The following is a 230,686-nucleotide window of genomic DNA, read 5'->3' on the forward strand; positions in this document are numbered from 1 at the left end:
GAAACAACCACGCTCATCGAAACCCGTGGTGCGAATATCAATTTTGACTCGCCAGTTGGTGAAAATGTGCTATTAAAATATGGGGTGAATTATAGAAATCAGAAAATTACCCCACATAAATTTTTCCAAAGTGGTTTAAGTGAACCTAAAAAAGATGATTTCGGCGTTTATTTAGAGGCGATTCATTCAATGGGTGATTTTATTTTAACCACAGGGCTTCGCTATGATTACTTCAAGTTGAAAGCAATGGATGGAAAAACCGTTTCTGCGGATAAATTCAATCCTAGTTTAGGGTTAATTTGGTTGGTGAATGATAATTTAAGCTTTAGCGCTAACCACAACTACGCTTCGCGCAGCCCACGTCTTTATGATGCGTTAATGACACATGGTAAGAGAGGTATTATTTCTATTGCTGATGGTACTGTCGCTGAGCGCGCGCGCAATACTGAGCTTGGGTTTAATTATAAAGATGGTAATTGGTTAATAACAGGAAGCTATTTCTGGCAAAAAATTAGTAATGCTATTGCTAATCCGCAACAAAGACATGATGCAAATGGTATGCCAATTATGGGTACGAGAGAGACGGTAAACGCGGGTTATATTCGCAATCACGGCTATGAACTCAGCGTGGCTTATACTATCCAAGGCTTAACCGCAAGTATGGGCGTTTCTCATAGCAAACCAAGAATTTATGATACTCACCCAGATAACCTACTTAGCAGCAACCCAGAATTTGCTGTACAAACAGGAAGAACTTGGACGGCAGGGCTTGCCTATCGATTTGAAACACCAAATTTAGAAATTGGCTATCGTAATCGCTCCGCTGAACGTGGCAAAGGTTCTGTGTTAGTCAGAGAAAATAACGGTACCACTGTTGTAGAACGTGCAGGATATAGTGTTCATGATTTTTATGTGAACTGGAAGCCATTTAATAATGATGATATGAATGTGAATATTTCATTAAATAATGCCTTCAATAAATTTTACTATCCGCATACACAACGCGGTGAAACCCTTGCAGGTGTAGGGCGAAATCTAAGTATCGGCGTAAATTACACATTTTAATTATCATTGCCAAGAGCTGGTTTAGGCTGGCTCTTACATCTCTGATAGCGTGCTAAAAATCCTAGCTTATGGCTAGGATTTTCTTCTTATCACTTCTCTTAAATTTGTTCAACCCCCTCAAATAAGCAAAAAGGATTTTTGCGTTAAATCAATAACCACCTATAAATACTACGAAAGAGTTAGTTTTTCTTTGCTTGAATAACTACGCGGCGTTTCGCCCTTGTGATAAAATCACTGCACTTTTCCTTATAGGTGAATTTTATGTCAATAATCAATCAATTACAGCTCGAACAAATTGCCTGTCAGCGTGGCGATAAAGCCCTGTTTACGGATTTATCGCTCACTTGGCAAAGCGGTGATTTTGTGCAGATTGAAGGACATAACGGCATTGGCAAAACCAGCTTGTTACGCATTTTAGTTGGCCTTGCACCGCCTTTGGCAGGGCAAGTGTGTTGGAATGGACAGGCGATCAAACAATGCCGCGAAGAATATTATTATCATCTATTGTATTTGGGACATCAGGCGGGCATTAAACCTGAGCTAACCGCGTGGGAAAATTTGCAGTTTTATCAAGCCATTAGCCTATGTCAGCAAGGCGATGAGGCATTGTGGCAGGCGTTAGAGAAAGTGGGATTAATTGGGCGTGAGGACATTGTTGCAGGGCAACTTTCCGCAGGGCAGCAAAGACGCATTGCCCTTGCGCGTCTGTGGCTTTCCCAAGCGCCATTATGGATTTTAGATGAGCCTTTTACCGCCATTGACAAAAATGGCGTACGCATTTTAACGCGTTTATTTGAACAGCAAGTAGAAAGAGGCGGAATGGTGATTTTAACCAGCCACCAAGAAATTCCAAGCGAACAATTACAAGTGTTAGATTTAGAAAAATATAAATGTTATCCACACCGCGAATAGCTTCATCATAGATAAAGTGCGGTGCAAAATTAGAGAATTTTTTATGCAGATATTTGTGCAAATCATCAAACGGGAATTACGCATTGCAATGCGAAAACAAACGGAAATTCTTAATCCGTTGTGGTTCTTTTTGATTATCATCACCCTGTTTCCGCTGGTTATCGGGCCTGAGCCAAAATTGCTGGCAGAAATCGCCCCTGGTGTGGCTTGGGTGGCAGCGTTGCTTTCTGCCTTGCTTTCTTTTGAGCGTTTGTTTCGCGATGATTTTATTGACGGATCGCTGGAGCAATTAATGCTCAGCTCTCAACATTTAGCCTTAACCGCCTTGGCGAAAGTGGTAGCGCATTGGTTATTAACCGGCTTGCCGCTCATTTTGCTTTCCCCCATTGCGGCGTTATTGCTTTCTTTGGATAGCCATATTTGGTGGGCGTTGGTGCTAACTTTATTACTCGGCACGCCAATTTTAAGCTGTCTTGGTGCGATCGGCGTGGCGCTCACTGTTGGGCTGCGCAAAGGCGGCGTGTTGCTGAGTTTATTAGTGTTACCCTTATTTATTCCAGTGCTGATTTTTTCTGCGTCCGTCCTTGAAGCAGCCGCGCTTGCCTTGCCTTATAACGGGCAACTTGCTATTTTGGGCGCAATGTTATGTGCGGCCCTGACCTTATCGCCTTTTGCCATTGCGGGGGCATTACGAATTAGCCTTGAATAAGGCACAAGTTTTTATTTTTTGATTAAAGGAAAGATTGATTATGTGGAAATGGCTTCACCCTTATGCCAAATCAGAAACCCAATACCATTTATGCGGAAAATTTATTCCTTGGTTTGTGGTGCTTTCAACCTTATTAATTGGCACCGCCTTAGTTTGGGGCTTGGCGTATGCGCCAGCAGATTATCAGCAAGGCAACAGCTTTCGCATTATGTATATTCACGTTCCAGCGGCGATTTGGTCAATGAGCATTTATGTTTCAATGGCGATTGCGGGCGTAATTGGTTTGGTATGGCAAATTCGCCAAGCGCATCTTTCTATCATCGCAATGGCGCCGATCGGCACGGTGTTCACCTTTATCGCCTTGGCAACAGGCGCGATCTGGGGCAAGCCAATGTGGGGAACTTGGTGGGTGTGGGACGCGCGGCTCACCGCATCATTAATCTTATTTTTCTTATATTTAGGTGTGATTGCGCTGTATTCCGCTTTCCAAGATCGCACAACGGGAATGAAAGCGGCAGCGATTTTATCCATTGTCGGTGTGATCAATATTCCGATTATTCACTTTTCAGTGGAATGGTGGAACACATTGCACCAAGGGGCGAGCATCACGAAATTTGAGAAGCCGTCCATCGCCACGCCAATGTTAATTCCATTAATTTTATCGATTTTCGGCTTTATGGCCTTAACCATTTGTTTAACCTTAGTGCGTTACCGTTTAGCGTTATTAAATGATGAGAAAAAACGCCCTTGGGTGAAAGCGTTAGTCAGTCAGCAAAAAATTTAACCAATTTGCACCGCACTTTCGTTTTCGTAAAAATAAAGTGCGGTAGTTTTTTCAAGAATTTTTAATTTTATAAGGATAAGATGATGTTTTTTGAATCTGTGAGTGATTTTCTGAATATGGGGGGCTACGGTTTTTACGTTTGGCTTTCTTATGGCGTTTCTTTCTTAGCCATTGCAGGTTTGATCTTGCAAGGCGTAATGAGCAAGAAAAAACTTATAAATGAAATTAAACGCGAACAACAACGCGCGCAATATGAACAAAACCGCAGAACAGGAGAAAGCCTATGAATCCAAGACGTAAATCACGTTTAACCATTGTGTTATTTGTGTTAATTGGCGTGGCGGTGGCGTCATCATTGGTGCTGTATGCGTTGCGTCAAAATATTGATTTATTTTACACCCCAACGGAAGTGATCTACGGTAAAAATGACGATGCGGAATCCAAACCAAAAGTAGGGCAACGTATCCGTGTTGGCGGAATGGTGGTGGCAGGCACGGTGAAACGTGATGACAAAAGCCTGAAAGTAGTGTTTGATCTTAACGATATTGGGCCTTCGATCACCGTGGAATATGAAGGTCTTTTGCCTGATTTATTCCGTGAAGGGCAGGGCATTGTGGCACAAGGCGTGCTAAAAACACCAACGCTGTTGGAAGCAAGTGAAGTGTTAGCGAAACACGATGAAAATTATGTACCGCCAGAATTAGGTGAGCAAATGAAAAAAGTGCATAAACCAATGGGTATTTCAGATTTAACGGGCGAAAGCGAGCGTGATCGTCAAGAAAAACAAGAAGGTAAATAATGATCGCAGAATTAGGAAACTATGCGTTAGCCTTGAGTTTGGGCGTTTCCCTGCTATTGGCGTTTTTCCCTTTATATGGCGCAGAAAAAAATAACGCGCAGCTAATGGCATTGGCGCGCCCAATGACGTATGGGCTATTTTTCAGCCTAACCTTAGCCTTTGCCAGTTTATTTTATTTATTCGCCACCAACGATTTTTCCGTGCAATATGTGGTGAATAATTCCAATACCAACTTGCCGTTGGCTTACCGCTTATCCGCCGTGTGGGGTTCGCACGAAGGATCGCTATTATTATGGATTTGGTTGCTCACCTTATGGAGTGCGGCAGTTGCCTTTTTCAGCAAGCCATTACCGCAAGAAGCAGTCGCGCGCGTGCTAGGTGTAATGGGTGTGATTACCATTGGTTTCTTAATTTTTGTTTTATTCACCTCCAATCCTTTTGATCGCACGTTCCCTGATTTCCCTGTGGAGGGGCGAGAGTTAAATCCGCTGCTGCAAGATGTCGGCTTGATTTTCCACCCGCCGTTACTTTATATGGGCTATGTGGGCTTTTCCGTGGCGTTTGCCTTTTCCATTGCGTCATTAATGACAGGCAAACTAGACACCGCTTGGGCAAGATGGTCAAGACCTTGGACAATGGCAGCTTGGGTTTTCTTGACCTTAGGGATTGTTCTCGGCTCTTGGTGGGCGTATTACGAACTCGGCTGGGGCGGCTGGTGGTTCTGGGACCCAGTAGAAAACGCGTCACTAATGCCTTGGTTGGCAGGAACGGCGTTATTACATTCTCTTGCGGTAACGGAAAAACGTGGTTCATTCAAAGCGTGGACGGTGTTACTGGCTATTTTGGCCTTTTCGCTGTGTTTGCTCGGCACATTCCTTGTGCGCTCAGGCATTTTAGTTTCTGTTCACGCTTTTGCGTCCGATCCAACTCGTGGGCTTTATATTTTGGCTTATTTGATCGTGGTGATTGGCGGTTCGCTTACCCTGTATGCCTACAAAGGCAACCGTATTCGCTCAAGAGATAACGCCGAGCGTTATTCCCGTGAAACCATGTTATTGCTCAATAATATTTTATTAATGACCGCACTTGCAGTGGTCTTTTTAGGCACATTATTGCCTTTGGTGCATAAACAACTTGGCTTGGGCAGCATTTCTATTGGCGCACCGTTCTTCGATCAAATGTTCCTATACATTATGATCCCTTTTGCCTTATTACTTGGCATTGGGCCTTTGGTGAAATGGCGTAGAGATCAATTTTCTGCCATTAGAACGCCAGTGATTATCAGCCTAATTTTGATGCTAATTGCTGGTTTTGTGTTGCCTTATTGGTTACAAGATCGCATCACCGCAACCTCCGTGCTTGGCGTGATGATGTCGGTGATTATCACTGTATTGGCATTATATGAATTACAACAGCGTGCTACGCACCGCCACAATTTCTTTGTGGGACTAAGCAAGCTTTCTCGTTCCCATTGGGGAATGGTGTTGGCGCATCTTGGCGTAGCGATGACCGTTTGGGGCATTGCCTTTAGCCAAAACTACAGCATTGAACGTGATGTACGAATGAACGTAGGCGACAGCATTGATATTGCGGGTTATGATTTCAAATTCCAAGGTATTAGTGATGCCAATGGCCCGAATTATCTCGGTGGCAAAGCGGAAATTGAAATCAGCAAAAACGGCAAATATGAAACCACGTTGTATGCTGAAAAACGTTTTTATACCGTGAGTAAAATGTCAATGACAGAAGCGGCGATTGACTGGGGCTTTAGTCGCGATCTCTATGTCGCCTTAGGCGAAAGCCTTGGCAATGGCGCGTGGGCATTGCGTTTATACTACAAACCGTTTATCCGTTGGATTTGGTTCGGCGGCGTATTTATGGCGTTAGGCGGTTTGCTCTGTATGCTTGACAGACGCTACCGTTTCAAACAGTTATTAACTAAAGCTCAAACAGAATAAGAAGGTCGTGATGAATAAAAAATATGCTATTCCTTTGATTTTATTTTTAGCGCTAACCATCGCCTTTTTTGTGCAATTACAACGTAATTCCAACGGTGATGATCCTAAAGCCTTGGAAAGTGCTTTAGTGGGTAAGCCCGTGCCAGCGGCAACTTTGCAAGATCTGTTTGAGAATAAAACGCACGATCAAGGTATTTTCCAACAAGGTAAACCGATCTTATTGAATGTGTGGGCGACTTGGTGTCCCACTTGCTATGCAGAGCATCAATATTTGAATCAGCTCCATTCACAAGGGGTAACCATAATCGGTGTGGATTACAAAGACAAAACAGACAAAGCCATTAAATGGCTGAAAGATTTGGGCAATCCTTATCAGCTTGTGATTAAAGATGAAAAAGGATCTTTTGGGCTCGATTTGGGCGTATATGGTGCGCCAGAAACTTTCATTATTGATGGCAAAGGTATCATTCATTATCGCTATGCAGGGGACGTGAACGAAAAAGTATGGCAAAGCACCTTGCAGCCGATTTATCAAAAATTAATGGAACAAAAATAATGCGAAAAATTCCTTATTTTTTCACCGCACTTTTATTTTGTGCCATCACGGCAAAGGCAGCCATTGAAGTGCGAAATTTTGCTTCAGCGCAGCAGGAACAGGATTACCAAAGCCTAACCCAAGAGCTACGTTGTCCGCAATGTCAGAACAATAATATTGCCGATTCCAACGCTACCATTGCCGTGGATATGCGCGAGAAAGTGTATGAATTGCTCAGCCAAGGGCAAAGCAAACAGCAAGTGGTGGATTATATGGTACAACGTTACGGCAATTTTGTTACCTACAACCCACCGCTCACACCGGCTACGGTGTTACTTTGGGCTGTGCCAGTTTGCCTTGTGCTGTTCGGCGGCATTTTAGTGTTACGCCGTAAACCGAAAAAACAACCACAGGCAAAACAAAGTGCGGTGCAAATTAATGATGAAAATTTAACCCAAGCGGAACAGCAACGTTTACAACAATTATTAAAGGATAAGGAATAAATAATGAATTTTTGGCTTATCAGTTTTGCGATCACCCTTATTGTGGCGCTAATTTGTTTTTATCCCTTATTATTTTCAGGCAAACAAGCGCTTGACAGCAACAAGCGTAACAAACTAAATAAAGCCTTTTATTTCAATCGTTTGCAAGAAATTGAAGAAGATGAAAAGCAAGGTTTAATTGAAAACGCCTCGCAGTTACGTACGGAATTACAGCAAACCTTATTGCAAGATATTCCTGAAAATGAACAACTTCAGCAAGATGGCAAACGCTATGGCAAAATCTGGTTTGTATCGGGCTTTTTAACCTTAGCAATTTTAGCAGGGCTAGGCTATATGCAAGCAGGCGCTTGGCAGCAAGAAGCTATGCTCGAAAAAACCTACCAAAAACTACCGCACTTTTATGAGCGTTTAAAGGAAGAAGAAAGTAATCCAATGAGCGATCAAGAATTGCAACAATTCGCCACCGCACTGCGCTTAAAATTGCAAAAAGAACCCAACAACGCGGCGGACTGGTGGACGCTCGGACAAATTGCAATGAATCTGGATAAGGCACGCTTAGCCTATGACAGCTACGCCCGCGCGGTAAAATTAGATCCTGAAAATATCGAATATCAGCTTTCTTATGCGCGCATTTTAATGTTTTCCGATGATCAAACGGATAAAAACAAAGGAATGGATTTGCTCAAAGGCGTTCTACGCAAAGATCACAGCAACCTACAAGCTCTTGGTTTACTTGCGTTCCAATATTTTGAAAGCGAAGAATACAAAATGGCCGCAGTAACTTGGGCGATGATGTTACGCCTAATCCCCGAAAACGATCCAAGAGTCGCCCTACTTGAAAAAAGTATCCGCGCCGCCCGCGATGCACAAGAAGAAAAAGAAAAGGCGGAGTAGAAAGAAGAAGGGGCAAATCTAATTTAGCCCCTTTTTTATCCCCTTTGCTTAGCCAATCCTCGCAAGTACGAGTTTGGCCATCATTTCGATATGGGCGGGTTCTGCGTTAAGGGCGGGGATATATTGGAAAGATTTTCCGCCGTTATGCAGGAAAATGTCGCGGTTTTCTACTTCAATTTCTTCCAACGTTTCTAAACAGTCAGCAGAAAATCCTGGGCAGATGACCGCAACTTTTTCAATACCTTGCTGCTTTGTGGCATTATGCAGGAAATTGTCAGTATAAGGTTTTAGCCATTCTTCTTTGCCGAAAAGGGATTGGAAGCAAAGTTGCCATTGGTTTTCTGTTAAACCGAGGCGATCCACCACCGCCAGCGTGGTTTGCTTACAATGTTCGCGATAATAATCTCCTTCTTGCTCATAACGTAATGGGATACCGTGATAAGAAAAAAGTAAGAATTCATCGGGCTTCATTTTGGCTTTAATGGATTGCACTAACGCATCGATATATTGCTCATCAAGATGATAAGAATGGATAAACTCAAACGGCACTAGCCCACGAATGGATTTTAATGCTTGGGCAAAACAATCCAATACCGCCGCCGTTGTAGTGCTGCTATATTGCGGATAAAGCGGTAGCACAATGATTTTATCCACTTGATTTTTGAGTAAATTTTCCACCGCACTTTGCATTGAAGGATTGCCATAAGTCATTCCAATTTCCACAAGAGCATTAATGCCTTGCTGATCGAAATAGTGCTGTAATTTCTGTTGTTGCTGTTTAGAAATAACCAATAATGGCGAGCCTTGTTCTGTCCAAACACTGCGGTAGGTTTCTGCCACACGTCTGGAACGGCGGGGCAAAATCACGCATTTTAATAGCGGCCACCATTGCCAGCGAGGGAGATCTACCACGCGTGGATCAGTGAGAAATTGCCATAAATAGCGTGAAAGGGCTTTGGGTTCTGGTGCGTCTGGCGTGCCTAAATTAGCAAGAATGACGCCGATTTTTTGTCTGTTCATTGATTCACCACGCTTAATGTGAGTTTTGCAAAGCAGCATAGTTTATCCGCTTGATCTTTAATGTCAATTTGCCAAAATTGAGTGGTTTTACCTAAGCGAATAGGGGTGGCTCTGGCGGTTACTACGCCTTCACGCACGGGGCGAAGGTGGCTGGCGTTAATCTCTAATCCAACCACGGCTTGCTTTTCTTCCACGCAACAAAAACCCGCCATTGACGCAACGGTTTCCGCCAACGCCGCAGAAATTCCGCCGTGTAAAAAGCCCATTGGTTGAGTGGTACGATGATCAACAGGCATTGTGGCTTCTAGCCAATCTTCTCCTTGGGCGGTAAATTGAATGCCTAAATGGGCTACGGCACAATGGGCGTTAAATTGATTAAGTTGTTCTAAAGTAAAGTGTTTTTTCCAAATTTTCATTGTTTTATTCTAGTTAAGTAAGGTTAAGAGGGCTTGCACTGGGTGTTTTGGTTGCCATTTTTCCAAGCGTTTCACTTGGCTGCGGCAAGAATAGCCTGTGGCAAGGCAATAATCAGGATTTTTGCCTGCCAGTTTTTTCTCCCACGAGCTAGCATAAATGGCTTTCGACATTTCAAGATGTTGCGTTTCGTGGCCGAATGTGCCAGCCATTCCGCAGCAGCCCACGGTTTCCACTTGTAATGGTTGTCCAAAGGCAGCAAAGATTTCTTGCCATTCTTTAGGACTATTTGGCAGCCCTGTGGATTCAGTACAATGAGGGAATAAATGCCATTGTTGTTCTTCTGGTAAAGTGCGGTGGTTTTTTTGTGAATTTTTTATTCCCTGTACGAATTGTTCAGAATGAAGTTGATTTTTTAGCCATTGATGGGCAGTAAGCACTTGGAAATCACCACGTTCTGCGCCTAAAATTTCACGATATTCATCGCGGTAAGACAGCACAATAGCAGGATCTACACCCACTAAAGGAATGCCTAACTTCGCCATTCGATTTAAAAATTCTGCTTGATTTTTCGCCGTTTTAGCAAAGCGAGTGAGGAAGCCTTTAATATGCTGTGCTTTGCCATTGGGTTTGAATGGCAGCAAAATTGGTCGATAGCCGAGTTTTTGTGTTAGCGCCACAAAATCCGCCACCACTTTAGCATCATAATAAGACGTGAAAGGATCTTGTACGATAAGCAGCATATTTTGCTTTTCGGTTTCGCTTAAGTTTTCTAGCTGTTCTAAACTCAAACCCTGATAGTTAAGGGCGACTAATTGCTGTTGCAAATTCGGTTGGCTTAATAAAGGCAAATCCACCATTCCTAAGGCTTTTTGTGCCAGCGGTTGGGTGATTTTGGCCGCGGTGAAAAAGTTAAAAAATTTCGGTGCTTTTGCCATATAAGGCGCAACCAGTTCCACATTTGACACCACATAATCTTTGATTGGGCGAGCATAACGCTGATGATAAAAATGCAAGAACTTGGCACGGAAACTCGGCACATCAATTTTTATCGGACATTGGCTTGCGCAGGCTTTGCACGAAAGACAGGTATCCATCGCCGCTTTCACTTCGTGAGAAAAATCATATTCGCCACGCGCTTTTTGTAGGCTATGGCGAATTTTAGCCACAAAATCGCTGAGTTTCATTTGGCTTTGGCGAAAATCTAATTGAACGGCAGAAATGTTTTGATTAGCCAGTAAACGCAGCCATTCACGCACCATCGCAGCACGTCCTTTCGGTGAAAACAAGCGATTTTTGCTCACTTTCATTGACGGACACATTGTGCTGTTTACATCAAAATTAAAACATAAACCATTGCCGTTGCAGTTCATTGCGCCAGAAAATTCTGCTTTCATTTGAATTGGAATTTGGCGATCTTGATCTGCGCGCATTGGCGATAGGATAGAGTAAAGCGCTTGTTCGCTGTCAAGTGCGGTGCAAATTTTGCCCGGATTTAGGCGATTTTGCGGATCGAACAGGGTTTTGATGTAACGCAGTTCTTGCCATAATTCAGGCGTGAAAAAGGTTTCGCCATATTGCGAGCGCATACCTTTGCCGTGTTCGCCCCAAATTAGTCCGCCGTATTTGTGTGTGAGATCTGCCACTTGATCGGAAATTTCTTTAAACAGTTTCACTTGTTCTTTGTCGCATAAATCAAGGGCGGGGCGAACATGTAGCACGCCAGCATCAACGTGGCCGAACATTCCGTATTCTAAGTGATGGGCATCAAGCAGCGCACGAAATTCACTGATGTAATCGGCAAGATGTTCAGGCGGAACGCAGGTATCTTCCACAAAAGGAATGGGTTTAGCCGCACCTTTCGCATTCCCCAGTAAGCCCACGGCTTTTTTACGCATCGCATAAATACGCTCAATGGAAGGCAAATCACTGCAAACTTGATAGCCGATAATATCATCTTGATTTTGTGCAATTTTTTCATCAAGTTGGGCGCAAAGTTGTGCCACTTGTTTTTCAATCAGGGTTTTGCTGTTGCCAGCATATTCCACAATATTTAAGCCAAGAATTGGGTTTTCTTGATCTTCAGTAAGCAGATCGCTCACGGAGTGCCAAATGATGTCTTGTTTGGCAAGGTTTAGCACTTTGCTATCCACCGTTTCTACTGAAAGGGCATTGGCTTTGAGCATAAAAGGTGCGTTACGCAACGCGGCATCAAAAGAGCGGTACTTTATATTAATTAATGTGCGATATTGTGGGATTGGCGTGAGATCTAAGGTCGCTTCACAAATAAACGCAAGCGAGCCCTCTGAACCTGTTAAAATGCGTGAAAGGTTAAATTCTGATTCATCATTATTAAATACATTTTTGAGATCGTAACCAGTTAAAAAGCGATTAAGCTGTGGCAAATCACGCAAGATTTCAGGGCGTTTTTGTTGGCAACGCTGGAAAATTTCTTGATGTAAATGACGGCTGCGCTGAGAAAGCGGTTGTTGCTGTAATGATTGCTCGAAATCTGCGGTTTTCAGCGCGTGGGTATCAATCACTTCACCATCGATTAAGACAGCACGCAAACCTAAAACGTGATCGGAGGTTTTGCCATAACGCAATGAGCCTTGTCCTGAGGCATCGGTGTTGATCATTCCCCCTAGGGTCGCACGGTTGCTGGTGGATAATTCAGGCGAGAAAAACAACCCATAAGGTTTCAAAAATTGATTCAGTTGATCTTTTACCACGCCTGCTTGCACTTTCACCGAACGCTCTTGTACATTGAGTTCAAGAATTTTCGTCATATAACGCGAAAGATCCACAATAATATTATTATTTAAGGCTTGTCCATTGGTGCCTGTACCGCCGCCGCGTGGGGTAAAGGTGAGCGAAAGGTATTTTTCTTTTTGAGCGAGTTTAGTGAGGCGCACCACATCTGCCGTATTCTTAGGGAATAAAATGGCTTGTGGCAGTTGCTGATAAACACTGTTATCCGTTGCAAGACTTAAGCGATCCGCATAGCTTGAAGCAATATCGCCCGTAAAATGTTGGCGTTTTAATTCATTGAGATAATCTGAAACTAAAGGGGATAATTGTGGAATATCAGTTAATGAAGGTAGCATAATCAACTCTTAATTTTTGGCCCATAATCGATCAAATGAAGGAAATTTTAGCATATTCTACCAAAAACACACAGGGACAATTTGCCGTAAATTGAGTGAGATAGGGAGTAAAACAATGAAAAACCTGTTTAAAAAATGTTCATCTAAATGTGGTTTTTACTACGGAAAAATAGGGCTAAAACGGTTTAATTGTTTAAATTATAAGCTAATGGGCTAAAAATCGTTTGATTTTCTTTTTTATCAGGTCGATAATATAACCACTTAAAGTTTAGGTTAAATAAGAAATCTGAATGGGTTCTAGCCTTTCTTTAAGTTATAGAACAAAGGTTATTTCCTTTTTAGGCTATTTAACTGACATTAATTTTATAAAAAAGTTTTTGTTTTTTTATAAAAAGCGTTTAAGATCAGAAAACACACTTAGACGGTGTTTTAGGTTTTTTTAGTTTTAATAACTAAATCAACGTTTATTTTTAATTTAATGATGACTAAATAATAGAGGATCATCCAAATGAAAAAAACTGCAATCGCATTAGCTATCGCTGGTTTAGCAGCAGCATCTGTACAAGCAGCTCCACAAGCAGGCACTTTCTATGCAGGTGCTAAAGCTGGTTGGGCATCTTTCCACGATGGTTACGGTCGTTTAGAAAACAATGCAACATTCGGTGTTTTACGTAATTCTGTAACTTACGGTGTATTCGGTGGTTACCAAATCGTTGATAACTTAGCTGTTGAAGTTGGTTATGATGATTTCGGTCGTGCAAAATTACGTAACAAAGGTGTTACAGTTGCTAAACACACTAACCACGGTGCGCACTTAAGCTTAAAAGCTAGCTACCCAGTATTAGAAGGCCTAGATGTTTATGGTCGTGTTGGTGCAGCATTAATCCGCTCTGACTACAAAAACAAAAAAGGTGTATCATACGCTAATGGTCAAACTCTTTTAGGTGCAGATGCGCACAGCTTAAAAGTATCTCCAGTATTTGCAGCTGGTGTGGAATATAATCTTCCATCATTACCAGAGTTAGCATTACGTGTTGAATATCAATGGGTACAAGGTGTTGGTCGTTTAGAACAAAACGGTCACCGTGTAGACTACACTCCAAACATTGGTTCTGTAACAGCTGGTTTATCTTACCGTTTCGGTCAAGGTGTTCCATTCGTAGCGCCTAAAGAAGTTTCTAAAACTTTCTCTTTAAGCTCTGATGTAACTTTCGCATTCGGGAAATCTAACTTACGTCCAGAAGCGCAAAACACATTAGATGGTATCTACGGTGAAATCGCACAATTAAAATCTGCAAACGTTGCAGTAGCTGGTTACACTGACCGTATCGGTTCAGAAGCATCTAACTTAAAATTATCACAACGTCGTGCAGAAACAGTTGCTAACTACTTAGTATCTAAAGGTGTTTCTCAAAACGCTATTTCTGCAACTGGTTACGGTGAAGCAAACCCAGTAACTGGCGTTAAATGTGATTCTGTTAAAGGTCGTAAAGCGTTAATCGCTTGTTTAGCTGACGATCGTCGTGTAGAAATCGCAGTTAAAGGTCAAGAATAATTTTATTCGTGATTTAAACCTTTAAGAAAAAGACCTAAACGCAAGTTTAGGTCTTTTGTTATTTATACTTCATAACTTTTATTTGATAGGTGAAAAATGAAAAAGTGGATTATCGCAATTATCATCGCAGTGATTGCCGGTTTTATGCTAATCACAAGTTATAATGGTTTGGTGCAAGCGGAAGAAAAAATTGATTCTGTATGGGCAAACGTAGAATCGCAATACCAGCGCCGTGCAGATCTCATTCCAAATATTGTGAATACGGTAAAAGGTCAGGCTAATTTTGAGAAAGAAACCTTAACAGGTGTTATGGAAGCCCGTGCAAAAGCGAGCCAAACAAAAATTGATCCAAGCAATATGACAGAAGAACAATTAGCACAATTCCAACAACAACAAAATTCTGTGGGTTCGGCCTTATCTCGCCTGTTAGTTACTGTAGAAAAATATCCAGATCTTAAAGCGCACGAAGGCTTTATGAATTTACAAGCACAATTAGAAGGCACGGAAAATCGCATTAATGTAGCGCGTGATAAATTTAATGAAGCGGCGCGTGAATATAACCAAAAAATTCGCCAGTTCCCAACGAAGTTTGCGGCAATGATTTTTGGCTTTAAAGAAAAGCCTTATTTTAAATCATCAGCCGGTTCAGAAAATGCGCCAGTGGTGAATTTTAACTAAAAGAGCGGTGAAAAATGGGATTATTTTCCAGACTTCCTTTTGATAAAAAAGCAATCGAGGCGGCAATTGTTCGCCTCGAGCAACAAAGTTCAGCAGAATTACGGGTATATATTGAACGTCATATGCCTAAATCTGATAGCCAAAATGCCAGTGTTACACGGGCTTTATCTGTTTTTGAGCAATTGGAAATGCATCAAACCCAAGCGCGGAATGGCATCTTGATCTATATTGCTTATAAAGATCAGCAGTGTGCGATCATTGGTGATAAAGGGATTGATCAATATGTTGCAGCTGATTTCTGGCAGCAGCAATGTGTAGAAATGACAGACTATTTTAGACAAGGCATCTATACGCAAGGCGTAGTGAAAATTATTGAAAATATGGCGAAATTACTGGCAAAACATTTCCCAATTCAACCAGATGATATTAATGAATTGGATAATGAGGTGATTATTAATGATTAAATTGCTAAAAAGTGCGGTGATTTTTTTCAGTATTTTTTTCTCGATAAATAGTTATTCTGTTGATTTTCCTGCATCTCCAAATCCGTTTCATTATGTCAATGATTACACAGGGACTTTAACCCCTTCAGAAAGACAATTACTTGAAAATAAACTGATTGCCTATTCTAAAGAAACCAGTTCGCAGATTGCGGTGGTATTAATTCCAACTACGGGAAATTATGATATTGCGCAATATAGCTTTGAATTGGGCGACAAATGGGGAATTGGGCGTAAACAGCTTAATAATGGCGTATTGATGCTGATTGCCGTAAATGATCGCAAAATTTTTATTGCCACAGGGCAGGGGCTTGAAGGTGCATTGCCAGATGCTTTCCTTGCGCAAATTATTCGCAATGTGATTACACCTGCTTTCAAACAAGGACATTATTCACTTGGCATTGATCGCGGATTGGATTACATCATTGCGGCAAGCAAAGGAGAATATGATCCTGCAAAAGATGAGCCAGAATGGACGGACTACATTCCTATCCTAATGATTGCATTATTTGTGCTAGTGGTGCTTTTTGGTGAGCTAAACTGGCGTCGCACGCCTTATATTAGCCCAACAACCAACCATAATGGTGAGATCTTGCGTAGAACTTCAACTATTCGCCGCAGAGGTGGTGGATTTGGCGGTGGTTTCGGCGGAGGCGGCTTCGGTGGTGGTTCTGGCGGAGGCTTTGGCGGTGGTGGCTTCGGTGGCGGCGGTGCTGGCGGAAGTTGGTAATACCCGATTATTTTACTCGGGTTATTGGTATCTCAAGCCCCTTATGCTACAATCAGCCCACTTAATTCAAAACGAGGATAATTATGGAAACCTTAGAACGTATTAAAAAACAAATTGCTGAAAACCCTATTCTTATTTATATGAAAGGCTCACCGAAATTCCCTTCTTGCGGATTCTCTGCAAGAGCGGTAGAAGCCCTAATGAATTGCAAAGTGCCTTTTGGTTATGTAGATATTTTGCAAAATCCAGATATTCGTGCAGAGCTACCAGCTTATGCAAACTGGCCAACGTTCCCACAATTATGGGTAGAGGGTGAGTTAATTGGTGGTTGTGATATTATTTTAGAAATGTATCAACAAGGCGAATTACAAACCTTATTAAGTGAAGTGGCAGCACGTCATCCACAACAATAAAATAAAAAACCTGACAATTTGTCAGGTTTTTTATTAATTTCGCATCGCATTTTTCATAATACGATCTTTGGCAACTTTCCATTCGCGATCTTTAATGTCATCACGTTTATCGTGTTGTTTTTTCCCTTTCGCAACACCAATTTTAATTTTTGCCCAAGGGCCTTTCCAATAAAGAGAAAGGGCAACAATGGTAAAGCCATCACGGTTTGCTTTGCCGAAGAGTGAAGCTAATTCTCGTTGTTTTAACAATAACTTACGCGTACGCGTTGGATCGCACACAATATGCGTTGAAGCCACGCTTAATGGTTGAATGGTCGCACCGAATAAATAAGCTTCGCCATTTTTGAAAATAATATAACTGTCGCTAATATTCGCTTTGCCTGCGCGCATTGATTTTACTTCCCAGCCTTGCAAGGAAAGCCCTGCTTCAATTTCATCTTCAATAAAATATTCGTGTCTAGCGCGTTTATTTAAGGCAATGGTATTTGATGTTTGTTTTGGTTTTTTCTTTGTCATTTTAATTAATTTATTCTGATAAAATTACCGCACATTCTACCCAATCTAGGGAAAAATCGCAAAAGCACTTGCGTTGCAAAGCGATCTTTATAACAATGAAGCATTAATTTTTGCATTGAGTAAGCATTGATGAAATATAAGAATTTACGCGATTTTTTGCAGCTGTTAGAAGAACAAGGCGAATTAAAACGCATTTCGCAAGAAATCGATCCTTATTTGGAAATGACCGAAATTTCCGACCGCACTTTGCGTGCCGGTGGGCCAGCGCTATTATTTGAAAATCCGAAAGGATTTGCAATGCCCGTGCTGTGCAATTTATTTGGCACGGCAAAGCGCGTGGCGCTTGGAATGGGGCAGAATGATGTGTCCGCCTTGCGTGAAGTGGGGAAACTGCTCGCCTTTTTAAAAGAGCCAGAACCGCCAAAAGGGTTTAAGGATTTATGGTCAACCTTGCCACAATATAAACAAGTGCTAAATATGCCAGCGAAAGTGTTAAGCAAAGCACCTTGTCAGGATATTGTACTCAGTGGCGATGAGGTGGACTTATACCGCTTGCCGATTATGCAATGTTGGAAAGATGACATTGCACCGCTTATCACTTGGGGGCTCACCATTACCAAAGGGCCGAATAAAAAACGACAAAATTTAGGGATTTACCGCCAACAGTTGATCGGCAAAAATAAATTGATTATGCGTTGGCTCTCGCACCGTGGGGGCGCATTAGATTTTCAAGAATGGAAAGAGCAAAACCCTGATAAACCTTTTCCTGTTTCTGTGGCATTAGGCGCTGATCCCGCAACGATTTTAGCAGCCGTAACGCCTGTACCTGATAGCCTTTCTGAATATGCTTTTGCAGGATTGCTGCGTGGCAACAAAACGGAAGTGGTGAAATCGGTGAGTAACGATCTTGATGTGCCAGCTAGTGCAGAAATCGTGTTGGAAGGCTATATTGATCCCAATGAAACAGCATTAGAAGGGCCTTATGGCGATCACACGGGTTATTACAATGAACAAGAGTATTTCCCAGTGTTTACTGTTACCCACATTACAATGCGACAAAACCCGATTTATCATTCCACTTATACCGGGCGGCCACCTGATGAGCCAGCGATTTTGGGCGAAGCGTTAAATGAAGTGTTTATCCCGATTTTACAAAAACAATTCCCTGAAATTGTGGATTTTTATTTGCCGCCTGAAGGTTGTTCTTACCGTCTTGCGGTGGTAACGATGAAAAAACAATATGCCGGCCACGCCAAGCGTGTAATGATGGGCGTTTGGTCTTTCTTACGCCAATTTATGTACACCAAGTTTGTCATCGTGTGTGATGATGATATTAACGCGAGAGATTGGAAAGACGTGATCTGGGCGATCACCACGCGTAGCGATCCTGCGCGCGATTGCACCATTGTGGAAAACACACCCATTGATTATTTGGATTTTGCCTCGCCGATTGCTGGGCTAGGTTCTAAAATGGGCATTGACGCCACCAATAAATGGCCGGGTGAAACTAACCGCGAGTGGGGCATTCCCATTAAAAAAGATCCTGAAGTAGTCAAACGCGTGGACGAAATTTGGGAAAGTTTACAGATTTTTAGCTAAATCTAGCTAGAAAGTGCGGTGATTTTTACCGTATATTTTTTTACGTATACTTAGGAAAGCATTATGAACAAACAATTCTCACCATTATTTGAACCTTATCGTTTAAATAATCAAGTTGAAATCAAAAATCGTTTAGTGGTTGCGCCAATGACGCATTTTGCCTCAAACCCTGATGGCACATTGAGCGATCAAGAGCGTCAATTCTTGCAACATCGTGCGCAGGATATGGGAATGTTTATCACGGCAGCAACATTAGTGTCTGAAAGTGGTAAGGCATTTCACGGTCAGCCTGAAGCCATTAAAGAATCTCAGCTTGAGAGCCTTTCACAAACTGCCGATTTGCTTAAAAAACAAGGCACAAAGGCTATTTTACAACTTCATCACGGTGGTAAGTTAGCATTAAATGAATTGTTAAATGGCAAAGATAAAGTTGCGCCTTCTGATGATGCCGAAACAGGCGCAAGAGCCTTAACTGAAGCAGAAATCGAACGAATTATTGCGGATTTTGCACAGGCTACCGATCTTGCGATTAGAGCGGGTTTTGATGGGGTAGAAATTCACGGTGCAAACGGCTATTTGTTGCAGCAATTCTTTTCTGCACAAAGCAACCAGAGAACGGATAAATGGGGCGGTGATTTGACTCATCGCTTACGTTTTCCATTAGCCGTGGTTGATGCAGTGAACGCAGTGCGCGAAAAATATCAGCAGCCTGAATTTATCATTGGTTACCGTTTATCGCCAGAAGAACCAGGGGAAAACGGCATTACAATGACGGAGACGTTAGCGCTTGTTGAAGCATTAGCACAAAAAACCTTGCAGTATTTACACGTTTCTTTATGGGATTTCTACAAGAAAGTACGCCGTGGAGGCGATACTCAAATGGCGCGTTTAGCCTTAATTCATCAACAGTTAAATGGCCGCTTGCCATTAATTGGTGTGGGGAATTTATTTACCGCAGAACAATTATTAGCCGCCTTGGATACAGGCTGGGTGGAATTCGTTGCCGTGGGGAAATCCGTAATGATTAATCCAACGTTAGCTACCTTGATTAAAGAAGGAAAAACGCAAGAAATTATCACCGCACTTGATCCAGAAAAAGCGGATCATTACGACATTCCAGATGTGCTGTGGAGCTTATGCGTTAAAGGCAGTCCTTGGCTTCCACCAGTAAAAGGGCAGGACTGGCAACCTGTAGATCTATAGATATGGATAAAAAAAATAGCAAGGAAATTTCCTTGCTATTTTTTATTGCGCATTAAGTTTAAGGCCGTTTAATCAAACGCTTACGCATTTTGATGTTGATCATTTCTACCACCACGGAGAAGCCCATCGCGAAGTAAATGTAGCCTTTTGGAATGTGGAAATCTAAGCCCTCACCAATTAACGCCACACCCACTAAAATCAAGAATGAAAGGGCAAGCACTTTCAGTGTTGGGTGCGATTCCACAAAATCGCCAATCGGTTTGGCAGCCAGCATCATTACGCCAACGGCAATAACAATTGCCAAAATCATCACGCCAATTTCGCTTGCCATTCCCACAGCGGTGATCACGGAATCCAGCGAGAATACAATATCTAAAATGGCAATTTGAATGAGTACGCTGAAAAAATTCACTTTTTTTGCCGCACTTTGGTCTTCGCCCTCTTCTTCTGGTGTCATTGCGTGGTGAATTTCGTGGGTACTTTTCGCCACCAAAAATAACCCACCCACGATTAAAATAAGATCACGCCCTGAAATTTGTTGCGAGAAAATTTCAAATAACGGCTCAGTGAGTTTCATTAACCAAGAAAGGGAAAGTAATAATAAAATACGCGTTGCCATTGCCAAGCCTAAGCCGATTAAACGTCCTGATTGGCGTTGTTGGGCTGGCAAGCGTCCTACCAAAATACTGATAAAAATAATGTTATCAATACCTAAAACAATTTCTAATGCGGTTAGGGTAAATAAAGCCACCCAAGCTTCGGGGCTGGCGATCCAGTCAAACATAATAAGTTCCTTATAGATTAAATCTAAAGCGAACAATGATATAGATTTCTTGCTTTAATGCAAAGGAAAATCAGCCATTTTGCTGAAATTGTTGCAGGATTTCGTGAGTGAAATTTTTGCGTAAATAAAAGCCGAGCGGTAAGGTGTCAATCATCTCTCCATTTCGCCCAATGCCTTTGGTTAGCGCTTTGCTATTTGCGCCTTTAGGGCGAAGTTGCAGCACCTCACCAAGGCGCGCGGTGATTTCATCAAGCCGACCAAATACGATATATTCCATTAATTCTTCCCAATCTTGCTGCAAACGTTGCTCTTGCTCAGGTGAGGGCTGCCATAAAATAGGCTGTCCAATATGACGTTCGGCAAGGGGAATGGTGCGTTCGCCTTCAATGGGAATCCACAGCACTTTGGATAATTTATGGCGAACGTGAGAAGACTGCCAAGTGATTCCGCTATTTTGAATCAGCGGCGCAAGGCTGACGAAGGTGGTTTCAAGGGGCTTGCCTTGTCGATTAATGGGAATAGTTTTGAGTTCAATGCCAAGGTGGGCAAAATCTTGTTCCGCTTTGCTGCCAGCAGTTGCGCCCAAGGCGGTTTCTAGCAGCATTCCCACCCAGCCTTTATCCCGTTTCAAATTGGGCGGCACAGTCATATTCAGCTCCTTGGCGACTTCACCAAAGGTGAGTCCTGCCAGCGATTGCGCAAGGGAGAGTAGGGCTTGTTCGGAGTTTGGGCTATTCATAAAGTGCGGTGCTTTTTTATCAAGTTTTTGTTAGCGTTGATACTTTTTCAATAATTTCTGTTTGACGTATTCCACGCCTTTATCTACATAAGCAATATTTTCTAACTGTAACAAATGGCGTTTGGCAGGCAATCCGCCGCCAAATCCCGTTAGCTGACGAGTTTTCCCTAACACGCGATGGCAAGGAATAATAATGCTAATTGGATTACTTCCCACCGCACCACCTACAGCGCGCACTGCTTTCGGCTTGTTAATGCGATTGGCTAACTCGCCATAACTTGTGGTTTCACCATAAGCAATTTGGCAAAGCTGCTGCCAAATGCTTTGCTGAAAAGGCGTGCCTTGTGGATTAAGCGGAATCCCTGCAAAATCTTCTTTTTCACCATTAAAATAACGGGTTAATGCCATCGAAACTTGCGCAAAGAGCGGGTGATTTTCCTGTAAAATCCATTTCGGATTTGGCGCAATTTGCTCAGCTTCTAAATCTAAATTAGTCAATTTGTTATCTTGGCTAATCATCAATAACCGCCCAATGGGGGATTGGTAATAGCAATAATAGATTTCGGACATTGGGAATTCTCTAAAACACGACATAAAAAAGCCTATCCAGTAGGATAGGCTTATTATAATCAAATTCGTGTAAATGCCTAGTTCTTTAATTAGAAGCTATAATTTACGTTTAGGCCGTAAAGGTTGGCGCTAGATTTTGAATTGTAGTTAGTTTTTACTTCAACTAAACCGCCAAGGCTTTGTGTTTCTGTGAAAGTAACTTTCTTACCGCGTAGGTGAGCAAAACCGAAGTCCACAGAAAGATCTGGGGTAAATTTGTAGGTCGCACCTAAGCTATACCAAGTACGATCAGTATCTGGAATTGATGTACTTGCGTGTTCAGTTGGTGCTGCGGCTTCATCGTAGGCAAGACCTGCACGTAGTGTCAATTTATCATTTACAATATAGCTTGCACCGATCGCAACACGAGTATTATCACGGAATTTTTCTTCTTTATGGAAAGCTACATTACCATTGCGAGAGCCTGCTGGCACGCTGTCATAAGTTGCGTGTAAATTTTTCAAACGACTCCACTCTGTATATTTGTAGCTATAATGTACTGCAAAAGAATCTGTTAATTGATGGAAACCAGAGATTTCCCAATAACCTGGTAAATTCAGTGTTAATGAGCCTGAACCAACATAAGGTCTAACCCCATAAGGTTGATAGCTAATGGCATAGCGATCTTTAAATTTCACATCAACTTTTGAGTGGTAAGCAATACCGATACGGTTTCTTTCATTCAACTCATAAACTAAGCCAGCATTCCAACCGAATCCCCAAGCACTTTTATCTTCAAGATGAGTTAGGACTGTTCCTTTTTCAACGCCTGCACCAATTGTTCTAGCTAATTGTGCATAAGCGCTAGGACTTGCAGCAACAGCATTTAATGCATCATCTAGGATACCTGCTGTACGTTCTACTTTAGCTTTTGCATAAACAGCATTAACACCTAAACCAAGGCTTAAACCTTGAGTTATACGGTATGCACCGCTTAAATTGAGATTTACTGCAGTTAAATCAGTGGTTCCACCAAAAACGCCAGCGCTATAATCACGATCATATTCACTTTTTAAACCAAAGTTTACATTCATTCCAGCACCCATAGCGAATTTATCATTGATTGGTGCAACAAAGTACATATTTGGAACAAGAGAACCTGGCACAACATTGTTGTTATCTGCTGATTGTGGACGAGTAACTGGCATACCACTCGCAGTAGTAGCGATTACCGTGCCATCAACACGAATTTTAGAATCGACATAAACCCCACCTGCACTAAATTGGTTGGTTTTAAATAAAGTCATTAAAGCAGGGTTGGTAGCCACCACAGAGGCGTTATCAGCAATAGCCGCTTCACCAGCATAAGCACGGCCAAGACCTGAGCTTGAAACTTCTGCTAATTGGAATGCAGCTGCTTGCGCACCTCCTGCAACAGCCAATAATGCAGAAGAAAGAAGTGTTTTAGTAAAAAGCGTTTTTTTATTCATAGTGAACCTTTTTGTTGTTCTGTTGTCTTTAAATAATCGCCTTGGATTGTAAAGAAAGGTTACTACTATCGCAAACAAATTCGACCTATGCCTTTACAGCTCTGACCAGTTAAGTTTCTGCAAATATAGTGAAAGTGCGGAGTTTTTGTAGAAATTTTTATAGGATAAAAAATAAAACGCCCCTTAGGGCGTTTTACCATTTCAATTTCACTTTTCAGTTATAAAAATGTCCATAACAAAATGGCCAATAATTGTGGTGAAATAATCCTTAAGAACATTACGAGTGGATATACAGTGGCATAAGAGAGTGCCGCAACACCGCTGTCTTCTTTAATCGCATTGGCAAAGGCTAAAGCAGGTGGATCGGTCATTGAGCCTGCGAGCAATCCGCATAAAGAGAGATAGTTTAATTTGAGATACAGCCGTGCGATAAGTGCGGTTGTCATTAATGGAATAAAGGTTATTAAAATACCATAGCCCATCCATTCAAGCCCAGAGCCATTAACGAGTGTATCCACAAAGTTACCGCCAGATTTTAACCCGACTACGGCAAGGAACAGAACGATGCCAATCTCGCGTAAGGCTAAGTTGGCACTTGGTGGCATAAACCAGTAGAGTTTTCCGATACTACCAATTCTGGCCAAAATCAGCGCGACCACTAATGGCCCGCCAGCTAAACCAAGTTTAAGTGCTACTGGGAAGCCTGGAATATAAAATGGAATGGAGCCTACAAGCACACCTAAGCCAATTCCGATAAAGACAGGAAGCATTTGTACTTGTTGCAGTTTTTGTTGCGCATTGCCGATTAATGCAATGGCGTTATCAATCACATCAGAGCGTCCGACAATGTGTAGTACATCACCAAATTGTAAGGTGGTATCAGCACTTGGCACAAGATCTACCCCTGCACGGTTTAGGCGAGAAATCACCACGCCATATTTTTGATGAATACCAAGGGATTTAATTTTTTTACCGAGTACTTTTTCATTGGTAACCACAATGCGCTCGGAGCGTAAATCCCCTGTGAGCGTGGAACGCGGCACATCAACTTCTTCGCCAATCACTAAACGCATTTTGCGTAAGGTGTGAGATTCCCCCACCAGATGCAATAAATCATCAAGGAAAATTTCGGTATCTGCGTTAGGAACACTCACATTCTCACCACGTTTTAGACGAGAACACACCACATCTTTACTTTCAAAACCAGGGATTTCTACCAACGGCAAACCATTTAAGTTAGGGTTAGTAACGCGTACGTTAATTGAGCGAAGGCTTTCTTTATCTTGCCCGCTTTCTTTTTGTGAACGAAGTGCTTCTTCATCAATTTTTATCTTAAAAAACAACCGCACTAGCCACATTGTGAGCAGAATTCCACAGATCCCAAAAGGATAAGCAACCGCATAAGCCATACCCATATGACCTGTGGTTTGCGTCATTCCTAATTCAGACAGAATTTGTTGCCCTGCCCCCAAAGACGGCGTGTTGGTTACCGCACCAGAATAGATCCCCAAAATAACATCAAGTGGCACTTCTGCCGCTTTATATAGCACCACTACACTCGCTGCACCGAGTAGTACAATAAGCATCGCTAAGCCATTGAGTTTTAAGCCAGATTCGCGTAATGAAGCAAAGAACCCCGGCCCCACCTGAATACCAATGGTGTAAACAAACAAAATGAGTCCAAACTCTTGAATAAAATGTAAGGTATGGGTGTCTAAATGCAGGCCATATTGATTGGTGAAGTGGGCAACAATAATACCACCAAATAGCACACCACCAATGCCTAAACCCACGCCACGGATTTTGAAATGTCCGATCCATAGTCCCACAACAGCAACCAGCGCAAGAATACTGATTGTGACTGCAATCTCACTCATAACAACCTCAAAAAATTTAATTTAACTGTAAAAATTATACCAATCTCTAGGTAGAAAGCATAAATTAAAGTTTAAAAGTTTAATCTACATCACATTTTTCTTGTAAGTGCGGTGATTTTTGCTTACATTTTTTGAACAAAGTTAAAATTTAGCTCTCTAACAAAGCAGAATTTTTATTCGCTTTTACTCGGAATTACAATAATGAATTGGTCAGAAGTCTTGTTATCTTCTTTGCAATGGATCTTGCAAAGTTTACTTATTGTCAGCATTGTTTTTACGCTTATTTTTAGTCTATTAGTAAAAACAACAGATTGGGCAAGTCAATTTTGGCGCTTGGCTCAACCTTATCTTTCAGTGAAAAAAAATTGGCGTCCGTTTGCTTACTTTTGGGTGATCATTTTCTTTAATTTGATCTCAGTGCGCTTGGATATTCTTTTTTCTGAATGGTATAACGCAATGTACACCAGCTTGCAGGAAATGAACGTAACGGTTTTTTGGCAACAAATGATCGTTTTTTCACTGCTCGCAACAGTTCACGTTTGTAACGTACTTTTAACCTATTACATCTCGCAACGTTTCACCATTCAATGGCGAACCTGGTTGAACCAACATTATTTAGACAAGTGGATCAAAAACCAAGCCTATTACAAAACTCAATATGGCATAACGCAGTTAGATAACCCCGATCAGCGTATTCAACAAGATATTGAATCCTATATCAGTCGCTCACTGAGCTTTGCCACAGGCGTGATTTCTTCTAGCGTTTCTTTAGTAGCATTTACCCTGATTTTATGGAATCTTTCTGGCCCAATGGCAATTTTAGGCATTGAAATTCCCCATATGATGGTATTTCTAGTGTTTACTTATGTGCTGATCACAAGTTTGATTGCCTTTAGAATTGGGCGACCATTGGTTAAGCTCAATTTTGCCAATGAAAGACTTAATGCAAATTATCGTTATTCTCTGATCCGCTTGAAAGAATATGCTGAAAGCATTGCATTTTATCGCGGTGAAAAAATGGAACAGAATCTACTGGTGCAACAATTCAACCGCATTATTGGCAATATTTGGCAATTAATTTACCGCACTTTAAAGTTATCAGGCTTTAATTTAGTGGTTTCTCAGGTTTCCGTGATTTTTCCATTGCTTATTCAAGCCGTGCGTTATTTTAACCAACAAATCAAATTAGGCGATTTAATGCAGACCGCACAAGCTTTCGGAAAAGTGGAATCGGCCTTGTCCTTTTATCGTAATGCGTATGATGATTTTGCCGCTTACCGTGCCGTATTGGATCGTCTAACTGGTTTTCAAACAGCAATCGAACAAGCAAGCCAACCAACAAAAATCCAATTACAACAAACCAATAGCCCATTGCAGGTTGAAAATTTAACGATTCAAACGCCAAATGGCGAAATGTTACTAGAAAATCTCACGCTGAATTTACAACAAGGGGATTATTTACTAATTCAAGGCGATTCTGGCGTGGGAAAAACAACCTTACTTCGCAGCTTGGCAGGGCTTTGGCCTTATGCAGAAGGAACTGTGAGCTACCCAACAGAACAAGCCCTATTTCTATCTCAAAAGCCTTATCTTCCACAAGGACGCTTAATCGATGCGCTTTATTATCCAGCATTAGCCGATGAAAATGTGGATTTCACAAGTATTGAACAGATTATGCAACAAGTAAATCTTGGCCATCTTAGTGATAGACTAGAACAAGAAAATGACTGGACACGAGTGCTTTCCCTTGGTGAGCAACAGCGTCTTGCCTTTGCCCGTTTATTATTGCATAAACCACAAATTGCTTTTCTTGATGAAGCCACCGCAAGTATGGACGAAGGGCTAGAAGACGCAATGTATCGCCTAATCCGAACCGCATTACCGAACACCACAATCATCAGTGTGGGTCATCGTTCTACCTTACAAATACACCACCCACTACAACTTAAAATCTTATCGAATAAAAAATGGGTGTTGTTAAAATGAAAAACAAATGAGGTGAAAATTTGACAAAATAGTACCGCACTTTTCGAGCCACTAAGGATAATCCTTAATAGTTTAGGTGACGCTTTGCACAGGAAAATAGGAAAGACTAGGCTTATGAACATAACCTAGTCTTTTCTATTTTATTTTGTGAAGCTGATCAAAAATTTCAGTTTTATTTCATAACAAAATAGAATAAAAGTGATAGAATTTTTGCGATTTACATATTAAAAGGAGTTGATATGAAACTTGATGAATTAGCTAAATTAGCTGGTGTTTCTCGCACAACGGTGAGCTATGTTGTTAATGGCAAGGCCAAACAATATCGCGTGAGTGATAAAACCATTGAAAAAGTGCAGTCGCTAATCAAAAAATACGATTTTAAACCGAATGCGATGGCGGCTGGGTTGAGAGCGGGAAAAACCAATACCATTGGGTTGATTATTCCTGATTTTGAAAATATGAGCTATGCGAGAATTGCTCATCAGCTTGAACAAAAGTTTCGTGAAAAAGGTTATCAGCTGTTGATTGCCTGTTCTAATGATAATCCAAATAATGAGATGGCTTGTGCCAAGCATCTTTTCCAACGCAAAATTGATGCGCTGATTGTTTCTACTTCATTGCCTGCGGATAATTTATTTTATCAGCAAAGTGAAGTGCCAGTTTTTGGTTTTGACCGTAAGATCAGCGGGGATAATGTGATCAATGTGCTATCTGATGATAGAAATGATGCTTATCGTTTGGCGCAGGATTTGTTTAAACAGCAATCTTTTAACAACGTACTCTTTTTGGGCGCGTTACCTGAATTGCCAACCAGTAAAGAGCGTGAATTAGGCTTTCGTGAGGCATTAAAAGAGCGGTCAGAAAATTCGGTAGAATTTCTTTATAGTGGACAATTCCACCGCGATTCTGCAGCGCAAACCTTTGAACAATGGCTTGTAACAAATTCGTTGCCAGATGCTTTATTTGTTACTTCCTTGACGTTGTTACAGGGTATATTCCAAGTGCTATTAAGACAGAACAAGGGGATTCCACAGCAATTAGTGATTGCCACTTTTGGGGATCACGAAATGTTAGAATTGTTGGGCAATAAAACCCTATGTGCGGTGCAAGATCATAAGAAAATTGCCGATAAATTGCTTAATTTAGTGTTAGAACGGCTTAACCATAAATCTGAATCAGAAAGCTTACCAGAACCAACTAAGGTATTGCGCGATTTAGTTTATCATTGCTAATCAGCCAAAGGCGGCGGTAGCGGTTCTGGTTTGCCTAAAAAGTGCGGTTCTTTTTCGATTAAAAGATCGAGCACCGCCTGTACTCTTGCGAAAAACTCGCGGAAACGTACAAAGGTATAACCACTCGGGTATTCCGCCGCAAAGCAGATTGCATCAATATTATGATATTTGGCAATGAATAAAGCCCGTTCACAATGAAAACGCTGTGTAATAATGGTGATGGAATGGGCTTTAAACACTTGATCGGCGCGGATCACAGAATCTAGGGTGCGAAATCCTGCATAGTCGCGATACATATACTCTTCTGGCACACCCATTTTTTTCAAATCTTTGAACATTGTGCGCGGTTCGTTATATTCCACTGTGCGGTTATCTCCGCTAAGCAGTAAATAATCTACTTTGCGTTCTTTAAACAGTTCACTTGCTGCATTCAAACGGTAAGAATAAAACAGATTTGGCGTGTTTTTAGCGAAATATTTTGATGTGCCTAGCACCAATCCATAAGGGCGATAGGGTAGTTTATTGATGTCCGTATAAATACCTTGGCGAACGTAAAAGCCGATTGCCTGATCGATCAGCACCAAAACGAAAACACACAAAAAAAGACAAAACAGACTGTATTGCAAAAATTTGCGTGGTAGATAGCTCAGCCACCGAAAAGAAAAAAGGTAACGGAAAAAGGATTTCAGCATAAAATTCGTATTTTTTTATTTCTTACTCATCAAAATAATAAAAAACACTAGTAAATTCAAGTAAATTTATTCTAAAATACGTCTAGAAGTTTAGACGTCTAAAATTTCTTGACAATGTATAGGGCTAAGGGTAGTTTATGTATCCTACCTTGGCAAGATCGCATCAATGAAGTAATGGATAGGCAATGGCAGTACAAACAGCAACACTCTTTACACAAACACCGCTCAACCTCACCTTAGGTGGGGAGCTTGGACATATTGATGTTGCCTACCAAACCTATGGAAAGTTGAATGCGGATAAAAGCAATGCAGTGCTGATTTGCCACGCTTTAACTGGCGATGCTGAACCCTATAATGATGACCCTAATCAAGCAGGTTGGTGGCAAAATTTTATGGGAGAGGGCTTGGCGTTGGATACGTCAAAATATTTTTTCATTTGCTCTAACGTGCTAGGTGGCTGCAAAGGCACAACAGGGCCTGCGTCAATCAATCCACAGACACAAAAGCCTTATGGCAGCCAGTTTCCGCATATCCTAGTGCAGGATATTGTCAAGGTGCAAAAAGCACTGATCGATTATCTTGAAATTCCCCATTTAAAAGGCATTGTTGGCGGTTCGTTCGGCGGAATGCAAGCCACTCAATGGGCGATTGATTATCCTGATTTTATGGATAATATCGTCAATCTTTGCTCTTCTCTTTATTTTAGTGCGGAAGCCATTGGGTTTAATCACGTTATGCGCCAAGCCATTATCACTGATCCTAATTTTAATAATGGTGATTATTATGGGGGTGAACCGCCCTCGCAAGGGCTAGCAATTGCGCGAATGTTAGGAATGCTCACTTATCGCACCGACATTCAGCTGGCCAAAGCTTTTGGACGCGCCACGAAAGTGGAAGGGCAGTATTGGGGGGATTATTTCCAAGTGGAATCCTATCTTAGTTATCAAGGTCAAAAATTTCTCGATCGTTTTGATGCCAACAGCTATTTGCATTTGTTGCGCGCATTGGATTTGTACGATCCTGCGTTAGGTTATGAAAGTGCAGAGCAGGCATTGTCGCGTATTAAAGCGCGTTATACTTTAATTGGCGTGACTAATGATCAGCTTTTCAAAGCCGTGGACGTGAGAAAAAGTAAAACTATGCTTGAACAAGCTGGCGTTGATTTGAGCTATCACGAATTTCCTTCCGATTACGGCCACGATGCCTTTTTGGTGGCTTATGATGCCTTTGAAAATCCGATTAGGCTTGGTTTAGAAAATCATCAGAAAAATCGCTAAAAAAACACCGCACTTTATGCAAAAAAGAGCGGTGTTTTCTCAATAAATTTTTCTACAACGGTTTATTTTTGATAGAAATACAACCCTTGGAATGTCTCAAGGGTGAGCTGGTTTGCCACTTGTGGCTGACTGGCTTGAATATGGCTGTTTTCGAGCAATGTCCATTGCTGATTTGCCAAATTCGCAGGCAGTTCAATTTGTTGTGGTTTACCGGTTAAATTGGCTAAAACTAACAATTTTTCCTCCGCACTTTCACGCAGATAAGTCCATACATCAGGTGAAGTTGGGTTGAGATCTTGATAGTTTCCCTCAATGAAAATCGGATATTGCTTACGTAAGGCGATGAGACGTTGATAAGTATAAAATACCGATTGTTCATCTGCCAGCGCGTGTTCCACGTTAATCTCTGCACGCCCAACGCCAATCCAAGGCTCAACTTGGCTAAAACCACAGTAGCTGTCATTGTTCCATTGCATTGGTGTACGGCTGTTATCGCGCGATTTTTGTGCCAAAATTTTCATTAATAGATCTTCGTCCATTCCCTGTTCACGCAGTTCGGCGAACATATTTAGGCTTTCTACATCACGATATTGACTGATTTCGGTGAAATTTGGATTGGTCATTCCGATTTCTTCGCCTTGATAAATATAAGGTGTGCCTTCCATTCCGTGCAGCACCATTGCGAGCATTTTAGCGGACTGTTGATGCCATTTGCCCTCATCACCAAAACGGGAAACAATGCGCGGCTGATCGTGGTTGCACCAAAAGAGCGCATTCCACGCTTTGTCGTGCATTCCTTGCTGCCAATAATTAAAAATTTGCTTTAATTCCACAAAATCTGGCTTGGCGTGTGTCCATTTTTCGCCATTTGGATAATCCACTTTTAGATGATGGAAATTAAAGGTCATTGATAATTCTGAGCCTTGGTTGTTGGCATATTGCTGACAATGTTCAAGGCTTGTGGAGGACATTTCGCCCACAGTCATCAGGTTACGCGGTTGGAACACTTCACGGCTTAATTCTTGCATAAATTCGTGAATGCGTGGACCATCAGTATAGAAACGGCGGCCATCACCTTGATTATCATTAGGAAAATCTTGGTTTTTGGAAACCAGATTGATCACGTCTAAACGTAGGCCGTCCACGCCTTTGTCCGCCCAGAAATGACAAATTTTTTGTAATTCTGACCGCACTTGTGGATTTTCCCAATTCAGATCCGCCTGTTCCGTGGCGAAAAGGTGTAAATAATGTTTGCCAACGCGATCATTCCATTTCCACGCATTGCCGCCAAATTTAGAACGCCAATTATTCGGTGGCGTCTTGGCATCATCACCACGCCAAATATAAAATTGATGATAAGGGCTTTGCGGATCCTGCGCCGCTTTGAACCATTGATGCTCCGTTGAGGTGTGGTTAAACACCATATCCATAATAATACGGATATTGCGTTGATGCGCTTGCTCAACCAGCTGTTCAAAATCTTGCATTGTGCCGTAAGTAGGATCAATAGCGCAATAATCGGCTACATCATAACCATTATCCACCTGTGGCGATACATAAATTGGCGTGATCCAAATAGCATCTACGCCCAGTTTTTGCAGATAATCTAAACGCTGAATTATGCCTTGCAAATCGCCAATGCCGTCGCCAGTGGTGTCTTGGAAACTTTTCGGATAAATCTGATAAATTACCCCATTTTTCCACCATTGCGGACGAGATTGCGTAGGCGAAAGTGCGGTGTTTTTTTCTGTCATTTTTTCACCCTTATTCTGGAAGTGTGTCATTTGCCGCACGGCGTTTATATACGATCATTGTTAAAATCAATGGCACAGCCACGGCCACTACCATTGCTAAAGCAAATACGCCCCAGAATGGTAATTGAATGGAAAGAATACCCGGTAAACCACCCACGCCGATACTGTTTGCCAACATGCCATTTAAGCCGCAGATTAAGCCTGAGAAGGCAGAACCAATCATTGCACAAAGCATCGGGAAGCGGTATTTCAAGTTGATCCCATACATCGCAGGCTCGGTTACACCAAGATAAGCGGAAATGGTGGCAGGTACGGAAATTTCACGCTCATTGGCTTTTTTGCTCACAATCACAATAGCTAACACAGCAGAAGCTTGCGCGATGTTAGAAAGGGCGATCATCGGCCAAACAGGCGTACCGCCAATGTTTTGGATCATTTGCATATCAATCGCAAGGGTGGTTTGATGAACGCCTGTGATCACCAATGGAGCATAAAGGAAGCCAAATAATGTCGCGCCAATCGGAGCGAAGCTACCGGTTAATCCTGCACGCACCACATAAGCCACACCATTACCAATTTCACGACCAATCGGCCCGATAATAGAATGAGCAAGGAACACCGCGATGATTAATGAGGTGACAGGCACGATCACTAAATTTAATGAGGCAGGCACAATACGGCGTAAACGAGTTTCGATCCAACCTAAAGCAAGACCAGCCAAAATAGATGGAATCACCTGTGCTTGATAGCCCACTTTATCAATGCGGAACCAACCGAAATCCCACATTTCAGGAATTTTGGCGCCGAGATCATAAGAATTCATTAATTGTGGTGAAACGAGCGTTACCCCAAGGACGATCCCCAAAATTGGCGAACCGCGCATTTTTTTCACTGTGGACCAACAAATTCCCACAGGTAAATAGAAGAAAATCGCCTCACCAATTAACCATAGGAAAGAATGGATTGTCGCCCACATCGGGTGGGTTTGCACCAAGGTTTTGCCATCGATCATCGGAATATCGCCAATCACATTGCGGAAACCTAAAATCAAACCACCACTAATTAAGGCTGGGAGAAGTGGAATGAAAATCTCAGCAAAATGCGAGATAAGTTGTTCATACCATTTCATATTTTGGCGTGCAGCCACTTTCGCTTGTTCTTTATTCGCTTCAGAAATTTGCGTTTGTTTTACTAATTCTTGGTAATAAAGATCCACTTCAGGCCCAATCACCACCTGAAATTGCCCCGCATTGGTAAAGCAACCTTTCACCATTGGCAAGGCTTCAATGCCTTTCACATCGGCAATTTCAGGTTGATTTAACACAAAACGCAAACGCGTAATACAATGCGTTGCTGTCGCAATATTCTCTTTCCCACCAATTAACTGGATTAATTGCGTGATATATTGAGGATTAATTTTCTTTGCCATAATTTTTCCTTTCGTCTAAAAAATGTTCGTGCGTATCTTACGCCTTTTTATTTTTCTCTCAGTGGGAACGTTCCCAATCTGTGATCTAAATCACATATTTAGATCAAAAATAGGGCAGTGATAAGATAAAAGGAAAATCAAGCAAAAGTGCGGTGGGAAATTTGGGGATTTTTGTAGGGAATACTTGGGAAAAGTAGATAAAAAATGATAGAATATGCCTTGCTTTTAATTATCTCTGTTGAAAGACATTATCCTGTTCCAAAGGGATTAAGATTGCAATGGGATTATTGCATTATATAAAAAATAAGCTCAATTTAGACTTAAATGAATTTATAAATAGTATTAGTGATTATAAATGATATATTTATTATGATGTTTAAGAGTAGAGGTGAATTATGATTTCTGAAACTGAAAAAGCAAAAAGACGTGAAGCGGTAGAATATGCAAAAGCCAGTGTTGGTTTAGAAGGAATTATTTTATCAAAAGAATTACTTGCTATTGCGGATAAGTATATTCAAGGTTTACTCACAAGAGAAGAATTTACAGAAGAGTATATTACAGCTGTTAGAGCTGGAGTCTAAATGAAAAATAGCTATTCTGAAGAAGAAATAAAGAATAAGTTATCATTTATTCGTTTATCTGAGTTAAGGGAAAATCCGATTAAAGGAAATTTCGATCTTGAACATTTAAAGAAAATAAATGATTATATTTTTCAGGATAGCCCTAATGTAGCTGGTAAATTTAGATCTGAAGTAAAGATTTATAGTGATGAACTGTGGCATAAAAACCGTAACTATCCTAAGTTTGGGGTGATTACGGTTTGTTATAGTTTAATGGATAAAAAGAGCATTAAAGAAGCTGAAAATGTTTTAAGATCCATAAATATTGAGCGTATGAAAGAGCTAAGTCAAAGTGATTTTGCTAAAGAATTAGCTGATATATATAAAAAACTTGACTACTTTCACCCATTTCCTGATGGAAATAGTCGAACACTTAGAGAGTTTACTCGTACATTATCTGAAGAAGTTGGATTTAAGTTAGATTGGAGTAAACATAATCAGCAAGAAATTTATTTAGCTAGAGATTTTGAAGTTAATACAATATCCTTATCAAAAGTATCAGATCAAAATCAAAAGTTTTTCATTGATGATGAAATTGAGGCTATTTTAAAGCACCCCAAATATAAGCCATTAGAAGATATTATCAATGACTCTTTGAGCCCATTAATATGAGGGCAATAGAAAAATTATTGGGTTTATTTCTCGTTTAATAAAGAACAATCTGAAAGACTAAGTAAGAATTTTATGATGTGCTAGTAAATAGTGTAAAAGCCGACGAATTACTAAAGAAAAATAACACCCTATAGCAGGAATTTTTGACTAATGGGATATTTTAGAAAATAGAAAAACTTCAAACACATTTAAAAAACCTAAACCACCCCACAATCAATACAACTCGCCTTAATTTCCCCTTTTTTTAACAAACAAAATAGCTGTTTAACCGCTTGTTTGCCGGCGGTGGTGAAGCCGAGATCCACGCTTAGGGTTTGTGGGAAAAGGAATCGCAATAGTGGGTTGTTGCCGATGCCGGCAACGCTGATATGAGTGATTTGATGTTCTTGCAGCCATTTTACCACGCCGATTGCCAAGGTGTCGGTGGCGCAGACAATGGCGGAAATTTGCGAAAAATCCACCGCACTTGCTAATTGATAAGCACTGTCGTAGCTCAGCTTACCCAGTACAGCATTGGGCGTAAGCTGATGATCTTGGCAAAAGCGAAGATAGGCTTGATGACGCAAATAACCTGTGGTCATATCGCTTTCTTGCACACCCAGATAAGCGATTTTTTGATGACCTTGTTGCAGCAGTTTTTCTAGCAGCAGGGTTACGGCGCGTTGTTCATCATAATAGACGCAAGAAAATTGCGGATAATGGCGTGCGATGACCACTAATTTTTTTTCCCAACCTTGCAAATTTTGTTCTTCTAAATCTGAAAAGGCAAATAAAATGACGCCATCAACACGGCGCTGTTGGAAGAACTTGAGATGTTCCTGCAAGCGGTGCATTTCCATTTGGCTTTCCACAATAATTGGCTCGCAATTTGCTGCGTAGAGTAGGGGCAGCATTGCAGAAAGGGCTTGGTTTTCCGCATTGGAACTTAAGCGCGTAACGATAATGCCAATCATTGGGTTGCCTTGCCCACGCATTGCCCGTGCAGATTGAGAAGGGGTAAAGTTATGGGCTTGAATAATGGCTTGAATTTTCTCGCGCGTTTCGGCACTCACCTTGCTGTCTTGATTTAATACGCGGGAAACCGTGGATTTCCCCACGCCAGCCAAGGCAGCAATATCTTTAATCGTGAGTTTTTTTGCCATTATTCAATCCTGTGAATGGGGTAATATCCTAACTATTTAAGTGCGGTGCTTTTTTGCAAAATTTTCATTTCGTGATGATGAAACTGTTGTACTAAATCCGCCACGTTTTTGCCATCTGGCAAGGTTAAGTTAGGCGCAATATCATACAACGGTACGATCACAAATTCGCGATGTTGCATATCATAATGGGGAACGGTTAAGCGTTCAGACTGAATAATTTCATCGCCGTAAAGCAGAATATCCAAATCTAAGGTGCGTTCGCCCCAACGGCGCAGCCGCACACGCCCTTGTTCTTGCTCAATGCGTTGTAATTGATCGAGCAAATCCAATGGCGCTAATGCCGTGGTTAAGCAAGCGACCGCATTCACATAATCAGGTTGATCCTGTGGCCCGAGTGGCTTGCTTTGATAAAAATGGCTAACTGCCGCCAGTTGCGAATGGGGCAGTTGTTGTAACGCTTGCAGCGCGTTTTCTAGCTGTTGCACTGGGGTGGCCAAATTGCTGCCTAAAGCGATATAAACCTGTTTCATTATGCGGTTGGCTCTTTCTGCGTTTTGCGTTTTCTTGGGCGATAACGTTTTTTCTTTGGCGTTGGGTGAAGTTTTTGATGAGCTTTCACCAAGGCGTTGCGCTGTTCTTCATTACTAAATTGATATTCGTGCCACCAAGTCGCTAACTCAATGGATTCGCCGCCTTCCACTTGTGCGCGCATTGCTAGCAAATCAAAGGCAGCGCGGAATTTCGGGTGTGCCATTACACGCATTGGTGCGTTGCCATTGCGTTTTAGCAGCTGTAATTGCAAGAACCAAATATCACGAATTACCCCCGTATGGCGGCGTGGTGCGGCAAGGCTTGTGGCAAGCTGATCGAGAATTTCATTGCTGGCTAAGGCGTAAGCATCGTGATTATTTAGGCCGCCTTCATTTTTCAGCACTTCCACTTTTTCTCTTAATGGATACCAGAAGAAGCAGGCAAACAAAAAGGCTGGATTAATGCGCAGTTTGTCCGCGATGCGTTCATCTGTTGAAGTGAGCGCAGTTAAAATCATTCGCTCGGCAAAGCTATCTTGTTTTTCCGTGAAATAAGGCATTAGCGTTGGGAAAAGCTGATCAAACAAGCCATATTGACGCAATAAATGATAGGTTTTCACGCCATTGCCTGTTTGCAATAATTTTTGTGCTTCATCATATAAGCGAGCAGGCGGAATATTGCGTAATAGATGCGCCATTTGCTTGATTGGCGCTTCCGTTGGCTTTTCCAAAAACATATCCAATTTTGCCATAAAACGAATGGCGCGCAGCATACGCACGGGATCTTCTTGATAACGAATAACAGGATCGCCAATTAAACGCAATTTACCTGCTTTGATGTCTTCAATGCCGTGGTAGAAATCACGCAAAGTGTTGTCTTGTGGGTTGTAATAAAGGGCATTAACGCTGAAATCACGGCGTTCTGCATCTTGTTCTAGCGTGCCGTACACATTATCACGCAGCAACATTCCTTCATCACTTTGCTTAGATTGGCGTTCATTATTGTGTTCAGAATGGTTGGCGCGGAACGTGGCCACTTCAATAATATCACGTCCAAACATCACGTGTGCCAAGCGGAAACGGCGGCCGATCAAACGGCACTGACGTTGAAAAATTGCTTGAATTTGTTCAGGACGGGCATTGGTGGCAACATCAAAATCTTTCGGTTTTTTATCAAGTAACAAATCACGCAAACAGCCGCCCACCACATAGGCTTCGTAACCGTTACGTTGTAATTTTTGCACCACAGTTAAGGCATTTTTGCTGATCATTCTTGGTTGAATGCCATATTGTGAAGCTTGAATAAGGTGTTTTTGATAGCGATGAGAAGATTTGCCTTGCGCTTTATTTTCTTTCGGCTCGACATATTCTACGAAATGCGCAGCGGGTCTAGCCTTGCTACGGCTGGATTTGGTATTTTTTTTATTTGCTCGTTTAGGCGAAACCTTTTTGGTGTTGGTTTCTTGTGTTGCATTATCTGCTTTTTTCTTAAACAGATTTTTAATTAAGGTTAAAATAGCGAACCCCTTGCTTGAAAAGCGTAAATAAAATTAATGAAAAGTGCGGTCAAAAATCACCGCACTTTTTAATTTAAGCCTGTATTTTAACAGCAAGCTAATTAGCCTACCATTTGTTTTTCACGAATTTCAGATAAGGTTTTGCAATCAATGCAAAGATCAGCTGTTGGACGTGCTTCTAAGCGGCGAATACCAATTTCAATACCGCAAGAATCGCAATAGCCGAAATCACCTGTATCGATTTTTTTCAGTGTATGCTCGATTTTTTTCATTAACTTACGTTCACGATCACGGTTGCGTAACTCTAAGCTAAATTCTTCTTCCTGTGTCGCACGGTCGGCAGGATCAGGGAAGTTTGACGCTTCATCTTGCATATATGCCACGGTGCGAGAGGTTTCTTCTTGAATTTGCGCACGCCACGCTTCAAGAATTTTTCTAAAGTGAAGAATTTGCTCATCATTCATATATTCTTCACCTTCTTTTGGTTGATAAGGTTCCACTCCAGCTAAAGCTAATAAACTTAAAGAGGATTGAGTCATTGGTATCTCCTAATAGTAATTCATCCATTTTAACTTAGTATAACTGACCTTATTATCACCATAGGAATAGCAAAATTCAGCTATATTTTTGACCGCACTTTTGCGTTAAGTTAAGACTTTTCGAGGCAAGCCTAATTCCATTTCAAAATTAGGCGCTTTTTAAAGAGCGGTATAAATATCAGAAGTTTGAGAAATTAGCAAATAAATTTACGCAAGATAAAAAATTTTTACACAATAAATCTCAATTTTGCGATCCAGCTAACAAAATGCGCGCCTGCAAAATGGCGTATGATGCGTAAAACTATAAAAAATGCTAGACAACCTTTGAGTTAGGCGAGTATCTTTTAAGAATCATTTTTTAAATAAAAAGAGGGGGCAAAAATGCAAAATTTTTCATTAATAAAAACAAAAGGTTATATTAATGGTGAATATGTAGAAAATGCAGATGGGAAAACTTTTGCAGTGTTGAATCCGGCAACGCAACAAGAAATTTGCCAAGTGGCAGATTTAGGCGTGGCAGAAACGGAGCAAGCCATTTTTGCGGCGGAACAAGCGCAGAAAAAATGGAAACAGGTGTTACCGAAAGAGCGAGCCAATATTTTAACCCGTTGGTATGAACTGGTGTTACAACATCAAGAAGAGCTTGCGCAAATTATTAGCTTAGAACAAGGTAAGCCCATTACTGAAAGCCGTGGCGAAGTGCTTTATGGGGCGAGTTTTATTCAATGGTTTGCAGAAGAAGCGAAGCGAATTCAAGGGGATATGCTGCCTTCAGATAAAAGCAATCATCGTTTAATGGCGATGAAACAGCCTGTTGGTGTGGTGGCCGCCATTACGCCTTGGAATTTCCCGAATGCGATGATTACGCGAAAAGCCGCACCAGCCTTAGCTGCAGGCTGTGCTGTTGTGTTAAAACCTGCGCCAGAAACGCCATTATCCGCCTTAGCCTTGGCAGAATTGGCAAGCCAAGCAGGATTACCAAAAGGCTTGTTGAATGTGATTCCTACCACACAAGCGGTGGACGTGGGCAAAGTGCTGACAGAAAGTCCAATTATTCGCAAATTGACCTTTACTGGCTCAACCAAAGTGGGCAAATTATTAATGGCACAATCGGCGAGTACGGTGAAGAAATTATCCTTAGAACTAGGGGGCAATGCGCCTGCTTTGGTGTTTGATGATGCAGATTTAGACAGTGCGGTGGAAGGTGTATTTGCCTCTAAATTCCGTAACGCAGGGCAGACCTGTATTTGCACCAATCGTATTTATGTACAAGCAGGAATTTATGAAGCCTTTGTGCAAAAATTCTGTGAAAAAGTACAACAAATTAAACTGGGCGAAGCCAATCAACCAAATGTAACAATGGGGCCTTTAATCCGCCAAAGTGCTGTAGAGAAAGTACAACGTCACATTGATGACGCCCTACAAAAAGGTGCTAAACTGGTGCTTGGTGGTAAACCTGCTGATCTTGGCGGAACATTTTTCCAACCTACCGTTTTAACAGATGTTAATCAGACAATGCTAGTTGCCAAAGAAGAAACCTTTGCGCCTTTAGCACCGATTTTTAAATTTGAAACGGAAGAACAAGCCATCGCAATGGCAAATGACACGGAATTTGGCTTGGCGGCTTATTTCTTCACGCAAAATATTAACCGCATTTGGCGCGTGGCAGAAGCCTTAGAATATGGCATTGTAGGCATTAACGAAGGCTTGGTGACCAACGAATTTGCCCCATTTGGCGGTGTGAAAGAATCTGGCATTGGTCGAGAAGGCTCACACTACGGCATTGATGAATTTTTAGAGCTAAAATATCTTTGTTTAGGCATAAAATAAATAGGCTAAAGATAAAATAAAAAAATAAGGGGCTGTGTTGCCCCTTTTTATTTTAATTATGCCGTTAGATCTTTAATCAAAATTTTAGATCGGCGCTGGTAATTATATTTTTCTCTTTTTTCTACGGGCAGATCTTCCACCTGAGCTAAATAAAATCCACGTTCTTGGAACCAATGTACCGTGCGTGTGGTGAGTACAAATAACCGTTCAATGTGCTGTTCTTTGGCGCGTTTTTGAATGGCTTCCAATAAAATATCGCCACGGGAAGAGTTGCGATAATCTGGGTGAACGGCAACACACGCCATTTCTGCCATTTTTTCTTGCGGATAAATATTGAGCGCTGCACAAGCAATGACCACGCCATCACGATCAATAATGGTGTAGTTGGAAATTTCCATTTCTAGCTGCTCGCGAGAACGTTTGACCAAAATCCCTTGCTGTTCCAATGGATAAATGAGTTCCAACAAGGCAGGAATATCAGCCACATTTGCAAGACGAATGCTTTCTGAACTTTCCATTGAAAGCTGTGTTCCCACGCCATCTCGGGTGAAGAGTTCTTGCAGCAATGAGCCGTCTTCTTCATAACTTAACAAGTGCGAGCGCTTCACACCTGCACGGCATACTTCAATGGCCGCCTGCAAGAAACGAGCTTGTGAGCTGTGATATTTATCTTGCGAAATAAAGCGGCTTAAATATTGCTCCGCATCTTGCGGTAGTAAATCGGCAATGGTTTCTTGCTGATCATTTAAAATCCCTTGCGTATCAGAAAAGGCAATGAGTTTTTCTGCCTTAAGTTTGATTGCCACCTGCGTTGCCACTTCTTCAAAAGGTAAATTAAAGGTTTCTCCCGTTACAGAGGGGGCGATGGGGCCGAGTAGCACTATAGAGCCTTGATCTAATTGTTGCTGAATTTTCTCGCTATCAATACGGCGAATTTTGCCACTGAGCTGATAATCTACGCCGTCATCGACGCCAATGGGTTGCGCCAAAATAAAATTGCTGCTCACCACATTGATTACCGCAGAATGAGGCAGACGCAAAGAAAGGCGCGCAGCAATATCATAATTTAATTTGCCCACCGCTTGTTTCACCACATCAAGGCTGTGAGGATCGGTAATGCGAATATTTTTATGATAAGTTGGCATAATGCCTTGCTGTTCAAGGAGCTGATTAATTTGCAATCTTGCGCCAAACACAATGGCTAATTTAATGCCAAGGCTGTGGAGTAGGCTAATGTCATTGATAATATTGATAAAATTTGGGCTGGCAATGGTATCGCCATCAAGCATAATCACAAAGGTTTTGCCTCTGTGCATATTGACATAGGGGGTGGATTGTCTAAACCACTGTACGAGTTCGGTGCTGCGCATAACTTCCTTTTCTTATAATTATTCATTTAAAGTGAATTTATATTCATTTTAAAAAATATGCAAGGAAAATTTTGCAGAGATAAAAAATGCGGTGAAATTTCACCGCACTTTGTGTTTATGGAGATTAGTTTACTACGTTGAACTGTTCTTTCATTAACGCAGCGAAGTCGGTGTAGCCGCCTACTGGTTTTTCATCAATGAAAATTTGTGGCACAGTTTCAACAGGTTTGCCTACTGAAGCAGATAAATCTGCTTTGCTGATGCCTTCTGCGATAATATCCACATAGCGGTAGTCAAAATCGCTTAAAGTTTCTTTTAATTTGTCAGCAAGCTCTTTTGCACGCACGCAATAAGGGCAACCAGGGCGACCAAAAATAACAACGAACATAATCATTTCCTTCTGTTAGGGCCAAGCACATTGGCTAGATAAAAATGCAAATAGACAAAATGCTTAGCAAGATAAAAAATTGTGCAAATTGTACTGATTATGGCAAAAAGAATAAAGGAGTTTTTTAGCATTGTTGTAATTGGTGTAATATATCAAAATAACTGTTTGAGAGCCTTGTAGCCGAAGTAGGAAAAAATGAAATTATTAATGTTATGCCGTGAGCCGCGCCTTTATAGTTGCCAGCGTTTAAAAGAAGCCGCGGAAAGTTGCGGACATCAAATGGATATTCTCGATCCCAATCGTTTTGTGCTAAAACTCAGCGAAAATGCACCGCACTTTGATTTATATTATCAGCCAAATCGCGAAGCTGAGCCTTATTTATTGCCCGATTATGATGCTGTATTGCCGCGCTTTGGCTCGGCGAGTACACAAATGGGTTGTGCCGTATTGCAACATTTTCAGGCAAAAGGGGTGGCTTGTTTAAATGACGTTGAGCCTTTTCTTAAAGCGCGTGATAAATGGTGGAGCTTGCAGATTTTAGTTCAGCATGGCATTGCCGTTCCTCCTTCTTTACTGGCTGGCAGTGAAACGCGGGCGAAAGAAAGCCTTGAATTGATTGGCTCGCCAACCATTTTAAAAACCTTGAGTGGATCGCAAGGTATTGGCGTGATCTTGGCGGAAAGCCAAAGTAGCGCCAGTAGCATTGTGGAAACCTTAAATCATTCTGGCGTGCCTGTGTTAATGCAGCAGTTTATTAGCGAAGCGCAAGGGGGCGATGTGCGCTGTTTTGTGGTGGGCGGAAAAGTGATCGCCACAATGGAACGCAAAGGGCAAGCAGGCGAGTTTCGCGCCAATATTCACCGTGGAGGAACGGGCGAGCAAGTGTGGCTCAGTGAGCAGGAAAAACAAATTGCCCTTACCGCCACGCAAGCCTTAGGCTTAGATGTGGCGGGGGTGGATCTAATTCGTTCGCATCAAGGCTTGCTGGTGTTAGAAGTCAATGCTAGTCCTGGCTTAGAAATGATCGAAAAAACCAGCGGTTTGGATATTGCGTTGCAAATGATCTTGTATTTGGAGCGAAAAAGCCAAGCCAGATCGAAACATAACGAATAAATTATCACCAAATGTGTTGAAAATTTCCGTTTAAAAAATAAGGGAAATTGCTTAGTTTTTCTTTCTACTCAAGATGAAGTGCTAGATGCTCAGCGTAGCGCGGAAACCCTTTCTCCTTTTTATGAGGTGATTTGGGACGAAAACGAAGGTCATAAATTCAAAAAAATTTCGCAACATTTACAACAAATTAAAGCCTTTAAAGCGGCATAAAATAGGGCGGATTGAAATTATCCGCCATAGCTATATTTGGGATGAATATAATAAAAAAGCTCGCAATTGCGAGCTTTTTGGTTATTTTGTATTAAGTTGGTTATTCATTTTAATTGCAAAGGCTAGACTTGCAACGGCAAGAATAATTAGTCCGATGGTTAATCCCATTTAGTCCTCCTTGTTTTCTGCGAGTTTGCGACAAATTCTTGCACCCCATATAGTGCTGTAGGCACTAATAACGAGAGCAACGAGGTTAATGCCTTTTTGTAATAATGGATCGTTGTTATACAGTATCACAGGTACAGCTAAAATAGCAACCTTTGCGATATCATCGCACGTTTTTGCCCATGCTTCTAATGTTCCTTTCTCATAAGGTTTTTTGAATATGTTAAACATTGGCTATTTTCTCTTCTCTCTTCTCGTGTCGATTGTTATTTATTGTCTAAACCTCTTCCTGTTTTTGTAGGTCAAGCTCAAATTGTGGCGGAAGTTGAGGGTTGATTTCATCTTCATTAAGCTTTTCCACATCGGGGGTTGGCAAGAGCTTTTCATTATCACTATGCGGGCTTTTTTCTTTACCTAATAGCTGTGGCAAGATTTTGCTGTAACTGCCTTTTGGCGATAAGGCACTGCTGATAAACGCACGGTTAAAATCATCGCCAAATTCCTTGTCTAGTACCGTGTCATTTAAAATAAAATAGCCTTTGTTTGGCAAGGCAATGTAGCTTAACACATCTTTAGGCGAGAAATCGGGAAAGATTTTTTGTAGTTCATCTAACCAATTATCTGTATCGCCTTCCACCTTAAGGGATTTCATTTCTTTGATTAAACTAATGGCGAAACTTTTGCCTTCCACGGGTTTGTCAAAGTTGAATGAGAGCATTAAAGGACGTTGATTTTCTTGATAATTTCCCGTTTCTGAATAGAGGCTTAGGGTGTAAATTTGAAATGGCCCCCAGTTGTAATCCGCATTGCCCACCATTTCCCAATCCGCCCAAAGTGCGGTGGAAAATAAGGCAGAAATTAAAAATGCGACAAGTTTTTTTTTCATTCTTCTTCCTGATAAATTGCTTGTGGCGATTATAGCAAGTTTTTTATTTTCGACAGATTTAATTTGTACAAGTTGCCAAATTTCGCACAATTTGCTCAATTTGTTTTAAGCCATTTAAGCGAGTATTGCTTAATCGTTGAGCAATGCCTAGCTCATCAAAATAAGCGGTCAAGTCAAAAGATTGTAATTGTTCTGCGGTTTTGCCGTTAATTTCTTGCAAAATTAGCCAAAGCAAGCCGTTAATAATGCGCGCTTCACTAAAGGCGTTAAACATAAAAGTGCGGTCGTTTTTTTCTTCAAATTTAAACCAAACTTTGGCTTCGCAACCTGAAATAGGCTGCATTTGGGTGAGCGTTTGTTCATCAGGGCGAGAGAGATTTTTTCCGCTTTGAATGATGAAACGGTAGCGATCTTCCCAATTTTTGGCGTTTTTAATTTCTGTTCTCATTGCGTTAATCTAACAAGGCTAAGGCGTTATTCAACGCGTTAAAAAAGTGTTCAATATCTTGCTCATTATTGTAAGGGGCAAGGGAAAGGCGTAATGTACCACGTTGTCCGAGCCTTGCCAAATAAGGTTGAGCGCAATGTTCGCCAGCGCGCAATGCGATGTTTTGTTCTGCCAAAAGGGTAGCGAGATCAGAAAGATCAATATGCTTAAATAAAAAGCTAATAATTGGGCTGTGATCGCCATAAGTAAAAAGCTGGCAAGCAGGATATTGTTGCAAGCGTGTGATGATTTTTTCGCTTAATTGCGTGACATACTGATGTGCGGCATTGTTGTCCCATTTTTCCAGCCATTCTAACACCGCATTAAAACCGATTACACCAGCAATATTCGGCGTGCCAGCTTCAAGCTTATAAGGTAATTCGGCAAATTCTGTTTGCTGTGCGCTGACTTTCTGCACCATTTTGCCACCAAATAATAAGGGCTGAAGTTGATTAAGTGCGGTCAATTTTCCAGCCAAAACACCAAGCCCTGTTGGGCCATAGATTTTGTGTGCAGAAAAGGTGAGAAAATCTACGTCAAGTTGTTGTAAATCAAGGGAAAGATGATTAATCGCTTGTGCCGCATCGGCTAAGATGAATGCGTTACTTTGGCGGCGAATAATCGGGATTAAATCAGCCAACGGCTGCACCACACCCGTTACATTGGACATCATCGTCAAGGCAACAATTTTGCAGTTTTTTTGCACCGCACTTTTTAATGCACGATCATCAATAACGCCGTTAGTCTGCAATGGCAGAACGATCAATTTCGCCCCAGTTTTTTGGCTTAGCTGCTGCCAGCTGACAAAATTGGCGTGGTGTTCTGCTTCGCTGATGATGATTTCATCTTGTGGTGTAAGCTGTGGTAGCAGGCCGTTCGCCACTAAATTAATGGCGTGCGTGGAGCCTGATGTCCAAATAATACTTTGTTCGCTTTCTGCGTTGATCAGCTTTTTTACTCTTGTGCGCGCTTGTTCATAGCTTGTGGTTTGCTGTTCGTCATATTGGCTACGATGTACCGATCCTGCGGATTGATAGAAAGCAACGGTGGCATCAATCAAGGCTTGTGGTTTTAAGCTAGTGGCGGCGCTGTCTAAATAAACGGCAGCGTTAGGTTGTTGAAAATAAGGGAAATTTTTCCGAAATTCAGCGGGGTTAAAAGCCATAGAATGATCCTTTTTCTTTTTGTTGGCGTTTTTGTTTACGCTGTTCGCGTTGCATTTTTCGCCATTGTTCGGGGTAAATCGGTTGCGGATCTTGCCATAAACCGACACGTTGTGCGCGTGCCTGTTGCTGTGCGTGAAAATAGCTTTGATCGCGCGCATAACGCTCATACACCCACACCATTCCTAGTTTTACCATTGCAAGATTGATATTTTGCCCTTGTAGGTTATACACCGTGGCAAGCGTACGTTGATAGCGATCATAGCCTACAATTTGCAGCTGAACCGCTTGCTTATGAATCAGGTTGGCTAAGGTTTGGCGCGATTTATTACCAAAGGGTTGTTTCTTTTCTGGCGCATCAATGCTGTCTAAACGGACTTTGATTTGTTTGTTATTTTCAAGCAAACAGCGAAAGGTATCACCATCAGAAATACCAACCACACGGCAAATTAAGCTACGCTGCGTTGCGGCATTTGCATTAGTGAACGTGCCACTCAGTAAAATAGCAGCTAAAAGGGAATAATTGATTATTTTCATTTTTACTAAGAATCTTTTCCTGAAGCCATAAGAATTTTGCCTTATTGTAGCAAAAGTCATAACAAAACGAATAAAATAAGAGTAAAATCAACAAAATTGACGATGTACCTATTGTTGGGGAGCAAATGTTAAAGCTGTTTTACTTCTTACGCAGTGTGGCTATTTTGTATCTAATGCTGTTGTTAGGCGAGTTGATTGTCTATTTATTGCCTTTGGGCATTCCAGCCAGTATTTGGGGGCTGGTGCTGTTATTTTTATGTTTGAGTTTGCAGATCATAAAAGTTCATTGGATCTTGCAAGGCACAAGGCTGATTAATCGTTATATGGCAGTGTTATTTGTGCCGATTAGCGTTGGCATTATGGAATATTCGGAATTACTGATTAAGCAAGCAAAGGTGCTGTTAATTCCCAATATTATCGCCACGTTTTTAACCCTAATTTTGATTGCGTGGTTATCGGATTATTTGTTTGCACAGCGATCTTTTCGTAAATTGCGTCAGCGGGTATTAAAACAACGTGGGAGAAGCAAGCAATGATTAATGCTTATTCTTTACTGACCATACTGGTTTTTGCCTTGGCGGTGCAAATTGGTAAGCGCTTGAGATCTATTGTATTTAATAGTTTTGTATTAACCATTGCAATGTTGGTCGGCCTGTTGGTGCTATTTAAAATTCCTTATGTAGATTATATGGCTGGCAATGCGCCACTGAATAATTTATTAGGTTTAAGCGTGGTGGCGCTCGCCTTGCCGTTATACGAACAGTTAGGCCAAATTAAACAAGATTGGAAAATTATTTTATTTATTACCGCACTTGCTTCGGTTTTATCAATGTTTAGCGGTGCGTTGTTGGCTTGGTGGCTAGGGGGCGATTTAAACCTCATCGCGACAACCTTGGCGAAATCTGTTACCACGCCAATTGCAATGGAAATCACCAATACTATTGGCGGAATCCCTCCGGTAACAGCAGTGGTGGTGCTAGTGGCTGGTTTGCAAGGTTCAATGTTTGGCTATTTTGTGCTGAAATTATGTAAGGTGAAATATCTGCAATCTATCGGTTTGTCTGTTGGGGCGGTTTCGCACGTTTTGGGGATGGTAAGTTGTATGGAAGTGAACCCTAAAGCAGGCAGTTATGCGTCTATTTCACTGGTTTTATGTGGCATTATGAGTTCTATTTTTGCGCCACTGATGTTTAAAATTGTTTCGTTATGGATAACATAGAATGAATAATATAAGTAATCCTTGGCTAGAACGGGTGAATCCAGATAGTCCACGAGAAAAAGATCACCGCCCGCCATTTCGTCGTGATCGTGGACGTATTTTGCACAGTGCAGCGTTTCGCTGCCTGCAAGCTAAAACGCAAATCCACGCCGTGGGTGAAAATGATTTTTACCGCACGCGCTTAACCCATTCTTTGGAAGTTGCCCAAATTGGTAGTAGCTTGGTGGCGCAGCTCAAATTCACCGAAGCATTTGCCCATTTAGCCGAACAATTAAAGACGGATAAAAGCCTTTTACAAAAACAGCTAAAGCCCTTATTGCCTTCCAATGATCTGATTGAAAGCCTGTGCTTTGCCCACGATATTGGACACCCGCCTTTTGGACACGGTGGGGAAGTGGCATTAAATTATATGATGCGCGATCACGGAGGCTTTGAAGGCAATGCGCAAACCTTTCGCTTATTGACCAAGTTAGAGCCTTATACCGCCAATGCAGGAATGAATTTAACCCGCCGCACTTTGCTTGGCGTGGTGAAATATCCTGCTATTTTAGATGAAGTGTCGCCACAATATAGTCAGATACCGCAGTTTCAGCAAGGCGATTTAAGCCAAACTAAAATGTTGGACTGGATTCCTGGTAAAGGATTATTCCGCGATGATCTTGATGTCTTTGAATGGCTACTCGCCCCTTTAAGTGAAAAAGATCGTCATTTATTTCAACAGCTTAATCAATCACGAGAGTTGCCAGAGCAAACCTTAAAAACCCGTTATAAATCCTTAGATTGTAGCATTATGGAACTGGCAGACGATATTGCCTATGGTGTTCACGATTTGGAAGATGCCATTGTGGTTGGAATGGTGCATCAACACCAATGGCAAGAAGCCTTTGAGCAACTGCAACATTGTGATTCAGAATGGATTACGCAGCATATTGAGTCCATTAGCCGTAATTTATTTTCGCCTTATCATTATGAACGAAAAAATGCCATTGGCGCCTTGGTGAATTATTTTATTACCAATGTGCGGTGGAAAATTAGCGCAGATTTTTCAGAACCTTTACTTCGTTATAACGCAGAATTGCCACCCGATGTGATTGCGGTGCTGAAAGTGTTTAAGAATTTTGTCTGGAAATATGTGATTTGCGATGTCAATACGCAACGGATTGAATATAAAGGACAAAGAATGTTGCGCGAGATGTTTCAAGTTTTTGCTAACAATCCCGAGCGTTTATTGCCACATTATGTGCTAGAACAATGGCGCAATGCAGATGAAGCGCACAAGCAACGTGTGGTATGTGATTACATTGCCAGTATGTCTGATGCCAATGCAAGGCGGTTATATCAGCAACTTTAATAAAAGGATAAAAGAGCGGTTAAAAATTGAGTAAAATTTTTAATTTTTCAACGCATAGCATCAATTTTCCCGATTTTTATTGACCCTGTTTTTATTTCTATGTTAGAAAAATAAAGGATCATTTTTTATTAAAATGCAATAATGATGATTTTATTTCGGCAGTAATTTGCCAATTTTTATATTTTAGGAGAGATTAATGGTTCGATATATTCGCTATTTTATGAAAATGGAAGCCGCAGGTGGAATGTTGTTGCTCTTTTTTGCAGCCTTTGCCATTTTGCTTGCAAACACACCATTAAGCCGTTTTTATTTTAGTTTTCTTGATGCGCCAGTGGTGATCCAATTTGGCTCGATTGTGCAAATTAATAAACCTTTATTAATGTGGGTAAATGATGGTTTTATGGCCGTGTTTTTTGTGCTTGTGGGATTGGAAGTAAAACGAGAATTACTCACAGGGGCAATTTCTAGCTATCAAAAAGCCATTTTCCCTGCTATTGCCGCACTAGGCGGAATGGTTGTGCCTGCGTTAGTGTATTGGTTTATCACTAAAGATACCCCGCAATATCAAGAAGGTTGGGCAATCCCAATGGCAACAGATATTGCCTTTGCGTTAGGTATTTTAGGCTTATTGGGTAGCCGAGTTCCCTTTGCCTTAAAAGTATTCTTACTTGCTTTAGCAATTATTGATGACTTAGGGGCGATTATTGTGATTGCCTTGTTTTTCTCGCAGGATTTAAGTACCCGTGCGTTAATTCTAGCCAGTATCGCGATTGTGGGATTAATCTTACTAAATCGCTTTAAAGTTTCTAATTTAGGGCCTTATGTCATTGTTGGGCTGGTGCTTTGGGTATCGGTGCTGAAATCAGGTGTACACGCCACCCTTGCAGGGGTAATTATTGGATTTAGTATCCCGTTAAAAGGCAAAAATGGACGAAAATTATTGCACGATATGGAACATATTTTAGCCCCTTGGTGTTCTTTCTTTATTTTGCCCTTATTTGCCTTTTCCAATGCGGGGGTATCTTTATCAGGAATGGGGTTAGAAACACTGAGTTCACCACTTACCCTTGGCGTTATTCTAGGCTTATTAGTGGGTAAACTGTTAGGCGTATTCTTATTTAGTTACCTTTCAGTGTTATTACGCATTGCCAAATTGCCTGAGGGCATTAACTTCAAGCAAATTTTTGCCGTGGCCTTGCTTTGTGGTATCGGCTTTACAATGTCAATGTTCCTTGCAGGTCTTGCCTTTGGTGGTGATGGAGCAAGTGAAATGGCGAGCTTTGCACGGGTGGGGATTCTCATCGGTTCTGGTTTATCGGCAATTGGTGGCTATTTATTATTAAGAGCCTTTACCAAGCCAGTAGAAACGAAGCCAGTTAGCGCATAGCGTTTTGAGCTTTTAAATTATTATCGCTTTATCAAATAGGGGGAAGCATTAAATGCTTTCCCCTATGTGTATCTGATAGCCTAAATTAATAATTTGATTTTGAATTGGGATACCTTGTAAGCGATTGAGCAATTCTTGTGCCGCAATTTTGCCAATTTCTAATCTTGGTGTGATTACGGTGGCAAGCTGTGGTGTCATTGATTGCCCCACATCGTGGCCGTGGAAACCTGCAATGGCTATATCTTGCGGAATCTTGATCCCCAAACGCTGACATTCAAACAACGCACCAATGGCTAAGTCATCATTGGTGCAAAAAATGCCGTTGGTTTCGGGATATTCGCTTAAGGCTTGGCGTAGTAAATTTGCTCCTAGAGTGAAAGAAGAAGGTTCAGAGGTAATCAGGCTATGTGGTGTTAAGCCGTGTTTTTTCATTGCATTTTCATAGCCTTGCATTTTCAGCTTGGTACGCTTGTCCATTCGCGCGGTGAAATAAAGGATATTTTTATGCCCGTAATGGATCATTGTTTCCACCATAGATTGCGCCGCCGCCACATTATCAAAGCCCACCACTTGCTGAATGCCCATTTCGCTGCTGTCCATAATTTCAATCACAGGAATATTGGCGACTTCAAGCATTTTTAAGGTGCGTGGGCTATGGTGATTTTCTGATAAAATTAAACCGTCCACATTATAAGAAAGCAGGCTTTCAATGCGTTGTTCTTCTTTTTCTACGCTATATCCATAGTGCGCCACCATCGTTTGATAGCCTGCTTTATCCGTAATTAATTCAATACCTTTCAACACTTCCGCAAATACTTGGTTAGTGAGAGAGGGCAATAACACACCAATGGCTAAACTTTTGGCGTTAGATAAAATATCAGGCGCTCGGTTAGGGATATAACCAAATTGTTCAATCGCGGCAGCGATTTTGTGCTGCGTTTCTGGCGCAACGGAATCAGGATTGCGTAAATAACGGCTAATGGTCATTTTGGTTAAACCAAGATGATCGGCGATCATTTGTAGGGTGGGGCGTTTTCGTCTATTCATTTTCGTCTATTTAGCGACATAAAAGGGAAAAATAATAATCTGTTATTCTAGTAAAAATTTCACAAAAAATCACCGCACTTAGGAAATCAGAGTATAATGAAAACATTCACTCATCAGTTGATGGTAAAGCGAGGAAGCTATGTTAAAAGAAACTAAATCAAAACAAACCAATCTCACCGATGTTCAAAATGCCCTAGATCAAACCGTGGCAGAAACCATTCGTCTAACGCAATATAGCCACGGCGCAGGGTGCGGTTGTAAAATTTCGCCGAAAGTGCTGGAAACTATTTTACATTCTGAAATGGAAAAATTTGTCGATCCTAATTTATTGGTGGGCAATGAAACCAAAGATGACGCGGCAGTTTATGATATTGGCAATGGGGTAGGCATTATCAGCACCACGGATTTCTTTATGCCGATCGTAGATGATCCCTTTGATTTCGGACGCATTGCCGCCACCAATGCCATTAGTGATATTTTCGCAATGGGCGGTAAACCCATTATGGCCATTGCGATTTTAGGTTTCCCAATCAAATTACTTCCACCTAGTGTGGCGCAACGTATTGTGGACGGCGGTCGTTTTGCGTGCCAACAAGCAGGCATCGCCTTAGCAGGTGGTCATTCCATTGATGCCCCCGAACCGATTTTTGGCTTAGCCGTAACAGGCGTGATTTCTACCGATAAAGTGAAAAAGAACGCTTCCGCGCAAGCTGGTTGCAAACTTTATCTCACCAAACCGCTTGGCATTGGCGTTTTAACTACCGCGGAGAAAAAAGGCAAACTTAAACCTGAACATAAAGGTCTTGCCACCGTAACAATGTGTCAAATGAACAAAATTGGCGCAAAATTTGCGGAGTTAGATGGCATCACCGCAATGACGGATATAACAGGCTTTGGCTTGCTTGGCCATTTAAGTGAAATTTGCGAGGGTTCTCAGCTCAAAGCAAAAGTATATTTTGATAAAATCAAAACTCTAGACGGCGTGATCCGCTATATTGAAAAAGGTTGCGTACCAGGTGGCACAGGACGAAATTTTGAAAGCTACGGACACAAAATTTCCCCAATGAATGATCTACAAAAAGCTGTGTTGTGCGATCCACAAACCTCAGGCGGTTTGCTTATTGCGGTAAAACCTGAAGCGGTGGAGCAAGTAACAGCGCTAGCACAGCAAGAAGGTGTGGAATTGTTTGAAGTGGGTGAATTATTAAATGATGATTCTCAATCTGCATTGATTGAGGTTATTTAAGCGAAAAGTGCGGTGAAAAAGGCGAGAGTTTTCTCGCCTTTTATCTATTTAAAATCAGTATGTTAGATTTACAAATAGCTCACAAACTGGGATAAATCTGCTTGTTTAGGCTCACGGCTGGCTTTTTCTTCCCCTGTGCCTAGCATAATAAAAGCGACCACTTTATCGTTTTGATCACATTGTAGCGCTTGGCGTAACTCAGAGCCATCAACCCAAGGGCCAGTTACCCATACATTGTCAAAGCCTTGTGCATTGGCGGCAAGTTGCATTGCGTAAGTGGCGCAACCTGCGGTAAGCATTTGTTCCCAAGCGGGGACTTTAGCAATATCTTTTTGGATTTTTGCGATCACGGCAATGAACATTGGCGCGCGATTCGGTAAATTTTCCGCTTTTTTCAACCGCTCTTCACCGAGATTCAGCTCTTGTACGGCACTTTTTAATAAACCGCCAAGTTTGCTTAATCCCTCTTTTTCAATCACCACAAAGCGATAAGGTTGCAATCTGCCGTGATCAGGGACGTGCAGTGCGGCTTGGAAAATCTGTTCAAGTTGTGCTTGGTTTGGCGCAGGCGCAAAGAGTTTTTTGTTAGAACGGCGTGAAGTGAGTAGGGTTAAAGCGTCCATAATCAGTCCTTTTGTGATCATTTTTGTTATAAAAAGTGCGGTGGATTATAGCATAGTTTTTGGTCTTATAGGTGATATAGAAAAGCCCCCTTATATTGGGGGCTTATGTAATTAGTTCTTTTTACTCTCTTTATCGGCTTCTTTTGCTGCGTGATTAATGCCTGCACCAAAAGCTAAAACTACAGCCAATAAAACTAATAATCCAATAGTAAGCTCCATTTAATCCCCCTTTGATAATTTAGGTTTGAGTTTTCGGAGCTGCTTTCCCACCAAAAGGGTAGCATAAGCAACAAACATTAATGTGAAACTACTTGCAATCTTAAATAGTACGCCATTTTGACCAAATACTATCACAGGCAATGCAAGTATCGCAACTTTGGCAATATCTTCTACCATTTTTGCCCAAGCTTCTAAGGTTTCGACTTCTATCGGGCGTTTGAATAAATTTAACATTGGGTTCTCCTTGTATTGGGAACAACCATATCAAAACACTGTTTAAGTGCGGTGATTTTTTGCTGAGTTTTGCGATCCTGATCGAGAAAACAGATCAAAGTGGATAAAAACAGGCATTCTGCAAAGAATTATTCGCATTTGGGTGTTAATCTGTTTATGATACGCTCTCTCAAATAAAATCAAAAAATAAGGAAATCTATGAAATCGCTGATGAAACTAGGCTCTATGCTGTGGCGAGGATTAAATTTTGTGCGCAATGTTGTGATGAATTTAGTCTTTCTTGTCTTTGTGTTGTTTCTTTTTGCGGTGGTGAGTTTGCTCACGAATGCAAATAAAGAAACCCAAGCACCACTTGGGGCAGATGAGGGGGCGTTATTGCTGAATTTAGATGGATATTTAGCGGATAATCGTGAAGAAATCTATTCCTTACAAGATTTACTCAAGCAAGTTGATTCGCAATATGTACCACGTCAAATTTCTACCTTTGATGTTGTTTACAGCATTCGTTCAGCCATAGATGATCCTCGTATTAAAGGCTTGGTGTTAGATCTTAACCATTTTGAAGGGGCAGATTTGCCAGCAATTAAATATGTGGGCAAAGCAATTCGAGCATTTAAGCAAAGTGGTAAACCTGTGATTGCTTATGCGGATAGCTATACGCAAAAACAATATGTACTCGCGAGTTATGCCGATGAAATTTATCTCAACCCGATTGGTGCGGTGGAAATTCAAGGCTTGGCAGTGGACAATCTGTATTACAAAGATTTGCTTGATAAGTTAAAAATTACGCCACATATTTTTCGTGTCGGGACGTATAAATCTGCTGTTGAGCCGTTTTTGCGTAATGATATGTCGGCAGAAGCCAGAGCCAATATGCAACGTTGGTTAAGCACAATGTGGACGGATTATAAAACGCTGATCGCAAACAATCGCCAAATTCCTGTTGATAATGTCTTACCTGAAGCGGAGCAATATTTTGCGAATTTGAAAGCATTAAATGGGGATTTGACGGCTTATGCCCAACAGCAAAAATTTGTTACACAACTTGCTGATCGTTTTACTTTAGAACAAAAATTCACCGCACTTTTTGGCAAAAATGCAGAGGGTAAAGCAAAATTGTTGCCGTTTGATCGTTATTTAGCAGATTTACCTGATCGCATTGAAGGGGAAGGCAAAACACGCATTGCGGTGGTCAATGTTGAAGGTGCAATTATTGACGGTGAAACCGATGACAATGGTGTTGGCGGTGATACGATTGCCACATTGTTGCGTCAGGCTTATGAAGATGAAAAAATCAAAGCCGTGATTTTGCGTGTAAATAGCCCCGGTGGCAGTGCCTTTGCGTCAGAAATTATCCGTCAGGAAATTGTTCATTTACAGCAAGCAGGCAAGCCAGTGGTGGTGTCAATGGGAGCAATGGCAGCTTCGGGCGGTTATTGGATTGCGAGTACTGCTGATTATATTTTCGCTGATGCGGATACCATTACGGGATCAATCGGTATTTTTTCAATTGTTCCTACTTTCGAGAAAGCGGCAGCAGAAATTGGCGTGAATGCCGATGGCGTGGCAACCTCTCCTTTAAGCCAGCAGTCTTCTTTTCGTGGTATTTCAAAAGTAAAAGGTGATATTTATCAACTTGAAATTGAACACGGCTACGATAAATTCCTTTCTCTTGTGAGCCAAGGTCGCCAGTTGGCTAAACCTGAGGTGGATAAAATTGCACAAGGTCAAGTGTGGTTAGGCGCGGAGGCATTGCAAAATAAATTAGTGGACGAACTGGGCGATTTTGATCGTGCAGTAGCGAAGGCTACAGAATTAGCTCAGGCAAAACAAGGCGAGCAACCTGCCAAAGAATTTAGTGTAGAATGGTTAATCGAACGTAATGATTCCCTATTCGATACATTGATGAAAGGCTTTGGCAAAGGCGTACAACAACAATTATTCAGTTCTCTCGGCTTAGCAAAACCATTCAGTGAAGTAAAACAACAACTTAACCAATTGAGTCAATTTAACGATCCAAAAGGGCAGTATTTATACTGTATTAATTGCGGGACGTTACGCTAAAATTATTTTCCCCTTTTATGCAAATAGAAGGGGAAAATTTTTAAAAATTGCACCGCACTTTTTGTTTCTTTTTATTTCTATTATTTCTTCTATTTATTGCTAGCGGTTTCTTGGCATAACCCAAGCTGGCTTAAAAAATCCACAAAGGCTTTCACTTTCGCCGCCAAATGACGGCGGTGAGGATAGACAATATTCATATCCAACTGATGTTGCGGATACTCAGCCAACACTTCCACCAATTCCCCTGAAGCTAATTCATTTTCAATCAGAAAACGTGGTAAATTGACAATACCGAGTCCTGATTTTGCCAGTTCAGCCAAGGCCAAGCCACTGTTGCACATAACATCAGCCTGCACGCGCAAGCGCTCAATTCTTGTGCCGTTGATAAATTCCCAAAATACTTGATTGTTATTGGATTTATACAGCATTATTTTGTGCTGATATAATTCTTCTGGGGTCTGTGGCACGCCGTTTTTTGCGAAATAATCTGGCGAACCTACGATATGCATTGTTGAACGAGCAATTTTTTTTGCCACCAATGAGCTATCTTGCAAATTGCCAATGCGTAAGGCGAGATCAAATCCTTCGGTAATTAAATCCACTAAACGATCGTTAAATTCAATATCAACTTCAAGATTAGGGTGGGCGTGCAGAAATAACCCCAAATTGGGGGCAATAAAACGCAAGCCAAAATCACGTGGCACGGAAATATGCAGCTTGCCTTGTAATGCGCTAGCAAGATTGCTGATACTGGCTTCGGCATCTTGCAATTCCGCCAGAATTGGCTGGCAACGTTGGTAATAAAGCAGCCCCGCTTCAGTAGGCACAATCTTTCTGGTAGTGCGCTGTAACAAGCGGGTTTTCAGCTGTTCTTCCAGTTGTGAAACTAGCTTACTCGCCATTGCTACGGAGATATTTTGCTGTATAGCGGTTTGGGTAAAACTTTGCGTTTCCACCACTTTACAAAAGACAGAAATTGCATTGAGTTTATCCATTTATTCTTCCTTTTTTAAAAAAATGATTGACCAATCCACAGATAGTCCGCAATATATCGGGCAATTTTACACAAGTTAGCAGAAATTAGGTAAAGAAAAAGATGAGTAAATCTTTAGTGATTGTGGAGTCGCCAGCCAAGGCGAAAACCATTAATAAGTATTTAGGAAAGGATTATATAGTGAAATCCAGCGTAGGGCATATTTGCGATTTACCTACCGCTGGAATGAGTACCGGTGAAAAAGCCAAGCCAATTTCTACCAAAGGATTAAGCCCCGAAGAAAAGCAAGCCATTAAGCAAGAAAAAGAACGTAATGCCTTGGTGAAACGTATGGGAATCGATCCTTATCACGATTGGAAAGCCAATTACCAAATTTTACCAGGTAAAGAAAAAGTAGTGGCGGAGCTGAAATCGCTAGCGAAAAAAGCGGATCATATTTATCTCGCCACCGATTTGGATAGAGAAGGGGAAGCCATTGCTTGGCATTTGCGTGAAGTGATTGGCGGTGATGATGATCGTTTTAGCCGCGTGGTATTCAACGAGATCACCAAAAATGCCATCACTCAAGCCTTTGAACACCCTGAACATCTCAATATGGATCGCGTTAATGCCCAACAAACACGCCGTTTTCTTGATCGCGTGGTGGGCTTTATGGTGTCGCCATTATTATGGAAGAAAGTGGCGCGCGGTCTATCAGCAGGGCGTGTGCAATCGGTCGCGGTGAAATTATTAGTAGAACGCGAGCGTGAGATCAAAGCTTTCCAGCCTGAAGAATATTGGGAAGTGGCGGTGCAAACGGAAACCGCACAGAAAATTGGTTTGCGTCTTGATGTAACTAGTTTCAAAGGGAAAAAATTTGAGCCGAAGAATGCACAACAAGTGCAAAGTGCGGTGGATTTTTTACAAAAATCTGACTATGTCGTTTCTGATTTAGAAACCAAGCCAACCAGCTCTAAACCGAAAGCACCATTTATTACTTCAACCTTGCAACAAACCGCAAGTACCCGCCTTAATTTTGGCGTGAAAAAAACAATGATGCTGGCGCAGCGTTTGTATGAAGCAGGTTATATTACCTATATGCGTACCGATAGCACTAATTTGAGTAAAGATGCGTTAAATATGGTGCGTGATTATATCGGTTCAAATTATGGTGATGCCTATTTGCCGGCTAAACCGAATTTTTATTCGAGCAAAGATAATGCGCAAGAAGCGCACGAAGCCATTCGCCCTTCTGATGTGCGTGTATTGGCGGCTGATGTGCAAGGAATGGATAAAGATGCGGTGCGTTTATACGATCTCATTTGGCGTCAATTTGTGGCTTGCCAAATGCCTGCCGCACAATATGACAGCTCAACGCTTACGGTAACGGCGGGCGATTACGGCCTGAAAGCTAAAGGGCGTATTTTACGTTTTGACGGTTGGACGAAAGTGTTACCGCCAATGAGCAAAAGTGCTGAAGATCAAGTGCTACCAGCAGTTGCGGTGAACGATCAGCTAAATTTAAAAGAAGTAATCCCACAGCAACATTTCACCAAGCCACCAGCACGTTTTAGCGAAGCGGCATTAGTCAAGGAGCTAGAGAAGCGTGGTATTGGTCGTCCTTCTACTTACGCAGCAATTATTTCAACCATTCAAGAACGTGGCTACGTACGTGTAGAAAACCGTCGTTTTTATGCAGAAAAAATGGGCGAAATTGTGACAGATCGGCTTAATCAATCTTTTGCTGATTTAATGAACTATGATTTTACCGCGAATATGGAAGATGTGCTGGATCAAATTGCTAGCGGAGAAAAAAATTGGAAAACAGAATTAAATCAATTCTTTAAAGATTTTTCCGCACAACTTAGTCAAGCCGAATTAGATGAACTAGAAGGCGGAATGAAGCCAAATAGTCTTGTGCTAACCGATATTAAATGCCCAACTTGTGGCCGCCCAATGGCAATTCGCACTGCCAGTACAGGGGTATTTTTAGGCTGTTCAGGCTATGCCTTACCAGTAAAAGAGCGGTGTAAAACCACGATAAATTTAATTCCTGAAGCCGAATTATTAAACGTTCTGGACGAAGCTTCCGAAACGAAAGCGCTAATGGAGCGTAAACGTTGCCCGAAATGTGGTACGGCAATGGATAGCTATATTATTGATCCGCAACGTAAACTTTATGTCTGTGGGAATAATCCAAATTGTGATGGCTACGTCGTGGAGCAAGGTGAGTTTAAAATTAAAGGCTATGATGGTCCGATTGTTGAATGTGATAAGTGCGGTGCGGATATGCACTTAAAATTGGGGCGTTTTGGCAAATATATGGCTTGTACCCAATGCGATAACACGCGCAAAATCTTAAAAAATGGCGAAGTTGCGCCACCAAAAGAAGAGCCAGTACATTTCCCAGAGCTAAAATGTGAAAATTCTGATGCGTATTTTGTATTGCGTGATGGAGCAAGTGGTGTGTTTATGTCTGCGCATAATTTCCCGAAATCTCGTGAAACTCGTGCAGCTAAAGTGGCAGAATTGGTGCTATATCGTGATCGTCTGCCTGAAAAATTGCAATATTTAGCCGATGCACCGCAGAAAGATCCTGAAGGCAATGAAGCCATCGTTCGCTTTAGCCGTAAGGAAAAACGTCAATATATTACCTCTGAAAAAAATGGCAAAGCTACAAAATGGCGTGCTGACTATATTGACGGAAAATGGGTTGAGAATGGTAAATAGCCCTAATTGAACCTATTTAAAAGAGAAAAGGCGATCAATTGATCGCCTTTTTGTTGGTTTTTATTCAGATTTATTTGCAGCTTGATTGGCTTTAATATGAGATCTAAGCGTCTGTTCAATTTCATAAATCCAATCCAATTCAAATTGAGTGAAACCGGCTTGAATACGGGCATCGGTGTTGATTGCCCCTTTGAAAATAACAATGCGATATTTACGCAATAAATCGCTGAAACATTGCATTGCGTCCAGCCCTCGTTTGGCGGAAAGAGCGTGATACCAATGATTGCCAATGGAAACGTGGCCGATTTCATCACGCAAAATAATATCGAGAATTTTCACCGCATCAAAATCTTTGCGCTGTGCGATTTTTTCTTGCATTACCGGTGTGGCGTCCAAGCCTCTTGCTTCTAAAACTCGTGGCACTAACGCCATTCGTTCCCAAATATCGTGTGCGGTGGCTTGTGCCATTTCCCATAATCCAGCGTGCGCTTCGAAATCGCCATATTTATAGCCTAAGGTTTTTAAATGATTGTTTACTAAAGTAAAATGGGTGCTTTCTTCATAAGCAACACGCAACCAATCTCGCGCAAAGGCTAACCCTTCGCCTAATTCTTTTTCTGCTTCACGAGCAAATCGCCAAGCTGCATCTAAGCCTAAATTGATCGCATTAAATTCAATATGCGCAATGGCGTGCAAAGTGGCGGCATAGCCTTCTTGTGTGGCAAAAGAACGTTTTGGCACGGCGTGCGGTGCAACCAATCTCGGTTTGTCAGGAAAGGCGGCGATTTCTTGATCTTTGCTTATTGTTGGGAAGTCCGCCAATTCAGCTTGCTCAATGCGAGGCAAAAGCTCGGTATATAGGGCGTTTACTTGCTCACATTTTTTCGCGGGATCTTTTTCTTGTAAGGCGTGGGTAACCTGATCCCAAAGTTGTGTCATTAAAAGTGCGGTCATTTTTTTCCTTATTTTTCGCTAAATCTAATTAAACCTTCTTGCTGTGTGGTGGCAATTAAACGCCCTTGACGATCGAAAATTTGTCCGCGTGATAAGCCCCTTGCGCCAAAGGCGTTAGGGCTTTCAATGGCGTAGAGTAGCCAATCGTTAAGATCCCCAGTACGGTGAAACCAAATAGAATGGTCGATGGTGGCTAATTTCATTCCAGCTTCTAAAAAGCCTTTTTGATGTGGGTGGAGGGCAGTGAGTAGCGGATGAAAATCAGAAAAATACGCCAACAAACATTGCTGAATGGCGCGATTGTGCGGCACTTCACCATTGGCTTTCACCCAAACATATTGCTCAGGCGGCAAGGCTTTGCCTTGAAAAGGGTTATTGATGTATTTAGTGCGAATATCAAAAGGGCGCTCAGCAGTAAATTTATCGCGAATTGGCTCTGGGATATATTGTGCCAATTTTTGCAATGCCACACTTTCAGCCATAAAGCTATCTGGCTCGCCGACATTTGGCATTGACGCTTGGTGATCAAAGCCTTCTTCTTCCATTTGAAATGACGCGGTAATGTGGCAAATGGCTTGATTATGCTGAATGGCTTTCACTCGCATTGCGGTGAAATGATGCCCTTCACGCAACACTTCCACATCATAAATAATCGGGTGCTGACTATCCCCAGGGGCAAGAAAATAGGCGTGGCAAGAATGCAACACGCGATCTTGTGGGGCAACTTGAATCGCCGCAGAAAGCGCTTGCGCCACCACTTGCCCACCAAACACTTGGCGCAAACCTAAATCTTGGCTTTGCCCACGAAAGAGAAAATCATCAAGCTGTTCTAGCTTAAGTAAATCAATAAGCTGATTGAGTACCACAGACATTTTATCTACCTTTTAATAAAAATAAGTGCGGTGTATTTTACGGGAATTTTTTCTAAAACTAACCTTATTTTTGATCGTTTTGTCAGATTAATTGATGTTTTTTTAATAGCCTTATGATATATTTTACCCGTTTTGTTTCCATATTTTTAGAGTAAAGACAAATTCGTATCTAATCTAATTCGCTTAGGAAAAGAGTTATGAAAAAGTTAGAATTAAAAAAGATTCATTTTCTAGTGTTATCTTTATTGGCAGGGAATGCGTGGGCTGATGCTGGTCAGTTGCAAGGCGTGATTAGCAGAGCTTTTCAGAAAGATCCAAAGGTGTTGGTGGCGCAAGCTAACCAAAAAATTGCACAGACTAAAGTCAAACAAGCAGAAGCAGGGCATTTGCCTAAATTATCGGTTTTTGCGCAGCAAAATATTCACCAAAATCACCGCTATACTGAAAATAAAACATCAAAATTTACCCCTGGCGCGCAGGTGTCTTTAAATATTTATTCTTTTGGTGCAGTGGAAAAACGTATTCGGCAAACAGAAAAAGCTGAGCAAACTACGCGCTATAAAATTGATGAAACCTATGAATCTTTGGGTTACACCATCACAGAATTATATTTAATGGCGTTAAAAGCATCTGAGACCTTAAAAGTATTGCAAAATACCGTAAGGCGTATTGATTCTACATTAAATGAAATTGATATTATTGCGGATAATGATGAAGGTCGCAGATCGGAATTTGTACAAGCTCAAGCAAGAAAATATGCCATTGAGCAACAAATTAATAACACTGAGCGCGAATTAAAAACAATGATTGATAAATTAAAGCGCTATTCAGGTCAAGAACTTGATATAAAACGATTGTCTAATCCTTTCGATGGATTAACCAAAGATAAATTAGTGGCAAGATATTCTGCGGATAAAAGTGAACATCCGACAATGAAGGTATCGAGTTCGGAAATTGAAGATGCAGATGCAGAATTAGCAGCTAAAAAAGCCGAGCGCTTACCGAAAGTTGATTTGATTGGGCAAGCTACCCGAGATGACAAAGTGGCTTATTTGAATGTGGCTTGGGACGTATATAATCCAGAAAGTGCTCACGCAGTGGAAGAACGTGCAGAGCGCATCGTTTTGGCAGAAAGCAATTTAGAGCAAACAAGTCTTGATATTGAAGAACGTAAATCTTTAGCGTTATTGAATTTATCAGAATATCAAACGCATATTAGAACCTTAAACAAGCAAATTAATACTCAAGAAGAAGTAATTGAATTTTACAAATTACAATTCTTGATTGCGAAAAGAACATTACTTGAATTGTTAAATGCTGAAAATGAGTTGTTATCAGCGCAATTAAGTAGAGTAAATTCAGAATATCAATTACGCCATTCTGTTTTAGACTACCTAGCTTCTCAAGGTGCATTGAGAAAATGGGCTAATGGAAAATAAATAAATGAAAAGTATCATTGAACATCTAGCATTGGCGACCCAGCTATTAGGGTCGCCTTTATCTGTTGCAACACTCAGCGCACATACGATCCGTAAAAATGGTAATAGTGCTGATTTTTCAGGGCTTTGTGAATATTTAAGAAGTGAAGGCTTCGATAATAATATTTCTGAGCGTGCATTAAATGAGATCCCTTCTTTAGCAATGCCGGTCATCATTTTGTTAAAAAATGAAGAGGCAGCGGTTTTAGTTGAAATTAAAGAAGATAAAGATGGGAAAAAACACTATCGTTTAGCTCAAGAAAGCGGTTTGTTTGTTGATTTATCGGAAGAAGAACTCGCACCAAAATATTTAGGTTATTGTTGGTTTATTAAGCCAAAACTCGCACAGGATACGCGTTCAGAATTACCTGAATATGAGCTACCCAAATCTTGGTTTTTCCGCATTATTTGGCGATTCAAAAAATATTATTATCAAGTGATTGTTGCCACCTTTATGGTGAATATTTTGGCATTGATCAGCTCGCTTTATGTAATGAATGTTTATGATCGCGTTATTCCAAACCAAGCGTATGAAACTCTTTGGGTGTTAAGTATTGGTGTATTCTTAGCCATCTTTTTTGAGTTCTTGGCGAAAACATTACGTGGTCATTTAACGGATATCGCAGGGAAAAAAGCCGATCTGATTATTAGTTCGATGTTATTTAGACGAGTGATGTCGCTGAAAATGCAAGATCGTCCAGTTTCATCTGGTTCTTATGCGAATAACTTGCGTGATTTTGAATCTGTGCGTGAGTTTTTAACCAGTGCAAGTTTGCTCACATTGGTTGATTTACCTTTCTTATTATTATTTATTACCGTTATTGGTTTGGTTGCAGGAAAACTGGCTATTGTTCCAAGTATCTTAATTCCACTTGTCATTTTGATTGGTGTACTTGCGCAATTCCCATTGTCAAAAGCAATTAATGAATCAATGCGTGAATCTTCACAGCGTCAAGGTTTAGCAGTAGAAGCCATTGAAGGGATTGAAACATTAAAAAATAACAACGCAATGTTATGGGCGCAAAAACGCTGGGATTTCTTTACCGCGAAAAGTTCTTATTCTTCCATTAAGGTGAAAGATATTAGTAACTTTGTGGTGAATCTGGTTACTGCATTACAGCAATTAAATACCGTGTTCTTGGTGTTGTATGGTACTTATTTGATTCACGCTGAAGAAGTTTCTTCACGCATTACAATGGGGGCATTAATTGCTGCGGTAATTTTATCGGGACGTGCTTTAGCACCATTGGGACAAATCGCAGGATTGGCCATTCGTTTCCAACAAGCTTGGGTTGCCTTGAAAGGCGTTGATGCAATTATTCAACGTCCAATTGAAAAATCTTCAGACAGAGATTATGTCAGTTTGAAACAAGTGAAAGGGGCATTAAATTTTACCAATGTTGCGTTCAAATATAATGATGAAGATGAACCTGTGTTGAAAAACTTTAATCTACGCATTCAGCCAGGGGAAAAAGTAGCTATCTTAGGTAAAATTGGTAGCGGAAAATCTACCGCACTTAAGTTGGCGGTAAATCAATATCGTCCAACGGAAGGCAGTATCACCTTAGATAACATCAATTTACAACAGCTTGATCCTTACTATTTACGTAATCAAGTGTTGTTGTTAGAGCAAAATCCGCGTTTATTCTTAGGCACATTGCGTGAAAATTTAGATATTGCTCGTACGGATAGTTATCCTTCCGATCAGACTTTATTGGTTGCTTTACAACGCTTAGGCTTAATGAACTTTATCCGTAGCCATCCTAAAGGATTAGATATGCCTTTAGGTGAAAATGGGCAGGGCTTATCGGGTGGGCAACGTCAAGCTATTGCATTAGCCCGAATGATGCTTAAAGATCCAAAAGTCGTATTGTTAGATGAACCAACGAATAGCTTTGATCAACAATATGAAATACAAGCACTTAATGCGATTGGTCAGTGGGCAGCAAAACGTACATTAGTTGTGGTTACACACCGTCTTTCTGCTTTGCGTTTAGTTGAACGTGTTGTCGTGGTTGATGGTGGTAAAATTATTATGGACGGGCCAAGAGATGCTGTATTGCAAAAATTAAGCGAACAAAACAACCCACAACAACAAAATCCTCAACCAGCAACGCAAACTGGGAGCAATGAGAACAAATGAGAAATAAACAAGAAAACGCGGTAAATAGTAAAGATCTTCATTTACTGACTGATTTACACGCAGCGATGCAAGAAGAAAAGCACCAAAAAACCTTTGCTATTTTATGGTTGCTAGGCGCTTTTTTGCTGGTTTTTTTGATTTGGGCTTATTTCAGTAAATTAGAAGAAGTAACCCGAGGTCAAGGAAGCATTATTCCAAGTAGCCGTGAACAAATTATTCAAAGTTTAGATCCAGGGATTTTGAGCGAAATGCTTGTAAAAGAAGGGCAACAAGTTGAGAAAGGCCAAGTGCTATTAAAACTTGATGATACTCGAAGCTCAGCGATTCTTCGTGAAACGCAAGCAAAAGTAGATAACCTTGAAGCGGTTGCGATTCGTTTAAAAGCTGAAGTATCGGGAACAACTCCTGTTTTCCCAGAAACGCTTCCTGCTGATATTGTGAAACGTGAAACAGGTGTTTACCAAGCTAAAAAACAAGCGCTTGCAGAAGCCTTAAAAAGTTTGCGTGAAAGTAAAAGATTGCTAGATTCTGAAATTAGAATTACTGAACCAATGGTGCGTAAAGGTGCCATTTCTCAAGTTGAATTACTTAGAATGCAGCGTTCATCAGCCGATCTTAAATTACAAATTTCAGAGAGAGAGCATAAATATATTAATGATGCCAATGCCGAGCTAGCTAGAGTACAAGGTGAGCTAGATCAGGCTAGAGAGAATTTAGCAATGCGCGCTGACCCTGTGGAACGTTCACTTATCCGCGCACCACTTAAAGGGATTATCAAAAATATTAAAGTGAATACCATTGGTGGTGTTATCACCGCAGGGCAAGATATTATGGAAATCGTGCCTATCGAAGAAAAATTGCTGGTTGAAGCTTATATTAATCCGAAAGATGTTGCTTATGTGCATCCAGGAATGAGCGCTGTGGTGCGATTAACCGCGTACGATTACGCAATTTATGGTGGCTTAGAAGGCATTGTAACCTTACTCAGCCCTGGTACATTGCAAGATAAGCGTGCTGGTGATGAATTAAAACTCAATCCAAACGCATCATATTATCGTGTGTTAGTTGAAACAGACGGAAGTAACTTAACCGATAAAACGGGTAACCAATTGCCTGTATTACCGGGAATGGTCGCCACAGTGGATATTAAAACAGGTGAGAAAACCGTGTTTGAATATCTAACTAAACCACTGACAAGAATGAAACAAGCGTTACAAGAACGCTAAATAAAAAGTAAAATAGGCAGTTCAATCACAAAGAACTGCCTATTTTTTATAAGGGGAATTTGAGGGTCAAACAATTTATTATTTATCTTTAACCTAATATCAATTGGTACTATTTTCTTTTTAAAAATGAACTCATCTGATGAAGATTTTAATGAATTATCTGAATATTATGCTGAGGCAAATGAGAATAATTATTGGAAAAGGTGCAATGAGATATACAGAAATACGCTCTATATAATATACTTACCTTAATCAAGGCGAAAAAGCCCTAAATATACTAACTAAAATTGGATCATAAAATATATCTATGAAAAAAACTTATATTATAATCCCAATATTATTTATTTCTTCCTGTACAACAACGCCCACGGAAACACCGCAGAATACACAGCATTGGGCCGTATTGCAGAACCAAGAAACAAACCTTTATAACATAGATAATAAATTATTTCGTAGTGAGCAACTCACCTCAGAAAACTATGATTTAATTCAAAAACACAATATAAAAACCATTGTCAATTTACGTTTTTTTGATCGTAATGAAGACAGGAACGCTTTTCAGCATACCAATTTAAAACTTATCAATACACCATTACTATCTTGGGCAATAACGCCTAAAGAAGTCGCCAATGTACTATGGGAAATTGAACAAGCACAAAATCAAGGTGCGGTATTAGTGCATTGTTATCATGGCGCAGATCGTACAGGTCTAATTTCTGCTATGTATCGAATCATATATCAAAATTGGGAGCCTAACGAAGCAAAACGAGAAATGGTCGAAGGGCCGTATGGCTTCCACTCAATTTGGAAAAACATCGAAGGATTTTTTACCCCAGATAATATTAATCAAGTTAGAGAAAACCTAATTCAATTAAGAATGAATAAAAACTAGCACAATCTTTTAACAAAAATCTGCCGCTTAATAAGTTGCCTCTTAGCTCAACTTTTGGGAGTAGAGCCCTTTTAGAAAAATTTCAGCAAACACTAGAAAATTATTGCCTTATTTTTCAGCATTTAACTGTATTTGAGTGTGAAAGATTTGCAATTCCGTGGGGCTTGGGGCATAATGCGGGCGTTCTGTTGCTAGATTTGGTGGCAGATGTTATGGAAACCTTCTCGGTTCCTCGCAACGAGGTCTGGTTTACTCGGTCAGGTTCGGAAGAAAGCAGCCAAAGTCAGATTTTTCGTGTGCCGAGATCAAGCTGGGAAGGTTTCCGCCCAGCTTTTCTTTTCTCAACTTTTTCCCTTAAATCAATCTTTCACTTTTTCAACTCAACTAAATTCTTTCCACTAATTGTTTGAAAAAGCCGTTTTCTTTTGCCATTAAGGTTTGATAATTGCCTTGTTCGATCAATTTGCCGTCATCAATAATGCAAAGATTATCAAATTGTTCAATCGCGGTAAGGCGGTGCGTTACCATAATTAAGGTTTTATTTTGGCAATGGGCGAGAATTAAACGCAGAATTTGGCGTTCTGTTTCACGATCTAAACCTTCGGTAGGTTCATCAAGCAGTAAAATGGGCGCTTGATTGAGCAATACGCGCGCTAAACCTAAACGGCGCTGTTCACCGCCTGAAAGCGGGCGGCCGCCATCGCCAAGCCATTGATCTAAGCCTTGCTCTAACAATTTGCCTAAGCCCACTTGATTTAGCACGTCAATCATTGCCTCATCAGAAATCGGTTGCTGATTAGCCATCTGTAAATTATTACGCAAGGTATCGCTAAAAATATGCACACGCTGGGTTAAAAAGCACATTTGGTTGCGTAAACTTTTTTCGCTGTAGCTTTCAATCGGTTGATTGGCAAGGAAAATTTTCCCTTGTGCGGGATTATAATTTCGAACTAAAAGCTGTAACAGGGTGGATTTGCCACTGCCAGTTTTTCCTAGAATAGCAACTTTTTGTCCTTGTGGAATTTCAAGGTTGATGTTCTGTAGTGCAACATCTTGACGTTCAGGATAAGTGAAACTCACTTGCTGAATGGAAAGATCAAGTGCGGTGTTTTTTTCGATAGTTTTTTGTCCGTTAAATTGCACGAGAGGTGTTTGTTCGGTGATTTCGGTAACGCGCTCGGCAGAAGCAATCACTTGCCCAATATGCAAAAATGCCGATCCCAAAGGCATTAAAATCTCAAAGGCAGCCAGTGCTGCAAGGGCAAATAGGGCGATAATCGCAGGGCTGTATCGATCACTGCCAAAATCAGCATTGGCGGCAAACCATAAGGTGAGCGCGAGCAAAATGCCATTGGCAAAAAGAACAAGTGCGGTGGAAAATCCGCTTAAATTTGCTTCTTTTTGTTGAAAATGTTGCCATTGTTGTTCTGTTTCGTCCAGTTTTTGTTTGAGCGGTTTTTCGGCATTAAACAGCAACAATTCTGCTTGAGATTGGATATATTCCACAAATCGCGTGCGGTAAGCAGCGCGCGCTTGGGTGAGTTTATGTCCAAACTTTTGTCCTAGATGATAAAAAATCGTTGGCACAATCAAGACAAGTGCGGTCAAAATTGCACCAAAAAAGAGCGCCAGTGGAAGGTTAAAAAAGCTCAAACCGAGAGTGAGAAAGCCAATCACTAACAAAGCAGTGATAAAGGGTGCGAGCAGGCGAAGATAAAGGCTATCGAGCGTATCCACATCGGCCACTAAGCGGTTTAATAAATCACTGTTGCGATAGCGATTTAGCACGGCTGGGCTTAGGGGAATGATCTTTTGGAACACTTGCACACGCAATTTAGCAAGGATTCTAAAGGTGGCATCGTGAGTAACGATTTTTTCAAAATAACGGGCTACGGTGCGTCCAATCGCCAATCCGCGCACGGTGGCTGAGGGATAGAAAAAATTGAATAATGTGCCAATGCCAGCCAAGGCGGTTGCGGCCAAGAACCAGCCTGAAACCGTTAATAGACCAATGCTGGCGGCAAGCCCTGTGATCATCAGGATTAAGCCTAAAAATAACACGAATTTGGCGTGCTTAAATAAACGTAAAAATGGTAAAAGTGTACGCATTAATTAATATCCTGTTTACGTTGTGCAAGAAGTTCTGCGAAAAATCCGTTATTTTGTAATTGGGCAAAATTGCCTTGTTGAACGATTTGTCCTTGTTGCATCACAAAAATGCAATCGCATTGTTTCAGATCTTCAATGCGGTGCGTGATCATCAAGGTGGTTTGTTCACGGCTAATTTTTTGCAAGGCGGAAAGCACCAGATTTTCTGACTGTGCATCAAGGCTGGCGGTAGGTTCATCAAGGAGCAATAAATGACGATGACGCAATAAGGCGCGGGCAATAGCTAAACGCTGTGCTTGCCCCACGGAAAGGCCAATGCCTCCTTCTTTGATTTCGGCATCTAACCCTAATTTATCGGTAAATACGGCAGCCTGTGCTTGTGCCAAAGCGTGCTGAATTTGTTCATCGCTGGCTTGGATACCGCCTAAGAGTAGGTTTTCGCGAATCGTGCCTTGTAATAGCAAGGGATTTTGCCCCACCCAAGCAATCGCACTGCGCCACTGGGCTTTATTAATTTGATTGAGTTCAACGCCATTAATTTTCAGGCTACCTTGATAGTCTAAAAAGCCGAGTAGGGTATTGATTAATGAGGTTTTCCCCGCGCCACTTTGCCCGACTAACGCCGTATGACTTTTAGCCGGCAGATGAAAATTAAGGGGGGCGGTGAGCGGTTTACCTTGTGGCGAGAGTACCACCAGATCTTGGGCGTGGATTGCGATATTTTCATTTATCAAGGCTTCATTCAAAGAGCCATTTGGCTTTGTTTTTACCTCATTTAAAACTGGCTGTTCTAAAAATTCAACAATTGCATCAGCAGCGCCAATGGCAGCGGCACGGTCGTGGTAATAAGTGCCGAGATCACGCAAAGGTTGATAAAACTCAGGGGCAAGAATTAAACAGAAAAAGCCAATAAATAAGCTGATTGGTGTGCCATAGGAACCGAAATCAAGCTCGCCTAAATAGCTAAAACCAAAATATACTGCCATCAGCGCAATGGAAATTGAGGTAAAAAATTCCAACACCGCAGAAGATAAAAATGCCATTTTCAACACGTCCATAGTGGTTTCGCGGAAATCTTCCGTTGCTTGCTCAATATGGGCGGTTTGTTCTTCTGTTTTATTAAATAGACGTAAGGTTTCAAGCCCACGCAGACGATCCAAAAATTGCCCACTTAATTTTGCTAAGGTTTGCATATTTTTTTGGCTGCTATCTGCAGCGGCGATCCCAACAAGGATCATAAAAATAGGCACAAGCGGGGCGGTAACAAGCAAAATCAGTCCAGCCGCCCAATTGAGTGGAAAAATAGCAATCAAAATAATCAATGGAACGATCACCGAAAGGGCTTGTTGTGGTAAATAGCGGGCATAGAAATTATGTAGGTTTTCCACCTGTTCTAACATAATAGTTGCCCAACTGCCTGCGGGTTTTTGGTTGATCATCGCAGGGCCAACTTGATGTAATTTGGTGAAAATTTGTTGACGGATAAAATAACGTAATTTTTGACCGCACTTAAATCCCAAGCGTTCTCGCCAATATAAAATCATTGCGCGTAAGGCAAAGCCTATCACTAAAGCGATAAAATAACCGATTAAATTTTCCCTTGCGGTTTGCGCCATAATGAGCTGGTGTAATAGGGTGGCGAGCAAGTAGGTTTGTGCAACTAAGATAAGAGATGAAAGGCTAGCCAATAAAATATTAAGGCTAAGTAAGGTTTTTATTGGTTTTTGTTGGGCGCGTAGCCATTTTTGTAAGTATCGTTGGCGAGCTTTATCCATAATTCTGCGTAAAAGAGTTAATGAGTGATGTCATAATGAAAAAGAAAAGCGGTGCATTGCAGCAATAATGCACCGCTGAGATTTATTCTTGGCTGTCCAAGAAACGTTCTGCATCTAAGGCAGCCATACAACCGGTACCCGCGGAGGTAATGGCTTGGCGGTAATTATGGTCCATCACATCACCTGCTGCAAATACGCCTTCAACCGAAGTGGCAGTGGCATTGCCTTCCAAGCCAGATTTCACCACAATATAGCCATTATTTAATTCTAGCTGACCGGCAAAAATCTCTGTATTTGGGGCGTGGCCAATCGCCACAAATATACCGTCTAATTTGAGTTCTTCGGTTTCGTCTGTTTGGGTATCTTTTAAACGAATGCCTGTTACCCCCATATTGTCGCCTAATACTTCATCTAATGTGCGGTGGGTATGCAGAATAATTTTTCCTTCTTCCACTTTTTTGTACAGACGATCAACTAAGATTTTTTCTGCTCGAAAGCTATCACGGCGATGTACTAAATGCACTTCAGAGGCAATATTAGCCAAGTAAAGAGCTTCTTCGACAGCAGTGTTGCCTCCACCAATAACCGCAACAGGCTTGTTACGATAGAAAAAACCATCACAAGTAGCACAAGCGGAAACCCCACGGCCTTTAAATGCTTCTTCAGAGGGTAAACCGATATAACGCGCAGAAGCGCCTGTTGCGATGATTAACGCATCACAACTGAAACTTTGCACATCGCCATAAAGTTTAAATGGACGAGAAGAAAGATCAACACGATTAATGTGATCGAAAATAATCTCAGTATCGAATTTCTCCGCGTGTTGCAACATTCTTTGCATTAATTCTGGGCCGGTGGTATCGCCAAAATCGCCCGGCCAATTTTCGATTTCTGTTGTGGTAGTAAGCTGTCCACCTTGTTGTAAACCTGTAACTAATACTGGGATTAAATTAGCACGCGCCGCATAAATAGCCGCGGTGTAGCCCGCAGGGCCTGAACCTAAAATTAACAGTTTGCAATGTTTCATTTCTGACATAAAAATTCCTAGTTAATAAATCGTAAAAAATCTTCTCTATTATAGAGGCTTACGCCGTTAAATTCATTAATAGAGTAGTGAATAAAGCAATCGGCGGTATTTATTGGTAATCGGATCGTTATTGCCAATGGCGGCAAGAATAGATAAAAACTCTTGTTTCACTTCTCCATTCAGCACGCCTAAATCTTGCTTTAATAAGCTGAATAATAATTTCAAGGCTTCTTCATTGCGGTGCGCGTGGTGTAGCTGTAACGCCAGTTTTAAGGCCACTTCAGGGCTTGGATTGTTGGTGTATTCGGCTTGTAATTGCTGAATTTCTGGCGTGTCTGCTGCTTTAATTAATAATTCGATTTGCGCTTGCAATCCTTGCCAACGGCTATCGCGATCTTGCAATGGAATACGGTTTAAAATTTCCTGCGCTGGTTCAACGCGTTTCATTGCAATATAGGTTTCCGCATAAAGCAGGGCAATATCGCTGTTTTTGTGATCGGAAAGCTCCCACGCTTCTTTTAGCAATGGCAAGGCTTGCTCATAGTTTTCATTCGCCAGAAAATCTAACGCTTGGGTAAATTTAATCTCTTCTTCTTTTGGCAAAATCAGGCTTAAATGTTGCTCAAGGGTAGCGTCATCTAATGCTCCTTGAAACGCATCAAGGGCTTGCCCATCTTTAAATAAATAGGTGGTTGGCAAGGCTTGAATACGAAACTGCGCCGCGACCATTTGTTCGGTTTCACAGTTAATTTTGCCTAATAAAAATTGCCCTTGGTATTTTTCCGCATAGCGTTCTAGCACGCTCACAAACGCATTAGATTCCCCGTGGCTTGGTGCATAAAACACAAGCGCAACAGGTTTTTGTTGGGTTTGCTGCAAGATCTCGGTGAGATTTTGTTCGGTAACATCAATAATATAAGCTGACATTTTCACTCCACGTTTCACGCTAATTTGAGTTACAAAAATTGCCATCGATTGTAACAAAAGTGCGGTGGTTTTTGTAAAACTTTTCTTGTTTAATTGATCTTAATAATAAGTAGCAAGTGGGTTAGTGCTGTTAGAATTTGAAAAGCGAGAGCAAGCTTTGCGCATTAAACGCACAATAAATGTAAAAGCAAAGTAAAGGTGAATAAAAATTGTGCGTAAGATCACATAAATTGCAACAATATATTTACAGTATTTTTACTCTTGTTAAACTTGCGTGCGGATTTTTCCATCATTAATTTATGAGGTTCTCTTATGTTATGGTTTCTTTCCTGTGTAGCCTTGCTTTTGCTTGGTTACTTCTTTTATGGTTCCGTTGTGGAACGGGTTTTTAAAATTAACCCAAATCGTGCAACGCCAGCTAACACAATGGCTGATGGGGTGGATTATGTACCAATGTCAAAAAGAAAAATTTGGCTTATCCAATTATTAAATATTGCAGGAACAGGCCCGATCTTCGGCCCAATCCTTGGGGCGTTATATGGCCCAGTTGCAATGTTGTGGATTGTGTTTGGTTGCATTTTCGCCGGAGCGGTACACGATTATTTCTGTGGAATGTTGAGTGTACGCAATGGCGGTCAATCTGTGCCTAACCTTGCGGGTAAATATTTAGGTGCGCCAGTGAAGCACTTTATGAATGCCCTTGCCCTTGTGTTATTGATCCTTGTTGGGGTGGTGTTCGTTATTTCACCTGCGAGCTTATTAACTAACTTAACCGTAGATAATTTAGGTGATGCGTTCAATTTAGAAAGCAAAAGCACCTTGGTTGTTTGGACTGCTATTATCTTTGCTTACTACATTGTGGCAACCTTAGTACCAGTAGATAAAATTATTGGTCGCATTTATCCAATTTTTGGCGCGTTATTGCTATTTATGTCGTTCGGTATGCTATTTGCTTTATTATTTGAAGATAAAGCCTTATTCCACACCGTAGGTGAAATGAGCTTTTCGAAATTCTTCGAAAATATGAATCCAAAAGGTTTACCAATTTGGCCATTAATTTTCGTGACCATCGCTTGTGGTGCGGTTTCAGGTTTCCACGCAACTCAATCGCCACTGATGGCACGTTGTATGAAAAATGAAACAGAAGGACGTTTTATTTTCTATGGCGCAATGATTGGTGAAGGGGTAATTGCCTTAATTTGGTGTATGGTAGGTTTAACTTTCTACGATAGCCCAGCATTAATGAACGAGGCGATCACAGCAGGCACACCGTCAAAAGTGGTGTATGATTCTGCAACCCATATGCTTGGCTATTTCGGTGGTATTCTGGCTGTGCTTGGGGTGGTGGTGTTACCGATTACCTCTGGAGATACCTCATTCCGTGCAGCACGTTTGATCATCGCAGAGTTTTTCAAAATTGACCAACGTAACTTAATTAAACGTTTAATTATTGCCATTCCACTATTCGTGTTAGGTTTCATTATTTCTAAACTTGATTTCCAAGTGATTTGGCGTTACTTCGGTTGGGCGAACCAAACGACTGCAATGGTAATGTTATGGACAGCTGCTGCGTATTTATATCGCTATCATAAATTCCACTGGATCTGTACGATTCCAGCAATCTTTATGACAATGGTATCTGCCACTTTCCTTGCTTACGCAAAAATCGGTTTAGGCTTAAGCTACGATGTGTCTGTTTGGGTTGGTACAGGTTTAACCGTAGTGGCAGTGATTTGTTTCTTCACTTTGCTAAAACCAATTGCCAACGGTGATCCAGATTCTGAAACAGTGAAAAGCTAAGAAAATTAGCTAAAATTTATCCGCACTTTGTCTTGATGATAAAGTGCGGTTTTTTTATGCCTATTTTTTGGATTTTAGACATAAAAAAACCGCCACACTAAATCTAGGTGGCGGAGAGATCTTAAATAAGAAACTATTTAAAAAAGACAACTGCAATTTGCAGTGCACTAGCATTTACTAAGACTAGCGTTAGAACAGATAGTTCAAAAATATTTTAGATTTTTTGTAAGAAAAATTAAATCGATATAAATCAACGGTATTAGCACAATTCCATTTGATTTAAACGCAAGGATTGATTATAATCCGCCGTCTCAAAGATTCTTTGAGCTTGATTTTGTGAAATCGCTGGGTCGCCTGCGATTTTTTCGATTAACTTTTTATTAAAGAGAATACAATTATGTCATTCAAATTTAACGCTGAAGTGCGTACAGCGCAAGGTAAGGGTGCGAGCCGCCGCCTGCGTCATAATGGCCAAATTCCTGCAATCGTTTATGGTGGGAATGAAGCGCCAGTTTCAATCATCTTAAACCACGATGAAGTAAACAACGCTCAAGTACACGATTCTTTCTATTCAGACGTGATTACTTTAGTGATTGATGGTAAAGAAGTGGCTGTGAAAGTACAAGCAATGCAACGCCACCCATTCAAACCAAAACTCGTTCACATTGACTTTAAAAGAGCATAATCTTTTAATTTAAACGAATCTGAACGCAAAGGCTCTTTGTTATGCAAAGAGCCTTTTGTCATCTATTATCTAGACAAAATTATTTTTCAAGATAGCGTCTAAGACGATCCATTTGCTTTTCTGCTTCATTTACCCCTAATTCATACATCGCCTGAATTTTTTGCGGATCTTTTTCAATGCGTTTGATATGCAGATCTTGCGGTGGGCGAATGACGAAAATTTTTCCTTCCTGCTCCAGCTTAATAATTTTCTCAATTTGGTGATTATAGTCTTCCGCACGTTGAATAAGCTTTTCGGCAAGATGTGGATATTTACGGTAGAAGCAATTAATCAGCCATTTTGCTGACGGTTTTTTGCGATAATCTAAAGTGCGGGTCAAAATAACGATAATTTTTTCGTAACCTAAGTTTTGACAAAAATCCAATGGAATACTGTCAGCAATTCCGCCATCTAAATATTTTTTACCATTAATTTCAACATATTGCGAAACAAAAGGCATTGCGGAAGTGGCGCGTAAGGTTTCCATCTGGGCAAAAGGATCGGTGATTTTTACATATTCCGCTTGCCCCGTTTCAATATTGGTGAGCGTGGCGTAGAAATCGGTATTGGCTTGTTTGAAAGTTTCGTTATCAAAGGGATCAAGGGTGAACGGCACTTGATAAAAAGCGAAATCCTTATTCACAATATTGCCCGTGGTAAATAGACTAGTAAAGCCGAGATAGCGTTTATCATTCAAGTATTTTAGGTTATAACGAATGACACGCCCTGCTTGTTTAGAAGGATAATTCACACCAAATAGCGCACCAGCCGATACGCTTACAATGCCGTCAATATGTACATTTTCTTTAAGAAATACATCAAGCACGCCAGCCGTGAACATTCCGCGCATCGCACCGCCTTCTAACACTAATCCAACTTTCATCATCACACCCTTTGAAATACAAAGGCTAGATGATAACACTTGGTTAGGGTTCATCAAGCAATAAATTTACTTTATAATGCCAGCCTATTAGATGAAATTAGGATAGAAAAATGAAAATTGCCCTAGGTATTGAATATAACGGCAAGAATTATTTTGGCTGGCAACGGCAGGAGAGTGTTGCCAGCGTGCAAGAGCGGTTGGAAAAAGCCATTTCTTTTGTTGCGAATGAAGACTGTCAAATTTTCTGCGCAGGGCGGACGGATTCTGGCGTACACGCAACAGGGCAGGTGGTGCATTTTGAAACCAATGCCATTCGTGCAGAAAGTGCGTGGAGTTTTGGGGTGAACGCCAATTTGCCCGATGATATTGCGGTATCTTGGGCAAAGCAGGTTGATGAGGATTTTCACGCGCGCTTTAGCGCTACGGCTCGCCGTTATCGCTATGTGATTTATAACAATAAATTGCGTTCGGCGATTTTACCAGAAGGGGTTACTCATTATCATCAGCCGTTAGATCACACATTAATGCACCAAGCAGGGCAGGCCTTATTGGGGGAAAATGATTTTTCTTCTTTCCGTGCGGCACAATGTCAATCCAATACACCGTGGCGAAATGTGCATCATTTGAACGTGATTAGACAAGGAAAATACATTATTGTGGATATTCAAGCTAATGCCTTTGTGCATCATATGGTGCGAAATATTGTAGGCAGCCTAATGGAAGTGGGGACAGGGCGTCAGCCTGTGGAGTGGATAAGCTGGCTGCTTGCGCAAAAAGATCGCAAGTTGGCTGCGCCCACCGCCAAACCAGAAGGGCTTTATTTAGTGCAAGTGCATTATCCTGAACAATTTGCCATTCCGCAAAATGCACTTGGGCCACTTTATTTGTCCGATCAGTTATAGCGTTTAAAAGCTAGAATCTTAGTGCAAATTATGGTGTAATAAGCAGAATTTTTTATGAATAAGAAAGGGTTAAAATGAGCTGGATTGATCGAATTTTTAGTAAGAATACGGCATCAAACACACGCAAGGCCAACGTGCCAGAAGGCGTTTGGACAAAATGTACTTCTTGCGGACAAGTATTATATCGTGATGAATTAACGCGTAATTTAGAAGTTTGTCCAAAATGCGGACACCATATGCGTATTGATGCGCGTACACGTTTATTAGCTTTATTAGATAAAGAAAGTGCGGTGGAAATTGCCGCAGATCTTGAGCCAAAAGACATCTTAAAATTCAAAGACTTAAAAAAATATAAAGATCGTTTAACCGCAGCACAAAAAGAAACAGGCGAAAAAGATGCGTTAATCGCAATGGCAGGTACATTATATGGAATGCCTGTGGTTGCTGCGGCGTCTAACTTTAGTTTTATGGGCGGTTCAATGGGCGCTGTGGTTGGGGCAAAATTTGTTAAAGCAGCGGAAAAAGCCATTGAAGACAATTGTCCTTTTGTCTGCTTTTCAGCCAGTGGTGGCGCGCGTATGCAAGAAGCATTGATTTCTTTAATGCAAATGGCAAAAACCAGTGCGGTTTTGGCAAGAATGCGTGAAAAAGGCGTACCCTTTATTTCCGTGCTAACGGATCCAACCCTTGGTGGGGTTTCAGCAAGTTTTGCTATGCTTGGCGATATTAATATTGCTGAACCTAAAGCCTTAATTGGCTTTGCTGGCCCACGCGTGATTGAGCAAACCGTACGCGAAAAACTGCCAGAAGGTTTCCAACGCAGCGAGTTCTTATTAGAAAAAGGGGCGATTGATATGATCGTAAAACGTGGAGATATGCGTGAAACCCTTGCGAGCTTGTTAAGCAAACTTTCTAATAAGCCTTCTCCTTTTGTGCAAGCTGAATTAGTAGAAAATCTCCCTGAGAATGAATAATCTTAAATCTTCTTTAACAGCCACTTCGCCTTTGTCGCAGTGGCTTTCTTATTTGGAACAAAGCCATTTTAAAGCCATCGATTTAGGTCTTGAGCGCATTAAATCGGTGGCAGAACAGCTTGATTTGCTCAAGCCAGCGCCTTTTGTGATCACCGTTGGTGGAACAAATGGCAAAGGCACAACCTGTCGTTTGTTGGAACAGATCTTGCTCAATGCGGGTTATCGCGTGGGTGTGTATTCTTCCCCCCATTTAATCCGCTATAACGAACGTGTTCGCATTCAAAATCAAGAATTGCCCGATGCGCAACATAGTGCTTCTTTTGCCTTTATTGAGCAGAATAAAACCCAATCTTTGACCTATTTTGAATACAGCACCTTATCGGCGTTGTATTTGTTTAAACAGGCTAAGCTTGATGTGGTGATTTTGGAAGTGGGGCTAGGCGGACGCTTAGATGCCACCAATATTGTGGATAGTGATATTGCGGTGATTACCAGCATTGATATTGATCACACGGATTTTCTTGGTGATACCCGTGAGCAAATTGCCTTTGAGAAAGCAGGGATTTTCCGAACGAATAAACCGGCCATTATTGGTGAGCCTGATGTGCCGAATACAATGTTGGAACACGCACAAAAGCTGGATTGTCAGCTCAGTCGCTGTGGGGTAGATTGGACATTCAGCCAAACCGCTCAAAGCTGGCAATGGCAAAGTAAACACTGTCAGAATGGCGAAAATGAAAGCCAAAAAGTGCGGTTAGAAAATCCGCCTTTTCCACATATTCCGCTAGCGAATGCTGCTACGGCTTTAGCGGTGTTGCCTTATTTGCCATTTAATATTACAGAACAACATATTCGTGAAGCGCTGCAAAATGTTCAACTTACAGGACGTTTCCAACCACTAGATAGCGCACAGCGACAGCGTTTGAGTGAACTGTTACATTGTAACGAAAAAGCCTTGCCACAAGTGATTATTGATGTAGGGCATAATCCACACGCCGCAAAATATTTGGCAGAAAAACTCACCGCACTTAAACAACCGACACAACGTATTCTGGCGGTTTGTGGTATTTTGAAAGATAAAGATACCCAAGGCGTGCTTTCTCCACTGCTTGATGTGATTGATGAATGGCATTGTATTAGCTTGTCAGGTTCTCGTGGACAACGTGGAGAAGAATTGTTAGCCGAACTGCAAGCGCTGGCGTTATCACAAAACAAAACGCTGAAAGCAAGCTCATCTTCCTCAATGGAGCAAGCACTACAAAGTGCGGTGCAAAATTCGCAAGAAAATGATGTCCTGCTAGTTTTTGGTTCGTTTTATACCGTAGGGCAGTTGTTGGAATTGCTAGATAAAGCTTAGAGATAAGTTTAGGATTAGAAAAAAGGCATTAAATTTCAGTTTAATGCCTTTTGTTTTAGATTTATTTTAGAAAAAATTAATCTTTATTTTGGCTTGGTTTAATGGCTAATAAATTACAATTTAATTTGCTAATAACGTGTTCTGCCGTGTTACCTAAAAACGCAGCAGAAAGCCCTGTTCTGCCCACCGTGCCTAATACAACGGTTTCCGCGCCTAATTCTTCCGCAACTTTTGGGATCACTTCTTCAGGGAATCCTTCCAAAACGTGGGTATGATCCTCATCAATGCCAAATTTTTGGCGTAAGGCTTTCATATTAATTAGGTATTGTCCACGAATGCTATTGCCATAATCCGTATTACTAAATTCTGGCAGATCTAATGCCATATTAATAGGTGGGGGAGGATAGGCACTGACTAAATGCACATTACCACGTTCCAGCACATCGGCTAAATCAATACCTAAATTCACCAATTCATCATTGAAAGATTGGTGATGCTCTTCATTATCTGACACATTTACCGCAATAAGAATGCGTCTTTGGTGCTTCCAATCGCCATCTTTTACAATCATCATTGGCGCAGGACATTTGCGTAATAATTGCCAATCCATTGGCGTAAAAATGAGAGAAGTTAAACTTTCTTCTTGATTTTGTGTATATTTCACCACTAGATCGTAATGGTTTTTTTCTACTTCAGCACTAATGGCTTCTGCTTCATTATTATCCCAAACCACGATAGATTCAAATTCAATATTCGGATCAGCATATTTCTCAAAATAAGGCTGAATCAGCTTTTGATGTTGTGAAATCACGCCTTGGTGCATATTTTCTCGTTCTTCCGCAGAGAGCAACGCGGACATATCGTAGGATAAATCATAAACCGACATAAAAGTGGTAATTTTTACTTTATTTTCACTTTTTTGCTCATTCACCAAACGCACCGCACGCGCCAGCGCATATTGTTTTTGATTATCTGGATTTAGCACCACAAGAATATTTTTGAACTTCATTATATGCCTCCATAGCAATAGTTAAACTGCTATAAGCATAGAGAATATTAAGCAAAATGACAAGGTAAACTGAAGGAAAAGCAAAATGAATGGGGGAAAACTCCCCCAAAAAATAGACTATTCAACTATTTGAATACGGGTTTTTGTGGTTCCCGCAAGGGTAGATAACTCAGCCATATCATTGATGGTGATATATTTTCCTTGCACCGTTAGCATTCCCGTTTTTTGAAAGCGTCCTAATAAACGACTAATAGTTTCAACCGTTAAGCCCAAATAATTACCAATATCGCCACGGGTCATCGTTAAACGAAATTCTCGCGCTGAAAAACCACGAGCCGAATAGCGAGCTGATAAATTATGTAAAAAGGCGGCTAAACGTTCTTCTGCGTTCATTTTGGAAAGCAAAAGGATCATTTCTTGATCACTTTTAATTTCACTGCTCATCAAACGCATAATTTGCTGACGCAATTTAGGCATTTTACCTGATAAATCATCTAAAATATCAAACGGAATTTCACACACCATCGCAGTTTCTAAGGCTTGCGCAAAGCTTGGGTGTTGCATATTGGTAATCGCATCAAAGCCCACTAAATCCCCTGGCAAATGGAAAGAGGTGATCTGCTCTTCACCCGATTCACTAATGGTATAGGATTTAATTGTTCCAGAACGAATAGCGTAGAGAGAATTTAATGGATCGCCCGCCTTAAACAGAATTTGCGATTTTTGGATCGGCTTTTTTCTCTCGATGATGTTATCAAGCTGGTCTAATTCTTGTTGATTTAAGGTAAAAGGAATACAAAGCTGGCTGATACTACAATCTTGACAATGGATTGTGCAACCAGTCGGCTGACCACGGCGTGTCGTTCTTGACTCAGTTGATAGCATTTTATTTCATCCTCAAATAATTAGGTAAAGCAGAAAAAAATCATATAAAATTGATCTAACGCAAGAAATGATACCATTAAATGGTAAAATTAAGAAGTTTTTAATCATCAAAGAATTGTAAGGAAGAAAAATGGCCACCGAAAAGCTGACCAAAAAACGTTTAATCCAAATTATTTTAATGCTCTGCGTACTACTTTCCGCATTTTTCTACCGCACTTGCCATTATGAAAAAATCCAAAGTGCGGTGGAAAATCAGCAAATTTCAGACAAAGAAAAAGCCAGCGAGTAGTTAGTTGTAAAATAATTGTTATTTGGGTTTATATTCCCTTTTTGATTAAAAAAATGATATAGTAAGCCAGTTTTTGCGTGGAGGAAAAATGAATTCATTATTTTTAGGTTTTCATCATATTGCAATTATTGCGTCAGATTATGCGAAATCTAAACATTTTTACACGCAGATTTTGCAGGCGAAGGTTATTCAAGAAACCTATCGGGCAGAGCGAGAAAGTTATAAGTTGGATCTAGCCTTGCCCGATGGCAGTCAAATTGAGCTGTTTTCCTTTCCAAATCCGCCAGCCAGAGCAACAAGACCAGAGGCTTGTGGTTTACGTCATTTGGCGTTCAAAGTAAAAAATATTAATCAGGTTGTGGCCTATTTAGCCGATCATAATATTTATTGTGAGCCTATCAGAGTTGATGAGTTAACGGGTAAGCAATTTACCTTTTTCCAAGATCCTGATGGTTTACCTTTAGAGCTTTATGAAATTGAATAAAATCTTTGGTATAAAAATGAAAAAGTTAAATGTAGCAACGGCGATCTTGATGAGCTTTTTTAGCCATATTGCTATGGCAGTTGAAGAGATGGCTGAGCCTTCAGGTTATGTAGAAGTTTTTCGTTTTTCTGAAAGTGATCCCGAAAGTAAAACCTATGTCAGCGGACAGGCAGAACAGCTAAACCCGAAAAAAATGAGTGATGCAGAAAAGCTGGCAAAAAGTATTGAATTTGAAGTGTATGAGGTGAGCGAGAATCGTGTGGCTCATACGGTATTTAAATCAGGAGCAGGAATTTGCCGCGGGTTTAAATCCCATTATGGTGTGGATATGACCGATTCCCGTACTTATTATATCGATCAAGCTAATAATGAATATTATGCAAGTATTGCAGGTGCGACCATTTATTCTAAAAACGCACCAAAAAATGTGCAATATGCGCCAGTATTTAATATTCAAGATGAGAAAATTGCGCGTCAAGTGCAAGATGAAGAAAATAAATATGGTAAACAAATCGCCACTGAAAATATTGAAAAAAGTTCAGAAATGTTAAAGAGAACGATTTGTCGATAATCGTTCAGAAAATACCGCACTTTTTTATATCGGTTATAAAGTAAAGTGCGGTATTTTTTTATCAATTTTATGTGATTTGAGTAAAATTAAATTCCCAATCCCTGCCGAATCAGTTGTTCTTTCAACAAACTGAATTGATTGGTAGCGCTAAGGCCGATGCCGCGGGCGAGTTTTTTCAGTGGGTTGTTACCAGCAAAGAGATCTTTTAAGCCTTGCATTGCGATGAGCATTTTTACTGCTTCGGCTTTGCGTGTGCGTTCGTAATAACGCAGGTTGCGGTATTCACCGATGTCTAAGCCCAGAGCAAAATGTTTTTCAATTTCTTGCGCGAGTAGTAGGGCATCTTGCAATCCAAGATTTACCCCTTGTCCTGCCAGTGGGTGAATGGTATGTGCGGCATCGCCAATTAGGGCAATACGCGGTTGGGCGAAGTTGCGTGCATAGCGCGCGGTAAGCGGAATGGATTGACGTTCGCTTTGCACTTCACACAATCCCAGCTGATTATCAAAAGCGATGCTCAGTTGTTTGTTGAATTCTGTTTGTTCACAGCAGCTCAACTGTTTGGCTTGTTCTGGCGGAAGCGACCACACGATAGAACACAGATTTTCTTGATGTAATGGCAAGAACGCCAAAATGCTATCTGGGGCAAAAATTTGTCTGGCGCAGTGTTGATGTGGTTCTGTGGTTTTCACGTTGCACACTAAGGCGTATTGCCCATAATCGCGGAAAATCAGTGGAATGTTGGCTTTTTGGCGTAACCAAGAATTTGCGCCGTCTGCGCCCACAACTAGTTTCCCCGCTAACATTTGCCCGTCTGTTAAGGTGAGAATGGCGGTGCTTTCGTTAATGCCCAAGTGTTGCGCTGTTGCATTGAAAATTTCCACATTTTCTTGAGTGGCGACCTGCAGCCATAGGCTATGTTGAATGATCTGGTTTTCCACAATATGCCCAAGGTGGGAAATGCCCAAGCCTTTGGTGTCAAATTCAATTTTGGCAAAGCTGTCTTTTTCCCACACTAGCATTTTATCGTAGGCGGTGGCACGTTCAGCTTGAATGGTTTGCCACGCGTTGAGTTCTTGCAATAAATGTTCGCTCGCAAGATTTAACGCGCTGACACGATAAGCAATATTCGCTAAAGAAAAATGCGGCGGATTCGGTTCGAGCAGGGCGATACGCATTGCGGTATTTTTTAATTTGGCAGCGAGCGCAAGCCCCACCATTCCACCACCGATAATAATCAGATCAAAATTTTTCACTATTCTAACCACCCTAATGCTGGTTTGATAAATTGCTGTTTGAGTAAATGAGATTGCGCCATTGCCATTAGCCCCAGATTTCGCCCAATTTGCAATGGTAATAATTCATTGGCAAAGAGAGAAACCAAGCCGTTAGTTAAGTTGATGAGCCTTGTTTGATCCCCTTGACGTGCTTTTTCATATTGACTTAATAAAGAATAAGTGCCGAGATCTTGCCCTTGCATAAAGGCTTGGCTTAACAATTTAGCTAAGCAAATCACATCACGCATACCAAGATTAAACCCTTGCCCTGCAATAGGGTGTAAGGTTTGTGCAGCATTGCCGACTAATGCGGTGCGGTGATGAATATGCTGGCTGGCTTGATATAACGCCAAAGGATACGCAAAACGCTTGCCGCATTGTTGCAACTTGCCAAGCCGCCAGCCGAATTGTTGTTGCAGACGAGCGAGAAATGCGTCATCGGACAATGCCATTAGCTCATCGGACGATTTCACGCACCATACTAAAGACATTAAATTCTCTTGCATTGGCAGAAGCGCCAATGGACCTTGCGCAGTGAAACGCTCAAAGGCTCGTTGCTGATGTGGTTGCTGCGTTTGAATATTGGTGATAATGGCGGTTTGCTGATAATCGCGCAGTTTGTTGATCGCAATGTTGGCAGATTTCGCCACCAAAGATTGTGTGCCATCTGCACCGATAATCAGCTGACAAGATAAAGTGCGGTGATTTTTTAGCGAAATTTTCACCCGCACTTGATCAAATTGGATTTGCTCAATCTCCACTGGGGAAAAATAATCAATGTTGGCGTATTGCTTGATTGCAGTCAGCAAGATTTCTCCCACAGGCTGTAAGGCGACTACCGCGCCCAGTTGTTTTAGCTGAAATTCATCGGTGTGAAATTCGACTAAACCACTATGGCCTTTATCAGAAACGTGAATATGCTCAATGGGGCAGACAAGGGGCGAAATTTGTTGCCATAATGATTGTTGGTTGGGCAAATTGAGCTGCGCAAGCTGTTGGCAAGAACCTGCTGAAAGGGCAATACAACGGGCATCAAAACCGCTTTGCTGATGTTGTTGGGGCGCTTGCTTTTCTAATAACGCAATGCGCATTTTACCTTGAGTTTGCGCACTTAACGCTAAAGCAAGGGTGCAACCTGCCATTGCGCCGCCCACGATAATCACATCATAATGCTCAATTTGTTCCATTTTTGCCCCGTTTTACTTCATTGTCATTACGCGTTATGTGCCATCACTTGTTCGATTTCATCAATTTCTTTTGGCACGGCGCTGGTTAGCACTTTGTTGCCATATTCGGTGATCACAATATCATCTTCAATACGCACGCCAATGCCCTTATATTGCTCAGGCACATCGGCATTGGCTGGAATATACAAGCCGGGTTCAACCGTTAGCACCATTCCCACTTCTAATGGACGATCGCGTAATTTGCTGTCTTTTTCAAGGCTATAACGCCCTACATCGTGAACATCAATGCCAAGCCAATGGCCTAATCCGTGCATATAAAAGGCTTTGTAGGCTTCATCGGCGATCAGCTGATCCACTTCCCCTTGCAAAATGCCTAAGCGCACCAAACCTTCCACTTTAATACGGATAACTTCTTCGCTGACTTGCTGAATTGTATTTCCCGCCACAAGAGCGTTGATCGCGTGTTTTTGGGCGTGTAATACGATTTCATAAATTTCTCGTTGGGCTTGGCTAAATTTACCATTCACAGGGTAAGTACGGGTAATATCACCTGCATAATGGGCAAACTCACAACCTGAATCCACTAACACCAGCTCACCGTCTTTTAATGCTTGATCATTTTCGCCATAGTGCAGAATACAGGCATTATCACCGCCGGCGATAATGTAATTAAATGAAGGGAAGCGCGCACCAAAGCGGTGGAATTCGTGTAATAGCTCACCTTCTAGCTCAAACTCTAAACGATTTGGACGCGTTTGTTTCATTGCACGCAAATGCCCTAAGGCAGAGATTTGACCGGCTTGTTGCAATAAAGCAAGTTCGTTTGCAGATTTAAATAAGCGCATTTCATCTAAAATATCTGCCCAGTCGAAAATTTGTGAAAATTGCACCGCACTTTTTTCAAGCAAGGCATTGCCCCAAGATTGAGGTGCTGGATTGTGGTAAAGGGTGGTGAAATCTTGGCTAAGGCTTTGCCATTGAGTCGCAAAATCTTCAATGGAATAGGCTTGATCAAGGTTTAATTGTTGTGCTGCTTTTTCCACTCCTAAACGGCGGCCATTCCAAGTTTCCATTAAGGGATCAGAAGGGCGTAAAAATAAAATGGTGCGAGATTGCTGAGCAGTTTTGGTTAAAAGTAAAACGGCATCGGGTTCGTTAAATCCAGTTAAATACCAAAAATAGCTATCTTGGCGGAAAGGATAATTGCAATCTCTATTGCGAACCTGCTCTTTGGCTGAAAAAATAACGGCGACAGAATTCTCCGCCATTTGCGCGAGCATTTTTTCACGGCGTTGAGCAAATTCTTCTGCGGGAATTTCCGCTAAATAGGCTAGATTCATAATTTTTCTCCTTAATGTAACACGGTTTTTTGTGATGATTGGTAAGGGCGATAATGGGTGTAAAGCACCGCCACGAGAGTTCGAACATATTCCGCCGCTAGTTCTAAGGATTCCGCTAGCTCTTCAGGATCGTCATCTTCTTCATAAGCCAATACAGCAATATTTTGTAGATCATCTAAGGCTTCGCCAATTTCGCCCGTTTCTTTATCCATTTTCGCTTGCACTAAGCCTAAACCGAGCAAAAAGTGGCTTGTCCATTCTGAAAGAGCATCAATTTCGTTAAACAAATCGCCATTTTCGGGCAAGAAAAGTTGAAAGTTGAAGCTATCAATATCTTCTAAACTGTGCTGAATATCGTGATAAAGCGCCGAAACCTCTTTTAACAACGCCGTAGGGTAGGCTTCGCCATTATTGGTAAATTCATTCATAAAAATCGGCCATTTTTGCTCACTCGCGCCACCACAAATTAAGCCCGTGAGAAAACCGTGCAATTCGGCCGCGGTAACAGGAATGGTGGCTTGGCGGAGTTTTTGTTCTAATTCGTCATAAGAGAGAATATCAGACATAATTTTTTCCTTTTGCTTAAGATAGGTGTAGTTTAGCACTGTTAGATTAAGCTAACCACAATCAGGCGGATTTTTATGACGAAAAATATTTGCTATGGCATAATAGAACAGAAATTTGATTGGCAAAAACGCCAGAAAAAATAGCCGCTCTTTTTGTATGAGCCAAATTGATTAAGCGAGGAAGTAATGTCATCTCAAAATAACAGCATTGAATTATCCGTATTAGGGCAAATTTTACGTTTAAATTGTCCCGAAGAGCAGCAAGATGGTTTGCGTCAGGCCGCCCGCGCATTAGATCAACGGGTTTCCGAAATGAAAGAACGGACAGGCATTTTGCAATTAGACAAAGTGCTTTCTATTGTGGCGTTAAATCTCAGTTATGAGCTGATTCAGCAAGAGCAAAAAACACAGATGATTGAAAATGCAGTGAGTACGCAAATTCAGCAGTTGGGTAGTTCATTACAAACGGTTTTAGCTCAAAAATTGAATAATTGATTGCCAGATTGGCGAAAGAATATGATTTTGTGTGGCTGAATCAGAAAATAGACTGGTCAAGCCAGATAAATTGGAGTAGTATAAAACCAGTTTCAAATATACCTGAGATGTTCGTCAGTGGGTTATGTCCCTGAGCCGATAATTACAATCTTATGAATCGGTTTCCTTTTGTTGGTGAGCAGGCTTACCTTGGCGCAAGCCCTGATGTAAGAAGCCTAAAAACGATAATAACTGATTCCCTTGAGCCTTCGGGTTCAAGGACTGCTACCTGCAACGGCATCTTGGGTTCTTCTTTTCTCTATTCATTATGAGTGATTATTTGATTTCTCAACAACGAAAAGCCATTCGCCAACATATCCGCCAATTACGGCAAAATTTAAGCGCACAACAACATTTCCAAGCAGAACACAGCATTACTCAACAAGCCCTTGATTTTATTGAGCAAAGACAAGCCAAACGAATAGCTTTATATCTTTCTTTTGATGGGGAGATTTCAACGCAACAGCTTATTGAACAATTATGGCAGAAAAAAATTGAGGTTTATTTGCCTGTGTTGCACCCTTTCTCAGCGCATCATTTGTTATTTTTGCGTTATCAAGAAAATACAGCATTAGTGAAAAATAAATTTGGGATTTTTGAACCGCAGTTAGATGTGAGAAATGTGTTGCCAGCGGAAAAGTTAGATATTATTTTCACCCCTTTAGTGGCCTTTGATAAGGTGGGTAATCGCCTTGGAATGGGCGGCGGCTTTTACGACCGCACTTTACAAAATTGGCAAAATAAAAATTTTATTCCCGTAGGCTTGGCGCATCAATGCCAGCAAGTTGATATATTACCTGTGGAAAGCTGGGATATTCCATTATTTACCATTCTTTCGGCTTAAATTTTTGGCCTAAAATTCGCAAATAATTAACAAAAAAGAACCGCACTTTTATCTACTCCGTAATACAAGCGTAATTCCAATATATAAGTGAGTAGTGTTTACCATTCCACCTATTATAGTTTAATGAGCGGTGAGAAAAAGTATATTATTTTCCTATTTTTTATAAAAATGCCGTCTAAATATTAGACGGCATAGATACTATTTAGCGATAGATAGCTTGCCACATTGCATCTTGTACGCTTTGTACCCAGTTATCACTTTGTCTTGTTGCCACACCATCTTTTACCGCTTGTTTAGCAACGGCAACCGCAACAGTGGCGGAAGAAGCGCGTAAGTTATCCACTGGTGGAAGAAGTGATGCACCTAAATCTTGTGGGTTCACTTGGCTAGCTACAGCTTCGGCCGCAGCAAGTAACATTCCATCTGTAACCTGTTTTGCCCCAGATACAATTACCCCTAGACCTAATCCTGGGTAGAGTAGTGCATTATTGCCTTGTCCAATATGGAAGTCAGTACCATTATATTGTACAGGATCAACAGGGATTCCCGTTGCAATTAAGGCTTTACCTTGTGACCAAGGCACGGCATCTTGTGGCATTACTTCGATACGTTCTGTTGGGTTAGAGAGCGGTAATAAAATTGGACGTTCCACGCCTGCGCAAAGGGCTTTAACAACTTCTTCAGTAAATGCACCGTGATCTGTTGATGTACCAATTAAAATGGTTGGTTTCACTTGTTTTACCACTTCTAACAAGCCAATTTTGCCATTTTCACGCGCCCAATTAGCTACTTCTGCAGCAGGGCGAGCATATTCCTGTTGGTAATTAGGCAGATTTGGCATATCATCAGTGACTAAGCCATTAATATCAATTAGCCATACGCGTTTTTTCGCTTCTTCGCGTGAAAGTCCGTTACGTTCCATTGCGGCGCTGATTTGATCTGCCATTCCTGTACCAGCCGTACCTGCACCATAAACCACAAGGCGCTGTTCTGCAAAATTCTGCTTTGTTACTTTTAAGCCTGACATCACCGCAGCCATAACTATCGCCCCTGTTCCTTGCATATCATCATTAAAAATACGGTATTTTTCACGATTTTCAACTAAGATACGGCGGGCGTTGGAAGGGCCAAAATCTTCAAAGTGCAATAGAGCGTTAGGGAACATTTCAGAAGCGACTTTGAGATATTCATTAATTAAGTGATCATAGCGTTCACCACGAACACGCGCGTGACGATTACCAATATAAGTTGGATCATTGAGAAGCGCTTCATTATCTGTACCTACATCTAAATTCACCGCAATCACACGGCTTGGATCAATGCCCGCAGCTGCTGTATACACCGCTAGTTTTCCGACAGAAATATCTGTTCCGTTTACGCCCCAGTCACCAATACCAAGAATTTCTTCTGCATCAGAACACACGATGAGATCTACATCATCTGCTCCAAGCCCTAATGTTTCAAAAGAAGCACGAATATCTTCTGGGCGGTTCACATTTAGATAAACAGCACGAGAACGGCGATAATCACGACTCCATTGTTTTATTGCATCACCTACGGTTGGGTCATAAACAATAGGTAACATTTCGGCGAGATGATCGGTAAGAAGACGATAATACAGCACTTCATTACGATTATGTAGTTGGTCAAGGAAAATGTATTTTTCCATTGGTTTTTCATAACGAGAAAGCTGCTCATAAGCACGTTTGGCTTGTTCATCAAGGGTTTCCACAGCCGCAGGTAATCGTCCTGTTAAACCTAACTTATTACGTTCTTCAAGCGTAAAAGCCGTGCCTTTATTGGTTAGGGGATTAGTTAGAATATCAGGGGTATGACTCATTATTAACTCCTTATTTATGAAATAGATTATTTGTTGAGAGGTAAAATCGCTATTTGCTACTGAGTATAGGCGCATAAATAACAATTTCAAGTGGAGTGAATGTTATTTTTTTTTGCAATATATTGATTTTGAAAGGGTTTTTGTATAATTCGGGTTTTTGTTTATTTTGTTTTGTTATTTTTAGTAATGTAATTATTTTCATATGTATTGAAAAAGTAAATGCTCGTTATTTTGCGCATTTATTGTAACTTGGGTGAATTATTGCGTGATAAAAATATTTTGGGATGACCTAAAATAGTTTACAGCTAGAAATATTTGATGATGAGATTAACGCAGATGAAAGTTATTTTGGTTGTACGCTTAAAAGTAAGTAAGCGCACGAAGTTGTGAGTAAATTCGCTATAATCTGGCTTCTCAAGTATAACGGCAAGGCTTATACTATCTTGTACTGAATATGCAATTAGCTAGCTTTATTTCTATTACGATTAAAATTCTGACATAAAGAGATACACTATTAGAGCAATTTGGAGTAAACTTTCATTCTAAGACGTATCAATCTTCTTTTTACATCAAAAAATAATTAAAGGATATCCATATAATGAACTCACCTCGTCTTTTCTCGCTTTCACCATTGGCGATGGCGATTACGCTCGCACTTTTTCCTTACTTAGCACAAGGAAACCAAAACGATGCAGAAAACCGCCAAGACGCCGTGGCTAAATTAGCACATTTACCCGAAGCACAGGCTCAACCACATCAATGGCAAGATACAGATCATAATCATATTAATCAGGATAAACTGACGACTTTACGCGCGATGTTAGTGGATACGGGAGTGGATCTTCATACCTTTGAAAAAGACGAAATTTACCCAGAAAGCATTGTTGCTCACGGTTTCTCTTTCTATGATAGTGTTAGTCATCACATTAGTACTCAACTTAGCCCAGATATGATAGACGATGGTCCAGAAATGCACGGAACAAAAATGGCGCGTGTATTATTAAACACTGCTGGCGGTGGTTCAATTTATCCAGTACAAGGCTTAGTAAGAAAAAGAGGTGAGCTAGTTCCCCATTGGCGAAACCGATTATTAGCAATGGGGGTGGCGAATGAAAGAAGCATTGCGCAAACAGGGCGAGCGGCTCCTGTTGTAGCCAATATTTGGGTAGAAGGTATCTCACAATATGCACAACCTGAATATATTGAAAAAATTGCTCATATTGCAAACCAAGGCTCTTTATTACTCTTTGCAAATGGCAATGAACCACTTGATCCTGCGATTCCTAATGAACCTTATTCCTCTGTCTCAAGAATGCTTGCACCGAATTCTGAGCAACTTGATGAACGTTTAAAAGATAGTGCCATTGCCATTACAGCGATTACGAATGGTAAGCAAAAATATCAGCCCTGTGGAAAAGCGAAAAATTTTTGTTTGGCGGCAAATGCAGATACACCAATCAACTATTTTGATCCGATTCTAAAGCAATGGATTTATGCGGATATTCCTAATGGCACTTCTAGTGCAACCGCTTATGCGAGTGGCGTTGCGCTTGCTATTGCACAAAAATACGATTGGTTTAAAGCAAAAGATATTCGTAACACTCTCTTTACCACGGCAAATGATAAAGGTGATGCGGGCATAGATGCCGTTTATGGTGTGGGTGAAATCAATAAACAAAAAGCGTTAAATGGCTATGGACGTTTTGATGCCCAAAATAATAATGTGCTTGATGTAAATGGTATCGCAGAACGCTATTATTTTGACAATGATATTGAGGGCGATAGCGGCTTCACAAAACGCGGTGATAAAGAACTTGTTCTTAATGGTAATAATCGTTTTCAGGGAAAAGGGGTAATAGAACAAGGAAAACTCACCATTAACGGAACAAATACTGCGCAATTTGAAGTTAAACAAGGAGCAACACTCGCAACGGGAACAAGCCCAAATAAAATCTCTACGGGAAGCCTTTATAACAGCGGGCGTCTTGAAGTTATCAATCCTTCACCATTATATATTGAGGGGGATTTTACCAATACGGAAACAGGCGAGATCAATACTGCAATAGGCTCAAGCATCAATGTGAGTGGACGGGCAATTCTAAATGGTGTAATGCGAGTCAGCCAAATTGCTCAAGGCTATGTTCCTCAAGCGGGGCGGAGAGAAGTGCTGCTACGAGCAAATGAATTGGTCGATGATGGCATTCGTTTACACTTGGATTCTGCATTAATTCACATTGCTGATACCATCGCCTTTGATCAAAATAAAAAACAAATCTATGTTGGATTACAACGTAAAAATATTAGCGAGGCACTTGATGATTTGACCCATACGATCACACCACCATCTCCGCCGACGGATACAGTTATAACAAATAAAGAAAAAACGGATACAACAGTTTCCGCTCATTCAGAAAGTGCGGTAATAAATTTAGCAGATTTACCTGAAGCAGAAAAAAACTATTTTCCGAATTGGACAGATACAGATCGTTATCCAACAACCTCATCCTCTCATAAACCAGCTATCGCAATGTTAGTTGATACGGGAGTGGATGCTCGTACCTTCAAAGAAGGGGAACTTTATCCTGAAAGCGTTGCGGCTAAACCAAATCAAACACCGAGTTTTGAAGTACAACATTACTTTAAGCCAGATGTGAATGATCATAGCTTCCATGGTTCAAAAATGGGACGTATTTTGCTTAATACCGCAGGAACGGGTCAATTATACATCACTCAGGGAGTACGGGCTCCTAATAGTTCTTGGCGTTCAATCTTATCTGCTAGTTATGCAGCAAACCAACGTTTACAACAACAAACTCAAAAAGCAGCTCCAGTTATTGGAAATATTTGGAAAGATTTTATAGAAATACAAAATTATCAAGAGTACATCAATCAAGTACAAAATATAAAAGAACAAGGTTCTTTACAGCTTTTCGCAACAGGTAACGAAAGCAGTGAATATCACAGTGAAGCCGGTACTCAACCAGGGCGTACAATCATCGCGCTTATTGATAATAATACTGGAGATTTACTGACCTCACTTAAAGATACAATTATTGCGGTAACAGGTGTGAAGAGCAATGGACAAAAAGTATTTCGTCCTTGTGGAAAAGCTAAAAACTTCTGTATAACATCTAATGTGGATACGCAAATTAGTTATTTTAATCCTGATAAAGGATATCGTGAAATTAGTCGTCCTGGTGGTACTTCTAGTGCGACGGCATATGCCAGTGGAGTAGCCCTTGCAGTAAAACAAAAATATGATTGGTTTGAAGCTAAAGATATACGCAACACACTGTTTACAACAGCTATTGATAAAGGTACCCCAGGTATTGATGAAACTTGGGGTGTTGGCGTAATTAATAAATCTCAAGCATTAATGGGATATGGGCGCTTTGATTCCCAAAATGATAACCGACTCACTGTCAATGGTATTGCAGAACGTTATTATTTTAATAATGATATTGAGGGTGATGGCGGTTTTACGAAATTAGGTGAAAAAGAACTCGTTTTCAATGGTAATAATAGCTTTAAGGGTGATGGGATCATTGAACAGGGTAAACTAACTCTAAACGGCTCGAATCAAGCCAATTTTATCGTAAAACAAGGAGGAACACTCGCATCTGGAACATTAGTTAAGCTTTCATCAAAAGATCAAAAAGCTCAACCGATAACATCTGGTAGTGTAAACAATTTTGGAATAATAGAATCACTTAATCAAACAGATTGGAATATCAATGGTAATTTAATTAATAACGCGACTGGCATAATTAATAAAGCAATTGGTTCAACCATTAATGTGAGCGGTATAGCAAACCTTGGAGGCATAATGAATGTCGATCAAATTGCTCCATACTATGTACCACAAAACGGCCGACGTGAAGTATTATTGCGCGCCAATGGGTTAGTTAATAATGGTATTCAACTTAATTTAAATCCTGCTTTAATTGATGTGGCAAACACAATTGTTTTCGATGAGAATAAAAAAGAGATTTATGTAGGATTACAGCGTAAAAGCGTTCAGCAAGCCTTAGAAGATCAAGATACCTCAAATGGGCATTCACCAGAAACACCTGTAGTTAACGATAAAGTCACTCCTCCAACGGAAGAAACGGCTTCTACTGTTGAAACAGATAATACAACTGAATCTGCATCAACTGAACATTCAGAGGAAACATCGACAACCGAAGAAACAACTGTTCCAGCAACCACTGAAACAGCTTCTACTGTTGAAACGGACAATGCAACTGAATCTGCATCAACTGAACATTCAGAGGAAACATCGACAACCGAGGAAACAAGCATTCCAGCAACGACTGAAACAGCTTCTACTGTTGAAACGGACAATGCAACTGAATCTGAATCAACTGAACATTCAGAGAAAACATCGACAACCGAAGAAACAACTGTTCCAGCAACGACTGAAACAGCTTCTACTGTTGAAACGGACAATGCAACTGAATCTGAATCAACTGAACATTCAGAGGAAACATCGACAACCGAAGAAACAACTGTTCCAGCAACCACTGAAACGGCTTCTACTGTTAAAACGGACAATGCAACTGAATCCGCATCAACTGGACATTCAGAGGAGGAAACATCGACAACTGAAGAAACAATTGTTCCACCAACTACTGAAACGGCTTCTACTGTTGAAACGGACAATGCAACTGAATCTGAATCCAACGGACATTCAGAGGAAGCATCAACAACCGAAGAAACAACTGTTCCAGCAACCACTGAAACAGCTTCTACTGTTGAAACTGACAATACAACTGAATCCGAATCAAATGGTCATTCAGAGGAAACATCGACAACCGAAGAAACAACTGTTCCAGCAACCACTGAAACAGCTTCTACTGTTCAAACGGACAATCCACCTGAATCTGAATCCAACGGACATTCAGAGGAAACCTCTACAACCGAGGAAACAACTGTTCCAGCAACGACTGAAACAGCTTCTACTGTTGAAACGGACAATGCAACTGAATCCGAATCAAATGGTCATTCAGAGGAAACATCGATAACTGAAGAAATAACCGTTCCACCAACCACTGAAACGGCTTCTACCGTTGAAACAGCTAATCCAACTGAATCCGAATCAAATGGACATTCAGAGGAAGCATCCTCGATAAATAAAAAGAATAAAGCGCAGAGAGCTTATTTAGGTGCAATGGAAGATGCAAGATTACTCGATCGTGTTTTAGAAAAACTCGATCAAGGCTATGCTTCACAGCAATTAAATACACAGCAAAAACAATGGGCAAACCGTTTATTCAATATAGATAGAACACATTTTACTGAATATTTATTCAGTCAAGGGATTCAATCATTAATACATCAGCAGCAAAGCTGGGTTAACCACGAGGCCTTTCAGCGTTTAAATTGGATTGCATCATTTTCACAAAAAAATCATACCGCACTTTGGATTAGTGGTGAAAATCGATCTGCCTCGCCTGAGGTTAGCCATATTAATACGACTGATCACTTTAATAGTGTGGCAATTAATGGTCTTCTTGTGGAAGGCAAACACCGATTCAGTTTCAGCATTAGTGAGCAGCGGCAGAAATATGAAGAGCATTACAAAGAGGTTGAAAAATCGTTTAATGAACGTGATGTTGCATTCCGTCTAGGCTATGGATATGAATTTATACCAAACTGGACGCTCTTAACAAGTTTTAACTACGGTGTAGGAAAATTAAAATATCAACAACAATTTAATACACAGAACACCCATTCACAAGGTAATACTCAATCTTATGCTTCAACCCTTGGCATTCATTGGTCACAACCTATTAATGCCCAATGGATATGGCATAATATCGCTAATATTGATTACACACATAAACAATTAACACATTTAATGTTAAATGATGATGTGAAAATTAATCGCTTAGTCACAGAGCAGACAAATATTGGTGTTATTTCAGAGCTAGAATACAAACTGAAAAACCTTACTTTATTCGGTCGCTTAGCTTTACAAAAAAACTTACATAATAAAAATCGTGGTCGCGTAAGCTATGCCACAACCTCAGTGGATATTGAGCAGTCTTATCGTCTCTATCCTGATTGGAAACCACAATTTGGCATTGGGATGGGCTATCAATATCATAATTGGCGTTTTTCTTTATCTGGAGATATGGCTAAAGACCATTATCATCGAGTTAATGTTTCTGTCGGTTATTCTTTTTAGATAGCATATTTGCATAAAGCACGGTTTATCGTGCTTTATGCTTTTTTCCGTTTACTCTACTTCTCATTATAAAACTCACTTTTTAAGAATACGTTTGCAACATAAGGATTATTGTATTCGCGATATTTTGAGGACATTAAGTGCGGTAAGATTTTGATAAATTTTTTGCTAGAAGACAAAAATAAACCTCGCATTTAGCGAGGTTTATTTATTGCGAGAAATTATTTCGCGGCTTTCAATTTTTGGTAATATTCTTCATAGTACTGAACGGCATCACCAACATCATCTTGCCAATAACTGTTTTGTAATACTTCAGCGGTTGGATAGATTGCAGGGTCTTTAGTAATTTCATCAGGAAGTAATTTTAATGCTTCAACATTTGATGTTGGGTAGCCAATTTCTTCGGTTAATTTTGCAGCGGTTTTTGCACCTAACATATAGTTGATAAGTTTATGCGCACCATCTGGGTTTTTCGCAGTTGCTGGAATAGCAAGGGTATCAACCCAAAGCACAGGGCCTTCTTTCGGGAATACCATATCTAAAGGCGCATTTTCTTTTTTCGCAATACGCACAGAACCATTCCATAATTGACCCACGTTCACTTCACCTGAGATGAATGAGTTAGCTGGGTTGTCAGAGTTGAAAGAAAGTACGTTTGGACGTAATTTTAATAACTCTTCGTAAGCTTGTTTAATTACTTCAGGATCTTGTGTATTTGGATCTTGACCTAGTTTTAACAATGCGATATTGAAAACTTCGCGTGCGTCATCAAGAAGTTGTACTTTACCCACAAATTCTGGTTTCCATAAATCGCCCCAAGAGGTGAAGTCAGAACCTTTGTAATCATTGGTGTTATAGGCAATGCCCGGCGCACCTAATAATTGTGGTAAAGAATATTTGTTGCCTTTATCGTAAGGTTTGTCTAACCAATCTGGGTTTAATTCTTTGATAACAGGTAATTTGCTGTGATCTAATGGCATTAACATACCTTCACGCGCCATTTTTGACACAAAGTAGTTTGAAGGTGCGATAACATCGTAACCGCCAGCTTCACCTTGTGTTTTTAATTTAGCGTACATTGTTTCGTTAGATTCAAGGCTTGAAACAATGACTTTGATGCCAGTTTCTTTGGTAAATTCGTCTAATAAACCATCTGGAACATATTCTGTCCAAGTGTAAAGATATACGGTATCGTTAGCTGGTGCTTTAGCGTCCGCATTCTTTGTTTCTTTATCATTACAAGCTGTTAAAGTCACTGCGATCATTCCGGCTGTGAAAAGACCTGCAAATTTTTTCATTTCTATCATTCTCCTGTTAAGAGGGTTAGGGGCATATTTTGTTTTGGCAAAATATGAATAAAAAAACGCCTTGACAGCGTCAAGGCGTATTCTATTTTGTCTATGCTTATTTGTGAAGTATTATTTTCCCATTTGGGCTATTTATCTTTTTTCGCCACAACTTGGCTTAATACCACTAAAGCAAGGGAGAAAATAATCATAATGGTGGCAAGGGCGTTCACTTCTGGCGTTACCCCTGTTTTCACCAATGAGAAAATTTTCAGTGGTAAGATTTCGTAGCTTACGCCGCTCACAAAAGAAGATACCACCACATCATCAAGGGAAATGGTGAAGCTCAATAACCAGCCTGAAACAATAGCAGGAAGTGCCAGTGGCAAAATAATTTTACGCAAAATGGTTACTTCACTTGCACCTAAATCTTTCGCCGCTTCAAGCATTTTGGCGTCAAATCCTTTCAAGCGAGAGAATACGCTCACCACCACATAAGGCAGACAGAAAGTGATATGCGCTAAAAGCAATGACCAAAATCCGAGTGAGATACCTACGATCATAAATAATGCAAGCAAAGACACCGCCATTACAATATCCGGCGACATCATTACGATAAACAACATTCCGCTCACCGCCTGTTTACCGCGGAAACGATAGCGATATAAAGCGATCGCCGTTAAGCCCCCCAAAATCGTGGAAAAAGTGGCCGCAAAAAAGGCGATAGTTACAGAGTGGAATGCGGCTTGGATTAAGGTATCGTTGTTAAATAAACGCTCATACCAATTCCAGCTAAAGCCTTTCCAGCTTAATCCGTAACGATCCGCATTAAACGAATTGGTCACCAAAATGATAATTGGGATATACAAATAAGCGTACACCACCAACATAAAAACATTACGCAGTAAACGACTCATTATTCCAACTCCATTTTCTTATTCATTAATTTGCTTGCTTTGTAATAAACAAAGATGAGTAATGCCATTAAAATGGTCAAGCCGATACTAATTGCAGAACCAAATGGCCAGTTACGCGAAATTAAGAATTCACTCTTAATCACATTACCCACAAGCAAGACTTTCGCACCGCCGAGCAAGTCAGCTACATAGAACATTCCCATTGCCGGCAATAACACTAATAAACAGCCTGCAATAATGCCCGGCATTGTGAGTGGAATAATCACTTTCACAAAGCGTTGGAAACTGTTTGCACCCAAATCTTTCGCTGCTTCTAACAAGCGGTAATCCAATTTTTCGATGGCTGCATACAATGGCAAAATCATAAATGGCAATAATAGATAGACTAAACCAATAATCACCGCCGCTTCCGTATTAAGAATACGAATTGGCTCATTAATAATGCCAAGGGTAAGTAAGGTGCTGTTTAAAATCCCTTTTACACCAAGGAAAATTTTCATTCCGTAAATACGAATTAATGAGTTCGTCCAGAATGGCAATACTACTAAAAAGAGTAAAATAGGGCGATATTTTTCCTTAATTTTGCTAATCATAAAGGCAAAAGGGTAGCCAATGATTAAACAAATAATAGTCGCAATGCCCGACATATAAAGAGAATTCCACACCACTTGCGCATAAAGCGGTTCAAATAAACGCGTGTAGTTCTCAATGGTAAATGGCAAGGCATAAAAATCACTGCTATCACGGGTTAAAAAACTCACCGCAAGCACCAATAAGTTTGGCGCAAGCACAAAGAAAATTAACCACGCAAAAATGGTGGTAATGGTGATTTTTTGAAATCCAGAATTAGCTGTCTTCATCGTCTAACACAACCTCCCAGCCTTCGTGCCAAGTTAGGGCAACTTTTTGTCCTACGGAGTGATCAATGTGCGGATCATCTTCATTGAAGAATTCGCTAACTAACACTTTCATATTGTTATGATCAAGAATAATGCTAGATTCCAAGGTCATACCTTTATAGTTACGATCAGAAACGTGTCCAATAATCGCTTTGGATTGCTCATTTTCGTCTAATTCTTCAATCACAATATCTTCAGGGCGTAAAAGCACTTTCAAATGCTGATCAGGTTGAACTGGTAAATCAGTATAGATCTCACAAATACGGCCTTCCACGTTGGCTTTAACGGTTTTTTCACTCACACGTTCGATCACTTTGGCATCAAACACATTGATTTCACCGATAAAGCGTGCCACAAATAAATTCTTAGGTTCTTCGTAAATTTCGCGTGGCGTACCATCTTGTTCAATATTGCCTTTATTCATCACGATAATACGATCAGACATTGTTAAGGCTTCTTCTTGATCGTGGGTAACGAAAATAAAGGTAATGCCTAACTGACGTTGCAAGGCTTTCAGCTCATTTTGCATTTCTTTACGCAATTTATAATCCAATGCGGAAAGGGATTCGTCTAATAACAACACTTTAGGCTTATTTACCACCGCTCTTGCAATAGCGATACGCTGTTGTTGCCCGCCTGAAAGCTGGGTCGGCTTACGCTCTGCCATTTCTTCCAAACGAACCATACGCAAGGCTTCCATTACACGGGGTCTAATCTCCGCATTTGGCACTTTCTGCATACGCAAACCGAAAGCCACGTTTTCAAAAATCGTCATATGCGGGAACAGGGCATAACTTTGGAATACCGTATTCACAAAACGGCGTTCTGCTGGCACATCAGTAATATCCTGACCGTCCAAAATAATCTTACCGCCGTTAGGATCTTCTAATCCTGCAATCAAGCGTAACACTGTGGTTTTACCACAGCCTGATGGCCCTAAAATTGTCAAAAATTCGCCATTGTTAATGGTAAGATTTAAACCATTAATAATCGTTTTGTCGCCATAAGATTTGGTTAAAGAACGAAGCTCAATAATCGGCTTGGTTTGAACTGAATTTTCCACTAGCTTTGGTTTTCTCCCTAACAAGTTGGTTGAATAATTAATCGATAAAAATAGATGCTAATGATATAGCGATCGCCCTGTAATTAAAAGTAAAAATCACATTTTTGCTAAAAATTTATGCGTCAAATAGCTCCCACCAAATTTTTTCGATAAATTGCCGTTCGGTGCGAAATTCCTGATGATTTACCACTGCAGGCAAGCCCAGTAAATTTAACTGATGAATGCGATTGCGTAGGCTGGTGTAGGTATTTTTTAATTGCTCAGAAATTTCAAAATTTAGCACCGCACTTTTATTTGCTTCACTTTGGTTTTCTGTACTTTCATTTTCTGTATTAGGAATTTCCGTCATTGACTCAAAAATCCGCACGTTATCCGACCAAGTGGTTAAGCTCGGGTATTGTGGGGCGTAAGCCAGCACTAAATATTGCGCGATAAATTCAATATCTGTAATGCCGCCTTTATCGGTTTTAATGTTAAATTCATCAGGATTGCTATTGGCAAGGTGTCGATACATTTTCTCGCGCATTGCTTTCACATCTTCCTTGAGTTGCACAAGATCCCGTGGCGCAGCCAGCACCTTGTGGCGAATTTGCTCAAAGCGTTGGCGTAGGGCAGGCTCGCCATAAACCGCACGGCTGCGCACCAAGGCTTGTTTTTCCCACGTCCAAGCTTCATTCAGCTGATAATTTTCAAAAGCACTCAATGAACAGCCGAGCAAGCCCGCATCACCTGAAGGGCGTAGGCGAATATCCACCTCATAAAGCACGCCAGCGCTGGTATTCATACTAAAAATACTGATGATTTTTTGTGCCAGTTTAAGATAAAACTGATTGCTATCAATCACTTTTCTACCGCCTTGGGTTTGCCCTGTTTGGCTGCCGTCAAATAAGAACACCAAATCCAGATCAGATTTATAGCCCAACTCAATGCCACCCAATTTGCCATAGCCAATCACCAAAAAGCCTTTTTCGTCAGGGGCAAGAAACTCTGGCACGCCAAAGCGCGCGCTGACTTGTTGCCAAGCGAGATTGACCACCGCATCAATAATAGCTTCCGCTAAGTAGGTGAGGTGATCGCTGACTTTCATTACAGGTAACGCGCCCAGAATATCCGCCGCTGCCACGCGCAACAAGGTGCTTTGTTTAAATTGGCGCAGGGCGTCAATGAATTGTTCTTCATCATCTTGCGGTAAACGGAGCAAATATTGCTGTAATTCCGCAGGATATTGGTTGAAATGGATAGGGTTGAGCAACGCCTCACGATTTAACAACTCATCAAGCAAAATCGGGTGGCGCGCCACTTGTTGCGCAATCAGTTGCGATTGCGAACACAGTTCAATGAGCTGATTTAGCACTTGTGGATTTTCCACCAGCAATTCTAAATAGGTGGTGCGCGTGAGAATTTTGTCCACAATATCCAACATTCGTGGCAGCAAGGTGTCATAGGCTTGATGCTGGAAAATTTGTGCTAGCAACATTGGCATTAATTGCGCCAATACGCCACGTCCCCTTGTACCGATAGGACGGCGCGCTAGCTCGGTGCGGAACTGAGCAAGGCGTTGTAAGAGCGGTGCATTTTCTTCCAGTTTTATGCCATTTTGTTGCAACATCTGCTGAATGTCTTCATCATTGAGATCCGTTTCTAAAAAATCGTCCCACTGGCTATTTTCTGGCGTGGGCTTATCGTTTTCTTCGCCAATTAATTGAGAAAAAACCGACCGCACTTTGTGTTGGTGAGATTGCAATAACGCATAAAAATCGGCCCAGTTGGTGAGGTGATTTTCCACGATGATTGGTTGTTTTTCATCGTTCCATTGAAGGTAATGTTGTGTCGCAAAAATCAGGCGCTGGCGATCCAGTTCTTTTTCTGGCAAAAGTTGCGTTTGCTTATCATCAATGGCTTGCAACACGTTTTCCACACGGCGTAAAAACACATAGGCTTGTTGCAAATCTTGTTTTTCATTTGGGCTAAGCAGGCCTAATTTTTCTAATTCTGGCAAGAGATTAAGCAGAGAATGCTGCTGCAATTTGATTTCACGACCGCCACGAATTAGCTGGAAAACTTGCACGATAAATTCAATTTCACGAATCCCCCCAGCGCCAAGTTTGATGTTATCCACTAAACCTCGGCGGCGCACTTCTCGCTCAATTTTGCCTTTCATTTCGCGTAACGCTTGAATCACACTGAAATCAATATAACGGCGATAAACAAAAGGGCGGAGTAAATTTTGCAAGTTTTTCACATTCGGATCTTGCGGATCTGCCCCCAAAATTCGCCCTTTGATCATCGCATAGCGTTCCCAATCGCGCCCTTGTTCTTGGTAATATTGCTCTATTGCGGTAAAGCTTAGCGCTAAGGCACCGGCTTCCCCAAAAGGACGTAGGCGCATATCCGTGCGATACACAAAACCATCAGGGGTATATTGATCAAGGGCGTTGATAAGGCGCTGTCCAAGGCGAGTGAAAAACACGCTATTTTCAATGGAACGCCTTGCCCCTTGGGTTTCCCCATTGGCAGGGTAGGTGAAAATGAGATCAATATCAGACGAAAAATTGAGTTCAAATCCGCCTAATTTTCCCATTCCTAAAATATAAAGTTGTTGTGGGTTACCGTGCGCGTCCATTGGCGTTCCCATTTCCGCACAAGCGCGCTGATAAAGCCAATCGCGAGTGGCGATAATAATGGTTTCTGCCAGTTGAGAAAGGCGCACAAAAACCGCTTCTACGGTGGTGAGATTTAGGCTTTGACACAGGCTCAGTTTTGCCATTTCACGGTGGCGAAACAGACGCAGTTGGCGATATAGTTGGGCATCGTCATTAACGCTTTCAAGCAAATCCTGCAAGGCTTGGCGATAATAGTCTGTATTTTCTAAAGTGGGGATCTGCTGCCAACATTGGTGCAAAAAGTGCGGTTGTTTTTTTAAGGTTTCTGCCACAAAATCAGACATTGCAATGCCTTGCGCTAACTTGCCAATCGGGCTTGTGGGATCATTTTTCTGCACAGCAATTTGTGTGTAAATTTCTTCATTATAGTGTTCGGGGAAGTGTTGAATTAAACTCGCTGCCAGTGCTTGCAAGGTATCCTCAAGGTGGGGAACAGAAAATGCCATAGCCTATCCTTATGAATGATTAACTTGTTGCTAACTATAAAGAAATTTTGAGAATTTTTAAACACATAGATTGCATTGGCAACAGAAAATTACTACACTGAAAGCCGAGCTAAAGGCTCAGATTAGTCGGGGTGCTTGATAGCTGAGATCATACCCGTGAACCTGATACAGTTAATACTGACGTAGGAAACTAATTTCTTTGCTGTTTGCGTCAATATTGCTGGTCGTTTTTTATGGAAGGAAACACTATGCAATTCAAAAAATCTTTTTCTCTTACTTTTCTTACCGCACTTTTTAGCACCCACCTTGTGGCGGCGCAAAGCACGGAAAATGTGCAAGTTTACACTTATGATAGCTTTAGCGCAGATTGGGGCGCAGGCCCGAAAGTGAAAGCCTTGTTTGAGCAAGCTCACCCGCAATGTCAGGTAAATTATGTGCCTTTTGATAGCACTGGCGTGATGTTTAACCGCATTCGCCTTGAAGGGAAAAAGAGCAAAGCAGATATTGTGCTAGGCTTAGATCAAACAATGCTTGATGAAGCGAGAAAAACACAATTATTTGCCGAAAATAATGTGCCAACGGAACAACTTTCCTTGCCAGTGAAGTGGCAAGACAAGGTGTTCTTACCTTATGATTTTGGTGCTTATGCCTTTGTTTATCATAAAGAAAAATTACCAAATCCACCAAAAAGCCTAAAAGAATTAGTGGATAACCAACAACTTCGCGTTATTTACCAAGATCCGCGTACCAGTGGCGTGGGGCGTGGGTTAGTGATCTTAATGAATGAAGTTTATGGTGATGATGTGAGCGCAGCGTGGAAAAAACTCGCTAGCCATACCGTTACTGTGGGCAAAGGCTGGTCGGAAACCTATGGCGCATTTTTAAAAGGCGAAGCGGATTTAGTGTTTAGCTATAACACCTCACCGCTTTATCACTTATTAAATGATAAAGATGCCAATTACGCCGCCACAGATTTTGCTGAAGGGCAAGTGTTACAAATTGAAACCGCGGCACGAATGGCAAATCACCCAAATGCTTGTGCAGATACCTTTATGCAATTTTTGATCTCACCACAAGCACAGAGCCAAATTTCACAAAAAAATGTGATGTTTGCCGTAATTGATGAAAAAATTGAACCGCACTTTGATGCCTTAAAACAAGCGCAGCAAAGCAAAACCACCTTGGGTAGTGGCGTCAATGCAGAACAATTAAAACAATGGACGAACACTTGGCAAGCCAGCTTAACACAATAATTCGCCGTAACTTGCAAAAATTCCCCCTGTCTTCAATGGCTGGGGGAATTGGAGTGATTTTGCTGTTAGGCGCATTTTATCTGTTTGCCTTAAGTGCGGTGTTAAATGTTGGCAATGATCATCAATGGACGACACTTTGGCAAGATAGCTATGTACGCCACGTTATCACCTTTAGTTTTGGGCAAGCTTTTTTATCGGCGTTTTTATCTGTACTGGTTGGTCTGTTTTTTGCGCGCGCGTTTTTTTACCAAGATTTCCGTGGCAAGCCACTGATTTTAAAATTATTTTCTCTCACCTTCGTGTTGCCTGCCTTGGTGGCAGTGCTAGGCTTACTTGGGATTTACGGACATTCAGGCTGGCTGGCAAGCTTATTTTCCGCTCTTGAGATTAATTGGAAACCCAATATTTATGGCTTGAGTGGCATTTTAATCGCCCATTTATTTTTTAATATTCCTTTGGCAAGTCGCTTATTTTTGCAGGCGCTTTCAAGCATTCCCAATCAGCAACGGCAGCTCAGTTCACAACTGAATATCCGCGGTTGGCAGTTTATCCGTTTGATCGAATTACCTTACTTACGCCAACAGTTTTTGCCAGCGTTTGCTTTAATTTTTATGCTGTGCTTTACCAGCTTTGCTATTGTGCTAACCCTTGGTGGTGGGCCGGCTTACACCACTTTAGAAGTGGCGATTTATCAAGCCATTTTGTTTGAATTTGATTTGCCGAAAGCTGCAATGCTCGCGTTATTACAATGTGGTTTTTGCGTACTGCTGCTTGCGCTCAGCAGTTTGTTTAACAGCAAAGATCCGAGCCAGCTTAATTTGCGTCATTTTTGGCGAGAAAAACAAACAAGTGCGGTGCAAATTTGGCAAGTTTTTTGTGTCAGCAGCGTGCTGATTTTTCTCTTTTCCCCACTGCTTTATATGGTGGTGTCAGGCTTAGATTGGCAGGCGTGGCAAAAAGTGGCAGCTAACCCCCAGTTATGGCGTGCCTTAGGCTATTCTTTGAGTATCGCGCTATGTTCTGCGTTATTCGCAATTTTATTTTCAATGGCATTGCTTTTTTTGGCTCGCCGTTTAGCTTGGCAACATCATCGCTATTGTGCCAATTTAATTAGTAATATGGGAATGATCGTGCTTGCGATCCCCACCTTGGTGGTGGCGTTGGGGTTGTTTATTCGGTTACAAGCAATGGATTTTCAGCCGTGGCATTTATTGCTAATTGTGGCATTTTGTAATGGCATTTTGGCGATGCCTTTTGTGATCCGCACGCTTTCTGTGCCAATGTATCAAAATATGCAATATGAGCGCCTTTGCCAATCTCTTGGCGTGCAAGGTTGGCAACGCTGGAAATGGGTGGAATGGCAAGCGCTCAACGCCCCAATGCGATATGCTTTCGCCTTGGCTTGTGCTTTATCTTTGGGGGATTTCACCGCCATTGCTTTATTCGGCAATCAAGATTTTATCTCTCTGCCGTACTTGCTCTATCAGCAATTAGGCTCATATCGTATGCAAGAAGCGAGCGTTACCGCCTTGATTTTATTATTGTTATGTGGCGCGTTATTTGTGCTGATTGAGCGTTCACAAAAGCAGGACAAAGATAAAATTTGAAAAAATTGCACCGCACTTTATCTTTGCATTTTGGTATGTTTACCACATTCTTTGGTTTTATGATTTAGGCAATATGATGATTAAACTGGATACTTATTTTCATTACCCCAATCAACCAATGTACTTTAAGCTGCATATCCCCGCAGGACAACGGGCGGCCATTGTGGGGGCGAGTGGGGCAGGTAAAAGCACTTTGCTCAACCTCATTGCAGGATTTGAATTGGCGGACAAAGGGGAAATTTGGCTTAATGGGCAAAATCACACCTTTAGTGCGCCTCATCAACGCCCTGTTTCAATGTTGTTCCAAGAGAATAATTTATTCACCCATTTGACAGTGGCGCAGAACATTGCTTTAGGGCTAAAACCAAGCCTAAATCTTAGTGAGTTAGAAAAAGCTAAAGTAGCAGAAGTGGCAAGTGCGGTGGGATTAGGGGATTTTTTAGATCGCTTGCCTAACGCCCTTTCAGGCGGACAAAAACAACGTGTCGCCTTGGCACGTTGTCTGTTGCGTGATAAACCCATTTTATTGCTTGATGAACCTTTTTCCGCCCTTGATCCCCATTTACGCCAAGAAATGCTGCATTTATTGGATAAGTTATGCCAGCAGAAAAACTTAACCTTGCTTATTGTGACGCATCAACCTGATGAATTAACAGGAAAAATTGATCGCCTTTTGGTGGTTGAAAATGGTAGGATTAGTGATAAACCATTACCCGAATTAAAAATTTAAGTCTAAAATAGACCGCACTTTTTACAACAAGGATAATTTATGACAACCACAAACATTCAAATTCCCTCTTTAACACCGCACCCAACGTTGGAATACTGGTCAGTGTGTAAAGTGGAAGCTTTATTTGAAACGCCTTTTTTAGATCTTGTGTTCCGTGCTGCACAGGTTCATCGTGAGAATTTCAATCCGCGCGCGATCCAGCTTTCCACCTTGATGTCGATTAAAACTGGTGGCTGCCCAGAGGATTGTGGTTATTGTCCGCAATCGGCGCGTTATCAAACTGGCGTGCAAAATCAGCAACTGATTGATGTTGATGAAATTGTAGAAAAGGCGAAAGTGGCAAAATCTCGTGGCGCAAGCCGTTTCTGTATGGGCGCGGCGTGGCGTGGGCCAAAGCCAAAAGACATTGAAAAAATTACTACCATTATCAAAGCGGTGAAAGCACTTGGCTTAGAAACCTGCGGCACATTTGGCTTATTGCAAGACGGAATGGCAGAAGATCTGAAAGAAGCTGGGCTAGATTATTACAACCATAATATCGACACTGCGCCAGAACATTACGAAAAAATCATCGGTACACGCCAATTTGATGATCGCATTAACACCCTTGGCAAAGTGCGTAAAGCTGGCTTAAAAGTCTGCTGTGGTGGGATTGTTGGAATGGACGAAACCCGCAAAGAGCGTGCGGCCTTTATTGCTAGCCTTGCCAATCTTGATCCACAACCAGAATCTGTGCCAATCAACCAATTAGTAAAAGTGGAAGGCACGCCATTGGCAGAAGCGGCAGAATTAGATTGGACAGAATTTGTTCGCACTATCGCCGTTGCGCGTATCGTAATGCCAAAAAGCTATGTGCGTTTATCCGCAGGCCGTCAAGGAATGTCGGAAGAAATGCAAGCAATGTGCTTTATGGCGGGCGCAAACTCCATTTTCTACGGTGATAAATTACTGGTTACCGAAAATCCAGAAGAAGACGGCGATCAACTGCTTATGGCAAAACTTGATCTTGAGCCAGAGACGGAAGAAAATCGTTCAGTAAAAGAAGAAAGCCCTTTGTTCAAAGAAGTAGAGTAATCATCAGCTAAAATCGCTTAGCTTTGTTATCGAAGTTATTGAAGGACTAAGTTTATAAAGAAAACTTAGTCCTTTTTTTGAATTGAATGAGCTTAATTAAGAAAGCTATTTAGTCAGTGCTTTTAGGGTTTTAAGCTAGGAATATATTCCGCAAGGCCCTTGATGTCATTTTCACTTAAGCGAGATTTTGCCGCGTTGCCTGCACCAACAATTTCGCCCGCTTTGCGTTTTTCAAGTGCGGTGATAATTTCTTCTGTTTTTAGGCTGTTGATGATGGCAGATTGATTTAATGCAGAGCGTTCGCCTTGTTTGCCGTGGCACATTGCGCAAGAGCGGTTAAAGATTTTTTGGCTATGTTCGAGCATTTCTGCACTTTGATTGGCCAAGCCAGATAACGGTAAGGCGGAAAGTAAAAGTAGAGTAAAGGTTTTTTTCATTATGGATCCTTAAATAATGCGAGTAATTTTGACTCAGAAATTAAGCCTTCAAATTTATAAAGGATTTTGCCTGTGGGATCAAGTACAAAAGATGTCGGTGTGCCAACCAGTTGATAACGCTCAGCGGTGATGTTGAGCTGATCTTTCACGATGGGCAAAATAAGCTGATTTTTCACCGCACTTTTTTGTGTATCGCCACGTTCGCCGTCAATATTAATGGCAAGGATTTGCAGATTATCAGGGTATTTTTCAGCTAGTTGCTGCAATTGTTTAAGTTCTACAATGCAAATACCGCAGGTTTCAGACCAAAAATTCAGTAATAATTTCTTGCCAGCAAATTGTTGCAATTCTATTTTTTGCCCTTGCAGATTAAAGACGGCTAAATCAGGGGCCTGGCTGCCAATATTGGCGGACTGTTCTTTGCAAGAAATCAGCGAAAAAATCACCGCACTTATTAGGCTCGTTAAAGCCATTTTTTTGTATAAATAAGCCAGTTTCATTCTGTTCCTTAGCCATTAATTTCTTCGCGCAAAAATTTTCCGTGTTGTAGGAAAATGGTGCGGTTGGTGAGCTTACCCAGTTCGGGATTATGCGTTACCATCACGATAGTTCGGCCTTGCTGATTGAGTTCGGTGAGCAAAGCTAGCACCAGTTTTTCATTTTTTTCATCAAGGTTGCCAGTGGGTTCATCAGCGAAAATCACTGGGGGCTGATTGACCAGAGCGCGGGCGATACAAACCCGTTGCTGTTCGCCACCCGAAAGCTGGCTTGGGCGGTGATCAAAACGGTGTGCTAGTCCCACTTGCGCTAATACTGCTTTGGCAGCTTCTTCATCGACAACGCTGTGATAATGCTGCGCCAGCATCACATTTTCCAATGCGGTCAAGTAAGGGATTAAATGGAATTGTTGGAATACCAAGCCGATTTTTTCTGCACGAAAGCGTTGGCGGCCAATTTCATCGAGCTGTGCGGCGTCCACGCCATCTAAAATCACTTTGCCCTCGCTTGCCGTATCAAGCCCCGTGAGAATGTTCATCAGTGTAGTTTTGCCTGATCCTGATGCTCCCATTATGGCAACAAATTCCCCCTCAGCGATTTGGATATTAATGTCTTCAAGGGCGGTTACTTGCCCAAAGCGTTTATATAAATGTTGGGTTTCAATAACGTATTTTTCCATTTTATTCGCCTTTTAAAACGTTGGCTGTTTGAATTTCTAAAGCGCGGCGCGTTGGCACAATCACGGCAACAAAAGCCACGGTAAGCGAGAGCAGAATCGTGATTGGAATCACAGGCAAGCGCAAATCAATATAGGCTTTAAACACGGTGATACCGAGAATTTGTGCCAGCAAATATCCTAAGATTAGCCCCACGACAATAGCGCAAAATGCGATGAGTAAAATTTCTGTGCCAATTTGCTTAATAATATCTTGCTGTTTTGCGCCTAAGGCTTTTTGCAGCGCAAATTCTTTCGCCCGTTCGCCCACAATGGCAATTAAGGTGGTGTTCACGCAAAGGGTGGCGAGAATTAAAATCACCACTGAAATCAAGCCCATTAAGCCTTTGATTTTATCCAAAATTTGCCCTTCTGAGGCAGACACTTTGAGAATTGGGCGAATGGCAAGATCAGGATAGCGCTGTTGTAATTGTTGGGCGAATTGGCTGACTTGCCCTTGATCATTTTTCACATTGAGAAGCGCATTGGTGATTAAGCCTGTTTTATCTAGCCATTGTTGGGCAAATTCAAGATTGACAATCAGCATATTGTCCGTGGCATCACCACTTTCTACAATAGCTTTAATGGTGAAGTGGTGCTTTTCTGCCCCTTTGTTCAAGGTGATTTTATCGCCAAGATTAAGGTTTAACCGTTGGGCAAGGGATTTGCCGATCATCGCGTTGCGATCATCAAAATTCACGCCAATGGGGGATCCTGTGATTTGCCAATAAGGGGAAAGGGTTCGCATTGCATCAAACCACACGCCCATTATCACCACTTTTTCTAAATCTGCTCGTGCCACGCCATAAAGGTAAGGGCTGGCGGCCGTAATTAAGCCTTGCGGTGCTTGGCAGAGAATTTGGTTAAAGTCTTTTTCGTTCATCAAGCCACTGCTGTTTGAACCGATGTAAAAATTGGCCCCAAAGGTGCGTAGTTCTTGGCTCATTTTTGTGTTGATGTCGAAATACACCGCGGCCATTGCGGTAACAATACTGGCACCAACGGTAAGTGCCGCGAAAATAATCATCACCCGTTGCAAGCGCAAGCGTAACGCATTGATAATTAAACGCCAAAACATTGTGCGTGCGTTGATTGAATGGGCGTTATTGGCGGCCATACAACACCTCCACAGGATAAAGCTGGGCAATGCGATGAGCAGGGAACCAAGTGCCGATTAAGGCAATGATCATTGACAGCACCAACACGCAAGGCACCACGATCCAAGCAAAATCTAAAGGCGAGCCGAATAGGGTAATGCCGATAAATTTGGCCAGCCCCCAACCTGCTACGCAACCAAGCGCACCACCGAGCAGCGCGCTGATAATGGCTTCGCAATAAAACAGTAAGACAATTTGCCATTGGTAAGCGCCAAGAGCTTTCATCAAGCCAATTTCTTTACTCCGTTCGATAATGGTGGTGGTCATCAGCGAAGCAATCCCCATCGCCGCAGCGACTAATGCCGCCACGGTTACTACGGCAAGCAAGAGCTGGATTTTTTCAATCACCACGCCCTCAGAGGCGGCGACTTGCCAGATTGGACGCACCACTGCTCCCGAAATCGCCTCTTCTAATTGATGTGAAATAGAGGAAACATAGGCGGTACAATACCAGCGGTCATATTCCTCCGCGGCGAGTGCGTCAGGGTTATCCCGTGCTTTGCGGGACAACTTATTTTCTGGCACGGTGAGAGCAGAAACCTTGATACCTTGCACCTTGCCCGATAAATTGAGTAAATTTTGCACCGCACTTAAGGGCAGCACGATCTGCTGTTCTTCCGTGCCACCGGTGCTTAAAATTCCTACAATATGAAGATGAAGCTGGCGTTGCGTTTCGCCTTCGTGATAATTTAGCTGAATTTGATCACCGATTTTCCACTGCGTGCGATTGGCTAATTGGTTACCTAAAAGTGCAGGGATATTTTCGCCAATATTTTTCTGACTATCGTCCACCCATTGGCCTTGCACTTTCCAGTAAGGGCTAATAATGCGTTGCCCGGTGTGGTAGTCATCTTCATCAGGAATGGCAATGGGGCGATCGAAAAACGTGCCTAAAATGCTGATATTATGGGTATTGTTCTGCGTTAGATTTTTGCCTTCCACTTCTGCGCTAAGCAGTGGCGCAAAGCCCACAATGTTATTACGCCAGAAAATATCTTTCACATTAGGCAATTCTTTTTCATCTAAAAAATCCTGTGTGGAAAGGCTGTTTCCGCCGTTAATTTCTGCGGAAAGCACCGCACTGCTGGCAGGTTCGATCAAAATATTCGCGCCATAGGATTTCAGCTCGCGCGCCATTTTATCGCCAATATCAATGGACACCGCAAGCAGGGCAGAAACCAGCCCTGCGGCGAGAAAAATAGTCATAATGGCGAGCAATTTGCGTTTTAAACCGTGCCGCCAAGATTGCAATAACATTCGACTGAGCATTAGGGATTTTCCTCTTTCGCCACATAATCTTCAGGGTGATCGCGGAAAGCATTGAGATTTTGTTCGTTGGCAAAGAAATAGGTTTTGCCCGCATAATTATATTTATGCTCCGCTGTAGTATTTTTCAATGTTGTGCCGTCCACAGGATCTTTCACAGTTAATTCCACAATGGTGGAAAAATAGTTTAAGCCGTCTTCAAGGCTTTTTTTGCTGATGATCACTTCGCTGTCCGTTTGCTGCCAATCTTCAATCGGCACGGGGTTACAGCCGCCTGGTTTGCCGATAGACGGAATAAACATTCGCACGCCACAGCCCACACAAACCACTTGATCCCCTTCCATTACATAGCCTTGATCACCGCATAAAATGCAAGCGTCAAACACCGCGGCTAGGCTGAGATTTTTGCTCGAGCGGTTGATCAGGAAAAAACGCACCGCTTTGCCGTCACTAGCGATCCACACAAAACGGTGTAGCTTGCCATCTTTCACTTCTTCAATCGGAATATGAATGCGGTTTTGTTTATCGAGCGTAACAGGTTTTGCTTCAGAAAGTTGCGGTGGGCGAGAAGCGATTTGATCCCAATAAAGTTGCGCAGAAACAATGCTCAATAAGGCGATGCTTCCCCAAAAAAGCGTGCGTTGGCTGGTTTGTAATAGGGCTAATTTTTTCCGTTTTTCAATGGGTTGCAGCGTATTGTTTACCACAGTTTTATTGGCAGAATGGATTTTAAGCGCAAATAAAATCAGGCTTAATACGGTAAGTGCGGCGATAAAATAATTGCTATAACTGATTAAATTGCTGGATTTTGCCACGAAACTTAATCGCGCTTTGGTGAGATCAATCACTTGTAATTTCATCAAGCCAAGTAATACTTCACCGATTAAAGGCAAGAGTAAAAATAGAGTAGTGAGCGAAATCAGCAAAAAGGGAAGTGCGGTGCATTTTTTCGCTGTTTTCGTTTGTTTTAATAAAAGATAAAGCCAAGATGCAAATAAAAAGCAAAAAATTAGGGCAAAAATCACCGCACTTAGGTGCAAGATAAAATCCGTGTTAATCACGTCCGTGTTGGTAATGGCGGAAATATTCGGATCGCGCGCCCATAGCACACCTGCGGCAAAACAAAGCACAAATTGGCAAAAATAAGCGAGTTTGTTTGAACGGACAAAATGAGCAAGATAAAACAGCGCAAAAATCGCTATTAAGAAAATACTTAGCCCCAGTTTCACTGGTGGAGAAGCAGGCAGTTGCAAATAACCCAGCGCCCCACAACTCAGCCCCAGCAGAGAAAGCCAAAGGATTCGCTTTAAATGAAAGTTGTCATATTTCAGCCAATTTACGCCTAATAACAAAGCAATCGGCAAGACAGATTGAAGGAAAAAAACGAAGTAGTAGTTCATAGTTTTTTAATTTATATCATTCTGTGGTTTTCGGGCGGACACATAGGTCCGCCCCTTGTATATTAAAATTAATATAAAATAGCAACAAAACCCCGTTATCTGCATCTCGAGTCCGCCCCAGGCAACAAACCGAGTTGTAGCAATGAGAGCAGATAACATTTCACCAAAAAACCGAACAGTTGCCAGACTTAAACCCGAATGCAAGGCAGGTTAATGATGAATGAACAAACTTATTGTGGTATTGATGTTGCTAAACGTCATTTCGTTATTGGGCTTTCTAACCAAAAACGAACAAAGACCGAAACCAACAACCCGAAAGGGATTGCGCATACCATTGAGTATTTACGTCGTTTCAGTGTGGACTTAATTGTCCTTGAAAGCACCGGTGGGCTTGAACTTCCATTAGCTAAAGCACTCCACCGCGCAGGCTTTCGTGTGGTGATTGCCAACCCGCGACAAACCAATCAGTTTGCGATGTCGCAGTCACTAGCAAAAACCGACAATAAAGACGCCAAAATGTTGGCTTTTTACGCCCAGATGCTCGCAATGCGTGATAATGTAGCGCAACAGCTTTACATACCACCGACTCCCGAGCAAGAACAGCTTGAAGCCCTTGTTTCACGCCGTAATCAGCTTGTTGAAATGCGTTCCGCGGAGAAAAACCGCCTTGAACAAGTCCATTCCACACAACGACTCAGTGTTGAGCAGCATATCGACTATCTCTGTCTGCGTATTGATGAGCTGGATAGTGAAATCGAACAGCATCTCAAACATTTTGACGATACAATAAAAAAGTTTAAAGACATCAAAGGGTTAGGCACACAAACGATAGCCGTTTTGATGTCAATGTTGCCTGAGTTAGGTCAATATACACATAAACAAATTGCTTCGCTTGTTGGCGTTGCGCCACATCCGAAAGAAAGCGGTGACACCAAATGGAAAAGCCGCTGTTCAGGTGGTCGCAAAGCCGTGCGAAATGCACTGTATATGGCCACATTTGTTTGCGTGCGTTTTGAGCCTAAACTCAAACAATTTTACGAACGTTTACGCGCTAATGGTAAGGCGTTCAAAGTGGCGATTAACGCCTGTATGCGTAAGCTTCTAACCATTTTAAATGCGATTGTCCGCGATGGCTCGCAATGGGACGCTCACGCGCTTTAATTAACGAATTTGTATTTTTGCTTTTTAGCGGAATACAGTTGCTACGGGTTATAGAACTCGATTAGTATCATTCCGTAAATTACTGGTAGGGGCGAACCTGTGTGTTCGCCCGTCTAAATCCCGTAATCAATTTTGAAATAAGCTATCATTACTCCAATTATAGGGATTGTATTCAATATATTCAGCAATTTCGAGATAGGATTTTTCATTCCTTATAATATGCTCATAATAGCTTCTCTGCCAAAGTTTGTGGTCAAATGGTTTCCAATGGTTGTTTTTGACATTTTTTATGTAATTGTTGGTTGTCATTGTTTTAAACCATTGCACAATGGTAGGAATACTGTATTCTAGTTGTTCTTTGATATATAAAATAAAGTGAATATGATTTGGCATTACGATATATTCTAAACATTCTATATTAGGAAATTTCTTTTCAAGTTCTAAATACCAATGTTGGATCATTTTTCCAGCATCATTCATTAGCATTTTATAGTTTTCAATATTACCAAATAAGCATTCTTTATTGTGAGTGCAAACCGTAATAAAGTAGAGTCCTATTTGTGAATAATCATAATGCTGTAGTCGGATTATTTTTCGTTTTGGCTTTTCCGTTACATTAGTCATTTTATTCAATATAAATTCATTTTTACAGTTTAAGGAGTATCTAGTTACGGGCGGACACATAGGTCCGCCCCTACGGGTTATGGAATTCAATTAATATCATTCCGTTTTTTGGGCGGACACATAGCTCCGCCACTTGTATATTAAAATTAATATAAAATAGCAACAAAACCCCGTTATCTGCATCTCGAGTCCGCCCCAGGCAACAAACCGAGTTGTAGCAATGAGAGCAGATAACATTTCACCAAAAAACCGAACAGTTGCCAGACTTAAACCCGAATGCAAGGCAGGTTAATGATGAATGAACAAACTTATTGTGGTATTGATGTTGCTAAACGTCATTTCGTTATTGGGCTTTCTAACCAAAAACGAACAAAGACCGAAACCAACAACCCGAAAGGGATTGCGCATACCATTGAGTATTTACGTCGTTTCAGTGTGGACTTAATTGTCCTTGAAAGCACCGGTGGGCTTGAACTTCCATTAGCTAAAGCACTCCACCGCGCAGGCTTTCGTGTGGTGATTGCCAACCCGCGACAAACCAATCAGTTTGCGATGTCGCAGTCACTAGCAAAAACCGACAATAAAGACGCCAAAATGTTGGCTTTTTACGCCCAGATGCTCGCAATGCGTGATAATGTAGCGCAACAGCTTTACATACCACCGACTCCCGAGCAAGAACAGCTTGAAGCCCTTGTTTCACGCCGTAATCAGCTTGTTGAAATGCGTTCCGCGGAGAAAAACCGCCTTGAACAAGTCCATTCCACACAACGACTCAGTGTTGAGCAGCATATCGACTATCTCTGTCTGCGTATTGATGAGCTGGATAGTGAAATCGAACAGCATCTCAAACATTTTGACGATACAATAAAAAAGTTTAAAGACATCAAAGGGTTAGGCACACAAACGATAGCCGTTTTGATGTCAATGTTGCCTGAGTTAGGTCAATATACACATAAACAAATTTTCGCTTGTTGGCGTTGCGCCACATCCGAAAGAAAGCGGTGACACCAAATGGAAAAGCCGCTGTTCAGGTGGTCGCAAAGCCGTGCGAAATGCACTGTATATGGCCACATTTGTTTGCGTGCGTTTTGAGCCTAAACTCAAACAATTTTACGAACGTTTACGCGCTAATGGTAAGGCGTTCAAAGTGGCGATTAACGCCTGTATGCGTAAGCTTCTAACCATTTTAAATGCGATTGTCCGCGATGGCTCGCAATGGGACGCTCACGCGCTTTAATTAACGAATTTGTATTTTTGCTTTTTAGCGGAATACAGTTGCTACGGGGTATGGAACTCAATTAGTATCATTCCGTAAATTACTGGTAGGGGCGGACCTATGTGTCCGCCCGCATGCTAGATAAATTGCAGATTATTTCAACCCAGTAAATTTAAACTCATAGCTTACATCAAAAGGTTTCCACCAACGGCCTACGCCTGTTTCGCTGTCGGTGTGGCGGTGCATACCCGCTTTTGATGGGGGATCGATGTGGTAGGTGACTTTGTAGTTACCCACGCCCATCATTTTTACGTTTGCGCCATAATGTGGGCCATCGCCTGCGACCATTGGCATAAAGGTGCCTTCTTGTTTTTCACCAGTGTCGGTGTTTACCAAGGTGTAGGCGATGGTTAAATATGGCATCCACTCGCCTTCGCCAAAGCCGTTGTCGTTGCCTTTAGTGGCGTGAATATCTGCTTCAAGGTGAATGTCAGAGTCTTTCGCAGATAAGCCCATTCCACGCGGTTCCATATCGATAGGTTGTAAATAAACGGCAGCAATTTCCATACCATTCATTGTTACCGCTTCACCAATTGGGTATTCTTTGAAGGCAAGGGCTGAAGGGGCAGTTAAAATTCCTGCTAATAAAGTCGCTGCAACGAATGTTTTTTTCATAGGAACTCCTAGTTATTAAAGGTTAAAAATCAATATTAAGCCTGTTTTTTGCTTTGGTGTTTCATATAGAACAAAGCGAAAACGGCTGCGATAAGTAAAATAGCCTGAGGCGTTAGGGTTTCAATGTAAGGATAAATGCCGAGCCACGAAATTTCTGGCACATTGGCAACCAGTGTTGGCTCAAACAGTTTTCCTTCAATCAGTTCTAGCACCGATTTTCCTGCGAAAATAAATGCCATTAAATACATAAAAGAACCAGTAAACATAAAGAACGGTTTCAGTGGCAACTTCACCACGGAATAACGCATAATCACATAGCAAATCGCAAGAACCACAACGCCTGCCACAATACCAGCGAATAAATACACATAGCTCATCGCGTTAGTGGCATCGCTAACCAGTGCATAATAGAACAACACGGTTTCTGCACCCTCGCGGTACACCGCAAGGAAACTGGTGATCCATAAACCAATGAGCGATCCAGTACTGAGCGCGGCGGACAGTTTGCCTTCTAAATAGCGTTTCCAGTTTTGCGCTTCCACTTTGGAAAGCAGCCAATAGCTCATCATAAAGAGCATTACTACCGCAATCATCATCGTGAAACCTTCGAGTAATTCGCGGCTTGCCCCTGAATTAGAGAATACTAGTTGGAAAATAGCCGCGGTGATAACACTGGCAATCAACGCCACATAGACCGATTGTTTAATTACTGGCAATTTATCTTGATGATTATTTTTCACTAAATAAGCCACAATCGCAGCCACAATCAGCAAGGCTTCTAAGCCTTCACGCAGCATAATTAGGAAACTATAAAGGAACATTGCCCAATCGCTTTGCTGGTTGCCTTGCAACATTTCCACCGCTTTATTTAGGTTTTGTGCTAAGCCTTGTGCTTGTTGATGCAGTTGTTCAGCGGGCTGATTGGCTTTCATTAGGCTCACTAAGCGGGTGAAATAGCCCTCAATTTCTGTTTTAAAATTGCTATCACGCGAGCCGATTTTGTTTTCCATTCCGCTATTTTCAAAAATATCGAAATAAGTATCTTGCACCGCAAGCATCGCTTTTTTGTTTTCGCCCTTTTCAAACAGGGCAATGGCATTTTTGATCCCCGCATTAACCTGAGTTGCCACCTCACTCCAGTTTTGCTTATCAGAAAAATCTTGCGAATTTTGCACCGCACTTTGCGTTGTTGCCTGTGCCGCTTTGGTGGTTGGCAGTTGCGGGAGCTGTTCTTCAATATCTTGTAACAGCGTGGTGATTTGGTAACCTAAGGCATTAATTTGCTCAGGTTGTTCGCTTAATTTGATGAGATCGTAAAATTGTTGGTTAATGCTGGCAGAAATGGCGGAAGAACGATTTTTACGAATGGACATTTCCATTTCGCTGTTTTTATATCCATCATACTGCGCTTGCTGCACCAATTTTTTCGCTTGTGCAAAATCACCTTTTTGGTAAGTGCTGATGGCTTGGGCGAGTAGATCATCAATGGTTCTGAAACTTTCTTGCCAGTAAGGATCAATTTCAGCGTGCTGATAAACATCGTGTTGATTGGACGCATTGAGTTGATGACCTTGCTCTAAAACAGGTAAGACTAACTGCAGATCTTGTTTTAGTTGGGCAATTTTATCCTGCACTTCTGCTAAGGGTTTTTCTTCCCCGATCATTTTGCGGATCTCGCCAAAGGTGGCTTCCATTTGATAGCTTTTTTGTGCGGAAAAGTTAATGCGGATTGGCCCTTCTAAGTTTTCAAATACTTCAAAATAGGCCATTTGCACTTCTGTGCGTGCATCATCAATTTGCTTTTCTTGGTAAAGCTGAGCGGTTTTATCAAGACGGTTTTCAATGTCTTGCACCCATTGTTGATAGTCTGAGCCGTAAGCAGACAGGCTAATTAGCAAGAAACTGGAAAAAATAAAGAAAGTGCGGTGTAAAATTCGCTGAAAAAATTGCAACATCATCTCGAATCTTAATCTAAATAAAAGTTATTCTTATTTGCTCATTATCCACTCATTTGTTGATTAATCAAGCGAATTTATTAAAAAATGGCAATAAAAAAGGTATGAAATGAACATTCCATACCTAATTATGCGTTAGATCAAATTACTTATGAAAATAACTAAAATGATCAATGGCACGACATATTTCACATAATTAAACCAAATTTTTGTGAAAGTCGAATTTGGGTTGTTGGAAAGTTCTTTTTTCGCTTCGTCTTTAAGCACAAAGCCCACGAAAATGGCGCAACCAAGTGCGGTGAGTAAAAAGAGAATATTTCCGCTCACATAATCAAAGGCATCGAAAATGCTTTTGCCGAAGAAAGTGTAATCTTTCAGTAAGTTATCGCTCAAAATAGAAGGAATATTACCGAGCAAGAAAATGCCACCAAGGGTTAAGGCAATGGCTTTACCGCGACGCATTCTGAGCTTTTCTTGAAGTGCGGTGATAATCACTTCATAAATAGTAATAGAAGTGGTTAGCGCGGCGATCAATAATAAACTAAAGAATATAATAGCGAAAATGCGACCCGCCCATAAATGCGAGAATACGATAGGTAAACTTTGGAATACTAGGGTAGGGCCAGAATTGGGTTCAATGCCAAAGCTAAATAAAGACGGAAAAATCATAAAGCCCGCTAAAACCGCAATAACAGTGTTGGTAAACCCTGTGATTACAGCGGTTTGCACTAAGTTTTCTTCCTTGCTCAGATAGCTTGAAAGGGTGATTAGCACACCAAAACCTAAACTCAGAGCAAAGAAAACTTGGCCTAGCACCATAATAAATAACTGTGGTGTAATTTTAGAAAAATCAGGTTTGAGATAATAAATAATCCCTTCCGCCGCACCGGGTAAAGTGATGTTGCGGATCACCATTCCAATTAAAAACACAAACAGCAATGGCATTAAATATTTCACCGAACGCTCAATACCACCGATAATCCCTTTAGCTAAAATCACATAGTTGATGGCCACAAAAATAAAGGTGTACAGGGCGATTTGAAGCGGGCTATTACTGATGCTTTGTTCATAGAAGGTTTTGGCATAGTCTTTGCTGATGGTGCTAGAAATATCCAGACTGCCAGAAATCAGGCTGATAATATAATTCATCACCCAGCCACCTAATACCATATAATAAGCCATAATGCCGAAGGCACCGAGTAAGCCCATATAACCAATAATTTTCCAGTAGTTAGAATGTGGTTTTGCTGTGAGTTTATCGGCAAAAGCATCAATTGAATTGACGCGTAAACGGCGACCGATAACATTTTCAACTAAAATCATTGGAATACCAATCACAATCATTGCAATACAAAATAGCAGAACATAAGCACCGCCACCATTTTGCCCAACTAAATAGGGAAAGCGCCAGGTTGCACCAAAGCCTACCGTTGCGCCTGCTACAGTCATAATATAGGTCAGTCGGTTTGACCAAGTTTGTCTTTCAATTTTTTGTGTTGTCATAAACCACCTTTTAATTTTCAGTTTTATCTTTGTATTCACAAAGATCTTCAATAATACAAGAACCGCAACGTGGCTTGCGCGCAATGCAAGTGTAACGCCCGTGTAAAATCAGCCAATGATGTACATCCACTTTAAATTCAGCAGGCACAACCTTGAGCAATTTTTCTTCCACTTGCAACACGGTTTTACCGGGGGCAAAGTTGGTGCGATTGCAGACGCGGAAAATATGGGTATCCACCGCAATAGTCGGCTGACCAAAAGCGGTATTTAATACCACATTTGCCGTTTTCCGTCCAACTCCAGCTAAGGCTTCGAGTTCTTCACGGGTTTGGGGAATTTCACCATTGTGTTTTTCGATCAGATCACGGCAGGTTTTAATAATATTTTCCGCTTTGCTATTAAATAGCCCAATGGTTTTGATGTAGCTCTTTAACCCGTCTAACCCAAGCTCTAAAATCGCTTGTGGGGTGTTCGCCACAGGGAACAGTTTCGCCGTGGCTTTATTTACCCCTTTATCCGTGGCTTGCGCAGACAAAATCACCGCAATCAATAATTCAAAGGGCGAATTATAATTTAATTCCGTTGTGGGGTGGGGATTTTGATTCCGCAGTCGAGTTAAGATTTCAATGCGTTTTTGTTTATTCATTGTGTTTATTGTTTTTTATTATCGATTACGTTTTTCATCGCCAAAATCAGCCCTAAACCAAGGAATGCGCCTGGGGGAAGAATAGCGAGCAAAAAGCTACTGTTTAGCTCAAAAAGGTTTAAATGCAACGCCGTTGCCCAGTTGCCGAGCAGGTTTTCCATTCCCATAAACAGTTTGCCCGTGCCTAACACTTCACGAATTGCACCTAGCACAAACAAGCTGAACGCCATTCCCACGCCCATTGCAAAGCCATCAAAGAGCGAAAGCAGCACGCCATTTTTTGACGCAAAGGCTTCTGCGCGGCCAATGACAATACAGTTTGTAACAATCAAAGGAATGAAGATTCCTAAGGATTGATAAAGCGTATAAGTGTAGGCATTCATAATCAGCTGCACAATGGTTACCGTAGTGGCGATAATCATCACATAAATAGGAATACGAATGGCGTGCGGAATATGCTTGCGGAACAACGAAACCACCACATTGGTACAGATTAATACCGCAATGGTGGCAATGCCCAAACCAAGGGCGTTGGTTGTCGAGCTAGACACCGCAAGCAGCGGGCAAAGCCCCAACAGTTGCACGAGTGCAGGGTTATTATGCCAAAAACCTTGTTTAAATAATTTGCTCCATTGGCTTTTTAGCCCAGTCGGCACGCTTTGTTGCGGTTGTTGTGGTTCAATGGAAGTTAAATCCATTTCGTTTTCTAAAGCAAGATCTAAAGTGCGGTGGTTTTTTTCGTGATTTTTTTGCATTAGTTTTGCTCCTGTTTCACCGCATTATTATTCATTTGTTGCAATAATGGCAAGGCTGAACGCTTAGTTTGATTGACGATGGCGCGCGGTGTAATGGTTGCGCCAGTAAATTGATCGAATTTACCGCCATCTTTTTTTACCGCCCAATCATTGAGATTATCGGCACTGATTTTTTGTTGATTAAAGCTCAGCACCCAATCAGAAATACGCAGTTCAATTTTATCACCTAAGCCCGGAGTTTCTTTGTGTTCAAGCACTCGCAATCCTAACACTTCGCCATCGGGGGTAATGCCAACAAGAAAGCGAATATTGCCTGAATAGCCATCTGGCGCAATGGTTTCATAAGCATAAGCCACAGGCTGATGATTTTTCTCTGCGATACAAATTTTCTCAATGCGTAAGGTTTTGGCTTCAGCGAAATCAGGCTGAGAGCAACTGGCGAGCAAATCGTTATCGTAACTTTGCGGTGGAATAATTTGCGCAAGCAATTCAGCTTGTTGTTTGGCGATGGCTTGCTCAATAGGAGCTTTCGTTAAGAAATACACAGCGGTAGAAAGTGCGGTGCAAATTAACGCAATAATGCCCAAAATTACGCCATAACGGGTGCTAATTTTTACCGTTTGCATTGCTTATTTCCTTTTGTATCCAGCCACGCGCGGGCGAGTGTAGTGATCAATCAGTGGCACACAAATATTTGCCAGTAACACAGCAAATGCCACGCCATCAGGGTAGTTGCCATTAAAGCGAATTAGGCACACAAGCAAGCCCACAATCGCACCGAAAATCAGTTTTCCTTTTGGCGTGATTGAAGATGTAACAGGGTCAGTGGCAATAAAAAATGCGCCGAACATTGTTGCCCCACTAAACCAATGCCATAAAGGGCTTGGTGCATAAGAAGAAGTAAGCCAGTGAATACCGCTTACCAGTAACATAGTGGCTAAAAAGGCAGTAGGAATTTGCCAATGAATAATTTTCTTCCAAATCAGGAAAACACCGCCAAGTAAAAAGAAAAGATTGATTTGCGCCCAGCCTAAACCAAGATTGAGTTCACTCTCAAAAGGCATCACTTCCACAAAAATAGGGGATTGATTAATTTCGCTTATCGCCATATTAATCTTGCTTGCGGTTTTGACGGAATCCAATGGCGTGGCTTGGGTAATCCCATCAATGGAATTGGCTAATTGATGCAGGCTGAAGCCATCTGTAGTAATGCCGTGGAAAATTAGCTGATAAGCATCTTGCAGGCTAGGTGGCTCATTTAATAACGCCACGGGCGGCAGCCAAGCTGTCATTTGCACAGGAAAAGAAATGAGCAACACCACATAACCCACCATTGCAGGGTTAAACAGATTTTGCCCCAAGCCACCGTAAACGTGCTTGCCTAAAATGACCGCACAGAATGTCCCGATTAAAATCACCCAATAAGGTGCGTAAGGTGGGATTGCCATCGCGAGCATTAATGCCGTTAGCACCACGCTGAAATCACTGATATAAAACAGGTTTGGCTTTTTGCGTAAGCGCGTAACGATAAATTCCAACACTAACGCAAGGGAAATGGCGAGCAGGCTTTGAATTAACACACCAAAACCAAAATAATAAACTTGTGCGCCCAATGCAGGCAACATAGCCAACGCCACCCACAGCATAATGCGAGCAGTCAATTTGCCCGAGTGGGTGTGTGGCGAACTCATCATTTTAAACATTGCTAAACCTTATTCTTTTTCTTGAGATCGATTTTCTTTTGCTTGTTTCTTCGCTTTTGCCCGTGCAATCGCTGCAGCAATAGCCGCTTTTTTCGGATCAAGCGGGGTGGAATTTTCTTGCGTTTTTTCTTTTGTTTTTTTAGCCGCACTTTGGCTTTGAGTTTGTTCGGCTAAACCTTGATTTTCCACGCGTTTCTCTGCGGAATTTGCAGATTGAACCGTGTCGTTCTGAGCTTGCTTTTTGGCTTTTGCTCGTGCAATGGCTGCAGCGATAGCCGCTTTTTTCGGATCAAGAGTGGTGGAATTTTCTTGCATTTTTTCTTTTGTTTTTTCAGCCGCACTTTGGGTTTCCACTTGTTCGGCTAAACCTTGATTTTCCACATTTTTCTCTGCGGAATTTGCAGATTGAGCCGTGCTGTTCTGAGCTTGTTTCCTCGCTTTTGCTCGTGCAATGGCTGCAGCAATAGCCGCTTTTTTCGGATCAAGCACGGTGGAATTTTCTGGCATTTTTTCTTTTGTTTTTTCAGCCGCACTTTGGCTTTGAGTTTGTTCGGTTAAACCTTGATTTTCAACACTTTTTTCTGCTGAGCTTATAGGTTGTTCCGTACCATTCTGAGCTTGTTTTTTTGCTTTCGCTCGAGCAATGGCCGCAGCGATCGCGGCTTTTTTCGGATCAAGTGCGGTGGAATTTTCTTGTGTTTTTTCTTTTGTTTTTTCAGCCGCACTTTGGGTTTCCACTTGTTCTGCTATACCTTGATTTTCAACAGGTTTTTCTGCTGAACTTGCAGGTTGAACTGTGCCGTTCTGAGCTTGTTTTTTGGCTTTCGCTCGCGCAAGTGCGGCTGCGATAGCAGCTTTCTTAGGATCGGAATTTGCATCAAGTGCGGTGCGATTTTCCCCAGTATTTTGCGCTGAGTTTTCTTGCGGTTGATCTGCGGAAGCCGCATTTTCTTGTTCAGCTTGTTGGCGAGCTAAGCGGCGCGCTTTGCGTTGCGCCATAATATCGGAGTTATCAGGTTGTAGCTGGCCTTTTTCGTCCACAAAAGTTTTCACATTTGGGCTTTCGCTGTCGCTTTGTTTTTTCGCTTTTAAACGTTCTAATGCGGCTTGAACAGGATCAACGCCTTTCTGTTTGGCGATTTCTTCACGGCGAGCTTCAGCGGCACGTTGGGTACGCGCTTTGCGGGCTTGTTCTTCTTTTTCTAAACGCGCTTGGCGTGCCTCGAAACGTAATTTCGCTTCGTGGGATTTTTGTGCTTGTTCTTTGATTTCCCAAATTTTCGCTTTTTCTTGACGGAAATATTGAATAAGCGGAATGTGGCTCGGGCAAACATAAGCGCACAAGCCACATTCAATGCAATCTTGCAAGGCATATTGTTCGGATTTTTGGTGATCTTCACTGCGCGCGAACCAATATAGCTGCTGTGGCATTAAATGCACAGGGCAAGCGTCTGAGCAAGCAGAGCAGCGGATACAGGCTTGCTCAGGCTCGGGTTCGGCATATTCAAAATGATCAGGCGCAAGCAAACAGTTAGTAACTTTGGTTACGGGCGCGTTGAGATTGGGCAAAATAAAGCCCATCATTGGCCCCCCCATAAACACGGGGAAACGTGGGTCATATTGATAACCCACTTGTTGCAATAGGGCGGAAATCGGCGTGCCAAAGCGAACCAAAAGATTGCCTTTGTGTGGGATTTTATCACCTGTCAGCGTAACCACGCGTTCAATTAATGGTTCGTCATTGATTACCGCTCGTTTGATCGCAAACGCCGTGCCGACATTGTGCATTAGCACGCCAATGCTGGAAGAGCGCTGGCCGCTCGGCACTTCAATGCCTGTTAGCACTTGGATAAGCTGTTTTGCCGCACCTGAAGGATATTTGGTGGGAATCACACGGATTTCAATGTCATTTGCCCCTTTTAAAGCGTGTTTAAGGGCTTTCACCGCCTTGGGTTTGTTGTCCTCAATGGCAATAACCACTTTTTCAGGGCGCAAAATATAGCGTAAGATGCGTATTCCTTCGATGATTTCTTTCGGACGATCTTGCATTAAGCGATCATCACAGGTGATGTAAGGTTCACATTCTGCACCATTGATAATCAGCAGTTTTACTTTATTTTCTGCCGATTGAATTTTAGCTGCTGTTGGGAATACCGCACCGCCTAAGCCTGCAATGCCGGCGTGATAAATTTTTTCAATAAGCTGTTCTGGTGTTTGGCTCAGGAAATCTTCAATTGGGTGCTGTTTACGCCATTCATCTTTACCGTCCGCCTGAATTTGAATGGTTAGTTCAGGTAAACCAGAAGGGTGGGCGGCAATATAAGGCGCAATCGCCGTGATAACGCCTGAAGTTGGGGCGTGGACAGGTAAATTGCGTAAACCTTCTCCCTGCGTTAATGGCTGACCTTTTAGCACTTTATCCCCAACGTTCACTAGCAGATTGCCAGCATTACCAGCGTGCTGTTTAACCGGAACATAGTAGGTTTCTACCAGATCCGCTGGGCAAATAGGTGTGTGATTTGATTGAGATTTCATTTCAGGCGGATGAATGCCACCAGAGAAATCCCATAATTTACCGGAATTAAAATTGGTTAATACATCAGCCATTATTTTTCCGCTCCCTGATTATTCGTGCTGCTTGCAGTAATCTCTACCACGGGAATGGTTAAGCTGGGATCGAATTTCCAATCCCAATGATCAATGTCTTGTTCTATTTTTATCATTGAAATGCAATCTGTCGGGCAAGGGGCAACGCAGAGTTCGCAGCCTGTGCAAAGATCAGGAATCACCGTGTGCATTGCTTTATTTGTGCCAATAATGGCATCAACGGGGCAGGCCTGAATACATTTGGTGCAACCAATACACATATCTTCGTGGATAAATGCCACCCTTGGCGCATTATCTTCTTCATTAAAATCTGTTGCAGGCACGTCCACGCCTAATAAATCGGCAATTTTCACCACTAATGGCTGACCACCGGGAACGCATTTGGTAATTACATCGCCTTGCGCAATGGCTTCGGCATAAGGCTTACAACCGGGGTAACCGCATTGTCCGCATTGGCTTTGCGGTAGTAGGGCATCAATTTTTTCTACGATAGGATCGGCTTGTACTTTTAGTTTAATGGAAGCTAAGCCTAAAATCGCACCAAAAATCAAAGCAAGTACGCTAATAGCGAGAAGAACATAATATAAGGTTGTCATTTTACACTCTCACTATGCCAGCAAAGCCCATAAAGGCAAGGGACATTAATCCTGCGGTGATTAAGGCGATAGACGCACCACGGAAAGGCATTGGCACATCCGCGGCGGCAAGGCGTTCACGCAGGGCGGCAAATAGCACTAAAACAAGGGAAAAACCAAGGGAAGCACCAAAACCGTAAACCACAGATTGAGTTAAATTATGGGCTAAATTGACGTTTAATAAGGCCACGCCTAACACTGCACAGTTGGTGGTAATCAGTGGCAAAAATACCCCAAGTAAACGATAAAGGGTTGGGCTGGTTTTATGAATCACCATTTCGGTAAATTGCACCACCACGGCGATCACTAAAATAAACACCAAGGTGCGTAAAAAATTGCCATTAAATGGCGTGAGCAAATAGCGATCAATCAAATAGGAACAAAGGGAAGCAACGGTTAGCACAAACATTGTGGCAAGCCCCATTCCAATGGCGGTTTCGATTTTTTTCGATACCCCCATAAAAGGACAAAGCCCTAGGAATTTCACTAGGACAAAGTTATTGATAAGTGCGGTGCTAATAATTAATAAAATATAGTCAGTCATCAGTTTATTACCCTTGCTTTCGTTACCTTGTTATGATTTTTATATGCTTGAAAGCCAAGTTGTCGGAAAAAATCTAGCTTGCTATTATCCTAGTTTCTGGCTGGGATAACAATAGAAAATTTTAGGTAGATGTTGAATTTACAATGATTATGGCGTAGGCTTACATTGTATTTTATCTATTCAATAGAGGAAAAGAAAATGTTAAAAGAAGCAGGTTATGATGAGTTTTTGGCAGAGCGCATTGCCGAGGGCGAGGCTGCTTTGGCGCGCGGTGAATATATGAGCCTTGAAGAATGGAAAAAACATACTGATGAATTGCTAAAACGCAAAGCGTTAGAATTAGAAATGTTAGAACGCGAGGAGCTTTTGGAGTATGCCAGTTAAGCCTATGCGGATTTCTCCTTCTGCAATGTCAAATATGCAGGAGATTTTTGATAGTGTAGCTGATTACACGGGATCAGTAAAAAGTGTAAAAAAATTACAAACAGAATTTTTCCGTACCTTTGAGCAGCTTTCACGCATTCCCAAAAGCGGAAAACAAATTGGAAATGGGCGAAGACAAGTTTTTTGCCGCCATTACCGTATTGTCTATCGTGAATATGACGATCGTGTTGAGATTATTACGGTTATTCATTCTCGCCGAAAATATCCCCTTTTATCTTCTTAAATTTTTTTCTAAGAACGCCGAAAAACTTTCCACTTGAAATTCAAATCCCGCTTCAATGAGGCGCTTGGGCTTAATGCGTTGGCTGTCTAATAATAATTGTGAGCGATCACCTAAAACCCAACGTAATACAAAGGCTGGCACATTGGCGAAATGGGGGCGTTTAAGGAAATTGCCTAACTGCTGGTTGAAATCTTGATTGGTGATGGGCTGTGGAGCAGCAAGATTGAACGCACCTTTGCATTGTGGGTTTTCCAATAAAAATAAAATCCCTGCGATCATATCTTGCAAGCTAATCCACGCCCAATACTGTTTACCACTGCCGAGTTTTCCACCTAATCCTAAACGATATAACGGCAAGATTTTACTTAATGCACCGCCATTTGGACTCATCACCATTGCGGTGCGCAATAAGCAAACGCGGGTATTGGCCTGCATTGCCGCGGCTTCCCATTGTTGGCAAAGTTGTGCGGGAAATGCTGTGCCAGCAGGAGTGCTTTCATCAATCCAATGATCTTGATGATCACCATAAAAACCCGTAGCTGATCCTGAGATAAAGGTGTGCGGTGGGTTCTCACTTTGATTAATAAGTGCGGTCAAATTTTGCGTTAAATTTACTCGGCTAGCAAAAAGTTTGGTTTTTTGCTTGGTTGTCCAGCGATGCGCGAAAATCGGTTCGCCAGCTAAATTAATCACCGCATCAAAGTCATTGAGATTTTGCAATGAGGCAAGATTATCAATTTGTTGTATTTCGATTGGAAAACGCTCAGGTTGAATATTACGCGTTAAAAGGCAAATGCGATGTTGTTTAGCGAGAAGTTGTGGGATTAAGGCTGAACCAATCAGCCCTGTGCCACCAGTGAGTAGAATATTCATTATAGGCTAGTTTCAAATAATTCTTGCACACGTTGCATTAAGTCTAAAATCGCGGTGCCTGCAGTTGGGGTGATAAAAATGGTGTCGTCCCCTGCGATCGTGCCAAGAATACCATCTGCTTTGCCTACAGAATCTAATAAACGCGCGATAAGTTGTGCTGCGCCAGGGCTAGTTTTTACTACGATCAAAAAGTCGTTATGATCGATATCTAACACTAAATTTTTTAATGGGCTGCTAGAGGTAGGCACACTTAATTCCGCCGGTAAACAATAGACCATTTCCATTCGGCTATTGCGCGTGCGAACTGCGCCAAATTTAGTCAGCATTCGGGAAACTTTAGATTGATTAATATTGCTAAAACCGAGCTGTTGCAAGGCGTTGACAATTTCCCCTTGCGAACCAAAACGCTCTTGTTCTAGCAAGGTTTTAAACGCAGAGATTAAATTATCGTTTTTGTCTGTAGTCATAATGTTTGGTTATGTTGCGAATATCTGCAAGGATTTTGCATAAAAATTCAATTTTTAGCAAGTTTTAAAAGCCATAATAGAAAGGAAATGCAACAATTTTAAAATAAATTTTTTAAAAATTTGAATTAGATCTCACTATTGAATTTCTCTGTTTGAATTTGCTATGGGATAAGTCTAAAATCCAATTAACTTGATTTATAACCAAAAAGAGGAGTATTAAATGAAAGTTGCAGTTTTAGGTGCCGCAGGCGGAATTGGTCAAGCATTAGCATTATTGTTAAAGTTACAGCTACCCGCTGGTTCAGAATTATCTCTTTATGATATTGCCCCAGTTACCCCTGGTGTTGCGGTGGACGTTAGCCATATCCCAACCGCAGTCAAAGTGCAGGGATTTTCTGGTGAAGATCCAACACCTGCGTTACAAGGCGCAGATGTGGTGTTAATTTCAGCAGGTGTAGCGCGTAAACCGGGTATGGATCGTTCTGATTTATTTAATATTAATGCAGGTATTGTGCGTAATCTTGTTGAAAAAGTGGCGCAAGTTTGCCCGAAAGCCTGTATTGGTATCATCACCAATCCGGTCAATACCACTGTTGCCATTGCAGCAGAAGTGCTGAAAAAAGCGGGTGTGTATGACAAACGCAAACTATTTGGTGTAACAACATTAGATGTGATCCGTTCAGAAACCTTTGTTGCTGAGTTAAAAGATCTTGATGTTTCACGCACCGCTGTGCCAGTGATTGGTGGGCATTCAGGTGTAACCATTTTACCTTTACTCTCTCAAGTGCAATATGCACAATGGAAAGAGGAAGAAATCGCACCGCTTACCAAACGTATCCAAAACGCAGGTACGGAAGTAGTGGAAGCCAAAGCTGGCGGCGGTTCAGCAACCCTTTCTATGGCTCAAGCCGCAGCACGTTTTGCCCGCTCTTTAGTGAAAGGCTTGAGTGGTCAAACTGTGGTGGAATGTAGCTATGTAGAAGGTGATGGCAAATATGCACGTTTCTTTGCACAGCCTGTTCGTTTAGGTAAAGATGGTGTAGAAGAAATTCTGCCAATTGGCGAATTAAGCGCTTTCGAACAAAAAGCCTTAGAAGATATGTTACCAACCTTGCGTGCTGATATTGAACTTGGCGAAAAATTTGTGAATGGCTAATTTTGGGCTCTGAGAAGACAATATAAATGAAATAAGGCGTTATTCAACGCCTTATTTTTTGTCTATTATGTGTTGTTTATTTTTTAGGAAGGGTGATTTTAGGTTCTTCACTTGGACGATAAAGCACTAAAATATGCCCAATAGTTTGCACCGCAGCGGCTTTGGTTTCGCGAACAATGGCATCAATAATCAATTGTTTGGTTTCGCGATCTGCGCCAGCAATTTTTACTTTGATCAGTTCGTGATGATTGAGTGAGTGATCAATTTCTGCAATCACACCTTCTGTTAAACCGTTTCCACCTAGCATCACCACTGGGCTTAAATGATGTGCTAGCCCTTTTAGATATTGTTTTTGTTTTGTTGATAGTTGCATTAAATTTATCCTAAAGTCAAAAGTGCGGTTAGTTTTTTGCGAGTTTTCTAACCTTGTTTAATCGGCGGATTTTACTCCTAAATCAAGTTTTAATAAAGCAAATTTACTGAATGAGATGTCTGAAATGACACAACAATGTGGTTGGACTTGAATTATTTCCTCGCGTTCTTATATAGATAGCATTCAAATATCAGTGTATTTCTAACGGTTTTTTTGGGATAATACGCCCCATTTTGGGGAATAAATCCCCTTTGACGCATAGTGCCTTAAAATATGCCTTGAAATATTTCAAGCCTATCCTTATATAGAAAATAATTGCATAACGAAAGAATTATGGGAAAGAAAAAACGTTCAGCAAGTTCAACCCGTTGGTTGAATGAGCATTTTAAAGATCCATTTGTGCAAAAAGCACATAAGCAAAAATTGCGTTCTCGAGCTTATTTTAAGCTTGATGAAATTCAGCAAACGGATCGTTTATTTAAACCAGGTATGACCGTGGTGGATCTCGGTGCAGCACCGGGTGGTTGGTCGCAATATGTGGTGAGCCAAATTGGTGGCAAAGGGCGTGTTATCGCCTGTGATATTTTAGAAATGGATCCTATTGTGGGGGTTGATTTCCTGCAAGGGGATTTTCGTGAAGAAAATGTATTGAATGCCTTGCTGGAACGCGTAGGCGAGGCAAAAGTTGATGTGGTAATGTCGGATATGGCACCAAATTTTAGTGGTATGCCATCAGTGGACATTCCTCGTGCAATGTATTTAGTGGAACTGGCTTTGGATATGTGTAAACAAGTATTGGCGCACAAAGGCAGTTTCGTTGTGAAAGTTTTCCAAGGTGAGGGCTTTGATGAATATTTAAGAGAAATTCGTTCTCTGTTTAGTGTCGTTAAAGTGCGTAAACCTGAAGCATCTCGTGGGCGTTCTCGTGAGGTGTATATTGTGGCAACGGGTTACAAATATTAACTATAAATTCAATAACTTCTCATTTTGGAATGAATGTAGTAATCTTGTAACAAATTATTAACTTAGAAAAACGAGGTCAAACCTTGAAAGATATGGTCAAAAACTTAGTCCTATGGATTGTGATTGCAGTAGTTATGATGTCTGCATATCAGGGCTTTAGCGGTAGTTCGAATGGTAATCTTACCGATTACACCACCTTTATTACTGATGTGGGTAATGATCAAGTACGCCAAGTGCGATTTGAAGATAACGAATTACAAGTTACTAAATCTGATGGTTCAAAATATTCAACCGTAATGCCAATTTATGACGATAAATTATTGAATGATTTATTAAATAAAAAGGTAAAAGTAGAGGGAACGTTGCCAGAAAGACGTGGTATTTTATCGCAAATTCTTATTTCTTGGTTCCCAATGCTATTACTTGTTGGCGTATGGTTCTTCTTTATGCGCCAGATGCAAGGCGGTGGTGGCAAGGCGATGAGCTTTGGTAAAAGCCGTGCCAAAATGCTCACCAAAGAGCAAATTAAAACCACCTTTGCTGATGTAGCAGGCTGTGATGAAGCCAAAGAAGAAGTGGGGGAAATCGTTGATTTCTTGCGTGATCCAAGCAAATTCCAAAAATTGGGCGGTAAAATTCCAAAAGGGATTTTAATGGTTGGGCCACCAGGAACAGGTAAAACCTTATTGGCTAAAGCCATTGCAGGTGAAGCGAAAGTGCCATTTTTCACCATTTCAGGTTCTGATTTCGTTGAAATGTTTGTCGGCGTGGGGGCTTCTCGCGTGCGTGATATGTTTGAACAAGCGAAGAAAAATGCGCCTTGCTTGATTTTTATTGATGAAATTGATGCAGTGGGTCGCCAACGTGGTGCAGGCCTTGGTGGTGGACACGATGAGCGTGAACAAACCCTTAACCAAATGTTAGTGGAAATGGACGGTTTTGAGGGTAATGAAGGGGTGATTGTGATCGCCGCAACCAACCGTCCAGATGTGCTTGATCCTGCCTTAACGCGTCCGGGGCGTTTTGACCGCCAAGTGGTAGTGGGCTTGCCAGATGTATTAGGGCGTGAGCAAATCTTAAAAGTGCATATGCGTAAAGTGCCGGTTGCACCAGATGTGAATGCGATGACCCTTGCGCGTGGCACTCCAGGTTATTCAGGTGCTGATTTGGCTAACCTTGTGAATGAAGCCGCATTATTTGCAGCACGAATGAACAAGCCATTGGTTTCAATGCTTGAGTTTGAAAAAGCCAAAGACAAAATCAATATGGGGCCTGAACGCCGCACAATGATTATGACGGATAAGCAAAAAGAATCCACCGCTTATCACGAAGCAGGACACGCCATTGTGGGTTATTTAGTACCAGAACACGATCCGGTACATAAAGTAACCATTATTCCGCGCGGGCGTGCTTTAGGGGTAACGTTCTTCTTACCAGAAGGAGATCAAGTCAGCATTAGCCAAAAACAATTAGAAAGTAAACTTTCCACCCTTTATGCAGGGCGTTTAGCGGAAGATTTGATTTACGGTGAAGAAAATATTTCTACTGGTGCATCAAATGACATTAAAGTCGCAACAAATATTGCGCGTAATATGGTTACCCAGTGGGGCTTCTCTGATAAATTAGGGCCAATTCTTTATTCTGAAGATGAAGGCGAAGTGTTTTTAGGGCGCTCAATGGCGAAAGCGAAACATATGTCAGATGAAACAGCACACCTTATTGATGAAGAAGTGCGTGAGATTGTAACGCGTAACTACGAGCGTGCAAGACAGCTATTAATTGACAATATGGATATTTTACACGCAATGAAAGATGCGTTAGTGAAATATGAAACCATTGAAGAAGAGCAGATTAAACAACTGATGAACCGCGAGCCAGTAACGCCACCAGCAGGTTGGGACGACAATGGCAAAGCGAGTTCAGAAAAAACGGCTAAACCAAATGCTTCTGCACAAAATCAAAGTACGGCAGATCAAAGTGCGGTAGAAAATTCAGACAAATCTGAACACAACTAATCACTTAATAAATATTAAAGGACTGATTTTTATAAGAAATCAGTCCTTTCTTTTTTCTTCTTTAGGCTTTAACATAAAGTAAATTCAAATAACAAATCCAGTTTATTTTTTATTTTAATTTACTGTATCAGTGAAATTGAGAATAACCGAATGAATTATGCAGATTGGCTTGCTTTGGCAGAAACACAACTTGCCGACAACAAAAAGACAGATCCTTTCATTAATCCCAAGGTGGATGCCAGCCTATTATTACAATTTGTAACAGGGCGCTCGCGTTCTTCCATTTTGGCATTTTCGGAAACCCTGCTTTCAACCGAAGAATTATCTCAGCTTCATCATTTATTGCAACGTCGTATAAAAAGCGAACCAATGGCTTATATTTTAGGCGAACAACCTTTCTGGTCATTGAATTTAAAGGTATCCACTGATACGTTAATTCCTCGTGCAGACACTGAGTGTTTAGTTGAGAATGCTTTACATTGCATTGAGCAACGAATTACCTCAAATGCGTTTAGTGGCCATCTCGATATTCTTGATTTAGGCACAGGAACGGGCGCAATTGCCTTAGCTTTAGCACAAGAATTGCGATCTATATCTAAAAATTCGTTTTCTTTTTCAGTTATCGGTATAGATTTCCTTGAGAATGCGGTAAGCTTAGCAAGGAAAAATGCAAAGCATAACGCAATAGAAAATGTGACTTTTCTACAGAGCCATTGGTTTAGCAATTTAAAAGGGCAAACCTTTGATCTTGTGGTGAGCAATCCACCTTATATTGACGAATGCGATCCCCATCTGCAATTAGGCGATGTAAGGTTTGAACCACTGAGTGCCTTAGTGGCAAAACAAGAGGGCTATGCGGATTTACAACATATTATTGTGAATGCGTTACATTATTTGAAGCCAGAAGGGTGGATATTACTCGAACACGGTTGGACGCAAGGCGAAAAAGTGCGATCATTTTTTGACGTAAATTTTTGGCACAATGTCCAAACCTTGGCAGATTATAATCAAAATGAACGTGTTACCTTAGCACAGCTAAAATCATAAAAGGAAGTAAATAATGATTACTGAAATCACTAATAGAACCGCAATTTATTATGAAATGATCAATTTTTATTGTGTTGTTAATGATCTGAAGGTAGAAGACGTACCGCTTGTTCATAGCACAATGTTTGAATTCTTAAAAGAAGGCGAAAATGCGTTAGCAAAGGCGCAGAGTGATAAAGAAAGAGTCCAAATATTGCTAGATCTTGTTTATAACAAATGGGGATTTCAGTGCGATTATAATGATAGTATGGCGCTAGAAAATTATTGTTTACCAGATATTTTGAATAACCGCCGTGGCGTGGCCGTCTCTGTAGGTGGCATCATTTTATTTTTGGCTGAGAAGTTAGCTTTACCTATTTATGCTACAAAAATGGTGCATCACTTTATTCTCCAAGATGAATCAGGCGATGAAATTGTGTTTATTGATCCTTGGAATGGTAGAGTGGTTAGCGATCAGTATGTTGAAAAGCTTTATAAAGAAGTGTATGGCGATGATATTGAATTTGATGTTCAGCAATTAGGCCGAGCAGATGCAGAAGATTTAGAAGATCGTTATGCTCAGCTAGCGAAAAACGCCTTATTTAACAAAGAAGCACTAGAACAATCATTAAAATATATTGAAAACTTACTCGCCCGAACACCAGATTCTATTTTTGAAAGACGTGATCGTGGAGTAGTATTAGTCCAGCTAGGCCTCTTTGACGATGCCTTAGAAGATCTTGAATGTTTCGTTGAAAATATGCCAAACGATCCATTCTCTGAATTAATGCGCTCACAACTTCCACAACTACGCGCAGAAATTGAGAAAAAACAAAAGAAATCAATTCATTAAAATATAAGGAACAAGGATTAACAATGCAACAAATTCCAATGACGGTACGCGGTGCAGCGCAATTAAGAGAAGAGTTAGAGTTTTTAAAGAATGTTCGCCGTCCAGAAATTATTAAAGCCATTGCGGAAGCGCGTGAACACGGTGATTTGAAAGAGAATGCGGAATATCACGCGGCGCGTGAGCAGCAAGGTTTTTGCGAAGGGCGTATTCAAGAAATTGAAGGGAAATTAGCCAACAGCCAAATCATTGATGTGACTAAAATGCCAAATAACGGCAAAGTGATCTTCGGTGCAACCGTGGTGTTGGTGAATGTGAATACGGACGAAGAAGTAACCTACCAAATCGTGGGTGATGATGAAGCGGATATTAAACAGGGCTTAATTTCGGTAAATTCACCCATTGCTCGTGGCTTAATCGGTAAAGAAGTGGACGATAGTGTAACCATTGCCACCCCAGGGGGAACGGTTGAATTTGATATTATTGAAGTAGAATACAAATAATTAACTAGCCCCTTTTAAAAGGGGCTTTTTATTGTTTACTGTGCCATATTTTCTACAGTTTTAAGGAAACCTTGCGCGGTGGCAAAGGCATCACTTTTGCCTTGTGCGCGCATAATCATATCGGACATTTCACGAAATGCACCTTGTCCGCCGTGGCGTTGTAGCACATAGTCGGCACAATCTTGTACATAATCCATCGCATCGCCTACGGCAAAGGATAATCCGCACACCGCAAAAGCAGGCAGATCCACGCTATCATCACCGATAAATGCGGTTTCTTCAGGGCTTACGCCAGCTTGTTTCATTAATTCAAAACAGGCGCTTTCTTTTTCTAATTTGCCTAAAAAGAACAGTTTAATCCCAAGATCGGCAATGCGTTTGCGTAAAATAGGGGAGTCTCGCCCTGAAAGCACGGCAACTTGCACGCCATTTTCCATTAACATACGAATGCCCAATCCATCACGAACGTGGAAACTTTTGAACGCTTCGCCGTTGGCGTCATAGTGGAGTAAACCGTCTGTGAGTACACCGTCCACATCGGTGATAACTAATTTGATATTTTGTAATTGTTCGTTTGAAATCATAGTATTAGCTCGAAAATTCAATTAAACCCACCACATTTTTAGCGTCATCTAACACGATTAATGAATGAATTTTGTTTTCTTTCATAAAGTTTTCCGCTTCCGCTAAATAGCAATTTGCGTTGATGGTTTTAGGTTGAGAAGTCATTAATTCTTGCGCAGTTTTGCTGAGCGCGTCAGCACCATTGCGAGTGAGTGTTCGGCGAATATCGCCATCGGTGATAATGCCTTTTAGTTCATTGTCTTGCATAACAATCGCTACCCCCATACGCCCCTCATTCATAATGGTTAAGCAATCGGTAAATGAGGTGGTGAGCTGTGCGATTGGCAATTTGGTTTGCATTTGATCTTTTACGCGGGATAACAAGCGTTTGCCTAAACTTCCACCCGGGTGATATTTGGCAAAATCTTCAGGTTGGAAATTTCTTGCGGTGATGAGCGCAACGGCAAGGGCATCGCTCAAGGCAAGGGTAACTAGAGCAGAGGTGGTGGGGGCAAGGTTATTCGGGCAAACTTCCCGTTCCACCGTAATATCCAGCACATAGTCGGCGTGTTTTGCAAGGGTAGATTGCTTATTACTGGTTAAGGCAATGATTTTATTGCCAAAATTCTTTAAGCTCGGGATCAGTTTATTCACATCATCGGTTTCACCACTATATGAAATCAACATCACAATATCAATGGGCTTGAGCATTCCCAAATCGCCGTGAAAGGCTTCTGTCGGGTGCAGGAAAAAACTTGGTGTGCCAGTGGAAGCAAAGGTTGCCACCATTTTCTTACCAATCAGACCTGATTTACCAATTCCGCCCACTACCAAACGCCCTTCACAATGTAGAATTAATTCCACCACTTGGTTAAATTGTTCATCTAAACGCTGGCTTAGTTGTAGCAAGGCTTTTTGTTCCACCGCAAGGGTGTCTTGTGCGATTTTGAGATAATCCATTGTTGCCCCTTTTATATTCAGCAAAAGTGCGGTTATTTTAGCGTAAGTTTTTTGCGAACTCTAGCAGTCATTTTTCTGAGTTTTCTTGCATTTGTTTGATATTCCGTTATACTCTCGCCCTGAGTTAGCCAAACAATCGCTGGTTTATTGAAGCCCTAAACCGTTTGTATAAACGACCTAGTGGGACAAATAGACGAGAGGAAAGTCCGGGCTACATAGGGCAGAGTGCCAGATAACGTCTGGGAGGCGAGAGCCTACGACAAGTGCAGCAGAGAGCAGACCGCCGATGGCTCGTTTGAGATCAGGTAAGGGTGAAAGGGTGCGGTAAGAGCGCACCGTGTGAGTGGTAACATTTCACAGCAGGGTAAACTCCACTCGTAGCAAGACCAAATAGGAACTCAATGGGTGGTCCGCTCAGAGTTCGGGTAGGTTGCTTGAGCGTTTGTGCGAACAAACGCCTAGATGAATGATTGTTCAACGACAGAACCCGGCTTATCGACTAACTCAACGAATAAAATAGCCTCCATTTTGGAGGCTTTATTTTTTATCATAAAAGTTATCGCAAAAGTGCAGTCTATTTTTTCAATAAATCTTTTAACCCTTCTTTCATTGCCGACATTTGATGTTCATAAGCGGCTTTGCTTTCTCGCTCATCAATCATATAGGTGATGGTTTCAGACAGGGTCATTTTCATTTTCTTAGCATATCTTGATAAGCGCAACCAAACAGAATATTCCAAATCAATGGATTTTTTCTTAGTAGTTTGTTTTTCGGCGTTGAAAAAACGCTTACGCCGCGCACGAATCGCTTGGTCTAATTTCACCACCAAATTAGGCGAAAGATGAGTTTTCACCCATTCTTCCGTTTCCGCCGCATTATTTTGCGCGGCAATTAAACGGCGCACCATTTCTTGCTGCAAACTGCGCTCTTCATAACGCGTAATTTGCTCCCCTTCACGGGCTTTTTTGGTTAAATAGAGCCATTTCCAATGTGCTTCTTGATTTTCTAGCTTTTGGTATTTCATCGTATTTCCTCAAACTCCGTTACGGGGTAACTCTGTATAAGTTTACGCTGTTCCGATTTTTTTCGCTAGTAAATTTTGTACATTTGTATCAATAAATTAGTTTAATTAAATAATGGCTCAATATTAAACTCTGTCCGTTGCTCGGCTTGCCATAAATCATAATTTGCTTGCATAGTTAGCCAAAATTCAGGCGTAGTTTTTAATAGTTTGCCAAGTTTTAATGCCATTTCTGGTGAAACGGCCGCTTTTCCATTGATAATGCGAGAAAGTGCAACACGGGTAACATTTAATTTTTGAGCCACCTCAGTAATACTAAAACCTTCAATGTATTCTTTTAAAACTTCGCCTGGGTGAGCAGGATTGTGCATTCTCATCATAAACTCCTTAGTGATAATCTTGGTAATCAACAATTTCGGCGTGTCCATTTTCAAATTTAAAGGTTAAGCGCCAATTTCCATTTACTTTTATAGACCAATGCTCCGCAAGATTGCCTTGTAGTTGATGTAAGTTCCAACTCGGTACATTCATATCGAAAGGATTTTTTGCAGCATCTAGTGCGGTGAGTTGCAGCCTGAGTTTATTCGCATGTTTAGCTTGAATACCAGCGGTTTTCCCTGTTTTGAAAAATAATTCAAGCCCTTTATGTTTGAACGATAAAATCATCTATTTACCTCATTTGTATAGTGTAACTATACAGAACTTGCTTTTAATTGTAAAGTTATACTATACAGAATATTTTACCAATCCTACTTAAAAGAACAAATATAGGCAACTTTAGCAGATTATGCGATAATCCACCTTTTCAACCATTACTCAAAGAGAGCCACACACTTTGCCTGCGTTATTTAATCAAGTTTTATCTTGGCAGAATTTGCGTCCTGAGTTAGCAGGGCAAACAGATTTTTCGCAATCTATTGATTTTTTTGACCTACAATCGCGCGCCCGTGGGAGCGTTTCGCAATTCTTGCAAAATTCTGACCGCACTTTATTAGTGCTAAAAGCCGATCAGCAAGGGGAATATGCGGTGCTGCTGGAAAAATTTATCAGCCAGTTCCAGCCACAACCTTTGTCTTTAAAAGGCGTGCATTATCATATTGAGCAAGGTTCTGAGCAAACATTGCCTAAAATTACGTTGCAAAATGCGACCAGCGTGGAAGATAATTTTGCCGCGAAAAAACAAGTGGCGAGTGCGATCTATTATGATCAACAACGATTATTCGGTAATGTCCGTTCAAACGGCCAACAGATTGCGTTACAAAGTGGCTTGGTGCATCAGTTAAACGGTGGCGTGCTGATTTTAAGTGTTGAGCCTTTATTAACGCAGGTGGGCTTGTGGGAACGCTTAAAACAGCTTTTGAGTGAACAGCATTTCCATTGGCAATCGTTACATCCTTATAAACCGCTGCCTTGCGATATTCCCAGTTACGATCTGGCATTAAAAGTGATTTTATTGGGGGATCGCACGCAATTGGCGTTATTAGAAGAATTAGACGAAAGCCTTTATCAGCTTGCCGATTACGGCGAAATTGAAAGCTATTTTTCCCTTGATAACGAGCAAACGCAACAGCAATGGCAAGGTTATGTGCAATCTTATGCGAAACAGCTTGGTATTCAGCTCACCACGGACGGAATGAATCGACTCTATCAGCTTTTGGTACGAGAAAGTGAGGATCGCCATTGTATTAATATTTCGCCGTTAAAGCTAAAAGAGATATTGAGTAACACGCGCACGTTAGCGCAATGCAATGAATTAAGTGCGGTGCAATTTGAGCAATATTTTCAAGCCAAACACCAACAGCAGGGCTTTTTGCAACAACAAACTTATGCGGATATTCTGCACGAACAAATTTATGTGGCAACCGAAGGCGAAGCGGTGGGGCAAATTAATGGGCTTTCAGTGATCGAATACCCAGGCAGCCCAGTTTCCTTTGGAGAGCCTTCACGGATAAGCTGTATTGTTCAGCTTGGTGAAGGGGAAGTGATTGATGTAGAACGTAAAAATGAGCTGGCAGGCAATATTCACAGCAAAGGCACAATGATTGCTGAGGTGTGTCTAGCGAATATTTTAGATTTGCCTACTCAACTGCCGTTTTCCGCATCTATTGTTTTCGAGCAATCTTATAGCGAAATTGATGGCGACAGTGCTTCGCTTGCGTGTTTCTGCGTGCTGGCCAGTGCCTTGGCATTGCAGCCGTTGCCACAATCCATCGCCATTACAGGGGCAATTGACCAATTTGGGCTGGTGCATTCCGTAGGTGGCGTGAATCAAAAAATTGAAGGCTTTTTTGCCATTTGTGAAAAGCGGGGGTTAACAGGTAAGCAAGGGGTGATCGTGCCTTCTGCAGTATTAAATCAGCTGAGTTTATCGGAAGCGGTGATAAGTGCGGTGAAAAATCAGCAATTTTCCATTTGGGCGGTAGATGATGTGTTCCAAGCCTGTGAAATACTGTTTAAACGCCATTTGTTAGTTGAGGAAGATAGCATTTACAACGAACAAAATCAGCCATTGAGCGAGCTGATCAGCGAACGTTTAAATGCCCATTCGGAACAACAAAAAAGCGGTTTTTGGCATTGGTTATTGGGGCGAAAAAGTTAAATTTTTTACACCGCACTTTGTGTCAGACTTTGATCATCTTAAAAGTGCGGTGAGATTTTCTAAATTTTATTTAGGCGAGCAGTGATGTTCGCCTTTTTTATTTCTCAAAATTAAATAATTTACTCACTGATCGGACAAGTTGAGCGAACAAGTGTTAGCTATATCTATTTTCTTCTAATCCTGATATTATGCGGAATAAATTGATACGTTGCGTATTTTATACATAGAAGGAAACAAAAATGATGGACAGTTGTACACCAAATAAAAAAAGTAGCTACAGCTATGAGGATTTATTGGCATCAGGACGTGGTGAATTATTTGGCGAACAAGGCCCACAGCTCCCCGCACCAACAATGTTGATGATGGATCGCATTGTGGAAATGAATGAAACAGGTGGCAATTTTGAGAAAGGTTATATTGAAGCGGAATTAGATATTCGCCCAGATCTCCCTTTCTTTGGTTGCCATTTTATTGGCGATCCTGTTATGCCGGGTTGTTTAGGGCTAGATGCAATGTGGCAACTTGTCGGTTTCTATCTTGGCTGGATCGGCGGCAAAGGAAAGGGCAGAGCCTTAGGCGTTGGCGAAGTGAAATTCACTGGGCAAATTTTGCCAACAGCGAAAAAAGTGATTTACCGCATTAATATGAAACGTGTGGTAAACCGCAAATTAGTGATGGGCTTAGCAGACGGTGAAGTTGAAGTGGACGGACGCGTAATTTATACCGCTAACGATCTTAAAGTCGGCTTATTCCAAGATACTTCTGCGTTTTAATGATGATATTTTTGTGGAATTAATTGGAACCAATTCCCTTATTGGCTCAGGCGTTACCCTTTTGCGCTTGAGCCTTTTTTATTTTGATTGTTTATTCAATATCGTCCACAATATCCGCAAAACTGGCTTGCAATACATCAGCTAAATCTTGCGGTGCAAGTTCCACACTTAAACCGCGTTTACCACCCGAAACATAAATTTGTGAAAAATTTAAGGCCGATTGAGCAATCACCGTTTTCAGTTTTCTTTTTTGTCCTAAAGGACTAATTCCCCCCACTAAATAACCCGAACTTTTTTGTGCGGCATCTTTGTCTGCCATTTCCACTTTTTTTACGCCAATGGCTTTCGCTGCTTTCTTTAAATTCAGCATATTTGCCGTAGGAAGCACAAAGCAAGCGAGCTTTTTCTGATCGCCATTTTCCGCCACAAGCAAAGTTTTGAACGATTGCTCAGGCGGAATACCTAATTTTTCTGCGGCTTCATCGCCAAAATGGGTATTGTTTGGATCGTGATCGTAATGATGAAGCACAAAAGGGATTTTATGCTTTTTTAATAAATCAATGGCTGGTGTCATTTTCTTTTCCTGTCAGAATTCGGTAAAATATAACGCTTATTTTACGCTGATTATTACAATCAAGGGAGAAAAAATGTTAAAGATCGCCATTGCCGCAGAATTTGAATTAGCCGAAAAACTGGCTGAGTGTTTAGAACAAAGCCAGCTAGAAATAGACCAGCTATCCGTGGTGGAAATTTTCCCATTTAACGAAGAACAAGGCATTCGTTTTAATAATAAAGCGGTGGAGCAAATTGTGCCAGATGAAGTGGATTGGGCAACTTTCAATTATGTGTTTTTCGCAGGTGAAGTGTCCGCGGCTAGCCATTTAGCGAAAGCCGCAGAAGCAGGCTGCGTGGTGATTGACCTATTCGGGCTTTGTGCCAGTTTACCTGATGTACCACTGGTGATCCCAACGGTTAATGACGCACAATTAGTGGAGTTGCGACAACGTAACATTGTTTCTTTACCTAATCCGCAAGTAACCCAAAGTATTCTGCCATTGAGTGAAATTTTGCAAAATTACCCATTAAAACAAGTGGTTGTCAGCTCGCTTCTGCCTGCTTCTTATATGGGCGATGAAAAAGTGGCGCAACTTGCAGGGCAAACCGCACAACTATTAAATGGTATCCCTTTAGATGAAAATGTTCAGCGCCTAGCCTTTGATGTTTTTCCTGTAAAAAGTGCGAATTTGAGCGCGCAAGTGCAGAAAATTTTCCCACAGCTTGATAATGTGGTGTTCCACCAAATTCAAGTTCCTGTATTTTACGGCCTTGCCCAACAAGTTAGCGCCTTTTTTGATTATGATGTGGCAAGTGAATCCGTAGCAGAAATGTGGCAACAAAATAGCTTGATTGAATATAACCCAGAAAGCCAAATTACCCCTGTAATTAATGGCGAAAATGAAAACGGTGAAAGCGAAGTCAAACTGCACATCAGCAACCTTAATCAACTAGAAAGTGCGGTGGAAAATGGCATCGAATTTTGGTCAGTGGCAGACGAACAACGCTTTAACCTCGCCTTAATGGCAGTGAAATTAGCCGAATTGGTGTATCAATCAGGTTATTGATTTTCTGTTAAATGTTTGTAGCGTTTTTATTTGTTAGATTGGCATTGTTTTCTGATAGAATAGCCCAATTTGAAATTTGGAGAGTAGTGAATGAACAAGATTTCCCCAGAGGCGGAGAAAGTCCGTCAGGCATTGGTGAGTAAAGGGATTGAAACCCCAATGGTGGATACGCAACTGACAAAATCACAACGCCGTGAAGGCATTGAGCAGCATATGCGTGAAGTGATGAAGTTGATCGGTCTGGATTTGCGTGATGATAGCCTTGAGGAAACGCCAGTTCGTTTGGCGAAAATGTTCGTTGATGAAATTTTTAGTGGGCTAGATTATGCCAACTTCCCGAAAATCACTAACATTGAAAATCGAATGAAAGTGAGTGAAATGGTGTTAGTGAATGATGTGACTTTAACCAGCACTTGCGAGCATCATTTTGTAACTATCGATGGAATGGTTTCCGTGGCTTATTATCCGAAAAAATGGGTGATTGGGTTATCAAAAATCAATCGTGTGGTAGCGTTTTTTGCCCAACGTCCGCAGGTGCAAGAGCGCTTAACTGAACAGATTTTATTGGCTTTCCAAACGATTTTAGAAACAGAAGATGTGGCGGTTTATGTAAAAGCCACCCATTTTTGTGTGAAATGCCGCGGAATTAAAGATACAAATAGTTACACGGTAACCTCTGCGTTTGGTGGGGTGTTTCTTGATGATCGTGAAACCAGAAAAGAGTTTTTAACACTTATAAATAAATAATCTAATCAATAGGTTATATGAAAAAAATAGGGCTGAATTTAGCCCTATTTTTATTTACTTATCCAGCTCTTCAATCAAATCATCAATCGCTTTACACAATAAGGTACGATCGTGGCGATAGCTGATGTCGTCAGCACGCAGACGTCTGGCGATGATTTTTAACTGCGGATCGCTATTTTCTGGCATTAAACCGTTTTGTACGATAGCGCCGTCAATAATCTTTTTCCCGACAGTTTCGTTAATCCAATTTATTCGATCTTGTAAAGAAAGCGCTGCGGACGGGCTATGTTCAACCCCAAGATTGTCGATGAAAATCTTCTTCGCTTGGCTGTTTTTTAATGCTTCGATAATTTCAGGGAGCAAAATCGGCGGCATTATGCTGGTGAGAAAACTGCCCGGGCCAAATAGGATCACTTCAGCTTGTTGAATAGCGCAAATAGCTTCAGGCGTGGCGCTGACAAGGGGAACAAGGAAAATAGAGTTAGGCAGTTCGCTCAGCTCATCAATTTCCACTTCACCTACCACGCTAGAGCCAGAAGGCAAGGAAGCAGCAAGATGCACCGCACTTTCTGACATCGGTACAATAAAAGATTTTACGCGCAATAAATCACGGATTAAGTTCACCCCTTCGGTGGGGCGAATTTGCATATTTTCTAAGGCTTTTAGCATTAAATTGCCAAGATTATGCCCCGCGAGTTCTCCACTATTGGCGGAAAAACGGTATTCAAACAGTGCAGAGGCGGTGCTAGGTTCAGTGATAATTTGGTTAAGACAATTGCGTAAATCGCCCCACGCAATGCCACCTTGTTGTTTCCGAATTCTGCCTGTGGAACTACCGTTGTCAGTGGTGGTAACAATGCCCGTTAAGCGTTCTTTCATAAAACTGAGTGCAGACATCACGCGGCCAAGTCCGTGTCCGCCGCCAATAGCTACAATGTGATTTATCTTATCTAAATTTTCGTGCCGACTGTGCGGTGTTAAATCACTCATTGTTTTTCCTTTAAAATGTGAGCGTTATAAGAGAATTAGGGGTAAGTATAAACAAATTTGTTTAAAAGTGCGGTAGAAATTTTGTGAATTTTCGTTATATAGCATTTTATACAATTGATTTATAAGTAAAATATGGCATTTTTTTGATATAGATCCCATTCTAGGTATGGCTAAATTGTTGTTAAGCCCTTAGAATAGGGAAAATTTTCGCATAACTCCGAGCTTGTTCACCTACGTTTTGTTGATTGCAAAATACGGTGGCAATGCCAGCAATGCATTTTGTATTGCTCAGGGATACGCTGGAAACGGCTTATCCTCTCCATTTTAGAAAGGTGTCTAATGCAAAGCATTCCTATACAAATTCCTGTAAAACAGGTGGGGGAAACGCGTCTTATTGATGGGTTTGCCCGCCAATATTATTATTTGCGACTGTCCATTACGGATATGTGCAATTTCCGTTGTAACTATTGTTTACCCAATGGTTATCAGCCAGAAGCCAATAAACCGAGCTTTCTTACCCAAAGTGAAATTATCCGCTTAGTGCGTGCTTTTGCCCATCTTGGTACGGAAAAAATTCGTATCACGGGTGGCGAGCCAACCTTGCGCAAGGATTTTCTTTCTATTGTCGAAAATATTCAGCAAATTGAAGGCATTAAGCAAATAGCCTTGACCACCAATGGTTATCGTATGGCGAAAGACATTGCCGCGTGGAAACAAGCGGGGATTACGTCTGTTAATGTGAGCGTGGATAGCCTTGATGCGAAGATGTTCCAGCGTATTACGGGCGTGGATAAGTTTGCGGAAATTATGCAGGGTATTGATCGTGCCTTTGAAGTGGGGTATCAGAAAGTTAAAGTCAATGCGGTGCTGATGAAAAATCTCAATGATCAGGAATTTGCGGGCTTTTTAGATTGGATAAAAGCTCGTCCAATTCAAATGCGTTTTATTGAGTTAATGCAGACAGGCGAAATGGATCAGTTTTTCCAGCGTTATCATCTATCAGGGCAAATTTTAGCAGAAAAATTACTGGCTTCAGGCTGGCAATTGCAACAGCGCGGTTATTTAGACGGCCCAGCTAAAGTGTTTAAACACCCAGATTATCAAGGTGAAATTGGCTTAATTATGCCTTATGAAAAAAACTTCTGCGCCAGTTGTAATCGTCTGCGAGTTTCTGCCAAAGGAAAACTTCATCTTTGTTTGTTTGGTGAAGAAGGTATCGAATTGCGTGATTTGTTACAAGCGGATAATCAGCAATCTCTTTTAGAATCGCGTATTTTCTCTGCGTTACAGGGTAAGCGAGAACATCACTTTTTACATAATGGTGATAGCGGCGTGCGTAATCATCTTGCCAGCATTGGCGGTTAATCAAGGAATTATAATGACCACATTTACTCATATTAATAATAATGGCGAAGCCAATATGGTGGACGTTTCGGGTAAACAAGAAACTGTGCGTGAAGCAAGAGCAGAAGCGCTGGTTACAATGTCACAATCCACCTTACAAATGATTTTATCAGGGCAACACCACAAAGGCGATGTGTTTGCCACAGCGCGTATTGCGGGCATTCAGGCGGCAAAACGCACTTGGGATTTAATTCCCTTATGCCACCCATTATTGCTTTCAAAAGTGGAAGTATCCTTAACAGCCCTGCCTGAAAGCAATCAAGTACGGATTGAAAGCCTATGCAAATTAAAAGGCAAAACGGGCGTGGAAATGGAAGCGCTTACTGCCGCAAGCGTGGCTGCCTTAACGATTTATGATATGTGCAAGGCGGTACAAAAAGATATTGTGATTGAGCATATTCGCCTTTTAGAAAAGTGCGGTGGAAAATCAGGCCATTTTTTAGCAGGAAAACAGAATGATTAAAGTATTATTTTTTGCCCAAACGCGAGAGCTGATTGGGGTTGATGAAATTGAAATCTCGGGTCAATTTGGCAATGCAGAAGCACTACGCCAACATTTGAGCGCCAAAGGGGAGAAATGGGCATTGGCGTTAGATAAAGAAAAGCTTTTGGTTGCCATTAATCAAACATTGGCTAGCCTTGAAAGTGCGGTGCAAAATGGCGATGAAATTGCCTTTTTCCCACCTGTTACAGGGGGCTAAAATGGCAGAAATTCAAATTGCGGTACAAACTGCCAATTTTGATCAAAATGCGGTTTATCGTTGGGTTTCAGCGCCAAATAGTGTCGGAGCTGCGGTGGTTTTTGTGGGTAAAGTGCGCGAAATGAATTTGGGCGATAGCGTATCCAGTTTATTTTTAGAGCATTATCCTGCGATGACAGAAAAAGCTTTGCGTGAAATTGTTGATGAAGCCTGTACCCGTTGGAACTTATTACGCGTTGCGGTAATTCACCGCGTGGGCTTACTGCATACAGGCGATGAAATTGTGCTAGTCGCAGTGAGTTCTCCTCATCGTGGTGAAGCTTATCAAGCCAATGAATTTATTATGGATTTTCTCAAAAGCAAAGCGCCGTTTTGGAAAAAAGAACAAACAGAAAAGGGCGAGCGTTGGATCGAACATCGAGAAAGTGATCAACAGGCTTTAGAAAGATGGGATATTTAAGCGCATTGTTTTTCAATTCAACAGTGATTTTGCTTTATTTTCCTGCTTTTTTAGTTTATTTTAGCCATCATTTTGTGTAATCAGTGCATTACATTGATTTTGTTAAAATTAAGGAATAACCAATGAAACTCAAGCAAAAAGTGATTCTTGCAGCGATGTTTTCTCTTTCTATAACGGCAACTTCGTCATTTACCTACGCCGATAATAAAGCTAATAATAAGGTAACTGCGCAGCAATTAGAACAGCAGTTTCAGCAAGCAACGCAAGCCTACAGACAAGGGAACTACCATTCTGCATTCAAATTATTCAAACCGCTAGCTGAGCGTGGAAATCCGACTTCGCAATATAATTTGGGGCAAATGTATCTCAATGGGCAAGGCGTAAGACAGGATTTTAGCTTAGCCATTAACTGGTATAAAAAAGCTGCTGAACAGGGATATGCTGATGCGCAATATAATTTAGCTTTGATGTATGAAAATGGGCAAGGTGTTAAACAAGATTACGCAGAAGCAATAAAATGGTATAAAAAAGCTGCTGATCAGAATTATGCAATGGCGCAAACCAACCTAGGTACAATGTATGCGTTAGGCAAAGGGGTTACCGCCGATCTTTCTTTGGCAAAAGATTTAGCTGGGAAAGGTTGTGATAATGGCAACCAAAACGGCTGCGATTTGTATCGAATCTTAAATGAGAAAGGGGTTAAATAATCCGAATTTTCTCAATTCTAATAGATAAATGAAAAGCAAGGTTTAATGCCTTGCTTTTTTGTTTCTTAATGTTTTGTGAATTAATGTTCTCCAAGCGCTTTTTGATTATGAAAAATCACATAAATATGCGGGAGAATTTGGCTGATCATATTCAACTGTTGAATAGGAATTCCCACTTCAGATTGGCTTAGCCTTTCCCCTTGTTGCTCATTGAGCTGTTGTAAGGATTGATGAATATTTTCTTGTAGCTTGTCAAATACAGGCTGAGATAAGGATTCAATATGCTCTAAGGCATAAATCAACTTCTTCGCAATGGGATAATATTCTGCCATAAAATCAATATTTTGCTGAATTTGCTTAATGTGCTTGCGGTATGCGCCAAGAGCGGAAATGTAGCTTAACAAGGAATAATTCAGTTTTAGCATTTCAAAGCCTTCTTGTAAGTGATCTTTATATTTTTCTGGATCACTGTTCATATTTGACATCGTGGCGCTAAGTGCGGTGGCATATTCGTGCGCTTTTCGCCGTGCGATGCGATATTGCAAGCTATCGCATTTGCCAAATTGTAACTGGCTGATGATATACAACAAATATTTGCCGTCACTTTGAATGGCTTGATGAATCACTTTGTTGAGCTGTAAATATTTCCAATCTGGCCACAAATAAGACACGGCAACCCACGCAATAAATGAGCCAGCCAAGGTATCAATTAAGCGTGAATAAAGGGCCGAGTGAATATCAATCCCGATAATATTAAAGCTAATTAGCACCTGTAAGGTGATGAAAAAAGTGGAAAAGCTGTAATTATTACTGCGGAAAAAGAAGAACAAGGTACTAGTGGCAACCACCAAGCCCATTTGTAATTCCAGAGTAGGCTGTGCATAAGGCAATAATGAACCAATAATCACCCCTAAAATGGTGCCGATAATACGCTGTTTTAAACGTAATTTAGTGGCGGCATAATTCGGCTGGCACACAAAAACCGCGGTGAGCAAAATCCAATAACCGCGCGAAAGCTGTAAAAATTCTACGATGGTACAGCATACAAAAACCACAATAGAAAGCCTTACGGCGTGGCGGAAAAGCTGTGAATCAAAACTTAAATGGCTACGAATAGTGAGCCAAATGTTTTTGAAACCTTTTACATCGCTGTCATCGTGAATTTTGACCCAACGATGATGTGTTTCAGAAGATTCAGGTGTTTGCCCTAAATGGCGTAATTGCCAATCCACCCCTTGTAAATTATTAATTAAGGTTTTGATCGCCGTGTTTTGCGTATCATCTTGATGAGTTTGCGCATAGTGTTCAAAGGATTGATTTACCCCAGTGATGGCTCGTTCTAAGCGCGCATTGTAACTGTAATGGGTGTTTTGCTGCAGACTTTGCGCAAAATCACGACAAGCCTGCGCCTGTAATTCTAAAAGGCGTTGGATACGGAAAATTAAATCCGTATTTTTAAGTTGCTGAGTTAAAACTTGATAATCAAAATAACTGGAATTGGCGCGTTCGTGAATATCTTGCGCCGCAAAATAATAGTTGATCATTTGCGTGGTGCGAGTGTGGCGATATTGTCCACGAATACGATAAAACAGAGCAGTGCGGCACGCATTAAAAGCATTAATCAGCTGACTATTTTTCATTGCAAGGGTAATTTGCTTGCTTTCTAGTTGATCAATATCATCAGGATCAAAAAACAAGGATTTTGCTTCTAAATATTCCGCCAACGCCACAAAAGATTTCGCTACTGCATCTTGCACGGGGCGGTTGGGAAAAAACAGATAAACCACAATTGCGGTAATGCTATATAGTAATGTGCCTAATAAAATTAATAGGGAATTGAGATACCACAGGGTTTCAGGCTGATAGGTGAGGGTGGTGTAAAGGGCAACCACCAGTGTGCCAAAAGAAATGGTGTTGTAACGTTGTCCCACTGCGCCAATCATCGTAAAAATGAAAGTGATGACCGTCATTAACAGAGTGAACGCAATGCCATTGCCGAGCGTGAGCTGTACGCTAAGGGTGGACACCGAAAAGGCCAGTAGGGTATAAAAAATATTTTTTAACCGCCCAGTTAAGCGGTTATCTAAATCTGCCAGACCGCCCGCGATAATGCCGAGTACCAACGGCATACTTTGCTGCGAAATATCCAATAACCACACGGAAAAAGCCGCAATATTGACAGCAATAAAAACAGGAATGGTGGCGATAACTTTAGCATTCAGCCAGTTATTGATTGTCATTTTTATACCTTAAATTGCGTAAAAATCTGAGTTATTTTAACCGCTCTTTTAAATAATTGGCATAATCTGGTACGCGAATTTCCACCTTTTGATTAAATAATTGACTTTGCACCAGAAAATCCGCACTGGCCATATTCATCGCAACAGGAATATTCCACACCGTAGCAATACGCATTAAGGCTTTGACATCAGGATCGTGTGGCACAGCATTCATTGGATCCCAAAAGAAAATCAGCACATCAATTTTTTGTTCCGCAATTAATGCACCAAGTTGTTGATCGCCGCCCATTGGGCCACTTAATAATGGAGTGATGGGTAAATCGGTTTCCGCTTGGATTAAATTGCCCGTTGTGCCAGTGCCATAAAGCGTATGGGCAGAAAGTAAAGTGCGGTGCTTTTTACACCAATTTATTAAATCTTGTTTACAGTGATCGTGAGCAACCAAGGCAATATGTTTGCTTTCTGCAAGCTGGCGAGTAGTATTTTGCATTTTTCCTCCAGATAGCAAAAAGTGAGCATAAAGCCCACTTTTTCTTAATCAATCATTCGCGATTATTTTTGTTTTTTCGCCCAGTTCAAGAAACGTGCTTGCGTTTCTTTGTCAGCTTGTTGGAACCAATATTGTAATTGTTGTTCCACCACATTTTCACCTTGTACGGTAATTTTGCCTTTTTGTGCTTTTGCTGCCGCAGGAATTGCTGCAGGCATTGCGGTTGTCGCAAAAGAAGCCACAGACGCAACCGCACCAGAAGCATTATATTCAGAAAGATTATCAATTAAATTCAAACCAGGTAAAAAACCTTCGCCTTTTAATTGATCTTGTTTGAATGGAACATTTTTGCCTGATACTGTTTTTAAACTAATGCTTGGAGATTCGTTATAAGCATTGGCTTCTCTTTCTGTTTCAATATGCGGTGCGGAGATAACTAAATCTTCAGACGTACCTTGGAAAGTAACAATAATTGGTGTTGATTCAAATAAAGTGCGGTCAGAACCACCAACACGAACCACTTCACTTACACGCACCACAACTTGGTGAGGCTGGGTGTCATTCACTTGGAATGAATTATTCGATTTTAACAAGGATTTATTGGCTTTTTGCCCGTCAATCGCAAGAAAATCAACATTTGATGAGCTAGTTACTACCCCAGCAAAACTTGCTGTACTAGCAAATAACGCCGTAGCAGCGAGTGCAACAACACGAAATTTCATAGTTACTCCTTAAAGTGGTTATGCGTAATTTAATGCAATTAAATATATGGTGATATGCTATGCTAATTTACTCAAAATGAAAATAAAAAATTGCAAATTTGCTCAATTATTTTTGTTATCTTTATGAAATAAAGAGAATTTTTACAAAATATGGAAATAAATCGTGAACTGCCTCACAAATTTGCATTTACCTATTTGCGGGTAGGATTAAGATATAGTATTTTGCAAGACATAATAAGTGCTATCGAAATAGCCAGTTTGTCATATTTTGCTTTCCGAGTAGCGCCTCAGAAGAGGCGCTTTCTTTTTATCTTCAATTTTTACCAGTCTACTTTGATTAATTTCATCTCATCACTATACCAAGGCAAGGTGAGCGTGGTTTCGCCATAGGCATAAGGAAACAACGCATAAGGCGGATAGACAAAATTTAAGCCATTTTGATCGAAGTAGAATTCGGGTGAAATATAGAAATCCGCTTTATCGGCATAAATATCTCCTTGATTTTCAGGAAGTGCGGTATAAATTTTCCATAATATTTCGGAGAGTGCAGGCTGATCTTTTTTATCAATCAAATCATCTAGTGAAAGAACTGCCTGTTTTTCCACATCAATATTGAGATAACGGCCTACTTGCAGCCCGTGCGCGCCACCTGAATAAGTGTAAATATCTTTACGGAATACCACCCAATTATTCTTTTGCCCAACATAACTCAGATGTACCGCAAATTCAGCGCCCCAATTTCCATCTGCCTTTATGCTTTGTATTCCTTCTTGATGAATTTTTGCAAAAAGCTGTTCTAAATCCTGCTTAGACGGACTGGCTTTAGGTTTAATGTCAGCGTTGGCAGGCTGTGTATAATTCAATTTAAAATAACTTAAACCATCTTCATATTGATTCGCGATTAAAAGTTGATTAAGCCACGGCACTTGCGTTTCTGGCACATTCACAAAGGTGGTGATCTGAGCGTCAATTTTATCACCACTTTCTAGCTCAAGTGGCAAGGTTTCGTGCTTATTAAAAATAGGGGTATCTTCTACACGAAGTGCGGGAAAATTTTGCGAGATTTTTTCGCTAGCTTGAACTTGCGGTTTTTCCGCGTTTTTGTTTTGCTCATTACAGGCAGAAAGTCCAAATGCGGCAACAATGAGCAAGGGAAGAAGTGTTTTTTTCATTTTCGGTTCCTTATCCAAAAATTAGATTGAAACAGCGGAATTATATACCAAGTTTTATATTTTGTTTGCACAAATATTTCGCTATAATTGACCGCACTTTGATGCAAAACAAAAGATTATGAAGTTACAAGCCAATAATAAAACCCTTTCCCTAGCTCAACCCCAAATTATGGGGATTTTAAATTTCACGCCAGATTCTTTTTCGGATAGCGGTTTGTTTTTTGACCGTGATAAAGCCTTATTCCAAGTGGAAAAAATGCTTAATGAAGGGGCTTCCATTATCGACATTGGCGGTGAATCCACGCGCCCAATGGCAGAAGAAGTCAGCCTTGAGCAAGAATTAGATCGCGTTGTGCCAATGGTGGAAGCTGTGAGAAAACGCTTCGATTGTTGGATTTCCGTGGATACTTCTAAGGCGCAAGTAATGGCGGAAAGTGCCAAAGTTGGAATGGATTTCATTAATGATATTCGTGCTTTAACTGAACCCAATGCGCTACAAACCGCCGTGCAATTAGCCTTGCCCACCTGCATAATGCATATGCAAGGGCAGCCACGCACAATGCAACAAAATCCTCATTATGAAAATGTGGTGCAAGAGGTGCTAAATTTTCTCGAAAATCGCACCGCACTTTGTTTAGCAGCGGGAATGAAAAAGGAAAATATTATTTGGGATCTGGGTTTTGGCTTTGGTAAAACCGTGCAACATAATTATCAATTATTGCAACAGCTAGCAAAATTTACCCAAGATTATCCTGTATTGGCAGGCATCTCGCGTAAATCAATGATTGGCGCCGTGTTAGATAAACCTGTTGATGAACGTATTGTGGGCAGTGTTGCCGCCGCATTAATTGCGGTGATAAATGGTGCGAAAATTGTGCGTGTACACGATGTTGCGTCCACCGCTGACGCATTAAAAATTTGGCAAGCCACGCAAATGGCATAATAACGTCAATCAACGTAATGATTTTTAACGATAAAACATAAAAAAGGAATACAAATGGCAGAACGCAAATATTTCGGCACTGATGGTGTGCGTGGAAAAGTAGGCACTTCACCAATTACCCCTGATTTCGTCCTTAAACTCGGTTGGGCAGCAGGAAAGGTGCTAGCAACACAGGGTTATGGTACGGTATTAATTGGTAAAGATACCCGCATTTCGGGTTATATGTTGGAATCTGCCCTTGAGGCAGGTTTAGCCGCAGCAGGGCTTTCAGCCGCCTTTACTGGGCCAATGCCAACCCCTGCCATTGCCTATTTAACCCGCACTTTCCGAGCGGAAGCGGGCATTGTGATTTCTGCTTCTCATAACCCTTATTACGATAACGGAATCAAATTTTTCTCCACGCAAGGTACGAAACTACCTGATGATGTGGAAGAAGCCATTGAAGCAATGTTAGAACAGCCAATGGATTGTGTGGAATCCGCACAACTTGGGCGTGCTAGCCGTATTAACGATGCGGCAGGGCGTTATATTGAATTTTGTAAAAGCACCTTCCCAGCTCATTTAAGCCTAGAAAATTACAAAATTGTGGTGGACTGTGCGAACGGCGCAACCTACCATATTGCCCCGAATGTAATGCGTGAATTAGGCGCAGAAGTGATCGAAATTGGCACGCAGCCAAATGGAATGAACATCAATGAAAAATGCGGTGCGACCGACATTAAAGCCTTACAAGACAAAGTGTTAGAAACCAAAGCCGATATTGGTTTAGCTTATGACGGCGATGGCGACCGCTTAATCTTAGTGGATCACCTTGGTAATAAAGTGGACGGCGACCAAGCTTTATTTATCATCGCCCGTGAAGCCTTGCGTGCAGGCAAATTAAAAGGCGGCGTGGTTGGCACATTAATGAGTAATATGCGCCTTGAACTTGCCTTAAAAGAATTAGCGATTCCGTTCGTGCGTGCTAATGTGGGCGATCGTTATGTGTTAGAAAAAATGCAAGAAAATGGCTGGCAGCTTGGCGGTGAAAACTCAGGGCATATCATTATTGCTGATAAAAATACCACAGGGGACGGCATTATCGCTTCCCTTGCGGTGTTAGCGGCAATGGTAGAACATCGCTTATCCCTTAATGAATTAGCCAGTGCGGTGCAATTATTTCCACAAGTGTTAATTAATGTTCGTTTCGCAGGCGGCAGCAATCCATTAGAAAGCGAACAAGTGAAAGCCGTAGCTGCAGAAGTGGAAAAACGCTTAGCTGGCAAAGGGCGTATTTTATTAAGAAAATCAGGCACCGAGCCGTTAATTCGTGTAATGGTGGAATGCGAAGACGGTGCGCTTGCACAACAATGTGCAGAAGAAATCGCTGAAGCGGTGCGTGCAAACTAAATAAATTGAAAAGTGCGGTGTAAAAGAAGCGAGTTTTTCGCTTCTTTTCTTCCCATTAATTCGGTGCTTTTCATTAAAAATAGAGTAGTGATATGAAAATTTTTGTAATGCGACACGGCGAGGCGCAGACCATCGCCCCATCAGACAGTGCAAGACCGCTCACAGAAAATGGTAAACAGCAATCTTATCAGCAAGGGCAATGGTTACATTCTATTAATGCCGAATTTGATAAAGTGCTGGTCAGCCCTTATCTGCGTGCGCAACAAACCTTTGAACAAGTTAATTTAGCGTTCCAAAATCAACTACAAACGAAGTTAGAAACCTGGGACGGCATCACGCCTTATGGCGATGCAGGTTTGGTGCGAGATTATTTGACGGTTTTGGCGCAAGATGGGGTAGAAAGCTTGCTGATTATTTCTCATTTACCTTTGGTAGGTGATATTGTGCGCGAATTGTGCGGTCGAAATCCTGCAAATTTTTATCCTGCAGTTATTGTTGAAATTGAAACTGATGACAACATAACCCATAACAAAGTGGTACAAGCTCAATCACCTCTTAGGTAAAATAATTGACATTTTTCTATCTAACCTTTACCTTATGTCATTGATTGTTATTTAAATAAAGGAGCATTTATGCAATCTCGTTTAATCGTTGAAGACAGCCGTCAAGAATCGGTGCTGGCCACAAACAAAGTGTTACGCAACACTTATTTCTTATTGGCATTAACCTTAACTTTTTCTGCGGTTGTTGCTTATGTGGCAATGACATTAAATGTTGCCCCATTACATTTTGGTGTGTTATTGGTGGGCTTTTATGGCTTGTTATTTTTAAATAGCGCCTTAGAAAACAGTGCGTGGGGAATTCTTTCCACTTTCGCATTAACCGGTTTTATCGGCTATTCTTTAGGGCCAGTATTAAATATGTATATTGGCGCAGGTTTAGGTGATTTAATCGCTCTTGCCCTTGGCGGCACGGCAGCAGTATTCTTTGCCTGTTCTTTCTATGTCCTCAGCACGAAAAAAGATATGTCATTCCTTTCAGGTATGATGTTTACCTTGTTTATCGTGCTTGTGGTAGGAATGATCGCCAGCTTCTTCTTTAAAATGCCTGCATTCTATGTGGCGTTAAGCTCATTATTTATCGTGTTCTCTAGTATGGGCATTTTATATCAAACCAGCAGCATCATTCACGGCGGCGAAACTAACTATATTCGCGCCACAGTAAGCCTTTATGTGTCTATTTATAATATCTTTGTGAGTTTATTAAACTTGCTTGGTATTTTACGCAATGATTAATTATTGCTTTAATTGGTAAATTCAGCGCCCCTTTTTAGGGGCGTTTTTGTATAATTAAAAAGATGAATAAGGAAACAACAATGCTCAATATTAACGATACGATTATTGAAACCGATAACGAAGGCTATTTGTTGGATTTAACACAATGGACGCCCGAAGTAGCACAGGCTATTGCAGAAAAAGAAGGGCTGAGCTTAACCGAAGCTCATTGGGAAGTGATTCATTTTGTGCGTGATTTTTATCAGGAATACAACACTTCGCCGGCGATCAGAATGTTGGTGAAAGCAATGGCCCAAAAATTAGGTGAAGATAAGGGTAACAGCCGTTATTTACAACGTTTATTCCCAGAAGGGCCAGCCAAGCAGGCGACAAAATTGGCTGGACTGCCAAAGCCAGCAAAATGCCTGTAATTTGAGAACCATTCGCATTTACTTGTTCAAAATTACGCTTTATAATAAGAAAAACCATTCATTTTAAGGGGATTTATGTTGAAACAGTTCGCTACCATCGCGCTTTCTGCCGCAATGTTGTTTAGCGGTGCAAGCTATGCTAAATTCAAAGTGGTTACCACCTTTACCATTATTCAAGATATGGCGCAAAATATTGCTGGTGATGCCGCCAGCGTGGAATCCATCACCAAAGCAGGCGCAGAAATTCACGGCTATGAGCCAACGCCAAAAGATATTGTTAAAGCGCAGTCGGCAGATCTTGTGCTATGGAACGGGTTAAACTTAGAACGTTGGTTTGAGCGTTTTTTCCAGAATGTAAAAGATAAACCCGCGGTCGTGGTTACCTCAGGCATTCAGCCGATTTTTATTGCAGAAAATGGCGAGAAAAAAATCCCTAATCCCCACGCGTGGATGTCGCCAAGTAACGCATTAATTTATGTAGAAAATATCAAAAATGCGCTGATCAAATATGATCCGCAAAATGCCGAAACTTATCGCCAAAATGCAGAAAATTACGCCAAAAAGATCCGCACTTTAGATAGCACACTTCGCCCTAAATTGGATAAAATTCCCCAAGCACAGCGCTGGCTTGCCACTTCTGAAGGGGCATTTAGTTATTTAGCGCAAGATTATGGGTTTAATGAAGTTTATCTTTGGGCGGTGAATGCAGAACAACAAGGCACGCCACAGCAAGTGCGTAAAATGATTGATTTAATTCGCCAACATCAGATTCCGGTGATTTTCAGTGAAAGCACCATTTCGCCAAAGCCTGCGCAACAAGTGGCGAAAGAAAGCCAAATTCATTATGGCGGGGTGCTTTATGTGGATTCCCTTTCCAACGCCAAAGGGCCAGTTCCCACTTATTTAGATTTGCTTAACACTACGATTACCACCATTATTGAAGGATTTGAAAATGCCCAATAATCAGCCCACCATTGAAGTACAGGACGTAACAGTTCGTTATAACAACGGACATACCGCCATTCATAATGTGTCTTTTCAGCTACAAGGCGGCACAACCTGTGCTTTAGTGGGGGTGAATGGCAGTGGAAAATCCACTTTATTCAAAAGTTTAATGGGCTTGGTAAAACCGCAACAAGGGCAAGTGTTGCTGTGCGATCAGCCGATTAAGAAAGCGTTAAAGCAAAATTTAATCGCTTATGTACCACAAAGTGAAGAAGTGGATTGGCAATTTCCCGTATCCGTTTACGATGTGGTGATGATGGGGCGTTATGGCTATATGAATTTTCTCAGAATTCCCACCGCACTTGATAAACAAGAAGTTCAGCTGGCAATGGAACGATTAAATATCGCGCACCTTACACAGCGTCAAATTGGCGAGCTTTCTGGTGGACAGAAAAAACGCGTGTTTCTGGCTCGCGCGCTGGCACAAAAAAGTAAAATTATTCTGCTTGATGAACCTTTCACCGGCGTTGATGTGCAAACGGAAGCAGCGATTATGGATTTGCTTGCCAACTTGCGTGAAGAGGGCTATTTAATTTTAGTTTCGACCCATAATTTAGGCGCAGTGCCAGATTATTGTGATCAAGTGATTATGATTAATCGCACCGTGCTTGCGCAGGGTAGCACCGCCACCACCTTTACTCAGCAAAATTTAGAGCAAGTTTTCGGTGGCGTGCTGCGTAACGTGAAACTAAGCGGGCGTGATTTGCACGATGATGAAGACGAGCGCACCGTAACGGTGCTGACCGATGACGAACTGCCTGCCGTATTTTACGGACAAACGAAAAACGATCCGCCTGCGCCAATCGTGCGTGATTGTAATCTGGAAGATTGCCCCTGTCGCACTGACAAAGAGAACAGCCAATGATCGCCTTATTATTAGAACCTTTCCAGTATGATTATATGATTAACGCCTTTGTGTTAAGCGCAATGGTGGGCGGTATTTGTGCTTTTTTATCCGCTTACTTAATGCTGAAAGGCTGGTCATTGATTGGTGATGCGCTTTCTCATTCGGTTGTCCCCGGTGTTGCTATTGCTTATGCCTTTTCTTTTCCTTATGTGATTGGTGCATTTTTTTCGGGAATTTTAGCCGCACTTTCTATTCTCTGGGTGAAATCCTTGTCCAATTTACGCCAAGATGCGGTGATCGGTTTTATTTTTACCACCTTTTTTGCCCTCGGATTGTTTATTATTTCCCTTAATCCCACCGCCATTAATGTGCAAGATATTGTATTAGGCAACATTCTAGGCATTTCAACGGAAGATATTTGGCAAGTGGCCATCATTATCGGCATTTGTTTTGTGCTATTACTGATTTTTTGGAAAGATCTGTTATTAGTTTTTTTTGATGAAATGCAAGCTTCCGCTGTGGGATTGTCGCCGCTTCATTACAAAATATTATTTTTCACCTTATTAAGCGCTTGTGTGGTGGCAGCTTTGCAAACCGTTGGCGCAATTTTAGTGATTGCAATGGTTATCACGCCGGGGGCAACGGCATATTTGCTCACAGATCGCTTTAAAACCTTAGTTATGATTGCTGTGAGCCTCGGCATAAGCAGTAGTGTACTTGGTGTGTACATCAGCTATTATTTAGACGGCGCAACAGGCGGATTAATTGTCTGTTTTCAGACCGCACTTTTCTTGAGCGCGTTTTTCCTTTCCCCAAAATACGGTATTTTACGCCATAAGCGCGCCGCTAATAAGGAGCAACATAATGAGCTGGGTTGATTTCGCGAATTGGTGGTTTGAGCCGCTCAGTTATCCCTTTATGCAAAATGCCTTGTTTATAGCGTTAATCATTGCAGTGATTTGTGCCGTGCTTTCTTGTTTCTTGATTTTAAAAGGCTGGTCGCTAATGGGTGATGCCATTTCCCATTCGGTTTTACCGGGCATCGTGTTAGCTTATGTGGCGAGTATTCCTTTAGTCATCGGTGCGCTAGTTTCAGGCTTGCTGTGCGCCTTTGGGATTGGCTATTTAAAATCCCACAGCCGAATTAAGGAAGACACCGTAATGGGGATTATGTTTTCCGGAATGTTCGCGCTAGGGCTTGTATTATTCAGCAAAGTGGAAACAGAGCAGCACTTAACGCATATTTTATTCGGTAACTTATTAGGCATCACACCGCAAGAATTAATCCAAACACTGATTATCGCCGCCCTTGTTTTGCTGATTATCTTACTGAAAAAACAAGATTTTCTGCTTTTCTGTTTTGATCCCAATCACGCGCGCGTTATCGGACTTGCGGTAACAACATTGCATTATGGCTTACTGTTTTTGCTCGCTCTAACCATTATCAGCACAATGCAAGTGGTGGGCATTATCTTAGTAACTGCAATGCTGATTTCCCCAGGAATCACAGCTTATGTGTTGAGTAAGAATTTCAACAAAATGCTTTTGATCGCCACTGCAACTGCCACAAGCAGCAGTTTTTTAGGCATCATTTTGAGTTATCATCTTGATGCTGCCACTGGCCCAACGATTATTTTGTTGCAAGCGCTGTGTTTTGTGCTAGCTTTGGGCTATCGTAAACTTCGTCCCATCAAATAAGGTAGGCCACCGATGAAAACAACGCTAAGCACCAATGCACTGTATATTTTGCTGATGGGGCTTGGCTTCCCGATTTTACGCGTGATGAGCCTGCATTTTGACACTTTCAATAACAATGCCGTGCGTTTTTTATCAGGCGGTATTCTGTTTATCCTGATCTGCGCATTCAAATTTAGAAGCACCTTATTTGAGATTTTCAAACAGCCACGCTTGTTGCTCACCTTGCTTTTACTGGGCGTTTTTATGGCAGGGAATATGTATTTCTTTATTAACGGATTAAGGCTCACGTCCGCCCTTTCTGGCAGTATTTTTGGCATTCTGGCTATGCCTTTAGGGATTGCCATCGCGGCGATTTTTTTCGCTGATGAACGGCAAAAAGTGAAACAGCGTGGTTTTTATTTGGGATCGTTGCTTGCCATTATTGGCTCGTTTATTTTTGTCTTGAATGGCAATCAGCACGGGGGCGATCAGCAATTTGTTCTTGGCGCCGTGTTTTTATTTTTAGGCATTTTTATTCAATCCCTACAAAATTTATTAGTGAAAAGTGCGGTGCAAAAATTGCCCGTTTTTGTCATTAGTGCGTCCACCGCCACAATTGCGGGGCTGATTTTCTTAGCGCTTGCCCTATATTCTGGCAAAATTACCGAACTTCAACACACCCCAAGGCCAATGCTCAGCGCCCTTGCTTTAGCAGGTATTTATGGAATGGCAACGGGAATGTTGTTTGCTTTTTATATTGTACAAAAACAAGGTATTGTAACCTTTAATTTACTCCAGTTGCTCGTGCCGATTTCTACTGCCATCATTGGTTATTATACCTTAGGGGAACGGATTAACCTTGCCCAAGCCTTAGGGGCAAGTGTTGTATTAATCGGCTGTCTGATTGCGTTAAATCGAAGCAAAGCGTAATCTTAAATGATAGATTAAGTACGGCGCACAGAAAAATCCTGGAAATTCTCATTATCAGGATAGTCTTCCATCATCACTTGTTTTACCACCGCACTGGGTGAGCCGCGCTGCAACCATTGATAAAGCTGGGCTAATTGTTCTTCCGAGCCTTTAGCAATCACTAAGACGCTTCCGTCCGAAAGATTTTTTACCCAGCCCGTTAGCCCAATTTTGCAGGATTCTTTCCAAGTGAAATAGCGAAAACCCACGCCTTGCACACGGCCATAAACGGCAAATTTTTTGACTTTCATTTTGATTAGCTATTCTTACCAAAATATTTGATTAAATCTGCTTTACGCAGGGCAAACACGCCCAGTCCACCATTTTTTAATTCAACCCATTCAAATGGCACATTTGGGAATTGTTCAATTAAATGCACCATACTATTTCCCACTTCACAAACAAGCACGCCATCATCAGCGAGATAATCTGCCGCAGATTGCAAAATGCGTTTGGTAATATCTAAGCCATCATCGCCCGAGCCTAATGCCATTTCTGGCTCGTAATGATATTCTTCTGGCATATCATCAAGATCTTCCTGATCCACATAAGGCGGATTGGTAACAATTAAATCGTATTTATCCTGTGGAATCGCATTAAATAAATCCGATTGCATTGGGAAAACTCGATCGGAAAGCTGATATTTCATAATATTGATTTCTGCCACATCAAGGGCATCAGTAGATAAATCAATGGCATCAACTTCTGCATCAGGAAACGCCATTGCGCAAGCAATCGCAATGCAACCACTGCCTGTGCATAAATCCATAATGCGTTTTGGCTGCTTGGTGAGTAATCCTGCGAATTTTTCTTCAATTAATGCACTGATCGGCGAACGTGGAATAATCACCCGTTCGTCCACATAAAATTCCAATCCACAAAACCACGCACTGCGGGTCAAATAAGCCACTGGAATTCGTTTTTCCAAGCGTTCTTTAATAAGAGTGATTAAGTGCAATTTTTCATCTTGTGTCAGGCGCGCATCATACATTTCAGCAGGGAAGTCACAAGGCAGATCTAAGGCAGCAAAAACCAGCTGCTGCGCTTCGTCCCAAGGATTATCATAACCGTGGCCATAATATAATTCAGAACGGTTAAAAGTGCTGTAAGTCCAGCGTAGAAAATCTTTAATACTATAAAGCTCATTAAGTGCGGTGAAAAAAATGTCTGTTTTTCCTTCATTATTTGTTGATTGTGTGAATGTTGGCGAAGGAAAATCATTTGCTAAAGTCATTGTTGAATGTTCCTGTTTTATAATAGAATAACGGGCTATTTATAGCACAAACTGATACAGCAATTAAGTTTAATTTTACTTCCATAATGAAAATGTTAGATGATGACGATTTAGCGCTCTTTCGTGATGCAGTAAAAGGCACAAAACCTTTGACGCAAAATGAATTTGTTGCCCCACAAAAAACCTATAAACAGAAGCAACAAATTCGCGAACAACGAGAAAAAGAAGACACACTTTTTTTCTTTTCTGATGAATATGAACCCTTGCTCAATGAAGACGGACCAGTTAAATATTTGCGTGAAGGGGAAGATAGTTATCTGCTAAAACAATTGCGCCGTGGCGATTTTTCACCCGAATTATTTTTAGATTTACACGGTTTAACTAAAGAGAAAGCAAAGTTAGAGTTAGCTAGCTTGATTCAAGCCTGTGAGAAAGAAAATATCTATTGTGCCAGTATAATGACAGGATATGGAACTTATACATTAAAACGGCAAATTCCTAAATGGTTGGTTCAGCATCCAAAGGTTCGCGCTCTGCATCAAGCACCTAAGGAATGGGGTGGAGAAGCGGCAATTTTGATTTTATTAGAGGTTTAAATAAAACCATACAAAAAGAGCGGTGAAAAAATCAGGAATTTTTCACCGCTCTTTGCTTTTATTTCAACCTAAAAATTCACGTCTTTAGTGTAGCATAATACCCATATCGATATAACTCACGATACTACCAGTATTTTTAGCTTGTTTTTTGAACGTTTTTAGCGGGAGTATACTCCCTGTTGTTATCTCTTTACAGAGATAACAAACACTCCTGCAAATAAAAATATTTGTGCGCTTAAAATAATTTAAATACTAAATTTATAGGAGCTAAAATGCTTATTCCAATTTTAGAGAATGGAACTACTCTTTATAAAGATAGTTTTGGTAATAAATACCAATATGATCTGACTAAACCTACCGATAAATTAAGCTATGATACTGATTTATCCGCCCAAATGCGTGACAAAATGTCTGTAATTCCAACTCGCAATTCAAATGGAGGAGGAATTTATGAGTAATCAATATACCGCAGAGGAAATAAAAGAAATTCTGTTAGATGAAGGATATCGTTCAGTCAGCATAAAGCAAGAAAATATCGTATTATTAAAGGTTGATGGAAAGAACTATCCCATTGCATTGTATAAAAATGGTGATATTCAACTGGGTTATGGAATAACTACGCCTATATTATCTTTAGAAAAAGTGAATAATTGGAATGCAAACCATAGATTAGGGGTTTTATCTACTAAAGAAGAAAATAAACTTCTATTTTCTATCACTTTGCCTGCTCTTGATGGGAGATTATCTAGAGCAGGCATCGCAAAAGGCGTATCTCGTATGTTAGATGCCGTTAGAACAATCGATATTTTTGATTTTGTAGAAGACTAGATGAAAGAATAAAAATATTTGTGTGTTTAAAATAATTTAAATACTAAATTTATAGGAGCTAAAATGCGTGACAAAATATCTGTAATCGCGAATCAAAATCCAAATGGAGGGGGAATTTATGAGTAATCAATATACAGCTATTGAATTGAAAGAAACTCTTTTAGATCAAGGTTATCGTGAAGTTTATATTTTTAATGAAGATCTTGTTGTTGTAAAAGCTTATGGACGTACGTATTTATTGGGCTTATACCCTGATGGCGACATCCAAATATTGTATATGCTAAAGGAGAATAGTCCTTTTTCCTTAAGTAAAATAAATGAACTAAATTCTGATTATAGAAATGCATCATTTTTTACAGGTAAAGATGATGAAAATACATTAATTGTTCAATTTACAATTACTGGATTGGGTGAGAAATTAACACCAAGAAAAGTAGTCGAAGGGCTTGAAAGAGCTGATACCATACTTAGAAGCGTTGATTTTGATGATCTATTAGATTAATTTCTTTACTTTTAACAAAAAGAGCGGTGAAAAAATCAGAAATTTTTCACCGCTCTTTGTTTTTATTTCAATTTAATAAAATCTAGAAATTCGCGTTTCTTGGTGCGCGTGGGAATGGGATCACGTCGCGGATATTTTGCACGCCAGTTACATAAACAATTAGACGTTCAAAACCTAAACCGAAGCCTGAATGTGGCACTGTGCCGTAACGGCGGAGATCGCGATACCACCAGTAATCTTCAGGATTTAAGCCCATTTCAAGCATACGTTTATCAAGCACATCTAAGCGTTCTTCACGTTGTGAACCACCAATGATTTCACCAATTCCTGGGGCTAATACGTCCATTGCCGCCACGGTTTTGCCGTCATCATTTAAGCGCATATAGAACGCTTTAATGTCTTTTGGATAGTTTTTCACCACCACTGGGGATTTGAAATATTCTTCCGCTAAATAGCGTTCGTGTTCTGACGATAAATCAATGCCCCAAGACACTGGGAATTCAAATTTTTTGCCTGATTTCAGTAAAATTTCAATGGCATCCGTGTAGTCAATTTGTGCAAAATCAGAATTAATGAAGTTTTCTAAACGGCTGATAACATCTTTATCAACGTGTTTTTCAAAGAATTTTAAGTCATCTTTGCGTTCATCTAATACTGCACGGAACACATATTTAAGCATATCTTCCGCAAGTTTTGCGTTATCGTTGAGATCGGCAAAGGCCACTTCTGGCTCAACCATCCAGAATTCTGCCAAGTGGCGAGTGGTGTTAGAGTTTTCTGCACGGAATGTTGGGCCAAAGGTATAGATTTTACTTAACGCACAAGCGTAAGTTTCGCCGTTTAACTGACCAGATACGGTTAAAAATGCTTCTTTACCGAAAAAATCTTGCGAAAAATCCACCGCACCTTGTTCTGTGCGTGGCAGATTTTCTAAATCAAGAGTGGAAACACGGAACATTTCGCCCGCCCCTTCGGTATCAGAAGCAGTGATAAGTGGCGTTGCCACCCAGTAGAAACCTTGTTCGTGGAAGAAACGGTGAATAGCTTGTGCCAAGCAATGACGAACACGTGCCACCGCACCAATAATATTTGTGCGAGGACGTAAATGCGCTACTTCACGCAAGTATTCAATACTGTGGCGTTTTGCGGCCATAGGGTAGGTATCAGGATCTTCCACCCAACCTGTTACTTCAACATTTTCTGCTTGTAATTCAACCGCTTGCCCTTCAGCAGGGGATTCCACCACTTTGCCCGTTACGATTACTGAGCAACCTGTGGTTAAACGTAGGATTTCATCTTGATAATTTGCGATGTCGTTATTTACGATCACTTGGATAGGATCGAAGCAAGAGCCATCATACACTGCAAGGAAAGAAAGCCCTGCTTTAGAATCGCGGCGAGTACGCACCCAGCCACGCACGGTAACTTGATCACCGATTTGAATTTTGCCTTGTAATACATCTACGATAGGGGCAATTTGTGTCATATAAACCTCAATCAAAAAAATTAGCGTAAAAACGTGCCTAGTTTACCGCAAGTCAGAAAATTTGCCAAAATGAATTGTACAATTGTTTTTGTGAAGTCGCCCACAAAATTGGCGTAAACTACTTGTTTTTGGGTAGCAAACTGATATAACAAAAGAATAATTTTATTTTGAAAATTTAATAGAGAGATCGCTATGGCAAGAGAACGAAAACAGGATAAGTCTTTCGTGAAAGAACAACAACTAGGGAAAGTTTATCAATTAATTGAGCAGTTTGAAGAAATTTCAAGAATTGATCTATCTAAATTGTCTCGTCTTGCGCCTGCGACAATTACTTCTCTCACGCGCAAACTGATCGATCAAAAATTGATTATGGAAAAAGCGGTGCGCAACACGGAACATCGTGGACGGCCTGCGATTGGGCTTTGCGTTTCGCCTTTTTATTGGCAATCCCTTTGTGCTATTTTGACCGAAGATCGCTTTGATATGTTTTTATGCGAACTTGACGGTACGCTGATCGCGGAGCAATCTTTCCATTTAACCTTAGAAAATATTGCCAATTTAAGCACCGCACTTATTGATTGTGTGGAGCGTTTTATTCAGCAAACCCAGTGCCAAACAGAGCGTATTATTACCTTTTCGGTGGCAGTAACAGGGCAGCTTGATGAGCAAATGGCTTATTGTTATCCCCTTGGCAACCGTATTTTGCATCTTGATCTGAAAAGTTTATTCCAAAATCACTTTAACTTGCCTGTTGTTATTACGGATTATTTTGAAACTTGGCTATTTGCAGAAAGCTCAGTGGGAAGCGTAATTGGTTGTGAAAATGTGCTTTTTTTACAGCTCAATGATCGAGTCAATTTAAGCGTGCTTTCTGAGGGTGATGTCATCTGTTGTAATCAACAAGCGAAAATTAACGTGGATAAACTGATTGCACCGCAATTACATCCGTTACAAACCAAACTGAATCCGCGCTTGGGCGAAATAGAGCGATACCAAATTATTAATCAAATTACCCATAAGGCTATCTATCAGCTAATTGACTTGCTTTATCCAGATAATCAATGTAATGACAATAATGAAAAAATCCGCTTTTTATGTCGAAAAATTGATTTGCAAGAAAGTAATGCGCTTTCCATTTTACATTTGGTTACTGATGTTACGGCATATTTAATCTTGTGCTTGGTGGATATGTTCTCGCCGAAAAAAGTGATGTTAGACAGCAGTTTATTACTGGCTAAAGAGGCGTTTTTATCTCGTTTAAATCAACGTTTAAGCCTTTTCCATTGCAATGTGGAAATTGTGATTAGCCGTTATGAATGGAATAGTCCAGAAGTATTAACCGCCGCCATTAAGCAACGATTATATGATGGTTCATTATTAGGACATCTCGCGCAAAATCACTAAACTTTGTGTTAGCTCAATATTGTGATGAAAAATTTCTTTTAAAATCTTAGATTAAATAGGGAATAAAAGGGAAAGGATCATCATTATGAGCAGTTTTTTTGTTGCGGGTACAGATACCAATGTAGGGAAAACCATTTCAAGCCGAGCTATCATACAGGCATTACAAAATGCAGGCATTCAAATTGTTGGTTATAAACCCATTGCCTGCTTACCTGATTACGATGACTTTTCCCATCAACAAGGCTTAAATCCAGAAGAAAGCAGTTCTGATGTGCTGACCTTAATGCGTTCCACAAAAGAAAAGGTGAGTTATAAAGAGATAAATAGTTACAGTTGCTCAGATATTTTGACTGTCCTTTCCAGTGATGACTCCATCATTAATATTGATAAAATTAATGCCGATCTTGCCGCACTGACTCAGCGTTATCAATCTGTTTTGGTGGAGGGCGCTTTCGGCTGGCTAACGCCAATGAATAAGCATTATAGTTTTGCAAGCTGGGTGGCATCACAACAAATGCCCGTGGTGCTGGTGGTTGGCATTAAAGAGGGTTGCATTAATCACGCATTGCTGACCGCGCAATCCATTCAACAATCTGGCTTGCCATTATTAGGTTGGATCGCCAATCGCATTAACCCTGGGTTAGCGCATTATTCAGAAGTGATGGAAGTGTTAAGTGAGAAAATTGACGCACCGTTGCTCGGGCAAATTCCCTATGTGCATCGCCCTGAAGAACAAGAATTGGGGCATTACATTACCAATATTGAACGCTTGACTTATCTGCAAACGGAATGGGTGAAGTAGAGTAGGTGAAGTAAGCGAAATTCATTCGTTTCAATCTAAATGATTATTAAAGTGCGGTGCAAAAAATCAGAATTTTTCTACCGCACTTTTTTTCGCCATTAAATATGGTTTCTGGTTAAAACACTATAAATGTGTTGTACTATTCACCGTTTCTAACACAAAACGCCCTACATTTTCGTTTTCCGCTTGCTCATAGTGAACAATGCTAATGGACGTGTTATCCAAGCGGATTACTCGTGAATTTTCACGATGATTTTGCCAGGTTGAGCCATCAAATAAGGCCAGCAATAAACGCAACGTATGTCCGTGGGAAACCAATAAAATATTGCCTTTGTTATGCACATTGATAATGTCATAAACCGCCTGCATTGCGCGTTCAGCCAGTTCAGCAAAGGTTTCGCCACCGTTGCTTTTTGCTTGATAACTCGCAGGATCTTTCGTCATTTGCTGAAATTCTTCGCTTTGACGAATACTATCCACCAACACGCCCTCCCAGCTACCAAAGAAATGTTCGTTTAAGCCTTTATGTTGAAAAAAGGGAATATTTCGTTCGCCAATAATGTATTCTGCGGTATCCATCGCGCGTTTTAACACACTTGAATAGGCTGCGACAAAGGGAATATTGGCTAAGTGTTTGCCTGTTTTCATTGCTCCTTCAATGCCTTCGGCGATCAGTGGTGAATCGCCTTTTCCTTGTAATAAACCTTGTTCGTTCCAAACGGTACGTCCGTGGCGAACTAAATAAAAAGTGAGCTGTTTTTTCATTGCAATCCTTAAAATGCTTAAAAAGTTGGAAAATTTACACCGCACTTATGCCTTATAAAAGCGGGCTAAATAAGAAAAATAAACGTTCGATAACCTGCTGATAAACAGGGCGTTTTACCCAGTTTTCATAGGTTAATAAAGAAGAACTTTGGCGGTAGTGTTGCTGTAATTGGGTTACTTCATTGGCAAAACTTTGATCTTCCACCACCATTGTGACTTCAAAATTCAGCATAAAACTGCGCATATCCATATTTACCGTGCCAACAAGAGCAAGGCGGTTATCAATCAACACGCTTTTAGTATGTAATAAGCCTTGCTCAAATTGATAAATTTTCACCCCAGCGGCAAGCAGATCTTCAAAAAAGGTACGGCTCGCCCAGCTTACCATTAAAGAATCGTTTTTCTTTGGAAGAATCAGCGTAACGTCAATACCCCGCAACGCTGCAATGCGTAAGGCTTCAGCAATGCTATGGCTTGGCACAAAATAAGGCGAAGTAATGGTGATGCTTTGGCGTGCGGAAAAAATCGCAATAGAAAGAGATTGCGCCATTAAATCATCAGGAAAGCCCGGCCCTGTGGCAAGAATTTGCACGGCGTGCGAATTATTTTGATCAATAGGTAACAAAGGGCAATCTGGCAACTGCAAGGGAATTTCTTTATCGCTTTCAATTTGCCAATCCCACGCATAAAGCCCATTTAGCACGGCGGAAACAGGGCCGTTAATACGCACCATAATATCCACCCATTCGCCAACGTGGCTGTTTTGTTTGAAATATTTTGGATCAACCATATTCATACTGCCGGTGTAAGCAATTTGATTATCGATCACAATAATTTTGCGGTGCTGGCGTAAATCAATACGACTAAAAAACATACGCAGTAAATTAACGTGTAGCGCTTCGGTGATCTCAATGCCACTTTCTTTCATTTTGCAGTAATTTTTACTTTTTAGAAATTGACGGCTGCCCACGCTATCCACCAATATCCGCACCGTAACACCACGCTGTTGTGCGCTAATTAGCGCGTTTTGCACCTCTTCCACTAAGCCGCCATTCCACCAAATATAAAACACCATATTAATGCTGTGTTGGGCTTGGTGAATATCTTGAATAATGCTTTTAATGATGCTTTCTGGCGTGTCTAAAATATGCAGCTCGTTACCCAGCACGCAAGGGATATTTAAGCGACTTTTGGCTAAGTCAAAAATGGGGCGATAAAGCAGAGTGTTGTGATGATTAATTAATTGCGGACATTGCGAAAAATCGCCAAACCACTGGTTAAATTTGGGTGCAAGCAAACGAAATGCTTTTGCCCGTTTTGTGCCTAATTTCACTTCACCAAACACTAAATAAGCGATAATGCCCACCACTGGCACGAGATAAATAATCATCAACCAAGAAAGGGTGGCAGAAACCGATTGTTTTTTTATCACTAATCGCATTGTGATAGAAATGGTCAAAATCCAAATCAGGACAGGGACGAGATATGCTATAATCTGTTGAAAAGTAAAATTCATTTATTTTTAACCGAACTTTTATAAACATCTAATTATGCCAGAGATCACAACGCGAATGTTCGACATTGTTTTTCAGCACGCCGATTTTATCATTATTCATAAGCCTTGTGGCATTTCCGTGCATAAAGATGATCAGGCGCTTGGTCTAACCACTTTAGTGGCGCAGCAATTAAATTTGCCCCAAGTGTGGCTGGTGCATCGGTTAGATAAGGTAACTTCTGGTTTGTTAATCTTGGCATTGAATAAGCAGGCGGCGGCAACCTTGTCAGGGCTATTTGCCGATCATCGCATTGAGAAAACCTATCTGGCGTTATCCACTGAAAAGCCGAAGAAAAAGCAAGGGCGAATTGTGGGAGATATGCAAAAACCCCGCAATGGTACTTGGAAATTATGCCAAAGCAAGGAAAACCCTGCCATCACGCGTTTTTCTTCCCTAAGCTGTGAGCCAAATTTGCGCCTTTTTATTTTGTTTCCGCAAACAGGTAAAACGCACCAGTTACGCGTGGCAATGAAAAGCCTAGGCAGCCCGATTTTAGGTGATGTGCTTTATGGTGGGAATAAACAAAAATCCGACCGCACTTATTTGCATTGTTATCAGCTTAAATTTACTTACAAAGACCAGCGGATTAATGTGAAAACTCTGCCAAAAACAGGCAAATTTTTCACCGCACTTTCCGTGCAAGAAAAAATTCAGCAATGGGAAAGGGAGAATAATTGCGAAAAACCAGAATAAAAACGTGATTTTTTAAGGCGTTAGTATTATCATTAGGAAATTTTTCAAATGTTAGATTGTTATTAGAGGATAGGTATGCAACACCTTAAAGAAATTACCGAACAGGCAAAAGACGCGATTGAGAAATTGCACGATAAAAGCCTCGAAACCCTAGATGCGATTCGCGTAGAATATTTTGGTAAAAAAGGGCATTTTACTCAATTAATGCAAGGATTGCGTGATATTGCCGCCGAAGAGCGTCCTGCAATGGGGGCGAAAATTAATGAGGCAAAACAGAAAGTTTTAGACTTATTAAACAGCAAAAAAGCGGAGTGGGAGCAAGAAGCGTTAGATGCTCAGCTTGCCAAAGAAAGTATTGACGTGAGCTTGCCAGGGCGTAAAACGGAACTTGGTGGCTTGCACCCTGTTTCTGTAACCATTGGGCGTGTGGTGAGCTTTTTCTCTAATTTAGGTTTCACGGTGGAAGTGGGGCCTGAAGTTGAAACCGATTATTACAACTTTGATGCGTTAAATATCTCTGCTCATCACCCAGCGCGTGCGGATCACGATACGTTCTGGTTTGATGCGGAGCGCCTATTGCGTACGCAAACTTCTGGGGTGCAAATCCGTACAATGGAAAAAATGCGTCCACCAATTCGCATTATGGCACCGGGCCGTGTATATCGTAACGATTACGACCAAACGCACACCCCAATGTTCCACCAAATTGAATTACTTTATGTGGATAAGCACGCCAATTTCACCGAATTAAAAGGTCTGTTACACGATTTCTTGCGTGCGTTCTTTGAAGAAGATTTAAAAGTGCGTTTCCGCCCATCTTATTTCCCATTTACCGAGCCTTCTGCTGAAGTTGATGTAATGGGGAAAAATGGAAAATGGTTAGAAGTGTTAGGCTGTGGAATGGTTCACCCAAATGTACTACGCAATGTGGGTATCGATCCTGAAGAATATTCTGGCTTTGCGGTGGGAATGGGCGTAGAACGCTTAACAATGCTACGTTACAATGTAACAGATTTACGTTCATTCTTTGAAAATGATCTCCGTTTCTTAAAACAATTTAAGTAATAGAAAACCGAAATATTGAAATATTAATGTAGAGAAAGAATATGAAATTTAGTGAATTATGGGTTCGTGAATGGGTGAATCCTGCCGTTAGCACGGAACAATTATGTGATCAAATTACAATGCTCGGACTAGAAGTCGATGGCGTTGAACCTGTTGCCGGCGAATTTAGTGGCGTTGTTGTAGGGGAAGTGGTGGAATGTGCGCAACACCCTGATGCGGATAAATTACGTGTAACCAAAGTCAATGTGGGTGGTGAACGTCTATTAGACATCGTGTGCGGAGCGCCGAACTGCCGTCAAGGCTTGAAGGTGGCTTGTGCGGTTGATGGTGCAGTGTTACCTGGTAACTTTAAGATTAAGAAAACCAAATTACGCGGTCAGCCTTCTGAAGGAATGCTATGCTCATTCAGCGAATTAGGCATTTCGGACGATCACAACGGCATCATCGAATTACCCGCAGATGCGCCAATTGGCACGGATTTGCGTGAGTATTTGCAATTAAACGATAACAGTGTAGAAATTAGCTTAACGCCAAACCGTGCGGACTGTTTAAGCATTGCAGGAATTGCCCGTGAAGTGGGCGTGGTTAATCAGCAAGCCGTTAATGCCCCTGAAATCAAGCCAGTGGCAGCAACCATTGCAGATAAAGCACAAATTGAGGTGTTAGCGTCTGAAGCTTGCCCACGTTATTTATTGCGTGTGGTGAAAAATGTGAATGTGAAAGCACCAACGCCAATTTGGATGCAAGAAAAATTACGCCGTTGCGGTATTCGTTCTATCGATCCAGTGGTGGATATTACCAATTACATCTTACTTGAGCTTGGCCAACCAATGCACGCTTTTGATGCAGCAAAAGTGGCACAGCCTGTGCAAGTGCGTATGGCAAAAGAAGGCGAAGAATTGGTGCTATTAGATGGCACAACCGCCAAACTTCAACCAAACACTTTAGTGATTGCTGATCAAAATGGCCCGTTAGCGATGGCAGGTATTTTTGGTGGCGAAGCCAGTGGTGTGAATGCCGAAACCAAAGATGTGATTCTTGAAGCTGCATTCTTTGCGCCATTAGCCATTACAGGACGCGCTAGACAATATGGCTTACATACCGATTCTTCACACCGTTTTGAACGTGGTGTAGATTTCAATCTTCAACACAAAGCAATGGAACGTGCAACCGCCTTATTGTTAGACATTTGCGGTGGCGAAGCGGGTGAAATTTGCGAAGTAGTGAGCGAAGCCAATTTACCAAAAGTAAAACAGGTGCAATTACGCCGTGAAAAATTAGATCACTTATTAGGCCATCATATTCCAACGGAAACCGTTACAGACATTTTGCAACGCTTAGGCTTGCAAGTGAGCTACCAAGACGGTTTATGGACAGCCATTTCACCAAGCTGGCGTTTTGATATTGAAATTGAAGAAGACTTAATCGAAGAAGTGGCGCGCATTTACGGTTATAACAATATTCCGAACAATGCTCCATTAGCGCATCTACAAATGAAACCAATGCCTGAAAGTTTATTAGAATTGGTGCGTGTGCGTACCGCATTTGTCGATAGCGATTATCAAGAAATTGTGTCTTATAGCTTTGTTGATCCAGAAGTTCAGCAATTATTATATCCAGAGCAAGAAGCATTAATTCTGCCAAACCCCATTTCGCGTGAAATGTCAGCAATGCGCGTGTCTTTATTACCGGGCTTGCTTACAACCATTGCTTACAACCAAAATCGCCAACAAAGCCGTGTACGCATTTTTGAGGGTGGATTACGCTTTATTCCTGATAGCCAAGCAGAAAGCGGCGTTCGTCAAGAATATGTACTGGGTGCCGCCATTGTGGGAGATAAACGCCCTGTTCATTGGGAACAAAAAGGCGAAAATGTGGATTTCTTTGATCTAAAAGGGGATTTAGAACGCATTTTATCACTAACAAAGGCTGGAAATCGTTTGCGTTTTGTAGCAAAATCATATCCAGCGTTACACCCAGGGCAATCTGCTGCCATTATGTTAGACGATAAAGAAATCGGTTATATTGGCACGGTACATCCAAAAGTGGTGCAACAGCTTGGTTTATCTGGTAAACCTATCGTATTTGAAATTGAATGGGCTGCCATTGCAGAAAGACCTGTTCCAAATGCCAAAGAAATTTCTCGTTTCCCTGCCAATAAACGTGATTTGGCGGTTGTAGTGGATAGCGCAACACCAGCGGGCGATGTGTTAGAAGTATGTCGTCAAGCAGGCGGAAAACAGCTTGTAAACGTAAGTTTATTTGATGTTTACCAAGGGGCGAATTTACCAGAAGGTAAGAAAAGTTTAGCCATTAGCTTAACCATTCAAGACACTGATAAAACCCTTGAAGAGAAAGAGATTAATGCGGTAATTTCAGCGGTATTAGACGCATTAAAACAACGATTTGATGCTTATTTGAGAGATTAATATTATGACATTGACCAAAGTTGAATTAGCCGATAGCTTAATTGAAAAGCATAATCTAAATAAACGTGATGCCAAATTATTGGTGGAAAGTTTTTTTGAGGAAATTCGCGTGGCATTGGAAAGTGGGCAAGATGTGAAATTATCTGGATTTGGTAATTTTGAATTACGCGATAAAGCCTCACGCCCAGGACGTAACCCTAAAACAGGGGAAAGCGTACCTGTTTCCGCGCGCCGAGTGGTAGTATTCAAACCCGGTCAAAAATTACGCTCTCGTGTAGAAAAATCTAAGCCAAAAGCTTAATCATTTCTCACTTAAAACTATCCGTGCAAAAAAGTGCGGGTAGTTTTTTATTCTTTTTTTATTTTTAGAGTTTACAATGAATTTACTTAAAACATTGCTGATTGGCGGTGGCGTATTGCTGAGTGTAGCTTGTTCTAGCTCAAATGAAAGCTCTTCCGTCCAATATAAATCGTTTAAACATAACCGCTATCATAGCCAGTTAAACGATCCCATTATGACTATTGCGATGCTGTCAGAACATCAACGTGAATGGGCTGGCACCCCCTATCGTTTAGGCGGGCAAAGCCGCCGTGGCATTGATTGTTCAGCCTTTGTGCAGACTACCTTCCGCGAACGCTTTAATATTAATTTGCCTCGTACCACAAGAGAACAAGTGAAATACGGCACGAAAGTGGCGAAAGAGGATATTCAAACGGGTGATTTAGTTTTCTTTAAAACAGGGCGTGGGCCAAATGGCTACCACGTTGGGATTTATGTGAAAGACGGCCAATTCCTACACGCCTCAACCAAAGGCGGAGTGATTTATTCTTCACTCAACAGCCCTTACTGGACGCGTACCTATTGGCAAGCGCGTAGAATGTAAAACCGAGTTTATAGAAAATACAGAAATAAAAAGTGCGGTAAAAAATTTTTGATTTTTTCACCGCACTTTATTTTTGCTGTTCTTTTATTCGAGCTTTGTTTAACTCACTTCCTTAAACGCAATCATTTCATTTTGGCTGAAATCTGTTTGCTCATCTTCATCTTGGAATAATGGGGTAGTAGGCAGATCTTGTTTATCAAAAGCAATATCCCCTTCCACGCCATCTAAGCTTTGTCCACGTTGAATATCTTTGAAATTAAACAAATTTTTATCGCATAAGTGCGAAGGTACGATATTTTGCATTGCGCTGAACATTGTTTCGATGCGCCCCGGATATTGGCGATCCCAAGTTTGCAACATTTCTTTTACCACTTGGCGCTGCAAGTTAGGTTGCGAACCGCATAGATTACAAGGAATAATCGGGAATTGTTTAGCGATGGAATATTTTTCAATGTCCTTTTCTTTACAATAAGCCAGCGGACGAATCACAATTTGCTTGCCGTCATCACTGATCAGTTTTGGTGGCATTGATTTCAGCTTGCCGCCGTAGAACATATTGAGAAATAAGGTTTCCAACATATCATCACGATGATGCCCAAGGGCGATTTTGGTTGCGCCAAGTTCTGTGGCTGTGCGGTATAAAATCCCACGTCTTAAACGAGAACAAAGGGAACAGGTGGTTTTGCCCTCAGGAATTTTTTCTTTCACAATACCGTAGGTATTTTCTTCCACGATTTTGTAATCCACGCCAATGCTCTCTAAATATTCAGGTAAGACGTGTTCAGGAAACCCCGGTTGTTTTTGATCTAAATTTACCGCCACAATATCAAAATGAATCGGGGCATTAAGGCGTAAATTAAGCAAAATATCCAACAACGTGTAGCTGTCTTTACCGCCAGATAAACACACCATCACCTTATCGCCATCTTCAATCATATTAAAATCGGCAATGGCTGCGCCCACATTACGGCGTAGGCGTTTTTGTAACTTATTGAAATTATAGATTTGTTTCTTCGTTTTTTCGTTTTGAGAAGTTAAATTTTCGCTCATTGGGTTTATTATTCGGTTATATCAATTTAAAAAACTTGCGTATAGTAAGGGGTAATGAGATTTTTTCCAATAGGAATGTGCAGGATTAGGTCTTTTTAGGTAGCTAAAAAGATGAAAATTTTTGACCGCACTTTATTATGCGGTCATTGCTGATTATACGGAATGAATATGCTGAAGAAGCACTTCATTAATACGCGATTGCCAACCTTTCCCTGTGGCTTTAAAGGCTTCAATCACTTCAGGTGATAAGCGAATAGTGATAATTTGTTTGGTTGGCGTTTTTTGTTTGCCCCTTACTTTCGGTTTTATATGTCCTTGCTTTTCCATTTCTGCTTGATGTGCAAGCACCATATTGACAAAATCATCAGGCATTGTTTCTTGTAATGATTTCATTTGTGTAAAATCGCTTTGCTGTAATTCCCGGGCTTCGCCTTCAGAATTAATCAGTGGTGTGTTTTTCTCTGTTTTCATATTTTTTGATCTCCCTTGCATTTGCTTTACGGAAGCTAATAACTCGAATTCCTGTTTTTGTTGGTGTAAATACGAGAATGTGTAATCGCGCTGTTGTCCCCACATAACCAGCGGCTAAAAAACGCGGTTCAGGATAATCTTTTCTATCATCAGCGATAATCATTGCGCTATCCCAATGAAAATAGCGTGCCATTTCAAAAGAGAGTTGACGTTCTTCAATATTGCGCTGATTTTTCTTTTGATCAAATTCAATTTCCATTTTGAATGTTAAATCAAATAACCGTTTCTTTATTGTAAATACATTTTGCTAAATAACAAGTTTTTGTAAACATTTTTGGTAAAAAAACGATCTACAAGATCCGTAAAAATTCCTGTATAATCAACTACAATTTTTGTCTAATTTTTATTTGCTTGTGAGAATACACAATGCTTGAAACATCACAAACAATCCCTGAATTGGTTTCTTGGGCGAGAGAGCGAGAGTTTTCGCTGAATTTGCCTACCGATCGTTTGGCGTTTTTATTGGCCATTGCCATTTATAACAATGAGCGCTTAGACGGTGAAATGCTGGAAACGGATTTAGTGGATATTTTCCGCTATACGGCATCTGCCTTTGAGCAATCTCCCGATAATATTGCCACCCGCGCCAATAATGCGATTAATGAATTGGTTAAACAGCGCTTTCTCAATCGTTTTAGTAGTGAATTTACCGAGGGCTTGGCGATTTATCGTTTAACGCCGTTGGGCGTTGGGGTGTCGGATTATTACATTCGCCAACGTGAATTTTCTGCCTTACGCCTTTCTGTTCAGCTTTCAATTGTGGCAGATGAAATTCAACGCGCTTCTGAAGCGGCGGAAGAAGGGGGCGATGAGCATCATTGGCGGCGTAATGTGTTTGCGCCATTAAAATATTCTGTGGCGGAGATTTTCGATAGCATTGATTTTTCCCAACGTGTGATGGACGAAAATCAGCAAAGCATTAAAGATGAAATCGCAGAGCTATTAACCAAAGATTGGCAAGCCGCTATTTCAAGCTGTGAGCGTTTGTTAGATGAAACCTCAAGCAATCTGCGCGAATTGCAAGATACGCTCAATTCCGCAGGGGACAAACTGCAAGCACAATTATTGCGTATTCAAGATTGTGTGATCGGTCAGGAAAATCTTTATTTTATCGATCAGCTTATCATTGATTTGCAAGCAAAATTAGACCGCATTATTAGTTGGGGGCAACAGTCTATTGACTTATGGATTGGCTATGACCGCCACGTGCATAAATTTATTCGTACCGCGATTGATATGGACAAAAATCGTGTCTTTTCACAGCGTTTACGTCAGTCTATTCAACAATATTTTGAAAATCCTTGGTATTTATGGACAGCGCAGGCTGAGCGTTTAGTGGATTTGCGTGATGAAGAGCTGGTGCTGCGTGAAGAAGATGCGCTAGGGGAACTGCCAGAAGAATTACAATACGAAAGTTTGGCAGATTTACACGATCAAATTGTAGAACATATGCAAAGCCTGTTAATTGCCTACCGTGAGCATAACCGTCCGATTGATTTGAGTTTAGTGCTGAAAGAGCAGTTGGAAAATTACCCAGTTTCGCGCCATTTTGATGTAGCACGAATTATTGTCGATCAGGCGATGCGCTTAGGTATGGCAAGTGGTGATTTAACCGGTGCTTATCCGCAATGGCAAAAAATTAACGAACAGGGCGCTGAAGTACAAGCCAATATCATTGATGAATATAACTAATTTTTAGAGAACCAAACTATGACAGAGCAGCTACAAGAGATACTTTCCGTAAAACAAGCGCAGGCCATTGCAAATCCCCTTTTTCCTGCGGTGGATAGCCAATTACGCGCGGGGCGACACATTAGTTTAGAACAATTGGATAATCACGCCTTTTTGATGGATTTCCAAAACGAGCTAGATCAGTTTTATCGCCGTTACAATGTGGAATTAATTCGTGCGCCAGAAGGCTTTTTCTATTTGCGCCCCAAAGCTACCACGCTGATTGCGCGTTCGGTTCTTTCTGAATTAGAAATGTTAGTCGGTAAAGTGCTGTGTTATTTGTATTTAAGCCCAGAGCGCCTTGCTCAACAAGGCATTTTCAGCACGCAAGAAGTGTATGATGAATTGCTCAATTTGGCCGATGAAAGCAAGCTGTTAAAAGTGGTGAATCAGCGTTCTTCAGGTTCAGATTTAGATAAACAAAAACTGGCAGAAAAAGTGCGCGCTGCGTTAAATCGCTTACGCCGTTTAGGAATGATTTCGACAGTCGGTGATCAGCATAGTGGAAAATTTGTGATTTCTGAAGCAGTATTCCGTTTTGGCGCTGAAGTGCGCGCTGGCGATGATCCAATGGAAGCGCAATTACGCTTAATCCGCGATGGGGAAGCCGCAACACCACAATCCTTACAAGATGAGAAAAGTGCGGTGCAAAATGGCGAAGAAATTGAAGAATTTGATGAAGAAGGGGAAGAATAATGACCAAAGAATTTGAATTAGAAAGCGATAATTTAACCCTTGAAAGCGAAGCAATGGAAAATCATCAAACTGAAGAATTAGATATTATGGAAGCCGTATCGGTGCAATCGCAAGATACAGCCGCGCCTGTTGGACAAAATGTAGAACGTGGAAAATTCCGCTCCCTTACACTGATCAACTGGAACGGTTTTTTTGCCCGCACTTTTGATTTAGATGAATTAGTCACCACCTTATCAGGGGGAAATGGGGCAGGGAAATCCACCACAATGGCTGGCTTTGTTACCGCTTTAATTCCTGATTTAACCCTATTGCATTTCCGTAACACCACAGAAGCAGGGGCAACCACAGGTTCACGGGATAAAGGTTTGCACGGTAAACTCAAACCAGGTGTTTGTTATGCCGTGTTAGATGCGGTGAATTCTCGTCATCAACGTGTTTTAGTGGGCGCACGTCTGCAACAAGTGGCTGGGCGGGATAAAAAAGTGGATATTAAAACCTTTTCTATTCAAGGCCTCCCTTTATCTTTAGCGCCAATTAGCGTCCTAACCGAAGTGGTAAGTGAGCGTCAAGCCCGTGTGCTGACCTTAAACGAATTAAAAGAGAAAATCGAAACACTTGGTGCGCAATTTAAGCAATATCACTCAATCACCGATTATCACGGAATGATGTTTGATTTAGGCATTATTCCTAAGCGTCTGCGTTCGTCTTCTGATCGTAGTAAGTTCTATAAATTAATCGAAGCCTCACTTTACGGTGGGATTTCCAGCGCCATTACCCGATCTTTGCGTGATTATTTATTGCCAGAAAATTTAGGGGTGCGTAAGGCTTTCCAAGATATGGAAAGTGCCTTGCGCGAAAACCGAATGACCCTTGAAGCGATTAAAGTAACGCAATCAGATCGTGATTTATTCAAGCATTTAATTACTGAAACCACCAATTATGTAGCGTCAGATTATATGCGTAATGCCAACGAACGCCGCGGCAATGTGGAATCGGCATTGGCTCATCGTAAAGAATGGTATTTAGCCAAATCTGAACGGGATTTATCGCAACATCGTTTGGTGGATTTTAGCCGTGAATTGGCAGAACTCAACGAAAGCGAACAAACTCTTGAAGTGGATCATCAAAGTGCCGTTGATCATCTGAATTTAGTGCTGAATGCCTTACGCCATCAAGAAAAAATCTCACGTTATCAAGATGATGTAGAAAGCTTACGGGAAAAGTTAGAAGAGCAAAAATTTGCCGTAGAAGAAGCCTCTGAACAGCACGAAGAAAGCCAAGCCCAGTTAGAACAGTATGAGCAAGAAGTGGATCAACTGCGCGGTCAATTAGCGGATTATCAACAAGCCCTTGATGCGCAACAAACTCGTGCGTTGCAATATCAACAAGCTATTCAAGCGCTTGAAAAAGCCAAAACCCTTTGTGGATTGGCTGATCTTTCGACCAAAAATGTGGAAGATTATCACGCTGAATTTGCCGCGCAGGCCGAAGATCTCACCAATAAGGTGCTGGATTTAGAGCAAAAAATGTCGATTTCCGAAATGGCGAAATCGCAGTTTGATAAAGCCTATCAGCTCGTTTGCCAAATTGCAGGGGAAATGCCGCGTTCGGCCGCGTGGGAAAGTGCAAAAGCCTTGTTGCGTGAATATCCAAGCCAAAAAGTGCAAGCGCAACAAACGCCACAACTTCGCGCTAAATTACACGAATTAGAACAGCGTTATCAGCAACAACAAAGTGCGGTGCGTTTATTGAAAGAATTTAATCAGCGTGCAGAATTAGAACTCGAAACCGCCGATGAAATTGAAGAATATTACGCTGAGCAAGAAAGCCTTGTTGATGAGCTAAATGAAGAATTGGCAGAGCAGGTGGAACAGCGCTCAACCTTACGTCAAAAACGTGAACAGTTGAACGCACGTTACAATGAAAATGCCAATAAAGCGCCAGCGTGGCTCACAGCACAGTCTGCACTTGAACGCTTGCAAGAACAAAGCCATAGCCAGTTTAGCGACAGCCAAGATGTGATGAATTTTATGCAATCACTGTTGGTGAAAGAACGTGAATTAACCATTAAACGCGATCAGTTAGAGCAAAAACGTCAGCAACTTGATGAGCAAATTTCCCGTTTAAGTCAGCCCGATGGTTCTGAAGATCCGCGTCTAAACGTGTTAGCAGAACGCTTTGGTGGCGTGTTGCTTTCTGAACTTTATGATGACGTGCCGATTGAAGATGCGCCTTATTTCTCTGCACTATATGGCCCAGCTCGCCACGCAATTGTGGTGCGCGATTTAGAGGCGGTGAAAGCACAATTAGCCCAGCTTGAAGATTGCCCTGATGATTTATACCTTATCGAAGGTGATCCAAGTTCTTTTGATGACAGCGTATTGTCAGCCCAAGAGCTTGAGCTAGGGGTTGTGGTTCAGGTGTCGAACCGTGAATTACGTTATTCAAAATTCCCTGAAATTCCATTATTTGGCCGTGCCGCACGAGAAAAACATTTAGAAGCCTTGCAAATTGAACGTGATGAGGTGTCGGAACAATATGCAGAATGTGCCTTTGATGTGCAAAAATGCCAACGTTTACACGAACATTTCAGCCAATTTGTTGGTTTACACTTGGCCCTTGCATTCCAGCCAAATCCTGAAGAGTTAATGGCAGAAATTCGCCGTGAACAAGGGGAAATTGAGCGTGAATTAGGGCAGTTTAGCACCACAGAACAACAAATTCGTCTTAAATTAGACAATGCTAAGGAAAAATTACAGTTATTAAATAAACTGATTCCGCAGCTTGCTGTAGTTGATGATGAAAGTTTATTAGATCGCATTGAAGAATGTCGCGAACAGCTTGATTTAGCTGAGCAAGATGAACATTTTATCCGTCAATATGGCGTGACATTGTCACAGCTTGAACCGATTGCCAACACTCTACAAAGCGATCCTGAAAATTACGAACGCTTAAAAGCGGAATACGAACAAGCGGTTAATCAGCAAAAACAGGTACAGTTGCGTGTGTTTGCCTTGGCAGATGTGGCACAGCGTAAAGCGCATTTTGATTACAAAGAAAGCGTGCAATCGGAAACCTCTGAATTAAATGAACAGCTGCGTAACCGCTTAGAGCAAGTACAACAACAGCGCGAACAACAACGCGAGCAAGTGCGTCAAAAACAAGTTCGTTTTGCCCAATATAATCAAGTTTATATTGAACTGCGCAGTTCTTATGAAGAAAAAAATAAAGTGCTAAACGAGCTACTTGAAGAAATTAGTCAGCTTGGTGTGCGCGCAGATGACGGGGCAGAGCAACGCGCTCAAGCACGCCGTGATGAATTATCACAGCAACTTGCTACCGTGCGTAATCGCCGCCGTTATTTAGAAAAACAATTAACCCTAATTGAAAGCGAAAGCGAAAATCTTAACCGCCGAATTCGTAAAGCTGAACGTGATTACAAAACACAGCGCGAATTGGTGGTCGCGATGAAAGCCAGCTGGTGTGTGGTGCTGCGTTTATCACGCAATAGTGATGTGGAAAAACGCTTAAATCGCCGCGAACTTGCTTATCTTTCTGCTGATGAATTGCGTTCAATGTCGGATAAAGCCCTTGGGGCATTGCGTACTGCCGTGGCTGACAATGAATACCTGCGCGATGCTCTGCGTTCATCAGAAGATAATCGTAAACCTGAAAATAAAGTGCGGTTCTTTATTGCGGTTTATCAGCATTTGCGTGAACGTATCCGTCAAGACATTATCAAAACGGACGATCCAATTGATGCGATTGAACAAATGGAAATCGAATTATCTCGCCTGACTGCAGAATTAACCAATCGCGAGAAAAAATTGGCGATTAGCTCCGAAAGTGTGGCGAACATTATGCGCAAAACCATTCAGCGTGAGCAAAATCGTATTCGTATGCTTAACCAAGGGCTACAAAACATTGCCTTTGGTCAGGTGAAGTCGGTGCGCTTAGTGGTGAATATTCGTGATACTCACGCAATGTTGCTGGACGCGCTTTCCGATCGCCAAGATGATTATCAAGATTTATTCTCTGATAATCGCATTACCTTCTCCGAAGCCATTGCGAAATTGTATCAGCGCTTAAATCCGCATATTGATATGGGGCAGCGTACGGCACAAACCATTGGCGAAGAATTGTTGGATTACCGCAATTACCTTGATTTGGAAGTGGAAGTCTATCGTGGCGCAGACGGCTGGTTGCGTGCGGAAAGTGGCGCATTATCCACAGGTGAAGCCATTGGTACTGGGATGTCAATCTTGTTAATGGTGGTGCAAAGCTGGGAAGAAGAAAGCCGCCGTATTCGTGGTAAAGACATTGTGCCTTGTCGCTTATTATTCCTTGATGAAGCGGCGCGTTTAGATGCGAAATCCATTTCAACCTTGTTTGAACTTTGTTCTCGCTTGGATATGCAATTATTAATTGCCGCACCTGAAAATATTAGCCCAGAGAAAGGGACAACCTATAAACTGGTGCGTAAGATTTTTGGTAACCAAGAAATGGTTCAAGTGTCTGCCTTACGCGGTTTTGGCGCAACGGAATAGAATAGGCAATAAACAAAAGTGCGGTGCAAAAATACAAAATTTTTCACCGCACTTTACTCGTTATCTTTTCACTTTAAATCTCGCAAGGAAATAAAATGCACTATTTATTTCTCGCCATTGCTTGCAGTGTTGCGGTATCTGTGCTGCTAAAAGTCGCACGCCGATTCAACGTGGTGATCGAGCAAGCAATCGCCTTCAATTATCTTATCGCACTTTTACTCAGCTACTTTTTATTACAGCCGAACTTTCAAGGGCAAGGCTTTACCGATTTTATCGTACAAAATGAAAATAGCGCGATTTTCCTGAGTTTAGGCTTATTGTTGCCTAGCGTGTTTATCATTATGTCAAAAGCCGTTGAATTTGCAGGCATTGTACGTTCTGATGCAGCGCAGCGTTTATCTTTATTTTTGCCTATTTTGGCAGCGTTTGTATTATTTGGCGAACAGCTCAGTCAATCGCGTATTATTAGCTTAATCTTGGCGTTTTCAGCATTATTTTGTTTAATCAATAAACCGCGCGAGCAAGGGCTTTCAGTTAAAGGTGGATTGAGTTTGCTCGCTGTATGGTTTGGTTATGGCGTGATTGATATTTTATTCAAGCAGACTGCCAAAATGGGCAGCGCCTTTCCAACCACCTTGTTTATTACCTTTGCCTTAGCAATGTGCGTGATGTTTATGTATTTATTGATTAAACGAACCCAATGGAATGGAGCGAGTTTGTTAGCTGGCATTGTACTCGGTGGGCTAAATTTTATGAATATTCTATTTTATATTCGCGCTCATCAAAGTTTCAGCCAAAATCCAACCCTTGTTTTTGCGGGAATGAATATTGGTGTGATTTGTCTTGGCACGCTTGTGGGTGCAATAGTATTCAAAGAAAAAATAAGCAAAATCAATGGGGTAGGCGTGGTGCTTGGAATTTCTGCCATTCTCAGCCTATTTTATTTAGAACCTTTTTTAATAAGGTAAGATAATGCAAGATAATTTCAGTTTTTTTGTTTACGATTACGAAAGTTTTGGGGTAAATCCTGCTACGGATCGCCCTGCTCAATTCGCCGGAATTCGTACAGACAAGGATTTTAATATTATTGGTGAGCCTGTGATGTTCTATTGCAAACAAACCAATGATTATTTGCCCTCGCCAACGGCGGTGATGGTAACGGGCATCACGCCACAACAATGCAATGAACAAGGTTTGTCTGAACCTGAATTTGCCGCGCGAATTTTACAAGAATTCTCTCAACCAAATACTTGTATAATGGGCTTTAATAATATTCGTTATGATGATGAAATGACCCGTTATACCTTTTATCGCAACTTTATCGATCCTTACGAATATAGCTGGAAAAATGGCAATTCTCGTTGGGATTTACTGGATTTAGTGCGTGCCTGTTATGCTTTACGGCCTGATGGCATAAACTGGGTTTATGATGATGACGGAATGCCATCTTTCCGCTTAGAAAATTTAACCAAAGCCAATGGAATAGAGCATAGCAATGCCCACGATGCAATGGCTGATGTGTATGCAACCATTGAAATGGCGAAATTAATCAAGGAAAAACAGCCAAGATTATTCCAGTTTTTCTTTGAGCATCGCGATAAAAAATCCCTTGAAGCAATGATTAACACCGCAGAAATGACGCCATTGGTGCACGTTTCAGGAATGTTGGGGAATTATCGCGGTAACACTACTTGGATTGCCCCTTTAGCCTGGCATCCAACCAATAAAAATGCCGTCATTGTGTGTGATTTAGATAGCAATATTGATGATCTACTCAATAAAAGTGCGGAAGAATTACGCCAAAATTTATATACCAAAAAAGCGGAATTGGAAGAACAAGGCATTTTGCCTGTTCCATTAAAATTAGTGCATATCAACAAATGTCCAATTTTAGCCCCCGCCAAAACCTTGCTACCAGAAAATGCACAACGCTTAGGCATTGACCGCCAGCGTTGCTTAGCAAATCTTGCTAAATTACGTGCCGATCTCAACATTCGTGAAAAAGTATTACAAATTTTCACTGATGAACGTGTCTTTGAGCCAAGCGATAATGTGGAAACTGAATTATATAGCGGATTTTTCAGTCCAAATGACAAAAATAATATGGCTATTTTACGCGATTTATCCCCTGAAAAGTTGGCCGAGCATAATTTAACTTTCCAAGATAAACGTATTGATGCGTTGTTATTTCATTATCGCGCGCGCCATTTCTATAAGACGTTAACCCGAGCAGAGCAATTACGCTGGGATAAATACCGCCGTAGAAAGCTGGAACAAAGTGCGGTGCAATTTGAGCAAGAATTACAAGCCTTGGCCGAAGAACATCAAAATAATCCTGAAAAATTAGCCTTATTGCAACAGGTTTATGAATATGGGGTAAAATTATTGGGATAAATTTGTGATGCTGTAACAATCTGATTAAATTTTGCTAAATTGCGTAGAATAAAAAATCGAGTAATCTAACTGCTCGATTTTTTTATTTTTCGCGTAGCGCAATTATTTAGCATTAATAAAGTAAGGATAAAAAGCAGAAAATCATTAAATAGATTAACTAGGCTTATTCTAGTCATTGTTCTTGAGTTCTCAAAAATAGCAGGTAAGTAAAATCATTGTAAAGATTATAGATTTTGTTTCATTGATTTTTAATTCAATTAAGCAAGGCTAGGTTTTTATCTAGCTTTATTTTTACCGCCATATTTATCTACATCATTCTTTAATTTTTCTTTACATTTCATCATTGACAGTGCGTAACTCATAAAATCTAAACGTTACAGTGTGGTCAAAAACCTTAATTTTACCTTGTTTAACTAGTAAAAGTGATCTGTGTATAACTCTGTGATTTTATTGAACCGTAGTTTTTGCTAACCTGATAACTAATTTCGCATAATGTATATTATGTTAAATAATATAAATGTAAAAGTAACTTTTGTACCGCTCTTTTTTGTCATATCCTACAGCATATCTTTATGGCGTTTTTAATGTTTCGACTTGGAATTTTTTCTTCGGTTATTCTTTATATGAAATATCTTTTCAGTGGATTTATGATGATGAGATCATTTAGATTTGATTTTCGCAATGAATATAAAATGAATATTAGTGAGATTTAAGAAATCTTTAAGATTTGAGTCTTAAAAAATATAGGAAAAGCCTATCTGACAATTTGTTACAACGTTACAAAAATAACTTGCAAAAATTGGTAAAAATGAGAAAAATAAGGATTTTGTTTAAATAAAGGAATATAAAAAACGCCTGAACTATTTGTTTAGCACAGGCGCTTAAAAGGAATTAAATGCAGCAAAGAATTAATCAACAAAACGTAATTTTGGAGAGGATTTCTTACTCGATGGCTTTTCTGTTGTTTCAGGCTTATCTACGGCTTCAACAAAACTTAACGGCTGTTCATCTTTAATTTCATCTTGTTGAATAGCAAGCTCATCTTCGAACTCTTCTGGTTCAAACATAATGCCATCACCGCTTTCTCTTGCATAAAGCGCAATTAACGCCCCCATAGGAATAAAGATTTCTTGCGGTACGCCTTGAAAACGTGCATTAAATTGAACGAAATCATTGGTTAATTGCAAGTTTCCTGTTGCGTTCATTGAAATATTCAGCACAATCTGCCCATCTTTAACATATTCAACAGGTACTTTTACGCCAGCATAAGTGGCATCAACGGCCAAGTACGGCGTGCAATCATTGTCTATCAACCAATCATAATAAGCTCTTAAAACATAAGGGCGTTTCGGTGAGAATTTACGTTCCATAACTACTCTCTTTTATTTATCATCCATTAGGTTTTTAGGTGCAGCTTCGCCTACGGATTGCTTGAAAGAATCTCTTTGGTACACACGTTCCATATAATTTTTAATCGCTTTACTTCCTGCGCCTGTAAATTGAATCCCTAATTTCTGCATACGCCATAATAACGGCGCAATATAACAATCTACCAAGCTAAACTCTTCGCTCATAAAATAAGGAGTTTGGTTGAAAATTGGCGCAATGGCTAATAATTCTTCTTTTAATTGTTTGGCAGCCTGCTCTTTTTCAGCGTCATCTCCTTGCTCAATTTGGTTTAATAAAGAATACCAATCCTGCTCAATTCTTAGCATTAATAAACGGCTTTTACCGCGCGATACAGGATAAACCGGCATTAATGGCGGGTGTGGAAAGCGCTCATCAAGGTATTCCATAATAATACGAGAATTAAATAGCACTAAATCACGATCTACCAAGGTTGGCAATGTGCCATAAGGGTTTAATTCCATTAAATCTTCTGAAACAGAACCTGGCTCAATTTCTTCCATTTCATAAGCAACTCCTTTTTCCGCTAAAACAATGCGAACCTGATGGCAATAAATATCATCTTTATTGGAAAAAAGGGTCATTATTGAACGTTTATTTGCTGCACTACTCATTTTATTCCTCCGCTAACCTTTTACTTATCTATCATTTAAAATTAAAGGCGAATATTTTACCATAAATTATAGGGAAATAGCTAAGTAAATTTATCACATACCAAGCTATCTTATTGATTATAAATTGAATTTTTTCTTTAAAATGATTAATTTAAGAAATTTAGAAAAGAAAAATGGCAAGTAAAAACTTGCCATTTGAACTGTATTTGAATAAGAAACGATTAACGTTTTGAGTATTGTGGGCGACGACGTGCTTTGTGTAAACCCACTTTTTTACGTTCAACGCGACGAGCATCACGAGTAACAAAGCCTGCTGCGCGTAATGCTGGACGTAATGTTTCATCATATTCAATTAATGCACGAGTGATACCGTGACGGATTGCACCCGCTTGACCTGAAATACCACCACCTTTAACTGTGATGTATAGGTCTAATTTATCAGTTAATTCAACCAATTCTAATGGCTGACGTACGATCATACGAGAAGTTTCGCGACCAAAATATACGTCTAATTCACGTTGGTTGATAGTAATTTTACCACTGCCCGGTTTGATAAATACACGAGCTGAAGAGCTTTTGCGGCGACCTGTGCCGTAGTTTTGATTCTCTGCCATTTTTCTCACCTCGTGATTAAATATCTAAAACTTGTGGTTGTTGTGCTGCGTGTTCGTGGTTAGGACCAGCGTACACTTTTAACTTACGATACATTGCACGGCCTAATGGACCTTTTGGCAACATACCTTTAACCGCAATTTCAATCACTGCTTCAGGACGGCGAGCAATCATTTCTTTAAATGTCGCTTGTTTGATACCACCTACATAGCCAGTGTGCCAGTAGTAAATTTTATCGCTTTCTTTTTTACCTGTTACGGCAACTTTGTCCGCATTGATAACGATGATATAGTCACCTGTATCAACGTGTGGAGTGTATTCAGCTTTATGTTTACCACGAAGACGACGTGCTAATTCAGTCGCTAAACGACCTAACGTTTTACCTGTCGCATCTACTACATACCAGTCACGTTTAACTGTTTCTGGTTTTGCTACAAAAGTTTTCATTAATTAATTACCAATAAAATAATATTAATACCCAGTGTTCAACATTGAACACAACCATTAATCTCAATCTGCACCCCTTCGAGTGTGATCTCGATAAAATAATGTGCGGTGGGAAAGCCAACACATTCACAGGGTCGGGCGATTATACAAGAGCTTTAAGGAAAAAACAAATGAAAAAAGCACCGCACTTTGAAATTCTTAGTCCTTTTTCTTAGCAAGTTCGCTCACTTAATGTTTTAGAATGTTCTAGTTTTAAGGGGTTACCCTACCCCATTCCAAGAAAAAGCATCGAACAAGCGTTGCCATTGTTCATCTAAAGGTGCGGTGATTTTTAGCCAATTTTTTGTTATGGGGTGAATAAAGGCAAGTGTTTCTGCGTGTAGCATTAACCGATGCACGCCTGTATGTTCAGTTAACGCGCGATTTTGATGCAAATCGCCATATTGAGTATCCCCTAAAATGGGGTGGAAAATATGCTTTAAGTGACGACGTAACTGATGTTTTCTCCCAGTGTGTGGAATTAACCTCACTAAAGAATAACGACTCGTTTGATAGCGCCCTACCCCATAAGGCATTTCTACTACCTTCAATCCTTCATAATCGGTGATAGCCTCTTGTGGTGCTTTATCTTGCTGAGCAAATTTATCGGCAATTTTATCCAATTGCACTTTCAGTGGATAATCAATCCTTCCCGGCTCTTTGAGATAACCGCGTACCACCGCTAAATAGCTTTTTTCAACCTGCTTCTGCTCAAATTGTTCGCACAGCAATTTAGCTATTTCAGAATTTAAGGCAAAAAGCAACACCCCAGAGGTTGGGCGATCTAAACGATGAATAGGAAAAACGTGTTGCCCAATTTGATCGCGCAAGGTTTGCATTACAAATTGAGTTTCGTGACGATCAAGCCAACTACGATGCACCAACATTCCAGCTGGCTTGTTCACCGCGATCAAATATTCATCTTGGTAAAGAATATCAAGTGCGGTCATTTTGTGCGTTACAAATTTCTTCGATGGCTTTCAACGGCTCAATTAAGCGTTGCACGGCAATAATATCTTGCTCTTTCAAGGCTTCTTCAATGTAAGGTACGATAGCCATTTTATGCGGTAATGGTTCACTGCTTTCGATAACGGCATACATTCTTGGAATAAACACCCATTGTAGCCATTCGTGTGCATTCATTGTATCAATACAAAATGGCTCAACGCTGTCAAAGGCGGCAGCTTCAGGGGGAACGGCTTGCCAAATCGCTAATTCTTCCATCGCTTTTTGTAATTGTTGTAACTGGTATTTTGTTTGTTCACGCATTGTGGTTTCCTTAATTTGCTTTCTCATCTCATTCTGCCTAAAATGTGGCATTCGCCTTAGTGCAAAACTGAAGGCGTTATGATACCACAAAGCCAAATGCGAAAAAACGCAATCGCTTTCTTGATAAATTAAGGCAGAAAATGTATTTAATTGAGGCTTTTTTTACCCTTACCCAACCTAATAATGTGGCTTACCCATTGATTAATCAAGTGATTGAACAATGGCGCTATAATGGGCAAATTCTTGGGCGAGAAATCCCCCTTTTCCACGCTGAACTAGAAAACCAGCAAGGGATTGCAGTGCGTGTCGTTTGTCCTGAACAGCAAAGTTTGTTACCCGAATTTAATAATGTGGCGGTACAAACAGCGTTAGAGAAAGCACAACGTGCAGGAATAAATTTCGATAGTTTCCAAGTTATTGCTGATGATTTAAATTCGGATCTCACCTATCAAGGTAAACGCCCTAGCTGGCAAGTGCTTTATACTACTTATTTACAATCTTGCTCGCCATTACACAGTGGGGAGGATAACTTGCCTATCCCACTATATAAATATTTTAAAAATGCCCCGCACTTGAGTTTAGATCTCATTAAATGGCAAGAAAATTGGCAGGCTTGTGATCAATTACAAATGAACGGCACAGCATTAGAACAGCACGCCCTTGCGGAAATTTCCGATCTACATAGTCATTTATCTAAACACGGCTATGCCTTATGCCAAGAAATAGAGCAACACACGGGGATTCCTACCTATTATTATTTATACCGCATTGGTGGCGAAAGTTTACAAGCCGAACAACGACGCCGCTGTCCAAGCTGTAATCAAAATTGGGCATTAAAAACACCGCTCTTTGGTTTGTTTGATTTTAAATGTGATCAGTGCCGATTGGTATCCAACCTTTCTTGGCACTGGCAATAGGCACACTAAAAGAATATATTACTTAGAAAATGATATAACCACAGGAATTGTACAATGAGTCGTTATTTAATCACTTTTGATATGGACACGAATTGCCTTAAAGAGAATTATCACGGAAATAACTATAATAATGCGTATTATGATATTAGGAATGTATTAGACCAACACGGCTTTGATAATTTACAAGGGAGCGTATATTTAGGCAGAGAAGGAATTAGTGAGGCTCACGGAACTATCGCAATTCAAGAACTTACCGCTAAATTTGATTGGTTTTATCCTTGCATTTCAAATATTAAATTTTATCGTATTGAAAGTGATCTCAATGCTGACTTCATTGCTTATCAAATTCATCAAGCAAAACAACGATTTAATCAAAGATTAGCAATGCTAGAAAAAAATCTCATTGACGCTGGATTAACGCAAAAGCAAATTACAGAAATATTAAGTAAAGAAGTTTTTGCTTTAGAAGATATGAAATAATCAAACAAGGAAAAACAATGAATTACAATCACGAAAGTTTACACGCCTTAAAACTTGGGCAAGAAACAAAATATGCACAAAATTATGACCGCACTTTACTGCAAGCCGTACCTCGCCAATTAAACCGTGAGCAGCTTGGTATTGTGGAAAATCAACCTTTTACTTTTGGGGCTGATATTTGGACGGCTTATGAAATCTCTTGGCTTAATGCCAAAGGTGTGCCACAAGTTGCCATTGCTGATGTGGAAATTGATTTCCGCAGTGAAAATTTAATCGAATCAAAAAGTTTTAAACTTTATCTCAACAGTTTTAATCAAAGTCATTTCGAGACGGCTGAGCAAGTGCAACAACACTTACAGCAAGATCTAGCAAATTGTGCGAATGGGCAAGTCAAGGTGCAGTTAAATTCTTTACAAAATTACCACCGCACTTTTATTGACGAATTACAAGGCGACTGTATTGATGATCAGGATATTGAAATTCGTGATTACCAATTCAACCCCAATTATTTAGCAAATTGCACACAAGAGGCGAAACAGGTGGAAGAACAGTTAGTGAGCCATTTGCTCAAATCAAATTGTTTAATCACCCAACAACCTGACTGGGGATCCTTGCAAATTCATTATGTAGGCAAGCAGATTGATCGGGAAAAATTGTTACGTTATTTGATTTCATTCCGTCAGCATAATGAATTTCACGAGCAATGCGTTGAACGAATTTATTGTGATTTAATGCGCTTTGCTCAGCCAGAAAAGCTCACGGTTTATGCTCGTTATACACGCCGTGGTGGGTTGGATATTAATCCCTTCCGCTCAAATTTTCAAAGCGTACCGCACAATACACGCTTAGCCAGACAATAGGAGGTTGCAGTGGCAAATATTCATTATGTTAATCCACGAGGGAGTATGGAACAGCTCTCACATCTTGAAGTGGAATTACTCACCAAGCAAGCGAAAAGCGAACTGTATCAACTGTATCGCAACTGCTCTCTTGCCGTGCTAAATTCTGGTGCGGTAACCGATGACAGCCGTAAATTATTAAATCAATATCCTGATTTTGATATTGAATTGGTGGCGACAGAGCGTGGTATCACCCTGAAGCTACATAATCCGCCAGAAAGTGCCTTTGTAGATCAACATATTATCCGCAATATTCAATATCATCTTTTTGCTGTATTGCGTGATATTGTCTTCGTAAATGTGCTAAGCCAACGGATTAATCCTTGTGATATCCAAGATGGCGTACACATCACTAATCAAGTCTTTTCTATTCTGCGTAATGCCAAAGCCTTGATCGTGGGTGAATTACCTAATTTGGTCGTGTGCTGGGGTGGCCATTCCATCAATCAAATTGAATACCAATATTGTCGTGCAGTAGGGCTCGAATTGGGGCATCGCGAATTAAATATCATCACAGGCTGCGGACCGGGTGTAATGGAAGCCCCAATGAAAGGGGCAGCGATTGGCCACGCAAATCAACGCTATAAACATAGTCGTTTTATCGGCATTACAGAGCCTTCAATCATCGCGTCTGAGCCACCTAATCCTATCGTTAATGAATTAATTATTATGCCGGACATCGAAAAACGCCTTGAAGCTTTTGTGCGTATGGGACACGGTATTATTATTTTCCCCGGTGGGCCGGGAACATTTGAAGAATTACTTTACATTCTTGGCATCAAACTCAATCCAGAAAATCAAGCGCAATCTATTCCATTAATCTTAACGGGGCCAAAAGAAAGCGCGGATTATTTTGCTACGATTGATCGTTTTATTGGCGAAACCTTAGGAAAAGAAGCACAATCTTTGTATAAAATCATCATTGATGATCCGGTGGCTGTAGCGCGTCATATAAAATCGGCTGTTGAAGATATTCGTCATTTACGCTATGAAAATAACGATTCTTATGGGTTCAATTGGTCATTAAAAATTGATCCTGAATTTCAACAACCATTTATCCCTACTCACGAAAATATGGCAAATTTAGATTTGCATATGAACCAAAGCAAAGTTAGCCTTACCGCTAATCTTCGCCGTGTATTCTCAGGAATTGTAGCGGGTAACATTAAGCCTGATACGCAAGATCGCATTGCGGAATTAGGTAAATTTCAGCTCAAAGGCGATAAAGATTTAATGGAGAAAGTGGACAATGTGCTGCAAGATTTCATTACCCAGCATCGAATGAAACTCCCAGATGGCGAGGCTTATGAGCCTTGTTATGAGATTATTCGTTAGTAAATAATTAGCCTCCCTTACTCTTGAATTATACGGCTTATGGCCGTATAATTTCTTCATATCAATAGAACAGAGCAAATTATTATGCAAACTAAAATCCCCAAAGCTCGATTAGAAGCAAAAGTAAATCCTGAAATTTATCAATTATTTAAACAGGCCGCAGCGATTACTGGACGCACATTAACAGATTTTATTGTTGATGTGGTATATAAAGAATCCGTAAAAACTATTGCTGAACATCAGTCTGTGAAATTATCTGTGGCGGATCAAGTCCATTTATTGAAACATCTTGACTCTTATGAAGTCAATCCAACAATGGAAGAAGCACTTTCAATGCACCAACAATTCTTAGCAAGGAAAAATGCGCGTGCAGATTGATTTAGAGCATATTGATATTGTGACATTATCTCAGTTGAAGTTAGATAAAAAATCCTTTTGCAGTCTTTCACCTGAGTTAAACCGCTATTTTCATACTCAAGCTTCACAAGATGAGAGAAAAGAATTATCAAAATGTTTCGTTTTAATTCATCAAAGACAGGCCAAAATTATTGGCTATTATACCCTATCAGCCACTGCAATTAACGTAAGTGATATTCCCAAAACACAGATTAAACAAGAGATTCGCTACCCTAACATTCCTGCTGCATTAATTGGACGGTTAGCAGTTGATGAACAATTTATCGGCTGTGGTTATGGTAAATTTTTAATCGCGGACGCCATCAGCAAAATAAAGGAGTCAAAGCTTGCTGTTGCCGCATTGCTTGTGCAAGCCAAAGATGAACAAGCGATTGCGTTCTATCATAAATTAGGTTTTATCGCTTTTCTTGAACGAAAAAATATGCTCTTTCTCCCTTTAACCAAATTGATTAAAAAATAAAAGGCATTAATAAATGCCTTTTAAAAGAATAAATTAAGAAATAATTTAATTTTTCACCGCACTTTTCTTAACTCCTTAACCCTACCCCACGGCTAATCAGATAATAGGCGATGCTGTAAAGTGCGGTGATAAAAATGCCTAAAACGCCGAAGGTATAAACTAAACTGACATCTTCAATGCCTAAAAAACCATAGCGGAAGCCACTGATCATATACACAATAGGATTAAATTTTGATACCGCTTGCCAGAAAAGTGGCAGTAAGGAAATGGAATAAAACACACCGCCGAGATAAGTTAAAGGGGTCAGTACAAAGGTGGGGATAATGCTGATGTCGTCAAAAGATCGTGCAAAGACCCCGTTGATTAACCCGCCTAAGGCGAAGCTAGCGGTGGTGAGCAATAAGGTCGCTACCAATACGCCCCACGAATAAATGTGCAACGGCACGAAAAATAGCGAAACCAAGGTAACCAAGATCCCGACACTTAAGCCACGCGCCATTCCGCCTGCCATATAGCCGAAAATTATAATATGCGGTGAGGTGGGGGAAATCAACAGCTCTTCCACGTTACGAGCGAATTTTGTGCTGTAAAAAGATGATGCCACATTGGCGAAAGAATGAGTTAAGGCAGACATCATAATCAGCCCCGGTACGATAAATTGCATATAGCTAAAGCCGTGCATTTCGCCAATACGATTGCCAATCAGCTGGCCAAAAATCACAAAATATAAGGTCATTGTGATCACGGGCGGCACAAGGGTTTGCACCCAAATTCGGGTAAAACGGCGTACTTCTTTCACAAAAATGGTTTGAAAGGCAACCCAAGCTAAACTCATTATTGCACTCCTTTATTCAATGCCATTGAAACAAATAATTCTTCTAAACGGTTGGCTTTATTACGCATACTCAACACTTGCACGCCTTGTTGCGTCAGTTGTGAAAATAGCTGATTTAAACCCTGCTCTCTTTTCACTTCCACTTCAAGCGTATTGTTATCTAGCCAAGTGACGTTGTAACCTATTATTTCAGGCTTAACCGCTTGTGGTGCTAAATCAAAAATAAAGGTTTCCGTTTCCAGCTTCGCCAATAAGGCTTTCATTGACATATTTACCACTAAACGCCCTTGCTGAATAATGCCAATATGGCGGCAGAGCATTTCCGCTTCTTCCAAATAGTGCGTAGTCAAAATAATCGTTGTGCCTTGCTGATTTAGCTCACGCAAAAACTCCCACATAGTGCGGCGCAGTTCAATATCCACGCCCGCCGTAGGTTCATCAAGAATCAGCAATTTAGGATGATGCATTAAGGCGCGCGCAATCATTAAACGGCGCTTCATTCCCCCTGAAAGTTGGCGTGATTGCTGATGGCGTTTATCCCATAAATCTAGCTTTTTCAGCCACACTTCCGCGCGCACTAAAGCCTCTTTGCGTGGAATGCCATAATAACCCGCTTGATTGGTGAGAATATCAATCACGCGTTCAAATTGGTTAAAGTTAAACTCTTGCGGCACTAAACCGATATTCTGTTTTAGCTGGCTTGGATTGCTATCCAAATCTGCGCCAAACACCTTCACTTCGCCAGCGGTTTTATTAACCAAAGAACAAATAATCCCTATAGTGGTGGATTTCCCCGCCCCATTATGACCAAGTAAGGCGTAAAAATCCCCCGCTTCAACACTGAGATCAATGCCATACAAGGCTTTCACACCGTTTTTATATTCTTTGGTTAATCCTTTGATTTCTAATGCTAACATTCAATGTTCCGTTAAATTTATTAAAATTTTACACCGCACTTTTTAAATCATAAGGAAACAAAGTGCGGTGCAAATTTCGCTGATTTTTGACTTAAATTTTACTCACGTCAAATAAATCCAAATTAATGCAATCTGGCGTGCCGTAAAATTTGGCAAGGGCTTGGCGTAAGGTTTCTGCGCGTTTTGGTAACCCTTTCGCGGCATAGTTTTTTACTTGTTCATAAACGGCTTGCTTGAAAGGCTGGGTATCACCGGAGTTGCCGTTAAGATTATCACTACTCGCAATATAGCGAAATCCTGCCGCGGTGGCTAAAATCCACTCTAACGCTTGTGGCTTAACTTCCACTTGTTCAAACTCACGCTGGCGTCGTTCAGAACGTCCGTCAGGTTCGTACCAATAACCAAAATCTTCTAATTTACGCCGCTCTTTGCCTGCAATCAGCCAGTGCGAAATCTCGTGCAAGGCGCTGCTGTAAAAGCCTCGCGCAAAATAAATGGCATTGTAAGGGCAGTCTTTATTCGCTGGCGCATAAAGCGGTTCATCGCCCCCTTTAACCAATTTGGTATTATATTCTTGCTCAAAGCATTGATTAAAAATGGCAATAATATCTTCTAAACGATGTTCCATCACAACTCCAAAAAATAATAAGGCACAAGTTTGTGCCTGAAAATTTGAAAACGCGCTATTTTAACATTTATGACGGTTTAGCTACATTAATTATTTTAAAGGGCGGACACATCGGTCCGCCCCTACACTCGTATATAATGATAACTTATTGTAATTAAATAGATTTTCGTAGGGGCAAACCTATGTGTCTGCCCGAAAAAACATTTATTTCAAGCTATCAATTTGTTACAACGCTTTAGCACGTCTTGTTAATGGTAATAATTTAAAGGGTGGATACATCGATCCGCCCTTACACTCGAATATAATGATAACTAATTGTAATTAAATAAATTTTCGTAGGGCAATACCTATGTGTCTGCCCGAAAAAAGCGTTTATTTTAAACTATCGCTTTGTTGCAACGCTTCAATACGCTTTTCCAACGGTGGGTGGCTTAAAAATAAAGAGGCTAAACCGCCTGTTCTGCCGTTAATACCGAAAGCCGCAAATTGCCCTTCCATTTGTTGTGGTTCGTGAAGTTGTTGTAAGCGGCGTAATGCAGCGATCATTTTTTGTTTGCCGACTAAATGGGCTGAGCCTGCGTCCGCACGGTATTCACGGTAGCGTGAGAACCACATTGCGATCATACTCGCCAAGAAACCAAACACCACTTCTAGCACCATTGAAACTAAGAAATAAATTCCGCTGCTGCTTTCGCCGTTGTCGTTGCGATTGCTCGCCACCACGTTGGCGATAAGACGAGAAATAAAAATCACGAAAGTATTTAACACGCCTTGTAGCAATGTCATTGTAACCATATCGCCATTTTGAATATGGCTGATTTCGTGCGCTAGCACTGCTTCCGCTTCGTCTTTGGTCATTGCGTTGAGCAATCCTGTACTCACGGCAACCAGAGAGTTGCTTTTACTTGCGCCAGTGGCAAAGGCATTGACGTCCGCAGAATGGTAAATCGCTACGGTTGGCATTGGAATATTTGCTTGGCGTGCCTGCGTTTCAACAGTGTTGAGCAACCAACGTTCTTGCTCTGTGCGAGGCTGCTCGATCACCTGCCCATTCACCGATTTTAATGCCATTGTTTTGGATAAAAACAGGGAAATCAACGATCCACTGAAACCGAACAGTGCCGCCATAATGAGCAATCCACTGGCATCTTGTGCGCGGATTCCTGTTAGGCTCAAAATAATATTAAAGACAATTAGCACCGCCATATTGGTGGCTAAAAAAAGTAAAATTCGCATCATAAAAAGTTCCTCGCTGTGAGTATGTAGTTGATTATCCAATAAATGATTAAAGGAATAACCAATATAATTATAAATTTTGTAATTTCAAGATTTAACAGATCAGTTTTCCCATAAACTCATCTGTTTTTCTTCTTGTTGCTCGGGTAAATTAACCTGTAAGCCGATTAATCGAATGGATTTATCTTGACGGCGCTGCCAAATTTGCGCCAATAAGGCACGGAAATTTTCTTGCGAAAAATCCACCGCACTTTTTTCTAAGGTGGTGATTTGGAAATCATCGAATTTTAATTTCACGCCAATTTTGCGTAATTTTTGCAAAGGCAAATCAGGGCAAGCACGCTGTACACGACGCACTAATTGCTCATAAAGCTGATTTAACACGGCCTCACCTTGTTCAAGTGCGGTGATATTTTTCAATAACGTGGTTTCCACCCCTACGGATTTACGTAACCGCTCAGGCTGCACTTCCCTTTCATCAATGGCGTGGCTAAAATTCCAAATACGCTGTCCGCTCTTGCCGAGTTGATTGAGCAATAAATGCTGTTCAAATTGTTGCACATCGGCACAGGTTTTTAAGCCCATTTCCAATAAACGCTGGGTGGTTACTTTCCCCACACCGGGAATGGCACTGAGCGGCAGGTTGCGAACGAATTCGTCCACATCATCTGGCTCGATCACAAATTGCCCATTCGGCTTATTTTTATCAGAAGCGATTTTGGCCAGAAATTTTAACGGTGCTACACCAGCAGACGCGGTAAGCTGGGTTTCAGCAAAAATGGTTTGGCGGATTTCTTGTGCGATCCAAGTGGCTGAGCCGGAACATTGCTGACAATCCGTGACATCTAAATAGGCTTCATCTAAAGATAAGGGTTCAACCAAATGGGTATAACGATGAAATATTTGCTGAATTTGTTGCGATACCTGTTTATACAACGGCATATTCACAGGCAATAAAATCAAATTTGGGCAACGTTTCAAGGCTTGTGCCGTTGGCATTGCGCTATGTAAACCAAATTTTCTAGCTTCATAATTGCAAGTGCTTAACACGCCACGTTGCTCAGATGAACCGCCCACCGCCACAGGTTTGCCTTTAAAATGCGGTTTATCACGCAACTCAATAGAAGCATAAAAGCAATCCATATCAATATGAATGATTTTTCTTGTTTTTGACATTGTGGCGTAAATTTCTGGAAAAAATAATGGATAAAGTGCGGTGCAAAATTGGCAATATTTTACCTGTTTTTAAGGTAAATCGAAAATAACAAAAGTGCGGTAAAAAATTAGGGCGAATTTTTCGCCCTAACTGTTTTTAATGAAGATTTAGCTTAATTTAAGTGGATGAATTTTCCAGATTTTTTTCGCATATTCTTCAATGGTTCTGTCTGATGAGAAGAAACTCATATTGACGATATTTTGTAACGCACTGTTTGTCCAAGCCTTTTGATCACGGTATTTTTCATCAACCCGTTTTTGAGCTTCCACATAGCTTTGGAAATCAGCAAAGGATTGATAATAGTCGTGATAACACAAGCCGTTAAGCAAATCTTGATAACGATGCGGATCATTCGGCGAGAATAATCCTGACGTGATTTGGTCAATCACACGGCGTAATTGTTCATTGCTTTGGTAAATATCGTATGGGCGGTAGCCGTTACGACGTAACTCTTCCACCTGTTCTACGGTATGCCCAAAGATGAAAATGTTGTCTTCACCCACGTTTTCTAAGATCTCTACGTTTGCACCGTCCAATGTTCCCAAGGTTAATGCACCGTTGAGGGCAAATTTCATATTACTTGTGCCTGACGCTTCTGTTCCTGCAAGGGAAATTTGTTCAGAAATATCGGCCGCTGGAATGATAATTTGCGCAAGGCTGACGCTGTAATTCGGGATAAACACCACTTTTAAGCGGCCTTGTAAACGCTCATCGTTATTGATGACTTTGGCCACATCGTTAATTAAGTTAATGGTTTGTTTCGCTGCGTAATAGGCTGAAGCCGCTTTCCCCGCCAGAATAAACACGCGTGGCGTCCAATCTTTTTCAGGGTGTTCGAGCATTTCGTTATAGCGTGCGATGATGTGTAATACATTGAGAATTTGGCGTTTGTATTCGTGAATACGTTTTACTTGTACGTCAAATAAAGCATCTGGATTGAGTTCAATGCCTAATTCTTTTTTCACATAATCCGCTAAGCGAACTTTGTTGGCACGTTTAATTGCAGGAATAGCTTTTTGCACTTCTGGATCCTCAATATGTGCTTTGAACTCATTTAATAAGCTCAGATCACGACGCCATTCCGTGCCAATATAACGATCAAATAATGCGGATAAATCTGGGTTTGCCACTGCAATCCAACGGCGTGGTGTAATACCATTGGTAACGTTAGTGAAGCGTTCTGGGTAAATATGAGCAAAATCCGCAAAGGTTGAAGTAACCATTAAATCTGAATGGATTGCCGCTACCCCATTGACTTTGTGCGATCCCACAACAGATAACCAGCCCATACGCACTTTGCGTACATCGCCTTCTTCAATTAAAGACACGCGGCGAATGAAATCATCGTCTGTGGTTACATAAGTGCGGACATATTCTAAGAAATAATCATTGATTTCAAAAATAATTTGTAAATGGCGCGGTAAGATTTTCGCCATCATTTCCACTGGCCAAGTTTCTAATGCTTCCGACATCAAGGTGTGGCAAGTGTAAGAGAAAATACGGCGGCACATATCCCACGCGGTTTTCCAATCATAGCCTTCTTTATCCACTAGAATATACATTAATTCAGGAATAGCTAAGGCTGGGTGGGTATCATTTAAGTGGATTGCCACTTTATCGGCAAGATTTTTCACGCTGCCGTGAGTGCGTTTGTGACGTTTGATAATATCTTGTAATGATGCGGAAACTAAGAAATACTCTTGGCGTAAACGCAATTCACGTCCTGCCCAAGTGGAATCATCAGGGTATAACACGCGAGAAACGTTTTCGCTAGCAGCACGTTGTTCTACCGCACGGAAATAATCACCACGGTTAAATTCTGCCAAGTTGAAAGAATCCCCTGCGTGGGCGCTCCATAAACGTAAAGTTGCGGCGCTGTCATTGGCATAGCCAGGGATCATTTGGTCATAAGCCAATGCGACAATTTCTTCCTTGCTATCCCACACACATTTTTTGCCTTCAAAATGAATATGTCCACCGAATTGGATATTGAAACGTTTAGATGGACGAATAAATTCCCAAGGCGCGCCTTTTTCTAACCACGCATCAGGTTTTTCTACCTGTTTGCCGTCTTCAATAGCTTGTTGGAACATTCCGTATTCATAACGAATACCATAACCCATACCAGGGATTGCAAGGGTGGCAATCGAATCCATAAAGCACGCAGCTAAGCGCCCTAAACCACCGTTACCTAAACCGGGATCAACTTCTTTTTCGATGATCTCTTCTAAATCTACATCAAGCTCTGCTAACGCATCTTTAGCAAGGGTGTAAACGCCCTCTGCTATCAATGCATTAGAGAGGGTGCGTCCCATTAAATATTCCATTGATAAATAATAAACACGGCGTGTTTTTTCATCACGGGATTGACGGGCAGTAGAAATCCAGCCCTCTGTAACAAGATCACGCACTGCATAAAGGGTGGCGTTTAGCCAATCACGTTGGCTTGCTTCTTGTGGTGAGCGTCCAATTAAGAAAATCAATTTATACACAATCGCTTTTTTCAGCGATTCTGTGGTTTGCTCAGGTTGGTTATAAGAAAATGGAAAATCGATATTATCCATTGTCATAAGTGGCTCTCCTAATTTATTTCAATTTAAAATCGGCGTATTTTTATCCTTTTCGCATAAAAACACAACAAAAATTAGCCTAAAATCGCAGATTTTTCCACCGCACTTAGATTTTAGGCAAAATATAATGACGCTATAAAATACGTTGATATAAATCTTGATAATGTCTTGCTGCAATTTGCCAGCTGAAATCTTGCTCCATTGCAACCACACGCACGCTTTGCCATAGGCGTTGTTTTTGCCAAAGTGCAAAGGCGTTGTTAATCGCCCAGCGTAGCCCATCTGCATCAGCATCATTAAATACAAATCCTGTGGCTTTGCGTGCTTTGATATTTTCAGAATAGCTATCCACCACTGTATCCGCCAAGCCGCCTGTGGCGCGCACTAATGGTAACGTGCCGTATTTCAAGCCATAAAGTTGGGTTAAGCCACAAGGCTCAAAACGGCTTGGTACTAAAATCACATCACCACCCGCAATAATTAGGTGTGATAAGGCTTCATCGTAACCAATTTTTACTGCGATATTTTCAGGATAACGTTCTGCAAGGTGGCGTAATCCTTCTTCTAAATGCGGTGCGCCTGAGCCAAGTAAAGCAAGCTGACCGCCTTGTTGTACAATGGTTTCGGCACTTTGAATAAGTAAATCTACGCCTTTTTGTTCCGTTAAACGGGTAACCATAACAAATAACAAGGCATCAGGCTGTTGTGGAAGATTGAAATAGGCCTGCAATTTTTCTTTATTTTTGCGTTTCCCTGTCATTGCTTTTAATTTGTAATGATCTTCAATGTACTGATCCACATTCGGGTTCCAAATTTGCTCATCAACCCCATTCAGAATACCGACTAAGCGCCCTTGATGCGCTAAGGTTTGTAGCAACCCTTGCAAACCGTAGCCAAATTCTGGTGTGGTGATTTCTTTGGCATAGGTTGGGCTAACAGCGGTAACCACATCGGAATAATAAAGCCCTGATTTCAAATAAGAAATTTGTCCGTGTAACTCTAAGCCATCAATATGGAACATTTCCAACGGTAGACCTAGCTCAAACAAATGGTGATAAGAAAACACGCCCTGATAAGCGAGATTATGAATGGTAAATACCGATTTTGCAGGACGGCCTTTAAGCGCTAAATAGGCACTGGTTAATCCAGCGTGCCAATCGTGCGCGTGCACCACTTCCGCTTGCCACCACGCATCTAAGCCCACCGCAAGCTCTGCTCCAACCCAACCGAGCAAAGCAAAGCGTTTATAGTTATCGGCATAATCGTTATACCATTGATCGTGGTAAGGATTACCCTCTCTGGCATACAAATGTGGCGCATCAATTAAATAAACCCCTAGTCCGTTATATTCGCCATAACGCAGCACAATATGCCCAGCAAAATTATCAAATTCCGCTACCACAACGGTGTTAGGAATACCTGCGGCAATGGCAGGATAAGCAGGCAGTAAAATTCGGGTGTCCATTCCAATTTGCTGTTGCGCAAAAGGCAATGCTCCCATCACATCAGCTAATCCGCCTGTTTTGAGTAACGGATAAAGTTCTGAACAAACGTGTAAAACTCTCATTCTTTTTTATTCCTTAAAACAGAGAAATACGGTGAAAATTCATAAAAATTCCACCGCACTTCTCTTGGCTTTGTATTAATCTAAATGGGCTTCAAAGGCGATTTTTTCACCATTGAGCTTCTTTAACATTGAAGCGGTAACTAGCACAACGCCGCCGCTACTCACTCTAAAGCGTTTGCTATCCAGTTCTAAATCCACGCCAATTTGCATTCCATCTGGAATCACACTGTGGCGATCGATGATACAGCGTTTGAGCGTACAGTTTTTACCAATGGTAACTTGCGGTAGCACTACGCTGTGATCCACCAATGAGCCCTCTTGCACGGTAACGCGATCAAACAGAACAGAATAGCTAATGGACGCATCGGTAATCACACAACCGCCCGAAATCAAACAGTTATCTACTGGTTTAATGTCTGATTTGCTATAAAAGAATTTTGACGGATAAGTTTGCGTTGGGTTACCACGAATTGGCCAGCGCTGATCATAAATATCCAACTGTGGATTTTCAGAAACCAAGTCAATGTTGGATTGCCAGAAGCTGTCCAATGTTCCTACATCACGCCAGTAAATTTCGCCATCGGTGTTGCGTCCCATACAAGAACGGCTAAATGGGTGGGCATAAAGCGTGCCTTCTTCTAAACATTTTGGCAACACATCTTTACCGAAATCGTGAGAAGTATAAGGGGTGTTCACTTCACGCTCTAAAATATCGTAGAGGTAATCGGCGTTAAACACATAAATCCCCATTGAAGCCAAAGACACATTTGGTTTGCCTGCCATTGCTGGAGGATCTTTTGGTTTTTCAACGAAAGCTTTGACTTTAAGATTTTCATCTACCGCCATTACCCCAAATTCACAGGCTTTTTCACGCTCCACTTCAATACAGCCAACGGTACATTTTGCATTGCTTGAAACGTGATCGAGCAACATTTGGCTATAATCTTGTTTATAAATATGGTCGCCTGCTAAGATTAAAATATATTTCGGGCAGTAATGATCACGAATAATCGCCATATTTTGATACACCGCATCTGCCGTGCCACGATACCAAGTGGAATCATCAATTTGCTGACGTGCTGGCAACATATCAATAAACTCACCACGCTCTTGTGGCAAGAACGACCAGCCTTTTTGTAAATGGCGTAGTAATGAATGTGCTGCATATTGGGTAACCACACCAATATGGTTTAGCCCTGAGTTAATACAGTTGGATAAGGCAAAATCAATAATTCGTCTGTTGCCGCCAAAATAAAGTGCTGGTTTTGCCCGTTTATCGGTGAGTTCATAAAGCCGTGAACCGCGTCCTCCCGCTAAAATTAATACCAAGGTATCTTTCACAAGATCATATTTATTGGGTGATTTTGAAATACTGTTGCTCATTGCATTTTCCTCGCATTAATTTATTGATTGCTCAATAGTCATTTCCTTTTTTCTCGTGCAACATACGAATGCGAGATCATTTACAGCCCATCGATTTCCTTGCATTTGTACTGACGCACCACAATATACAACTTCCCATTTCCCTTCAGGCAACAAGAATGTTTGTAATTCTGCTTTTGCATTGATTAAAAGTAACCAATCTTCATCTAATTGAATTTGCATTGCTTTGCTATGGGGATTGTGCCAATCTTCCACACGCATTAATTCCCCTTGTGGATTGCGCCATTGCACGTTTTCATCTGTCCACCATTGATCCCGTTGTAGGCTTGGGATCGTTTTACGCAATGCAATAAATTGTTTTACCGCTTCAAATAAGTGCGGTTGAAATTCCTGCCAATTTAACCAAGTGATTTCGTTATCTTGGCAATAGGCGTTATTGTTGCCTTGTTGGCTATGCCCAAATTCATCACCAGCTAGCAGCATTGGCGTGCCATTGGCTAACAATAAACTGCCTAGCAAGCCACAAGCACTTAAAAATCGTTGGTATTTCACGTCATCAGGGATATTTTCCACGCCCTCTATGCCGTGGTTATAACTATAATTTTCGTTACGCCCATCACGGTTTTGCTCGCCATTGGCAAGATTATGTTTTTCGTTATAACTGGTAAGATCGCGCAGGGTGAAGCCATCGTGTGCCGTGATAAAATTCACCGAATTATGTGGCTTACGGTCGCCATTTTGATAAATATCGCTTGAACCTGCGAAACGCTGAGCAAAACCGCCTAATTCGCCACTTTTCCACAGCCAAAAACGACACATATCATCACGGAAACGATCGTTCCATTCGGCAAAATAGCTCGGGAAATTGCCTACTTGATAGCCCCCCTCGCCAATGTCCCAAGGTTCTGCAATAAATTTACAGTGCTGTAAACGTGGCTCTTGCGCGATTTCTGCAAACAGCTGTGCCTGTGGGTTAAAAGCTGGGGTTTCTCTGCCTAACACTGTGGCGAGATCAAAACGGAAACCGTCAATATGACATTCTTCCACCCAATAAATTAAGCAATCCAACACCCAGCGGCGAGTAATATCATTGGCTAAATTTAAGGTATTGCCGCAGCCTGTGGCGTTTAGATATTCACCCTGCTCGTTTTGCCAATAGTAAGCCCGATCATCAATTCCACGCTGGCTAAAGGTTGGAAAATGTTTTTCTGATTCCATACTGTGGTTGAATACCACATCTAAAATCACTTCAATGCCCGCTTGGTGAAGTGCGCGAACCATTGTTTTAAATTCGCTTAATGGCGTTGTGTCAGCTTGTCCCGACCAATATTCCGATTCCACCGCAAACATCGCTAAAGGGCTGTATCCCCAATAATTGGCTAAGCCTTTTTCCTGTAAATGGGGTTCATCAAGGTGATAATTTATTGGCAAAATTTCCACAGCACTTATGCCGAGTTCTTTTAAATAGGCAATCATTGTGGGGTGTGCTAACCCCGCATAAGTGCCACGAATGGCTTCAGGCAAATCTTCTCTCAGTTGCGTGAAACCTTTAACGTGCAATTCATAAATAATGGTTTCTGCCCAAGGTGTAGCTAAGGGTTTATCACCTTGCCAATCAAACGCTTCGCTTTCCAATACGGCTTTTGGGGCAAGATGGGCGTTATCTCTCAGATCACTAAGCAAAAACCATTGCCGTTTTTCATCGCTACTTAAATCTGGCTTGCCAATAACCGCTTTGGCATAAGGATCAAGCATTAATTTTTGTGGGTTGCACAATGCGCCGTCTTTTCCCGTAATACGAAAGCCATATTGCGTGCCATAAGGCAGATCGCCCACCCACAAATGCCAAACATCACCGCTTTGGTACATTTCCAGTGGCAATTCTTGTCCGTCAAAAAATAAACATAATTTGACGTTCTCTGCACAGGAAGAAAATAAGGCAAAATTCCACCCCTCTTTTTTCTTACCTGAATCATATTGCAAAATTTCAACGCTACTTCCTAAGGGATAAGGCTTTCCTACTGCTGTGCTGATCATTGTGCTATCCATTTATCCGTTTTACTTATGCTTTTTTCTTCGTGGCTTTTTTGCTTTTAGCTGTATTGGCTTTTGTTACATTTGCCACTTTTTCAGCTTTCGCTGTTTTCGCCTTTTGCCCTTTTTCCGCTGTATCCGTTTTTTCAGCTTTTTTCACTTTTTCTACTTTTGTACTTTGCGCTTTTTTTGCACTTTTTGCTGGCTTTTTCCATTTTAAATAAATGGTTGCCAATGGCGGAATGGTTACGGAAATAGAATGATCTTTATCGTGGCTTGGAATTTCTTCACTCACCACTTCCCCTTGGTTGCCTACGTTAGAACCTTGGTAGAAATAAGAATCCGTATTAAGAATTTCTTCATACACGCCCGCTTCATTCACGCCAAAGCGATAATCATAACGTGGCACTGGTGTGAAGTTACTGATCACAATAATGCGCTCATCATCGCGGCTGCAACGCTCAAACACGAACACAGAATTTTGATAATCGTCCACCACAAGCCAGTTAAAGCCTTTTGGATCGCAATCTAATTGGTATAACGCTGGGTGATTTTGATAAGTGCGGTTTAAATCTCGCACTAAATTTAATACGCCTTTATGCCAGCCACCGCCAATACTTTCATCAAGCAAGAACCAATCTAGGCTTTCTTGATAATTCCATTCACGCCCTTGCGCAAATTCGTTACCCATAAAGAGCAATTTTTTGCCTGGATAGCCCCACATATAGCCATAATAAGCACGCAAATTAGCAAATTGTTGCCACGCATCGCCCGGCATTTTGCCGATCAGTGAGCCTTTGCCGTGTACAACTTCATCGTGAGAAAGTGGCAACACAAAGTTTTCACTATATTGATACATCATTCCAAAGGTCATTTGATCGTGATGATGTTGGCGATAAATCGGATCTCTTTTCATATAGGCAAGGGTGTCGTTCATCCAACCCATATTCCATTTGAAATGGAAACCTAAACCGCCGTCTTGCGGTGGGTGGGTTACGCCAGCAAAGGAGGTGGATTCTTCCGCAATGGTAATTGCGCCCGCATTTTCCGTGCCAAGGACATAATTGGTATGTTTTAAAAACTCAATGGCTTCTAGATTTTCACGACCACCATATTGATTTGGAATCCATTCACCGTCTGCGCGGCTATAATCGCGGTAAATCATTGATGCCACTGCATCGACACGCAAGCCATCTAAACCAAAGCGTTCAAGCCAATATAACGCATTGCCTGATAAGAAGTTTTTTACCTCGTGGCGGCCATAGTTATAAATTAAGGTATTCCAATCCTGATGATAGCCTTCTCTTGGATCGGCGTGTTCATACAACGCCGTGCCATCAAAAGCTACCAAGCCGTGGGTATCACTTGGGAAATGCCCCGGTACCCAATCTAAAATCACATTAATGCCTGCGGCGTGAGCTTTATCGACTAAGCGTTTAAAGCCTTCAGGTGTGCCAAAACGGCTGGTTGGCGAATAAAGTCCAATAGGTTGATAGCCCCAAGAGCCGTCAAATGGAAATTCCGATAAAGGCAGAAATTCAATATGGGTAAAGCCCATTTCTTTCACATAAGGAATAAGCTCGTCTGCAATTTGGTCATAATCTAGCCAGAAATTATTCTCCAGATTACGCCGCCAAGAGCCTAAATGCACTTCATAAATAGAAATCGGTTGATCGAACTGGTTCGCTTTGCGGCGTTGTTCGGTCATTTCCACCACATCTGGCAATGGGCTAATTTGTGAAGCCGTATCAGGGCGAAGCTGTGAGCTAAAGGCATAAGGATCCGCTTTTAAGCGTAGTTGATCGTTGCAATCTAATACTTCAAACTTATACAGTTGTCCAAGCGCGGCTTTTGGCACAAATAATTCCCAAATCCCACTGGATGCGTGAAAACGCATTGGGTGGCGGCGACCGTCCCAATAGTTGAAATCGCCCACCACAGAAACCCGTTTCGCATTTGGCGCCCATAAACGGAAATTCACGCCCGACACACCTTCACATTCCATAAAATGCGCACCGAGAATTTCATAAGGACGTAAATGAGAACCTTCTGCCAACAACCAATTATCTAGCTCTTGAATCATTGGGTGGAAGCGATAAGGATCTTCAATAATTTGTGGCTCATTGCCCCAATAAACTTCAAGCTGATAAGCAAAAAAACTGCGCGTATCAGGCATTACACCGGCGAAAAAGCCACGTTCATCAAGGCAATCTAATTCGCACACCTTTTGTTGATTTTCTTTATTAACAATTACGACTTTATCCGCATCAGGCAATAACACGCGGATTTCAATGCCTTTTTCGGTTTCGTGCATACCTAACACGGAAAACGGATCGGAATGTGTGCCGTTGAAAAACGCATTAATGGTTTCTTGTGGAAGGAATTTATTCATATAAACCTCTTATCGCAGACGCGCTTGGTTAATTTCGGTTAAAAGTGCGGTGATTTTTTCGTCAGAAAAGATTTCTTCAATGGAACGAGATAATCTCATTCGCCAATTTGGATATTCCAATGACGTCCCCGGTAAATTGAAGGAAATTTCTTGCTCCAATAAATTTTCTAACTGTACGCCAATGAGCTTGGTTTGGCTTTCTGCCAAATAAAGGTGGATCACTCGCATTAAGTTTTGGTGCATTGCCATACTGAGCGCATCGCCCCAGTAATCATCAGGCAAATATTGATCACGATGCAGACTATTGAGTAAGGCCTGTTTGTCAATGACACGCTGATCATATTTCTGTTTCACCACCTCCCCTTGTAACACGCCAAGTTGGGCGAAAAGTTCCAGATCACGACAATGCCAAAAGCTACTTAAAGACGGAACATCGTGCGTGCCAACAGTAGCAAAAGCGTTAATTGGGAAAGCGTGCTTGTCAGGATATTGCAAATCCTGCTGTTCAAAATACAGCACAAAATAGGAAAAAACCTGAAATTCGTTTAATTTCCACCGCACTTCATCTGGCACTGTGCCTAAATCCTCGCCCACCACAAGGCATTGATTACGCTGACTTTCAATGGCTAAAATTGCCATTAATTCAGCAAAAGGATAATGCACATAAAGCCCATCTGCGGCGTTTTTTTCAGGGGGAATAAGCCACAAGCGGAACAGCCCCATAATGTGATCAATACGTAACACACCAAAATGCTGCATATTGGCCCGCAATAATTCAATAAAAGGTTGAAAACCGCGAGCTTTTAACTCAGTCGGATTGTAAGGCGGAATATTCCAATTTTGCCCCACAGGGCCAAGCGGATCAGGCGGTGCGCCCACAGAAGCATCAACGCAATAAAGCTGCGGATCAGCCCATACATCAGCACTGCCCCTTGAGCTGCTCACGGCTAAATCGCCATAAATACCTAAGCTCATTCCTTTCGCTTGGCATAAGGTTTGCAGATCATTAAGTTGTTCTTGCGCCAGCCATTGTAGCCAGCAATAAAACATCACTTGGTCTTTATGCTGACGGATTAATTTATCCCGTTGTTTATCATTAAGCTGTTGATATTGTTTCCAACCAAGCCAACCAATTTGATTTTCTTGCTCAATGGCTTGGTGGGAACTTTGGCGATCTAAGCATTCAAATAAGCCTTGATATAACAAGCCTTTGCCCTGTTGTTTAACAAAATCCGCAAAGGCTTTTTGTCGTTGCTGCATTTTTGCCGCACGGCTACGTTGGAAATAAGCATAAAGTTTCTCAAGTGCGGTGAATTTTAGCTGCGTAATTTCCGTATAATTCACTTGCTCCGCTTGGCGTAAGGCCGCAAGTTGCTGCTGAATATTCTCTTGATTCAGCCAATTTTGCACGGATTTACACAATTTATATTCAGGTAGATCGTCAATGGCAAGATAAAGCCAATTCAAATAGCGTCTTGATGCTGAACTATAAGGGCTTGCCCATTCAGGCACGGCGGAATACATTGCGTGCAGCGGGTTAATCCCAATAAATTCCGCCCCATACATTACGCCCTTTTCCACCAAATAAGCCAAATCAGCAAAATCCCCAATCCCCCAATTTCGCGCTGAACGCAAACCATAAAGCTGAACATTCAAGCCCCACGCTTTTTGCTGTTGAAAAATCGCAGGTTGATAGGCGGTTTTCGGGCTAACTAAAAGGCGAACGTAGTAGTTTCTTTCGCGGCTGGAAAGCTGTAAAAGATAATAGCCAAAAGGCTGCGCAGGAAAAGAAAGTTGATGATTAGAAAAGGAAAGTGGCGTTACAGGCTGATGTTGTTCATTAAATAAGGTAACTTGAAGAATATGGCTGTCGAGATTTAACCGTGCAATATCATAAACAATGGTTTCCCCCTCCTGCGCCACAAAAACATCATCAAATTGCACCGCACTTTTATTTTCTATGTCCTCTGGATTTTCTCTCTGTAAGGAAAGCAGCTCAATAAAATACGCCAAACTCTCTGGATTGGCATAAATCAAATTGCCATCAATATCATAATGAGAAATGGCTATGCCTAATTTCTCAGCCTTTGCTTGAAGTGTTGCGCTAATATCCATATGCTTTTCCAACAACCATAAATACTGGAGAATTAACTTCATTCTACAAATCAATGAGTTAAAAGCAAACGGTTTCCTTTAAATTCGTGATCTCCGTCAAATAAAGATTGTTCGGTATTAAGTGGAAAATATAAAGTGAATTTTGCATAGACAAATCAGATTATAAGAAATATTCAATTTGATAACTACAGTTTACAAATAAAGATTTAGCGCTATAATGCATCTATTCTCAATTCCCTAATAATCACGATGATTTCCATAAAGCGTACTGAAACCTTTGATAAATGGTTAAAAAATCTTAAAGATCAACGTGCGAAAATCAAAATTCTTGCACGATTAAAACGTTTATCATTTGGCAATTTTGGTGATGTCAAGCCTATTGGTGAGGGTTTATCAGAGCTGAGAATTACTGAAGGAAAAGGTTATCGGGTATATTTGAAAAATCATAATGGTGAATGGGTTATTTTGTTATGTGGTGGAGATAAATCCACTCAATCTAACGATATTTTAAAAGCCAAACAATTAGCTAAGGAGCTGGGAGTTTGAAAATGGAAAAATTAACTGATTTTGATGTGGCTGAATATCTCAATAATGAAGATGAAATGCAGCTTTATCTGAATGAAGTTTTACAAGAAGATAATATGGAACTTATTCTTTCTGCACTTGGTGATATTGCCAAAGCAAGGAATATGAGCCAATTATCGAGAGAAACGGGTATTAGCCGAGAAGGATTATATAAAGCTTTATCTGGGTCTGGCAACCCAACTTTTGCAACGGTACTAAAAGTGATGAAAGCCTTAAATCTTACCTTTCAAGTAAAACCGAGTGTCAGTCTGTAAAATAATTTGCACTTAAGGCTAAGTGCAAATTAGACATCATCAATCACAAACTCAAACCAATCAATCACATCTTTTTCGTGAATGCCATTTTCAATAGGAATATGCGCGAGCTTTACGCTATTGGGATCGCCAGAAATTAACGGATGCCAATCAAACAGTGGTTTATTTTCATATAATAACCGATAGGCACAGGTGGCTGGCAGCCAATGGAAATCAGGCAAATTCTTTTTGGTGAGTTTGGTACAATCGGCTTCAAGCTGAAAACGTTGCGAATAATTACCGCACTTTCCTGTTTCTAAATCTAATAAATTGCAGGCAATACGAGTAAAATATAACTTTTTCCGCCGCCCTCGCCCTTCAATAAATTTACGATAACAGCATTTGCCGCAACCATCGCACAGGGCTTCCCATTCTGCTTCATTCATTTCTAACAGCGATTTATGCTGCCAAAAGTTTTTGTCTAATTGCATTGTGATTATTCAATAAAAAAGTGCGGTAAAAATTTTCTCAATTTTTCACCGCACTTATTGTTTAGAAAAGAATTAGAACCCTTCTTTCAAACTTACGGTTAAGTTGAAAATTAGGTGTTCTGGGTGGCTGTCTTTGCTGTCTGCGCAGAAATAGCCTTCACGTTCAAATTGGTAGGCTTTTTCTTCTTGTGTGTTAGCTAAACTTTTTTCCACAAAACCGTGTTTTACCACCAAAGAATTTGGATTTAACACTTCGTAAAGCTCTTCAGCAGCACTTGGGTTTGGCACAGTGAATAATTTGTCGTATAAACGGAATTCAGCTGGCACATTGTCTGTGGCAGAAACCCAATGAATTACGCCTTTGACTTTACGCCCGTCCGCAGGATTTTTGCCTAAGGTTTCAGGATCATAAGTACAATAAACGGTGGTGATGTTGCCCGCAGCATCTTTTTCCACACGCTCCGCCTTAATCACATAAGCATTACGCAAACGCACTTCTTTGCCTAATACTAAACGTTTATATTGTTTGTTCGCTTCTTCACGGAAATCCGCTTGATCAATATAAATTTCTTTAGTAAATGGCAATTGGCGATGGCCTAATTCTTCGCGATTTGGGTGATTTGGTGCAGGAAGCATTTCTTGTCCGTCAAAGTTTTCAATCACGATTTTTAACGGATTAATCACCGCCATTGCACGCGGTGCATTTTGGTTAAGATCATCACGAATACAAGATTCTAACGCACTGAATTCCACCACGTTATCTTGCTTGGTTACCCCAATACGGCGACAAAATTCACGGATTGACGCTGGCGTATAACCACGGCGGCGTAAACCTGAAATGGTCGGCATACGCGGATCGTTCCAACCATCAACCACTTCATCTTCTACTAATTTCAACAATTTACGCTTAGACGTGAGGGTATATTCCAAGTTCAAACGTGAAAATTCATACTGATGTGGCAATGGGCGTTTAATGGAAATATGCTCAAGCACCCAATCGTATAAACGGCGGTTATCTTGGAATTCCAAGGTACATAATGAATGCGTAATGCCCTCAATGGCATCGGAAATACAATGAGTGAAATCGTACATTGGATAAATACACCATTTATTCCCTGTATTGTGGTGTTCCGCAAATTTAATGCGGTATAACACCGGATCACGCATTACCATAAACGGTGATGCCATATCAATTTTGGCACGCAAGCTAGCTTTTCCTTCGGCAAACTCGCCATTTTTCATTTTTTCAAATAAGGCTAAGTTTTCTTCCACGCTACGATCACGATAAGGGCTGTTTTTTCCCGGTTCGGTCAATGTGCCACGATATTCACGCATTTGCTCTGGTGAAAGTTCATCAACGTAAGCAAGCCCCTTTTCGATCAGTTCAATGGCATAACCATAAAGCGCGTCAAAATAATCGGAGGCATAACGTGCTTTACCTTCCCAATGAAAGCCAAGCCATTCTACATCCTGTTTAATCGAATCCACATATTCCACATCTTCTTTAACCGGGTTGGTATCGTCAAAACGCAGGTTACACAAACCTTTGTAATCTTCTGCAATACCGAAATTTAAACAGATAGATTTTGCGTGACCAATATGTAAATAGCCATTTGGTTCTGGTGGGAAACGGGTATAAACGTGGTTTACTTTTCCTGCTTCCAAATCTTCATCAATAATATGACGAATAAAATTGGTAGGTTGATGTTCGTTCTCTGTAATATGGCTCATTTTGACCTCAAAATATTCTCGATTTTTGTAAAAAAATTGCCGTCCATTCTACTATGTTTACAGGCAGAATTCAAAAGTGCGGTTGATTTTCCTTGCATAAATGATACAATTCACGCCCTAAAAATGAACGAACGTTCATTCAGTGTAAATTGATTGTTCTTAAGATCTTCTTAAGAAAGATTTTCTACTATAATCATCAAATAAAACCGTTGTTATTTTTCTCGGAGTTTTTATGCGTAAAAAAACGATTTTTTCCCTGCTTGCCATTGGGCTAATGGTATTTGGTGCTTATAGTTATTTCACCCATTCTAATCAACAAGAAACCACCTATTTAACCGAACAGGTGCATCGTGGTGAGATAAAAAAATCTGTCATTACTGCTGGCACGGTACGAGCCTATAATCGTGTAGAAGTCGGTGCGCAGGCCTCAGGTAAAATTGAAAAAATTCACGTTGTACTAGGACAGCACATCAAGCAAGGCGATTTAATCGCAGAAATTGATTCAAAAAATCAAGTGAATGCGTTAAATTCGGCACAAGCGGAATTAAAGGCTTATCAAGCTCAGCTTAATGCCAAGCAAGTGGCTTACAATGTGGCCAAATCGGCCTATGATCGTCTTGCGAAATTATATGCAAGTAAATCAACGTCCTTAGATGAACTGAATGCGGCAAAGAATAATTTATCTGCCGCTAAGGCGGCGATTTCTGAAGTGGAAGCCTCCATTCAACGTGCTGAAATTCAGGTGGATACGGCTAAAACAAACTTGGCATACACAAAAATTCTTTCACCTCTTGATGGCACAGTCATTTCCATTCCTGTCTCTGAAGGTCAAACAGTCAATGCGAATCAAACCACCCCAACTATTGTACAAGTTGCTGATTTAACTAAAATTTTAATTAAACCCGAAATTTCTGAAGGGGATATTACAAAAGTAAAAGCAGGAATGAAAGTGGAGTTCACTACCCTTTCCGATCCAGATAAAGTGTATCAATCCACCATTCATTCTGTTGATCCTGCCATCACCACGCTCACGGATAATGAATATAAAGAAAGTGCGTCAGATACCAGCGCTGTTTATTACTATGCTAATGTATTGGTAGATAATCCTGATAACCAACTACGCATTGGAATGACCACACAAAATACAATCATCATTGCCGATGAACAAAATGCCTTACTCATTCCGACAATTACGTTACACAAAGAAGGAAAAGAAACCTTCGTTAATCTCTTAATAGATAATAATAAAGTAGAAAAACGCAAAGTTGTTACAGGGTTAAGTGATGGTATGAATACGCAAATTCTAAGTGGCTTATCAGAAGGCGAAAAAGTGATTTCCTCACAAGTAACCCGCGATGAAAAAGTAGGTAATTCATTCCGTGGCCCTCGAATTTTATAAAGTGCGGTGGTTTTTTTATGAATATTATTGAATTAAGCCACATTAACAAATTTTTCGGTGAAGGCGAAAACCGCACTCAGGTGTTAAAAGACATCAATTTAAACATCAAAAAAGGCGATTTTATTGCCATTATTGGCCAATCAGGTTCAGGCAAATCTACTTTAATGAATATTATTGGCTGCTTGGATACAGCGACATCTGGCTCTTATAAAGTCGATGGTTTAGAAGTCAGCCAACTCAATCGTGATCAGCTTTCTGATTTACGGCAGAAAAAATTTGGTTTTATTTTTCAACGCTATAACCTGCTTTCAACCCTAAGTGCGGTGGAAAATGTGGCACTTCCTGCCATTTATGCAGGCATTGATCAGCCTACTCGCCTACAACGAGCCAAACAGTTATTAGAAAAATTAGGCTTAGGCGATCGCTTAGAAAACAAGCCAAATCAGCTTTCAGGCGGGCAACAACAGCGTGTGAGTATTGCACGTGCCTTGATGAATGGGGGCGAAATTATTTTAGCCGATGAACCTACTGGCGCGTTAGATAGCAAAAGTGGCGAAACGGTGATGGATATTCTCACTCAGCTACACAGCGAGGGCCACACCATTATTTTGGTCACGCACGATAAAAACGTGGCAAATTTTGCTAATCGTATTATTGAGATCAAAGACGGCAAAATTATTGAAGATCGCCGCAAATCGGAACAAATTACACAAAAACAAGACATCGCACCGCAAAGCAATAAAAGCCGATTACAATTTTATAAAGATCAATTTGTTGAATCTTTCAAAATGTCTATTAAAGCCATTGTGGCGCATAAACTACGTTCCCTGCTGACAATGTTAGGGATTATTATTGGTATTACTTCAGTAGTTTGCGTGGTTGCCTTGGGAAACGGCTCGCAACAAAAAATCCTTAGCAATATCAATGCGATGGGAACAAACACAATGGATATTTATAACGGTACGGGCTTTGGTGATCGGCGCGCAGCGAAAAATCAAAATCTTACCGTGGCGGATGCCGATATGCTTGCCAAACAAAGCTATATTGCCAGTGTTACGCCAAATAGCTCGGTGAACGGCACGCTCACTTACGGCAACCAAAGTTTCACCGCCCAAGTGCGTGGCGTGGGCGAGCAATATTTTAATGTGCGCGGTTTAAGCAAGGCTGAAGGCTCATTCTTCAGCGCAGACGCCGTAAAACACAGCGAACAAGTGGCGGTGATTGATGAAAACACATTACGCGAAGTGTTCAACAATCAAAATCCCCTTGGCAAAGTTTTGATGATTAATAAAAAGCCATTGCGTATCATCGGTGTAGCAACGAGCAATAATATGGGAATGAATAGCTCAAGTTTAAATATTTATATCCCTTACACGACGGCGATGAACAAAATTTCGGGCAATCAAAAAATTAGCTCAATCACGGTAAAAATTCGTGATGAAATTAGTTCTAAAGTGGCAGAAAAAGATCTCACTCGCCTGCTCACCGTGCGCCACGGCAAAAAAGATTTTTTCGTGTTTAACACCGATACTATTAAGCAAACCATTGAAAGCACCACAAACACAATGAAGTTGCTGATTTCTTCCATTGCCATTATTTCCCTTGTGGTAGGTGGCATTGGAGTGATGAATATTATGCTGGTTTCGGTAACTGAGCGAACCAAAGAAATTGGCGTGCGAATGGCCATTGGCGCAAGACAATTTAATATCTTGCAACAATTTTTAATTGAAGCGGTGCTGATTTGCTTAATTGGTGGCATCACTGGCGTGGTGCTATCAATGGTGCTAGGCACCGTGTTTAATTGGCTGGTGAAAGATTTTACCATGATCTTTTCCACCTTCTCGATTATCGCCGCTCTGCTCTGCTCAAGCTTAATTGGGGTGATTTTTGGCTATATGCCAGCAAAAAATGCTTCGCAATTAAATCCAATTACCGCTTTAGCTCAGGAATAGTTTTTTGATAAAATTTCAACAATCAGGCAATAAAAAATCGGCAAAATTACACCGCACTTTATTTGCTTACGATTTTATTTAATAAGGAAAAAAATGATGTTAAAACAATCCAAACTCTCACTTGCTATTGGCTTGTCTGTGCTGTTAGCTGGCTGTGCGAATCTTGACGATTCTTACAAAGCGTCACAACAAGATTTCCAACAATATGAAGAATTAACCAAACAATACAACATTCAAGAAAATTGGTGGACGCTGTATAAAGACCCGCAGCTTAATCAATTAGTTGAGCAAGCCTTGGAAAATAACAAAGATTTAGCCAAAGCAGCCATTGCTGTAAATACGGCACTTTATAACGCGAATTTAATCGGCGCAAATTTAGTACCGAATTTCAGTGGTTCGGTGTCTTCTTCAGCTAATAAAAATATCCACGATGGCGGCTCTTCAGTGATTAGCCACGGTGGTGCATTAAACGTGAGTTATACCCTAGATTTATGGCGTCGTTTAGCTGATTCTGCTTCTGCTGCAGAATGGCGACACGCTGCCAGCGAACAAGATCTTGAAGCAGCGCGCATTTCATTAATCAACTCCGTGATCTTAACCTACTATCAACTTGGTTACTTAAATGATGCGATTAGCACCGTGAATAAAACCATCAATTACTATTCCGAAATTAACCGCATTATGCAAAATAAATTCCGCCAAGGCGTGGCAGATCGCGCAAGTTCCGATCAAGCGCAACAAGCGGTTTTAACAGCGCGTAACAGCTTAATCAATTACCAAACGCAAAAGAAAACAGCAGAAGCCACATTGCGTAACTTATTGAATTTAAAACCAAGTGATCCATTAAAAGTGAACTACCCGCATATTCTTAAAGTGAAAAATGTGGGGGTAAACCTTAATGTACCTCTTTCTGCCATTGCTAATCGTCCAGACGTAAAAGGCTATCAATATCGCTTAAACAGCGCTTTCAAAGATGCTAAAGCAATGCAAAAAAGCTGGTTCCCAACCATTACCTTGGGCGGAAGTTTAGGTTCTAGCGGCAATAAAATTGACAACGCATTCAACACCCCTATCGCTGGCGGAACGGTAGGAATTAGCTTGCCATTCTTGAGCTGGAATACGGTGAAATGGAACGTAAAAATTTCAGAATCAGCCTATGATTTAGCATTAGTGAATTTTGAGCAAAGTATTACAAAAGCATTAAACGATATTGATACTAATTATTTTGCTTACAGCCAAGCACGTCAAAACTTTGCGAACTTAAAACAAACTTATGATTACAATAAACGTATCACGCAATATTATAAAAATCGCTATGATGCAGGCATTTCTGAATTAAGAGAATGGCTAAACGCCGCCAGCACCGAGCGTAATTCTGAGCTTTCTATTTTGAACGCTAAATATAATCTTATTCAAAGTGAAAATGCGGTTTATAGTGCAATGGGCGGCTATTACTCTGCAAAATAATTGTTATTGAATAACGATTAAAACAAAAGTGCGGTGAAAAAATCCAAAATTTTTTACCGCACTTTTTAATGGTAATAATGAAAATAAAAAACTGGCTTTCACCAGTTTTTTATTTTACTTAATGTTGTCTATAATCATTCGCCTGCTGCAATAATTGGCGGCTTTCTTTTAAGAATTGTTCAGAATAATCACCGAACCAATCGCGTACTTGCTCGAAAGCTTGGATAAAACCTTGTTTATCGCCTTGTTCAAAGAATTTTAGGCTTTCTTCATAGCTTTGTTTTAGGCTTTCGATCACTTCAAGGTTTTCTGGTTTATCCATAATAATATCTGCGTATAATGCGCCATCTTGGGCGAACAAGCGTCCGATCATTGCCAGTTCTAAGCGGTAAATTGGCGAAGATAAGGCTAATAGTTTCGCCAATTCCACAGGTTGTTTGGATAAATGCAGACCGTTGGCAAAGGTGGCAAAGTGGCGTAAGGCTTGAATGTAAGTCATACTTTGATCGTGTTCGGCGGCGTCCACTTGATAAATTTTCGCTCCCCAAATGCTGATTTGATCTAATAGCCATTGATAGCGTTCTGGATAACGCCCATCACAACGCACCACCACTTGTTTCGCCATACTTGCAATATCTGGCCCGAACATTGGGTGCAAGCCCACCACTGCCCCTTTATGCACTTCCAGCATTTTGGCAAGCGGCGCTTTTTTCACCGAGGTGAGATCGGTGAGCAACATATTTTCTGTTAAATAAGGTGCAAGACGTTCAATGGTTTCCACCGTGTTTACGATAGGTACGGACACAATAACTACATCTGCGCCCGATAAAATCTGCGCGGCGTTGTCCCAATCCTTTCGCCCTAAACTTTCTACTTGATAACCAGAAAGTTGCAGATAACGTGCGAATAATCCGCCTAGCTTGCCTTTTCCTCCCACAATCACAATTTTTTTGATGTTGGGATTAACGGTTTTAAAGCCAAATTGATTTTCTCTGGTGTAAGATTCGCGCATTAAACGGCGTAATACATCTTCGATTAAATCAGGCGGTACGCCAAGTTTTTCCGCTTCTTGCCGTCTTGCTTGCAACATTTCTGCTTCACGATTTGGCACATAAATGGGTAAGCCGTGTTGATGTTTAATTTCCCCCACTTTTTTTACCAATGCCAAGCGTTTTGCGAATAATTGCAATAATTCTTGATCCAGTGTATCAATTTCTGTACGCAGTTCTTTTAGGGCGTCCACGTTATTGTCCTTATTTCTTTACAGTCTGATGATTTTGCCAGTTATTTTTTGCTCAATGCTTGTGCCATTTGACGTAATAATTGCTCGCTGGTTTCCCAATCAATGCAAGCATCAGTAATTGACACACCATATTGCATTTCGCTTACTGGCTGCTCAGCACTTTGGTTACCTGCGTTGATATGGCTTTCTAGCATCACGCCAATAATGGATTGGTTGCCATTGGCGATTTGCTGCGTAACATCTTCTGCCACAATCGGCTGGCGGCGGTAATCTTTATTCGAGTTGCCGTGACTGCAATCCACCATAATGGCAGCTTCTAAGCCTGCTTTTTGTAATTCTTGTTCTGCTTGTTGAATAAATTCCGCTTGGTAATTTGGCGCTTTTCCACCACGCAAAATAATGTGTCCGTTTGGATTGCCTGCGGTGTTGAGCAAGTTCACCTGCCCTTGCTGGTTAATACCAATAAAGCTATGCCCCATTGCGGACGCTTTCATCGCATTAATCGCAGTGGCAATGCTACCGTCCGTACCATTTTTAAATCCCACCGCCATTGATAAGCCTGACGCCAGTTCACGGTGAGTTTGCGATTCCGTGGTTCTTGCACCAATGGCTGACCAGCTGAATAAATCTGCCATATATTGTGGCGTGATTGGATCAAGTGCTTCGGTGGCAAGTGGCAAACCCATTTCCGCCAGCTCTAACAAAAGTTCACGGGCAATGTGTAAACCGTGTTCCACATCGAAACTGCCATCAATTTTCGGATCGTTAATTAAGCCTTTCCAACCCACGGTGGTACGCGGTTTCTCAAAATATACACGCATAACAATGTACAGCTCGTCTTTTAGCTCATCAGATAAAGCTTTCAAACGTTTTGCGTAATCTAACGCAGAAAGGGGATCGTGAATCGAACAAGGGCCAATCACCACTAATAAACGGTTATCTTTTTTATGAATGATATTGGCAATATCAGTGCGTGATTGCTCAATTTGATGACGTAAATGCTGCGGTAACGGTAATTTTTCTTTCAGTTCACTTGGCGTGATTAGCACTTTTTCATTAATAATATTTACATTATGAATACTGTCTTTGTGATTTACATTGTTCATTTTTCTTTCCTACTCAAAATTAAAGTGTAAATTTTTATTTACAATAAATGTAATGCATAAATTACACTTAAACCAAAGCAAATTCAACTTGTTTTACAAGGAATTTACAAAATAGTGCGAAATTTCTGCCAAACAGGTAGCACATTTTCTGGCAATTCAAGAGAACGTCCTAATTCAATCCAACCACAAGGGAAATGAAAATCCGACCCAACAGAGCCAAGCAAACCTTGTTCAAGCGCCCAGCGTGCCAGCAATAAGCGTTGATCTTTAGTTTGTCCGCAGCCAGAAACTTCAATGGCATCGCCTCCACTTTGGGCAAAATCCGCAATCAGTTTTTTGAGCCATTTGGTGGTTAAGGTATAGCGCAATGGGTGCGCTAACACCGCTACACCGCCTGCTTGGTGAATAATGTCAATCGCGCTAGGAATATCCACCCATTCCGCTTTTACATAAGCTGATTTCCCTTGCCCTAGATAACGTTTGAAGGCCTGATTAATATTAGAAACTTTGCCGATTTCCACTAAATAGCGCGCATAATGCGCTCGGGTCACTTCCCCTTGGGTGAATTTTTTCGCTCCGTCAAAGGCATTTTCAACGCCTAACTTCGCTAATTTCTCACCAATTTTCACCGCTCTTTCTAAGCGTTTTTCTGCTTGCTGCTGCAAAAGTGCGGTCATTTTTGGGTGAGTTTTATCAAAATCTAACCCCACAATATGAATGGCACGATTTTCCCATTGAGTAGAAATTTCCACCCCATTAATCAGTGTGATCCCTAATAAATCTGCCTGTGCTTGTGCTTCATCTAAGCCAGCCACACTGTCGTGGTCGGTTAAAGCCAGCACGGACACTTGATTGTCATAAGCGCGCTGCACCACCTCTTTAGGGCTTAATACCCCATCTGATGCGCTGCTATGGCAATGTAAATCATAAATTTTTTGCATTTTTGTTCCTAAATAAAATGAAAAAGTGCGGTCATTTTTTTGTGATTTTCCGCCTTAAAAAGATAAAAAATAAAGGCGGACATTCGCCCGCCCTGTTAATCGCCTTATTCCTTAATATAGGCTTATTTATTGCCATTTCAAGTACTGTGTAAATCTCTCGCCTGCCGCATCAATTAACAATGCTTAACCAATTCTTTAATTAACGCCGGCCCTTGATAAATCAAGCCTGAATACACTTGCAATAATTGCGCACCTGCTGCCATTTTTTCTTGCGCGCTGGCAACGCTGTCTATGCCGCCACTGCCGATAATTGGGATTTCGGTGTTTAATTCTTGATGTAATCGAGCGATGATTTGCGTGCTTTTTTGTTGCAACGGCTTACCGCTTAGGCCGCCAATTTCTGTCGCATTTTTCAAGCCTTGTACATTGTCGCGCGCAATGGTGGTATTGGTGGCGATCACACCATCAATCTTGTTACGTCGTAACGTATCAGCAATTTGTACCAATTCGGTTTCCGTTAAATCTGGCGCAATTTTCACTGCAATCGGCACATATTTATTATATTGGCTTGCCAAAATTTGCTGGCGCGACTTAATGCTTTGCAATAAATCTTCTAACGCATCGCCATATTGCAACTGGCGTAAATCAGGCGTGTTGGGCGATGAAATATTCACGGTGATGTAATCCGCATAGTTGTAGGCTTTGTTTAAGCAATAAAGATAATCCTCTTTACCGCGTTCAATGGGGGTAATTTTATTTTTCCCGATGTTGATGCCGATAACCCCGTCAAAACGCGATTTTTTCACATTTTCAATCACATAATCAATGCCCTGATTATTAAAGCCGTTGCGATTAATAATGCCTTCCGCTTCAATTAAACGAAACTGGCGTGGCTTGGGATTGCCCTCTTGCCCAAGCGGTGTTACCGTTCCCACTTCAATAAAGCCAAATCCCAATGCGCCAAAGCCGTCAATAGCTTCGGCATTTTTATCCGCCCCTGCGGCCAAGCCAATGGGATTCTTAAACTTCACACCCATTACCGTTCTTTCCTGCCCTTGCGGACAAGCTAATAAGGCTTTCATTAGGGTTACAAAAGGCGGTTTGCCAGCCAGTTTTAATAGCTGAATAGTTAAATTGTGGGCATTTTCAGCGTCAAGACTGAAAAGCGCTTTTCGGATTAAAGGATACATATTCACTCGTTTATCTCACTGGATAGTTAAACTGTAAAAAAGTGCGGTGATTTTTGACCGCACTTTTATATTGGATTATTGCAAGGCTTTTTCGATTTTTTCGAATAAATCCTTAGACAGATTTTCTACTTCACTCAAGCGTTCTAAGGCACGTTTCATCAAGGTTTGACGCTGTGCATCATAACGTTTAAAGCGAATTAATGGCTCAATTAATCTTGATGCCACTTGCGGATTGGTTTCATTTAAACGAATTAAAATATCCGTTAAGAAACGGTAACCCGAGCCGTCCGCGGCGTGGAATGCGCGTGGATTTTGGCTAGCAAAACTGCCCACTAAGGCGCGTACACGGTTTGGATTGTTAAAGTTAAAACTTGGGTGATCCATCAACTGCACCACAATTTGTAGTACATCAGCATCAGGGCGCGTAGCTTGCAAGGTGAACCATTTATCCATCACCAAACCATCGTGCTGCCATTTTTGTTCAAAATCCGCCAATAATTCATCACGGCAAGGCAACTGTGCTTTGGTCGCCACCGATAACGCGGCCAAACAATCGGTCATATTATTTGCGTTTACATAGTGCTTATACACTAAATTATTGCCTAAATGAGTGTAAGCCAAATAATTCAGGCAAAGATTACGCAAAGCACGCAAGGCAATATCTTGTTGCACCACGCGATAATCTTCCAAATGAATTTGCTGATAAATTCGGAATAAATCTGATTTCAAATAGTCCGCTAATGTACGCAACATAAACTCACGCACCACCGCGATGCCTTCAGGATCAATGGTTTTGAATAATTCCGCAAATTCCGTTTCTTTTGGTAAGGTCAGAATTAAGGTGGTTAATTCAGGATCTTTCTGATGATTTTCTAACACTTGATGAAGTGCGGTCAAAATTTCTTGAGAAAATTCAAGAGGTTGCCCTTGTTGATATTGCGATAAGTTACGACGTAACTCATTGCTAAATAGCATTTGTGCTGCGTCCCAACGAACGAAGTCATTTTTCGCAAATTTCAATAAGGTGATAAGCTGCTTGGTGCTGTAATCATAATCTAATCGCACTGGCGCAGAAAAATCACACAACAAGGCTGGCACTGGACGTGAATAAATATTATGAAATTCAAAGGTTTGCGTTTGTTCCGTTACATCTAGCACATCACTCACTAATTCGCCATGATATTGCAAAGATTGCATAATACCTTGCTCATCATAAAGGGCGATTTTTAATGGAATATGCAAATTCACTTTATCCATTTGATCGGCGGTTGCTGGCGTATGCTGTGAAACTTGCAGGCGATAAGTATGAGAGCGCTCATCATAGCTATCACTAATGGTGAGCTCTGGCGTACCGGATTGGCTATACCAACGGCGGAACTGGCTAAGATCAACGTCATTGGCTTTTTCCATTGCTTGCACAAAATCTTCACAGGTGGCGGCTTTACCATCGTTTTGTGCGATATACTCTCGCATTCCCGCTTGGAAACCTTGTTCACCTAGCAAGGTATGCAACATACGAATCACTTCTGCCCCTTTTTCATACACGGTTACGGTGTAGAAATTATTCATTTCAATCACTTTTTCAGGGCGAATTGGGTGCGACATTGGGCTAGCGTCTTCCGCAAATTGCACGGTACGCAAGAATTTCACATTATTAATGCGATTTACCGCACGCGATCCCGTATCAGAAGAAAATTCTTGATCTCGGAACACGGTTAAACCTTCTTTCAAACTTAACTGAAACCAATCACGACAAGTAACACGATTGCCCGTCCAGTTATGGAAATATTCGTGAGCGATCACGCTTTCAATGGCTAAATAATCTTCATCTGTGGCGGTTTGAGGATTGGCTAACACGAATTTATCGTTAAAAATATTCAAGCCTTTGTTTTCCATTGCGCCCATATTGAAGAAATCTACCGCAACAATCATATAAATATCTAAATCATATTCTAGCCCGAAGCGTTCTTCGTCCCATTTCATTGATTTTTTCAGGCTGTGCATCGCCCAATCGGCACGATCTAAATTGCCGCGATCCACATAAAGCTCAAGTTTCACTTCACGGCCACTTTGGGTGATAAAACTGTCTTGTAAAACATCAAAATCTCCTGCCACTAAAGCAAACAAATAGCTCGGTTTTGGGAAAGGATCTTGCCATTCCACCCAGTGAAAACCATTGTCCAATTCCCCACTGGCAATACGGTTGCCGTTAGATAATAAATAAGGGTATTTAGCTTTTTCTGCGGTAATTTTGGTGGTGTAACGCGCTAGCACATCGGGGCGATCAAGCATATAGGTAATTTGACGGAATCCCTCTGCTTCACATTGTGTACAAAGGGCATCACCTGATTGATATAAGCCTTGTAATGAGGTATTCTCGGCAGGTTTCAGATAGGTGACAATTTCTAACTCAAATTGCGCCGCACTTTCTTTCAAACTACTTAAATCTAACGTTAGACTTTCGCTATCTTGTTGATAATGTTTGAAATCTTCCTCATTTAAACGAATCGCCGCAAATTGAAAACTATGGCCGTCTAAACGCAAACGGGTTGCTTCTGGGTTTAAACGTTGATACTGGCTTTTAGCGGTTACCACGGTTTTTTCTGGATCTAATTGAAAATCCAAGAAAATATCCGTTACGGTAAAATCTGGCGAGCGATAATCTTTTCTATATTTAGCTTTTGTCTGCATATATGACACCTAGTATGCTTGTTGTTTTAAGAAGGTTATCCAATATGAAATCTTTTAAGATTAAGGTAGAAAAATTGTTGTTAGGATAAGATTTTTAGCCCAAAGTTGCAAGAAAAACAAACCGTTCTGCGATTACTTAATTTGCTTACCTCACTCATTTTTCACCAATCAGTCCTCTTGCTACCACCTTAGGCAATCGTTTGCTTACAAGGCTTAAGATATGCTATTCTAGTGCGGTTGTTTTTTGTTAATTTTTGTTGTGAATAGGAAAAACTATGCTAGACCAAAAACCAAGCCAAAATGCTGAAATTGCCATTGTAATGGGGTCAAAAAGTGATTGGGCGACAATGCAGGAAGCCGCACAAATTCTCACGGATCTCAATGTTCCCCATCATATTGAGATTGTTTCTGCACACCGCACACCAGATAAATTATTCCAATTTGCTGAAGATGCCGAAAAAAATGGCTATAAAGTGATTATTGCAGGTGCAGGTGGCGCAGCGCATTTACCAGGAATGATCGCAGCAAAAACCCTTGTGCCTGTGTTGGGTGTACCCGTGAAAAGTGCCACGTTAAATGGTGTGGATAGTCTTTATTCTATCGTGCAAATGCCAAAAGGCATTCCCGTTGGCACTTTAGCTATTGGTGCGGCCGGCGCGGCAAATGCGGGATTATTAGCTGCACAAATCTTAGCTCGTTTCAATCCTGAGCTTGCGGCACGTTTACAACAATTCCGCCAAAATCAAAGCCAAACCGTGTTAGATAATCCTGATCCGCGTGATTAATACACACCAAAGTGCGGTGAAAATTTTGTGAGTTTTTGATAAAAAATAGACTTAAATTGCACCGCACTTTTCCACTCTTAGATAGAGATAGAGCGTAGAATTTAAGTCTATCTTATCGATAATTTCTCAATTTCACTTTCGTGTTAGAGCTAATTTGCTTCCCTTTTAGCTTTCACCCCAGCGTTGGAATAAATCTTGTTCTAGCGCAATGCCAAATTGATCGCAAAGGCGGTTGATGCTTTGGTTGATAATATCATCAATGCTTTCAGGGCGATGATAAAAGGCGGGCATTAAGGGCATTATGGTGGCGCCAATTTCTGCGGCTTGGGTCATTAGGCGTAAATGGCCTAAATGTAGCGGTGTTTCGCGTACGCAAAGAAAAAGCGGCTTGCGCTCTTTTAAACATACGTCTGCGGCGCGGGTGATGAGATCATCGGTGTAACTGTGCGCAATGCCTGATAAGGTTTTGATTGAACAAGGCAGAATCACCATTCCCAAAGTGCGGTAAGATCCCGAAGAAATTGCGGCACCAATATCGCGCACATCATAGGTCTGATCCGCCAAGGCGCGCACTTGTTGAACGCTGTAATCCGTTTCTGCGCTTAGGGTTTGCTTAGCAGCGTTGCTGATAATTAAATGGGTTTCAAGATCAGGGACGTTTTTCAATACTTCCAATAAACGTATGGCATAAATCGCCCCTGAAGCGCCTGTGATGGCAATAATTAAACGTTGTTTGCTCATTAGCTCTCGTTGTGCATTTCAAGATTGGTTGCGTCTTTCTCACGCTTTTTCTTGGCACTATCATTGCGTAAATCAGCGATATGATCAAGATATTCTGGCGTAATGTCCCCTGTAACATATTTTCCAGTGAATACTGAGCAATCAAAATCT

At 41.2% G+C, this 230,686-nt stretch carries 217 protein-coding genes, 3 other RNA genes, 2 pseudogenes and 2 riboswitches (1 of these 224 cut by a window edge); of the genes and pseudogenes, 111 read left to right on the top strand and 111 right to left on the bottom strand.

Translation table 11 applies throughout. From position 1 onward, the window contains the following. The 10 genes from L5B76_RS00005 to ccmI all read left to right on the top strand — a co-directional run. Window positions 1-1,065: TonB-dependent receptor domain-containing protein (locus tag L5B76_RS00005; protein ID WP_265753762.1), on the top strand; the 1,065-nt coding region annotated here is incomplete at its 5' end. A 261-nt stretch (window positions 1,066-1,326) separates the two neighbouring features. After that, window positions 1,327-1,977 (top strand): cytochrome c biogenesis heme-transporting ATPase CcmA, encoded by a 651-nt coding sequence (gene ccmA / locus L5B76_RS00010; protein WP_265753763.1) that lies wholly within the window; start codon window positions 1,327-1,329, stop codon window positions 1,975-1,977. 43 nt (window positions 1,978-2,020) lie between these two features. Continuing rightward, window positions 2,021-2,686, top strand: coding sequence for a heme exporter protein CcmB (ccmB, locus tag L5B76_RS00015; RefSeq protein ID WP_265753764.1), 666 nt, complete (start codon window positions 2,021-2,023; stop codon window positions 2,684-2,686). 40 nt (window positions 2,687-2,726) lie between these two features. Then, window positions 2,727-3,470, top strand: coding sequence for a heme ABC transporter permease (locus tag L5B76_RS00020; RefSeq protein ID WP_115249490.1), 744 nt, complete (start codon window positions 2,727-2,729; stop codon window positions 3,468-3,470). An 83-nt stretch (window positions 3,471-3,553) separates the two neighbouring features. Further along, window positions 3,554-3,757 (top strand): heme exporter protein CcmD, encoded by a 204-nt coding sequence (ccmD, locus tag L5B76_RS00025; protein ID WP_103855529.1) that lies wholly within the window; start codon window positions 3,554-3,556, stop codon window positions 3,755-3,757. Then, window positions 3,754-4,269 carry a cytochrome c maturation protein CcmE gene (ccmE, locus tag L5B76_RS00030; protein ID WP_265753765.1) on the top strand — a complete coding sequence of 172 codons (516 nt, stop codon included), beginning with the start codon at window positions 3,754-3,756 and terminating at the stop codon, window positions 4,267-4,269. The genes ccmD and ccmE overlap by 4 nt, the downstream gene beginning before the upstream one ends. Next, a complete protein-coding gene (locus L5B76_RS00035; RefSeq protein WP_115249492.1) occupies window positions 4,269-6,227 on the top strand; it encodes a heme lyase CcmF/NrfE family subunit in 1,959 nt (652 codons plus the stop codon). Before ccmE ends, L5B76_RS00035 begins: the two co-directional genes overlap by 1 nt. A gap of 10 nt (window positions 6,228-6,237) precedes the next feature. Beyond that, the gene (locus L5B76_RS00040; protein ID WP_194750693.1) at window positions 6,238-6,783 is read left to right on the top strand and encodes a DsbE family thiol:disulfide interchange protein; all 546 of its coding nucleotides are present in this window, start codon (window positions 6,238-6,240) and stop codon (window positions 6,781-6,783) included. Further along, window positions 6,783-7,265, top strand: coding sequence for a cytochrome c-type biogenesis protein (locus tag L5B76_RS00045; protein WP_165779980.1), 483 nt, complete (start codon window positions 6,783-6,785; stop codon window positions 7,263-7,265). Before L5B76_RS00040 ends, L5B76_RS00045 begins: the two co-directional genes overlap by 1 nt. Window positions 7,266-7,268: 3 nt before the next feature. Further along, complete coding sequence (gene ccmI / locus L5B76_RS00050) at window positions 7,269-8,159, top strand: c-type cytochrome biogenesis protein CcmI (protein ID WP_265753766.1); 891 nt, start codon at window positions 7,269-7,271, stop codon at window positions 8,157-8,159. A 48-nt stretch (window positions 8,160-8,207) separates the two neighbouring features. On the opposite strand, the gene hemH is transcribed toward ccmI, so the two are convergent. From hemH to ydiJ, 3 genes are read right to left on the bottom strand one after another with little or no spacing between them, the layout of a single operon-like run. Continuing rightward, entirely contained in the window at window positions 8,208-9,179 is a 972-nt protein-coding gene (gene hemH, locus L5B76_RS00055; protein ID WP_265753767.1) for a ferrochelatase, read from the bottom strand. Continuing rightward, entirely contained in the window at window positions 9,176-9,595 is a 420-nt protein-coding gene (locus tag L5B76_RS00060) for a hotdog fold thioesterase (RefSeq protein WP_265753768.1), read from the bottom strand. The genes hemH and L5B76_RS00060 overlap by 4 nt, the downstream gene beginning before the upstream one ends. Before the next feature lie 9 nt (window positions 9,596-9,604). Continuing rightward, window positions 9,605-12,700, bottom strand: a complete 3,096-nt coding sequence (gene ydiJ, locus L5B76_RS00065; protein WP_265753769.1) for a D-2-hydroxyglutarate dehydrogenase YdiJ — start codon at window positions 12,698-12,700, stop codon at window positions 9,605-9,607. A gap of 508 nt (window positions 12,701-13,208) precedes the next feature. Here ydiJ and ompA point away from each other — a divergent pair. From ompA to grxD, 5 genes are all read left to right on the top strand, one after another. After that, window positions 13,209-14,255: a porin OmpA gene (gene ompA, locus L5B76_RS00070; RefSeq protein WP_265753770.1), complete on the top strand. Its 1,047-nt coding sequence runs from the start codon at window positions 13,209-13,211 to the stop codon at window positions 14,253-14,255. A gap of 96 nt (window positions 14,256-14,351) precedes the next feature. After that, window positions 14,352-14,933, top strand: a complete 582-nt coding sequence (locus tag L5B76_RS00075) for a LemA family protein (RefSeq protein WP_115249499.1) — start codon at window positions 14,352-14,354, stop codon at window positions 14,931-14,933. A gap of 14 nt (window positions 14,934-14,947) precedes the next feature. Next, on the top strand, window positions 14,948-15,397 hold the full coding sequence (locus tag L5B76_RS00080) for a TPM domain-containing protein (RefSeq protein ID WP_265753771.1): 450 nt from the start codon (window positions 14,948-14,950) through the stop codon (window positions 15,395-15,397). Further along, window positions 15,390-16,163 carry a TPM domain-containing protein gene (locus tag L5B76_RS00085; protein ID WP_265753772.1) on the top strand — a complete coding sequence of 258 codons (774 nt, stop codon included), beginning with the start codon at window positions 15,390-15,392 and terminating at the stop codon, window positions 16,161-16,163. Before L5B76_RS00080 ends, L5B76_RS00085 begins: the two co-directional genes overlap by 8 nt. A gap of 83 nt (window positions 16,164-16,246) precedes the next feature. Beyond that, window positions 16,247-16,576, top strand: a complete 330-nt coding sequence (grxD, locus tag L5B76_RS00090; RefSeq protein ID WP_115249502.1) for a Grx4 family monothiol glutaredoxin — start codon at window positions 16,247-16,249, stop codon at window positions 16,574-16,576. Window positions 16,577-16,609: 33 nt separating this feature from the next. On the opposite strand, the gene smpB is transcribed toward grxD, so the two are convergent. After that, window positions 16,610-17,092, bottom strand: coding sequence for an SsrA-binding protein SmpB (gene smpB, locus L5B76_RS00095; protein WP_103853116.1), 483 nt, complete (start codon window positions 17,090-17,092; stop codon window positions 16,610-16,612). 129 nt (window positions 17,093-17,221) lie between these two features. Between smpB and ubiD the strand changes: the two genes are divergently transcribed. Both ubiD and L5B76_RS00105 read left to right on the top strand, forming a co-directional pair. Next, window positions 17,222-18,691 carry a 4-hydroxy-3-polyprenylbenzoate decarboxylase gene (gene ubiD, locus L5B76_RS00100; protein ID WP_265753773.1) on the top strand — a complete coding sequence of 490 codons (1,470 nt, stop codon included), beginning with the start codon at window positions 17,222-17,224 and terminating at the stop codon, window positions 18,689-18,691. A 63-nt stretch (window positions 18,692-18,754) separates the two neighbouring features. Then, window positions 18,755-19,894, top strand: a complete 1,140-nt coding sequence (locus tag L5B76_RS00105; protein WP_265753774.1) for an NADH-dependent flavin oxidoreductase — start codon at window positions 18,755-18,757, stop codon at window positions 19,892-19,894. 58 nt (window positions 19,895-19,952) lie between these two features. Here L5B76_RS00105 and L5B76_RS00110 read toward each other — a convergent pair whose 3' ends face one another. The 5 genes from L5B76_RS00110 to L5B76_RS00130 form a co-directional block, all read right to left on the bottom strand. Then, window positions 19,953-20,678 (bottom strand): TerC family protein, encoded by a 726-nt coding sequence (locus L5B76_RS00110; protein ID WP_265753775.1) that lies wholly within the window; start codon window positions 20,676-20,678, stop codon window positions 19,953-19,955. Window positions 20,679-20,748: 70 nt separating this feature from the next. Beyond that, on the bottom strand, window positions 20,749-21,417 hold the full coding sequence (gene mutH, locus L5B76_RS00115; RefSeq protein ID WP_265753776.1) for a DNA mismatch repair endonuclease MutH: 669 nt from the start codon (window positions 21,415-21,417) through the stop codon (window positions 20,749-20,751). 30 nt (window positions 21,418-21,447) lie between these two features. Then, window positions 21,448-21,987 carry a methylated-DNA--[protein]-cysteine S-methyltransferase gene (locus L5B76_RS00120; protein ID WP_265753777.1) on the bottom strand — a complete coding sequence of 180 codons (540 nt, stop codon included), beginning with the start codon at window positions 21,985-21,987 and terminating at the stop codon, window positions 21,448-21,450. Window positions 21,988-22,076: 89 nt separating this feature from the next. Beyond that, a complete protein-coding gene (locus tag L5B76_RS00125; protein ID WP_265753778.1) occupies window positions 22,077-23,456 on the bottom strand; it encodes an outer membrane protein transport protein in 1,380 nt (459 codons plus the stop codon). A gap of 218 nt (window positions 23,457-23,674) precedes the next feature. Next, window positions 23,675-25,333: a putative transporter gene (locus tag L5B76_RS00130; RefSeq protein ID WP_115249509.1), complete on the bottom strand. Its 1,659-nt coding sequence runs from the start codon at window positions 25,331-25,333 to the stop codon at window positions 23,675-23,677. Window positions 25,334-25,534: 201 nt separating this feature from the next. Here L5B76_RS00130 and L5B76_RS00135 point away from each other — a divergent pair, with 201 nt between their 5' ends. After that, a complete protein-coding gene (locus tag L5B76_RS00135; protein WP_265753779.1) occupies window positions 25,535-27,319 on the top strand; it encodes an ABC transporter ATP-binding protein/permease in 1,785 nt (594 codons plus the stop codon). A gap of 239 nt (window positions 27,320-27,558) precedes the next feature. Beyond that, window positions 27,559-28,551, top strand: coding sequence for a catabolite repressor/activator (gene cra, locus L5B76_RS00140; protein ID WP_265753780.1), 993 nt, complete (start codon window positions 27,559-27,561; stop codon window positions 28,549-28,551). On the opposite strand, the gene L5B76_RS00145 is transcribed toward cra, so the two are convergent. Beyond that, window positions 28,548-29,243, bottom strand: a complete 696-nt coding sequence (locus L5B76_RS00145; protein ID WP_416086133.1) for a SanA/YdcF family protein — start codon at window positions 29,241-29,243, stop codon at window positions 28,548-28,550. The two genes, cra and L5B76_RS00145, sit on opposite strands and share 4 nt — an antisense overlap. 185 nt (window positions 29,244-29,428) lie before the next feature. Between L5B76_RS00145 and metX the strand changes: the two genes are divergently transcribed. Further along, the gene (gene metX, locus L5B76_RS00150; RefSeq protein ID WP_265753782.1) at window positions 29,429-30,520 is read left to right on the top strand and encodes a homoserine O-acetyltransferase MetX; all 1,092 of its coding nucleotides are present in this window, start codon (window positions 29,429-29,431) and stop codon (window positions 30,518-30,520) included. Between the two features lie 62 nt (window positions 30,521-30,582). Here the strand turns inward: metX and treC are convergent, their stop codons facing one another. After that, window positions 30,583-32,274: an alpha,alpha-phosphotrehalase gene (gene treC / locus L5B76_RS00155; RefSeq protein ID WP_265753783.1), complete on the bottom strand. Its 1,692-nt coding sequence runs from the start codon at window positions 32,272-32,274 to the stop codon at window positions 30,583-30,585. Window positions 32,275-32,284: 10 nt separating this feature from the next. Continuing rightward, window positions 32,285-33,703, bottom strand: a complete 1,419-nt coding sequence (treB, locus tag L5B76_RS00160; protein WP_265753784.1) for a PTS trehalose transporter subunit IIBC — start codon at window positions 33,701-33,703, stop codon at window positions 32,285-32,287. Between the two features lie 395 nt (window positions 33,704-34,098). Between treB and L5B76_RS00165 the strand changes: the two genes are divergently transcribed. Together L5B76_RS00165 and L5B76_RS00170 are read left to right on the top strand one after the other, a co-directional pair. Beyond that, complete coding sequence (locus L5B76_RS00165; protein WP_265753785.1) at window positions 34,099-34,284, top strand: antitoxin VbhA family protein; 186 nt, start codon at window positions 34,099-34,101, stop codon at window positions 34,282-34,284. After that, window positions 34,285-34,935, top strand: a complete 651-nt coding sequence (locus L5B76_RS00170) for a Fic family protein (protein ID WP_265753786.1) — start codon at window positions 34,285-34,287, stop codon at window positions 34,933-34,935. Between the two features lie 197 nt (window positions 34,936-35,132). Here L5B76_RS00170 and treR read toward each other — a convergent pair whose 3' ends face one another. From treR to dksA, 4 genes are all read right to left on the bottom strand, one after another. Continuing rightward, window positions 35,133-36,077 carry a trehalose operon repressor TreR gene (treR, locus tag L5B76_RS00175; RefSeq protein WP_265753787.1) on the bottom strand — a complete coding sequence of 315 codons (945 nt, stop codon included), beginning with the start codon at window positions 36,075-36,077 and terminating at the stop codon, window positions 35,133-35,135. 32 nt (window positions 36,078-36,109) lie between these two features. After that, window positions 36,110-36,607 carry a 2-amino-4-hydroxy-6-hydroxymethyldihydropteridine diphosphokinase gene (gene folK / locus L5B76_RS00180; RefSeq protein ID WP_265753788.1) on the bottom strand — a complete coding sequence of 166 codons (498 nt, stop codon included), beginning with the start codon at window positions 36,605-36,607 and terminating at the stop codon, window positions 36,110-36,112. Further along, the gene (gene pcnB / locus L5B76_RS00185) at window positions 36,607-37,911 is read right to left on the bottom strand and encodes a polynucleotide adenylyltransferase PcnB (RefSeq protein ID WP_442780784.1); all 1,305 of its coding nucleotides are present in this window, start codon (window positions 37,909-37,911) and stop codon (window positions 36,607-36,609) included. Before pcnB ends, folK begins: the two co-directional genes overlap by 1 nt. 314 nt (window positions 37,912-38,225) lie before the next feature. Next, window positions 38,226-38,663: an RNA polymerase-binding protein DksA gene (gene dksA, locus L5B76_RS00190; RefSeq protein WP_115249521.1), complete on the bottom strand. Its 438-nt coding sequence runs from the start codon at window positions 38,661-38,663 to the stop codon at window positions 38,226-38,228. Window positions 38,664-39,044: 381 nt separating this feature from the next. On the opposite strand from dksA, the gene L5B76_RS00195 reads away from it, so the two are divergent. Beyond that, window positions 39,045-40,493 carry an NAD-dependent succinate-semialdehyde dehydrogenase gene (locus tag L5B76_RS00195; RefSeq protein ID WP_265753790.1) on the top strand — a complete coding sequence of 483 codons (1,449 nt, stop codon included), beginning with the start codon at window positions 39,045-39,047 and terminating at the stop codon, window positions 40,491-40,493. Between the two features lie 56 nt (window positions 40,494-40,549). Here L5B76_RS00195 and argA read toward each other — a convergent pair whose 3' ends face one another. Both argA and L5B76_RS00205 read right to left on the bottom strand, forming a co-directional pair. Then, window positions 40,550-41,863 (bottom strand): amino-acid N-acetyltransferase, encoded by a 1,314-nt coding sequence (gene argA / locus L5B76_RS00200; protein ID WP_265753791.1) that lies wholly within the window; start codon window positions 41,861-41,863, stop codon window positions 40,550-40,552. Between the two features lie 124 nt (window positions 41,864-41,987). Next, a complete protein-coding gene (locus L5B76_RS00205; protein ID WP_103852784.1) occupies window positions 41,988-42,251 on the bottom strand; it encodes a GrxA family glutaredoxin in 264 nt (87 codons plus the stop codon). A 195-nt stretch (window positions 42,252-42,446) separates the two neighbouring features. Here L5B76_RS00205 and L5B76_RS00210 point away from each other — a divergent pair, with 195 nt between their 5' ends. Together L5B76_RS00210 and L5B76_RS00215 are read left to right on the top strand one after the other, a co-directional pair. Then, window positions 42,447-43,364, top strand: a complete 918-nt coding sequence (locus L5B76_RS00210) for an ATP-grasp domain-containing protein (RefSeq protein ID WP_265753792.1) — start codon at window positions 42,447-42,449, stop codon at window positions 43,362-43,364. Next, a pseudogene (locus tag L5B76_RS00215) lies at window positions 43,365-43,574 on the top strand (YqiA/YcfP family alpha/beta fold hydrolase); the annotation flags it as partial. It abuts the gene before it with no gap. 168 nt (window positions 43,575-43,742) lie between these two features. Here the strand turns inward: L5B76_RS00215 and L5B76_RS00220 are convergent. The 5 genes from L5B76_RS00220 to L5B76_RS00240 are packed head-to-tail and all read right to left on the bottom strand — an operon-like array spanning window position 43,743 to window position 46,812. After that, window positions 43,743-43,970, bottom strand: coding sequence for a hypothetical protein (locus L5B76_RS00220; protein ID WP_115249533.1), 228 nt, complete (start codon window positions 43,968-43,970; stop codon window positions 43,743-43,745). 46 nt (window positions 43,971-44,016) lie between these two features. Further along, window positions 44,017-44,625, bottom strand: coding sequence for a hypothetical protein (locus L5B76_RS00225; RefSeq protein ID WP_265753793.1), 609 nt, complete (start codon window positions 44,623-44,625; stop codon window positions 44,017-44,019). Between the two features lie 58 nt (window positions 44,626-44,683). Next, window positions 44,684-45,073, bottom strand: a complete 390-nt coding sequence (locus L5B76_RS00230; protein WP_265753794.1) for a SufE family protein — start codon at window positions 45,071-45,073, stop codon at window positions 44,684-44,686. Window positions 45,074-45,077: 4 nt separating this feature from the next. Continuing rightward, window positions 45,078-46,277 carry an aminotransferase class V-fold PLP-dependent enzyme gene (locus L5B76_RS00235; protein ID WP_265753795.1) on the bottom strand — a complete coding sequence of 400 codons (1,200 nt, stop codon included), beginning with the start codon at window positions 46,275-46,277 and terminating at the stop codon, window positions 45,078-45,080. Then, window positions 46,267-46,812 (bottom strand): thermonuclease family protein, encoded by a 546-nt coding sequence (locus tag L5B76_RS00240; protein WP_265753796.1) that lies wholly within the window; start codon window positions 46,810-46,812, stop codon window positions 46,267-46,269. The genes L5B76_RS00235 and L5B76_RS00240 overlap by 11 nt, the downstream gene beginning before the upstream one ends. Window positions 46,813-46,937: 125 nt before the next feature. Here L5B76_RS00240 and L5B76_RS00245 point away from each other — a divergent pair, with 125 nt between their 5' ends. The 4 genes from L5B76_RS00245 to nhaA all read left to right on the top strand — a co-directional run bounded on the left by L5B76_RS00245 (window position 46,938) and on the right by nhaA (window position 50,769). Next, window positions 46,938-47,348 (top strand): CidA/LrgA family protein, encoded by a 411-nt coding sequence (locus L5B76_RS00245; protein WP_194750666.1) that lies wholly within the window; start codon window positions 46,938-46,940, stop codon window positions 47,346-47,348. Continuing rightward, window positions 47,345-48,031, top strand: a complete 687-nt coding sequence (locus L5B76_RS00250; protein WP_265753797.1) for a CidB/LrgB family autolysis modulator — start codon at window positions 47,345-47,347, stop codon at window positions 48,029-48,031. The genes L5B76_RS00245 and L5B76_RS00250 overlap by 4 nt, the downstream gene beginning before the upstream one ends. A 1-nt stretch (window position 48,032) precedes the next feature. Next, on the top strand, window positions 48,033-49,382 hold the full coding sequence (locus tag L5B76_RS00255; RefSeq protein WP_265753798.1) for an anti-phage deoxyguanosine triphosphatase: 1,350 nt from the start codon (window positions 48,033-48,035) through the stop codon (window positions 49,380-49,382). Window positions 49,383-49,578: 196 nt separating this feature from the next. Then, on the top strand, window positions 49,579-50,769 hold the full coding sequence (nhaA, locus tag L5B76_RS00260) for a Na+/H+ antiporter NhaA (RefSeq protein WP_115249541.1): 1,191 nt from the start codon (window positions 49,579-49,581) through the stop codon (window positions 50,767-50,769). Between the two features lie 48 nt (window positions 50,770-50,817). Here the strand turns inward: nhaA and gntR are convergent, their stop codons facing one another. After that, window positions 50,818-51,816, bottom strand: a complete 999-nt coding sequence (gene gntR, locus L5B76_RS00265; protein ID WP_265753799.1) for a gluconate operon transcriptional repressor GntR — start codon at window positions 51,814-51,816, stop codon at window positions 50,818-50,820. 205 nt (window positions 51,817-52,021) lie between these two features. On the opposite strand from gntR, the gene selD reads away from it, so the two are divergent. Further along, the gene (gene selD / locus L5B76_RS00270) at window positions 52,022-53,062 is read left to right on the top strand and encodes a selenide, water dikinase SelD (protein WP_265755494.1); all 1,041 of its coding nucleotides are present in this window, start codon (window positions 52,022-52,024) and stop codon (window positions 53,060-53,062) included. A gap of 68 nt (window positions 53,063-53,130) precedes the next feature. Here the strand turns inward: selD and L5B76_RS00275 are convergent, their stop codons facing one another. Together L5B76_RS00275 and L5B76_RS00280 are read right to left on the bottom strand one after the other, a co-directional pair. Next, window positions 53,131-53,685, bottom strand: a complete 555-nt coding sequence (locus L5B76_RS00275; protein ID WP_265753800.1) for an NAD(P)H nitroreductase — start codon at window positions 53,683-53,685, stop codon at window positions 53,131-53,133. Window positions 53,686-53,904: 219 nt separating this feature from the next. Beyond that, window positions 53,905-54,138: a hypothetical protein gene (locus tag L5B76_RS00280; protein ID WP_265753801.1), complete on the bottom strand. Its 234-nt coding sequence runs from the start codon at window positions 54,136-54,138 to the stop codon at window positions 53,905-53,907. Window positions 54,139-54,345: 207 nt separating this feature from the next. Here L5B76_RS00280 and sppA point away from each other — a divergent pair, with 207 nt between their 5' ends. Continuing rightward, window positions 54,346-56,202 carry a signal peptide peptidase SppA gene (gene sppA, locus L5B76_RS00285; RefSeq protein WP_442780785.1) on the top strand — a complete coding sequence of 619 codons (1,857 nt, stop codon included), beginning with the start codon at window positions 54,346-54,348 and terminating at the stop codon, window positions 56,200-56,202. A gap of 89 nt (window positions 56,203-56,291) precedes the next feature. On the opposite strand, the gene L5B76_RS00290 is transcribed toward sppA, so the two are convergent. Continuing rightward, window positions 56,292-57,197 carry a LysR family transcriptional regulator gene (locus tag L5B76_RS00290; protein WP_265753803.1) on the bottom strand — a complete coding sequence of 302 codons (906 nt, stop codon included), beginning with the start codon at window positions 57,195-57,197 and terminating at the stop codon, window positions 56,292-56,294. Between the two features lie 101 nt (window positions 57,198-57,298). Between L5B76_RS00290 and topA the strand changes: the two genes are divergently transcribed. Continuing rightward, window positions 57,299-59,905 (top strand): type I DNA topoisomerase, encoded by a 2,607-nt coding sequence (gene topA / locus L5B76_RS00295; protein WP_265753804.1) that lies wholly within the window; start codon window positions 57,299-57,301, stop codon window positions 59,903-59,905. 60 nt (window positions 59,906-59,965) lie between these two features. Here the strand turns inward: topA and L5B76_RS00300 are convergent, their stop codons facing one another. Both L5B76_RS00300 and tesB read right to left on the bottom strand, forming a co-directional pair. After that, entirely contained in the window at window positions 59,966-60,859 is an 894-nt protein-coding gene (locus L5B76_RS00300) for a ferritin-like domain-containing protein (RefSeq protein ID WP_265753805.1), read from the bottom strand. 8 nt (window positions 60,860-60,867) lie between these two features. Next, a complete protein-coding gene (tesB, locus tag L5B76_RS00305) occupies window positions 60,868-61,731 on the bottom strand; it encodes an acyl-CoA thioesterase II (protein ID WP_265753806.1) in 864 nt (287 codons plus the stop codon). Between the two features lie 197 nt (window positions 61,732-61,928). On the opposite strand from tesB, the gene L5B76_RS00310 reads away from it, so the two are divergent. The 5 genes from L5B76_RS00310 (at window position 61,929) to ffs (ending at window position 67,790) form a co-directional block, all read left to right on the top strand. Next, window positions 61,929-63,170 carry a TolC family protein gene (locus L5B76_RS00310; RefSeq protein ID WP_115249551.1) on the top strand — a complete coding sequence of 414 codons (1,242 nt, stop codon included), beginning with the start codon at window positions 61,929-61,931 and terminating at the stop codon, window positions 63,168-63,170. 4 nt (window positions 63,171-63,174) lie between these two features. Further along, window positions 63,175-65,352, top strand: coding sequence for a type I secretion system permease/ATPase (locus L5B76_RS00315; protein WP_265753807.1), 2,178 nt, complete (start codon window positions 63,175-63,177; stop codon window positions 65,350-65,352). Next, window positions 65,349-66,578, top strand: coding sequence for an HlyD family type I secretion periplasmic adaptor subunit (locus tag L5B76_RS00320; RefSeq protein ID WP_115249553.1), 1,230 nt, complete (start codon window positions 65,349-65,351; stop codon window positions 66,576-66,578). The genes L5B76_RS00315 and L5B76_RS00320 overlap by 4 nt, the downstream gene beginning before the upstream one ends. A 307-nt stretch (window positions 66,579-66,885) precedes the next feature. Further along, window positions 66,886-67,470, top strand: coding sequence for a tyrosine-protein phosphatase (locus L5B76_RS00325; RefSeq protein WP_265753808.1), 585 nt, complete (start codon window positions 66,886-66,888; stop codon window positions 67,468-67,470). Window positions 67,471-67,691: 221 nt separating this feature from the next. Beyond that, window positions 67,692-67,790: signal recognition particle sRNA small type (gene ffs / locus L5B76_RS00330), an RNA gene on the top strand. A 64-nt stretch (window positions 67,791-67,854) separates the two neighbouring features. Here the strand turns inward: ffs and cydC are convergent. From cydC to L5B76_RS00350, 4 genes are all read right to left on the bottom strand, one after another. Further along, complete coding sequence (gene cydC, locus L5B76_RS00335) at window positions 67,855-69,579, bottom strand: heme ABC transporter ATP-binding protein/permease CydC (RefSeq protein ID WP_265753809.1); 1,725 nt, start codon at window positions 69,577-69,579, stop codon at window positions 67,855-67,857. Next, window positions 69,579-71,354, bottom strand: a complete 1,776-nt coding sequence (gene cydD, locus L5B76_RS00340; protein ID WP_265753810.1) for a heme ABC transporter permease/ATP-binding protein CydD — start codon at window positions 71,352-71,354, stop codon at window positions 69,579-69,581. Before cydD ends, cydC begins: the two co-directional genes overlap by 1 nt. A gap of 82 nt (window positions 71,355-71,436) precedes the next feature. Continuing rightward, the gene (gene trxB, locus L5B76_RS00345) at window positions 71,437-72,390 is read right to left on the bottom strand and encodes a thioredoxin-disulfide reductase (protein WP_265753811.1); all 954 of its coding nucleotides are present in this window, start codon (window positions 72,388-72,390) and stop codon (window positions 71,437-71,439) included. 66 nt (window positions 72,391-72,456) lie between these two features. Further along, window positions 72,457-73,308 (bottom strand): co-chaperone YbbN, encoded by an 852-nt coding sequence (locus tag L5B76_RS00350; RefSeq protein ID WP_265753812.1) that lies wholly within the window; start codon window positions 73,306-73,308, stop codon window positions 72,457-72,459. A 312-nt stretch (window positions 73,309-73,620) separates the two neighbouring features. On the opposite strand from L5B76_RS00350, the gene L5B76_RS00355 reads away from it, so the two are divergent. Beyond that, the gene (locus tag L5B76_RS00355; protein WP_265753813.1) at window positions 73,621-75,108 is read left to right on the top strand and encodes a carbon starvation CstA family protein; all 1,488 of its coding nucleotides are present in this window, start codon (window positions 73,621-73,623) and stop codon (window positions 75,106-75,108) included. Between the two features lie 397 nt (window positions 75,109-75,505). Beyond that, on the top strand, window positions 75,506-75,793 hold the full coding sequence (rplY, locus tag L5B76_RS00360; protein WP_115249559.1) for a 50S ribosomal protein L25: 288 nt from the start codon (window positions 75,506-75,508) through the stop codon (window positions 75,791-75,793). 79 nt (window positions 75,794-75,872) lie between these two features. On the opposite strand, the gene L5B76_RS00365 is transcribed toward rplY, so the two are convergent. Continuing rightward, the gene (locus tag L5B76_RS00365) at window positions 75,873-76,715 is read right to left on the bottom strand and encodes a patatin-like phospholipase family protein (RefSeq protein ID WP_265753814.1); all 843 of its coding nucleotides are present in this window, start codon (window positions 76,713-76,715) and stop codon (window positions 75,873-75,875) included. Between the two features lie 110 nt (window positions 76,716-76,825). On the opposite strand from L5B76_RS00365, the gene truA reads away from it, so the two are divergent. The 3 genes from truA to folC all read left to right on the top strand — a co-directional run bounded on the left by truA (window position 76,826) and on the right by folC (window position 79,948). Continuing rightward, entirely contained in the window at window positions 76,826-77,617 is a 792-nt protein-coding gene (gene truA / locus L5B76_RS00370; protein WP_265753815.1) for a tRNA pseudouridine(38-40) synthase TruA, read from the top strand. A gap of 74 nt (window positions 77,618-77,691) precedes the next feature. Beyond that, on the top strand, window positions 77,692-78,591 hold the full coding sequence (gene accD, locus L5B76_RS00375; protein WP_103852883.1) for an acetyl-CoA carboxylase, carboxyltransferase subunit beta: 900 nt from the start codon (window positions 77,692-77,694) through the stop codon (window positions 78,589-78,591). Further along, window positions 78,584-79,948, top strand: coding sequence for a bifunctional tetrahydrofolate synthase/dihydrofolate synthase (gene folC / locus L5B76_RS00380; protein WP_265753816.1), 1,365 nt, complete (start codon window positions 78,584-78,586; stop codon window positions 79,946-79,948). The genes accD and folC overlap by 8 nt, the downstream gene beginning before the upstream one ends. Before the next feature lie 76 nt (window positions 79,949-80,024). Here the strand turns inward: folC and uspE are convergent, their stop codons facing one another. Both uspE and L5B76_RS00390 read right to left on the bottom strand, forming a co-directional pair. Next, a complete protein-coding gene (gene uspE / locus L5B76_RS00385; RefSeq protein ID WP_265753817.1) occupies window positions 80,025-80,957 on the bottom strand; it encodes a universal stress protein UspE in 933 nt (310 codons plus the stop codon). Window positions 80,958-81,074: 117 nt separating this feature from the next. Next, window positions 81,075-81,842, bottom strand: a complete 768-nt coding sequence (locus L5B76_RS00390; RefSeq protein ID WP_265753818.1) for an FNR family transcription factor — start codon at window positions 81,840-81,842, stop codon at window positions 81,075-81,077. Window positions 81,843-81,972: 130 nt separating this feature from the next. Between L5B76_RS00390 and L5B76_RS00395 the strand changes: the two genes are divergently transcribed. The 3 genes from L5B76_RS00395 to L5B76_RS00405 all read left to right on the top strand — a co-directional run bounded on the left by L5B76_RS00395 (window position 81,973) and on the right by L5B76_RS00405 (window position 83,186). Continuing rightward, window positions 81,973-82,131, top strand: a complete 159-nt coding sequence (locus L5B76_RS00395) for a hypothetical protein (RefSeq protein WP_165779928.1) — start codon at window positions 81,973-81,975, stop codon at window positions 82,129-82,131. An 88-nt stretch (window positions 82,132-82,219) separates the two neighbouring features. Continuing rightward, window positions 82,220-82,615 carry an SMU1112c/YaeR family gloxylase I-like metalloprotein gene (gloA2, locus tag L5B76_RS00400; protein ID WP_115249565.1) on the top strand — a complete coding sequence of 132 codons (396 nt, stop codon included), beginning with the start codon at window positions 82,220-82,222 and terminating at the stop codon, window positions 82,613-82,615. A gap of 16 nt (window positions 82,616-82,631) precedes the next feature. Then, window positions 82,632-83,186, top strand: coding sequence for a hypothetical protein (locus L5B76_RS00405; RefSeq protein ID WP_147284855.1), 555 nt, complete (start codon window positions 82,632-82,634; stop codon window positions 83,184-83,186). A gap of 86 nt (window positions 83,187-83,272) precedes the next feature. On the opposite strand, the gene L5B76_RS00410 is transcribed toward L5B76_RS00405, so the two are convergent. The 4 genes from L5B76_RS00410 to L5B76_RS00425 are packed head-to-tail and all read right to left on the bottom strand — an operon-like array spanning window position 83,273 to window position 87,547. Next, entirely contained in the window at window positions 83,273-84,442 is a 1,170-nt protein-coding gene (locus L5B76_RS00410; RefSeq protein WP_265753819.1) for an FAD-dependent monooxygenase, read from the bottom strand. Continuing rightward, window positions 84,442-85,650, bottom strand: coding sequence for a 2-octaprenyl-6-methoxyphenyl hydroxylase (gene ubiH, locus L5B76_RS00415; RefSeq protein WP_265753820.1), 1,209 nt, complete (start codon window positions 85,648-85,650; stop codon window positions 84,442-84,444). Before ubiH ends, L5B76_RS00410 begins: the two co-directional genes overlap by 1 nt. Window positions 85,651-85,676: 26 nt before the next feature. Beyond that, window positions 85,677-86,990 carry a Xaa-Pro aminopeptidase gene (gene pepP, locus L5B76_RS00420; protein WP_265753821.1) on the bottom strand — a complete coding sequence of 438 codons (1,314 nt, stop codon included), beginning with the start codon at window positions 86,988-86,990 and terminating at the stop codon, window positions 85,677-85,679. Between the two features lie 11 nt (window positions 86,991-87,001). Then, entirely contained in the window at window positions 87,002-87,547 is a 546-nt protein-coding gene (locus L5B76_RS00425) for a UPF0149 family protein (protein ID WP_265755495.1), read from the bottom strand. Window positions 87,548-87,742: 195 nt separating this feature from the next. Between L5B76_RS00425 and L5B76_RS00430 the strand changes: the two genes are divergently transcribed. The 3 genes from L5B76_RS00430 (at window position 87,743) to L5B76_RS00440 (ending at window position 88,934) form a co-directional block, all read left to right on the top strand. Next, window positions 87,743-88,051: a cell division protein ZapA gene (locus tag L5B76_RS00430; RefSeq protein ID WP_194750636.1), complete on the top strand. Its 309-nt coding sequence runs from the start codon at window positions 87,743-87,745 to the stop codon at window positions 88,049-88,051. Between the two features lie 96 nt (window positions 88,052-88,147). After that, window positions 88,148-88,343: non-coding RNA, 6S RNA (gene ssrS, locus L5B76_RS00435), on the top strand. A 15-nt stretch (window positions 88,344-88,358) separates the two neighbouring features. After that, window positions 88,359-88,934 (top strand): 5-formyltetrahydrofolate cyclo-ligase, encoded by a 576-nt coding sequence (locus L5B76_RS00440; RefSeq protein ID WP_442780762.1) that lies wholly within the window; start codon window positions 88,359-88,361, stop codon window positions 88,932-88,934. Between the two features lie 202 nt (window positions 88,935-89,136). On the opposite strand, the gene L5B76_RS00445 is transcribed toward L5B76_RS00440, so the two are convergent. After that, window positions 89,137-90,774, bottom strand: a complete 1,638-nt coding sequence (locus L5B76_RS00445; protein ID WP_265753822.1) for an NAD-dependent malic enzyme — start codon at window positions 90,772-90,774, stop codon at window positions 89,137-89,139. A 598-nt stretch (window positions 90,775-91,372) separates the two neighbouring features. On the opposite strand from L5B76_RS00445, the gene L5B76_RS00450 reads away from it, so the two are divergent. Next, the gene (locus tag L5B76_RS00450; protein WP_265753823.1) at window positions 91,373-96,964 is read left to right on the top strand and encodes a S8 family serine peptidase; all 5,592 of its coding nucleotides are present in this window, start codon (window positions 91,373-91,375) and stop codon (window positions 96,962-96,964) included. A 221-nt stretch (window positions 96,965-97,185) separates the two neighbouring features. Here L5B76_RS00450 and L5B76_RS00455 read toward each other — a convergent pair whose 3' ends face one another. From L5B76_RS00455 to glnE, 5 genes are all read right to left on the bottom strand, one after another. Next, the gene (locus L5B76_RS00455; protein ID WP_017805791.1) at window positions 97,186-98,262 is read right to left on the bottom strand and encodes an extracellular solute-binding protein; all 1,077 of its coding nucleotides are present in this window, start codon (window positions 98,260-98,262) and stop codon (window positions 97,186-97,188) included. Between the two features lie 137 nt (window positions 98,263-98,399). Then, on the bottom strand, window positions 98,400-99,167 hold the full coding sequence (gene potC, locus L5B76_RS00460) for a spermidine/putrescine ABC transporter permease PotC (protein ID WP_103852687.1): 768 nt from the start codon (window positions 99,165-99,167) through the stop codon (window positions 98,400-98,402). Continuing rightward, window positions 99,167-100,027 (bottom strand): spermidine/putrescine ABC transporter permease PotB, encoded by an 861-nt coding sequence (gene potB, locus L5B76_RS00465; protein ID WP_103855555.1) that lies wholly within the window; start codon window positions 100,025-100,027, stop codon window positions 99,167-99,169. Before potB ends, potC begins: the two co-directional genes overlap by 1 nt. Continuing rightward, window positions 100,014-101,129 carry a spermidine/putrescine ABC transporter ATP-binding protein PotA gene (potA, locus tag L5B76_RS00470; RefSeq protein ID WP_265753824.1) on the bottom strand — a complete coding sequence of 372 codons (1,116 nt, stop codon included), beginning with the start codon at window positions 101,127-101,129 and terminating at the stop codon, window positions 100,014-100,016. The genes potB and potA overlap by 14 nt, the downstream gene beginning before the upstream one ends. A 115-nt stretch (window positions 101,130-101,244) precedes the next feature. Beyond that, on the bottom strand, window positions 101,245-104,238 hold the full coding sequence (gene glnE, locus L5B76_RS00475; protein ID WP_265753825.1) for a bifunctional [glutamate--ammonia ligase]-adenylyl-L-tyrosine phosphorylase/[glutamate--ammonia-ligase] adenylyltransferase: 2,994 nt from the start codon (window positions 104,236-104,238) through the stop codon (window positions 101,245-101,247). Window positions 104,239-104,355: 117 nt separating this feature from the next. Continuing rightward, window positions 104,356-104,444: riboswitch (TPP riboswitch) on the top strand. Window positions 104,445-104,486: 42 nt separating this feature from the next. On the opposite strand from glnE, the gene thiB reads away from it, so the two are divergent. The 4 genes from thiB (at window position 104,487) to bioB (ending at window position 108,902) form a co-directional block, all read left to right on the top strand. Next, complete coding sequence (gene thiB, locus L5B76_RS00480) at window positions 104,487-105,491, top strand: thiamine ABC transporter substrate binding subunit (protein ID WP_265753826.1); 1,005 nt, start codon at window positions 104,487-104,489, stop codon at window positions 105,489-105,491. 35 nt (window positions 105,492-105,526) lie between these two features. Further along, window positions 105,527-107,098 (top strand): thiamine/thiamine pyrophosphate ABC transporter permease ThiP, encoded by a 1,572-nt coding sequence (thiP, locus tag L5B76_RS00485; protein WP_265755496.1) that lies wholly within the window; start codon window positions 105,527-105,529, stop codon window positions 107,096-107,098. Window positions 107,099-107,174: 76 nt separating this feature from the next. Then, entirely contained in the window at window positions 107,175-107,828 is a 654-nt protein-coding gene (thiQ, locus tag L5B76_RS00490) for a thiamine ABC transporter ATP-binding protein (protein WP_265753827.1), read from the top strand. 39 nt (window positions 107,829-107,867) lie between these two features. Continuing rightward, window positions 107,868-108,902 (top strand): biotin synthase BioB, encoded by a 1,035-nt coding sequence (gene bioB / locus L5B76_RS00495; RefSeq protein WP_265753828.1) that lies wholly within the window; start codon window positions 107,868-107,870, stop codon window positions 108,900-108,902. Window positions 108,903-109,024: 122 nt separating this feature from the next. Here bioB and L5B76_RS00500 read toward each other — a convergent pair whose 3' ends face one another. From L5B76_RS00500 to L5B76_RS00525, 6 genes are read right to left on the bottom strand one after another with little or no spacing between them, the layout of a single operon-like run. Beyond that, a complete protein-coding gene (locus L5B76_RS00500) occupies window positions 109,025-109,339 on the bottom strand; it encodes a c-type cytochrome (protein WP_115249579.1) in 315 nt (104 codons plus the stop codon). Beyond that, window positions 109,339-109,839 (bottom strand): TlpA family protein disulfide reductase, encoded by a 501-nt coding sequence (locus L5B76_RS00505; RefSeq protein ID WP_265753829.1) that lies wholly within the window; start codon window positions 109,837-109,839, stop codon window positions 109,339-109,341. Before L5B76_RS00505 ends, L5B76_RS00500 begins: the two co-directional genes overlap by 1 nt. An 8-nt stretch (window positions 109,840-109,847) precedes the next feature. After that, window positions 109,848-110,516, bottom strand: coding sequence for an ABC transporter ATP-binding protein (locus L5B76_RS00510; RefSeq protein ID WP_265753830.1), 669 nt, complete (start codon window positions 110,514-110,516; stop codon window positions 109,848-109,850). Between the two features lies 1 nt (window position 110,517). Further along, window positions 110,518-111,630, bottom strand: a complete 1,113-nt coding sequence (locus L5B76_RS00515; protein ID WP_265755497.1) for an ABC transporter permease — start codon at window positions 111,628-111,630, stop codon at window positions 110,518-110,520. Between the two features lie 25 nt (window positions 111,631-111,655). Beyond that, entirely contained in the window at window positions 111,656-112,978 is a 1,323-nt protein-coding gene (locus L5B76_RS00520; RefSeq protein ID WP_265753831.1) for an ABC transporter permease, read from the bottom strand. After that, on the bottom strand, window positions 112,978-114,375 hold the full coding sequence (locus L5B76_RS00525; protein ID WP_265753832.1) for a Fe-S-containing protein: 1,398 nt from the start codon (window positions 114,373-114,375) through the stop codon (window positions 112,978-112,980). The genes L5B76_RS00520 and L5B76_RS00525 overlap by 1 nt, the downstream gene beginning before the upstream one ends. A 213-nt stretch (window positions 114,376-114,588) precedes the next feature. Between L5B76_RS00525 and L5B76_RS00530 the strand changes: the two genes are divergently transcribed. Next, window positions 114,589-115,536 carry a transposase gene (locus L5B76_RS00530; protein WP_265753833.1) on the top strand — a complete coding sequence of 316 codons (948 nt, stop codon included), beginning with the start codon at window positions 114,589-114,591 and terminating at the stop codon, window positions 115,534-115,536. 126 nt (window positions 115,537-115,662) lie between these two features. Here L5B76_RS00530 and L5B76_RS00535 read toward each other — a convergent pair whose 3' ends face one another. Next, complete coding sequence (locus L5B76_RS00535) at window positions 115,663-116,160, bottom strand: transposase (protein ID WP_265753834.1); 498 nt, start codon at window positions 116,158-116,160, stop codon at window positions 115,663-115,665. A 291-nt stretch (window positions 116,161-116,451) separates the two neighbouring features. Here L5B76_RS00535 and L5B76_RS00540 point away from each other — a divergent pair. Continuing rightward, window positions 116,452-117,397: pseudogene (locus L5B76_RS00540) on the top strand (IS110 family transposase). 132 nt (window positions 117,398-117,529) lie between these two features. Here the strand turns inward: L5B76_RS00540 and L5B76_RS00545 are convergent. The 10 genes from L5B76_RS00545 to rsxA form a co-directional block, all read right to left on the bottom strand. Further along, window positions 117,530-118,051, bottom strand: coding sequence for an iron transporter (locus L5B76_RS00545; RefSeq protein ID WP_017805905.1), 522 nt, complete (start codon window positions 118,049-118,051; stop codon window positions 117,530-117,532). A 35-nt stretch (window positions 118,052-118,086) separates the two neighbouring features. Beyond that, window positions 118,087-120,006 carry an FTR1 family iron permease gene (locus tag L5B76_RS00550; RefSeq protein ID WP_442780786.1) on the bottom strand — a complete coding sequence of 640 codons (1,920 nt, stop codon included), beginning with the start codon at window positions 120,004-120,006 and terminating at the stop codon, window positions 118,087-118,089. Between the two features lie 135 nt (window positions 120,007-120,141). Continuing rightward, window positions 120,142-121,509 carry a sodium-dependent transporter gene (locus L5B76_RS00555; RefSeq protein ID WP_265753836.1) on the bottom strand — a complete coding sequence of 456 codons (1,368 nt, stop codon included), beginning with the start codon at window positions 121,507-121,509 and terminating at the stop codon, window positions 120,142-120,144. Window positions 121,510-121,519: 10 nt separating this feature from the next. Then, window positions 121,520-122,155, bottom strand: coding sequence for an endonuclease III (gene nth, locus L5B76_RS00560; RefSeq protein ID WP_265753837.1), 636 nt, complete (start codon window positions 122,153-122,155; stop codon window positions 121,520-121,522). Between the two features lie 5 nt (window positions 122,156-122,160). Further along, a complete protein-coding gene (locus L5B76_RS00565; RefSeq protein ID WP_265755498.1) occupies window positions 122,161-122,853 on the bottom strand; it encodes an electron transport complex subunit E in 693 nt (230 codons plus the stop codon). Window positions 122,854-122,909: 56 nt separating this feature from the next. Continuing rightward, entirely contained in the window at window positions 122,910-123,536 is a 627-nt protein-coding gene (rsxG, locus tag L5B76_RS00570) for an electron transport complex subunit RsxG (protein ID WP_265753838.1), read from the bottom strand. A gap of 3 nt (window positions 123,537-123,539) precedes the next feature. Continuing rightward, a complete protein-coding gene (gene rsxD / locus L5B76_RS00575) occupies window positions 123,540-124,613 on the bottom strand; it encodes an electron transport complex subunit RsxD (RefSeq protein WP_265753839.1) in 1,074 nt (357 codons plus the stop codon). A gap of 9 nt (window positions 124,614-124,622) precedes the next feature. Next, complete coding sequence (gene rsxC, locus L5B76_RS00580) at window positions 124,623-127,220, bottom strand: electron transport complex subunit RsxC (RefSeq protein ID WP_265753840.1); 2,598 nt, start codon at window positions 127,218-127,220, stop codon at window positions 124,623-124,625. After that, window positions 127,220-127,816: an electron transport complex subunit RsxB gene (rsxB, locus tag L5B76_RS00585; RefSeq protein WP_265753841.1), complete on the bottom strand. Its 597-nt coding sequence runs from the start codon at window positions 127,814-127,816 to the stop codon at window positions 127,220-127,222. The genes rsxC and rsxB overlap by 1 nt, the downstream gene beginning before the upstream one ends. 1 nt (window position 127,817) lies before the next feature. Further along, on the bottom strand, window positions 127,818-128,399 hold the full coding sequence (gene rsxA / locus L5B76_RS00590) for an electron transport complex subunit RsxA (RefSeq protein ID WP_103852531.1): 582 nt from the start codon (window positions 128,397-128,399) through the stop codon (window positions 127,818-127,820). 198 nt (window positions 128,400-128,597) lie between these two features. On the opposite strand from rsxA, the gene L5B76_RS00595 reads away from it, so the two are divergent. Continuing rightward, complete coding sequence (locus L5B76_RS00595; protein WP_103852530.1) at window positions 128,598-128,783, top strand: hypothetical protein; 186 nt, start codon at window positions 128,598-128,600, stop codon at window positions 128,781-128,783. Next, entirely contained in the window at window positions 128,773-129,066 is a 294-nt protein-coding gene (locus tag L5B76_RS00600) for a type II toxin-antitoxin system RelE/ParE family toxin (RefSeq protein ID WP_194750614.1), read from the top strand. The genes L5B76_RS00595 and L5B76_RS00600 overlap by 11 nt, the downstream gene beginning before the upstream one ends. Here the strand turns inward: L5B76_RS00600 and L5B76_RS00605 are convergent. Beyond that, on the bottom strand, window positions 129,055-129,939 hold the full coding sequence (locus L5B76_RS00605; protein ID WP_265753842.1) for a TIGR01777 family oxidoreductase: 885 nt from the start codon (window positions 129,937-129,939) through the stop codon (window positions 129,055-129,057). The two genes, L5B76_RS00600 and L5B76_RS00605, sit on opposite strands and share 12 nt — an antisense overlap. Continuing rightward, window positions 129,939-130,406: a transcriptional regulator ArgR gene (gene argR / locus L5B76_RS00610; protein ID WP_265753843.1), complete on the bottom strand. Its 468-nt coding sequence runs from the start codon at window positions 130,404-130,406 to the stop codon at window positions 129,939-129,941. The genes L5B76_RS00605 and argR overlap by 1 nt, the downstream gene beginning before the upstream one ends. Before the next feature lie 220 nt (window positions 130,407-130,626). Between argR and mdh the strand changes: the two genes are divergently transcribed. Next, window positions 130,627-131,562, top strand: a complete 936-nt coding sequence (mdh, locus tag L5B76_RS00615) for a malate dehydrogenase (RefSeq protein ID WP_126372614.1) — start codon at window positions 130,627-130,629, stop codon at window positions 131,560-131,562. Window positions 131,563-131,638: 76 nt separating this feature from the next. Here mdh and yhbY read toward each other — a convergent pair whose 3' ends face one another. Then, window positions 131,639-131,935, bottom strand: a complete 297-nt coding sequence (yhbY, locus tag L5B76_RS00620; protein WP_115249593.1) for a ribosome assembly RNA-binding protein YhbY — start codon at window positions 131,933-131,935, stop codon at window positions 131,639-131,641. Window positions 131,936-132,268: 333 nt separating this feature from the next. On the opposite strand from yhbY, the gene rlmE reads away from it, so the two are divergent. The 5 genes from rlmE to greA all read left to right on the top strand — a co-directional run bounded on the left by rlmE (window position 132,269) and on the right by greA (window position 137,292). After that, window positions 132,269-132,898, top strand: coding sequence for a 23S rRNA (uridine(2552)-2'-O)-methyltransferase RlmE (gene rlmE, locus L5B76_RS00625; protein WP_035684982.1), 630 nt, complete (start codon window positions 132,269-132,271; stop codon window positions 132,896-132,898). 92 nt (window positions 132,899-132,990) lie between these two features. Further along, complete coding sequence (gene ftsH, locus L5B76_RS00630) at window positions 132,991-134,913, top strand: ATP-dependent zinc metalloprotease FtsH (RefSeq protein WP_265753844.1); 1,923 nt, start codon at window positions 132,991-132,993, stop codon at window positions 134,911-134,913. A gap of 150 nt (window positions 134,914-135,063) precedes the next feature. Then, entirely contained in the window at window positions 135,064-135,960 is an 897-nt protein-coding gene (gene prmC / locus L5B76_RS00635; RefSeq protein WP_265753845.1) for a peptide chain release factor N(5)-glutamine methyltransferase, read from the top strand. 13 nt (window positions 135,961-135,973) lie between these two features. Beyond that, on the top strand, window positions 135,974-136,792 hold the full coding sequence (locus L5B76_RS00640; protein ID WP_265753846.1) for a SirB1 family protein: 819 nt from the start codon (window positions 135,974-135,976) through the stop codon (window positions 136,790-136,792). A 23-nt stretch (window positions 136,793-136,815) separates the two neighbouring features. Then, on the top strand, window positions 136,816-137,292 hold the full coding sequence (gene greA / locus L5B76_RS00645) for a transcription elongation factor GreA (protein WP_103852936.1): 477 nt from the start codon (window positions 136,816-136,818) through the stop codon (window positions 137,290-137,292). 35 nt (window positions 137,293-137,327) lie between these two features. Here greA and L5B76_RS00650 read toward each other — a convergent pair whose 3' ends face one another. Then, on the bottom strand, window positions 137,328-137,876 hold the full coding sequence (locus L5B76_RS00650; RefSeq protein WP_115249597.1) for a KdsC family phosphatase: 549 nt from the start codon (window positions 137,874-137,876) through the stop codon (window positions 137,328-137,330). Window positions 137,877-137,880: 4 nt separating this feature from the next. Continuing rightward, entirely contained in the window at window positions 137,881-138,816 is a 936-nt protein-coding gene (locus tag L5B76_RS00655; protein WP_194750606.1) for a KpsF/GutQ family sugar isomerase, read from the bottom strand. A 120-nt stretch (window positions 138,817-138,936) separates the two neighbouring features. Between L5B76_RS00655 and rnpB the strand changes: the two genes are divergently transcribed. Beyond that, window positions 138,937-139,327: RNase P RNA component class A (gene rnpB / locus L5B76_RS00660), an RNA gene on the top strand. A gap of 63 nt (window positions 139,328-139,390) precedes the next feature. On the opposite strand, the gene matP is transcribed toward rnpB, so the two are convergent. The 3 genes from matP to L5B76_RS00675 form a co-directional block, all read right to left on the bottom strand. Continuing rightward, a complete protein-coding gene (gene matP, locus L5B76_RS00665) occupies window positions 139,391-139,840 on the bottom strand; it encodes a macrodomain Ter protein MatP (RefSeq protein ID WP_265753847.1) in 450 nt (149 codons plus the stop codon). 101 nt (window positions 139,841-139,941) lie between these two features. Then, window positions 139,942-140,208 carry a HigA family addiction module antitoxin gene (locus L5B76_RS00670; RefSeq protein ID WP_115250180.1) on the bottom strand — a complete coding sequence of 89 codons (267 nt, stop codon included), beginning with the start codon at window positions 140,206-140,208 and terminating at the stop codon, window positions 139,942-139,944. A gap of 16 nt (window positions 140,209-140,224) precedes the next feature. Continuing rightward, entirely contained in the window at window positions 140,225-140,503 is a 279-nt protein-coding gene (locus L5B76_RS00675) for a type II toxin-antitoxin system RelE/ParE family toxin (protein ID WP_115249600.1), read from the bottom strand. A gap of 169 nt (window positions 140,504-140,672) precedes the next feature. On the opposite strand from L5B76_RS00675, the gene L5B76_RS00680 reads away from it, so the two are divergent. Continuing rightward, window positions 140,673-142,436, top strand: coding sequence for a Lon protease family protein (locus L5B76_RS00680; RefSeq protein ID WP_265753848.1), 1,764 nt, complete (start codon window positions 140,673-140,675; stop codon window positions 142,434-142,436). A 239-nt stretch (window positions 142,437-142,675) separates the two neighbouring features. After that, complete coding sequence (gene fabA / locus L5B76_RS00685) at window positions 142,676-143,209, top strand: bifunctional 3-hydroxydecanoyl-ACP dehydratase/trans-2-decenoyl-ACP isomerase (protein ID WP_265753849.1); 534 nt, start codon at window positions 142,676-142,678, stop codon at window positions 143,207-143,209. Between the two features lie 91 nt (window positions 143,210-143,300). Here fabA and ybaK read toward each other — a convergent pair whose 3' ends face one another. After that, window positions 143,301-143,783: a Cys-tRNA(Pro) deacylase gene (gene ybaK / locus L5B76_RS00690; protein ID WP_265753850.1), complete on the bottom strand. Its 483-nt coding sequence runs from the start codon at window positions 143,781-143,783 to the stop codon at window positions 143,301-143,303. A gap of 73 nt (window positions 143,784-143,856) precedes the next feature. Between ybaK and L5B76_RS00695 the strand changes: the two genes are divergently transcribed. Next, complete coding sequence (locus L5B76_RS00695) at window positions 143,857-144,831, top strand: oxidoreductase (protein WP_265753851.1); 975 nt, start codon at window positions 143,857-143,859, stop codon at window positions 144,829-144,831. A 90-nt stretch (window positions 144,832-144,921) separates the two neighbouring features. Further along, the gene (gene folE / locus L5B76_RS00700; RefSeq protein ID WP_115249604.1) at window positions 144,922-145,578 is read left to right on the top strand and encodes a GTP cyclohydrolase I FolE; all 657 of its coding nucleotides are present in this window, start codon (window positions 144,922-144,924) and stop codon (window positions 145,576-145,578) included. 54 nt (window positions 145,579-145,632) lie between these two features. On the opposite strand, the gene L5B76_RS00705 is transcribed toward folE, so the two are convergent. Further along, window positions 145,633-146,568, bottom strand: a complete 936-nt coding sequence (locus tag L5B76_RS00705; RefSeq protein ID WP_103855729.1) for a gluconeogenesis factor YvcK family protein — start codon at window positions 146,566-146,568, stop codon at window positions 145,633-145,635. Between the two features lie 203 nt (window positions 146,569-146,771). Next, window positions 146,772-146,919, top strand: a riboswitch (molybdenum cofactor riboswitch). Here L5B76_RS00705 and moaA point away from each other — a divergent pair. From moaA to L5B76_RS00730, 5 genes are all read left to right on the top strand, one after another. Beyond that, on the top strand, window positions 146,908-147,933 hold the full coding sequence (gene moaA, locus L5B76_RS00710) for a GTP 3',8-cyclase MoaA (protein WP_265753852.1): 1,026 nt from the start codon (window positions 146,908-146,910) through the stop codon (window positions 147,931-147,933). It overlaps the preceding riboswitch by 12 nt. A gap of 13 nt (window positions 147,934-147,946) precedes the next feature. After that, a complete protein-coding gene (moaC, locus tag L5B76_RS00715) occupies window positions 147,947-148,435 on the top strand; it encodes a cyclic pyranopterin monophosphate synthase MoaC (RefSeq protein ID WP_265753853.1) in 489 nt (162 codons plus the stop codon). Beyond that, on the top strand, window positions 148,428-148,673 hold the full coding sequence (moaD, locus tag L5B76_RS00720) for a molybdopterin synthase sulfur carrier subunit (protein ID WP_265753854.1): 246 nt from the start codon (window positions 148,428-148,430) through the stop codon (window positions 148,671-148,673). Before moaC ends, moaD begins: the two co-directional genes overlap by 8 nt. Window position 148,674: 1 nt before the next feature. Then, on the top strand, window positions 148,675-149,133 hold the full coding sequence (moaE, locus tag L5B76_RS00725; protein ID WP_194751947.1) for a molybdopterin synthase catalytic subunit MoaE: 459 nt from the start codon (window positions 148,675-148,677) through the stop codon (window positions 149,131-149,133). A gap of 122 nt (window positions 149,134-149,255) precedes the next feature. Further along, entirely contained in the window at window positions 149,256-149,840 is a 585-nt protein-coding gene (locus tag L5B76_RS00730; RefSeq protein ID WP_115249609.1) for a tetratricopeptide repeat protein, read from the top strand. A gap of 80 nt (window positions 149,841-149,920) precedes the next feature. Here L5B76_RS00730 and yccS read toward each other — a convergent pair whose 3' ends face one another. The 4 genes from yccS to L5B76_RS00750 form a co-directional block, all read right to left on the bottom strand. Next, window positions 149,921-152,074 carry a YccS family putative transporter gene (gene yccS, locus L5B76_RS00735; RefSeq protein ID WP_265755499.1) on the bottom strand — a complete coding sequence of 718 codons (2,154 nt, stop codon included), beginning with the start codon at window positions 152,072-152,074 and terminating at the stop codon, window positions 149,921-149,923. Window positions 152,075-152,111: 37 nt separating this feature from the next. Further along, window positions 152,112-152,570: a methylglyoxal synthase gene (mgsA, locus tag L5B76_RS00740; RefSeq protein WP_115249610.1), complete on the bottom strand. Its 459-nt coding sequence runs from the start codon at window positions 152,568-152,570 to the stop codon at window positions 152,112-152,114. Between the two features lie 62 nt (window positions 152,571-152,632). Continuing rightward, on the bottom strand, window positions 152,633-153,292 hold the full coding sequence (locus tag L5B76_RS00745) for a curli polymerization inhibitor CsgI-related protein (RefSeq protein ID WP_115249611.1): 660 nt from the start codon (window positions 153,290-153,292) through the stop codon (window positions 152,633-152,635). Between the two features lie 320 nt (window positions 153,293-153,612). Next, complete coding sequence (locus L5B76_RS00750) at window positions 153,613-154,464, bottom strand: RsiV family protein (RefSeq protein WP_265753855.1); 852 nt, start codon at window positions 154,462-154,464, stop codon at window positions 153,613-153,615. Window positions 154,465-154,582: 118 nt separating this feature from the next. On the opposite strand from L5B76_RS00750, the gene folP reads away from it, so the two are divergent. The 10 genes from folP to L5B76_RS00800 all read left to right on the top strand — a co-directional run bounded on the left by folP (window position 154,583) and on the right by L5B76_RS00800 (window position 162,960). Then, window positions 154,583-155,407, top strand: a complete 825-nt coding sequence (gene folP, locus L5B76_RS00755; RefSeq protein ID WP_265753856.1) for a dihydropteroate synthase — start codon at window positions 154,583-154,585, stop codon at window positions 155,405-155,407. Between the two features lie 54 nt (window positions 155,408-155,461). Continuing rightward, the gene (glmM, locus tag L5B76_RS00760) at window positions 155,462-156,796 is read left to right on the top strand and encodes a phosphoglucosamine mutase (protein WP_265753857.1); all 1,335 of its coding nucleotides are present in this window, start codon (window positions 155,462-155,464) and stop codon (window positions 156,794-156,796) included. Window positions 156,797-156,888: 92 nt separating this feature from the next. Beyond that, window positions 156,889-157,359, top strand: a complete 471-nt coding sequence (gene sixA, locus L5B76_RS00765; protein ID WP_265753858.1) for a phosphohistidine phosphatase SixA — start codon at window positions 156,889-156,891, stop codon at window positions 157,357-157,359. 69 nt (window positions 157,360-157,428) lie between these two features. Beyond that, the gene (locus L5B76_RS00770) at window positions 157,429-158,091 is read left to right on the top strand and encodes a Bax inhibitor-1/YccA family protein (protein WP_103852869.1); all 663 of its coding nucleotides are present in this window, start codon (window positions 157,429-157,431) and stop codon (window positions 158,089-158,091) included. Between the two features lie 80 nt (window positions 158,092-158,171). After that, window positions 158,172-158,501 carry a TusE/DsrC/DsvC family sulfur relay protein gene (locus L5B76_RS00775; protein ID WP_265753859.1) on the top strand — a complete coding sequence of 110 codons (330 nt, stop codon included), beginning with the start codon at window positions 158,172-158,174 and terminating at the stop codon, window positions 158,499-158,501. 75 nt (window positions 158,502-158,576) lie between these two features. Then, window positions 158,577-159,464, top strand: a complete 888-nt coding sequence (locus tag L5B76_RS00780; RefSeq protein ID WP_265753860.1) for a metal ABC transporter substrate-binding protein — start codon at window positions 158,577-158,579, stop codon at window positions 159,462-159,464. Then, window positions 159,454-160,371, top strand: coding sequence for an ATP-binding cassette domain-containing protein (locus L5B76_RS00785; protein ID WP_265753861.1), 918 nt, complete (start codon window positions 159,454-159,456; stop codon window positions 160,369-160,371). Before L5B76_RS00780 ends, L5B76_RS00785 begins: the two co-directional genes overlap by 11 nt. Next, window positions 160,368-161,231, top strand: a complete 864-nt coding sequence (locus L5B76_RS00790; RefSeq protein ID WP_265753862.1) for a metal ABC transporter permease — start codon at window positions 160,368-160,370, stop codon at window positions 161,229-161,231. Before L5B76_RS00785 ends, L5B76_RS00790 begins: the two co-directional genes overlap by 4 nt. Next, window positions 161,218-162,051, top strand: coding sequence for a metal ABC transporter permease (locus L5B76_RS00795; RefSeq protein WP_265753863.1), 834 nt, complete (start codon window positions 161,218-161,220; stop codon window positions 162,049-162,051). Before L5B76_RS00790 ends, L5B76_RS00795 begins: the two co-directional genes overlap by 14 nt. 12 nt (window positions 162,052-162,063) lie before the next feature. Then, a complete protein-coding gene (locus L5B76_RS00800; RefSeq protein ID WP_265753864.1) occupies window positions 162,064-162,960 on the top strand; it encodes a DMT family transporter in 897 nt (298 codons plus the stop codon). 14 nt (window positions 162,961-162,974) lie between these two features. Here L5B76_RS00800 and L5B76_RS00805 read toward each other — a convergent pair whose 3' ends face one another. Both L5B76_RS00805 and prmB read right to left on the bottom strand, forming a co-directional pair. Then, window positions 162,975-163,250, bottom strand: coding sequence for an acylphosphatase (locus tag L5B76_RS00805; RefSeq protein WP_265753865.1), 276 nt, complete (start codon window positions 163,248-163,250; stop codon window positions 162,975-162,977). 5 nt (window positions 163,251-163,255) lie between these two features. Further along, the gene (gene prmB, locus L5B76_RS00810) at window positions 163,256-164,233 is read right to left on the bottom strand and encodes a 50S ribosomal protein L3 N(5)-glutamine methyltransferase (RefSeq protein ID WP_265753866.1); all 978 of its coding nucleotides are present in this window, start codon (window positions 164,231-164,233) and stop codon (window positions 163,256-163,258) included. A gap of 92 nt (window positions 164,234-164,325) precedes the next feature. On the opposite strand from prmB, the gene smrB reads away from it, so the two are divergent. The 4 genes from smrB to L5B76_RS00830 all read left to right on the top strand — a co-directional run bounded on the left by smrB (window position 164,326) and on the right by L5B76_RS00830 (window position 166,159). Beyond that, entirely contained in the window at window positions 164,326-164,829 is a 504-nt protein-coding gene (smrB, locus tag L5B76_RS00815) for an endonuclease SmrB (protein WP_265753867.1), read from the top strand. A gap of 272 nt (window positions 164,830-165,101) precedes the next feature. Then, a complete protein-coding gene (locus L5B76_RS00820; RefSeq protein ID WP_115249625.1) occupies window positions 165,102-165,287 on the top strand; it encodes a hypothetical protein in 186 nt (61 codons plus the stop codon). Continuing rightward, window positions 165,280-165,657: a hypothetical protein gene (locus L5B76_RS00825; RefSeq protein ID WP_115249626.1), complete on the top strand. Its 378-nt coding sequence runs from the start codon at window positions 165,280-165,282 to the stop codon at window positions 165,655-165,657. The genes L5B76_RS00820 and L5B76_RS00825 overlap by 8 nt, the downstream gene beginning before the upstream one ends. A 118-nt stretch (window positions 165,658-165,775) precedes the next feature. Further along, the gene (locus tag L5B76_RS00830) at window positions 165,776-166,159 is read left to right on the top strand and encodes a hypothetical protein (protein WP_265753868.1); all 384 of its coding nucleotides are present in this window, start codon (window positions 165,776-165,778) and stop codon (window positions 166,157-166,159) included. A gap of 82 nt (window positions 166,160-166,241) precedes the next feature. Here the strand turns inward: L5B76_RS00830 and asnS are convergent, their stop codons facing one another. Further along, window positions 166,242-167,645 carry an asparagine--tRNA ligase gene (gene asnS / locus L5B76_RS00835; protein ID WP_265753869.1) on the bottom strand — a complete coding sequence of 468 codons (1,404 nt, stop codon included), beginning with the start codon at window positions 167,643-167,645 and terminating at the stop codon, window positions 166,242-166,244. Window positions 167,646-167,837: 192 nt separating this feature from the next. On the opposite strand from asnS, the gene L5B76_RS00840 reads away from it, so the two are divergent. Together L5B76_RS00840 and bioD are read left to right on the top strand one after the other, a co-directional pair. Continuing rightward, window positions 167,838-169,049 (top strand): ROK family protein, encoded by a 1,212-nt coding sequence (locus tag L5B76_RS00840; RefSeq protein ID WP_265753870.1) that lies wholly within the window; start codon window positions 167,838-167,840, stop codon window positions 169,047-169,049. An 85-nt stretch (window positions 169,050-169,134) separates the two neighbouring features. Continuing rightward, window positions 169,135-169,851, top strand: a complete 717-nt coding sequence (gene bioD, locus L5B76_RS00845; RefSeq protein ID WP_265753871.1) for a dethiobiotin synthase — start codon at window positions 169,135-169,137, stop codon at window positions 169,849-169,851. A gap of 123 nt (window positions 169,852-169,974) precedes the next feature. Here bioD and L5B76_RS00850 read toward each other — a convergent pair whose 3' ends face one another. Both L5B76_RS00850 and cls read right to left on the bottom strand, forming a co-directional pair. After that, entirely contained in the window at window positions 169,975-170,616 is a 642-nt protein-coding gene (locus L5B76_RS00850; RefSeq protein ID WP_265753872.1) for a histidine phosphatase family protein, read from the bottom strand. A gap of 52 nt (window positions 170,617-170,668) precedes the next feature. Then, window positions 170,669-172,132, bottom strand: a complete 1,464-nt coding sequence (gene cls, locus L5B76_RS00855; RefSeq protein WP_194751452.1) for a cardiolipin synthase — start codon at window positions 172,130-172,132, stop codon at window positions 170,669-170,671. A 34-nt stretch (window positions 172,133-172,166) separates the two neighbouring features. Here cls and L5B76_RS00860 point away from each other — a divergent pair, with 34 nt between their 5' ends. From L5B76_RS00860 to L5B76_RS00880, 5 genes are all read left to right on the top strand, one after another. Further along, entirely contained in the window at window positions 172,167-172,865 is a 699-nt protein-coding gene (locus tag L5B76_RS00860) for a TIGR01621 family pseudouridine synthase (RefSeq protein ID WP_265753873.1), read from the top strand. A gap of 75 nt (window positions 172,866-172,940) precedes the next feature. Further along, window positions 172,941-173,930, top strand: a complete 990-nt coding sequence (gene pheS / locus L5B76_RS00865; RefSeq protein ID WP_265753874.1) for a phenylalanine--tRNA ligase subunit alpha — start codon at window positions 172,941-172,943, stop codon at window positions 173,928-173,930. Between the two features lie 41 nt (window positions 173,931-173,971). Continuing rightward, window positions 173,972-176,359, top strand: a complete 2,388-nt coding sequence (gene pheT / locus L5B76_RS00870; RefSeq protein ID WP_265753875.1) for a phenylalanine--tRNA ligase subunit beta — start codon at window positions 173,972-173,974, stop codon at window positions 176,357-176,359. A gap of 4 nt (window positions 176,360-176,363) precedes the next feature. Next, complete coding sequence (locus L5B76_RS00875) at window positions 176,364-176,660, top strand: integration host factor subunit alpha (protein WP_103855875.1); 297 nt, start codon at window positions 176,364-176,366, stop codon at window positions 176,658-176,660. A 76-nt stretch (window positions 176,661-176,736) separates the two neighbouring features. Then, window positions 176,737-177,243: a C40 family peptidase gene (locus L5B76_RS00880; protein WP_115249635.1), complete on the top strand. Its 507-nt coding sequence runs from the start codon at window positions 176,737-176,739 to the stop codon at window positions 177,241-177,243. A gap of 99 nt (window positions 177,244-177,342) precedes the next feature. Here L5B76_RS00880 and ttcA read toward each other — a convergent pair whose 3' ends face one another. The 3 genes from ttcA to L5B76_RS00895 all read right to left on the bottom strand — a co-directional run bounded on the left by ttcA (window position 177,343) and on the right by L5B76_RS00895 (window position 179,023). After that, on the bottom strand, window positions 177,343-178,293 hold the full coding sequence (gene ttcA / locus L5B76_RS00885; protein WP_265753876.1) for a tRNA 2-thiocytidine(32) synthetase TtcA: 951 nt from the start codon (window positions 178,291-178,293) through the stop codon (window positions 177,343-177,345). Window positions 178,294-178,446: 153 nt separating this feature from the next. Next, on the bottom strand, window positions 178,447-178,764 hold the full coding sequence (locus tag L5B76_RS00890) for a BrnA antitoxin family protein (protein ID WP_265753877.1): 318 nt from the start codon (window positions 178,762-178,764) through the stop codon (window positions 178,447-178,449). Further along, a complete protein-coding gene (locus L5B76_RS00895; protein WP_265753878.1) occupies window positions 178,733-179,023 on the bottom strand; it encodes a BrnT family toxin in 291 nt (96 codons plus the stop codon). The genes L5B76_RS00890 and L5B76_RS00895 overlap by 32 nt, the downstream gene beginning before the upstream one ends. Before the next feature lie 167 nt (window positions 179,024-179,190). Between L5B76_RS00895 and mukF the strand changes: the two genes are divergently transcribed. The 5 genes from mukF to sbcB all read left to right on the top strand — a co-directional run bounded on the left by mukF (window position 179,191) and on the right by sbcB (window position 188,192). Then, window positions 179,191-180,516, top strand: a complete 1,326-nt coding sequence (gene mukF, locus L5B76_RS00900; RefSeq protein ID WP_265753879.1) for a chromosome partition protein MukF — start codon at window positions 179,191-179,193, stop codon at window positions 180,514-180,516. A gap of 18 nt (window positions 180,517-180,534) precedes the next feature. Further along, window positions 180,535-181,251: a chromosome partition protein MukE gene (mukE, locus tag L5B76_RS00905; RefSeq protein WP_103852843.1), complete on the top strand. Its 717-nt coding sequence runs from the start codon at window positions 180,535-180,537 to the stop codon at window positions 181,249-181,251. An 86-nt stretch (window positions 181,252-181,337) separates the two neighbouring features. Then, window positions 181,338-185,798: a chromosome partition protein MukB gene (mukB, locus tag L5B76_RS00910; protein ID WP_442780787.1), complete on the top strand. Its 4,461-nt coding sequence runs from the start codon at window positions 181,338-181,340 to the stop codon at window positions 185,796-185,798. A gap of 95 nt (window positions 185,799-185,893) precedes the next feature. Beyond that, window positions 185,894-186,766: a DMT family transporter gene (locus L5B76_RS00915; RefSeq protein ID WP_265753881.1), complete on the top strand. Its 873-nt coding sequence runs from the start codon at window positions 185,894-185,896 to the stop codon at window positions 186,764-186,766. Window positions 186,767-186,770: 4 nt separating this feature from the next. Continuing rightward, window positions 186,771-188,192 (top strand): exodeoxyribonuclease I, encoded by a 1,422-nt coding sequence (gene sbcB, locus L5B76_RS00920; protein ID WP_265753882.1) that lies wholly within the window; start codon window positions 186,771-186,773, stop codon window positions 188,190-188,192. 908 nt (window positions 188,193-189,100) lie between these two features. On the opposite strand, the gene L5B76_RS00925 is transcribed toward sbcB, so the two are convergent. The 6 genes from L5B76_RS00925 to L5B76_RS00950 all read right to left on the bottom strand — a co-directional run bounded on the left by L5B76_RS00925 (window position 189,101) and on the right by L5B76_RS00950 (window position 192,580). Then, window positions 189,101-189,562: a ClpXP protease specificity-enhancing factor gene (locus L5B76_RS00925; RefSeq protein ID WP_265753883.1), complete on the bottom strand. Its 462-nt coding sequence runs from the start codon at window positions 189,560-189,562 to the stop codon at window positions 189,101-189,103. Window positions 189,563-189,574: 12 nt separating this feature from the next. Then, complete coding sequence (gene sspA / locus L5B76_RS00930) at window positions 189,575-190,213, bottom strand: stringent starvation protein SspA (RefSeq protein ID WP_115249642.1); 639 nt, start codon at window positions 190,211-190,213, stop codon at window positions 189,575-189,577. 221 nt (window positions 190,214-190,434) lie between these two features. Then, a complete protein-coding gene (rpsI, locus tag L5B76_RS00935; protein ID WP_017806615.1) occupies window positions 190,435-190,827 on the bottom strand; it encodes a 30S ribosomal protein S9 in 393 nt (130 codons plus the stop codon). Between the two features lie 16 nt (window positions 190,828-190,843). Next, window positions 190,844-191,272, bottom strand: a complete 429-nt coding sequence (rplM, locus tag L5B76_RS00940) for a 50S ribosomal protein L13 (RefSeq protein WP_017806616.1) — start codon at window positions 191,270-191,272, stop codon at window positions 190,844-190,846. A gap of 260 nt (window positions 191,273-191,532) precedes the next feature. Next, window positions 191,533-192,261 (bottom strand): tRNA pseudouridine(65) synthase TruC, encoded by a 729-nt coding sequence (truC, locus tag L5B76_RS00945; RefSeq protein WP_265753884.1) that lies wholly within the window; start codon window positions 192,259-192,261, stop codon window positions 191,533-191,535. Next, window positions 192,248-192,580, bottom strand: coding sequence for a YqcC family protein (locus tag L5B76_RS00950; protein WP_265753885.1), 333 nt, complete (start codon window positions 192,578-192,580; stop codon window positions 192,248-192,250). The genes truC and L5B76_RS00950 overlap by 14 nt, the downstream gene beginning before the upstream one ends. A 140-nt stretch (window positions 192,581-192,720) precedes the next feature. Here L5B76_RS00950 and L5B76_RS00955 point away from each other — a divergent pair, with 140 nt between their 5' ends. From L5B76_RS00955 to L5B76_RS00980, 6 genes are all read left to right on the top strand, one after another. After that, window positions 192,721-193,497, top strand: a complete 777-nt coding sequence (locus L5B76_RS00955) for a Zn-ribbon-containing protein (RefSeq protein ID WP_265753886.1) — start codon at window positions 192,721-192,723, stop codon at window positions 193,495-193,497. A 54-nt stretch (window positions 193,498-193,551) separates the two neighbouring features. After that, window positions 193,552-193,977 (top strand): VapD, encoded by a 426-nt coding sequence (locus L5B76_RS00960; protein WP_250350243.1) that lies wholly within the window; start codon window positions 193,552-193,554, stop codon window positions 193,975-193,977. A 17-nt stretch (window positions 193,978-193,994) separates the two neighbouring features. Next, window positions 193,995-194,837: an NADPH-dependent 7-cyano-7-deazaguanine reductase QueF gene (gene queF / locus L5B76_RS00965; RefSeq protein ID WP_265753887.1), complete on the top strand. Its 843-nt coding sequence runs from the start codon at window positions 193,995-193,997 to the stop codon at window positions 194,835-194,837. A 9-nt stretch (window positions 194,838-194,846) separates the two neighbouring features. Continuing rightward, window positions 194,847-196,211, top strand: coding sequence for a nucleotide 5'-monophosphate nucleosidase PpnN (gene ppnN / locus L5B76_RS00970; protein ID WP_265753888.1), 1,365 nt, complete (start codon window positions 194,847-194,849; stop codon window positions 196,209-196,211). 84 nt (window positions 196,212-196,295) lie between these two features. Next, complete coding sequence (locus L5B76_RS00975; RefSeq protein WP_103855273.1) at window positions 196,296-196,589, top strand: type II toxin-antitoxin system TacA family antitoxin; 294 nt, start codon at window positions 196,296-196,298, stop codon at window positions 196,587-196,589. Then, window positions 196,573-197,088: a GNAT family N-acetyltransferase gene (locus L5B76_RS00980; RefSeq protein WP_265753889.1), complete on the top strand. Its 516-nt coding sequence runs from the start codon at window positions 196,573-196,575 to the stop codon at window positions 197,086-197,088. The genes L5B76_RS00975 and L5B76_RS00980 overlap by 17 nt, the downstream gene beginning before the upstream one ends. A gap of 67 nt (window positions 197,089-197,155) precedes the next feature. Here L5B76_RS00980 and L5B76_RS00985 read toward each other — a convergent pair whose 3' ends face one another. The 11 genes from L5B76_RS00985 to malQ all read right to left on the bottom strand — a co-directional run bounded on the left by L5B76_RS00985 (window position 197,156) and on the right by malQ (window position 213,981). Continuing rightward, window positions 197,156-197,923, bottom strand: coding sequence for an ABC transporter permease (locus L5B76_RS00985; protein ID WP_265753890.1), 768 nt, complete (start codon window positions 197,921-197,923; stop codon window positions 197,156-197,158). Further along, complete coding sequence (locus tag L5B76_RS00990; RefSeq protein ID WP_265753891.1) at window positions 197,923-198,840, bottom strand: ABC transporter ATP-binding protein; 918 nt, start codon at window positions 198,838-198,840, stop codon at window positions 197,923-197,925. Before L5B76_RS00990 ends, L5B76_RS00985 begins: the two co-directional genes overlap by 1 nt. Window positions 198,841-198,931: 91 nt before the next feature. Then, window positions 198,932-199,468 carry an elongation factor P hydroxylase gene (locus tag L5B76_RS00995; protein WP_265753892.1) on the bottom strand — a complete coding sequence of 179 codons (537 nt, stop codon included), beginning with the start codon at window positions 199,466-199,468 and terminating at the stop codon, window positions 198,932-198,934. A gap of 372 nt (window positions 199,469-199,840) precedes the next feature. After that, entirely contained in the window at window positions 199,841-200,707 is an 867-nt protein-coding gene (htpX, locus tag L5B76_RS01000) for a protease HtpX (RefSeq protein WP_265753893.1), read from the bottom strand. 99 nt (window positions 200,708-200,806) lie between these two features. Next, a complete protein-coding gene (gene dinB / locus L5B76_RS01005) occupies window positions 200,807-201,880 on the bottom strand; it encodes a DNA polymerase IV (protein WP_265753894.1) in 1,074 nt (357 codons plus the stop codon). A 147-nt stretch (window positions 201,881-202,027) separates the two neighbouring features. Further along, window positions 202,028-204,490 (bottom strand): glycogen/starch/alpha-glucan phosphorylase, encoded by a 2,463-nt coding sequence (locus tag L5B76_RS01010; protein WP_265753895.1) that lies wholly within the window; start codon window positions 204,488-204,490, stop codon window positions 202,028-202,030. A 133-nt stretch (window positions 204,491-204,623) separates the two neighbouring features. Further along, the gene (gene glgA / locus L5B76_RS01015; RefSeq protein ID WP_265753896.1) at window positions 204,624-206,057 is read right to left on the bottom strand and encodes a glycogen synthase GlgA; all 1,434 of its coding nucleotides are present in this window, start codon (window positions 206,055-206,057) and stop codon (window positions 204,624-204,626) included. Window positions 206,058-206,132: 75 nt separating this feature from the next. Next, complete coding sequence (glgC, locus tag L5B76_RS01020; protein ID WP_103852863.1) at window positions 206,133-207,440, bottom strand: glucose-1-phosphate adenylyltransferase; 1,308 nt, start codon at window positions 207,438-207,440, stop codon at window positions 206,133-206,135. Between the two features lie 15 nt (window positions 207,441-207,455). Further along, window positions 207,456-209,477: a glycogen debranching protein GlgX gene (gene glgX / locus L5B76_RS01025; RefSeq protein WP_265753897.1), complete on the bottom strand. Its 2,022-nt coding sequence runs from the start codon at window positions 209,475-209,477 to the stop codon at window positions 207,456-207,458. A 25-nt stretch (window positions 209,478-209,502) separates the two neighbouring features. Then, a complete protein-coding gene (glgB, locus tag L5B76_RS01030; protein ID WP_265753898.1) occupies window positions 209,503-211,866 on the bottom strand; it encodes a 1,4-alpha-glucan branching protein GlgB in 2,364 nt (787 codons plus the stop codon). A gap of 9 nt (window positions 211,867-211,875) precedes the next feature. Beyond that, on the bottom strand, window positions 211,876-213,981 hold the full coding sequence (gene malQ, locus L5B76_RS01035; protein WP_265755500.1) for a 4-alpha-glucanotransferase: 2,106 nt from the start codon (window positions 213,979-213,981) through the stop codon (window positions 211,876-211,878). A 249-nt stretch (window positions 213,982-214,230) separates the two neighbouring features. Between malQ and L5B76_RS01040 the strand changes: the two genes are divergently transcribed. Beyond that, window positions 214,231-214,527: a type II toxin-antitoxin system RelE/ParE family toxin gene (locus tag L5B76_RS01040; protein WP_194751429.1), complete on the top strand. Its 297-nt coding sequence runs from the start codon at window positions 214,231-214,233 to the stop codon at window positions 214,525-214,527. 2 nt (window positions 214,528-214,529) lie between these two features. Further along, a complete protein-coding gene (locus L5B76_RS01045) occupies window positions 214,530-214,820 on the top strand; it encodes an addiction module antidote protein (protein ID WP_115249659.1) in 291 nt (96 codons plus the stop codon). 29 nt (window positions 214,821-214,849) lie between these two features. On the opposite strand, the gene L5B76_RS01050 is transcribed toward L5B76_RS01045, so the two are convergent. Together L5B76_RS01050 and glnS are read right to left on the bottom strand one after the other, a co-directional pair. Further along, window positions 214,850-215,290: a YcgN family cysteine cluster protein gene (locus L5B76_RS01050; protein WP_265753899.1), complete on the bottom strand. Its 441-nt coding sequence runs from the start codon at window positions 215,288-215,290 to the stop codon at window positions 214,850-214,852. A 72-nt stretch (window positions 215,291-215,362) separates the two neighbouring features. Further along, window positions 215,363-217,021 (bottom strand): glutamine--tRNA ligase, encoded by a 1,659-nt coding sequence (gene glnS / locus L5B76_RS01055; protein ID WP_265753900.1) that lies wholly within the window; start codon window positions 217,019-217,021, stop codon window positions 215,363-215,365. 232 nt (window positions 217,022-217,253) lie between these two features. Between glnS and L5B76_RS01060 the strand changes: the two genes are divergently transcribed. From L5B76_RS01060 to tdeA, 3 genes are all read left to right on the top strand, one after another. Next, a complete protein-coding gene (locus L5B76_RS01060; protein ID WP_265753901.1) occupies window positions 217,254-218,420 on the top strand; it encodes an efflux RND transporter periplasmic adaptor subunit in 1,167 nt (388 codons plus the stop codon). Window positions 218,421-218,437: 17 nt separating this feature from the next. Further along, on the top strand, window positions 218,438-220,372 hold the full coding sequence (locus tag L5B76_RS01065; RefSeq protein WP_265753902.1) for a MacB family efflux pump subunit: 1,935 nt from the start codon (window positions 218,438-218,440) through the stop codon (window positions 220,370-220,372). Between the two features lie 96 nt (window positions 220,373-220,468). Beyond that, on the top strand, window positions 220,469-221,839 hold the full coding sequence (gene tdeA / locus L5B76_RS01070) for a toxin/drug exporter TdeA (RefSeq protein ID WP_265755501.1): 1,371 nt from the start codon (window positions 220,469-220,471) through the stop codon (window positions 221,837-221,839). Between the two features lie 118 nt (window positions 221,840-221,957). Here the strand turns inward: tdeA and tyrA are convergent, their stop codons facing one another. The 5 genes from tyrA to pepN form a co-directional block, all read right to left on the bottom strand. Continuing rightward, a complete protein-coding gene (gene tyrA, locus L5B76_RS01075; RefSeq protein WP_265753903.1) occupies window positions 221,958-223,082 on the bottom strand; it encodes a bifunctional chorismate mutase/prephenate dehydrogenase in 1,125 nt (374 codons plus the stop codon). 41 nt (window positions 223,083-223,123) lie between these two features. Further along, the gene (locus L5B76_RS01080) at window positions 223,124-224,188 is read right to left on the bottom strand and encodes a 3-deoxy-7-phosphoheptulonate synthase (RefSeq protein WP_265753904.1); all 1,065 of its coding nucleotides are present in this window, start codon (window positions 224,186-224,188) and stop codon (window positions 223,124-223,126) included. 104 nt (window positions 224,189-224,292) lie between these two features. Then, window positions 224,293-225,129, bottom strand: a complete 837-nt coding sequence (rnm, locus tag L5B76_RS01085) for an RNase RNM (protein ID WP_265753905.1) — start codon at window positions 225,127-225,129, stop codon at window positions 224,293-224,295. 173 nt (window positions 225,130-225,302) lie between these two features. Continuing rightward, entirely contained in the window at window positions 225,303-226,319 is a 1,017-nt protein-coding gene (gene pyrD / locus L5B76_RS01090) for a quinone-dependent dihydroorotate dehydrogenase (protein ID WP_265753906.1), read from the bottom strand. Window positions 226,320-226,394: 75 nt separating this feature from the next. Continuing rightward, window positions 226,395-229,010: an aminopeptidase N gene (gene pepN, locus L5B76_RS01095; RefSeq protein WP_265753907.1), complete on the bottom strand. Its 2,616-nt coding sequence runs from the start codon at window positions 229,008-229,010 to the stop codon at window positions 226,395-226,397. A gap of 275 nt (window positions 229,011-229,285) precedes the next feature. Between pepN and purE the strand changes: the two genes are divergently transcribed. Then, window positions 229,286-229,795, top strand: coding sequence for a 5-(carboxyamino)imidazole ribonucleotide mutase (purE, locus tag L5B76_RS01100; protein WP_265753908.1), 510 nt, complete (start codon window positions 229,286-229,288; stop codon window positions 229,793-229,795). A gap of 165 nt (window positions 229,796-229,960) precedes the next feature. On the opposite strand, the gene L5B76_RS01105 is transcribed toward purE, so the two are convergent. Then, window positions 229,961-230,536 carry a UbiX family flavin prenyltransferase gene (locus L5B76_RS01105; RefSeq protein ID WP_265753909.1) on the bottom strand — a complete coding sequence of 192 codons (576 nt, stop codon included), beginning with the start codon at window positions 230,534-230,536 and terminating at the stop codon, window positions 229,961-229,963. Continuing rightward, on the bottom strand, window positions 230,536-230,686 hold the 3' end of the coding sequence (gene purF / locus L5B76_RS01110) for an amidophosphoribosyltransferase (protein WP_265753910.1). Its footprint extends 1,361 nt past the window's final position; only the last 151 of its 1,512 coding nucleotides appear in the window; its start codon lies beyond the right edge, outside the window — the gene reads right to left on this strand; the stop codon is at window positions 230,536-230,538. Before purF ends, L5B76_RS01105 begins: the two co-directional genes overlap by 1 nt.

It is taken from the genome of Avibacterium sp. 21-594 (assembly GCF_026226815.1).
Taxonomy (GTDB): domain Bacteria; phylum Pseudomonadota; class Gammaproteobacteria; order Enterobacterales; family Pasteurellaceae; genus Avibacterium; species Avibacterium avium.

Coding starts and splice junctions, on each gene's coding strand:
- ccmA (WP_265753763.1), top strand. CDS start 1,327: ATGTCAATAATCAATCAATTACAGCTCGAACAAATTGCCTGTCAGCGT.
- ccmB (WP_265753764.1), top strand. CDS start 2,021: ATGCAGATATTTGTGCAAATCATCAAACGGGAATTACGCATTGCAATG.
- L5B76_RS00020 (WP_115249490.1), top strand. CDS start 2,727: ATGTGGAAATGGCTTCACCCTTATGCCAAATCAGAAACCCAATACCAT.
- ccmD (WP_103855529.1), top strand. CDS start 3,554: ATGTTTTTTGAATCTGTGAGTGATTTTCTGAATATGGGGGGCTACGGT.
- ccmE (WP_265753765.1), top strand. CDS start 3,754: ATGAATCCAAGACGTAAATCACGTTTAACCATTGTGTTATTTGTGTTA.
- L5B76_RS00035 (WP_115249492.1), top strand. CDS start 4,269: ATGATCGCAGAATTAGGAAACTATGCGTTAGCCTTGAGTTTGGGCGTT.
- L5B76_RS00040 (WP_194750693.1), top strand. CDS start 6,238: ATGAATAAAAAATATGCTATTCCTTTGATTTTATTTTTAGCGCTAACC.
- L5B76_RS00045 (WP_165779980.1), top strand. CDS start 6,783: ATGCGAAAAATTCCTTATTTTTTCACCGCACTTTTATTTTGTGCCATC.
- ccmI (WP_265753766.1), top strand. CDS start 7,269: ATGAATTTTTGGCTTATCAGTTTTGCGATCACCCTTATTGTGGCGCTA.
- hemH (WP_265753767.1), bottom strand. CDS start 9,179: ATGAACAGACAAAAAATCGGCGTCATTCTTGCTAATTTAGGCACGCCA.
- L5B76_RS00060 (WP_265753768.1), bottom strand. CDS start 9,595: ATGAAAATTTGGAAAAAACACTTTACTTTAGAACAACTTAATCAATTT.
- ydiJ (WP_265753769.1), bottom strand. CDS start 12,700: ATGCTACCTTCATTAACTGATATTCCACAATTATCCCCTTTAGTTTCA.
- ompA (WP_265753770.1), top strand. CDS start 13,209: ATGAAAAAAACTGCAATCGCATTAGCTATCGCTGGTTTAGCAGCAGCA.
- L5B76_RS00075 (WP_115249499.1), top strand. CDS start 14,352: ATGAAAAAGTGGATTATCGCAATTATCATCGCAGTGATTGCCGGTTTT.
- L5B76_RS00080 (WP_265753771.1), top strand. CDS start 14,948: ATGGGATTATTTTCCAGACTTCCTTTTGATAAAAAAGCAATCGAGGCG.
- L5B76_RS00085 (WP_265753772.1), top strand. CDS start 15,390: ATGATTAAATTGCTAAAAAGTGCGGTGATTTTTTTCAGTATTTTTTTC.
- grxD (WP_115249502.1), top strand. CDS start 16,247: ATGGAAACCTTAGAACGTATTAAAAAACAAATTGCTGAAAACCCTATT.
- smpB (WP_103853116.1), bottom strand. CDS start 17,092: ATGACAAAGAAAAAACCAAAACAAACATCAAATACCATTGCCTTAAAT.
- ubiD (WP_265753773.1), top strand. CDS start 17,222: ATGAAATATAAGAATTTACGCGATTTTTTGCAGCTGTTAGAAGAACAA.
- L5B76_RS00105 (WP_265753774.1), top strand. CDS start 18,755: ATGAACAAACAATTCTCACCATTATTTGAACCTTATCGTTTAAATAAT.
- L5B76_RS00110 (WP_265753775.1), bottom strand. CDS start 20,678: ATGTTTGACTGGATCGCCAGCCCCGAAGCTTGGGTGGCTTTATTTACC.
- mutH (WP_265753776.1), bottom strand. CDS start 21,417: ATGAATAGCCCAAACTCCGAACAAGCCCTACTCTCCCTTGCGCAATCG.
- L5B76_RS00120 (WP_265753777.1), bottom strand. CDS start 21,987: ATGTCCGAAATCTATTATTGCTATTACCAATCCCCCATTGGGCGGTTA.
- L5B76_RS00125 (WP_265753778.1), bottom strand. CDS start 23,456: ATGAATAAAAAAACGCTTTTTACTAAAACACTTCTTTCTTCTGCATTA.
- L5B76_RS00130 (WP_115249509.1), bottom strand. CDS start 25,333: ATGAGTGAGATTGCAGTCACAATCAGTATTCTTGCGCTGGTTGCTGTT.
- L5B76_RS00135 (WP_265753779.1), top strand. CDS start 25,535: ATGAATTGGTCAGAAGTCTTGTTATCTTCTTTGCAATGGATCTTGCAA.
- cra (WP_265753780.1), top strand. CDS start 27,559: ATGAAACTTGATGAATTAGCTAAATTAGCTGGTGTTTCTCGCACAACG.
- L5B76_RS00145 (WP_416086133.1), bottom strand. CDS start 29,243: ATGCTGAAATCCTTTTTCCGTTACCTTTTTTCTTTTCGGTGGCTGAGC.
- metX (WP_265753782.1), top strand. CDS start 29,429: ATGGCAGTACAAACAGCAACACTCTTTACACAAACACCGCTCAACCTC.
- treC (WP_265753783.1), bottom strand. CDS start 32,274: ATGACAGAAAAAAACACCGCACTTTCGCCTACGCAATCTCGTCCGCAA.
- treB (WP_265753784.1), bottom strand. CDS start 33,703: ATGGCAAAGAAAATTAATCCTCAATATATCACGCAATTAATCCAGTTA.
- L5B76_RS00165 (WP_265753785.1), top strand. CDS start 34,099: ATGATTTCTGAAACTGAAAAAGCAAAAAGACGTGAAGCGGTAGAATAT.
- L5B76_RS00170 (WP_265753786.1), top strand. CDS start 34,285: ATGAAAAATAGCTATTCTGAAGAAGAAATAAAGAATAAGTTATCATTT.
- treR (WP_265753787.1), bottom strand. CDS start 36,077: ATGGCAAAAAAACTCACGATTAAAGATATTGCTGCCTTGGCTGGCGTG.
- folK (WP_265753788.1), bottom strand. CDS start 36,607: ATGAAACAGGTTTATATCGCTTTAGGCAGCAATTTGGCCACCCCAGTG.
- dksA (WP_115249521.1), bottom strand. CDS start 38,663: ATGACTCAATCCTCTTTAAGTTTATTAGCTTTAGCTGGAGTGGAACCT.
- L5B76_RS00195 (WP_265753790.1), top strand. CDS start 39,045: ATGCAAAATTTTTCATTAATAAAAACAAAAGGTTATATTAATGGTGAA.
- argA (WP_265753791.1), bottom strand. CDS start 41,863: ATGCGCAGCACCGAACTCGTACAGTGGTTTAGACAATCCACCCCCTAT.
- L5B76_RS00205 (WP_103852784.1), bottom strand. CDS start 42,251: ATGTTCGTTGTTATTTTTGGTCGCCCTGGTTGCCCTTATTGCGTGCGT.
- L5B76_RS00210 (WP_265753792.1), top strand. CDS start 42,447: ATGAAATTATTAATGTTATGCCGTGAGCCGCGCCTTTATAGTTGCCAG.
- L5B76_RS00220 (WP_115249533.1), bottom strand. CDS start 43,970: ATGTTTAACATATTCAAAAAACCTTATGAGAAAGGAACATTAGAAGCA.
- L5B76_RS00225 (WP_265753793.1), bottom strand. CDS start 44,625: ATGAAAAAAAAACTTGTCGCATTTTTAATTTCTGCCTTATTTTCCACC.
- L5B76_RS00230 (WP_265753794.1), bottom strand. CDS start 45,073: ATGAGAACAGAAATTAAAAACGCCAAAAATTGGGAAGATCGCTACCGT.
- L5B76_RS00235 (WP_265753795.1), bottom strand. CDS start 46,277: ATGGCTTTTAACCCCGCTGAATTTCGGAAAAATTTCCCTTATTTTCAA.
- L5B76_RS00240 (WP_265753796.1), bottom strand. CDS start 46,812: ATGAAAATAATCAATTATTCCCTTTTAGCTGCTATTTTACTGAGTGGC.
- L5B76_RS00245 (WP_194750666.1), top strand. CDS start 46,938: ATGTTAAAGCTGTTTTACTTCTTACGCAGTGTGGCTATTTTGTATCTA.
- L5B76_RS00250 (WP_265753797.1), top strand. CDS start 47,345: ATGATTAATGCTTATTCTTTACTGACCATACTGGTTTTTGCCTTGGCG.
- L5B76_RS00255 (WP_265753798.1), top strand. CDS start 48,033: ATGAATAATATAAGTAATCCTTGGCTAGAACGGGTGAATCCAGATAGT.
- nhaA (WP_115249541.1), top strand. CDS start 49,579: ATGGTTCGATATATTCGCTATTTTATGAAAATGGAAGCCGCAGGTGGA.
- gntR (WP_265753799.1), bottom strand. CDS start 51,816: ATGAATAGACGAAAACGCCCCACCCTACAAATGATCGCCGATCATCTT.
- L5B76_RS00275 (WP_265753800.1), bottom strand. CDS start 53,685: ATGGACGCTTTAACCCTACTCACTTCACGCCGTTCTAACAAAAAACTC.
- L5B76_RS00280 (WP_265753801.1), bottom strand. CDS start 54,138: ATGTTAAATTTATTCAAACGCCCGATAGAAGTCGAAACCTTAGAAGCT.
- L5B76_RS00290 (WP_265753803.1), bottom strand. CDS start 57,197: ATGGATAAACTCAATGCAATTTCTGTCTTTTGTAAAGTGGTGGAAACG.
- topA (WP_265753804.1), top strand. CDS start 57,299: ATGAGTAAATCTTTAGTGATTGTGGAGTCGCCAGCCAAGGCGAAAACC.
- L5B76_RS00300 (WP_265753805.1), bottom strand. CDS start 60,859: ATGACCGCACTTTTAATGACACAACTTTGGGATCAGGTTACCCACGCC.
- tesB (WP_265753806.1), bottom strand. CDS start 61,731: ATGTCTGTGGTACTCAATCAGCTTATTGATTTACTTAAGCTAGAACAG.
- L5B76_RS00310 (WP_115249551.1), top strand. CDS start 61,929: ATGAAAAAGTTAGAATTAAAAAAGATTCATTTTCTAGTGTTATCTTTA.
- L5B76_RS00315 (WP_265753807.1), top strand. CDS start 63,175: ATGAAAAGTATCATTGAACATCTAGCATTGGCGACCCAGCTATTAGGG.
- L5B76_RS00320 (WP_115249553.1), top strand. CDS start 65,349: ATGAGAAATAAACAAGAAAACGCGGTAAATAGTAAAGATCTTCATTTA.
- L5B76_RS00325 (WP_265753808.1), top strand. CDS start 66,886: ATGAAAAAAACTTATATTATAATCCCAATATTATTTATTTCTTCCTGT.
- cydC (WP_265753809.1), bottom strand. CDS start 69,579: ATGCGTACACTTTTACCATTTTTACGTTTATTTAAGCACGCCAAATTC.
- cydD (WP_265753810.1), bottom strand. CDS start 71,354: ATGGATAAAGCTCGCCAACGATACTTACAAAAATGGCTACGCGCCCAA.
- trxB (WP_265753811.1), bottom strand. CDS start 72,390: ATGTCAGAAATGAAACATTGCAAACTGTTAATTTTAGGTTCAGGCCCT.
- L5B76_RS00350 (WP_265753812.1), bottom strand. CDS start 73,308: ATGTCAGCTTATATTATTGATGTTACCGAACAAAATCTCACCGAGATC.
- L5B76_RS00355 (WP_265753813.1), top strand. CDS start 73,621: ATGTTATGGTTTCTTTCCTGTGTAGCCTTGCTTTTGCTTGGTTACTTC.
- rplY (WP_115249559.1), top strand. CDS start 75,506: ATGTCATTCAAATTTAACGCTGAAGTGCGTACAGCGCAAGGTAAGGGT.
- L5B76_RS00365 (WP_265753814.1), bottom strand. CDS start 76,715: ATGAAAGTTGGATTAGTGTTAGAAGGCGGTGCGATGCGCGGAATGTTC.
- truA (WP_265753815.1), top strand. CDS start 76,826: ATGAAAATTGCCCTAGGTATTGAATATAACGGCAAGAATTATTTTGGC.
- accD (WP_103852883.1), top strand. CDS start 77,692: ATGAGCTGGATTGATCGAATTTTTAGTAAGAATACGGCATCAAACACA.
- folC (WP_265753816.1), top strand. CDS start 78,584: ATGAATAATCTTAAATCTTCTTTAACAGCCACTTCGCCTTTGTCGCAG.
- uspE (WP_265753817.1), bottom strand. CDS start 80,957: ATGAAGTTCAAAAATATTCTTGTGGTGCTAAATCCAGATAATCAAAAA.
- L5B76_RS00390 (WP_265753818.1), bottom strand. CDS start 81,842: ATGCTATCAACTGAGTCAAGAACGACACGCCGTGGTCAGCCGACTGGT.
- L5B76_RS00395 (WP_165779928.1), top strand. CDS start 81,973: ATGGCCACCGAAAAGCTGACCAAAAAACGTTTAATCCAAATTATTTTA.
- gloA2 (WP_115249565.1), top strand. CDS start 82,220: ATGAATTCATTATTTTTAGGTTTTCATCATATTGCAATTATTGCGTCA.
- L5B76_RS00405 (WP_147284855.1), top strand. CDS start 82,632: ATGAAAAAGTTAAATGTAGCAACGGCGATCTTGATGAGCTTTTTTAGC.
- ubiH (WP_265753820.1), bottom strand. CDS start 85,650: ATGGAACAAATTGAGCATTATGATGTGATTATCGTGGGCGGCGCAATG.
- pepP (WP_265753821.1), bottom strand. CDS start 86,990: ATGAATCTAGCCTATTTAGCGGAAATTCCCGCAGAAGAATTTGCTCAA.
- L5B76_RS00430 (WP_194750636.1), top strand. CDS start 87,743: ATGTCATCTCAAAATAACAGCATTGAATTATCCGTATTAGGGCAAATT.
- L5B76_RS00440 (WP_442780762.1), top strand. CDS start 88,359: ATGAGTGATTATTTGATTTCTCAACAACGAAAAGCCATTCGCCAACAT.
- L5B76_RS00445 (WP_265753822.1), bottom strand. CDS start 90,774: ATGAGTCATACCCCTGATATTCTAACTAATCCCCTAACCAATAAAGGC.
- L5B76_RS00450 (WP_265753823.1), top strand. CDS start 91,373: ATGAACTCACCTCGTCTTTTCTCGCTTTCACCATTGGCGATGGCGATT.
- L5B76_RS00455 (WP_017805791.1), bottom strand. CDS start 98,262: ATGAAAAAATTTGCAGGTCTTTTCACAGCCGGAATGATCGCAGTGACT.
- potC (WP_103852687.1), bottom strand. CDS start 99,167: ATGAGTCGTTTACTGCGTAATGTTTTTATGTTGGTGGTGTACGCTTAT.
- potB (WP_103855555.1), bottom strand. CDS start 100,027: ATGAAGACAGCTAATTCTGGATTTCAAAAAATCACCATTACCACCATT.
- glnE (WP_265753825.1), bottom strand. CDS start 104,238: ATGGCATTTTCTGTTCCCCACCTTGAGGATACCTTGCAAGCACTGGCA.
- thiB (WP_265753826.1), top strand. CDS start 104,487: ATGCAATTCAAAAAATCTTTTTCTCTTACTTTTCTTACCGCACTTTTT.
- thiP (WP_265755496.1), top strand. CDS start 105,527: ATGGCTGGGGGAATTGGAGTGATTTTGCTGTTAGGCGCATTTTATCTG.
- thiQ (WP_265753827.1), top strand. CDS start 107,175: ATGATTAAACTGGATACTTATTTTCATTACCCCAATCAACCAATGTAC.
- bioB (WP_265753828.1), top strand. CDS start 107,868: ATGACAACCACAAACATTCAAATTCCCTCTTTAACACCGCACCCAACG.
- L5B76_RS00500 (WP_115249579.1), bottom strand. CDS start 109,339: ATGAAAAAAACCTTTACTCTACTTTTACTTTCCGCCTTACCGTTATCT.
- L5B76_RS00505 (WP_265753829.1), bottom strand. CDS start 109,839: ATGAAACTGGCTTATTTATACAAAAAAATGGCTTTAACGAGCCTAATA.
- L5B76_RS00510 (WP_265753830.1), bottom strand. CDS start 110,516: ATGGAAAAATACGTTATTGAAACCCAACATTTATATAAACGCTTTGGG.
- L5B76_RS00515 (WP_265755497.1), bottom strand. CDS start 111,630: ATGTTTTGGCGTTTAATTATCAATGCGTTACGCTTGCGCTTGCAACGG.
- L5B76_RS00520 (WP_265753831.1), bottom strand. CDS start 112,978: ATGCTCAGTCGAATGTTATTGCAATCTTGGCGGCACGGTTTAAAACGC.
- L5B76_RS00525 (WP_265753832.1), bottom strand. CDS start 114,375: ATGAACTACTACTTCGTTTTTTTCCTTCAATCTGTCTTGCCGATTGCT.
- L5B76_RS00530 (WP_265753833.1), top strand. CDS start 114,589: ATGATGAATGAACAAACTTATTGTGGTATTGATGTTGCTAAACGTCAT.
- L5B76_RS00535 (WP_265753834.1), bottom strand. CDS start 116,160: ATGACTAATGTAACGGAAAAGCCAAAACGAAAAATAATCCGACTACAG.
- L5B76_RS00545 (WP_017805905.1), bottom strand. CDS start 118,051: ATGAAAAAAACATTCGTTGCAGCGACTTTATTAGCAGGAATTTTAACT.
- L5B76_RS00550 (WP_442780786.1), bottom strand. CDS start 120,006: ATGTTGCAATTTTTTCAGCGAATTTTACACCGCACTTTCTTTATTTTT.
- L5B76_RS00555 (WP_265753836.1), bottom strand. CDS start 121,509: ATGACAACACAAAAAATTGAAAGACAAACTTGGTCAAACCGACTGACC.
- nth (WP_265753837.1), bottom strand. CDS start 122,155: ATGAATAAACAAAAACGCATTGAAATCTTAACTCGACTGCGGAATCAA.
- L5B76_RS00565 (WP_265755498.1), bottom strand. CDS start 122,853: ATGGATTTAACTTCCATTGAACCACAACAACCGCAACAAAGCGTGCCG.
- rsxG (WP_265753838.1), bottom strand. CDS start 123,536: ATGCAAACGGTAAAAATTAGCACCCGTTATGGCGTAATTTTGGGCATT.
- rsxD (WP_265753839.1), bottom strand. CDS start 124,613: ATGTTTAAAATGATGAGTTCGCCACACACCCACTCGGGCAAATTGACT.
- rsxC (WP_265753840.1), bottom strand. CDS start 127,220: ATGGCTGATGTATTAACCAATTTTAATTCCGGTAAATTATGGGATTTC.
- rsxB (WP_265753841.1), bottom strand. CDS start 127,816: ATGACAACCTTATATTATGTTCTTCTCGCTATTAGCGTACTTGCTTTG.
- rsxA (WP_103852531.1), bottom strand. CDS start 128,399: ATGACTGACTATATTTTATTAATTATTAGCACCGCACTTATCAATAAC.
- L5B76_RS00595 (WP_103852530.1), top strand. CDS start 128,598: ATGTTAAAAGAAGCAGGTTATGATGAGTTTTTGGCAGAGCGCATTGCC.
- L5B76_RS00600 (WP_194750614.1), top strand. CDS start 128,773: ATGCCAGTTAAGCCTATGCGGATTTCTCCTTCTGCAATGTCAAATATG.
- L5B76_RS00605 (WP_265753842.1), bottom strand. CDS start 129,939: ATGAATATTCTACTCACTGGTGGCACAGGGCTGATTGGTTCAGCCTTA.
- argR (WP_265753843.1), bottom strand. CDS start 130,406: ATGACTACAGACAAAAACGATAATTTAATCTCTGCGTTTAAAACCTTG.
- mdh (WP_126372614.1), top strand. CDS start 130,627: ATGAAAGTTGCAGTTTTAGGTGCCGCAGGCGGAATTGGTCAAGCATTA.
- yhbY (WP_115249593.1), bottom strand. CDS start 131,935: ATGCAACTATCAACAAAACAAAAACAATATCTAAAAGGGCTAGCACAT.
- rlmE (WP_035684982.1), top strand. CDS start 132,269: ATGGGAAAGAAAAAACGTTCAGCAAGTTCAACCCGTTGGTTGAATGAG.
- ftsH (WP_265753844.1), top strand. CDS start 132,991: ATGGTCAAAAACTTAGTCCTATGGATTGTGATTGCAGTAGTTATGATG.
- prmC (WP_265753845.1), top strand. CDS start 135,064: ATGAATTATGCAGATTGGCTTGCTTTGGCAGAAACACAACTTGCCGAC.
- L5B76_RS00640 (WP_265753846.1), top strand. CDS start 135,974: ATGATTACTGAAATCACTAATAGAACCGCAATTTATTATGAAATGATC.
- greA (WP_103852936.1), top strand. CDS start 136,816: ATGCAACAAATTCCAATGACGGTACGCGGTGCAGCGCAATTAAGAGAA.
- L5B76_RS00650 (WP_115249597.1), bottom strand. CDS start 137,876: ATGATTTCAAACGAACAATTACAAAATATCAAATTAGTTATCACCGAT.
- L5B76_RS00655 (WP_194750606.1), bottom strand. CDS start 138,816: ATGGATTATCTCAAAATCGCACAAGACACCCTTGCGGTGGAACAAAAA.
- matP (WP_265753847.1), bottom strand. CDS start 139,840: ATGAAATACCAAAAGCTAGAAAATCAAGAAGCACATTGGAAATGGCTC.
- L5B76_RS00670 (WP_115250180.1), bottom strand. CDS start 140,208: ATGCACAATCCTGCTCACCCAGGCGAAGTTTTAAAAGAATACATTGAA.
- L5B76_RS00675 (WP_115249600.1), bottom strand. CDS start 140,503: ATGATTTTATCGTTCAAACATAAAGGGCTTGAATTATTTTTCAAAACA.
- fabA (WP_265753849.1), top strand. CDS start 142,676: ATGATGGACAGTTGTACACCAAATAAAAAAAGTAGCTACAGCTATGAG.
- ybaK (WP_265753850.1), bottom strand. CDS start 143,783: ATGACACCAGCCATTGATTTATTAAAAAAGCATAAAATCCCTTTTGTG.
- L5B76_RS00695 (WP_265753851.1), top strand. CDS start 143,857: ATGTTAAAGATCGCCATTGCCGCAGAATTTGAATTAGCCGAAAAACTG.
- folE (WP_115249604.1), top strand. CDS start 144,922: ATGAACAAGATTTCCCCAGAGGCGGAGAAAGTCCGTCAGGCATTGGTG.
- L5B76_RS00705 (WP_103855729.1), bottom strand. CDS start 146,568: ATGAGTGATTTAACACCGCACAGTCGGCACGAAAATTTAGATAAGATA.
- moaA (WP_265753852.1), top strand. CDS start 146,908: ATGCAAAGCATTCCTATACAAATTCCTGTAAAACAGGTGGGGGAAACG.
- moaC (WP_265753853.1), top strand. CDS start 147,947: ATGACCACATTTACTCATATTAATAATAATGGCGAAGCCAATATGGTG.
- moaD (WP_265753854.1), top strand. CDS start 148,428: ATGATTAAAGTATTATTTTTTGCCCAAACGCGAGAGCTGATTGGGGTT.
- moaE (WP_194751947.1), top strand. CDS start 148,675: ATGGCAGAAATTCAAATTGCGGTACAAACTGCCAATTTTGATCAAAAT.
- L5B76_RS00730 (WP_115249609.1), top strand. CDS start 149,256: ATGAAACTCAAGCAAAAAGTGATTCTTGCAGCGATGTTTTCTCTTTCT.
- mgsA (WP_115249610.1), bottom strand. CDS start 152,570: ATGCAAAATACTACTCGCCAGCTTGCAGAAAGCAAACATATTGCCTTG.
- L5B76_RS00745 (WP_115249611.1), bottom strand. CDS start 153,292: ATGAAATTTCGTGTTGTTGCACTCGCTGCTACGGCGTTATTTGCTAGT.
- L5B76_RS00750 (WP_265753855.1), bottom strand. CDS start 154,464: ATGAAAAAAACACTTCTTCCCTTGCTCATTGTTGCCGCATTTGGACTT.
- folP (WP_265753856.1), top strand. CDS start 154,583: ATGAAGTTACAAGCCAATAATAAAACCCTTTCCCTAGCTCAACCCCAA.
- glmM (WP_265753857.1), top strand. CDS start 155,462: ATGGCAGAACGCAAATATTTCGGCACTGATGGTGTGCGTGGAAAAGTA.
- sixA (WP_265753858.1), top strand. CDS start 156,889: ATGAAAATTTTTGTAATGCGACACGGCGAGGCGCAGACCATCGCCCCA.
- L5B76_RS00770 (WP_103852869.1), top strand. CDS start 157,429: ATGCAATCTCGTTTAATCGTTGAAGACAGCCGTCAAGAATCGGTGCTG.
- L5B76_RS00775 (WP_265753859.1), top strand. CDS start 158,172: ATGCTCAATATTAACGATACGATTATTGAAACCGATAACGAAGGCTAT.
- L5B76_RS00780 (WP_265753860.1), top strand. CDS start 158,577: ATGTTGAAACAGTTCGCTACCATCGCGCTTTCTGCCGCAATGTTGTTT.
- L5B76_RS00785 (WP_265753861.1), top strand. CDS start 159,454: ATGCCCAATAATCAGCCCACCATTGAAGTACAGGACGTAACAGTTCGT.
- L5B76_RS00790 (WP_265753862.1), top strand. CDS start 160,368: ATGATCGCCTTATTATTAGAACCTTTCCAGTATGATTATATGATTAAC.
- L5B76_RS00795 (WP_265753863.1), top strand. CDS start 161,218: ATGAGCTGGGTTGATTTCGCGAATTGGTGGTTTGAGCCGCTCAGTTAT.
- L5B76_RS00800 (WP_265753864.1), top strand. CDS start 162,064: ATGAAAACAACGCTAAGCACCAATGCACTGTATATTTTGCTGATGGGG.
- L5B76_RS00805 (WP_265753865.1), bottom strand. CDS start 163,250: ATGAAAGTCAAAAAATTTGCCGTTTATGGCCGTGTGCAAGGCGTGGGT.
- prmB (WP_265753866.1), bottom strand. CDS start 164,233: ATGACTTTAGCAAATGATTTTCCTTCGCCAACATTCACACAATCAACA.
- smrB (WP_265753867.1), top strand. CDS start 164,326: ATGTTAGATGATGACGATTTAGCGCTCTTTCGTGATGCAGTAAAAGGC.
- L5B76_RS00820 (WP_115249625.1), top strand. CDS start 165,102: ATGCTTATTCCAATTTTAGAGAATGGAACTACTCTTTATAAAGATAGT.
- L5B76_RS00825 (WP_115249626.1), top strand. CDS start 165,280: ATGAGTAATCAATATACCGCAGAGGAAATAAAAGAAATTCTGTTAGAT.
- L5B76_RS00830 (WP_265753868.1), top strand. CDS start 165,776: ATGAGTAATCAATATACAGCTATTGAATTGAAAGAAACTCTTTTAGAT.
- asnS (WP_265753869.1), bottom strand. CDS start 167,645: ATGACACAAATTGCCCCTATCGTAGATGTATTACAAGGCAAAATTCAA.
- L5B76_RS00840 (WP_265753870.1), top strand. CDS start 167,838: ATGGCAAGAGAACGAAAACAGGATAAGTCTTTCGTGAAAGAACAACAA.
- bioD (WP_265753871.1), top strand. CDS start 169,135: ATGAGCAGTTTTTTTGTTGCGGGTACAGATACCAATGTAGGGAAAACC.
- L5B76_RS00850 (WP_265753872.1), bottom strand. CDS start 170,616: ATGAAAAAACAGCTCACTTTTTATTTAGTTCGCCACGGACGTACCGTT.
- cls (WP_194751452.1), bottom strand. CDS start 172,132: ATGAATTTTACTTTTCAACAGATTATAGCATATCTCGTCCCTGTCCTG.
- L5B76_RS00860 (WP_265753873.1), top strand. CDS start 172,167: ATGCCAGAGATCACAACGCGAATGTTCGACATTGTTTTTCAGCACGCC.
- pheS (WP_265753874.1), top strand. CDS start 172,941: ATGCAACACCTTAAAGAAATTACCGAACAGGCAAAAGACGCGATTGAG.
- pheT (WP_265753875.1), top strand. CDS start 173,972: ATGAAATTTAGTGAATTATGGGTTCGTGAATGGGTGAATCCTGCCGTT.
- L5B76_RS00875 (WP_103855875.1), top strand. CDS start 176,364: ATGACATTGACCAAAGTTGAATTAGCCGATAGCTTAATTGAAAAGCAT.
- L5B76_RS00880 (WP_115249635.1), top strand. CDS start 176,737: ATGAATTTACTTAAAACATTGCTGATTGGCGGTGGCGTATTGCTGAGT.
- ttcA (WP_265753876.1), bottom strand. CDS start 178,293: ATGAGCGAAAATTTAACTTCTCAAAACGAAAAAACGAAGAAACAAATC.
- L5B76_RS00890 (WP_265753877.1), bottom strand. CDS start 178,764: ATGAAAACAGAGAAAAACACACCACTGATTAATTCTGAAGGCGAAGCC.
- L5B76_RS00895 (WP_265753878.1), bottom strand. CDS start 179,023: ATGGAAATTGAATTTGATCAAAAGAAAAATCAGCGCAATATTGAAGAA.
- mukF (WP_265753879.1), top strand. CDS start 179,191: ATGCTTGAAACATCACAAACAATCCCTGAATTGGTTTCTTGGGCGAGA.
- mukE (WP_103852843.1), top strand. CDS start 180,535: ATGACAGAGCAGCTACAAGAGATACTTTCCGTAAAACAAGCGCAGGCC.
- mukB (WP_442780787.1), top strand. CDS start 181,338: ATGGAAGCCGTATCGGTGCAATCGCAAGATACAGCCGCGCCTGTTGGA.
- L5B76_RS00915 (WP_265753881.1), top strand. CDS start 185,894: ATGCACTATTTATTTCTCGCCATTGCTTGCAGTGTTGCGGTATCTGTG.
- sbcB (WP_265753882.1), top strand. CDS start 186,771: ATGCAAGATAATTTCAGTTTTTTTGTTTACGATTACGAAAGTTTTGGG.
- L5B76_RS00925 (WP_265753883.1), bottom strand. CDS start 189,562: ATGGAACGTAAATTCTCACCGAAACGCCCTTATGTTTTAAGAGCTTAT.
- sspA (WP_115249642.1), bottom strand. CDS start 190,213: ATGAGTAGTGCAGCAAATAAACGTTCAATAATGACCCTTTTTTCCAAT.
- rpsI (WP_017806615.1), bottom strand. CDS start 190,827: ATGGCAGAGAATCAAAACTACGGCACAGGTCGCCGCAAAAGCTCTTCA.
- rplM (WP_017806616.1), bottom strand. CDS start 191,272: ATGAAAACTTTTGTAGCAAAACCAGAAACAGTTAAACGTGACTGGTAT.
- truC (WP_265753884.1), bottom strand. CDS start 192,261: ATGACCGCACTTGATATTCTTTACCAAGATGAATATTTGATCGCGGTG.
- L5B76_RS00950 (WP_265753885.1), bottom strand. CDS start 192,580: ATGCGTGAACAAACAAAATACCAGTTACAACAATTACAAAAAGCGATG.
- L5B76_RS00955 (WP_265753886.1), top strand. CDS start 192,721: ATGTATTTAATTGAGGCTTTTTTTACCCTTACCCAACCTAATAATGTG.
- L5B76_RS00960 (WP_250350243.1), top strand. CDS start 193,552: ATGAGTCGTTATTTAATCACTTTTGATATGGACACGAATTGCCTTAAA.
- queF (WP_265753887.1), top strand. CDS start 193,995: ATGAATTACAATCACGAAAGTTTACACGCCTTAAAACTTGGGCAAGAA.
- L5B76_RS00975 (WP_103855273.1), top strand. CDS start 196,296: ATGCAAACTAAAATCCCCAAAGCTCGATTAGAAGCAAAAGTAAATCCT.
- L5B76_RS00980 (WP_265753889.1), top strand. CDS start 196,573: ATGCGCGTGCAGATTGATTTAGAGCATATTGATATTGTGACATTATCT.
- L5B76_RS00985 (WP_265753890.1), bottom strand. CDS start 197,923: ATGAGTTTAGCTTGGGTTGCCTTTCAAACCATTTTTGTGAAAGAAGTA.
- L5B76_RS00990 (WP_265753891.1), bottom strand. CDS start 198,840: ATGTTAGCATTAGAAATCAAAGGATTAACCAAAGAATATAAAAACGGT.
- L5B76_RS00995 (WP_265753892.1), bottom strand. CDS start 199,468: ATGGAACATCGTTTAGAAGATATTATTGCCATTTTTAATCAATGCTTT.
- htpX (WP_265753893.1), bottom strand. CDS start 200,707: ATGATGCGAATTTTACTTTTTTTAGCCACCAATATGGCGGTGCTAATT.
- dinB (WP_265753894.1), bottom strand. CDS start 201,880: ATGTCAAAAACAAGAAAAATCATTCATATTGATATGGATTGCTTTTAT.
- L5B76_RS01010 (WP_265753895.1), bottom strand. CDS start 204,490: ATGACAATGGATAATATCGATTTTCCATTTTCTTATAACCAACCTGAG.
- glgA (WP_265753896.1), bottom strand. CDS start 206,057: ATGAGAGTTTTACACGTTTGTTCAGAACTTTATCCGTTACTCAAAACA.
- glgC (WP_103852863.1), bottom strand. CDS start 207,440: ATGAGCAACAGTATTTCAAAATCACCCAATAAATATGATCTTGTGAAA.
- glgX (WP_265753897.1), bottom strand. CDS start 209,477: ATGATCAGCACAGCAGTAGGAAAGCCTTATCCCTTAGGAAGTAGCGTT.
- glgB (WP_265753898.1), bottom strand. CDS start 211,866: ATGAATAAATTCCTTCCACAAGAAACCATTAATGCGTTTTTCAACGGC.
- malQ (WP_265755500.1), bottom strand. CDS start 213,981: ATGGATATTAGCGCAACACTTCAAGCAAAGGCTGAGAAATTAGGCATA.
- L5B76_RS01040 (WP_194751429.1), top strand. CDS start 214,231: ATGATTTCCATAAAGCGTACTGAAACCTTTGATAAATGGTTAAAAAAT.
- L5B76_RS01045 (WP_115249659.1), top strand. CDS start 214,530: ATGGAAAAATTAACTGATTTTGATGTGGCTGAATATCTCAATAATGAA.
- L5B76_RS01050 (WP_265753899.1), bottom strand. CDS start 215,290: ATGCAATTAGACAAAAACTTTTGGCAGCATAAATCGCTGTTAGAAATG.
- glnS (WP_265753900.1), bottom strand. CDS start 217,021: ATGAGCCATATTACAGAGAACGAACATCAACCTACCAATTTTATTCGT.
- L5B76_RS01060 (WP_265753901.1), top strand. CDS start 217,254: ATGCGTAAAAAAACGATTTTTTCCCTGCTTGCCATTGGGCTAATGGTA.
- L5B76_RS01065 (WP_265753902.1), top strand. CDS start 218,438: ATGAATATTATTGAATTAAGCCACATTAACAAATTTTTCGGTGAAGGC.
- tdeA (WP_265755501.1), top strand. CDS start 220,469: ATGTTAAAACAATCCAAACTCTCACTTGCTATTGGCTTGTCTGTGCTG.
- L5B76_RS01080 (WP_265753904.1), bottom strand. CDS start 224,188: ATGAACAATGTAAATCACAAAGACAGTATTCATAATGTAAATATTATT.
- rnm (WP_265753905.1), bottom strand. CDS start 225,129: ATGCAAAAAATTTATGATTTACATTGCCATAGCAGCGCATCAGATGGG.
- pyrD (WP_265753906.1), bottom strand. CDS start 226,319: ATGTATCCTTTAATCCGAAAAGCGCTTTTCAGTCTTGACGCTGAAAAT.
- pepN (WP_265753907.1), bottom strand. CDS start 229,010: ATGCAGACAAAAGCTAAATATAGAAAAGATTATCGCTCGCCAGATTTT.
- purE (WP_265753908.1), top strand. CDS start 229,286: ATGCTAGACCAAAAACCAAGCCAAAATGCTGAAATTGCCATTGTAATG.
- L5B76_RS01105 (WP_265753909.1), bottom strand. CDS start 230,536: ATGAGCAAACAACGTTTAATTATTGCCATCACAGGCGCTTCAGGGGCG.